This is a genomic window from Veillonella rogosae JCM 15642 (assembly GCF_002959775.1).
Taxonomy (GTDB): domain Bacteria; phylum Bacillota; class Negativicutes; order Veillonellales; family Veillonellaceae; genus Veillonella; species Veillonella rogosae.
Genome location: NZ_PPCX01000008.1, coordinates 1 through 175,154 on the forward strand (window position 1 = coordinate 1; position 175,154 = coordinate 175,154).

Annotated in this window: 154 protein-coding genes, 8 tRNA genes, 1 rRNA gene and 1 pseudogene; 134 read left to right on the forward strand and 30 right to left on the reverse strand. The window is 38.7% G+C overall.

Annotation, left to right across the window (positions count from 1 at the left end; genetic code table 11):
* Both VRHSUH09_RS03855 and rbr read right to left on the reverse strand, forming a co-directional pair.
* On the reverse strand, window positions 1-422 hold a 422-nt coding region (locus tag VRHSUH09_RS03855; RefSeq protein ID WP_420856580.1), incomplete at its 3' end, for a transposase-like zinc-binding domain-containing protein.
* A 339-nt stretch (window positions 423-761) separates the two neighbouring features.
* A complete protein-coding gene (gene rbr, locus VRHSUH09_RS03860; RefSeq protein WP_054748060.1) occupies window positions 762-1,307 on the reverse strand; it encodes a rubrerythrin in 546 nt (181 codons plus the stop codon).
* Window positions 1,308-2,110: 803 nt separating this feature from the next.
* On the opposite strand from rbr, the gene VRHSUH09_RS03865 reads away from it, so the two are divergent.
* The 7 genes from VRHSUH09_RS03865 to VRHSUH09_RS03895 all read left to right on the forward strand — a co-directional run bounded on the left by VRHSUH09_RS03865 (window position 2,111) and on the right by VRHSUH09_RS03895 (window position 5,953).
* Window positions 2,111-2,314, forward strand: a complete 204-nt coding sequence (locus VRHSUH09_RS03865) for a DUF951 domain-containing protein (RefSeq protein WP_004693828.1) — start codon at window positions 2,111-2,113, stop codon at window positions 2,312-2,314.
* A gap of 9 nt (window positions 2,315-2,323) precedes the next feature.
* Window positions 2,324-3,355 carry a selenide, water dikinase SelD gene (selD, locus tag VRHSUH09_RS03870; RefSeq protein ID WP_105081440.1) on the forward strand — a complete coding sequence of 344 codons (1,032 nt, stop codon included), beginning with the start codon at window positions 2,324-2,326 and terminating at the stop codon, window positions 3,353-3,355.
* Between the two features lie 112 nt (window positions 3,356-3,467).
* A complete protein-coding gene (gene yedF, locus VRHSUH09_RS03875) occupies window positions 3,468-4,067 on the forward strand; it encodes a sulfurtransferase-like selenium metabolism protein YedF (RefSeq protein WP_105081441.1) in 600 nt (199 codons plus the stop codon).
* A 111-nt stretch (window positions 4,068-4,178) separates the two neighbouring features.
* Window positions 4,179-4,436 carry a putative Se/S carrier protein gene (locus VRHSUH09_RS03880; RefSeq protein WP_054748064.1) on the forward strand — a complete coding sequence of 86 codons (258 nt, stop codon included), beginning with the start codon at window positions 4,179-4,181 and terminating at the stop codon, window positions 4,434-4,436.
* Between the two features lie 112 nt (window positions 4,437-4,548).
* Window positions 4,549-5,259, forward strand: coding sequence for an NAD(P)H-dependent oxidoreductase (locus tag VRHSUH09_RS03885; protein WP_105081442.1), 711 nt, complete (start codon window positions 4,549-4,551; stop codon window positions 5,257-5,259).
* Between the two features lie 152 nt (window positions 5,260-5,411).
* Window positions 5,412-5,651 carry a GlsB/YeaQ/YmgE family stress response membrane protein gene (locus tag VRHSUH09_RS03890; RefSeq protein WP_009351847.1) on the forward strand — a complete coding sequence of 80 codons (240 nt, stop codon included), beginning with the start codon at window positions 5,412-5,414 and terminating at the stop codon, window positions 5,649-5,651.
* Window positions 5,652-5,716: 65 nt separating this feature from the next.
* The gene (locus VRHSUH09_RS03895) at window positions 5,717-5,953 is read left to right on the forward strand and encodes a CsbD family protein (protein ID WP_009351877.1); all 237 of its coding nucleotides are present in this window, start codon (window positions 5,717-5,719) and stop codon (window positions 5,951-5,953) included.
* A gap of 80 nt (window positions 5,954-6,033) precedes the next feature.
* On the opposite strand, the gene ychF is transcribed toward VRHSUH09_RS03895, so the two are convergent.
* The 3 genes from ychF to VRHSUH09_RS03910 all read right to left on the reverse strand — a co-directional run bounded on the left by ychF (window position 6,034) and on the right by VRHSUH09_RS03910 (window position 10,065).
* Window positions 6,034-7,140 carry a redox-regulated ATPase YchF gene (gene ychF / locus VRHSUH09_RS03900; RefSeq protein WP_009352052.1) on the reverse strand — a complete coding sequence of 369 codons (1,107 nt, stop codon included), beginning with the start codon at window positions 7,138-7,140 and terminating at the stop codon, window positions 6,034-6,036.
* A 452-nt stretch (window positions 7,141-7,592) separates the two neighbouring features.
* Window positions 7,593-8,564, reverse strand: a complete 972-nt coding sequence (locus VRHSUH09_RS03905; protein WP_009352093.1) for a diaminopimelate dehydrogenase — start codon at window positions 8,562-8,564, stop codon at window positions 7,593-7,595.
* Between the two features lie 271 nt (window positions 8,565-8,835).
* The gene (locus VRHSUH09_RS03910; RefSeq protein ID WP_105081443.1) at window positions 8,836-10,065 is read right to left on the reverse strand and encodes an LL-diaminopimelate aminotransferase; all 1,230 of its coding nucleotides are present in this window, start codon (window positions 10,063-10,065) and stop codon (window positions 8,836-8,838) included.
* A gap of 205 nt (window positions 10,066-10,270) precedes the next feature.
* On the opposite strand from VRHSUH09_RS03910, the gene VRHSUH09_RS03915 reads away from it, so the two are divergent.
* The 7 genes from VRHSUH09_RS03915 (at window position 10,271) to VRHSUH09_RS03945 (ending at window position 15,480) form a co-directional block, all read left to right on the forward strand.
* Window positions 10,271-11,452: a multidrug effflux MFS transporter gene (locus tag VRHSUH09_RS03915; protein ID WP_105081444.1), complete on the forward strand. Its 1,182-nt coding sequence runs from the start codon at window positions 10,271-10,273 to the stop codon at window positions 11,450-11,452.
* Window positions 11,453-11,593: 141 nt separating this feature from the next.
* Entirely contained in the window at window positions 11,594-11,878 is a 285-nt protein-coding gene (gene rpsF, locus VRHSUH09_RS03920; RefSeq protein WP_004693799.1) for a 30S ribosomal protein S6, read from the forward strand.
* Window positions 11,879-11,897: 19 nt separating this feature from the next.
* Entirely contained in the window at window positions 11,898-12,296 is a 399-nt protein-coding gene (locus VRHSUH09_RS03925) for a single-stranded DNA-binding protein (RefSeq protein WP_009352155.1), read from the forward strand.
* A 39-nt stretch (window positions 12,297-12,335) separates the two neighbouring features.
* Complete coding sequence (rpsR, locus tag VRHSUH09_RS03930) at window positions 12,336-12,566, forward strand: 30S ribosomal protein S18 (protein WP_004693795.1); 231 nt, start codon at window positions 12,336-12,338, stop codon at window positions 12,564-12,566.
* 418 nt (window positions 12,567-12,984) lie between these two features.
* The gene (locus VRHSUH09_RS03935; RefSeq protein WP_105081445.1) at window positions 12,985-13,848 is read left to right on the forward strand and encodes a substrate-binding domain-containing protein; all 864 of its coding nucleotides are present in this window, start codon (window positions 12,985-12,987) and stop codon (window positions 13,846-13,848) included.
* Window positions 13,841-14,647, forward strand: a complete 807-nt coding sequence (locus VRHSUH09_RS03940; protein ID WP_105081446.1) for a 4Fe-4S binding protein — start codon at window positions 13,841-13,843, stop codon at window positions 14,645-14,647. The genes VRHSUH09_RS03935 and VRHSUH09_RS03940 overlap by 8 nt, the downstream gene beginning before the upstream one ends.
* A 2-nt stretch (window positions 14,648-14,649) precedes the next feature.
* Window positions 14,650-15,480 carry a radical SAM protein gene (locus VRHSUH09_RS03945; protein ID WP_009351997.1) on the forward strand — a complete coding sequence of 277 codons (831 nt, stop codon included), beginning with the start codon at window positions 14,650-14,652 and terminating at the stop codon, window positions 15,478-15,480.
* Between the two features lie 152 nt (window positions 15,481-15,632).
* Here the strand turns inward: VRHSUH09_RS03945 and VRHSUH09_RS03950 are convergent, their stop codons facing one another.
* The gene (locus tag VRHSUH09_RS03950) at window positions 15,633-16,790 is read right to left on the reverse strand and encodes an aminotransferase class V-fold PLP-dependent enzyme (protein ID WP_105081447.1); all 1,158 of its coding nucleotides are present in this window, start codon (window positions 16,788-16,790) and stop codon (window positions 15,633-15,635) included.
* A 120-nt stretch (window positions 16,791-16,910) separates the two neighbouring features.
* Between VRHSUH09_RS03950 and yedE the strand changes: the two genes are divergently transcribed.
* The 17 genes and pseudogenes from yedE to VRHSUH09_RS04035 all read left to right on the forward strand — a co-directional run bounded on the left by yedE (window position 16,911) and on the right by VRHSUH09_RS04035 (window position 34,171).
* Window positions 16,911-17,972, forward strand: a complete 1,062-nt coding sequence (gene yedE / locus VRHSUH09_RS03955; RefSeq protein WP_105081448.1) for a YedE family putative selenium transporter — start codon at window positions 16,911-16,913, stop codon at window positions 17,970-17,972.
* Window positions 17,973-17,989: 17 nt separating this feature from the next.
* Window positions 17,990-18,238, forward strand: coding sequence for a putative Se/S carrier protein (locus VRHSUH09_RS03960; protein ID WP_105081449.1), 249 nt, complete (start codon window positions 17,990-17,992; stop codon window positions 18,236-18,238).
* 463 nt (window positions 18,239-18,701) lie between these two features.
* A complete protein-coding gene (locus tag VRHSUH09_RS03965; protein ID WP_009351854.1) occupies window positions 18,702-19,388 on the forward strand; it encodes a carboxymuconolactone decarboxylase family protein in 687 nt (228 codons plus the stop codon).
* A gap of 162 nt (window positions 19,389-19,550) precedes the next feature.
* Window positions 19,551-20,210 carry a tRNA (guanosine(46)-N7)-methyltransferase TrmB gene (trmB, locus tag VRHSUH09_RS03970; RefSeq protein WP_009352075.1) on the forward strand — a complete coding sequence of 220 codons (660 nt, stop codon included), beginning with the start codon at window positions 19,551-19,553 and terminating at the stop codon, window positions 20,208-20,210.
* Between the two features lies 1 nt (window position 20,211).
* A complete protein-coding gene (locus tag VRHSUH09_RS03975) occupies window positions 20,212-21,555 on the forward strand; it encodes an FtsW/RodA/SpoVE family cell cycle protein (RefSeq protein ID WP_105081450.1) in 1,344 nt (447 codons plus the stop codon).
* Between the two features lie 110 nt (window positions 21,556-21,665).
* Window positions 21,666-22,949 (forward strand): uracil permease, encoded by a 1,284-nt coding sequence (gene uraA, locus VRHSUH09_RS03980; protein ID WP_105081451.1) that lies wholly within the window; start codon window positions 21,666-21,668, stop codon window positions 22,947-22,949.
* Window positions 22,950-23,232: 283 nt separating this feature from the next.
* The gene (locus tag VRHSUH09_RS03985) at window positions 23,233-23,682 is read left to right on the forward strand and encodes a CopY/TcrY family copper transport repressor (RefSeq protein ID WP_054748080.1); all 450 of its coding nucleotides are present in this window, start codon (window positions 23,233-23,235) and stop codon (window positions 23,680-23,682) included.
* Window positions 23,683-23,699: 17 nt separating this feature from the next.
* On the forward strand, window positions 23,700-25,142 hold the full coding sequence (locus VRHSUH09_RS03990) for a multicopper oxidase family protein (RefSeq protein WP_105081452.1): 1,443 nt from the start codon (window positions 23,700-23,702) through the stop codon (window positions 25,140-25,142).
* Window positions 25,143-25,197: 55 nt separating this feature from the next.
* Window positions 25,198-25,509, forward strand: a pseudogene (locus VRHSUH09_RS03995) (CopY/TcrY family copper transport repressor); the annotation flags it as partial.
* Between the two features lie 19 nt (window positions 25,510-25,528).
* Window positions 25,529-27,682 (forward strand): heavy metal translocating P-type ATPase, encoded by a 2,154-nt coding sequence (locus VRHSUH09_RS04000; RefSeq protein WP_105081453.1) that lies wholly within the window; start codon window positions 25,529-25,531, stop codon window positions 27,680-27,682.
* 184 nt (window positions 27,683-27,866) lie between these two features.
* The gene (locus VRHSUH09_RS04005; protein WP_009351828.1) at window positions 27,867-28,331 is read left to right on the forward strand and encodes an NfeD family protein; all 465 of its coding nucleotides are present in this window, start codon (window positions 27,867-27,869) and stop codon (window positions 28,329-28,331) included.
* Between the two features lie 36 nt (window positions 28,332-28,367).
* Window positions 28,368-29,324, forward strand: coding sequence for a flotillin-like protein FloA (floA, locus tag VRHSUH09_RS04010; RefSeq protein ID WP_009351951.1), 957 nt, complete (start codon window positions 28,368-28,370; stop codon window positions 29,322-29,324).
* An 8-nt stretch (window positions 29,325-29,332) separates the two neighbouring features.
* Entirely contained in the window at window positions 29,333-29,935 is a 603-nt protein-coding gene (locus tag VRHSUH09_RS04015; protein WP_105081454.1) for a hypothetical protein, read from the forward strand.
* 247 nt (window positions 29,936-30,182) lie between these two features.
* Window positions 30,183-30,914, forward strand: coding sequence for a hypothetical protein (locus tag VRHSUH09_RS04020; protein ID WP_054748083.1), 732 nt, complete (start codon window positions 30,183-30,185; stop codon window positions 30,912-30,914).
* Between the two features lie 54 nt (window positions 30,915-30,968).
* A complete protein-coding gene (locus tag VRHSUH09_RS04025; protein WP_105081455.1) occupies window positions 30,969-31,907 on the forward strand; it encodes a hypothetical protein in 939 nt (312 codons plus the stop codon).
* 145 nt (window positions 31,908-32,052) lie between these two features.
* Window positions 32,053-32,646 (forward strand): DNA glycosylase, encoded by a 594-nt coding sequence (locus VRHSUH09_RS04030; protein WP_105081456.1) that lies wholly within the window; start codon window positions 32,053-32,055, stop codon window positions 32,644-32,646.
* 274 nt (window positions 32,647-32,920) lie between these two features.
* A complete protein-coding gene (locus tag VRHSUH09_RS04035; protein ID WP_105081457.1) occupies window positions 32,921-34,171 on the forward strand; it encodes an MFS transporter in 1,251 nt (416 codons plus the stop codon).
* Window positions 34,172-34,356: 185 nt separating this feature from the next.
* Here the strand turns inward: VRHSUH09_RS04035 and pepT are convergent, their stop codons facing one another.
* A complete protein-coding gene (gene pepT / locus VRHSUH09_RS04040; RefSeq protein ID WP_054748089.1) occupies window positions 34,357-35,580 on the reverse strand; it encodes a peptidase T in 1,224 nt (407 codons plus the stop codon).
* 245 nt (window positions 35,581-35,825) lie between these two features.
* Here pepT and VRHSUH09_RS04045 point away from each other — a divergent pair, with 245 nt between their 5' ends.
* The 8 genes from VRHSUH09_RS04045 to mmuM all read left to right on the forward strand — a co-directional run bounded on the left by VRHSUH09_RS04045 (window position 35,826) and on the right by mmuM (window position 46,347).
* Window positions 35,826-37,763, forward strand: coding sequence for an OPT family oligopeptide transporter (locus VRHSUH09_RS04045; RefSeq protein ID WP_105081458.1), 1,938 nt, complete (start codon window positions 35,826-35,828; stop codon window positions 37,761-37,763).
* 171 nt (window positions 37,764-37,934) lie between these two features.
* Window positions 37,935-38,558 carry an exodeoxyribonuclease VII small subunit gene (locus VRHSUH09_RS04050; RefSeq protein WP_105081459.1) on the forward strand — a complete coding sequence of 208 codons (624 nt, stop codon included), beginning with the start codon at window positions 37,935-37,937 and terminating at the stop codon, window positions 38,556-38,558.
* A gap of 9 nt (window positions 38,559-38,567) precedes the next feature.
* A complete protein-coding gene (locus VRHSUH09_RS04055; RefSeq protein ID WP_105081460.1) occupies window positions 38,568-40,460 on the forward strand; it encodes a dynamin family protein in 1,893 nt (630 codons plus the stop codon).
* Window positions 40,461-40,491: 31 nt separating this feature from the next.
* Window positions 40,492-42,201, forward strand: a complete 1,710-nt coding sequence (locus tag VRHSUH09_RS04060; RefSeq protein WP_105081461.1) for a dynamin family protein — start codon at window positions 40,492-40,494, stop codon at window positions 42,199-42,201.
* Between the two features lie 78 nt (window positions 42,202-42,279).
* A complete protein-coding gene (locus VRHSUH09_RS04065; protein WP_105081462.1) occupies window positions 42,280-43,443 on the forward strand; it encodes a DUF805 domain-containing protein in 1,164 nt (387 codons plus the stop codon).
* 42 nt (window positions 43,444-43,485) lie between these two features.
* On the forward strand, window positions 43,486-44,172 hold the full coding sequence (locus VRHSUH09_RS04070; RefSeq protein WP_105081463.1) for a hypothetical protein: 687 nt from the start codon (window positions 43,486-43,488) through the stop codon (window positions 44,170-44,172).
* A 290-nt stretch (window positions 44,173-44,462) separates the two neighbouring features.
* Window positions 44,463-45,248 (forward strand): basic amino acid ABC transporter substrate-binding protein, encoded by a 786-nt coding sequence (locus VRHSUH09_RS04075; protein WP_054748105.1) that lies wholly within the window; start codon window positions 44,463-44,465, stop codon window positions 45,246-45,248.
* An 85-nt stretch (window positions 45,249-45,333) separates the two neighbouring features.
* The gene (mmuM, locus tag VRHSUH09_RS04080) at window positions 45,334-46,347 is read left to right on the forward strand and encodes a homocysteine S-methyltransferase (protein WP_167386474.1); all 1,014 of its coding nucleotides are present in this window, start codon (window positions 45,334-45,336) and stop codon (window positions 46,345-46,347) included.
* 103 nt (window positions 46,348-46,450) lie between these two features.
* Here mmuM and VRHSUH09_RS04085 read toward each other — a convergent pair.
* The 3 genes from VRHSUH09_RS04085 to VRHSUH09_RS04095 all read right to left on the reverse strand — a co-directional run bounded on the left by VRHSUH09_RS04085 (window position 46,451) and on the right by VRHSUH09_RS04095 (window position 51,826).
* Window positions 46,451-46,541, reverse strand: a tRNA-Ser gene (locus VRHSUH09_RS04085).
* Window positions 46,542-46,686: 145 nt separating this feature from the next.
* Entirely contained in the window at window positions 46,687-47,922 is a 1,236-nt protein-coding gene (locus tag VRHSUH09_RS04090) for an FprA family A-type flavoprotein (RefSeq protein ID WP_105081465.1), read from the reverse strand.
* 163 nt (window positions 47,923-48,085) lie between these two features.
* Entirely contained in the window at window positions 48,086-51,826 is a 3,741-nt protein-coding gene (locus tag VRHSUH09_RS04095; RefSeq protein WP_105081466.1) for a phosphoribosylformylglycinamidine synthase, read from the reverse strand.
* A gap of 268 nt (window positions 51,827-52,094) precedes the next feature.
* Here VRHSUH09_RS04095 and VRHSUH09_RS04100 point away from each other — a divergent pair, with 268 nt between their 5' ends.
* The 18 genes from VRHSUH09_RS04100 to VRHSUH09_RS04185 all read left to right on the forward strand — a co-directional run bounded on the left by VRHSUH09_RS04100 (window position 52,095) and on the right by VRHSUH09_RS04185 (window position 70,516).
* Window positions 52,095-53,000: a LysR family transcriptional regulator gene (locus tag VRHSUH09_RS04100; protein WP_105081467.1), complete on the forward strand. Its 906-nt coding sequence runs from the start codon at window positions 52,095-52,097 to the stop codon at window positions 52,998-53,000.
* 242 nt (window positions 53,001-53,242) lie between these two features.
* A complete protein-coding gene (locus VRHSUH09_RS04105; protein ID WP_009352017.1) occupies window positions 53,243-53,818 on the forward strand; it encodes a xanthine phosphoribosyltransferase in 576 nt (191 codons plus the stop codon).
* A 26-nt stretch (window positions 53,819-53,844) separates the two neighbouring features.
* On the forward strand, window positions 53,845-54,291 hold the full coding sequence (locus VRHSUH09_RS04110; RefSeq protein WP_009351861.1) for a YbjN domain-containing protein: 447 nt from the start codon (window positions 53,845-53,847) through the stop codon (window positions 54,289-54,291).
* 11 nt (window positions 54,292-54,302) lie between these two features.
* Window positions 54,303-54,743, forward strand: coding sequence for a hypothetical protein (locus VRHSUH09_RS04115; protein ID WP_054748107.1), 441 nt, complete (start codon window positions 54,303-54,305; stop codon window positions 54,741-54,743).
* A gap of 435 nt (window positions 54,744-55,178) precedes the next feature.
* Complete coding sequence (purE, locus tag VRHSUH09_RS04120; RefSeq protein ID WP_105081468.1) at window positions 55,179-55,670, forward strand: 5-(carboxyamino)imidazole ribonucleotide mutase; 492 nt, start codon at window positions 55,179-55,181, stop codon at window positions 55,668-55,670.
* Window positions 55,671-55,727: 57 nt separating this feature from the next.
* Window positions 55,728-56,456, forward strand: a complete 729-nt coding sequence (gene purC, locus VRHSUH09_RS04125; protein ID WP_054748109.1) for a phosphoribosylaminoimidazolesuccinocarboxamide synthase — start codon at window positions 55,728-55,730, stop codon at window positions 56,454-56,456.
* A gap of 9 nt (window positions 56,457-56,465) precedes the next feature.
* Window positions 56,466-57,884, forward strand: a complete 1,419-nt coding sequence (gene purF / locus VRHSUH09_RS04130; RefSeq protein WP_105081469.1) for an amidophosphoribosyltransferase — start codon at window positions 56,466-56,468, stop codon at window positions 57,882-57,884.
* Window positions 57,871-58,932 carry a phosphoribosylformylglycinamidine cyclo-ligase gene (purM, locus tag VRHSUH09_RS04135; RefSeq protein ID WP_105081470.1) on the forward strand — a complete coding sequence of 354 codons (1,062 nt, stop codon included), beginning with the start codon at window positions 57,871-57,873 and terminating at the stop codon, window positions 58,930-58,932. Before purF ends, purM begins: the two co-directional genes overlap by 14 nt.
* The gene (gene purN, locus VRHSUH09_RS04140) at window positions 58,925-59,542 is read left to right on the forward strand and encodes a phosphoribosylglycinamide formyltransferase (RefSeq protein WP_105081471.1); all 618 of its coding nucleotides are present in this window, start codon (window positions 58,925-58,927) and stop codon (window positions 59,540-59,542) included. Before purM ends, purN begins: the two co-directional genes overlap by 8 nt.
* 24 nt (window positions 59,543-59,566) lie before the next feature.
* Complete coding sequence (gene purH / locus VRHSUH09_RS04145) at window positions 59,567-61,096, forward strand: bifunctional phosphoribosylaminoimidazolecarboxamide formyltransferase/IMP cyclohydrolase (RefSeq protein ID WP_105081472.1); 1,530 nt, start codon at window positions 59,567-59,569, stop codon at window positions 61,094-61,096.
* A 130-nt stretch (window positions 61,097-61,226) separates the two neighbouring features.
* On the forward strand, window positions 61,227-62,489 hold the full coding sequence (purD, locus tag VRHSUH09_RS04150; protein WP_105081473.1) for a phosphoribosylamine--glycine ligase: 1,263 nt from the start codon (window positions 61,227-61,229) through the stop codon (window positions 62,487-62,489).
* Between the two features lie 296 nt (window positions 62,490-62,785).
* On the forward strand, window positions 62,786-63,928 hold the full coding sequence (locus VRHSUH09_RS04155) for an isochorismate synthase (RefSeq protein ID WP_105081474.1): 1,143 nt from the start codon (window positions 62,786-62,788) through the stop codon (window positions 63,926-63,928).
* 40 nt (window positions 63,929-63,968) lie between these two features.
* Window positions 63,969-65,735 (forward strand): 2-succinyl-5-enolpyruvyl-6-hydroxy-3-cyclohexene-1-carboxylic-acid synthase, encoded by a 1,767-nt coding sequence (menD, locus tag VRHSUH09_RS04160; RefSeq protein ID WP_105081475.1) that lies wholly within the window; start codon window positions 63,969-63,971, stop codon window positions 65,733-65,735.
* A complete protein-coding gene (gene menH / locus VRHSUH09_RS04165) occupies window positions 65,732-66,592 on the forward strand; it encodes a 2-succinyl-6-hydroxy-2,4-cyclohexadiene-1-carboxylate synthase (RefSeq protein WP_105081476.1) in 861 nt (286 codons plus the stop codon). Before menD ends, menH begins: the two co-directional genes overlap by 4 nt.
* Window positions 66,593-66,596: 4 nt before the next feature.
* Complete coding sequence (menB, locus tag VRHSUH09_RS04170; RefSeq protein WP_077708117.1) at window positions 66,597-67,439, forward strand: 1,4-dihydroxy-2-naphthoyl-CoA synthase; 843 nt, start codon at window positions 66,597-66,599, stop codon at window positions 67,437-67,439.
* 158 nt (window positions 67,440-67,597) lie between these two features.
* A complete protein-coding gene (menE, locus tag VRHSUH09_RS04175; protein ID WP_105081477.1) occupies window positions 67,598-68,983 on the forward strand; it encodes an o-succinylbenzoate--CoA ligase in 1,386 nt (461 codons plus the stop codon).
* A gap of 7 nt (window positions 68,984-68,990) precedes the next feature.
* On the forward strand, window positions 68,991-70,142 hold the full coding sequence (gene menC / locus VRHSUH09_RS04180; protein ID WP_105081478.1) for an o-succinylbenzoate synthase: 1,152 nt from the start codon (window positions 68,991-68,993) through the stop codon (window positions 70,140-70,142).
* Window positions 70,139-70,516: a PaaI family thioesterase gene (locus VRHSUH09_RS04185; RefSeq protein WP_105081479.1), complete on the forward strand. Its 378-nt coding sequence runs from the start codon at window positions 70,139-70,141 to the stop codon at window positions 70,514-70,516. The genes menC and VRHSUH09_RS04185 overlap by 4 nt, the downstream gene beginning before the upstream one ends.
* A gap of 167 nt (window positions 70,517-70,683) precedes the next feature.
* Here VRHSUH09_RS04185 and VRHSUH09_RS04190 read toward each other — a convergent pair whose 3' ends face one another.
* A complete protein-coding gene (locus tag VRHSUH09_RS04190) occupies window positions 70,684-71,301 on the reverse strand; it encodes a hypothetical protein (RefSeq protein ID WP_105081480.1) in 618 nt (205 codons plus the stop codon).
* 232 nt (window positions 71,302-71,533) lie between these two features.
* On the opposite strand from VRHSUH09_RS04190, the gene VRHSUH09_RS04195 reads away from it, so the two are divergent.
* The 6 genes from VRHSUH09_RS04195 (at window position 71,534) to VRHSUH09_RS04220 (ending at window position 75,603) form a co-directional block, all read left to right on the forward strand.
* Window positions 71,534-72,766: an inverse autotransporter beta domain-containing protein gene (locus tag VRHSUH09_RS04195; protein ID WP_245875988.1), complete on the forward strand. Its 1,233-nt coding sequence runs from the start codon at window positions 71,534-71,536 to the stop codon at window positions 72,764-72,766.
* A 287-nt stretch (window positions 72,767-73,053) separates the two neighbouring features.
* Window positions 73,054-73,129: transfer RNA gene (locus VRHSUH09_RS04200), tRNA-Asp, on the forward strand.
* Window positions 73,130-73,134: 5 nt separating this feature from the next.
* Window positions 73,135-73,210 (forward strand) — tRNA-Phe (locus VRHSUH09_RS04205).
* Window positions 73,211-73,222: 12 nt separating this feature from the next.
* A tRNA-Leu gene (locus VRHSUH09_RS04210) sits at window positions 73,223-73,308 on the forward strand.
* Window positions 73,309-73,386: 78 nt separating this feature from the next.
* The gene (locus tag VRHSUH09_RS04215; protein ID WP_105081482.1) at window positions 73,387-74,841 is read left to right on the forward strand and encodes a hypothetical protein; all 1,455 of its coding nucleotides are present in this window, start codon (window positions 73,387-73,389) and stop codon (window positions 74,839-74,841) included.
* Window positions 74,842-74,973: 132 nt separating this feature from the next.
* Window positions 74,974-75,603, forward strand: a complete 630-nt coding sequence (locus VRHSUH09_RS04220; RefSeq protein ID WP_105081483.1) for a DUF4178 domain-containing protein — start codon at window positions 74,974-74,976, stop codon at window positions 75,601-75,603.
* A gap of 85 nt (window positions 75,604-75,688) precedes the next feature.
* On the opposite strand, the gene VRHSUH09_RS04225 is transcribed toward VRHSUH09_RS04220, so the two are convergent.
* The 3 genes from VRHSUH09_RS04225 to pgtP form a co-directional block, all read right to left on the reverse strand.
* Window positions 75,689-76,543: an IS3 family transposase gene (locus tag VRHSUH09_RS04225; protein WP_233187914.1), complete on the reverse strand. Its 855-nt coding sequence runs from the start codon at window positions 76,541-76,543 to the stop codon at window positions 75,689-75,691.
* Entirely contained in the window at window positions 76,507-77,076 is a 570-nt protein-coding gene (locus tag VRHSUH09_RS04230) for a transposase (protein ID WP_233187909.1), read from the reverse strand. Before VRHSUH09_RS04230 ends, VRHSUH09_RS04225 begins: the two co-directional genes overlap by 37 nt.
* Before the next feature lie 95 nt (window positions 77,077-77,171).
* On the reverse strand, window positions 77,172-78,542 hold the full coding sequence (gene pgtP / locus VRHSUH09_RS04235; RefSeq protein ID WP_054748785.1) for a phosphoglycerate transporter PgtP: 1,371 nt from the start codon (window positions 78,540-78,542) through the stop codon (window positions 77,172-77,174).
* 312 nt (window positions 78,543-78,854) lie between these two features.
* Here pgtP and VRHSUH09_RS04240 point away from each other — a divergent pair, with 312 nt between their 5' ends.
* The 8 genes from VRHSUH09_RS04240 to VRHSUH09_RS04275 all read left to right on the forward strand — a co-directional run bounded on the left by VRHSUH09_RS04240 (window position 78,855) and on the right by VRHSUH09_RS04275 (window position 84,473).
* On the forward strand, window positions 78,855-79,745 hold the full coding sequence (locus VRHSUH09_RS04240; RefSeq protein WP_054748783.1) for a phosphate ABC transporter substrate-binding protein: 891 nt from the start codon (window positions 78,855-78,857) through the stop codon (window positions 79,743-79,745).
* Between the two features lie 57 nt (window positions 79,746-79,802).
* The gene (pstC, locus tag VRHSUH09_RS04245; RefSeq protein WP_167386471.1) at window positions 79,803-80,684 is read left to right on the forward strand and encodes a phosphate ABC transporter permease subunit PstC; all 882 of its coding nucleotides are present in this window, start codon (window positions 79,803-79,805) and stop codon (window positions 80,682-80,684) included.
* Window positions 80,671-81,489: a PstA family ABC transporter permease gene (locus VRHSUH09_RS04250; RefSeq protein WP_167386472.1), complete on the forward strand. Its 819-nt coding sequence runs from the start codon at window positions 80,671-80,673 to the stop codon at window positions 81,487-81,489. Before pstC ends, VRHSUH09_RS04250 begins: the two co-directional genes overlap by 14 nt.
* Window positions 81,489-82,232 (forward strand): phosphate ABC transporter ATP-binding protein, encoded by a 744-nt coding sequence (locus VRHSUH09_RS04255; protein ID WP_054748775.1) that lies wholly within the window; start codon window positions 81,489-81,491, stop codon window positions 82,230-82,232. Before VRHSUH09_RS04250 ends, VRHSUH09_RS04255 begins: the two co-directional genes overlap by 1 nt.
* A gap of 386 nt (window positions 82,233-82,618) precedes the next feature.
* Window positions 82,619-82,840, forward strand: coding sequence for a type II toxin-antitoxin system RelB family antitoxin (gene relB / locus VRHSUH09_RS04260; protein WP_009352129.1), 222 nt, complete (start codon window positions 82,619-82,621; stop codon window positions 82,838-82,840).
* The gene (locus tag VRHSUH09_RS04265; RefSeq protein WP_054748787.1) at window positions 82,830-83,096 is read left to right on the forward strand and encodes a type II toxin-antitoxin system RelE family toxin; all 267 of its coding nucleotides are present in this window, start codon (window positions 82,830-82,832) and stop codon (window positions 83,094-83,096) included. Before relB ends, VRHSUH09_RS04265 begins: the two co-directional genes overlap by 11 nt.
* 10 nt (window positions 83,097-83,106) lie before the next feature.
* Window positions 83,107-83,319: a hypothetical protein gene (locus VRHSUH09_RS04270; protein WP_054748772.1), complete on the forward strand. Its 213-nt coding sequence runs from the start codon at window positions 83,107-83,109 to the stop codon at window positions 83,317-83,319.
* A gap of 68 nt (window positions 83,320-83,387) precedes the next feature.
* The gene (locus VRHSUH09_RS04275) at window positions 83,388-84,473 is read left to right on the forward strand and encodes a hypothetical protein (protein WP_105081486.1); all 1,086 of its coding nucleotides are present in this window, start codon (window positions 83,388-83,390) and stop codon (window positions 84,471-84,473) included.
* A 93-nt stretch (window positions 84,474-84,566) separates the two neighbouring features.
* Here VRHSUH09_RS04275 and VRHSUH09_RS04280 read toward each other — a convergent pair whose 3' ends face one another.
* Window positions 84,567-85,358 (reverse strand): carbon-nitrogen family hydrolase, encoded by a 792-nt coding sequence (locus VRHSUH09_RS04280; RefSeq protein ID WP_105081487.1) that lies wholly within the window; start codon window positions 85,356-85,358, stop codon window positions 84,567-84,569.
* A gap of 240 nt (window positions 85,359-85,598) precedes the next feature.
* Here VRHSUH09_RS04280 and VRHSUH09_RS04285 point away from each other — a divergent pair, with 240 nt between their 5' ends.
* The 5 genes from VRHSUH09_RS04285 to VRHSUH09_RS04305 all read left to right on the forward strand — a co-directional run bounded on the left by VRHSUH09_RS04285 (window position 85,599) and on the right by VRHSUH09_RS04305 (window position 89,862).
* Window positions 85,599-86,402, forward strand: a complete 804-nt coding sequence (locus tag VRHSUH09_RS04285; RefSeq protein ID WP_009351987.1) for a polysaccharide deacetylase family protein — start codon at window positions 85,599-85,601, stop codon at window positions 86,400-86,402.
* An 11-nt stretch (window positions 86,403-86,413) separates the two neighbouring features.
* Entirely contained in the window at window positions 86,414-87,352 is a 939-nt protein-coding gene (locus VRHSUH09_RS04290) for a phosphodiester glycosidase family protein (RefSeq protein ID WP_105081488.1), read from the forward strand.
* Window positions 87,353-87,360: 8 nt separating this feature from the next.
* Window positions 87,361-88,308 (forward strand): hypothetical protein, encoded by a 948-nt coding sequence (locus VRHSUH09_RS04295; protein WP_105081489.1) that lies wholly within the window; start codon window positions 87,361-87,363, stop codon window positions 88,306-88,308.
* Between the two features lie 68 nt (window positions 88,309-88,376).
* Window positions 88,377-89,549: a glycosyltransferase family 9 protein gene (locus tag VRHSUH09_RS04300; protein WP_105081490.1), complete on the forward strand. Its 1,173-nt coding sequence runs from the start codon at window positions 88,377-88,379 to the stop codon at window positions 89,547-89,549.
* Window positions 89,536-89,862: a hypothetical protein gene (locus VRHSUH09_RS04305; RefSeq protein ID WP_054748767.1), complete on the forward strand. Its 327-nt coding sequence runs from the start codon at window positions 89,536-89,538 to the stop codon at window positions 89,860-89,862. The genes VRHSUH09_RS04300 and VRHSUH09_RS04305 overlap by 14 nt, the downstream gene beginning before the upstream one ends.
* 85 nt (window positions 89,863-89,947) lie before the next feature.
* Here the strand turns inward: VRHSUH09_RS04305 and VRHSUH09_RS04310 are convergent, their stop codons facing one another.
* Window positions 89,948-90,751: an IS3 family transposase gene (locus VRHSUH09_RS04310; RefSeq protein ID WP_245875964.1), complete on the reverse strand. Its 804-nt coding sequence runs from the start codon at window positions 90,749-90,751 to the stop codon at window positions 89,948-89,950.
* Window positions 90,752-90,774: 23 nt separating this feature from the next.
* Entirely contained in the window at window positions 90,775-91,326 is a 552-nt protein-coding gene (locus VRHSUH09_RS04315; RefSeq protein WP_245875963.1) for a helix-turn-helix domain-containing protein, read from the reverse strand.
* A gap of 541 nt (window positions 91,327-91,867) precedes the next feature.
* On the opposite strand from VRHSUH09_RS04315, the gene VRHSUH09_RS04320 reads away from it, so the two are divergent.
* The 8 genes from VRHSUH09_RS04320 (at window position 91,868) to VRHSUH09_RS04355 (ending at window position 100,175) form a co-directional block, all read left to right on the forward strand.
* Window positions 91,868-93,220, forward strand: a complete 1,353-nt coding sequence (locus tag VRHSUH09_RS04320) for a pyruvate carboxylase subunit B (protein WP_009352176.1) — start codon at window positions 91,868-91,870, stop codon at window positions 93,218-93,220.
* A 255-nt stretch (window positions 93,221-93,475) separates the two neighbouring features.
* On the forward strand, window positions 93,476-94,597 hold the full coding sequence (locus tag VRHSUH09_RS04325) for an IS1249 family transposase (protein ID WP_009351498.1): 1,122 nt from the start codon (window positions 93,476-93,478) through the stop codon (window positions 94,595-94,597).
* A gap of 382 nt (window positions 94,598-94,979) precedes the next feature.
* A complete protein-coding gene (locus VRHSUH09_RS04330; RefSeq protein WP_054748758.1) occupies window positions 94,980-96,320 on the forward strand; it encodes a sensor histidine kinase in 1,341 nt (446 codons plus the stop codon).
* Entirely contained in the window at window positions 96,317-97,006 is a 690-nt protein-coding gene (locus VRHSUH09_RS04335) for a response regulator transcription factor (protein WP_105081491.1), read from the forward strand. Before VRHSUH09_RS04330 ends, VRHSUH09_RS04335 begins: the two co-directional genes overlap by 4 nt.
* Before the next feature lie 434 nt (window positions 97,007-97,440).
* Window positions 97,441-98,538: a S1C family serine protease gene (locus VRHSUH09_RS04340; protein ID WP_054748756.1), complete on the forward strand. Its 1,098-nt coding sequence runs from the start codon at window positions 97,441-97,443 to the stop codon at window positions 98,536-98,538.
* 337 nt (window positions 98,539-98,875) lie between these two features.
* On the forward strand, window positions 98,876-99,205 hold the full coding sequence (locus VRHSUH09_RS04345; RefSeq protein WP_054748754.1) for a PadR family transcriptional regulator: 330 nt from the start codon (window positions 98,876-98,878) through the stop codon (window positions 99,203-99,205).
* A complete protein-coding gene (locus VRHSUH09_RS04350) occupies window positions 99,192-99,767 on the forward strand; it encodes a DUF1700 domain-containing protein (RefSeq protein WP_105081492.1) in 576 nt (191 codons plus the stop codon). The genes VRHSUH09_RS04345 and VRHSUH09_RS04350 overlap by 14 nt, the downstream gene beginning before the upstream one ends.
* Window positions 99,768-99,776: 9 nt before the next feature.
* Window positions 99,777-100,175: a transcriptional regulator gene (locus VRHSUH09_RS04355; protein WP_105081493.1), complete on the forward strand. Its 399-nt coding sequence runs from the start codon at window positions 99,777-99,779 to the stop codon at window positions 100,173-100,175.
* 185 nt (window positions 100,176-100,360) lie between these two features.
* On the opposite strand, the gene pyrE is transcribed toward VRHSUH09_RS04355, so the two are convergent.
* Both pyrE and pyrF read right to left on the reverse strand, forming a co-directional pair.
* Window positions 100,361-100,948: an orotate phosphoribosyltransferase gene (gene pyrE / locus VRHSUH09_RS04360; RefSeq protein WP_009352107.1), complete on the reverse strand. Its 588-nt coding sequence runs from the start codon at window positions 100,946-100,948 to the stop codon at window positions 100,361-100,363.
* The gene (gene pyrF / locus VRHSUH09_RS04365; protein WP_054748751.1) at window positions 100,945-101,664 is read right to left on the reverse strand and encodes an orotidine-5'-phosphate decarboxylase; all 720 of its coding nucleotides are present in this window, start codon (window positions 101,662-101,664) and stop codon (window positions 100,945-100,947) included. Before pyrF ends, pyrE begins: the two co-directional genes overlap by 4 nt.
* A gap of 188 nt (window positions 101,665-101,852) precedes the next feature.
* Here pyrF and VRHSUH09_RS04370 point away from each other — a divergent pair, with 188 nt between their 5' ends.
* The 4 genes from VRHSUH09_RS04370 to VRHSUH09_RS04385 are packed head-to-tail and all read left to right on the forward strand — an operon-like array spanning window position 101,853 to window position 104,920.
* The gene (locus VRHSUH09_RS04370) at window positions 101,853-102,482 is read left to right on the forward strand and encodes a 3'-5' exonuclease (protein WP_105081494.1); all 630 of its coding nucleotides are present in this window, start codon (window positions 101,853-101,855) and stop codon (window positions 102,480-102,482) included.
* A 14-nt stretch (window positions 102,483-102,496) separates the two neighbouring features.
* Complete coding sequence (deoC, locus tag VRHSUH09_RS04375) at window positions 102,497-103,159, forward strand: deoxyribose-phosphate aldolase (RefSeq protein ID WP_105081495.1); 663 nt, start codon at window positions 102,497-102,499, stop codon at window positions 103,157-103,159.
* 53 nt (window positions 103,160-103,212) lie between these two features.
* Window positions 103,213-104,514, forward strand: a complete 1,302-nt coding sequence (locus VRHSUH09_RS04380) for a thymidine phosphorylase (RefSeq protein ID WP_105081496.1) — start codon at window positions 103,213-103,215, stop codon at window positions 104,512-104,514.
* Window positions 104,515-104,524: 10 nt separating this feature from the next.
* Window positions 104,525-104,920, forward strand: a complete 396-nt coding sequence (locus VRHSUH09_RS04385; protein ID WP_105081497.1) for a cytidine deaminase — start codon at window positions 104,525-104,527, stop codon at window positions 104,918-104,920.
* Between the two features lie 57 nt (window positions 104,921-104,977).
* On the opposite strand, the gene VRHSUH09_RS04390 is transcribed toward VRHSUH09_RS04385, so the two are convergent.
* Both VRHSUH09_RS04390 and menA read right to left on the reverse strand, forming a co-directional pair.
* Window positions 104,978-105,799, reverse strand: a complete 822-nt coding sequence (locus VRHSUH09_RS04390) for a MetQ/NlpA family ABC transporter substrate-binding protein (protein ID WP_105081498.1) — start codon at window positions 105,797-105,799, stop codon at window positions 104,978-104,980.
* 218 nt (window positions 105,800-106,017) lie between these two features.
* A complete protein-coding gene (gene menA, locus VRHSUH09_RS04395) occupies window positions 106,018-106,914 on the reverse strand; it encodes a 1,4-dihydroxy-2-naphthoate octaprenyltransferase (RefSeq protein ID WP_009352196.1) in 897 nt (298 codons plus the stop codon).
* A gap of 210 nt (window positions 106,915-107,124) precedes the next feature.
* Between menA and VRHSUH09_RS04400 the strand changes: the two genes are divergently transcribed.
* The 5 genes from VRHSUH09_RS04400 to VRHSUH09_RS04420 all read left to right on the forward strand — a co-directional run bounded on the left by VRHSUH09_RS04400 (window position 107,125) and on the right by VRHSUH09_RS04420 (window position 111,985).
* Window positions 107,125-108,069, forward strand: a complete 945-nt coding sequence (locus VRHSUH09_RS04400; RefSeq protein ID WP_105081499.1) for a BAR domain-containing protein — start codon at window positions 107,125-107,127, stop codon at window positions 108,067-108,069.
* 1 nt (window position 108,070) lies between these two features.
* Window positions 108,071-108,862 carry a hypothetical protein gene (locus VRHSUH09_RS04405; protein WP_105081500.1) on the forward strand — a complete coding sequence of 264 codons (792 nt, stop codon included), beginning with the start codon at window positions 108,071-108,073 and terminating at the stop codon, window positions 108,860-108,862.
* A 115-nt stretch (window positions 108,863-108,977) separates the two neighbouring features.
* Window positions 108,978-109,349, forward strand: a complete 372-nt coding sequence (locus tag VRHSUH09_RS04410) for a RidA family protein (RefSeq protein ID WP_054748736.1) — start codon at window positions 108,978-108,980, stop codon at window positions 109,347-109,349.
* A gap of 1 nt (window position 109,350) precedes the next feature.
* Entirely contained in the window at window positions 109,351-110,598 is a 1,248-nt protein-coding gene (locus VRHSUH09_RS04415; RefSeq protein WP_054748734.1) for an L-cysteine desulfidase family protein, read from the forward strand.
* 265 nt (window positions 110,599-110,863) lie between these two features.
* The gene (locus tag VRHSUH09_RS04420; RefSeq protein WP_009351498.1) at window positions 110,864-111,985 is read left to right on the forward strand and encodes an IS1249 family transposase; all 1,122 of its coding nucleotides are present in this window, start codon (window positions 110,864-110,866) and stop codon (window positions 111,983-111,985) included.
* On the opposite strand, the gene VRHSUH09_RS04425 is transcribed toward VRHSUH09_RS04420, so the two are convergent.
* The 3 genes from VRHSUH09_RS04425 to tadA form a co-directional block, all read right to left on the reverse strand.
* The gene (locus VRHSUH09_RS04425) at window positions 111,982-113,196 is read right to left on the reverse strand and encodes an MFS transporter (protein WP_105081501.1); all 1,215 of its coding nucleotides are present in this window, start codon (window positions 113,194-113,196) and stop codon (window positions 111,982-111,984) included. The two genes, VRHSUH09_RS04420 and VRHSUH09_RS04425, sit on opposite strands and share 4 nt — an antisense overlap.
* Before the next feature lie 136 nt (window positions 113,197-113,332).
* Window positions 113,333-113,423: transfer RNA gene (locus VRHSUH09_RS04430), tRNA-Ser, on the reverse strand.
* Window positions 113,377-113,922 (reverse strand): tRNA adenosine(34) deaminase TadA, encoded by a 546-nt coding sequence (gene tadA / locus VRHSUH09_RS04435; RefSeq protein WP_105081528.1) that lies wholly within the window; start codon window positions 113,920-113,922, stop codon window positions 113,377-113,379. The genes VRHSUH09_RS04430 and tadA overlap by 47 nt, the downstream gene beginning before the upstream one ends.
* Before the next feature lie 83 nt (window positions 113,923-114,005).
* Between tadA and VRHSUH09_RS04440 the strand changes: the two genes are divergently transcribed.
* The 27 genes from VRHSUH09_RS04440 (at window position 114,006) to VRHSUH09_RS04570 (ending at window position 136,561) form a co-directional block, all read left to right on the forward strand.
* Entirely contained in the window at window positions 114,006-114,632 is a 627-nt protein-coding gene (locus VRHSUH09_RS04440; RefSeq protein WP_009352126.1) for a trimeric intracellular cation channel family protein, read from the forward strand.
* 143 nt (window positions 114,633-114,775) lie between these two features.
* Window positions 114,776-116,593 (forward strand): DUF4127 family protein, encoded by a 1,818-nt coding sequence (locus VRHSUH09_RS04445; RefSeq protein WP_105081502.1) that lies wholly within the window; start codon window positions 114,776-114,778, stop codon window positions 116,591-116,593.
* A gap of 10 nt (window positions 116,594-116,603) precedes the next feature.
* Entirely contained in the window at window positions 116,604-117,725 is a 1,122-nt protein-coding gene (locus VRHSUH09_RS04450; RefSeq protein ID WP_105081503.1) for an acyltransferase, read from the forward strand.
* A gap of 181 nt (window positions 117,726-117,906) precedes the next feature.
* The gene (locus tag VRHSUH09_RS04455; RefSeq protein WP_105081504.1) at window positions 117,907-118,764 is read left to right on the forward strand and encodes an aminotransferase class IV; all 858 of its coding nucleotides are present in this window, start codon (window positions 117,907-117,909) and stop codon (window positions 118,762-118,764) included.
* A 57-nt stretch (window positions 118,765-118,821) separates the two neighbouring features.
* The gene (locus VRHSUH09_RS04460) at window positions 118,822-119,868 is read left to right on the forward strand and encodes a methionine ABC transporter ATP-binding protein (protein WP_105081529.1); all 1,047 of its coding nucleotides are present in this window, start codon (window positions 118,822-118,824) and stop codon (window positions 119,866-119,868) included.
* Window positions 119,849-120,502, forward strand: coding sequence for a methionine ABC transporter permease (locus tag VRHSUH09_RS04465; protein ID WP_054748701.1), 654 nt, complete (start codon window positions 119,849-119,851; stop codon window positions 120,500-120,502). Before VRHSUH09_RS04460 ends, VRHSUH09_RS04465 begins: the two co-directional genes overlap by 20 nt.
* A 9-nt stretch (window positions 120,503-120,511) precedes the next feature.
* Window positions 120,512-120,808 carry a YerC/YecD family TrpR-related protein gene (locus tag VRHSUH09_RS04470; RefSeq protein ID WP_004693609.1) on the forward strand — a complete coding sequence of 99 codons (297 nt, stop codon included), beginning with the start codon at window positions 120,512-120,514 and terminating at the stop codon, window positions 120,806-120,808.
* 65 nt (window positions 120,809-120,873) lie between these two features.
* Window positions 120,874-121,668 (forward strand): TSUP family transporter, encoded by a 795-nt coding sequence (locus VRHSUH09_RS04475; protein WP_105081505.1) that lies wholly within the window; start codon window positions 120,874-120,876, stop codon window positions 121,666-121,668.
* A gap of 11 nt (window positions 121,669-121,679) precedes the next feature.
* On the forward strand, window positions 121,680-122,447 hold the full coding sequence (locus VRHSUH09_RS04480) for an SDR family NAD(P)-dependent oxidoreductase (protein WP_105081506.1): 768 nt from the start codon (window positions 121,680-121,682) through the stop codon (window positions 122,445-122,447).
* Window positions 122,448-122,584: 137 nt separating this feature from the next.
* Window positions 122,585-123,436 carry a hypothetical protein gene (locus VRHSUH09_RS04485; RefSeq protein ID WP_009352007.1) on the forward strand — a complete coding sequence of 284 codons (852 nt, stop codon included), beginning with the start codon at window positions 122,585-122,587 and terminating at the stop codon, window positions 123,434-123,436.
* 19 nt (window positions 123,437-123,455) lie between these two features.
* Window positions 123,456-123,800, forward strand: coding sequence for a YkvA family protein (locus VRHSUH09_RS04490; RefSeq protein ID WP_054748693.1), 345 nt, complete (start codon window positions 123,456-123,458; stop codon window positions 123,798-123,800).
* 116 nt (window positions 123,801-123,916) lie between these two features.
* Window positions 123,917-124,336, forward strand: a complete 420-nt coding sequence (locus VRHSUH09_RS04495) for an acyl-CoA thioesterase (protein WP_009352011.1) — start codon at window positions 123,917-123,919, stop codon at window positions 124,334-124,336.
* The gene (murI, locus tag VRHSUH09_RS04500; protein WP_105081507.1) at window positions 124,329-125,132 is read left to right on the forward strand and encodes a glutamate racemase; all 804 of its coding nucleotides are present in this window, start codon (window positions 124,329-124,331) and stop codon (window positions 125,130-125,132) included. The genes VRHSUH09_RS04495 and murI overlap by 8 nt, the downstream gene beginning before the upstream one ends.
* Before the next feature lie 12 nt (window positions 125,133-125,144).
* Window positions 125,145-125,684 (forward strand): hypothetical protein, encoded by a 540-nt coding sequence (locus VRHSUH09_RS04505; protein ID WP_009351927.1) that lies wholly within the window; start codon window positions 125,145-125,147, stop codon window positions 125,682-125,684.
* 12 nt (window positions 125,685-125,696) lie between these two features.
* The gene (locus VRHSUH09_RS04510; RefSeq protein ID WP_009352036.1) at window positions 125,697-126,347 is read left to right on the forward strand and encodes a coenzyme F420-0:L-glutamate ligase; all 651 of its coding nucleotides are present in this window, start codon (window positions 125,697-125,699) and stop codon (window positions 126,345-126,347) included.
* Between the two features lie 64 nt (window positions 126,348-126,411).
* On the forward strand, window positions 126,412-128,142 hold the full coding sequence (locus VRHSUH09_RS04515) for a hydantoinase/oxoprolinase family protein (RefSeq protein ID WP_105081508.1): 1,731 nt from the start codon (window positions 126,412-126,414) through the stop codon (window positions 128,140-128,142).
* The gene (locus tag VRHSUH09_RS04520) at window positions 128,132-129,562 is read left to right on the forward strand and encodes a histone deacetylase family protein (RefSeq protein ID WP_105081509.1); all 1,431 of its coding nucleotides are present in this window, start codon (window positions 128,132-128,134) and stop codon (window positions 129,560-129,562) included. Before VRHSUH09_RS04515 ends, VRHSUH09_RS04520 begins: the two co-directional genes overlap by 11 nt.
* Before the next feature lie 169 nt (window positions 129,563-129,731).
* Window positions 129,732-130,487, forward strand: a complete 756-nt coding sequence (gene rph / locus VRHSUH09_RS04525) for a ribonuclease PH (RefSeq protein ID WP_105081510.1) — start codon at window positions 129,732-129,734, stop codon at window positions 130,485-130,487.
* A 1-nt stretch (window position 130,488) separates the two neighbouring features.
* Window positions 130,489-131,064, forward strand: a complete 576-nt coding sequence (locus tag VRHSUH09_RS04530; RefSeq protein WP_054748686.1) for an XTP/dITP diphosphatase — start codon at window positions 130,489-130,491, stop codon at window positions 131,062-131,064.
* Window positions 131,065-131,129: 65 nt separating this feature from the next.
* Complete coding sequence (locus tag VRHSUH09_RS04535; RefSeq protein WP_105081511.1) at window positions 131,130-131,627, forward strand: metallophosphoesterase family protein; 498 nt, start codon at window positions 131,130-131,132, stop codon at window positions 131,625-131,627.
* A 75-nt stretch (window positions 131,628-131,702) separates the two neighbouring features.
* Window positions 131,703-132,485, forward strand: a complete 783-nt coding sequence (gene speD / locus VRHSUH09_RS04540; RefSeq protein WP_105081512.1) for an adenosylmethionine decarboxylase — start codon at window positions 131,703-131,705, stop codon at window positions 132,483-132,485.
* Window positions 132,486-132,753: 268 nt separating this feature from the next.
* Window positions 132,754-133,959: an NAD(P)-dependent malic enzyme gene (locus VRHSUH09_RS04545; protein ID WP_105081513.1), complete on the forward strand. Its 1,206-nt coding sequence runs from the start codon at window positions 132,754-132,756 to the stop codon at window positions 133,957-133,959.
* A 209-nt stretch (window positions 133,960-134,168) separates the two neighbouring features.
* A complete protein-coding gene (locus tag VRHSUH09_RS04550; RefSeq protein ID WP_105081514.1) occupies window positions 134,169-135,227 on the forward strand; it encodes an IS30 family transposase in 1,059 nt (352 codons plus the stop codon).
* Window positions 135,228-135,411: 184 nt separating this feature from the next.
* Window positions 135,412-135,488 (forward strand) — tRNA-Pro (locus VRHSUH09_RS04555).
* Between the two features lie 10 nt (window positions 135,489-135,498).
* A tRNA-Gly gene (locus VRHSUH09_RS04560) sits at window positions 135,499-135,572 on the forward strand.
* Between the two features lie 97 nt (window positions 135,573-135,669).
* Window positions 135,670-135,746, forward strand: a tRNA-Arg gene (locus VRHSUH09_RS04565).
* A gap of 149 nt (window positions 135,747-135,895) precedes the next feature.
* A complete protein-coding gene (locus VRHSUH09_RS04570; protein WP_105081515.1) occupies window positions 135,896-136,561 on the forward strand; it encodes a DUF4357 domain-containing protein in 666 nt (221 codons plus the stop codon).
* Between the two features lie 150 nt (window positions 136,562-136,711).
* On the opposite strand, the gene VRHSUH09_RS04575 is transcribed toward VRHSUH09_RS04570, so the two are convergent.
* Together VRHSUH09_RS04575 and VRHSUH09_RS10410 are read right to left on the reverse strand one after the other, a co-directional pair.
* A complete protein-coding gene (locus VRHSUH09_RS04575; RefSeq protein WP_054748722.1) occupies window positions 136,712-137,116 on the reverse strand; it encodes a type II toxin-antitoxin system death-on-curing family toxin in 405 nt (134 codons plus the stop codon).
* Window positions 137,113-137,274 (reverse strand): hypothetical protein, encoded by a 162-nt coding sequence (locus VRHSUH09_RS10410; protein WP_167386473.1) that lies wholly within the window; start codon window positions 137,272-137,274, stop codon window positions 137,113-137,115. The genes VRHSUH09_RS04575 and VRHSUH09_RS10410 overlap by 4 nt, the downstream gene beginning before the upstream one ends.
* A 317-nt stretch (window positions 137,275-137,591) precedes the next feature.
* Here VRHSUH09_RS10410 and VRHSUH09_RS04580 point away from each other — a divergent pair, with 317 nt between their 5' ends.
* From VRHSUH09_RS04580 to VRHSUH09_RS04635, 12 genes are all read left to right on the forward strand, one after another.
* Entirely contained in the window at window positions 137,592-139,778 is a 2,187-nt protein-coding gene (locus tag VRHSUH09_RS04580; RefSeq protein ID WP_054748720.1) for an ATP-dependent Clp protease ATP-binding subunit, read from the forward strand.
* A gap of 186 nt (window positions 139,779-139,964) precedes the next feature.
* The gene (locus VRHSUH09_RS04585; protein WP_105081516.1) at window positions 139,965-140,738 is read left to right on the forward strand and encodes a LamB/YcsF family protein; all 774 of its coding nucleotides are present in this window, start codon (window positions 139,965-139,967) and stop codon (window positions 140,736-140,738) included.
* 37 nt (window positions 140,739-140,775) lie between these two features.
* Complete coding sequence (locus tag VRHSUH09_RS04590) at window positions 140,776-141,972, forward strand: NRAMP family divalent metal transporter (RefSeq protein WP_105081517.1); 1,197 nt, start codon at window positions 140,776-140,778, stop codon at window positions 141,970-141,972.
* Between the two features lie 74 nt (window positions 141,973-142,046).
* The gene (gene pxpB, locus VRHSUH09_RS04595) at window positions 142,047-142,790 is read left to right on the forward strand and encodes a 5-oxoprolinase subunit PxpB (protein ID WP_105081518.1); all 744 of its coding nucleotides are present in this window, start codon (window positions 142,047-142,049) and stop codon (window positions 142,788-142,790) included.
* Window positions 142,777-143,802 (forward strand): 5-oxoprolinase subunit C family protein, encoded by a 1,026-nt coding sequence (locus VRHSUH09_RS04600; protein WP_105081519.1) that lies wholly within the window; start codon window positions 142,777-142,779, stop codon window positions 143,800-143,802. The genes pxpB and VRHSUH09_RS04600 overlap by 14 nt, the downstream gene beginning before the upstream one ends.
* A 307-nt stretch (window positions 143,803-144,109) precedes the next feature.
* Window positions 144,110-146,179 (forward strand): YadA-like family protein, encoded by a 2,070-nt coding sequence (locus tag VRHSUH09_RS04605; RefSeq protein ID WP_105081520.1) that lies wholly within the window; start codon window positions 144,110-144,112, stop codon window positions 146,177-146,179.
* Window positions 146,180-146,589: 410 nt separating this feature from the next.
* Complete coding sequence (locus tag VRHSUH09_RS04610) at window positions 146,590-152,604, forward strand: ESPR-type extended signal peptide-containing protein (RefSeq protein WP_105081521.1); 6,015 nt, start codon at window positions 146,590-146,592, stop codon at window positions 152,602-152,604.
* A 549-nt stretch (window positions 152,605-153,153) separates the two neighbouring features.
* On the forward strand, window positions 153,154-162,276 hold the full coding sequence (locus VRHSUH09_RS04615; protein WP_105081522.1) for an ESPR-type extended signal peptide-containing protein: 9,123 nt from the start codon (window positions 153,154-153,156) through the stop codon (window positions 162,274-162,276).
* Window positions 162,277-162,529: 253 nt separating this feature from the next.
* Window positions 162,530-163,939, forward strand: coding sequence for an MATE family efflux transporter (locus VRHSUH09_RS04620; RefSeq protein WP_105081523.1), 1,410 nt, complete (start codon window positions 162,530-162,532; stop codon window positions 163,937-163,939).
* Window positions 163,940-164,752: 813 nt separating this feature from the next.
* A complete protein-coding gene (locus VRHSUH09_RS04625; RefSeq protein ID WP_054748791.1) occupies window positions 164,753-165,790 on the forward strand; it encodes an OmpA family protein in 1,038 nt (345 codons plus the stop codon).
* 191 nt (window positions 165,791-165,981) lie between these two features.
* The gene (locus VRHSUH09_RS04630) at window positions 165,982-167,103 is read left to right on the forward strand and encodes an AI-2E family transporter (protein ID WP_105081524.1); all 1,122 of its coding nucleotides are present in this window, start codon (window positions 165,982-165,984) and stop codon (window positions 167,101-167,103) included.
* A gap of 133 nt (window positions 167,104-167,236) precedes the next feature.
* Window positions 167,237-167,893, forward strand: coding sequence for a PepSY domain-containing protein (locus VRHSUH09_RS04635; RefSeq protein WP_054748793.1), 657 nt, complete (start codon window positions 167,237-167,239; stop codon window positions 167,891-167,893).
* Window positions 167,894-167,960: 67 nt separating this feature from the next.
* Here VRHSUH09_RS04635 and VRHSUH09_RS04640 read toward each other — a convergent pair whose 3' ends face one another.
* The 3 genes from VRHSUH09_RS04640 to sstT form a co-directional block, all read right to left on the reverse strand.
* Complete coding sequence (locus tag VRHSUH09_RS04640; protein WP_105081525.1) at window positions 167,961-169,481, reverse strand: dihydrolipoyl dehydrogenase family protein; 1,521 nt, start codon at window positions 169,479-169,481, stop codon at window positions 167,961-167,963.
* 194 nt (window positions 169,482-169,675) lie between these two features.
* Window positions 169,676-170,794 carry an IS256-like element ISVesp1 family transposase gene (locus tag VRHSUH09_RS04645; protein ID WP_105081111.1) on the reverse strand — a complete coding sequence of 373 codons (1,119 nt, stop codon included), beginning with the start codon at window positions 170,792-170,794 and terminating at the stop codon, window positions 169,676-169,678.
* Window positions 170,795-171,110: 316 nt separating this feature from the next.
* Window positions 171,111-172,331: a serine/threonine transporter SstT gene (gene sstT / locus VRHSUH09_RS04650; protein WP_105081526.1), complete on the reverse strand. Its 1,221-nt coding sequence runs from the start codon at window positions 172,329-172,331 to the stop codon at window positions 171,111-171,113.
* 345 nt (window positions 172,332-172,676) lie between these two features.
* Between sstT and VRHSUH09_RS04655 the strand changes: the two genes are divergently transcribed.
* Window positions 172,677-173,423: a ubiquinone/menaquinone biosynthesis methyltransferase gene (locus VRHSUH09_RS04655; RefSeq protein ID WP_054748848.1), complete on the forward strand. Its 747-nt coding sequence runs from the start codon at window positions 172,677-172,679 to the stop codon at window positions 173,421-173,423.
* On the opposite strand, the gene VRHSUH09_RS04660 is transcribed toward VRHSUH09_RS04655, so the two are convergent.
* The gene (locus tag VRHSUH09_RS04660) at window positions 173,404-174,135 is read right to left on the reverse strand and encodes an SIMPL domain-containing protein (protein ID WP_105081527.1); all 732 of its coding nucleotides are present in this window, start codon (window positions 174,133-174,135) and stop codon (window positions 173,404-173,406) included. The two genes, VRHSUH09_RS04655 and VRHSUH09_RS04660, sit on opposite strands and share 20 nt — an antisense overlap.
* Window positions 174,136-174,678: 543 nt before the next feature.
* On the opposite strand from VRHSUH09_RS04660, the gene VRHSUH09_RS04665 reads away from it, so the two are divergent.
* Window positions 174,679-175,154, forward strand: a 16S ribosomal RNA gene (locus VRHSUH09_RS04665); the annotation flags it as partial.

Genomic DNA, 175,154 nt, shown 5'->3' on the forward strand with positions numbered 1-175,154 from the left:
ACTTTAGGTTCGGCAATCCGTTCCATTAAACACTGCCAAGCTCTAGCATGCTCATAACGACAGACATACCATCCTAGAACATGAGTATCATTGCAACAAATCAACACACATAAATTCCTAGCTAAGTAAATTCCATCAAGATATACCACATCATGTACTTCTTCCACTTTTGGTGGCAATGGCCATATGGACCAAAATTTAGCGGTTTTACGCCTGAATGTACGACCTTTACCAGGCATATCAGCTTGAATATTGGTGCTGAATAACCAATTCAAGAATAGGCTTAACTCTTTACTTAAATTATTAATTTTAACGGTAAATGCCACCTTACAATGTTTGCAAAACCAACGCTGAGAACCAGATTTTAAAACACCGTGTTTAATACATGTTTCATTACAATCAGGACATTTTATTTGTCGCATAAACTCTTCCTCCATATTTGTTTATATATAGGAAGATATAACCTCATTTTAGTCAGTAATTACAAGGGGTGATTGATGTTTTCACACACACTTTTTGTCCACCCTCAAACTTCTCCAGAAAAAGATTAAACCCTTATAACACTAGTAAATATCTAGTGTTATAAGGGTTTTCACACACACTTTTTGTCCTATAAGCCAAAAAAGACGATGACTTGAGTCATCGTCTTTTTATTAAGGAAGTTGTCAGTACTTACTGTAAGATTAAGTGTACTTACATGTATAGTTTCATTAAAATCTGTACTTACAGGTTGTTAGTTTAGTTAGTGTAGTACTTACAGATTAGATGGATTCAACGAAACGGTGGAAGAAAGCTTGTGGGTGAGCACATACTGGGCAAACTTTAGGAGCTTCTTCACCAACGTGTACATAGCCACAGTTAGCGCAGATCCAAGCTACTGGTTGGTCGTTGTGGAATACTTTGTTACCAGATACTTGAGCTGCTAATGCAAGGTAACGAGCTTCATGACGAGCTTCGATTTTACCAACTTCGCGCATTTGGTAAGCGATTTTTGCAAAGCCTTCTTTTTCAGCTTCGTCAGCGAAATCTTTGTACATTGTAGTATGTTCGTAGTTTTCACCAGCTGCTGCATCACGAAGGTTAGCTTCGATATCGGAAGATACGTCGCCACCATGAAGAGCTTTGAACCACAATTTAGCATGAGCGGATTCGTTGTGAGCTGTTTCTTCGAAATAATCAGCGATTTCGTTCATGCCAGCTTTACGAGCTGCTGCTGCGTAGAAAGTATATTTTTGGAATGCTTGGGATTCGCCAGCGAATGCTGCTTGAAGATTTTTTTCAGTGTTTGTACCTTTTAATTCAGCCATTTTAATACTCCTTTGTACTTACGATAATTTTCAAATTTGTTACTTAACTTATATATTCATAACCACTTGGTTGTGAATTCAAATAATAGAATACTTATTCTACAAGTTTCGTGGGCGACTTCGCCTTGGTAAGAAAACTTATTCTTAAATCAAATAGACACTTGTCTAATTCTTAAAATAGTACTTACTTGTTTGTGTTTTTCGGCACTTGCCGTCTTAACAGTTTTATATACAATGTGATATCCGTATACTTAACGAATAATCATTGTTGACTATATTGTAACATACTAAATGAGAAATGCAAGTGTTTTTGTAAAATTTATTTCGAAAATTTTCTAAATGATAAATATTATCAATGTAGTAAGAATGCGGTTTTTTAAAGAATGGAAAGTATGGGATTTACAAAAAATAGCCATTTTGATATTGAGAATGATAACTAAATGAAAAATCATTATTGATTAGCTATTGATATTATTTTCTTTAGATGTACTAATAATTCCTCATAATATAGAGCTTGTTAGCCAAAATTATTTTTGGCTTATAACTATAAAATGTTAAATATAATTACTGATCAACAGGTAAGCGACATATAAATCAAAGTTAGAAATCGTAAAACAGAACAGAATAAACTAAATAAGAACGGTAAATAGAATAAGATAGAATAAATAGATTCAGTAAAATAAATAGAATAAATAGTATGTTGTTATATATAAGAGGGTTGAACTATAGAATTAAGATATATTTATAGAATCAATTGATTTATGTATAATAAGTATATACATACTAACGTAAAAGGAGGCGCTATGGCATTTGTTAGATATTATGTAGGCGATGTGGTGAAGATGAAAAAATCACATCCTTGCGGTAGTGACGAGTGGGAAGTGAAGCGTATCGGCACAGATTTTCTCATCGTATGTAACGGCTGTGGTCATCAACTGCTGATGCCGCGCCCTAAATTTGAAAAAGCTGTCAAGAAAATCGTTTCTCGATTGCCAGAGAATGAGTAAGGAGGTCTTATGGTACGACTTACCGACTATGTGACAAATGGGGGCTGTGCGTGTAAGATCGGTCCGCATATATTAAATCGTGTTTTAAAAGCAGTGACACCTGTTACAAATGACCAAGTCTTAGCGGATATGACTGGTTCTGATGATGCAGGTGTATATAAAATTTCTGATACATTGGCATTGGTACAGACTTTAGATTTCTTCACCCCTATGGTGAATGATCCCGTTTTATTTGGTAAGATTGCCGCTGCTAATGCATTAAGCGATGTGTATGCTATGGGTGGAACTCCATTGACTGCCATGAACATCGTAGGCTTTCCAGTACCTCTTGTTGAGCAAGGAATATTAACAGACGTGTTAAACGGCGCGGGTTCAATTGTCGCCGAATCTGGTGCAGCTATCGTAGGTGGCCATAGCATAGAAAATAAAGAACCCATCTTTGGTATGTCTGTGACAGGGCAAGTAAATCCTAATTGTATTTGGAAAAACAAAGGGGCCCAAGTAGGGGATGTATTGGTACTAACAAAACGTATTGGAACAGGTATCATGAATAATGCGCTGAAAGCAGATTTATTCCCTGTAGGTACAGAGCAAGCTGTCACTAGCATGAGTACGTTAAATCGGGTGGGAGCAGAGGTGGCTCACAACTTTACCATCCATGCTTGTACGGACGTAACAGGCTTTAGTCTAATGGGACACTCTGTAGAAATGGCTAGTGCCTCTGATGTGACAATACACATTAAGGCTTACGACATTCCTCTCTTTGATGATGTTATCGAAGCGGCTCAAATGGGATTAGTACCAGCTGCGTCCTATGGGAATCGCAAAGCTATAACAGACGTTCAAGTAGATCAGGCTTTGGACCCTGTATGGATGGATATTCTCTTTGATCCCCAAACCTCGGGTGGTTTACTTTTCTCTGTTCCTGCTAATGAAGGTGAACAACTCGTAGAGGCGTTACATAAGGCTAGTATAGACTGTGCGGCTATTATTGGTAGTGTTGAAAGCTTTAGTGGATTGGCTGTACGCGTAACGGAATGACATTAGGAACAATATAATATAGTGCTTAAGATGTTAAATTAGATATTATTAGCTAGTAGCTGATAGCTAATACTTTTACAAAACATATAATGTATATATAGAGAGGTGCATGATGAGCAATACAAATGAATTAACTGTAGATGTGCGTGGTAGCTTGTGTCCAAAACCAGTGATTGAAACTAAGAAGGTTAGCGATGCAAATCCAGATGCTGTTATTACTACTATTGTAGATAATGAAGTGAGTCGCGATAATGTAGAGAAGTTCGGCAAGTCTCGTGGTTATGGTGTGGCAATCCGCCAAGATGGTAAGGATTTCTACCTCACTATGACCCCTAATGATAATCCAGTAGCAGATGGTAGTTGTGAACCAATGAGTTATGGCAACCGTGTCATCTTGATGACAAAAGACTATCTTGGTGAAGGTAGTGAAGAATTAGGCCGTAACCTAATGAAAACGTTCTGGGTATGCATGCTTGAAGCCGATGTAAAACCATCTAAAATCTATTTCATCAACAGCAGTGTTAAGATGGTTGTAAATGATTCTGTTCATTTAGAAAATATAAAAAAACTAGCTGATCTTGGTGTTGAAATTGCAGCATGTGGCATTTGTCTCGATTATTTTGGGGTAAAAGAAGATCTTGGCGTAGGTAGTATTACAAATATGTACGCTATTACGGACTCTATTCTTGGGGAGAATTTAGTTAAGTTATAATTCTTATCACTGATATTTTAACAGACAGATTTAGACGAGATACCTTAGCTTTAAATGGATAGTCAATGTTATAACAATGTAATGGTAGATGCTATGATAGGAGGTGAGGCCTTGGAAAATAAAAAATTGCTAGTCGTCTTTACGTCCTATTATTTTGGCGATAAAGCAGACAAGATACTAACAGAATTAGCGGTGCCTCATCAATTGATGGCTACACCTCCAGAGCTTTACGATATGTGTGGTTTATCTGTGCAAATAGATCCAAGTATTGTAGAGCAGGTTCAGACTATTTTAAAAAAACATAAGATTAGTACATCTGGCCTCTTTTGGTATGAAAAAGGTGAGCTAGCTGTACCATATAAAGCCTAGACATCGTCTAGGCTTTTTCTTGTTTTTTATTAAAATTTTCATTCTTCTGTAATTTAACGGCTAACTATGGTACTATAAATATATGATATTTTTTATCATTATGGAGGTATATATGAGCAAGTATGAAATAGAAAATGTAAAATTAACAGCCCCTAAATTGGATCGTAACGATTTAGAGTACGCTATGACCTATCGCTATGCTTGTAAGAAGTTTGATAGCAATAAGACAATCTCTGAAGAAGACTGGAATGCTATTTTAAGAGCAGCTCGTTTGGCACCTACATCCCTTGGTTTTGAGCCTTTTGAATTGCTAGTTATTCAAAATCCAGAAATTCGGGAAAAAATGAAAGCTCATGGCTGGGGCATTCATGCGGGCCTTGAAGCAAGTCATTTTGTAGTATTCTTAACACGTAAAAAAGTAGATTTGGAGTTTGACTCTCCTTATGTACGTTACATTCAAGAAACAGTTAAGCAATTGCCTGCAGAAATTGATGCGGTATATCGTGAAAAATATGCTCAATTTACAAAAGAAGACTATAAAACATTTGAATCTGAACGTGCTGCTTTTGATTGGTCCTCTAAACAAGCGTATATCGTTATGGCGAACATGATGACAATGGCTGCTTATGAAGGCTTAGATTCTTGTCCATTAGAAGGCTTCAATCAAGATGACATGACCGCACTCTTAGGTGATGAACTTGGCCTGTTTGATACTAAACACTTTGGCATTGCTGTAATGGCTGCCTTTGGTTACCGTGATGAAGAACCACATCGCAATAAAACGCGCCGTACTTTAGACGAAATTGTAACAGTAGTTGAGTAGATCATATATGTAGAACTAAATCGAAATTCTTCATTTAATCTTTAAAATTGAATGCTATATTATAAATATACAATGATTCTAAAATATTTATAAAAACTGCATTATTTGATAGGATTTATGAATATTTTGATTAAATAGGAAGGAGTGATTGTATGTTATGGTCAATTATTGTTGGTGGTTTTATCGGGTTCCTAGCTGGTGCCATCACTAACAAAGGCGGTGCAATGGGCGTTATCGCTAACGTTGTTGCTGGTTTAATTGGCTCGTCCGTAGGTCAGTCCCTATTTGGTACTTGGGGTCCTAGCTTAGCAGGAATGTCCTTAATTCCATCTGTATTGGGTGCAGTAATTGTTGTTGCTGTAGTCTCATTTTTCTTCGGAAAAAAAGGATAGCCCTTTACTTATAAAAGTAGATTTTATATGGTTAAACGTGATTTTACATGAAAGGAGTCACAATTATGGCATTAGATGATAAATTAGATCAAGTTAAAGGTGCAGTAAAAGAAAATGTTGGCAAATTAACTGATGACAAACAAATGGAAGCAGAAGGCGTTGTTGAAAATACAGTAGCAAAAGTAAAAGACGCTGCTAATGATATTGCAGATGATGTTAAGAAAGCTGCAGATGATGCTAAAGATGCTGTAGAAGGTGCGATTAGTGGCCTTAAAAATGCATTGGGCAATGATGACAAATAAAATTAAATAAAAGTTTTTTGTAGCATTAAAAAAACCAGTAAATCGTTCGATTTACTGGTTTTTATTGTTATTAATTTGTATTATACGTTGAAGCGGAAGTGTGTTACGTCGCCGTCTTTCATAACGTATTCTTTGCCTTCTAGGCGTACAAGGCCTTTTTCTTTAGCCGCATTTTGGCTGCCACAAGCTTGTAAGTCATCGAAGGATACGATTTCAGCACGGATAAAGCCTTTTTCAATATCGGAGTGGATTTTGCCTGCCGCTTGAGGCGCTTTTGTGCCGTTTACGATTGTCCATGCACGAGCTTCCATTTCACCAGCCGTGAAGTAGTTGATAAGACCTAATAGTGCGTAACTTGCTTTAATAAGCTTAGTTAAGCCGGATTCTTCAAGACCAAGATCTTCGAGGAATGCAGCGGATTCTTCGTCGGATAATTCTGCGATTTCAGATTCGATACGGGCGGAAACAACTACGATGCCAGCACCTTCAGCTTTTGCGTATTCTTCTACGCGTTTTACATGTTCGTTAGCGGAGTAATCAGCTACTTCGTCTTCGGACACATTAGCAACGAAGAGGGATGGTTTAGCTGTGAGCAAAGTTAATTCTTTGATCATTTCTAATTCGTCTTCGTTAAGACCTTGTGCACGAACTGGTTTAGCTTCGCCAAGACCTTCAATGATGCGCTCTAGTAATGGCAATTCAGCACGAGCGTCTTTATCACCAGATTTAGCGATTTTTTCAATACGTTGTTTGCGTTTTTCTACGGACTCAAGGTCAGCAAGACAAAGTTCAGTATTGATGATCTCGATGTCGCGGATTGGATCGATAGAACCTGCAACATGAGTGATGTTAGGATCCTCGAAGCAACGAATAACTTGAGCAATCGCATCTACTTGGCGGATGTGGCTAAGGAATTTATTGCCTAAACCTTCACCTTTGGACGCACCTTCTACGAGGCCTGCAATATCTACGAAGCGCATAGCAGCAGGAAGGATGCGTTTAGAACCAAACATTTCAGCCAATACAGCTAAACGGTTATCTGGAACGTCAACGACACCTACGTTTGGCTCGATTGTACAGAATGGATAGTTGGCAGCTTCAGCGCCTGCTTTTGTAATGGCGTTGAATAATGTACTTTTACCAACGTTTGGAAGGCCTACGATGCCTACTTCTAAATTTGTGCTCATGGTACCACCTTTTATTAACTAATTGATTTCGTTCTTTGTGAAAGTTTCCGTAGAAACTCTATCAAATAAATATTATATCATATAGAAGCTATAAATTTGTACTAAAAAAGTGACACCATTAGTCACATAGGTGACTAGTAGTGTCACTAAATACATTTACAGAAAGATTGATAAATAATATATTGATGTCGAGGCCTCTAGATGTGTCAGTTCTTGCTAATTAATCGCTACCATTATCATGGCGGCAAAATAGACTGACTATCTAGTACACCTAGCTTTCTACCGCTAGAATGAAAAAGGGCCTGACCCAGTAGAATCAAGCCGTTTCTTCAAATTTTTACCTATAGAAACAAGGCTGACGCTACTAAACATCTATGCCTCACTTCTTGTAATAGTATACCATATAAGAAGACAAAAACCCACACTGAGGTGTGGGTTTTTTGTTATATTTCTTATAGAGAATGTGCTCTCAAGTCCGCAGCAGATTGTGTAGAAATCCAAGCTGGTGGAATGTCGAATACTGTGTAGCAACCTGTTCCGCCGTGTTTAGCAAGGCGGTAGATGCCACGTGCGTAAGCAACGAGGGCAGAACCTGTGAATTCAGGGTTGGAATCGAGTTTCAAAGAGTACTCGATAACGTGACGAGTGCCATCTGTACTTTCACCAGAGCGAAGCACGAAGCCACCATGTGGAATACCTTTGTGGTCGCGATCAAGTTCTTCTTGAGAAATGAAGTTTACTACAGTTTCATAACCTACGAAGTAGTTTTCCATAGTTTTGATTTCATTTTCAATTTTAGCTTTGTCCGCATCAGGAGCAGCTACTACGTAGCACTCACGAAGGTGACCTTTGTAGCCATCAACGTCAGGAGTTTGACCGTTGCGAATCTCTTCTAAGTATTGCTCTTTAGGAACAGTGTATTGACGAGCATCAAGAACACCATCAAGACGACGGATTGCGTCGGAGTGACCTTGGGATACGCCGCGGCCCCAGAATGTGTAGGATTTGCCTTTTGGCAAGATTGCTTCAGCGTAAACGCGTTGCAAGGAGAACATGCCTGGATCCCAACCGCAAGAAATCAATGTAGCAGTCTTAGCTTCTTTAGCTACTTTGTCTACATTTGCAAAATGCTCAGGGATACGTGCATGTGTATCGAAGGAATCAATACAGTTGAAATATTTAGTTACCATTGGTGTTTGTTCGATAAGGTCTGTTGCAGAACCGCCACAAAGAACCATTACATCGATTTTACCTTTGAAATTAGGAATATCTTCCATAGAGTAAGTAGGTACACCAGACACAGTTTCAATACCTTGACGGCGAGAGAATACGCCTACGAGCTCCATATCAGGTTGTAATTGAACGGATGCTTCTACGCCACGAGCCAAGTTACCGTAGCCAACGATACCAATACGAATATTCATATTAGCCTCCTATATAAATCGATAAATTTAATAATTAACATAACTATTATAGCACAAAATAAATGTATTTGATATTTTTCTATAGAATTTATTGTGGTGGATTAGAGAAGCACTTAATACATAGAGGAGTATATCGATTTTGGTACAACTATATAGATACATTGCGTTTTGTTATAAAGGTCAAACTAAATAATCATATCTATGAAGGCATGGAAAAGACCGATTATCTTCCTATTATAGGATTGCAATCGGTCTTTTTGTTTTATCGGTATTAGAATTGTAACGTTTTGATTCTTTCAACAGCGCGAATAGTATTTTCACGGCTACCAAAAGCTGTTAAACGTAGGTATCCTTCACCATGAGGGCCAAAGCCAGAGCCTGGTGTAGATACGATTTGAACCTTTTCAAGTAAGATATCGAATAATTCCCAGCTAGTCATGTTGCCTGGTGTTTTGAGCCAAATGTATGGAGCATCTACGCCACCATATACAGTAAGGCCGATAGATTCTAGACCTTCTTTGATGATGCGGGCATTTTCTTTGTAGTACGCAATGTTTGCTTGTGTTTGTTCTCGGCCTTCCTTAGTGTACACTGCTTCAGCACCGCGTTGGATGATGTAAGGCACACCGTTGAATTTAGTGCATTGGCGGCGGTTCCACATAGGATTGAGGGCTTGGCGTTCACCGGATTTAGTTTTGCCTGTCACTTCTTTAGGCACTACTGCATAAGCACAACGTGTGCCTGTGAAACCTGCCGTTTTGGAGAAGGAACGGAACTCAATGGCTACTTCGCGAGCGCCTTCGACTTCGTAGATAGATTTTACAGTGTCTTCTGTGCTGATGAAAGCTTCGTAAGCGGAGTCAAACATTAAGATAGCGTCGTTATCTTTACACCATTTTACCCACTCTGCTAGACGAGCACGGCTCAATACCGTTCCTGTTGGATTGTTAGGGGAGCAAAGATATACAATATCTACTCTTTCAGAGGGAAATTCTGGAGAAAAATTATTTTCTGCAGAAGTAGGGAGGTATACAACCTTTTGGAAGATACCGTCTACAGCTTCGCCAGTACGACCACCCATAACATTGGAGTCTAAATATACTGGATACACTGGATCTGTAATAGCGATGACATTATCTTCGCTGAATAATTCTTGGATGTTGCCAACGTCAGATTTTGCACCGTCAGACACGAATACTTCGTCGATTGAAATATCTACACCTAATGGTTTGTAATCGCCATCAACGATTGCTTGGCGCAAGAAGTCATAGCCTTGTTCTGGGCCATAACCGCGGAATGTTTCTGCTTTGCCCATCTCCTGAACCGCTTTGCTCATTGCATCGATAATTGCAGGAACAAGCGGTAATGTAACATCGCCAATACCAAGACGAATAATATCTGCATCTGGATGTGCGGCTTGGTACTCATTTACCTTTTTTGCAATATTAGCAAATAAATAAGAACCTTGTAGATTTAAGTAATTTTCATTGATATTAGCCATGATGATTCCTTTCTAAATGTAACTCTCTTTACTATAGTAAAGGTTAAAAAGGATTTACGCAATAACTTTCTATAGAATTTTGAAGAGGAAAATTATATTAAAAATTTATATGTCCATATGTATATTTTTGATATAATGAATATATATTTAGTATAGTGCGGTTTATATGACAGTTCATATAGTTGAATATGGAAGTGGTGACTGTATGCATACGGTTAGCAATAAAAGTTGGCTTTTTATTTCTATATTAAGTGCTTTGATGGCGTTTACGTCGTTATCGACGGACATTTATTTGCCCGCCATGCCTGCTATGGGGCGCGATTTAAATGGTGATGCAGAGCTTACGATTACGGGCTTCTTAATCGGCTTCTCTTTGGCTCAGCTCTTTTGGGGCGCCGTCAGTGATAAAATTGGTCGGAAGAAACCTCTCATAATAGGGCTAGTTTTGTTTATAATAGGCTCTGTAGGCTGTGCGCTGAGTTCATCGATGATTGAACTGTTGGCATGGCGCGTATTCCAAGCTTTTGGAGCTTGTGTGGGGCCTATGTTATCGCGAGCCATCATTCGCGATCTGTATGGACGGACTGAGGCGGCAAAGATGCTGTCTACCCTGGCTATTGTTATGGCTATAGCACCTATTGCCGGTCCTTTGTTTGCCGGTCATTTGCTTGTGTGGTATACGTGGCATGCTATATTTTGGCTATTGGTTATTATAGGTGTATTCATGCTATTAGCCGTCCTATTGTTGCCTGAAACACATCCCAAGGAAAAGCGTAGCCGCAAGGATATGAGTCATACTTATATCAATTACTGGATCTTGTTGCGCAATAAAGAATTTATGAAATACACGCTTTGTGTAAGCTCCTTCTATATTGCAATCTATGCTTTTTTAACTGGTTCACCCTATGTGTACATCGATGTATTTGGAGTGCCTACAGAGTATTATGGCTATTTATTTTCCCTTAATATCATTGGTGTAATGCTCATGAGTGCAGTCAATCGGCGCATTGTAAGTGCCATGCGCCTCGATAAGTTGTTGCGCTATGCTACTATGTTTGCAGCCATATGTGTAACGATTGTTATGATTTTAATGTTTATGGGCGAACACTCTTTATGGCTTATTGTAATCGGCAGTTTCTTATTCTTCTCTATGAATGGTGTTATTGCAGCGGTTACCAATGCATTGGCATTAGAACGGGCTGGCAAGATGGCTGGCTCTGGTGCCGCTTTACTAGGGGCAATGCAATATGGTAGTGGTATTATTTCATCTTTGGTGTTAACATTCTTACCGAATAATTCGGCATACCCTATGATGTCTGTTATTACCATCTTTGTTATTATTTGTGCTATTCTAGCATTTCCTAGAGATAAACGATACGATCATTAATAATTGTGAAAGCAAGAACTCAAAATGGGTTCTTGCTTTCATCGTTTATTTAGGTTATAATAGTAAGGCTTATTGATGGTAAGCACTTCCTACCCCTATGTGTCGATAGGGGCATTAGTCCGAAAGAGGAGGTGATTTTGTATGAACAAATACGAAGTCATGTTTATTGTGAAACCCGCTGAAGAGGAAGCAACTAACGCTGTTATTGAAAAAGTAGAAGCTTTAATTGCTCGTGTAGGCGGCACAGTAGAAAAGGTAGATCGTTGGGGCAAGCGTCGTCTTGCTTACGCTGTGAAGAAATTCACTGACGGTTTCTATGTATTGATCAACTTTGAAGCAGCACCTGCTGAAATCAAAGAAATCGATCGTGTATTGAAAATCAACGATGAAGTCCTAAGACATCTAATTGTAAAACACGAAGCATAATTAAAGCCTGGAGGAAAACATGAACTCTGTACAAATTCTAGGTAATTTAGCTCGTGATCCTGAAGTACGTTACACTAAAACAGGTCGTGCGGTAGCCACTTTTACAGTAGCTGCAACAAACACCTATGTTGACTCTGCAACAAATGAAACGAAAGAACAAACTGCTTTCATCAACTGCGTTGCATGGGGTAAACTTGGTGAAGCGGCAGGCAATCTTCGTAAAGGCAGTCGTTGCTTTGTAGAAGGTCGTTTGCAAACTCGTTCTTACGAGACTCAGGACGGTCAAAAACGGTACGTTACTGAAGTAGTAGCGAACTTTGTGGGCCAATCCCTTGATATGAATACTAATTCTTTCGAAGGTGGGTCCAATTTTGATAGTTTCAGTACAGGCGGCGATGACGAAAACATCCCGTTCTAGTGTCAGGGACTCCTACTAATTCGAAAAGGAGGATTCGCAATGAGAAGAGATAGAGGCAGAAAGCCAAGAAGAAAAGTATGCGTTTTCTGTGCAGACCATATCGATCAAATCGACTATAAAGATGTTGCTAAACTTCGTCGTTTCACGACTGAACGCGGCAAAATCTTACCTCGTCGTATTTCCGGTACTTGCGCAAAACATCAACGCAAATTGACTACATCTATCAAACGTGCACGTGCAATTGCTTTATTGCCATTCACTGCTGAATAATTGATGAATCAAGGCGGTACAACCATTTGGTTGTACCGCCTTTTTGCGTTCTTTTAGGCAATATTGTCTTATAATGAATTTAAATCTTAAAGGGCAATGCGTGCTGTAAAGAGTTCAAATATAGTCTATAGCGCTGATTATCCTTGTTTACTATGCACTGAGCGTATAGCGGGATTTTGGCTTCATTAAACCTAAAAAAATAGCATATTCATCGTATACAATAAATATTCAATAAAATAGATATGGAGAGAATATCTTAAAATTTTATAATAATACCTTTAAAAATAGTATTTACATGACTAATCTATATAAATAAATTAATTAAACTTATGCATATCATCGTTAAAACTTATGATTTTTATACTATAATGTGAGTATATGATTAGTACTGTAAAGTTCAGTGAAAGGTGGTAAGTACATGGGATTTTTGAAAAAGGATATATCCCGTCGCCAGTTTATTGGTGGTGCTTTAGCTTTAGCAGCCGCATCAGCGGTGCCGTCGTTTATACGAGGTGCCTATAAGCCAACACAATCTGACTCATTACAAGTGTGGACTTGTGGCGGCTTGTCGGAAGCGTTCCTTGATTTAAACCAAGTTTATACAATGCACACGGGGCACAATATTCAGTATACTGGTGCCTTTGCAGGGGCTATTGGTAAATCCTTGTTGGCTGAGAAGAGTCGCACAGAAGTCTTTGGGGCTCGCGGCTTAGATCTAGCGAAAAATATGCGCAAAAAAGGCGTAAGTATGGCTTTTGAACCATTATGTTTTACGGATTACGTTATCGTTACACCTAAGGGGAATCCCGCAGGGATTCGGGACTTGAAGGATATGGCCGAGCCTGGTGTACGCGTTATGTTGCCCCTAGGCGCATCTCCACCAGGTAGTGCATCTGTAAAGGGGATCATGAAATTATCTGGTTTGACCGATGGTATCATGAAAAACTTAATGGCTGAAAATGCTTGTGTAATTTCCATGATGTGTGATCTCGTAGAAGGTAAAGCCGATGTATCCATCATTGAAAAACGCCTTACCACACATGATCGGTTCAAGGATCGTATAGAGTACTTCTCCATACCTGGACAATTTGTGCCACCTGCACCGCTCACTTTCACTATTAATACAATGAAATATGTACAAGATCGTGCGTTGGCTGCCGATTATATTGAATTTACACGGTCCCAAGAAGGACAACAAATCTTAGAAAATCACGGGTTCACATCCGTTCATAGTGCGAGAGGTCTCGATTTGATAGAAAGGTTTGGTGTAAAAGATGTGTAATCACTGTCCGTCATCTACAACCTGTGGAACTCAAGTTAGTTCTGGTGTATCTGGAAAACAAGCTCCTAAGAATTTAACGCTTTGGCGTCGCATTGTACAGTTTATCTTCCTCTTTATTATGGGGAAATGGGTGTACTATGGCATATTCCGATGTCCTTATATTGTTCCCTTTGTGAACTGTGAAAGCTGTTCCATGATTACCTGCTGGGGCCGCATCACGACGTACTTTTATGCGTGGTGGATTATCTTGCCGATTATGGTCGTCTTCTTTGGACGTGCTTTCTGTAGCTGGTTCTGTCCAAGTGGGTGGGTGAACCAAATGCTGGGAAAAATATCTATGGGGCCACTAAGAAATCGTAAAAACTATATGCGTTTCCTTCAACTCGGCATGGTAGCAACTATAATTTTAGGGCTTGTAGTATATTTTAAATTTGGTAATCCTCGCATTATGATTCCCATTCGGACGAGCGATGAATATTTTAATGCTGTCATTTTATCTATGCAGTTCTCCGAATGGTATTGGGCGGCTCGTACTATAACGGTCGCATCTATTATTGCGGGTTCCCTTATTATCGCCAATGCTTGGTGCCGCTTTGTATGTCCTTTTGGGGGCGTAATGGAGTTGCTTCGCAAAATTTCTATTTTTAGAATTTTTAAAACAAATGATTGCGATAACTGTGATGCGTGCTTGCGCGTATGTGAAATGGGAACACGACCAAATGAAATGAATTGTACCAACTGTGGTGATTGCTTACATGTTTGCCATAAAGATGCTATTAGATTTGGTCGGAAAGGTTAATTATGAAAGAAATTCAAGGACAAAGTTTCCTACAAAATCATCCTTGTTACAACAAGGCCGCTTCTGCTAATTGGGGTCGTTTACATTTACCAGTAGCGCCGAATTGTAATATTCAATGTAATTATTGTAATCGTAAGTATGACTGTGCGAATGAAAATAGACCAGGCGTGACGCAGCATGTCTATACGCCACAAGAGGCAGCTGCCTTTGTGCGCAAGGTGTTTGATGCTCGTCAGGATATCTCTGTAGTAGGGATTGCAGGCCCTGGGGACCCTATGTGTGATGCAGACAAGACACTTGAAACCTTCCGCCTCGTGAAAAAGGATTTTCCTCATGTCATGCTTTGTTTATCTAGTAATGGTTTGGCAGTGCCTGATTATGTTAATGACATTGCTGACTTAGGAATTACGCATGTAACGATTACGGCTAATGCTATTGATCCAGAGATTGCAAAAAATGTATATTCCATGGTTCGCTATGAGGGTAATATTTACAAAGGAATCGATGGGGCCCGTATTCTACTAGAGCGTCAGGCTGAAAGTATCCGAAAACTAAAGGAAAAGAATATCATTGTTAAGATTAATACCGTAGTAGTGCCTGATGTAAATATGGACCATGTGCCAGCAATCGCTAAACAAGCAGAAGCTTGGGGCGTTGATTTGATGAACTGTATTGCCATGATTCCAGTTCACGATACGGCCTTTGAAAATCACCGAGGCCCGACTTCAGAAGAGATCGATAATATGCGTCAATTTATTGGCCACTATGTGCCGCAAATGACACACTGCAAACGCTGTAGAGCTGATGCTATCGGTCGTTTATGCGAAGCATAAGTGGACTCGATATTCTAGCTGCTGTAGTCTAAGCCTTATATGATTATTAGCTTTTAGGCTAGAAATAACTTTCATAACAAGTAAGAAATAAAATGTTTATGTCATAAGAAAAAGGCTATATACTCATGGTATATAGCCTTAACGGTTATGTATTATTTAGTATTTTTAACGATTCTATGTAGAGCAGATAATGCAGATTCCACATCTTTATGTGTGTTGGCATAGCCAAAGGAGAAGCGTACTGTTCCTTCTGGATAGGTTCCTAGTGTTCGGTGTGCTCGCGGGGCACAGTGGAGACCAACACGCGTCATGATATGATAGGTGGATTCTAGTTCGTAAGCAATACTCGCCGGGTCCATACCATCAATTGTGATGGATACGACGGCAGTTCTATCTTGGATATTCTGCTTACCAACGATGTTAATACCATCTATTGATTGCAATCCTTCTAGGAAGGCTTGTGTTAACGCTAGCTCGTGGTTGTGAATGTTATCCATTCCTTGTGACTCAATATAGGCGAGGCCTTCATTGAGCCCGATGATTCCAGGTAGATTTAACGTGCCTGCTTCAAAGGCGTCGGGCATATGGGTAGGCATGGTTTCTAAATGTGAGAAGCTGCCTGTACCACCAGCGATAAGAGGGGTTAAGTTTTGAGCCATTTCTTTGGTCAATATAATGCCACCAATCCCTTGAGGTCCCAATAAGCCTTTATGACCTGTAAAGCAAAGGGCATCAATATGACATGCTTTCACATCAATAGGAATAACACCTGCCGTTTGGGCGGCGTCTACAATAAATTGTAGATTATGAGTCTTGCAGATCGGGCCAATTGATTCGAGCGGTTGAATGGTTCCACATACATTGGACGCGTGATTGATAATTAGGGCTACTGTGTTAGGACGAATTAATGGCTCGATAGATTCTATTTGGATGGATCCTGTGGGGTCGCATGGAATAGTATCAAAGGCAATGCCTTTATCTAGCAGTTGGGTAAGCGGTCTCATAACTGCGTTGTGCTCCATTGAGCTAACGAGCACATGATCACCTGCTTTCAATAGGCCCTTGATGACCATGTTTAAGCTCATCGTCACATTTTGTGTAAAGATGACATGGGATGGATCATGCCCGTTGAATAAGGTATGTAGTCGTTGTCTCGTTGTATAGATAGTATCCTCTACATCATAGGCGAGGGAATAGGAACCACGGTTGATGTTTATACCCCGGTTCGTTATATAGTCCGCCATGGCACTAGCCACATTTGGCGCTTTAGGAAACGTGGTGCTCGCATTATCTAAATAGATATAGTTCATTGGTAATCTCCATGAATAATAAGATGTATTTATGGTTATTATATCATGAGTAGTATGCTTGATATGGTAGGAGCATATGCTCATATAGTTTTAGTGTAGTTAGTTTGAAAGGAGTTTATTATGAGTGGGTCTCATGAAAAACGAAATTTAATTATTGCAGGCCTTATTATTGGTGCTATCGCAGGATTCCTCGTATTAGCTGGAAATCCAGGTAATATGGGATTCTGTATTGCGTGCTTTGTTCGCGATACTGTCGGTGGTCTAGGTCTACATCGTGCTGCACCGGTACAGTACATTCGCCCAGAAATTATCGGTCTTATATTAGGGGCTTATGTATTGTCCATGATTCGTGGCGAGCACCAAAGTAAAGGTGGTTCATCTCCAATTATTCGATTTATTCTCGGCTTCTTTGTTATGATCGGTGCTTTGATGTTCCTTGGCTGTCCAATTCGTATGATTTTGCGACTTGGCGGTGGTGATTTAAATGCCTTATTCGGCATTGCCGGCTTTGCAGGTGGCATTGGATTTGGTACTATTTTCTTAAAACGAGGCTATTCCTTACAACGCACCTATGCGTTGAGCAAATTAGAATCTGCTATGATGCCTGCTATTCAAGTAGGTTTGCTCGTACTTGTGGTAACAGCACCAGCATTTATCTTCTTTAGCCAAAAAGGTCCTGGCGCTATGCATGCTCCATGGCTCATTTCTTTGGCGGCCGGCCTTGTAGTAGGTGGCTTATCTCAAGTTAGCCGACTTTGTACGGTTGGTGGCTTCCGCGATTTATTCTTGTTTAAAAAATCTATTCTTATTTTTGGGTACCTTGCAGTGCTTGTAGGTGTATTTGTTGTAAATATTAGTTTTGGTAATTTCCATCTTGGCTTTGAAAACCAACCGATTGCACATACAGATGGTTTGTGGAACTTCCTAGGTATGGCGCTTGCAGGTTTCTGTAGCGTGTTGCTTGGTGGTTGTCCATTACGTCAATTGATCATGACTGGTGAAGGTAACTCTGACTCTGCTGTAACAGTACTTGGCCTTGCAGCTAGTGCGGCGTTCGCTCATAATTTCGGTTTAGCTGCTTCCGGTGCAGGCCCTACACTAAATGGTCAAATCGCAGTCGGTGTTGGCTTTGTAGTGGCTCTTATCATTGCTATCCTTAATACAAAACGAGCAAATGCGTAGATTAGAAATGAGTGATTATGAAATATATTGCAACATTTTACTCTCACTTTGGCGCGATTCGCTTCAAGCGTGAAGCTCCTGAAGGGGTAACCAATATAGAACTCCGTCCAGTGCCGCGCGATTTGAGTTCCTCTTGTGGAACGAGTGCATCCTTTGATGCTGGTGAAAGCTTTACTTTTACAGAAGATCCAACGGATGAAATTGAACAAATCGTAGCTGTTACAGAGGGCGGTTATAAAACTATATATGAAAGTCCAAACAAATAAATATAAAACATAGAGTTTGCATTATATTTAATGTAAAATTTCTATTATTTAGTTAAGATGTGTAATTTATGGTACATAAAAGTAGATATTCCTTTTGGGGTATCTACTTTTTTTGTTTATACATAAAAAATGTGTATCTATATTTTAGTAATTGATTGTTAAAAATTGATGCCAATAAGTTTTAGTTTGCTAAATTATTAATTAATTGATATCTTTGATGAGCCCAGTAATCATGTACGCTCGTCCGTTCTTAAGGAGCAGTAATGATTCTATAAATTTTATAAATATATAAAACTTGTTAAAAAAATATAGATTTTTTTCGAATAGGACTATAAAAAATAGATGAAGTATTATATAATAATATCTACAGTATGTATTACAGTAGAATAAAATTGTTGTTAATGTATTCGTTTAATACAGTATTATACAATTAGTATTAATGATTAAGGGAGATTATAAGACGTTGAAAAGAGTATTAACCTTAACATTAGCCTTGGCCATCGTAGCCGGTGGCTATATGTTCGAGGCTAATGGGGCGGGAGAGCAGCCTTCTAAACAGGCACCGTCTATATCTGAGATAAACATATATACGCCTAAAGAACTCAATGCACGTCAAAAAGACTTGGTTGAAATTGGTCGCTATACAGCGTCTGGAGATCAAGGTGCATTAAAGAGTACAATTGCTTCTGCTATCGAGCGAGGTACGTTGACGCCGCAAGAGGTGAGTATTGCGATTCGTCAACTTTACTCTGCTGCGGGCTTGAAGCAAATGAATGCAGCTTTGGCTACATTTGATCAATTACGTGAAGAGCGTCCTGAGTTTGGCGCTGATTACGAAAAAATGGTTCCTAAGCAAACAGGTCTTAGTGCTTTATTGGGGAATGGCACTAATGGGGCTGCTTTAACAAAGCAGAAGACTGAGGAAGCTAAGGAAGGGGTTCAATATAATACGTTCCGTATGAAAAAGCCTAAACCTCAAAATCGTAATCGTTCTCGTCTAGGTAAATTAGACCGTGAATTGGTAGCAGCAGCAGCATTAGGTACTCGAGTTGGTAAAAATAACTTATTCAGTGCATCTGAAAAGAGTTTATCTGAGCTTGGCCTAAGTAAATATCAAATTGAAAATCTAGAATCTATGATTTTTGAATAAAATGTAGACCTACTTCTTTGGAAGTAGGTCTTTTTTATAGGGGAGAGAAGGGAAATGTAATTGACGTTTAAGGTCCCCTTTTCTATAATTAATAGGATAGGTATATGACCTGTAATAATAGATATAAATAATACATTATTGAAATAGATGTAAGGAGAAAGTATGCGCCTTCGTAGAAAACCGTGGATTGATGAAGCTATCCACGAATATGACTCTCATATCATTTTGTCTGGACATGAAGAACACAAAGGCAAATGGCGTGAGTTATTTGCTCATCCAGAGCGTCCATTATATATGGAGCTTGGTACGGGGAAAGGCCGCTTTATTGCGGGCATGTCTGAAGCATATCCAGATGCTAACTTTGTAGGTTTCGAAGTACAACTTGGCGTTATTTATTACGCAGCACAAAAAATTTTTGAAGGGGAACGCGATAATGCTAAGGTATGTCTCTTTGATATTGCAGGTATTGAAGAGGTTGTAGAACCTGGCGAAGTAGACCGCTTCTACATTAACTTTTGTGATCCATGGCCTAAAGCAAAACATGCTAAACGCCGCCTTACATATCACACATTCCTAGACCGTTATGCCCGTCTCTTAAAAGATGGTGGCGAAGTGCACTTCAAGACAGATAATGAAGGTTTATTTATGTTCTCTCTTGAAGAGTTTAAAGAATGCGGCTGGGAGCTTAAAAATGTAACATACGATTTACATAGTACGGATCTTCCAAATGTTAAAACTGAATACGAAGAGAAATTTAGTAAAAAAGGGCAACCTATTTTCCGCTTAGAAGCAGTTAAGCCAAAAGTACAAAAGGAGGCTTAATATGGAAACACCGAATAAGGGGGATAGTCGGTGGGGCTCACTCTTTAGAAATGATTTACAAGGTATGCTCTTGCCTATAGTACTCATTACTATTATTGGCAGTGTCAATATCTTTAGTGCCACCTATATCAGCTCTATTTATGAAAATACAGGGCTTTTAGGCTATTTCTGGAAACATATTGTCTTTTTGTTAATCTCATTGGCAGCAGGCATTATTTTATACCGCTATGACTATCGACAATTACAGAAGGATCATATGTTGCAACGCATTATGCTTGCTACGCTTGTTGGGTTAGTATTAGTACTCATCATGGGTGCCGTTATCAATGGTGCTCGTCGATGGATCTTAATCGGGCCTATATCTGTACAGCCTTCTGAGTTTGCTAAATTGGCGGCTCTTATATGGACTTCTGCTAAGTTGAGTAGCTTAAGAAAATGGGGTAAACCTCGACATACGAATCCGCTGATTAATATGAAAGGCTATTTTGGTGAGCGCATCAGTTATATGTTTCCTATGTTGAGTTGGCCAGCAGTATTTGCAGGGTTAACATTCTTTCAACCTGACTTGGGGACAACGATACTAATCTTTGGATTTTCCTTTATTCTGATTTATTTAGCCGGATTTGATGGAAAATTCTTTGGTGGTGCCTTTGCAGTAGCAGGTTTACTAGGCTTTATTGCGGCTCGTTCGTCGCCGTACCGGTGGGAGCGTATTCAATCTTGGTTTGACCCATGGCCTCATGCGCAAGATATGGGTTACCAAACTGTACAAGGTTTGTTAGCCGTTGGTTCTGGTGGCTTCCTAGGGGAAGGCTTTATGCAAGGTACATCCAAGTACTTTTATTTACCAGAAGCACATACAGACTTCGCTTTTGCTGTGTGGGCTCAAGAAATGGGGTTCCTTGGGGCTGTATTTGTTGTTATCTTGGTAGCAGCTTTCACCTACTATGGATTCCGAATTGCCAATAAGGCCCGAGATGAATTTGGTAAATGGCTAGCTATGGGCATTACCTTGCTCATTAGTGGTCAAGCCTTATTTAACATCGCCATGGTGTGTGGCATTATGCCTGTAACGGGTGTGCCATTACCATTTGTTAGTTATGGTGGTTCCTCTTTATTGATGAACTTTATGGCCATTGGTTTATTAGCGAGCATTGGCCGTCGTAATGTGGAAGGTGTAAAGCAGGTCGGTACAATTGAGGATTTACCATCCTTACGTGAGGAAACGCAAAGCCGATTCAAACCGGCTGCTCCCAAAACTCCTAAAAAAACGGAAATGCCTGGTCCTTTTAGACCGAAAACGGCTAAAAAGCCAACTCGTAGACGACCTAGGTCTGAACGTTGATATTTAACTTATGTAGTATAAGGTGAATATATTTAGTGTGGATTTATATAGCATCTCTTAAGAGGTGCTGTATAAATACAACGTATTTCTATTGTGTGTGAGGAGAAAAGATGAAGGATTATATTGATATCCAAGAACGCCCGTCCTGGGGTCGAATGTTGCCACTTAGTTTTCAACATTTATTCGCTATGTTTGGTTCTACTGTATTGGTACCTTATTTACTGAAAGTAGATCCAGCTACGGCATTATTTATGAATGGTATTGGTACATTACTATACTTATTCGTGTGTAAAGGTAAAATTCCAGCTTACCTCGGCTCTAGCTTCGCCTTTATCGCTCCTGTAGCAGGCGTGTTATCTGCAGGTCTTGGCTATGAAGCTGCAAAGGGTGCCTTCGTTATATTTGGTCTTTCCTTTGTGATTTTATCTATTCTTGTTCGTTATATTGGTACTCGTTGGATCGATAAGTTATTCCCTCCAGCAGCGATGGGGGCTATCGTAGCTATTATCGGATTGGAATTAGCGCCAGTAGCGATGAGTATGTCTGGCCTTATTGGTACTCAAGATTTAGGCATGAGCCACAGTCAAGCTATTTTTATCTCAATGTTTTCCTTGGTTGTTACCTTGCTTGGTACTGTTGTGTTCCGTGGCTTCTTAGCTGTAATCCCTGTTTTGATTGGCGTTGTTTCCGGATATATCTTGTCTGCCTTCATGGGCGTTGTTGATTTCTCTAGTGTAGAAGCCGCGCCATGGTTCTCTTTGCCGCAATTCTACGGTATGCCTGTATTCGATATCAATGCAATCATCATGATTATGCCAGCTCTCTTCGTAGTATTTGCAGAGCACGTTGGTCACTTGGTTGTAACTAGTAACATCGTTGCTAAAGACTTGATGAAAGAGCCAGGCTTACAACGTTCCTTGCTCGGTGATGGCCTCGCTAATATCCTTTCTGGTTTCTTTGGTGCTACACCAAATACGACATACGGTGAAAATATAGGTGTACTTGCTATCACTCGTTGCTTCAGCGTATGGGTAATCGGTGGTGCTGCAGTTCTAGCGATGATTGTTTCCTTCGTAGGTAAGGTTGCAGCTCTGATCCATGCTATTCCCGTACCAGTTATGGGTGGCGTATCCATTCTCTTGTTCGGTATCATCGCAGCATCTGGTTTGCGCATGTTAGTAGAACGTAAAGTAGACTACACAAACCCTGTTAACATGATTCTTACATCTGTTATCCTCGTTGTAGGTCTTAGCGGTGCAGAACTTGCGGTAGGTCCTGTAGTATTAAAAGGTATGGGCCTTGCCACTGTAGTAGGTATGGCGATGAGCATTACGTTGTTAATTCTTCAAAAAACAGGCGTTGGTAATGACCAATTGAAAAATACTGAAGTATAATTCAAGTTGCTAGTGAGGCTACCATATAAATCGTTGCGTTTATAAGCCTAATTTGTTTTTACTCCTTATAATAAACGACTACTAGAGCAGATGTATATCTGTGAAAGTAGTCGTTTTTAGTTTAGGAAAAACTATGAAAATTATTATGGGATAGAAGTGGAGAGATAAAAAGCTATAAGCGTTGCTTACATTTATTAAAAAGACTTGACACAATTCGTCTACAATAGTAGACTTATCTTAAACATATTTGTTTACATTTGTAAACGACGAGGTGGAAAGAAAAATGAGAACAATAGAACTTAATACTTATATCACAGATGCTGAATGGGAAGTCATGCGTGTAGTTTGGGCAAATGATCGAGTAACTAGTAAAAAAGTCATTTCCGTATTGCAAGAAAAAATGGGCTGGACACAATCCACTATCAAAACGATCTTAGGTCGATTAGTTGGAAAAGGCGTACTAAATACAGAGCAAGAAGGTAGAAATTTTATTTACACTGCCAATATTGAAGAGAACGAAGCCGTAAGGGATTATGTAGAAGATATTTTTAACCGTATTTGCAATAAGAAAGTCGGAAATGTAATAGGAAGGATCATTGAAAATCATGTTTTAAGCTTCGATGATATAGAACGACTAGAAAAAATATTAGAGATGAAAAAATCTTTCGCAGTAGAAGAAGTGGATTGCAATTGTCCAGAAGGACAATGCGAATGTCATTTACATCATCATTAACATAAGGAGGAATAAAAATGAGTAAGAATAAACATATGTTATTAGGTATTGGACTTACAGTCGTATTAACTGTAGTTGGATATATTACATTTTTAGAACCAATGATTAGTTATTCTAAAATAAACCAGAGTGCAGTTAATATAGATATTCAAACAAGTAAAACAAAAAGTACGCTTCCTATACCACCACTATTAGAGGATAAAAATCCAGATCCTAATATTGCGGATTTTACTTTAGAACCTCAAGAAGGAGAAACTTCATTTTTACCAAATACCAAGACACGAACTATGGGTTACAACGGAAGCTTCTTAGGCCCTGTCATCAGAGTAAGTAAAGGTGAGCAAGTAAATATGCACGTAAATAACAAGCTCAAAGAAGCAACTACAGTTCACTGGCATGGACTAGAGGTAGAAGGAGAAAAGGATGGGGGCCCTCATCAAGGAATTGAACCAGGAACAACTTGGGGGCCTAGTTTTACAGTAAATCAACAGGCTGCAACATTGTGGTATCATCCGCACTTTGGAGGAAATACTGCTACCCAAGTTTATAAAGGTTTAGCAGGACTATTCTATGTGGATGATGAAGTATCAAAAAGCTTAAATATTCCTAAGGAATATGGAGTAAATGATATACCTTTAGTAATTCAAGATAGAAGCTTTGGCAAGGACGGCAGTTTTATTTATAATACAAATATGATGGATGGAGCAACAGGGGATACTATCATAGTTAACGGAGCTATTAAACCTAATTTAGAGGTTAATAGAGTCAAGATGAGATTTAGAATAGTTAATGGTGCTAATGCAAGTAACTTTAATTTGAAGTTAGATAATAGAGATGGATTCTATCAAATAGCATCTGATGGTGGATTTTTAGAAAAACCGGTTAGCAAGAGAAATATTATGTTATCACCTGGGGAAAGAGCAGAGATAATAGTGGACTTTTCAAAGTATGAAAAGGGAACGCAGCTATCACTTATGAGTAATAAGGAAGTCATTATGACCTTTAATGTTAAAGGCGATGGGAAAGATGATACTGAAGTACCTAGCACTTTAACGAATATAGAAAGAATGTCAGAAGCACAAGCTACTAAGATAAGAAGCTTTGAGCTTCAAGGTATGGGTCACATGGTATCAATAAACGGTAAAAAGTTTGATATGAATAGAATTGATGAAACAGTGAAGCTTGGAGATACAGAGATTTGGGAAATTACAAACCCAGGATCTATGATGCATGAAATGGGGCACCCATTCCATATTCATGGCACACAGGTTCAAATTCTATCAAGAAACGGTAATGCGCCTTCTCCAGAGGAGAGCGGATGGAAAGATACTGTATATATTGAGCCTAACGAAAAAGTAAGACTTATAGTTAAGTTTAATAAGAAGGGTACTTATATGTACCACTGTCACATTCTTGAACATGAAGAAGCAGGTATGATGGGACAAATTAAAGTAGAATAATAAATAATATTTTATATCTTCATAATGCTCCCACAATTTAAGTGTGAGATTCTAAATCAAAACGATCTTAGGTCGATTAGTTGGAAAAGGCGTACTAAATACAGAGCAAGAAGGTAGAAATTTTATTTACACTGCAAATATTGAAGAGAATGAAGCCGTAAGAAATTATGCAGAAACTATTTTTAACCGTATTTGCAATAAGAAAGTCGGAAGTGTAATAGGAAGCATCATTGAAGATCATGTTTTAAGCTTCGATGATATAGATCGACTAGAAAAAATATTAGAGATGAAAAAATCTTTCGCAGTAGAAGAAGTGGATTGCAATTGTCCAGAAGGACAATGCGACTGTCATTTACATCATCATTAAGCATAAGGAGGAATTTAAAATGAATAATGACAACAGATATTCGTCCCATAGTCACCATGATTATGACGACATAGATAAGTTAAAACACGAGCATGGAATCACAGATGAACATGGAGACCATAAGGATCAACATCACGACCATCATGCTGGTCATGACCACAGTGGGCACCATAAGGATCAACATCACGACCATCATGCGGGTCATGATCACAGTGGGCACAGAGGGCATGACCACCATCATCACGGAAGCTTTAAGGAACTTTTCTTAAAGTCATTGCCACTAGGAATCGTTATTATGCTCTTATCCCCTATGTATGGATTTGAACTACCATTCCAGTTTACTTTTTCATATTCTGATATTGTAGTAGCTATTTTATCTACTATATTAATTATTTATGGTGGACGTCCATTCTATCAAGGCGCAGTTGACGAATTTAAACAAAAAGAACCTGGAATGATGACTCTAGTTTCTTTAGGTTTAAGTGCTTCATATTTATACAGTATTTATGCTGTGATCATCACCTACGTAACGGGTGAACATGTGATGGACTTTTTCTTTGAATTTGCTTCATTACTATTAATCATGCTATTAGGTCACTGGATTGAGATGAAAGCTATTGGAGAAGCAGGAGACGCACAAGCAGCATTGGCTAAGTTAGTGCCGAAAGATGCTCACGTTGTATTAGAAGACGATTCAATTGAAACACGACCAGTTGCTGACTTAAAGATAGGTGATTTAATTCGTGTTCAAGCCGGAGAAAATGTGCCAGCAGACGGGATTATCGAGCGTGGCGAATCACGTGTAAATGAAGCTCTTCTAACTGGGGAGTCAAAAGCAGTAAAAAAAGGCCCTGGCGATGAAGTAATCGGAGGCTCAACAAATGGAGAAGGGGTACTTTATATTAAAGTGCTTGAGACAGGTGATCAATCCTTCATCTCTCAAGTTCAGAATTTAATCAGCCAAGCTCAAAGTCAGCCTTCCAGAGCAGAAAATATTGCTCAAAAGGTTGCAGGATGGCTCTTCTATATTGCGGTCATTGTCGCACTAATAGCTTTTGTAGTGTGGATGATTATTGGAGATATCCCAACGGCAGTTACCTTTACTATTGCGACCTTAGTTATAGCTTGTCCACATGCATTAGGTCTGGCTATTCCATTGGTCACCGCCCGTAGCACAAGCTTAGGAGCCAGTCGTGGGTTACTGGTGAAAGACCGCCAAGCCTTAGAAATAGCTCAAGATGCAGATGTGATGATTTTAGATAAAACAGGTACTTTAACAACTGGTGAGTTTAAAGTATTAGACGTTGAACTTTTTAATAACAAATATAAGAAAGAGGAAATCATTGCCTTATTGGCAGGTATTGAAGGAGGATCTAGTCACCCAATTGCTCAATCAATTATAAGTTTCGCCGAGCAGCAAGATATACGTCCAGCATCTTTTGATTCTATTGATGTGATTTCCGGTGCTGGAGTAGAGGGGAAAGCAGGCGGGCACCGTTACCAATTAATCAGTCAAAAAGCCTACGGACGTAATCTGGATATGGATATTCCAAAAGGAGCAACTCTCAGTGTCTTAGTAGAAAACGATGATGCTATTGGTGCTGTAGCTTTAGGGGATGAATTAAAACCAACGAGCAAAGAGTTAATTAAAGTTCTTAAAAAGAACAATATTCAACCAATTATGGCAACAGGTGACAATGAAAAAGCAGCTCAAGGCGTGGCAGAATATTTAGAGATTGAATATAGATCAAATCAATCTCCACAAGACAAATATGAGTTAGTAAAAACACTTAAAGAAGAAGGAAAAAAAGTTATCATGGTAGGTGACGGTATCAATGATGCTCCTTCTCTTGCCTTGGCAGATGTTGGAATAGCAATCGGTGCAGGAACTCAAGTGGCGTTGGATTCAGCTGATGTCATCTTGACTCAATCTGATCCAGGAGATATTGAATCATTTATTGAATTAGCACACAAAACAACTCGTAAAATGAAACAAAATCTCTTTTGGGGAGCTGGTTATAACTTTATAGCTATCCCTCTAGCTGCAGGGATTTTGGCTCCTATTGGTATCACATTAAGCCCTGCATTAGGAGCAGCCCTAATGTCTGTGTCAACAGTCATCGTCGCCATTAATGCTATGTTATTAAGGTTAGATCCAAAAAATAACGGTTAACAGATCGAATGATTGAAACTCCTTAAAGTATCAAGATACAATAGTTTTACAGGAGAAAAAGAGATGTAAGTACTGGCTCTTTTAATACCATGAAAGTTGGTACTATAGAATCTTTATAAATTATTTTTAATATTGTATAATGAGTATATAAGTTGTATAAAATTAATTATAGAGAGGAGGGCCTATGGAGTTTTTAATTTGGATGGCTATAGGGATCGCCCTGATGGCGGTAGAACTCGTTGTACCGGGCGGTATTTTAGGACTCATCGGTTATTGTGCATTTCTTTGGGGCGTTTTTGTAGCTCTTGGAGAAGGAACGGTAGCGCTGTATGCAGTACTAGGATTAACGGCCTTACTAATTGTCCTTATCATCGTGTTCTTTAATCACTTTGAAAAGACTTGGATAGGCAAATTATTTACCTTAGGGCAACGGTCTACGACCAAGGCTGGCTATGTATCTAATGATGTATTAGAGGACTTAGCTGGTAAAGAGGGGGTAGCTCATACTACACTGCGCCCTGCAGGTATTGCTAAAATTGATGGTAATTTGGTAGATGTTGTAACCGAAGGGGACTTCATCGATGCCGGTTCACCGATTGTGGTACTACGTGTTGTAGGCGGCCGCAATATTGTTAGAAAGCGCGATTAAGCTTTCACCACATCGTCGTATATAATGGAGGTTATTATGGATGTAGGTATTTTAATTTTGATTCCCATTCTACTGATTGGGATTATGGTGTTCTTGTATATTGTGCCATTAGGCCTTTGGGTATCTGCTCTTGCAGCAGGCGTTAATGTAGGTATCTTCACACTCGTAGGTATGCGCTTGCGTCGTGTAAATCCATCCCAAATTGTAATGCCTTTGATCAAAGCTAATAAAGCAGGCCTTGATGTAAACGTAAATCAGCTAGAAGCGCATTACCTTGCAGGTGGTGACGTTGACCGCGTCGTAGATGCGTTGATTGCCGCTGAACGCGCATCTATTCCTTTGACGTTTGAACGTTCTGCAGCTATCGACCTTGCAGGTCGCGATGTATTGGAAGCAGTACAAATGTCCGTTAATCCTAAAGTGATCGAAACACCAATTATCTCTGCAGTAGCAAAGAATGGTATCGAACTCAAGGTTCGTGCTCGTGTAACGGTACGTGCTAATATTGATCGCCTCGTTGGTGGTGCTGGTGAAGCTACTATTATCGCCCGTGTTGGTGAAGGTATCGTAACGACTGTAGGTTCCTCTGAAGAGCATACAGATGTACTAGAAAATCCAGATCACATCTCTCGTACTGTATTGGGTAAAGGTCTTGATGCGGGTACTGCATTCGAAATCTTATCCATTGATATCGCTGACGTAGATGTAGGGCGTAACATTGGTGCTCAATTGCAAACTGACCAAGCAGAAGCGGATAAGAAAATCGCTCAAGCTCGTGCGGAAGAACGCCGTGCCATGGCCGTTGCGACAGAACAAGAAATGCGTGCAAAAACACAAGACATGCAAGCTAAAGTTGTGGAAGCACAAGCTGAAGTTCCTAAAGCATTGGCAGAAGCTTTCAGAAGCGGTAATCTTGGCGTTATGGATTACTACAATATGAACAATATTATTGCAGACACTAAAATGCGTGAAAACTTAGCAGATAGTGAATAGGAGTAGCTATGGACTCTATTTTGTCTACAGTGCTATCCGTCTTTTCGCAAAACCCTATCATTGTATTAGGTATCATCGCCTATGTTGCTTTTTCTATTATAAGAGGCAAGAATAACGAAGAATCTGATGAGTATGAAAGCTATGAAAGTTCAAGTTCCGGTATGACTTGGGAGGATATGGAACGCGAATACGGCATCTCCATAGAACGTAAGGTTGAAGAACCTTCATCGCAGGACTCAATCCTTACAGTAGATAACACATCATTTGAAAATCGTCCGAAAGATGATGTGTCTACACCCGCTACAGCAACTCAAAAAGATCTTGAGGTTTTACCTAAAAAACGCACTAGTAGCTCATCAAGCTATACGACGAATACGACTCGCTTAGACCGTGAGACTGTTACAGGGGCTCCTCTAAATGAGCGATTAGCCGAGTTTAAACGAGATAAAGCCTCTAAAGAGGGTCGTGTCCTTGTTGAAAAGGTGGGCGTTACAACTGCCCCAGCTGTAACCTCGACTCGCAGTCGTAAATCTAATCATGCTCTAAAAGAGGGGATGAAGTGGTCTATTATTTTAGGTAAGCCTAAAGCCCTTGAGCGAAGATATCGCTAGTCAAAATATCAGTATAATAAATGTACTGATAATTGGTTAGTACATAGATATATTGATGGTTTGTGCACAGATATTGTGATAGCAACTAGAATTACACCTATCGTATGCGGTGCATATAATTACATATTGAAAGAGGTTCCTATTGGTCACCTATGTGACTATTAGGAACCTTTTTTATATTGTCTTTTCTTGATGGAACTTTCACAATAATAGGGAAGGGAGTTCGTCCATAAGGAAAGGTGATATTATGTATCGTAATGTGCGCGTTATACCAAAACAGTTATTAGAGCAATTATATGTAGAGAAGCAGTGGAGTGTTCGCGATGTGGCAGACTATTTTCAGTGCAGTGTAGATACTATTATGCGCCGTATGAAAGCGTACGATATTGAGCGACGGCCTCTTAAAAAGGACATTAATATGGTTCACGTACAGGCCTTGTATGAGACGGGGAAGTGGTCCCTACATTCCTTGGCAAAGCGGTATGATGTGTCCACCACGACCATGGCAAGCCGAATGAGAGAATATGGTTTGGCTTGTCAGCGATCGAGTAAAAATGTATCTCTAGATGTAGTGCGCATTTGTAGGGCCTATAAAAGTGGGAATAGTACAGATGCTATTGCTCGAATGTATGGCGTATCTCGTTGGAAGGTGCACCATGTGTTGCGACATATGGGTGTTTCTATGACACCTAAGGCTCGTAAATCTCAAAGAGTAGAGGAGATGGCTTATTTATATATGCAGCACCACATGAGCACCGATGATATCGGTTTGGCCTATGGCATTCGTGGCTCTACGGTGGCAATGTATTTGCGGGACCGAGGTATAGAAATACGGACCAATACTCTAGATTTAGACGAAAATAAGATTAAAAATCTCCGCGCTCAAGGGTATGGGGTGTCCAAGATTGCACAGGTAATGGGCTGTTCTGCCACCGCGGTGCGAAAGCGATTAGCTATGAAAAAATATATCTCTCCTTGATGTAGTGTGGTAGATACTATATACTTAAATTTATACAATGATGGGAGGATTATTATGTTCGAAATTATCTCTGCTTTAATACCGTTTTTATTACTGGGCTTAGCGGCCGCTGGTTTATCTCGTGTCTCTGGTGTCGCTTTGTCGATGGTTATAGTGCCTACATTATTAATTTGGGGTGCCACTGCCATTGATGTAATCGCCTTTATGTTGCTCTTTGTAGTGTACAACAACTTTACTATGGAAACACAAGATGTTCGCTTAGATTATAAAGACCTTGTGTTATTCCCGAAATGGCGCTTGTGCATTCCCTTTATTTTGAGCTTGGTTGCTGCGTTCTTTGTACCTGCAGCAGGTATTGCCATTTTTATGGCCTGCTTCGTATTAGAATTGCTAGCTACGGTATATAAACGCATTCCTGAAAATAAACGACCTCGTTTACACCGTGTCGTAGTCACATCTATCTTGAGCGCTGTAGTTACAGCGGTAGGCGCTTATGCAGGTCCTAAAATTCCTGGTGACTACTACTTCATCTGTGCGGGATTGGCGATTTTAATCATTACAGGATTTGCTTGGTACGCAGGCAATCATCGAGATGCCTTTAGAGGCCCTTGGGAAACTATTTGGGCTGACTTTAATCTGTTCTTAGGTATGTTTGGTGTAGAGGCATCTTACTATCCAGCTGCTCTTACCCGTTCCATTCCAAATCCTATGGATCGCATGTTGCCTATGATTACTGTAGTAGGTGGCTATGCAGGTCTTATGGTGGTATTTGGAATCTACAATATTTTCTCTATTCCTTCTTTGATTACCGCTATCGGTGCTGCCGTAGGTATTCGCCTATTTGGCTTATATGAATTCCCTCGCAATGGCAGCTTCTCCTACTTAGCGATTGGCTTTGCCGTGGCTGCAGTAGTATGCTTGTACCTTGTATCTCCAACACCACTTGGCTTTGACCATATCAATACCTTGGTATCTCAGCCAATCGGTCAATAATGGTTAGTATTTGAGTGTTAGTCGTTTATAAGATAGATTAAATTCACCGGCAGTGATTCGATTCATTTGTTATCACCTGTGACATAGTTCATTTGTTATGGTGAAAGTTGAGCTCATAATAGATTGTGAAAGGAGTTGATGCTCAGTGGCAGAAACAATTGAAACGAGACCATTTCCGCCATTCTTGCCAAAGAATGCAACGGTCATGACGATGGGGACATTCCCGCCAGCTTCAGAAAAACGATCTATGGAATTCCACTATCCTAACTTCCAAAACGATATGTGGCGCGTTTACGGCATAGTATTCTTTAATGATAAGGATTACTTTAGAAAAGGTGAGGAAAAGGCTTTTGATGCGGATAAAATCAAAGCATTTCTATCTGAAATTGGCATTGCCTCTTGTCCTACCGTTTTAAAAGCTATTCGAGAAAAGGGAAATGCATCAGATGCGTTCCTAAAGGTTGTTGAACCTGTACCTCTCGCTGAAGTATTAGAACAGGTGCCTGAGTGTAAACATATTGGGACCACCGGTGGTAAGGCAACAGAAGTATTATTAAGCCTTTTACCGGAAAAGGTAAAACTACCTAAAACGGGCGAAACTATACCATATGTGTATAATGGCCGTGAACTAACATTGACACGATTACCGTCGACATCGCGTGCGTATCCATTAAGCCTTGCGAAAAAGGCAGAAGCCTATAAGAATTTCTTTAAGGCTTGTGGTTTAAAAACTAAATAGATTAAAACTAAATACATCTAAGAATAACACCTTTAATGGTTGAAGTTGAGTCTTTTGAACTCGCTATTAACTGTTAAGGGTGTTTTATTATCGTAAATTTATATAAGATTTAAAAATGATAAAAAGTAGAAATGATATTGTGTTATATCGGTTGTTATAAAAAATATTTATAAGGTATATAACATTTTAATTCTTGTTTTTTGAAATGAGAGGTCTATAATTAACCGTTGTTACGAATTGGTTGACAATCATTTCAGAAAATGGAGTTGATATTATGGATAAGGCTAAAGAGGCCTTATGGACAAGATCCTTTGTCCTCGATACTTTGATTAATTTCTTAGTATTTTTGATTTATTATTTATTAATCGTTATTATTGCGGTAGTAGCAAAGGATAATCTTCATGCCACAGCAAGTCAAGCTGGCTTGGCCGTTGGTATTTATATTATTGGTACTGTTGTTGCTCGTTTGTTAGCAGGGCGGTTTATTAGTAGCTTAGGCTGTCGTAAGATGTTGTACTTAGGTTTGTTGATTTACTTAATTTCCACAGCTATGTACTTCTACACACCTAATTTATTGATGCTCGACAGTGTTCGTTTCTTAAATGGTTTTGCTTACGGTATTACCTCTACAGCTACAAGTACAATCGTAGCCTCTATTATTCCAATGTCACGTCGTGGTGAAGGGATTAACTACTATGGTTTGTCTACATCTCTTGCCGCTGCAGTAGGTCCGTTTTTAGGTATTTTGATGCTTCATAGCCTTGGCTATGACTTTATCATCGCCTTCTGTGTTGCTCTTATCATTCTTTGTGGTATCGGTTCCGTTATCATGAAATTTGATGAACCTAAGCTCGATATTGATTCTGAAGAACATAAAGGCATTAAAATTTCTGATTATATCGAACCACGTATGAATTCTATTAGTCTTGTTTCTATACTAGTAGGTTTTGCATACTCTGGTGTTATCGGCTTTATGGCCGCTTATACAAAAGATTTAAACCTTATCTTAGCAGGTACATTCTTCTTCGTTGTATATGCTGTAGTTATTACGATAACAAGACCATTACTTGGTATTGTATTTGATATGAAAGGGGAAAACTTCGTTCTTTACCCTTGCTTCATATCTTTAGCACTTGGTATTTTCTTGTTGTCTATCGCTCACTCTACATGGCTTATACTCTTATCTGCTGTGTTTGTTGGTCTTGGTTACGGTACATTTATGTCAAACGGTCAAGCAGTAACTGTTAAAATTGTTCCTGTTCACCGCATTGGTGTTGCCACATCTACATACTTCATTGCCTTAGATATGGGCTTAGGTTTTGGTCCATACATTTTAGGTGCTATTAAAGAGGTGGTTGGTTATACAAGTATGTTCCATGTTACTGTTGTAGTAGCACTTCTAGCATTCGTTGCTTATTATTTCCTCTATGGCCGTTATGTAGGTACTGAAAAAGATCTTTCTCTGAAAGCTCGCGCTGAAGAAGAACAAATTAGAAATCGTAAACGTAATGGAAAATTAGCATAACATTAGCTATATTACTTACAATCACATAACATATAAAAAGGACTATACGAGATATCTCGTATAGTCCTTTTTATTGTTAAGGTATCTTAGTATTCCATTGTATTCTATACTGCTAGTTTAGTATTTAAATATCCTTCAAATACCATCTAGTAGTATAGGTGTATGAGAAGTTACATCGTAACCTATTATTTCTCAATATTAACGATGTTTACGATAATTTCTACGGCTTTTTTCATGTCATCAATACATGCGAATTCATGACGACCGTGTAGGTTTTCTACGCCTGTAAAGATATTTGGTGTAGGAATGCCCATGAAGGAGATTTTAGAGCCATCTGTACCGCCACGGATAGGATCGCAAAGAGGAGTGATACCTGCTTTTTCCATAGCTGCTTTAGCTACGTTAACGCATTCCATATTGTCTTTGATGACATCGTACATGTTGTAATATTGGTCTTTTACAGATACTTCACATACTTCGCGGCCATAGATTTCGTTTAATGTTTGTCCTGCTTGTAAGAAGAATGCTTTTTTCGCTTCGAACAATTCTTTGTCATGGTCGCGAATGATGTAATTCATTTTACCAGTGTCTACTTGGGTTTCCATGCTCATAAGCATGAAGAAACCTTGGCGTCCACAAGTGTGTTCAGGAACAGCAGCACCTGGTAGTAAAGCATCGAATTGCATTGCTAATTTTGCACAGTTAATCATGATGCCTTTGGCAGTGCCTGTGTGAACCGATACACCTTTAAGGGTAACAGTGCCGCCAGCGGCATTAAATGTTTCGTATTCAAGCTGACCGAGGCTTTCACCATCGATAGTGTAAGCATAGTCTACAGGGAATTGTTTAACATCAAAGTGATCTGCACCAGTACCGATTTCTTCGTCTGGACCGAAGGCACACATGATTTTGCCGTGTTTGATTTCTGGATGAGCTACGAGGTAGGCGAGGGCTTCCATAATTTCGCAGATACCAGCTTTGTCGTCACCGCCTAGTAGTGTAAGACCATCGGTTACTACCAAGGATTTACCAATATAGTTCTTTAAATTAGGGAAATCTGCACGACGTGTGTAGATTTGATGTTCTTCGTTGAGGCAAATATCGCTACCATCATAGTTTTCTACGATGCGAGGTTTGATGTTTTCTGCATTGTAATCAGCTGTATCCATATGAGCGATAAAGCCAATAGCAGGTGCTTTTTCATCTGTATTAGCATTTAATGTGCCAATAACAAAGCCGTTTTCACGATTGTAAATAACTTCGTCCAAGCCGATTGCTTTTAAATCGGGAACGAGTACGTTCGTTGCAAAATCTACTTGTGATTGCGTACTAGGAATAGTAGTGCTTTCCTCATTAGACCGTGTGTTTATGCTTGTATAGCGTACAAAACGTTCGACTATTGATTCCATAATGAGCCTCCTCGTAAGTAAACATACGTGTTATACATATTGGTATAAATGCTGTATATAATAAAGATTCTTAATATACTTTCATTGTAGAACAGGGGCGATGAAAATGCAAAATAAATATTTACGGAAGATGTGATATTTTATTCGCATAATACATAGAAAACCATTGAACCATGCATAGTACCATGTTAGTATAAAGGTGAATAGTTATACGTTTGTACTTTTTTATGTTAGGAGGTTTTACTATGTCGGACGAAACTCGTTCAATTCCGCCCGTAGAACCGGTACTAGATCCTAAGAAGGATTACGTAGAGATTAACTCATATGTAGTATTCTGGGGCCTATTCTATGCGGCAATTTTCACACTGGCCGTAGGTTATCTATGTTTGAAAATTGGTCAAACAGTAGATGCCTTTGCACCAGTATCTGTACTTGCAATGGGTACAGCAGTTATCTTGAAACGTAAGAATGCTTTTGCTGAAACGGTTCACATTCAGGCTATCGCTAGTTCTAGTACGAACACATTAGCGGGCGCTATGTTCTTCTTGCCAGCTCTATACATTTGGAATGTTACAGATGTATCCTTTGTGCAAATGGCGATTCCTATCATCCTTGGTGGCGTTTTAGGTGTTTTATTATGCGTTATGTTCCGTCGCTACTTCGTTGAGGAAATGCACTATGTGTATCCGTTCCCAAGTGGTCGTGCAGCCGCAGAAGTATTGATGAGTAATGAAGGTAGCAAAGCAAAACTCATGCTTGGTTCTGGTCTCATTGCTCTCGTGTATGACTTTATTCTTAATAGCTTAGGTTGGTGGGAAGAAGTTATTCGTACTACTACCTTTAAATGGGGCGCGGCTCTTGCTGATCAAACTAAATTGACTGCAGCCGTAGATACTGACGCAGCATTACTTGGTCTTGGTTACTTTACAGGTCTTCGCTATGCAGCGATTATCGCAGCAGGCTCCTTCTTCTCTTGGTTCGTATGTATTCCAATCGTGTACTATTTAGCTCCTGAACATATCATGCAAATTGGAGGTCAAGCTGTTCCTTTAGCAGAGGCTCCAATTCGTAAGGTGTTCCTTGATTATGTTCGTCATATTGGTATCGGTATGCTTGCTATGGCAGGTATCATCGGTCTACTCAATATGTCTAAAGTTGTAGCAAGCGTTGTTAAAAATGCGGTGCTTGATATCTTTAGCTCTAAAACGACTGATGTTCATTTACTTCGTACACAACGCGATATTCCTACATCTTGGATTGGTGCTGGTATCTTGTTATGTACAGTTCTATTCGCTGCATATTTCCACTTTATGTATGCTGATACTTTCAGTCAAACAGTGGTAGCATTCTTAATTGTTCTTATTATGTCCTTCTTATTATCTGTAGTAGGTATTAGCTCTATCGCTTATACAGGTACAGAACCAGTATCTGGTATGACAATCTTCATGATTATCATCTCCGCTGTATGCTTAACAGCTGCAGGTATGACTGGTAAAGTAGGCATGATTGCAGTCCTAATGATGGCATCCTTCATCGGTACAACTATCGGTATGGCTGGTAACTTCATGTCTGAGCTTAAAGTAGCTCATATGACAGGTGCTACACCTAAGAAAATGGAACAATGGCAAATCGTTGGTACTATTCTTTGTGCAGTCCTTTCTGTAGGCGTTATGATTCTCTTGAACGACGCATACGGCTTTGTAGGGGACCATGCATTAAATGCACCACAAGCAAACGCTATGGCTGCTATCATTGAACCTTTGATGACTGGTGGTAGTGCTCAATGGCCTCTATACATGGCAGGTGCATTATTTGCTATTATCTTGTGGATGGTAAAAGTTCCACCATTGGCATTTGCTCTTGGTACGTACTTGCCAATGGAAATCAACACACCATTACTTATCGGTGGTTTGATTGCATACTTCGTACAAAATAGTACAAAAGATAAAGCGTTGGCAGATCTTCGCTTCGCTCAAGGTAGTACAATTGCTTCCGGTCTCGTAGCTGGTGGCGCTATTGGTTCCTTGTTCAGTGCGGTGCTCCGCATTGTAGGTGTTGATGTATTTGCAGAAGCTTGGGTTGAAACTCCAGAAGCAACATACCTCAGTATCGTAATGTACCTATTACTTTGTGTATTCTTGTACAAAGTAGCTATGTACGTAAAAGCTAAAAAATCTAAATAAAGTTTAATGGAAAAATACTCCACTTATAAAAGTGGAGTATTTTTTTGGCTCTTTTAAAATGAATATAAAATGAAATTATTAATGAAAAATTAATGAAATTTTATAAGATTGTATATATAAAAGTGATATGATTAGCTAAATTAGTATAGTGTATTTTTATAGGTGGACACAATGGGGAATAATTTAAAAGAAGAATTTATTGATGTGATAAAACTTGTCACTAAAGATGTAACTAATGAAGTTGTAACAAATACAACTTTAAAATCACTTGAAGAACATATCAAAAAACTTCAAAAAGCAAATGAGATTATTAAAAATATTGAAGTGAATCTATCAGATGGTCAAGAGTTATATAGAAATATCAAGACAGAGACAAATAAAACGACGGTTGAATTTTATAAGAATTTACATAACTGGAAAAGTGCTATTGAACAGGAAAATGCATTAATCTCTCAACTGATTGCTGAATCAAAAAATTTTAATGAAATTTCTAATGTTCAACTTTCTAAATATCTTGCATACATAGAGAATCTGGATAAAGAATATAAAACTACGCAAACAATTATTCGTGGTATAGAGGATAGTTATAACAATTTTATTAACAAGCAGGAAACTTCTTTTGAGAAGTTTGTTTCAGAAATGAATGTATTGATTGGTAAAATTCAGGAACAATCAGAGGAGGATCGTAGCGACTACCAGAAGATGTTTAACAATTTATCTATGCGAATAAATATCGCTATAGCATTATTAATGTTACTAAATACATTGTTTGTTTTATTTTTCTTTATGAATTAAGGTGAATATATGTATAGTAACTCTGCCACTAAGTTAGAAACACTGTTTTCTCATGTTGAAGATGCTTATAGAGAACGTGCACGACAGCATACTAAGCAATATATTTTAGCATTTGTAAAAAATTTTGAATATCTATTTCAATATACTAATCTTAAATATAAATATGGAGATAGTAAGATTTTCGGGCCAGAAATAAAAAGTATACAAGAAAATTTAGTTAAGATTAAATCTTTGGCCGAAGAATTAGATAATAAGTTTATGCTATTTGTTATGGGCAGCGGTAAAAATGGTAAGTCTACTCTCATTAATGCCCTTGCAGGTAAACAAGTAGCTAAGGAAAGTATAAGTCCAGAAACTTGGAAAATAGATGTTTTTACTAATTATGAAAAATCAGAATCAATTAAGTTGAAGTTTAAAGATGGTTCAGAAAAAATATATTCAAAAGAAGAAGCCTTAGAATATTTGCAAAATGAAGATTTAAAGGTTCGAGAATCTAAAAAAATAATAAGAGCTAAGCGTGATGAAGCTAGAGATAGTGGTTTGAGCATCGAGGCATTAGAAGAGAAACTTCAAGAACTTCAAAAGTATTATTTATATAGATCTGATGTAATAGAAATGGTTACACCTATTAAGAATAGTAAACTCCTAGAATCTTATAATCTAGTTGATACACCTGGATTAAATCAAGAAATTGATGGCATGGTTATTTCTAATGCAAAAGAATATTATAGTAAAGCTGATGGTATTATATGGGTATTGCCAGGTGATCGGATAGCTGGTGCTGGAGATAAAAAAGAGATCGAACGTGTATTAAAGGAGTATGGTAATCCACAAAATATTATTGCTGTAATTAATAGACTAGATAATATTATTGCTAATGGACAAACTGTTGATGGTGTTATTGCTGATGCAAAAAGGTTTTATGGTGATATTTTTAATGAATTTATTCCAATATCTGCACGACAAGCTCGACATGCTCAAGAAGTTTTAAAGAATAAACCATTATCTGATGAAGCTTATAAAAATGCTATTAGTGAATATGAGGCTAGTAGATTTGATTATTTATTAAATCATTTAAATCGAACTTTATTTTCTGATGCGTTAGCATTACAAATCAATGCAAAGATTAAAAATACCGGACTGGTATATTCAGACATCGAATCTAAAATACATGATATATATGAAACTTTATCAGAGGTTAATGATAAAAGATTAACTTTGCAAAAAGAACTTGAAGAAGATACGATGAATAGATTTATGAGGTGGGTTGATAAATTTACGGAATTTGCTAAAAAAGAAGTAAGTCGTGTTCGTATGACTTCTGATTTATATAATGATGAATTATGGAGAATGGAACCTAGGAAATTTAATAGTTTTGTAAAGGAACATATTGTTAAACCTGATGAAGTTTTAGTGGGAATTCAAAGAATTGTAAATGAGCTTTGTTTGGATTTCTCGGAGTTCCTAAACTATAAAAATTCCATTAGTTTATTTGTCGAATTTAAACATTTATATCCAGTAGAATCTAATATTAATTTTGCTGTTGAGTATAATGAATGGGATGATTTCTCAAATATAGCATCTAATTATACGGGTGGAGGTATTGTTGATACTTTCATCAGGGGCGTAGATCGAATGTTTAATGAAGAAAAAAGTAAGCGTATTACAGATCAATTTTATCAACAGTTAGAAAAGATTATTAAAAATATTATTAGTGAATTAGGCGATAAAATTGATGGATATATTACAAGTATAGAATGTAATATGGAAAACTCATTTTCAGAAATGTATGGATCGTCAGTATATGTAGAGGAATTTAAAGCTATATTAATAGAACTGATGAACTGCAAGCTGGGGGAAATGAGAGATTTATCAGTTCGAGATTTGATTTATAATTCTTAGTAAAAATCTGTGGTAATAATAAGGAGTTATTATGGAACTTTTAGCATCAATAGAATCAGCGATAAATAAAACGACAACATCACCTTTATATACTATACAAAATCCTTTAGCTTTAGAGATTAAATCATCTTTAGATATATTAGCTGATAAGGTGAATACTCCTTTAAGATTAGCAATTATTGGAGAGGTTAAATCTGGTAAATCAACGTTGCTAAACTGTTTTGCTGGTGGTGAAATTTCTCCAACGAATGTAAGTGAAGCAACGGCTTCTATTATGAAAATCTCATACTCATCAAGTGAAAGTGCAGTAATTAATTTTGTTGATGGAACTTGTAAGCCTGGTTCTGTAAGTGAAATATTTGATGAGTTAATTAAGTATCAAAATAATCAAGAGTATTTTAAAAACTGTAAGGATGTTGTCGTTAAGCGTAATATGCCAGGGTTAAAATCTTTGAATATTATTGATACGCCAGGCTTGGGGACTATTACACAACAGAATGAAGAAAGAACCATAGAATATTTCCAAGATGTAGATGTTGTCTTATGGGTATTTAATGGTAATTATTTAGGACAGACTGATGTTAATAATTATGTACGAACTGTATCTAATATGGGAAAACCAATAATCGCTATTATTAATAGAATTGATGAAGTTGATGGTGATCCTCAAGATTTAGTTGATTATCTTGATGATACTATGGGAGTATACTTTAAACGAGTTTTTCCGATAAGTGCAAAAAAAGCATACCATGGAATTGTAAATAATATTTCTGCTGAAATTGATTCATCAGGTTTTAAAACCTTATATGATTATTTACAGAATAATATAGAAAAACAGTCTGAAGTTGTACAAACAGAATCTATATTAAATTCAGTACAAGTATTAGAGAAACAGTTAAATCTTATCCACAGACAAGTATTAGATAATATAAATCTAAAGTTAGAGCTATTTGAACAGCTGGGGGCAAAGATTGATTATGCTTCTTCGTCTTTTAAGAGCGATATTAATAGTTATATTTCTAATTGGGCATATAATGAGTTTTTAGCAAATGCTGAATCTTCATTAAAGAATAAGGTCAATTCTATGGGAATGACATCAACTAATAGTACAGAAAAGGCTGTAAAAGATGAATTAGATAAGATTATTAGCAATGGTGATAATAGAGAAATCAAAGAATTTATAGATAGATTGAACATATATATAAATGAAAGTTGGCAAAGTGCTCTAGAACGTATAGATGAGGAACTTGAGGAGTCAATGTCTCTGTCTATTGAGGATAATTTTAAAACATATACAGAAATACCCTCTTTATATAGTACAGTGGGTGAATCTTCTGGATTGCAAGATTCTATGATGACTGCTGTGGCGGCAGGGGGAGCTTTATCAGTTTATGCAGCTGTATTAGGTCCAGCTGCTGCACATGTATCTTTGGCCGGAGCATTAGGCGCATTCATGCCTCCATTAATGCTTGCTGGAGCGGCAGTGGGAGCATTAAAAATATTTACTGAAAATAAAAAGAAAAAAGACTCTTTGAACAGTCTCATTAGCTCTAGTATCTTAGCAATGAGAGAGGCTGTTTGTAATAAAATTAAAGATAATGTTTCTCCGTTCATCTCAGATATAAGAGAGAAAACTCTTAATGAAGCAAAAGATAAGTTTATTGGAAATAATTTTGATGGTATGACTACTGATGAAATTTATAAATTAAAGGCTAATGTGGAATTATTTTTAACACAATAATAGTAATATATGTTAGCTGATATTTAGAATGTTTTAAATATGAGGTGCATTATAAAGCACTAATAAGAGAATACATTAATGGAATCATTTGATCAAAATCAACGAATACAAAATAAAATGTATCCATTTGCTATGTATGAAGATAGTATATGGAATACATTTGTAAACAATTTTGCTATAAAATATTTAGAATGGAGTGGTAGGTTAAGTTTAGTAGACTATATTAAAACCTCGGTAGTATTAACAATTATTTTTAGTATAACAAGTGTGGGGCTATTTTTGATTATACCTTCAGTAAATCTATCAAAAGTATTGACTATATTTGTTACACTTTTTATTGGTGTATCAATTGTGCCATCAATTTCTTTACTGTGTCGAAGGCTTAATGATATTGGTTTGAATAAAACTAAATTATTATATTTACTTTTCCCTATTTTTGGAGCCTTATATCTTTTCTTTACTTTACTAAGAAAGAGTGAAGTAAGTATAAGCTATATTGAAATGGGAAAAAAGAACTTTTGGGGATCTAATTGGACCGTATCGACCTATAAGCTAATATATATTTTGAGCTTTTTACTTCTGTTTGTTGTTTGTAATATTGTATATAAGCCTTTAATAAATTCGACTTTATTAGTTAGTAAAGTTGAGACTATAGCATCTAATATTGCTGATGAATACACAAAATATACAACTATAGATTATATAAATCGAAATAAAGAAGATAAAAGTCTAAAGAGTAAGTCAGAACAAGAACGTGTTGAACGGGAACAAATTGAAAAGCAAAAAATTGAACAAAATCAAGAACGTATAAGACTAGAAAGTATAGAGAAGGCTAAACAAAAAAATATTGATCAGGCACAAAATACTGTAGAGAAATTTTATTTAGCTATTGATCAACAAAAATATAATGATGCATTCAATATGTTCTCTGATAATCAGAGAAATGTTATAGGTAACTTTTGGGATTGGAAGCAAGGGTATCAAAATACTATTTCAGTAGAATTGAAGCGGTTAGATTTAAAAAACTATTCTGATACATCTATTTCTTTTGAGTATTTGTTGGCTTCTAAAGATAGAATTTCTAGTGGGATAGAACAAAAACTATTTAGAGGGAATATTGTTATGATGAAGATAAATGGAAGCTGGTATATAGATTCACAAGATGGAGAACTTTTGAGAAGTGAAATCCTTCGTGATTCATATAATTCGTATAAGGGGCCTTCATATAATGGCCGAAGATAATAATTATTTAACTATTGATGTTTTATAAAAGATGGGAGTAGTATGAGTATCAAGTATATCCTTATTATATTGCTAATTTCTTTGCTATCCTCGGGTTGCGCCTTTGAAACTGATACTAATAAGGTAGCTGATGTTAAAGCTACTGAGACTATCAAAAGCAATCCATATACTCATTCATATGATAATGAGTTACCACTTCAAAAGGAGAGAAAATTAGCATTTGAAGCATTAGAAAAGTCTGATGAAATAAATGATACTAAGGACTTATATAAAGTTTTAATTAATCGTGAAGATGGATATTGCTTAGAATTAGTTAATAATAATTCTAAATTTGATTATTATTATTGGGGCGGGATAGATAAAGATCGACCAGATGGATATGGGGTTTTGATTGCAAATAATAGTAATCAGAAAGGGGCACCTCTTTTAGCTGGAGAATTTATTGATGGAGTTCCATTGGGGTATATACAGGTATTTGAAAATAATAGAATATTATATGAAGGTGTCGTAGACTCTTTTGGTATTAAGTTTATTGAAACATCTGATAATTATGAGTTAAAACCTAAAAACTCTGATGCATATTTTGATAGACTCTACTTCAAAAAAATAATAGTACATGAAAATAATAAATATAATTTATTATTTAATCAGTGTATCGTATTAGAAGATAATGCTGATAAGACAACTTTAATAAAGAAATTAGTTACGGCTTCAGCTGATGATTTGTAAATTGATATATTTTTAGACCTAGGTTATTATAAATAAATTATCTATAATATAAAAAGAGATGCGTTAGCATCTCTTTTTTGATATAGTTAAAAGCTATGTGCATTTAAAACCTATTTATATGGTTGGATTAATTGACCACAACTATATCGAATGTTATCATAATATTATAATACCTCTAGAGGTATTATTTTTATTATGTTCAAAATTTATGCTCGAAGTGTAAGTATAGATGTATTAGTAATTAAAAAGAACTCTTTTTTCTAGGTAGAATGGAGTCAGTAAGGGTAATTATGAAATTTAAGAAAATCGCAGCTCTTTTAGGAGCTTTCACCATTGCTAGCAGCTTGTTTATCGCTGGTTGTGGCAATACAGTTACGAGTCAAAAGACATGGCGTGTCGGTACTGATGCGACCTATGCACCATTTGGCTTTAAAGATAAAGATAGTGGCAAGTTAGCAGGTTTTGATATCGATATTATCAATGCTATTGCAAAAGAAGAGGGCATTGAAGCGGATATTCAAAACTTGAACTTTGATGCACTGTTACCAGCATTACAAAGTAATACCATCGACATTGCTATTTCTGATATGACCATTTCTGAAGATAGAGCAAAATCTGTTGATTTTAGTAAACCATACTATATTGCAGGTAATGGTCTCGTTGTTAATATAGATAACACAAATATTAATAGCTTTAAGGATCTAGAAGGCAAGCGCATTGGTGTATCTATTGGTTCTACGGGTGCAGAGATTGCTAGCAAGATTCAAAATGCTGATGTACGCCAGTTTAATATCATCGTTGATGCCTTTTTAGAACTACAAAATAAAGGTGTCGATGTAGTTATTAACGATACACCGGTAAACGAATATTATGTTAATGGGAAGGGTAAAGGTATCGCAAAAGTCACTGGAGAAGACTATGATGCGGCACCACTTGGTATTGCTGTGAAAAAAGGTAATACAGAGGTCCTTACTAAAATTAACGATGGTCTAGCTAAGATTAAAGCGAATGGTAAATATGCTGAGATTTATAAAAAATGGTTTGGTAAAGAACCACCAGCAGAGGTGTTAAAATAGTTTGTAGATAGTACTGAAACGTGTTATTTGATATAATACGCTTGGTAAGCCTCAAGTTGTAAGAGGCTTTAGAATGGGTGATATGATGGCTAAACGAAGTGCATTTTTAGATATTATTAAGGATAAGGGGGCCCTCGTCTTAGATGGGGCTTTAGGGACTGAATTAGAGCGTTATGGTTGTAATATTCAGCATAAGCTGTGGTCCGCAAAAGTTCTCATGGAACAGCCTGATGTTATCAAAAAAATACACATTGCGTACTTAGCTGTTGGAGCCGACATCATTCAAAGTTCTGGTTATCAAGCTACTGTAGCGGGCTTTAAAGGCTTAGGCTTTGGTACAGAAGAGGCAATAGAACTCGTTAAATTATCTGTTCGCCTTGCCGTGCAAGCTCGTAATGAGTTCTTAGAGGCTAAGGCTAGCGGAGCACTTACGTTACGGGGCATTACACTTGGTGAAGAGACTCCAGACGGAGTTAAGTATTTTTCCGAAGGCGCATTGCCTAAACCGTTGGTAGCGGCCTCTGTAGGTCCTTATGGGGCCTTTTTGGCTGACGGATCTGAATACCGTGGATATCCTGATGTACAAACAGAATACCTTGAGGTATTCCATATCCCTCGGTTAGCATTGTTCGCGGAAGAGAATCCAGATATATTATCCTTTGAGACGATACCATCTTATGACGAGGCCATTGCTATTGCTCGTGCTATGTCCGATCCTTTTACATCAAAAGGGATTCCTGCGTGGATTGCCTTTGCTTGTAAGGATGAACATCATGTAGCTAGTGGGGAAGCTATTATTAAATGTGCTGAAATGATTGATAAGGTTCGTCCTGTAACAGGTATTGGTATCAATTGTACTAAACCTGAATATGTAGAGTCCCTGATTAAGGATATTCGTACCGTTACGGATAAGCCTGTTGCAGTATATCCAAATCTTGGTGAAAGCTATGATAGTAAAACTAAGACTTGGTATGGTGATTCAGCATCCTTTGTAGACTACGTAGATGTATGGCGTAAGGCGGGTGCTACTATCATTGGTGGATGTTGTAGAACGACACCTGAGATCATCGGTGACGTTGCAAAGAAAATCCATAATTAATATGGTGAAATACATATAATATAAAAGGCTATTCGAATAAATTCGAATAGCCTTTTTGTATGGATATAAATAAAAAAGCAGTGCCTAAGCACTGCTTTTACTATGGCGGAGAGACAGGGATTTGAACCCTGGGTACGGGATAACCGCACACATGATTTCCAATCATGCTCCTTCAGCCGCTCGGACACCTCTCCATGTATTCTGTTGTCTAACAGGTACTTGTATAGTATATGAAAAAGTTAGATTTATGTCAAGTGAAAAATAGGGGAAATCTTGTACTTTCATAAGACTTTTAAAATATAAGAAAAAGCCGCCTAAGAGGCGGCTTTTTTATTCGTATTATAATACGTTTTGAATTTCTGTTGCTTCGATAGATGCTTTGATATCGTCTGCCATTTTTTCGATTTTTGGAATATCTTCTTCTTTTAAAGAGGATTTGATATCAAGTGGTTCGGATACGATTTCAATATCTTTGAAGTCGTTTTCGAAGTGGGATACCATGATTTTCATGGCCGCAGATGCCCAGGAGTGGTTACCGATGATGGATACCTTGTGGTTTTGGAAGTTAAGTGCTTTCAACTCGTGGATGAAGTTTTCCATTGTAAGGTATAGGTTCAAATTGTATGTAGGTGCAATTGTTACCAAGTTAGTGTATTTCCAAGCATCAGCGATGATGTAGGAAGCATTAGTTTTGGAAACATCGTAGATTTTGATATCTGTAATGCCGCGTTTGGACAATTGCTTAGCCAATTGTTGTGCAATAGCACGAGTGTTACCATACATAGAACCGAAGGCAATAACAACACCTTTTTTACAAGCTGTGTAGCTGGACCAGTGCAAGTATTTGCGCAAGATATAATCGATAGTTTCAGGTGTACGCCAGATAGGACCATGTAGTGGAGCAATGCGTTTGATGTCAAGACCAGAAACTTTACGAATCGCATTTTGTACTTGAGGACCGTATTTACCAACTATATTTGTGTAGTAACGACGAGCTTCATCTTCGTAGGTAGCAACGTAATCAGTTTGGTCCGCAAAGATGTTACCGTTAACTGTACCGAATGTACCGAAAGCATCTGCAGAGAATAATGTGCCTGTAGATTTTTCATAAGTACAAGTTACTTCTGGCCAGTGAACCATTGGCATAGTGTAGGAAACTAGTGTATGTTTACCAAGGCAAATTTCGTCGCCTTCTTTTACAGGGTAATATTGGTCTGGTTTTGGAGAATTATAGAATTGCTCGAACATGCGGAATGTTGTAGCATTACCAACCATTTTACAGTTTGGGTAGCGTTCCAAAGTTTCCAATAATGTTTGGCAGTGATCTGGCTCCATGTGATTTACGATGATGTAGTCTAGATCGCGACCGTTCAAAAGATGAGTCAAGTTGTCAAAGTATTCTTCACGAATTTCAGCATCTACAGAGTCAACAACACAAGTTTTTTCATCATCTATGAAATAGCTATTGTAGCTAACACCATTTGGAATAGGGAATAAGTTTTCGAAACGTTCAGTAGTCCAGTCATTACTACCAATCCAGTAGATATTATGGGTCATTTTCTGAGCACAATGCATAATAAAATCCTTTCTTAACTCACTTAGGTATATATGTATAGATTTAAATGAAATTATTTTTGTAAATATGTCATCAACTTATAATACTAATATTTACGAAAAAAATCAATATGGAAAAGCCTACTCTATGGAGTAGGCTTTCACATAAAAGAATGGTGAATAATTACTTGAAGTATTTTACACCAGACGTAAAGATTGGCATTTCTAATTGGCCATAAATATTTTTACTAATACCTGCACCACAGCGTTCGGAATGAGCCATCTTGCCGAATACGCGACCATCTGGGCTATAAATACCTTCGATAGCAGCGACGGATTGGTTTGGATTGAAGCGGCTATCCATGGATGCGATGCCATCAAAGTCTACATATTGTGTAGCAATTTGACCAGTTTTATTGAACTCTAACACTTGTTGAGGGGAGGCAATAAAACGACCTTCTCCATGAGAAATAGGCACAGTATAAATTTCACCAGCTTTAGCATCACACATCCAAGGGGATTTAGTGGAGATTACCTTTGTATTGACCATGCGAGATAAGTGACGACCTATTGTATTGTACGTTAATGTAGGATGATCTGCAGTCAATGTTTCAATGTGGCCACCAGGCAACAAACCTAATTTGATAAGAGCTTGGAAACCATTACAGATACCAAGAACTAGACCATCTTGTTTATACAAGAGATTTTCTAAACCTTCTGCTAGGTATGGATTGCGGAATAGGGTAGCCATAAACTTACCAGAACCATCTGGTTCATCACCAGCACTGAAACCACCTGGGAACATAAGAATTTGAGACTCTGCTAATTTAGCTTTGATTACATCGATGGATTCTTTTAATTGTTCTGGTGTTTGATTTCGAATGACAACGATATCTGCTTCTGCACCTGCTCGCTCAAAGGCACGAGCTGAATCGAATTCACAGTTTGTACCAGGGAATACAGGGATGAGAACCTTTGGTTTGGCTCCTAAGGATGCACTGCGAGGCTTAGCGTGTTGGTCGTGAATGTACGCCACCGCTTCGCCAACACCATTTGGTGCGTGCATAGGGAAGATATCATTTAGAGGTGCTTCATATGCAGCTTGTACTTCTTTAAGAGATACAGATTGGCCTTCCCATTCGATCACAGGATTTGCTTGTGTTACACCGATCACTTTCACATCAGGCAATTCTAAAAGATAGTTAACAGCTTTAATATCTACCTCTACGATAAATGCACCAAGAGCAGGTTGGAAAATACCTCGTTCAGCATATTTATCGAATTTAACACCAATATTATTGCCGAGGGCCATTTTTGTGACAGCTTCAGGGATGCCGCCTTGTTCAACTACATAAGCAGAGTAAACACGACCCTTCTCAATTTGTTCTTGTAAGGTATCGCAATTTTCTTTGAATCGATCCCAATCAGGAGTGTCATCGTACATGCGAGGTACATCGAAGAATACGAGGCGATGGTCTACGCCTTTAAGCTCTTGGCTCACAATGTTATCTACATGAGCTGTACCAACCGCAAAGGATACAAGGGTAGGAGGAACTGTAAGGTCCATAAATGTACCGCTCATAGAATCTTTGCCACCAATAGCACCGATTTCAAGTTCTTTTTGTGCTTTATAAGCGCCCAGTAAAGCTGATACAGGTTTACCCCAAGATTCTTTTGAGTTAAGGCGTTCAAAGTACTCTTGTAATGTTAAGTATGCATCTTCACGACGACCACCGAGAGCTACTAATTTAGCGACAGATAAAAGTACAGCATATTGTGCGCCATGGTATGGGCTCCAGTCGGATAACTCAGGTACAAAGCCGTGAGTCATGATGCTAGCAGTTGTAGTTTCACCATTTAGAACCGGTAACTTTGCTACCATACCTTGAGTCGGTGTTTTCTGGAATTTGCCACCAAATGGCATGAGTACAGTATTAGCACCCACAGTGCTGTCAAAGCGTTCTGCTAAGCCCTGTTGGGAAGCGGTGTTTAAATCGGATACGGCTGCAAGCCATTTTTCTTTGAAGTTATCTGCACTAGAAGAACCGCGTAAGAAGTAAGAACGATCTGCTGGAGCTTTTACAATAACCTCTTGTTGTTGGCTGGCGCCATTTGTATTTAAGAAGTCACGGCTAATGTTGACGATTGTTTCCCCATTCCAGTTCATGATGAGGCGATTTGTATCAGTTACATCAGCTACAACTGTACATTCTAAGTTTTCTTCGTCGCAATATGCTTTAAATGCATCTACATCGGTAGCGGCGATAACACAAGCCATGCGCTCTTGAGATTCAGAGATGGCCAATTCTGTACCATCAAGGCCAGCGTATTTTTTAGGCACTAAATCAAGGTTAATAGTTACGCCATCTGTTAATTCACCGATGGCAACGGATACACCGCCAGCACCAAAGTCATTACAACGTTTGATGAGGGTAGTTACTTCACCACGACGGAAGAGACGTTGAATTTTGCGTTCCGTAAGGGCGTTGCCTTTTTGAACCTCTGCACCACATGTAGAAAGGGATTCTACTGTGTGCTCTTTAGAGGAACCCGTAGCGCCACCACAGCCATCGCGACCAGTTTTGCCACCTAATAATACCACAACATCACCTGCAACAGGTGTTTCACGGCGCACTTGATTGCGTGGAGCTGCACCGATAACGGCGCCGATTTCCATGCGTTTTGCTACGTAGCCAGGATGGTAATATTCTTTTACTTCACCTGTAGCAAGACCGATTTGGTTGCCATAAGAGGAATAGCCACGAGCTGCTTCTTGAGTGATTTTCTTTTGTGGTAATTTACCTTCTAATGTATCTTCAAGGCTAGTATGTGGATCACCAGAGCCAGTGATGCGCATTGCTTGGTATACATAGGCGCGGCCACTCAATGGATCGCGGATACAGCCGCCTAAACAAGTAGCAGCACCGCCGAATGGTTCGATTTCAGTAGGGTGGTTATGGGTTTCATTTTTGAATAATAACAACCATTCTTCAGTTTTTCCGTCTACATCGACAGGAACGATGATAGTACATGCATTGATTTCATCGGATTCATCGAGATTTGTTAAACCACCAGCATGGCGTAATTCTTTTACAGCTAATGTAGCCATGTCCATGAGGGAACGCGCTTTTTTCTTAGTTGTATAGAGCTCAGCACGACCTTCCATGTATTCTTCGAGGGCTTCTTCAATAGGGCCTGTGAAGCGACTCGCTTCGATAGAGATATCTGTTAACTCTGTCATAAATGTGGTATGGCGGCAATGGTCGGACCAATATGTATCGAAGAGGCGAATTTCTGTAATCGTAGGATCCCGGTGTTCTACCTCTGCATACTGTTGTCGAATCATTTGAAGGTCTGCCAATGTCATAGCGAGGCCATAATTTTTGATAAGTTCTTCTAACTCCGCATCGTTCATTGTCGTAAAGCCATCGATTGTTTCTACTGGTTTTGGATCCTCTAAATCGAGCGCCAAAGTGTTAGGTAATTCAAGGCTTGCTTCACGGGAATCAACAGGATTAATGTAGTACGCTTTGATGGCATTTTCTTGTTCTTTTGTGAAAGTGCCTTCCATAGCAAATACACGAGCACATCGAACGATGTGACCAGATGTAAGCGTGAGCATGGAAATACACTGCTCTGCGCTGTCGGCACGTTGATCATATTGACCTGGTACATATTCAACAGCAAATACGAAACCTTGCAAAGCTGGAATTTCTTCTAATACTGTATCCACAGGAAGTTCGGAGAAAATTAGGTTTCTTGCAGCTTCTAAATCTTTTGCATCTAAATTTTCAATATCATATCGTTCATAAATGGTAACACCTGTAACAGGCATAGATAGTTCCTGTTGTAAGGTATGTAACATGCGTTGTGCTTCTTGGTTGAAAGATTCTCGTTTTGTTACGAATAATCGTTGTATAGCCATTGTAGCCTCCTGTAATGTATATAATTCCCTTTGGGATATTGACAAATTAAGTATAGTCGGTCTAGACTTATAAGTAAAGATAATCTTACTTATGAAAAGATTAGAAATACTAATAAATATGAAAAATTCATGAAGGTCATAAGACCTAATATTCATGAAGTTTTCTACATATTCATCATATATTGAGAGTTCATCGTTATAATATAATAAATGATATGTATATTTAAAAGTAAGACGTTACTATTAGTATATAACAGAGGTGAATAAAATGGCAGTATCTGCAGATTTATATAGAACCTTTTTAGGGGTAGGCTTATATTTATCCTTTTCTCGTGCCGCAAAAGAATTAGGCGTATCTCAATCCGCCATCAGCCAAAGCATTAAACAATTAGAAGGGGAGCTCAATATGCCTCTTTTTGTGCGGACTACAAAATCTGTAGGGTTCACGCCGGAAGGTAAAGAGTTGTTTGATACGGTAGCTAAAGCGTTCTCCATCCTTGATAATGGGGTGACTCAATTACAAGAACGTGTTAGCCAAGCTTATGAAAGTTTGAATTTAGCTGCTACAGATACTTTATGTCGCCATTTCTTATTGCCTTATTTCCATAAATGGCAATTGCAAGAAAGTGAGATCGGATTGCATATCATTAATCGTCCATCCCCTGATTGCGTAGAGTTGGTACTCAATAAAGAGGCTCAGTTAGCGGTGGTTAATGATTATGAAGGCTTACGAGATAATCCTCAATTAGAGGTCACTACATTGGCTACAATTCAAGATGTATTTGTTGGTGGCCCTGACTATAAAGGGGCAGGGTTCTTTGATCAAGGTCGCCTGCTTAATGAGCCTATTTTGCTCTTGCATAAAGGTTCTGCGAGCCGTACCTTCTTTGATGAAGTTACGCATGGTGCATGCCGTAAACCTCGTTTTGAACTTGGTAGTGTCGATGTATTGCTAGATCTTGTGGAAATCAATATGGGGATTTCCATGTTGCCTAACCACGTAGTGCAACAAAAGATGCAAGAAGGGACTATCGTTCGTATCGATACAGATATTCCTGTGCCGACTCGCGATATTGTACTTGTGCGCTCTCGTTTAGTACCTCAATCTGAAGGGGCTGCGCGCTTTACATCCTTACTTGTGAATCGTGAAAGTAACCGCGATAAAATTCTATAATAATAGAGCATACTTTATGAATTTTCATAAAGTGTGCTTTTTTATATATTAGACAAAGTTATTCTATGCTATATTATATTTTTATAAACCTTTTGAATTGGATAATCAGAGAATAATATCTGTAAGACTTACTTTTTGCCGATTTTTAAGTGTTGTATTATGAGAGTTTTACTACATATAGGTTGACCCTAAGGGGTTGTTTACGTTAAAATTTAAAGATAGTTATGCGGAGGTATAAGCACATGGAATTATTAAAAAAGCGCATTCGTGAAGAGGGTATTGTCCTCAATAATCGCGTGCTAAAAGTAGATGGCTTCTTGAACCATCAAATCGATCCACAATTGTTTAAAGCTATCGGTAAAGAAATCGCGGATCGTTACCGTGATGCAGGTGTGCAACGTATTGTTACCATTGAAGCATCTGGTATTGCGTTGGCATTGATGGCTGCTCTTGAGCTTGACGTACCATTGGTATTTGCGCGTAAGAAAAAATCTATCCTCATGGTAGATGATGTATATCATAGTGTTGTGTACTCTTATACAAAAGAAGAAAACTACGATATTACTATCTCCAAAAAATTCTTGCCAGCTGGTGAAAAAGTATTGATTATCGATGACTTCTTGGCATCTGGTGAAGCGGCTATGGGCCTTGCTAAATTAGTTCAAGATGCTGGCGATACAGTAGTAGGTATGGCCATTGCTATTGAAAAATCCTTCCAACCTGGTCGTGAACGCCTTGAAAATGCAGGTTACCGCGTAGAGTCTTTAGTTCGCATTAAAGAATTTAAAGACAATGGCTGTGTATTTATCGAAGACTAATAGTCTAATTATTTGTAGAGGGAATTATGAATCAAAAAGCAGAAAAATTCGACTTACTTGTTGCTGATCTGAATAAAGGTGGCAACTCTTGGTTTACAAAGGAAGAAATGACAGACGACCTTCATACTGTTGTGTACCACGGCCGTTTGGATGTTCATAATCATAGCTTGCCTGTATTCATCGTTGTGGATGATTCTGCATTCTCCTATGCACGTATAGCTATCACAACAACATCGATTGATGAAAAAGTAATTCCTGCTGTATTGAAAGAGCTCAACACATTAAACCAAGATTACAAAGTATCCAAATATTATGTAAGCACTGAAGATAACAATATCTACATGGACGTATCTGTTCCTGCCTTGACTGAACAATTCGATCCTACTGTAGTAGTAAATCTTTTACTTGAAGTAGTTCAACCACATTTAGATGCCGTACATAAAGGCATTCTTAAAGTAGCTGGTTTAGCTTAATAGAGGTTGTTATGAATCCTAAAGCATTATTATTTGATAAGTTTTTGAAAGAAGAAGAAATTACATCCTTTGAACGTAAGGATTTTGATGATGAGGACGGCACTGTCGTATATCGCTCTTACATTAAATCTCCGTTGTGGGATATGCCTTTATTCGTCATTCTTGATAACAGTATTTATAGTGTCATTCGGTTAGTGTTGGGCCCTGAAAAGGTAACAGCACAAAACATGGCTGCCTTAAATGCGTTAATCAATCGAGATAATGCGACTTACAAAAACTATAAACTTTATATTGATGAACAAGACTCCAGTCTATATTTAGATTGCGTATACATGTGTGGTGATGATGCGTTTGAACCTGCATTAATGTATGCATTGATGTCTTCTATCGTAGATTACATCCCTGAATCTGTAGGTGAATTAAAAACTGCTTTTGAAAGTGGTACTCACTAATTAATAACAAATATAGATTAATAGGCATAATGTTCGGAAATTAAATAAAAGAGGGTATCCTATCTTTATAGATAGGATACCCTCTTTTGGCTGTGTAGAAAACATATATGAATATTATAAAGTAAAGCTTTTACTGAAGGAATGGCTTTGTATAAAATGTGTAGATTTTTGTAATCAACCAATTTGAATAAAGTCGATATAATTAAATTAAATATTTTTGAATAGTTCGGAACATAACGAATGATAAAAATATTTAATTAAAAAATATTCGAAAATAGTGTTGATTTTGTAAATGTTAGGTGTTACAATTTGTGTACAAGAAGGAGGTAGCACCGTGAACTATGCAAATCAACAAACTCAAGGCAAGTCTACGGAGGCTATTTGTGCGCATTTTTCCCAGTCTATTTAGGCTGGGCTTTTTTATTAGGAGGATCTATGAAGGTCGGTATTATCATGGGCAGCAAGTCTGACCTAGACACAATGAAAAAGGCATCTGCCGTACTTGATGAATTTAACATTCCTTATGAAATGGTTATCGCTTCTGCACATCGTACGCCAGAGGCTGTAAAGGATTTTGTTACACGACTTGAAGATGAAGGGGCTATCGCTTTTATCGCTGGTGCTGGTGCAGCGGCTCACTTACCAGGTGTAGTAGCTAGCTTCACTACCTTGCCTGTTATCGGAATTCCTCTTAATGCAACAGCTTTAAAAGGTATCGATTCATTGCTTGCTATTGTTCAGATGCCATCTGGTATGCCTGTAGCAACTATGGCTGTAGATGGTGCAAAAAACGGAGCACTTTTTGCAGTCCAAATTGGAGCAGCTTTCAACAAAGAATTAAAAGACCGATATGTACAGTATCGCAAAGATATGGCTGAAAAAGTATTAGCGGACAATGCAGAACTACAAGGTGCCATTAAACTATAATCGTCTATATCATCATTTATACGCCCTTGAATAGAAAAGAGTAAAAGGAGAAATATCATGGCTAACATTGACTTGGAAACATTAACATTATTGTACGAAGGTAAAGCAAAACAAGTATATCAAACAGATAACAAAGACGAGTACATCGTTCATTACAAAGATGATGCTACTGCATTTAACGGCGAGAAACATGATACCATCCTTGGCAAAGGCGTATTGAACAATAAAATCTCTTCCTTCTTCTTTGAATTATTGAAAAAAGAAGGCGTTCCAACTCATTTCGTTCGTCGCGAAGATGATCGTAATCAAACAGTACTTACGTTGGATATCATTCCTTTAGAAGTTATCGTTCGTAACATTGCAGCTGGTTCTATGGCTAAACGCTTTGGCATTGAAGAAGGTACTCTTCTTAAACATCCAATCCTTGAATTCTGCTACAAAAATGATGAATTAGGTGACCCATTTGCTAATGAATCCCAAATCACAGCACTTGGCTGGGCTACTCAAGAACAACTTGATGTAATCTCTACTATCACGTTAAAAGTAAACGATATTTTGAAAAAATTCTTGGCTACCAAAAATGTAACCCTTGTAGATTTTAAATTAGAATTTGGCACGCATAATGGTGAAGTATTATTAGGCGATGAAATCTCTCCTGATACATGCCGTTTCTGGGATGCTACAACAGGTGAAAAACTCGACAAAGACCGTTTCCGTCGAGACCTTGGCAATATCGAAGAAGCGTACAAAGAAATGTTATTCCGTCTTACTGGCGAACGCGCCTAAGGGGGCACAATGAACTACGATCCTGTTTTTGATAAATGGCATGAAGAGTGTGGTGTATTCGGTGTCTATGATAGAACCGTTGATGTAGCACGCTATGTATATTGGGGCCTCTTTGCGCTCCAACACCGTGGTCAAGAAAGTGCGGGCATTGCCGTTACAGATGGTCATGATGTAGAACTAAAAAAGGGCATGGGCTTGTTGACTGAGGCTATCAAGGAATTACCATCTTTGCCTAGCCATATGGGGACTGGCCATGTGCGGTACTCCACAACAGGGTCCAATAATCCACGTAATATTCAACCTTTAGTGATTCATTATCAAGGTGGTCAGATTGCAGTGGCCCATAACGGCAATTTAACGAACGCTTTAGCCCTTCGCAAACGCCTTGAAGCAGATGGGTCTATTTTTCAAACGACTATGGATTCTGAGGTTATTGTAAACCTCATTGCTCGCTCTAAGGCTGAAACACAGGTGGAACGCATTGCTGATGCGGCACGTCAAATTGAAGGGGCCTTCTCTCTCGTTATTACTACGAACGACTCCTTGGTAGGTGTGCGTGATCCCCAAGGCTTTAGACCTCTTTGTTTAGGCAAAACTGCAAATGGCTATGTCCTTTCTAGTGAAAGCTGTGCCTTAGATGCTATAAAAGCTGAGTTTATCCGTCACATCGATCCAGGCGAAATGGTAATTATCGATGACTCTGGTGTACGTAGTGTTATCTATGCAGAACCAGAGAAAATTGACAAAAAGCTTTGTGTTTTTGAATATATCTATTTTGCCCGCGGTGATAGCCATATTGATGGTCAATCGGTATATCAATCTCGTCTTAATATGGGGCGTGAATTATATAACGAAACTAAATACGATGCAGATATCGTCATGTCTATTCCTGACTCTGGCACTACAGCTGCACTAGGCTATGCTCGTGCATCGGGCATACCATTTGCAGAAGGCTTAGTGAAAAACCGATATAGCGGTCGTACCTTTATCAAGCCAAATCAAGAGGAACGGGAATTAGCTGTTCGTATGAAGCTTAATGCATTGCCTCACATTGTAGGGGGCAAACGGATTGTCCTTATCGATGACTCTATCGTACGCGGTACTACGAGTGGTATTATCGTTAAAATGCTAAAGGAAGCGGGCGCTAAAGAGGTGTACATGTGTGTAAGCTCACCAACAATTGAGTATTCCTGTCACTATGGTATTGATACGTCGGTGCGTAAAGAGCTAATTGCTGCTACACATACAGTAGATGAAATAAAAGATTATATTCATGCTGACAAATTACATTATTTATCTCGTGAAGGCTTATGTCGTGCCGTATCTGATATAGCGCCTAATGATTTATGTTTTGCTTGCTTTAATGGTGATTACAGTGTAGAGGTTCCTGCGGAACAAGAGGAAGGGGTCAAATATGTGCTCGAATAAAACTAGTTTAACCTATCGCGATGCAGGCGTTGATATTGATGCAGGTAATCGTGCAGTAGAATTGATGAAAGAATCCGTAAAACGCACCTATACACCTGGTGTTGTAGGTGATTTAGGTGGTTTTGGGGGCCTCTATTCCTTAGCTGGTCACTCTATGTCTGACCCTATGCTCGTATCCGGTACAGATGGGGTAGGTACCAAATTACGTTTAGCTATCATGATGGATAAGCATGATACCATTGGCCAAGATTGCGTGGCCATGAGTGTTAACGATATTCTTGTGCAAGGTGCAACGCCTTTATTCTTCCTCGATTACATTGCAGTTGGTAAACTTGATCCTGTGAAAGTAGCAGATATTGTGCGCGGTGTGGCAAAGGCTTGTGAAGAGTCCGGCTGTGCTTTACTAGGCGGTGAAACTGCTGAAATGGCGGGATTCTACGATAATGATGACTACGATGTGGCTGGTTTTGCCGTTGGTATCGTTGATCGTCCTAAATTGATTACTGGTGAAAGTATCAAAGCTGGTGACGTAATTTTAGGTCTGCCATCGTCTGGTGTCCATTCTAATGGCTTCTCCTTGGTTCGTAAAATTGTATTCGATCATAAACAATTATCTATTGATACAGACGTCCCTGAATTTGGTAAAACTTTAGGCGAAGAATTATTGACGCCTACTCGTTTATACCCTAAAGCTGTATTGCCATTGATTGAACAAGAACTCGTAAAGGGTATGGTTCATATTACCGGCGGTGGCTTCTATGAAAATATTCCACGCGTATTGCCAAAAGGCGTTACTGCAGAGGTAGATGTCACTACATGGCCACGACTTCCTGTATTTACAAAACTACAAGAATGGGGCAATGTTGCCTGGCCTGAAATGTACCGTACGTTCAACATGGGCATTGGTATGATTGTTATCGTTGATCAAAAGGATGTAGAAACAGTTAAAGAAAACCTTTCTAGTCGTGGTGAAACGGTATATGAAATTGGCCGCATAGTAAGTGGTGATGGTCCTGTTGTCCTTAAAGGGGCTGAGTTCGATGCGTAATTCTAAAAAGAGATTAGCCCTCTTTGCTAGTGGTCGTGGTTCTAATGGGGAAGCACTGTATAAGGCCATGAAAGAAGGCTATATTAATGGTGAATTTGTTGTAATCATTACAGATCATGGCACAGCAGGAATTGTGGAACGCTCTAAATCTTGGAATATTCCACTTATTGTTATGGAACGTAGCGACTATGATTCTAAAGCTAGCTTTGAACAGGCTCAACTAGATGCTTTAGGGCCTTATAAGGTTGATGGTATCGTCTTGGCAGGCTATATGCGTATTGTCGGTGCTCCTTTGATAGAGCGATACGAACATCGTATATTAAATATTCATCCTGCTCTGTTACCATCATTTCCAGGCCTTCATGGTCATCAACAAGCCATTGACGGAGGCGTAAAAATTACAGGGTGCACGGTGCACTTTGTTGATGCAGGAATGGATACGGGGCCTATCATTATGCAGAATACGGTTCCTGTATTACCCGATGATACAGAGGATACCTTGAGTGATAGATTATTGCCTATCGAACATAAAACATATAAAGAGGCTTTACGGCTGTTTTGTAAAGACAAGCTCACCATAAAAGGGCGAGTTGTTAATATTGAAGATTGATGAGAAAGCAAATGGAGAGGTTACATGATTAAAAATGCATTACTTAGTGTTTCAGATAAAACAGGTATTGTAGACTTTGCAAAAGGTTTAGTTGAATTAGGTGTAACCATTTATTCCACAGGTGGCACGCTTAAAGCGATTACTGATGCGGGCATTGAAGCTAAAGCGGTTGAATCCTTGACCGGTTTTCCTGAAATGATGGATGGCCGCGTTAAGACCTTGCATCCAAAGGTTCATGGTGGTATTTTGGCAATTCGCGATAATACTGAACATCAAAAAGCTATGGCTGATCATGGTATTGAACCAATTGACCTTGTTGTTGTCAATCTCTATCCATTCCGTGAAACCATTGCCAAACCCAATGCATCCTTAGAGGAAGCTATTGAAAATATCGATATTGGTGGCCCTACCATGGTGCGCTCTGCTGCGAAAAACCATGCATATGTGGGCATTGTAGTAAATCCAAATCATTATGATGAAATCTTAACGATGCTTAAAGAACATGGTGAATTGCCTAAAGAATATCGTTTTGGTCTTGCAAAGGAAGCCTTTGCTCATACTGCAGCTTATGATGTAGCTATTGCTAACTATATGAGTGGTGTCTTAAACGAAGGTCCTACACCGCCTGAATATTTAAGTGCTTATGAAAAGGTAACTGACCTTCGGTATGGTGAAAATCCGCATCAACAAGCGGCATTCTACAAAGAAATCGGTACGGCTCATGGCATGGGGGCTTTGAAACAACTCCATGGTAAAGAGCTTTCCTATAACAACATCGTAGATATGGAAGCAGCGTGGAATATGGTGTGGGAGTTTACTGATCCTGCAGCATGTATCATTAAGCATACAAATCCTTGTGGTGCAGCGACGTCAGCTACCTTGCATGATGCTTATGTAAATGCTTACGAAGCAGACTCCGTATCAGCCTTTGGTGGCATCGTTGCTTTAAACCGTGAAGTAGATGCAGCTACGGCAGAAGAAATGAGCAAAATTTTCTTAGAAGTCATCATGGCACCTGCTTTCACAAAAGAAGCATTAGAAATCCTTGAAGGAAAGAAAAATATTCGCCTCATTGAGTTATCTAAACCTGAATCTGGCCAAGTAACAGTGAAAAAGGTTTCTGGTGGTCTATTAGTACAAACAGAAGATGATATTCAAGAAGACCGCGCTAGCTATAAAGTGGTTACGAAGGTACAGCCAACAGAGAAACAATGGAAAGCCCTTGAATTTGCGTGGAAGCTCGTAAAACACGTAAAATCCAATGCGATTTTGATTTCCAATGAAAAACGGACACTCGGTGTTGGGGCGGGGCAAATGAACCGCGTTGGGTCTGCAAAAATTGCTCTTGAGCAAGCTGGTGAAGCCGCAAAAGGGGCTGTGTTAGCATCTGATGCGTTCTTCCCATTTGGGGATACTGTAGAAACGGCGGCAAAGCATGGTATTGCAGCCATTATTCAACCGGGTGGCTCTATTCGAGACGATGAATCCATCAAGGCTGCCGACGAAGCGGGCATTGCTATGGTATTTACAAGTATTCGTCACTTTAAACATTAATTTGTTTAGTATGATTGAGGTTATAGTCGAGCACTAGCTCGTAATCATTGATGTGTAATGATGATTATAGAGGATATAGGTGCTTACATAAATGATGTATTGATGGCGTTTAGGCGTCGATGGAGGACTTATGAAAGTATGTGTAATCGGTAACGGCGGCCGCGAACATGCCTTAGCATGGCGATTGTCCATCAGCCCTAGCGTAACAAAGGTATATGCCATTCCTGGTAGTGCGGCCATGTCAGATTGTGCCGAGCTAGTTGGCATTGACTGGAAACAAAGCGATCATTTGATTAGCTTTTTAAAGGATAACCAAGTTGAGTTAGTCGTTGTCGGTCCTGAGGCACCTCTTGTGGCAGGACTAGCAGATACACTTAATAAAGCGGGGATTCCTATTTTTGGCCCATCCAAAGCAGCTGCTCAGCTAGAAGGATCCAAAGTGTTCGCCAAAGATTTGATGAAAAAATACAATATTCCAACGGCCGCCTATGGCGTGTTCCACAAGGTAGATGAAGCAAAAGAATTTATCGGTCAAACTGGTGCTCCTATTGTAGTTAAAGCTGATGGTTTAGCCGCTGGCAAAGGTGTTGTAGTGGCTATGACTATTGACGAAGCAAATGCGGCTGTAGAAGATATGCTCAGTGGTAATCGCTTTGGAGAGGCCGGTAGCACCGTAGTTATTGAAGAATTCATGGAAGGTGAAGAAGCGAGCTTGCTTGCCTTTGTAGATGGCAAGACTGTGGTTCCCATGATTGCTTCCCAAGACCATAAACGTATCTTTGATGGTGATAAAGGCCCTAATACAGGGGGCATGGGCACCTATGCACCAGCGCCAGTGCTCACTGATGCATTGCGGGATGAGGCGATGAAGACAATTTTAGAACCTATGGTAGCCGCCATGGAGAAAGAGGGGATGCCTTATGTGGGCTGTCTCTATGCAGGCCTTATGATTACATCTCAAGGACCTAAGGTGGTAGAATTTAATGCCCGCTTTGGTGATCCTGAAACACAAGTTGTATTGCCATTACTAGATAGCGATTTAGGTCAAGTCATGATGGCTTGTGCCACAGGCACATTAACAGCTGATATGGTGAAATGGAAAGATTCCTCGGCAGCTTGTGTCATTCTTGCTTCTAAAGGGTATCCTGAAACATCCTCCAAGGGTGATGTGATTCATGGTGATATTAAACAACATGATACAACCATCGTTTTCCACTCTGGTACAAAGCTTATTGGTGAAAATTACGTTACGAATGGCGGCCGAGTTCTTGGCGTAGTAGGTCTTGGTAAAAATCTTAGAACGGCGCTCGATAGAGCTTATGAACGGATAGAACATATTGACTTTGAAGGTATGCAATACCGTACAGATATTGGAGCGAAAGCTTTCAAATAAAGAAAAAGTGTTTTGGATACAGCAATAGCATTTTAAATCCAGTAAAAAAAGTTTTGAACAAAGCAAAACCTCTACACTCATGCATATTACATGTGGTGTAGAGGTTTTATTTTCTACCTTTTAACGGTTACCTATGATATAATAAATTAGATATAAAGAGGGCCCATCGACGTGTGATGGCGTTAGGCTCATCTCAAAATTTGGAAACTTATGGATGACGCCTAACGTGTAGACGAAACTTTCTACACGTTAGGTGTTTTTACTATAGTCTATTTTTCGTATAGCGACGTACAACTATGAAATATAACAAAGAACCGTTAGAACTGAATAGTCCGGTGGCCTTTTGGCTGAACTTCCCCAATGAAGAACGCGTTTTTTGGGTGGATCGTCAGAGTGACCGTATCGTTGTAGGCGCTAAACGTCTGGCGACGGTCAAAGATGATGAGGACCGCCATAATTACGCCTACGTATTTTATGGGGATACTTTTTTTGAGACCTCGAAAGATCCTAAATGGTCTGGCATGGGACATGAAATGATTGCTTTCACCCATTATTACATCGTAGAAAATGGGGAATCTTTTTATCTTCATGCTGGTGAAGGCGTACCCATCGAGGATTTTGAGGTGCCTCGCGTACGCCATAACTTCAAGGAAACCAGTGATGATAAGGCTGCTTGGGATAGCCTTATGAAAGCTATTGCTGAGAGCATCAGCAGTGGTGAAATGACTAAGGTAGTATCCTCTCGTGAAGTGGAGTTTACCAGTGATACACCCTATAATGTAGCTAGTATTTTAGCTAATCTAGTAGATAACAATCCTAACTGTTTTATCTTTGGTTACGAAAAGGATGGACGTACCTTTGTGGGTGCATCTCCAGAAATTCTGGTGCGTCATCGTGGCAGTGAGATCCTCAGTTATGCCTTAGCTGGCACGGCGCCTAAACATGGGCCAAATGCATGGACTAAGGAACAACTACTAACAGATAAGAAAAACCTCTTTGAACATAATATCGTCCGAGATCGCATTGTACATACTATGAAAGCTATTACTCCAGAGGTGACCATCGGTGAAACGGGTATTATGGAGCTAGCGCATCTCTATCATTTGCGTACTATTATTACTGCAAAGGATAGTACAAAGTCCCTCGTAGAGTGGGCACAATTGTTACATCCTACACCTGCTCTCGGTGGTGAACCTCGAGAAAAGGCATTGGCACTATTACAAACGTACGAAGCCCATGAGCGTGGCATGTACGCAGCTCCATTTGGCTTTATGAAAGACATGGGGGATGGCATCATAGTCGTTGCTATCCGATCGGCTCTCATTATGGATCATGTACTGTATGCCTATGCAGGGTGTGGTGTTGTTGCCGACTCTGATGCAGATGAGGAATACGCAGAAACTAATAATAAAATGCGCACCATTTTGGAAGCGCTATAATACATTTCCAAACCCTTAGGGGTTGTTGAAAGGGAATATAATGAACGAATATATTGCTGCCTTGGTAGATGAATTCTACCAACTCGGCGTCCGTCATGCCGTGTTTAGCCCTGGCTCTCGTTCTACGACGATGGCCATGCTTTTTACTGAGCATGAAGGATTTGAAACATATATGAATATAGATGAGCGCTCTGCTAGTTTTATGGCTCTTGGTATTGCAAAGGCTCATAAGGAACCAACCGTACTCGTTTGTACCTCTGGTTCGGCAGTGGCTCATTATTTGCCCGCTATTTTAGAGGCTCAATATAGTGGTGTGCCTCTCATCGTACTATCTGCTGATAGGCCACACACCTTGTTACACGTAGGGGCTCCACAAACAGTAGACCAACAGAAAGTTTTTGGAGCTGCTATAAACTACTACGAAGAATTAGCAGTGCCTCAAGAGGATCATTACTATACATATCCACGCCAAGTAGCGCGTAAAGCGTATATGAAAGCTATGGATACAAAAAAAGGACCAGTACATATCAATGTGCCTCTCTTTGAGCCCTTGGTACCTGAACTGAACAATAAACATTTTGAAGCGGGACGTAGTCCCTTTAACGTAGTTAAGCCACATTATAGTAGTGCCTGTAATTATGATAATACAAGTGGTAGAAGTCATGTAAGCAACACTACTAGCAGTAAGAATGATAGCTTCCTAGCAAAATATAAGAATATTCTTATATTAGCTGGGCCACAGATCGATGTTGTAGAAGCTAATAGTATTCTTTCTTTTGCTACAACGCTACAAGCACCTATCTTGGCTGATCCATTGTCTAATGTAAGACGCTCTTATAACTCAGCTAGTAATCATAGTGATAAGGAATACGTCGATACTAGTAATATTGTTATTTCTACATACGATGCATTTTTAGCTGATAAAGAGCTGTGGCCTATACTAAAGCCTGATTGCGTAATTCAGTTCGGACAAATTGTTGTGTCTAAACGAGTACAACAGATGTTGGCGAGTTGGGATAATGTAGAATACATTGAGGTTAATCCTACCATGGACTCTATGAATCCAACGGGGAAAACCACTATGCACATGCAAGCAAGTATTGATGTATTTACAAATCTGTATGGTGTAAACAATGATTTCCCGGCATATCTTGGTAAATGGCAGCATTTAGAAACAGCAGGAAAACAGCAACTAGGTATAGCAATAGAGGAACCAAGTTGTTTTGAAGGTCGTACGATACGCGAGTTACAGCAATATATTTCCAGTAATGCACAAGTACTTGTGGCTAATAGTATGAGTATTCGAGACTTTGATTACTTCTGGTTTAGCGGTGAGTCTACCGCCGTACTGTATGGCAACCGCGGTGTAAATGGTATTGATGGTACTATTTCTACTGCTTTAGGCCTTGCCACAAATGGACTGCCTACATATCTTGTAACTGGTGACTTGTCTTTCTTCCATGATGTAAATGGATTAGCAGTAGCCAAAACGCATGATCTCAATTTGACGATTATTTTGCATAATAACGATGGAGGCGGCATTTTTGAATACTTACCGCAAAAGGGAACGAAGCATTTTGATTACTTGTTCTCTACATCGCAAGGCTTAGATTATAGTGGGGCGGCCAAACTTTATGGCTGTGGGTATACTAAAATCACGAGCCCTGATGAATTGAGTGCTGTGCTAGCTAATGTTAGCTCAGAAACAGGCGTTCATATCATTGAAATCCCTACAAATCGGGAATATAGTCGACAGTTACATAAGAAATATACGAAAGTTTCAGTTGATATGGAGGCATTACTATGAGTCAGTATTTTTGCAGTATTGTAGATAATGCTTTGTGTAATCCAGCTCAACGCATGTACTTTGATTTGGGTGAATACCGCTACGGCTTGACTGTAGTTGGCGATGGAGAACCTATTGTGTGTTTCCATGGCTTCTCTGAATCGAGCTATACTTGGGATGCTATTAATCTGCCCGGTTATCGCGTTATCCGTATCGACTTGATTGGACATGGTGATTCCGATATTCCTGATGAAGATAAGGCGTATACGATTCCTCAAATGATAGAGGATTTGCATACCGTTATTTATCATATGGTTGGTGATAGATATTACCTCATGGGCTACTCCATGGGGGCCCGCATCGCGCTTTCTTATGCCTTGGAATATGAAAGTGAAATCAAAGGGCTCATCCTTGAAAGTGGCTCTGTAGGCATCGCCTCTGATGATGAGCGAGCAGAGCGTCGTAAGGCCGATGAAGACTTAGCAGTTCGCATCGAAGACCATGATGGCGCTTGGTTTGCTACACGTTGGGCGGAGGCTCCTATTTTTGAAAGTCAAAAGCAACTTTCAGAGAGCGTAGAGGAATTAATCTATCTACGTCGTTCCAATAATAGTACGTACGCCTTAGCCTGTACCTTGCGTGGCTCAGGTCAAGGTGTCATGCCGTATGTGGGGGATAAATTAGAAAAATTCTCTGTTGAAGGCTTATATGTGAGTGGCGCATTAGATACAAAATATACTACAATAGGAAGAGATATATTTGGCAAGTTGCCAAACTTTAAGCATGTCATCGTCGAAGGGGCGGGACATAATGTGCATATAGAAAAACCGCAAGTATTCGAGCAAGCGGTGTTAGATTTTTTACAGAAGAAAGGTTAAGTCCATGAGCAAATTTGATTGGAAAGTATTGGATCGTAATTATGAAGATGTAATTTACGAAACATATAATGGCATTGCAAAAATTACTATTAACCGTCCAGAGGTGCGCAACGCGTTCCGTCCTAAAACAGTTATGGAGTTAATCGACGCTTTCACAGTAGCTCGTGAAGATAACGAGGTAGGCGTAATCGTATTGACTGGTGCTAACCACGGCAAAGGTGAAGATAAAGAAGCATTCTGCTCTGGTGGCGACCAAAGTGTACGTGGTCACGGTGGTTATGTTGGTGAAGACAATGTACCTCGCTTGAACGTTCTTGATTTACAACGTTTGATTCGCGTTATTCCTAAACCTGTTATCGCTATGGTTAACGGTTATGCTATCGGTGGCGGTCATGTGTTGCACATCGTATGTGACCTTACCATCGCTTCTGAAAATGCTAAATTCGGTCAAACAGGTCCTCGCGTAGGTTCCTTCGATGCTGGTTATGGTGCAGGTTACTTGGCGCGCATGATCGGTCACAAACGCGCTCGCGAAGTATGGTTCTTGTGCCGTCAATACACAGCTGCTCAAGCCTATGAAATGGGCATGGTTAACACGGTTGTACCATTCGACAAATTGGAAGAGGAAACAGTTCAATGGTGTAGCGAAATCCTTGAATTGTCCCCAATGGCATTGCGCATGTTAAAAGGTTCCTTCAATGCTGATACAGACGGTCTTGCAGGCTTACAACAATTCGCAGGCGACGCTACATTGATGTACTACACAATCGATGAAGCAAAAGAAGGTCGTGATGCGTTCAAAGAAAAACGTAAACCGAACTTCAAACAATTCCCTAAATTCCCTTAATAGGGAGAGTTACTAGTCCTAGGTTGGGGACTAACTAATTTTAAAATAATAAGGGCGCCTCTATATGAGGCGCCTTTCTTGTAATATCTCTTTGGCATTGATATTTCGATTGTTATTTACTGGTAATTAGAAATCAGGCTTAGATATGAGGTGAGACGATGGACTGGTTACGTTATGGCGCTGAGCACTATCCTAATCGCATATGCATAAACGAATATACTTATAACGATATATATCGTGGCGTAGTCCATGTAGCTCGTAAATTAGAGCCCCTACAAGCCTCTCGCATAGCTATTTTATCGGATAACTCCGTGATGATGGCAATCTATGTATTGGCAACTATGCTCGTGCATAAAGAGTTGCTACTGCTAAATGTACATCTTAAGCCTAAGGAAATAGAAAACCAATTAGCTCAGTTAGATGTTACTACTGTACTGCATAGCGTTGAGCGTCGAGAGCAATTGCCTAATTCCATTTCTACTATTGTTTTTGAATCGTTAGAACGTATTCTATCCGATGAAGAGGCAGACGATACTTTTGACTGGACCTTTGAAGATAGAGATATAGCGGTCATCATGAATACGAGTGCCACTACGGGACAGTTTAAGTCTGTTCCTCTCCGATGGGGGCAAATTAGAGCTCATGTACAAGCGTCTAAAGAGGTACTAGGTAAAACTGAGCAAGATAATTGGCTTATGGTATTGCCTTTATTCCATGTAAGTGGTCTCTCTATCTTGCTACGATCCCTTTATAATGGTACGGCTGTTACCATATTGCCTAAATATGATAAAACTCAAGTTCTCAAGCTCATAGAGTCTGAGAACATTAATATGATGTCTTTAGTGCCTACTATTTTAACTCAATTAGAGCCAAGTATTATACATCATAATTTGCGTGTTATCTTGCTCGGTGGTGAGTTCATTCCTATGGCACTCATCGATGCTTGTGAAAAGAAATCCTTACCAATTTACAAGACCTATGGCATGACGGAAACCTTTAGTCAAAGCGTGACTTTCTCCGTATTGGATTACCCTCATAAACGAGATTCCGTAGGAAAACCATTACCAGGGATGCAGGTTCGCATTGATAAACCTGATGCAGACGGGGTAGGTGAGATTCACTTAACAGGCCCTATGGTTATGACTGGATATATTGACAAGGAACCTATCGATGGTGACCTTAATACCGATGATATCGGTTATGTCGATGAAGATGGGTTCGTATATATTTTGAATCGTCGCAAGGACCTCATCATTTCTGGGGGAGAAAATATTTATCCTAAGGAATTAGAGGATTTAGTCTACACATTGCCATCAGTGAAGGAATGTGCGGTTGTACCTGTACCTGATCCTAAATGGGGACAAGTACCGGCGCTATTTGTGGCCTTTCACGATGGTGAAAGTATGACTGCAGATGAAATTGTATCCTTTATGACCAAATCTCTGGCAAAATATAAAGTTCCTAAATACGTAAAGATATTGCCTGCGTTGCCTAGAAATGGAACAGGTAAAATTGTGCGCAATGAACTGCGTTTAGAAGATTGAGGCGCCTATGAATGATATTTTAAACTTTAAAAGTATAACTACATATCGCCTTAAATTGCCGTTAAAGTTCAACTTTAAAACTGCCAAAGGCGAAGTAAAAGAACGAGAAACTATAGTCATTCGCATCGAGGATCAACAAGGGTATGTAGGTTATGGGGAATGCGTGGCTTTTACAGAGCCTTTTTATACAGCCGAGACAGTGGATACGTGTTGGCAAAAACTAGTAGATGATTATATCTTTAATTTGCGCATGATGCGGCCTAAGCCGCTTATGACCTATGTGCGTCAGCTACAGTTTTGGCTAAATCGAGATCATATGCCTATGACCATTGCTGCCTTAGAAAATGCATTGATTAATCTTCATTGTGAGCGATTAGGTGTAAACTCCGTTTCTTATATTATGGGGCAGCCCTTACAAGATACCATTGAAAGCGGCGTTGTTATCGGCGATGTACCGATGGAACAATTGCTAGATGCCGTAGAAGCTCATGTGGCGAATGGTTGTAAGCGCATCAAGTTAAAGGTGAATCCTATAGATGGCTACGACCGGGCAGCCTTAGTACGGAAGCATTACCCCGATTTAGTCTTGGCAGCCGACGCGAATCAAAGCTATTCTTATGATGATATTGATAAGGTCCGTCAATTTAATGATTTGAAGCTGGCTTGTATAGAAGAGCCTTTTGCTATAACAACGCTTCAATCCTATAAGGAGTGGAAGTGGGAACGCCTTAATAACGATGATTGGCATATTGAAACGCCTATCTGTTTAGATGAGTCCATCTTGGGCTATGACGATTTATCCTATGCTATTGAGTATGGACTGATTGATGTACTTAACATAAAAGTAGGCCGTATGGGTGGTCTCGTACCTACTAAGGCAGCTATTAATCTTTGTAGAGAATGTCATATTCCGTATTGGGTAGGTAGCATGGTAGAGTCGGGCATTTCTAAAATGTTGCACGCTCAACTAGCAGCTCTAGGTGATTCCTATATGGCAGGAGACCTATCTGATTCTAATAGATATTTTGAACGAGATCTCATCTATCCAGATTTAACCTTTAAGGATGGCGTTATGCACGTTCCTGATGGAGATGGACTAGGTGTAACCGTCTTTGATGATAGACTAGAAGCGTATTGTGTGGAGAAACGAACACTATGAATTTAATAGAATCCTTACAAATTGAAGCACCTCGTATGACGAGCGATACTACATGCATTGCAAAAATGAACTTAGGAGAATTCCACAAACAGCCTCAAGGCTATCTAAATGGTGGTGCAACCTTGGCATTTGCTGAAATCATTTCCGGCATGATGAGCAACGAACTCATTGGACCGGATAAATTTGGCGTAGGTCAATCCGTTACGGCCAACCACTTGCGCCCTGTACGATGTGAAGGGGCCTTAACGGCTCATGGTACCATACTTGTAAAAGGGAAGACATCCCATGTATGGCGCTTTGATATGATGGATGATGCAGATCGACTCATCTCACAAGTAACAGTGACCTTGGCGATAGTAGATTTTGTTCGTTAACGTACGCTGTTGGGAACATGTGTTTTCATATTCTAAATAAAAAGGACAGCATATACAGTTGTATATGCTGTCTTTTTAACGTTTACTTTGAACACATAAATTGTCTCATGCTTACTTAGTTACTTAATTAACTAAGTAACTAAGTAAGTACTTAACTATTTAACTGCCTACTTACGAGTGATAGTATATAAGTCCTCCATATCTGGAATATCGTAAATAACCCATGTACCGTCACCTAGATGACGCATTAAAATCTTTATGTCCTTAGTCATATTCTTTTTATTGTTTTGGATGGTTGCTGTAACCGTTGCAGTTTCGCCGTGGTCATCTGTTTTGAGGTTTTTAATCTCTACATCGTGTTCTTTAAAGAGGCGACCTTCTACAAGCCGGTCTACCATAGATTTATTATCGTCATTTTGGTTTGCTGCTTGGTTGTTATCCGTAGGAGGTTCTGATTTAAAACTATCTGGATCTTCAATATATTTTCTCATTACATCTTCGATGAGGGCAGGGCCAAATGTTTTGGTAGCGGCTACGGCGGCTTTGCCAAATGGATTAGATGTATCAATATATTTATTCCCTTCACGGTCTACGATGTTTTTTACGATGGATTTCACATCTACATGACGCAAAACTTCATCTGCATTTTTCTCCTGAACGGCTTGATGAATGATTTTTAATGTATAAGCTGGTGTATGTGGGACATACCATAAGAAATACCATGCGGCAGCTAATGCGCCTACAACAGCGATGATTAATGTTATTATAAGTGATTTTGATTTCATCGTATTACTCCAAAGTATTTTATATTACATTCTTATTATTTATATAATATATATTTATTTTATCATAGTCAAAGGCCTAATAATACTTATAAAAGACGTGTTTATCTATGTGATAATAAAATAAAGAATATATATGCTGTAAAGTGGATAAGATATATAATTGCTTTAGTTTGTTAAAGGATTTATAATAAAACTATATTTCATGAAAAATTCATATAAAGGGGAACAGACTATGAATAGTAAAAGGGGTATTATCAGATCTTTAGTATGTACGACTTTGGCTTGTAGCTTTGCTACATGTGCATTAGCGGCAGATAAGGATAATGGGGAAAATGTTCAATCGAGTTGGATGGATCGTACTGATATAGGAGTGGCAGTACAAAGTACTCAAAAAGATAACTATCATGAATACAAAATAAATCCAACGCCTTATCGAAATACAGATAGTGCAATTACTCGTAGCGAACATAGCTCTACACAGGAGATGAAAAAGGCACAATATTTTATAGAGACGATACAACCGATTAAGTATTATGGTGAGCATGCTAAATCAGTTCTGTTTATTCAAGGCCGTATAGATGGTAATGGTGGGGAAAAAATCTCATCAGATGCATATTGGAACGGGGGAGAAAGCAGCTATATTGGTGATGATCCTAAGTATAAAGCTGCAGCTAGGCTTGCACAACAACCATCCTATCTTGATAAGGGCGAGACTGTTCAACATGATTCACTAGGTATAGTAGGAAGCATAGGAGCAGGATATAGGCGCCTTAGTAAGAATGAACATGCTTATATGGGTATAAATACATTTTATGATTATGCATTTAGGGATAAATTATCTCGAGTTGGTATCGGCTTAGAGTATGTTGCTGGTTTGAATAAAATTAGTGCTAATGTTTATCATGGGTTATCTGAGAAAAAAACAAAACCTTATTATTTTGAAAACTCTCTTGTAATTGTACCAAGAGCTGATGAATTTCATTATCCTGAGGATGGACATCCAAATGGTTTTACTAAGATAAGATATGCCTATGAGAATGTACTAGATGGATATAATGTACGTTATACTAGAGATTATAAAAATGCTCGATGGATTTCTACATATGTAGATGGTTACCATTGGAAGACAAAGAGTCTGAGAGAACATCCCGTTGATATGTTTTATCTTAACCAACATAAATGGAAGTCAATAAGTGGATTGAAATTAGGGGCTACATTAAATATTACACCACATATTTCCATAGACCTTGGTTTTAATAAAAATAATATTAGCTCAGGTGAACCATATGTGTCTGTAATGTATACATTAGGTAAGTCTAAATATGCTTACTTAGGTGGTAAACATAGTGAAAATACTGTAAGTACAGCACGTTCAAAGATGCTAGATAAAGTTAAACGCCACGACATGGTTGTTGAATCATATAGTGAATATAATTATCGAGATACACCATGGGATCATTTATAATTAATATCGTATTAATTATGATTGTTTATAGTTCTTAATAAATCTTAATGAATTGGTATCTATCTATTATTTAGAATAGGTGGATACCAATTTTATTTTATAGTTCTATGAAATATTGCGTATAAATGAGCATTTGAAATATAAATGGTAAATCTATATGATTTTTGATAGATAATTCTTAATTTCATATATTTTGGAAAAATTCATCAAAAAATTAGAAAAAAGTACTTGCATTAGAAGCTTGCCCCATGTTAATATATACGAGTAGTCAACGAGAGTTGATACGCGGCCCCGTGGTGTAGCGGTTAACATGTCGCCCTGTCACGGCGAAGATCGTCAGTTCAAATCTGATCGGGGTCGCCATTCATGCCTCGGTAGCTCAGTTGGTAGAGCAACGGACTGAAAATCCGTGTGTCGACAGTTCGATTCTGTCCTGAGGCACCATTTGTATTCCATGCGGTTGTGGTGGAATGGCAGACACGCCATCTTGAGGGGGTGGTGAGCGTACGCTCGTGAGGGTTCAAGTCCCTCCAACCGCACCAAGATATAAGGACCTACAGTTTACTGTAGGTCCTTTTTACTATGACTTTAAAAGTTGTAGGTGTATATAGGAGAGAGAAATGAATAAGAAATATTTTGTACTGATGCTGCTTTCACTAACATTATCTAGTCAGTTTAGTTTAGCTGCAACAGTGGATGGGATAAACCAAAATACTAGTGCTGAACTGAAAAATAATGCAAAGTCAAAACAGTCTGTACAAACTAAAGCCCCTGTGAAATTAGATTTTGTTGAGATTATTCCTGGTGCATTTAAAGCTGTTATAAGGGATAAATCTATAAATCCCAAAAAGCTTTCGATTGAAGATGAAATTACATTAGAAAGGAAGGAGAAAGAGTACGCTGCTCAACGATTAAAGGTATCAGTAAAATCTGATTTTGGTAGTGAATACAAAACGTTTGATCCACTTTATAATGATAAGGATGAACAAGCACTAAAAGAAATTAAAAACTATAATACTGAATCAACACGTAATGAAGGCTACTTTATTGGAGGTCGCAATAAACCTTTACGCATCGTGAGCCCATATATGAAAAAGAATGGTCAAGGAGAAATTAAGCTAACTAATCCTGTTAATACTAAAGATTATCGAACTCGTGCTGATCGTGATGCAACAAATGAAAGGGAAATTCGAGAATATTTAGATAAAAATAAGGGAAAAGGGCATGATTTATTTACGGCTAGATCTAAAGCTGAAATTAAAGAATCTTTGGAAAGCTTTTTTAAACCTATAGAATTGATTCAGTATCCTATCAATAATCCAAAGGATTATAAAAGGATACCTAAGATTCCAGGCTTCCCAAAAAATATGCCAAGTTTTGCAAAAAATATTCATATGCATAGTAATCCAGGCTTTTTACAAGGTAGGGCTTATGTACAATTTGCATTTGGAGGCACACCGGAACAATTAAAGCCATATATTGATGAAGCACTTTCTGACTCTAAAGTGGTTCTTTCAAAATCTGATATATCCAATGTGTATGTTAAACGATATATTGATTCGAATATGGCTTATGCGGATTCTCTATCTGCATTAATTCCAAAGTCGATACTGATTGTAAAGAATACAACTGTGCCGATGGGGAAATTTATACAAGAACGACAAGACCATTCAATTGATAAATCTGTAGATGAAATATATGAGTTGGAAAATCAAGTACTAGCAGAATTCAATAAGGTACAGATTCCAGATGAAGACAATACTGCAAAGTATAAGAGATATTTTGAAATTCGTAAACGAATACAAGATGCACGAGATGCATTAAAGCCTAAACCGAATTATGAAAATAAGCGTTCTAAAGATAAAGTGTATCCAATTTATACTGAAAAAGAAAATCGAAAGTTTCAAAGACAATATTTGCATAGATTGTCATATAATGAAGATTCGATAGAAATACCAGACAATTATGTACTGTATTTATTTGATTTTGGGGGCACTTGGAATCATCCATACTCTTTAGGCGCTGCAGTCAGTCCAGATGGAAACTATATCATTTATTTCTGCCAACAAGGGTGATTATAAAACAATAAAAGGTAGCAACATATATATTGCTACCTTTTTTGCTATATCTATCTAGGCAGAATTTCATATTATGTGTACAATCATAGTAATTAATAATATATATTGTTTTGGGAATGAGCGTGTTTTATGAAATTTAACTATGGCGATACATTGCGTATCCGAAATGATTTATATACGATCTTAGGCAAGATACGCTACATTAATACTCATGGGAATATATGGTATGAGTATAAATTAGTTAAACATAGTAGTAACAAGGCATTTTGGCTTCGTTGGGATAAGAAGCGAGATGCATACCACTTTTCCAAGTTGTGTGGTAAAGCGCCACTAGCCGATATGAAACTCGTAGATAGTGGTTATGAGATGGTAACGGGCACTTGGGGTGAGATAGACGAAGGCATTACTGATACTGCTAAATATAAAGAGTATGAAAATGGTGATGGTAATGCTACGTTTTCTGTTGAAGCATGGGCTTTTGAAACGGAGTATTCAAAAGGCTTTTACATTAATAAAGAATACGTATCTGTGGAGAAAGATGTAGAGATGACCGATACCATTAAAGATAGAATGGATACGGTTAAGAAAATGAAGTTCGTAGGACCTATCGTTTGGATTTTGGCGAATGTGCTAATTTTTATGCCAAGGTTTGATATTCAAATCCTGCATGATATACATAATTTTCTTACCTGGCCTTATATAGTAGGTGGGAATATAATCATTGGTATCATTGTGGCTTTTGTCCTCTTTAAAAGATAGCATCTAGAAAATCAGGGACACGCTATACCAAAACAAAAGGTAGTAACACTGATATGTACCCATTTTCCTGGACACATATTATTTACTAGCCTAAACACATGGATGCTTCTCTGTATTTCACAGGGGGCATCCATTTTGTTTTTGCTTGAATCCTTTTGTTATTGTAATAGTTAATGTATTCTTCTATCGCTGCTGCAAAAGCATTAAAAGATGAATATTCTCTCTCAAAACCATAATATATTTCCGTTTTCAATCTACCAAAAAAGGTTTCCATCACAGAGTTATCATAACAATTTCCTTTTCGAGACATAGATTGAATAATACCATGCTCTTTGAGTGTTCTCCTAAAGTACTTATGTTGGTATTGCCATCCTTGATCAGAATGGAGGATTAATCCTGAAAGATTAGTAAACTTCTTGAATGCCTTCTCTAACATACGAGAAATTTGTTCTAAGTTAGGACTTAATGCTAAGTCATAAGCAACAATCTCATTCGTATTCATATCTAAAATAGGCGACAAATAGCATTTTCCCCATGAGAAATTAAATTGAGACACATCAGTAGTCCATTTTTGTAATGGTGCAGTTGTACTAAAATCTCTATTGACGATATTTTCTGCTACCTTACCGACTTTCCCTTTGTAAGAGTGGTACTTTTCTTTCGGTCGCTTTCCTGCGAGCCCCATAATATGCATAAGTCTTTGCACTCGTTTATGATTGACTACAAAGCCTCGATTAAGAAGCTCTTGATATACACGGCGTACACCATACCGGCCTTTATGTTCTGTAAAAATCTTTTGAATTTCATCTTTTAGCTCTGTATTTCTTTTATCTACAAGATCTACTTTAGTAAGTTCAAAATAATAGGTAGATTTGGACATTGGCATAGCTTTCAAAAGATGTTTTAGTTGATAGCCTTGTTGGCGGAGCGTTTTGATAATCGCTGCTTTTTCGCCTTGAGTCGCGCAGCCTCTTTTTCTTCTCTCAAGGCAATCTCTTTTTTTATGACTTCATTTTCAGCTTTAATATAAGCAATTTCAGCTCGTAAGCGAATGAGTTCCTCATATTCACTCTCTTTGAGCTCTCGAGGTGAGATAGTCTTAGGTACTTTCATTTTGCAATCCTTTGGTGATCGTCCTTTAGGTTTATTAATAAGACCATTGTATCCCAAAGTTTTGTATTTATGAACCCATTGATACAGTTGGCCAGTATTAATTCCAGCCCTAATAGATACAGAGCGGATAGATTCTCCAAATAATACTTGGCATACTAACTCATATTTCTTCTCTGGAGACCAACATCGCTTATCTGGATTATGCTTATTGATTTCTGGGCCATTAAACTCTTCCTGTTTAGCCCATTTTATTATTTGTTCGTGAAAAGTATGAGTCAATACTCCAGTTGGCGTCTCTGGCCATTCACCTTGATTAAATAATTCAATTGCTTTTCTTTTAAATTCATAACTATATCTCATGAAAATACCCCCTTTACTGCTTGTCCAGTAAAGGGGGTACATATCACACATATCAATGTTACTACCTTTTTAGTTTGCTTAGGATTTTGTTGTTATTAGTTAGCTTCAGCTAGTTGAAGTTGTTCGAGTTCTGCTTCTTTAGCATCTAATTCTTTTGCACCAAAGTGAGCCAGTACACAGAATGTAACACAAAGAATACATGCTACCAATAAGAGATAGAAACCTGCGTTCCACCCAAATTTGTCAGCTAATACACCGAATAGTGTTGTACCGAGGTTGGCACCTACAATGTAGCTCATGAAACCGCGAAGACCAACGGCTGAGCCTACAGCAAATGGAGGTACAATATCCATTGTTTGAACAGAGGCAAGGAATTGAGGAATGTAGATTAAACAACCCACAATAGCCGCAAAGAATGTAACCCATAAGAGGGATTCACTTTGCCAATAGCCGAAGATACAGAAGAATATAATGCTTACAGCGATAATTGCTGGTGGCATACGATAACCTTTAAAGAATTTATCGGAAATGTAACCCGCAAAAATAGTAGAAGGTATAGCAGCCCATTCAAAGAATAAGAATGCTACAGACATCTCTGCTTTGGAGAAACCTTTTACTTGTAATAGGTAAATTGGAAGCCAAGTAAGCATACCGAAACGAATCATGTAAACAAATGTATCTACTAATGATACATACCAAGCATTTTTGTTTTTCAATACATATTTTACAAAAATTTCTCGTGTATTCATATGAGGTGCCTCAGAGCTTCTATGTGCTTTATGAGCCGTATCCGCAATGATTTCGCTTGTAGGTGGTAAACCTTCACGCTCAGGGCTTTCTTTGATTAAGAAGAAAATAGCGATAGCTACAACTATGGCAATGATTGCAGGGATACCATAGCTACCTAATTGCCAATGATCTGTAGTTGTGAAATATAGTGCAGCCGTAACGATTGGCGCTACGATACCGCCACCAAGATTGTGTGAGATATTCCAAATTGCACCATAACGGCCGCGTTCTTGTTTTGGATACCATTTCGCTAGAGTAATGAAGGATGGGCCTACACCAAAACCTTGGAAGAAACCATTAAGAACTACTAGTACTAAGAAGAAGGCGAGGCTGTCGGCAAAGCTCATAAAAATGTTGATAATTGCACAGCAAATAAGACCGAAAGCCATAAATTTTGCAGGACTTGCTTTGTCTGCAAGACTACTCATAAAGCCTTTACTTAAACCGTAGGCGATAAGCATACCACTAGATAGCAAACCGATTTCTGTTTTGCTCATGTGGAGAATATCTGATAAGAAATGAGTTGATAAGGCAAAGTTGTTACGAACGATATAGTACGCCGCATAACCAATAAAAATACCAAGTAGAGATTGAAATCTGTATTTATAATATAGATTCATAATCATACTTTGTGGTACAGATGATTTTGCCTCTTTAGGTTGTAGAAATGAAAACATAGTTATTACCTTTCTTTATTAATAACTAAATCCTGTTGCATTGATAATACTAACATTTCTATAGAAATTATGTAAATGATTTATAACACAAAAGTAAGTGTTAATGTTATAAAAATAATTTATAAGATGGTTATATTATAGTAAAATGTATATAGTATAAAAATAACTTTCAGTATGATGAGCATTTTGGAACTGAATAAATATAGTAGTCTATAGTGTTGGAGTTGTATTGTAATCAATAGATTTGTTTTGTTATAATTATACTGTTATTAAATAATCATTATTCTATTACTTATATTAAGGAGATTGTATATGAAAGGCTTTACTAAACGTGCAATTCTTGCTGCTTGTGTTGGCGCAGCAATGCTTATTTCTGCAGGTTGTGGTTTCAACCAAAATGCACAAAATACACAATTAACATATAATGGTTCCTCCACATTGGCACCAGTTATTTCTAAGATCGCTACAGATTTTACAGAAAAGAATAAAACTTGGAGTCATGCGGATAGTTCTTTACCAGATAAAGATATTACTATTTATGTATCTTCTGGTGGTTCTGGCACAGGTATTAAAGCGGTTATCGATGGCACTGCGGACTTTGGTTTAGTAGCACGAGAAGTGAAAGACAGCGAAAAAGCAAAAATAAAAGACTACAACGAAATTAAAGTAGGTATTGATGCCTTAACAATTGCTGTAAATCCTGAAAATCCTTTATATGCCATAAAAGATAATCTTACTAAAGAAGAGATTATTAAAATCTTCTCAGGCGAGTATAAAACTTGGAATCAAGTAGATCCTTCCTTGCCTAATCAAGAAATCATCGTAGTAACACGCGATCTTGGTGGCGGTGCCCATGAAGTATTCCAACAAAAAATTATGGGTTCTGTAGAGGTGACTAAAGATGCTATTCAAGCTCCATCTATGGGTGCTCTTGTAACTAAAGTTAAAGAAAATCCATATGCTATTGGTTACGCATCTTATGGCATGTTGGGTCAAAATAAAGGCCAAATCGTTGCCTTCAAAGTTGATGGTGTAGCTCCAACAGACGAAACGATTACTGATGGTTCTTACATGATTCAACGTCCACTTCTTATCGTAGGTAAAGGTAATATGGGCGGTGTAGCAGACGCTTTCACAAAATACTTGAAGTCTGAAGAAGGCCGTAAAGTTATTCATAAAATGGGCTTTGTTCCTGTAAACTAATCAGATAGAATAAAAGCAAGGCTGCGGCCTTGCTTTTTTCTTATGAAAGGAGAGTCTATGCATTTATCAGATCGTTTTATATCTGGCATAGTACCGATTATGGCGGTATCTGTTCTCGTCTTATATATAGGGATCGTACTCTATATGGCGATAGAGGCGTGGCCCGCTTTGATACATATGTCTTGGATGGATATTGTAACCGGTACAGTCTGGAAGCCTATGGCACAAAGTCCTGTATTAGGTCTGGCCTATATTATTTCTGCTAGTCTCTATATATCTCTGTTATCATTGATATGGGCGTTGCCCTTGGGGATTGGTACCTCTGTAGGTTTGAGTCTAGGTGTATCACCACGTATTCGCCAATTTTGTTTATCTACTATAGATATGATCGCTGGTATACCTTCTGTTATTGTTGGTTTTATCGGTCTTGCCGTAGTGGTTCCGGCCATTCAATCGATGTTTTCTTTGTCTACCGGTGAGTCTATTTTATCGGCTAGTCTTGTATTAGCCTTTATGATTTTGCCTTATATTGTGACCCACTGTACGGAATCTATCGAAACCTATCGTCAGCGCTATGAAGAAACGGCTTTGGGCCTTGGTATATCGCCGTGGCATACCATGAAAGCTATCGTACTACCTAGTGCAAAAGGTTCGATCATTCTTAGTTCTGTGCTAGCCTTCTCCCGTGCTATGGGAGAGACCATGGCCGTTATGATGGTTGTCGGTAATGCTCCCATCTTGCCTAATTTACTGGGTAAGGCTGAGCCAATTCCATCTCTTATTGCACTTGAAATGGGTAGTGTAGAGTATAATAGCTTGCATTATAGCGGTTTATATGTAGCGGCGTTAGTATTGCTAATCATTTTGATACTGACTAATGTTCTAGTCTATATGTATTCTTGGAAAACTAGAAAGGATGGTCATCATGAAGTTATCTAATCTTGCATTAGCTACTTGGGCTTATGGCAGTCTAGTCCTAGTTATGGCAATACTCATCGCTGCGTGTAGTTATATTGTGTATCATGGGGGGCCATTAATAACTGTTGATTTCCTCTGGCTCTACCCAGTGGGCATGCCTCTCGGTGTAGAAGGGGGCATATTCCCTGCCATAATTGGTAGTATTTTAGAGGGCTTATTAACGGCTTCTATGGCGGCTATTGTAAGTGTTCCTTGTGCTCTTTACATGGTATATGGCAATATTTCTCGTTGGAAATCAGAATGCTTTTTATTCACTCTACGCTGTATGTCCGGATTACCATCTGTATTGATTGGTTTGTTCGGGTATAGTGTGCTGATTTTATATTTAGGTATCGATAAAAGCTTATTATCTGCATCGATTACGTTAACGGTAATGGTTATACCTTTTATTACGTTGCGCCTTGTGAAAGTATTCCACGAGTTTCCTCGTGAAACTTATGAGGCGGCTCTCAATATGGGGCTTTCACCAAGTTATATTTGGCTGCATATGGTCATACCGAGTGCCATGCGCGACGGATTGAGCGCTATAGCCCTTGGAGCGGCCTATGCGATGGGGGCCACCGCACCGATTATGTATACTGGTGCCGTATTATATACAAGGTCAATACCGAATATAACGGATCCATTTATGGCCTTGCCATATCATTTGTACATTTTGGTAAACGAAGGTTATTCAGTAGATTTAGCCTATGCTACAGCCTTTGTATTGATGGTTATATTACTTTGTATCAATATTATTTGTCGCTACATAGGAGGGCGGTCTTGATGAGCATCATATTAGATATTAAAGATATAGAGGTGTCCATTGATGAGCATCCTATTTTGCAACACATAACCTTGCCTATTACAGAACATGCTATTACGGCTGTTATTGGGCCGTCTGGTTGTGGTAAAAGTACATTGTTAGCTACGCTTAACGGTAGCTTACAGGCACCGAAAAAAGTCACTAATGGACAAATTATTTACGATGGCCTATCTGTAGACTCAATGGATCCGCAAATGTTACGTCGCCAAATCGGTCTTATCGGACAACAACCGACCGTATTTCCTGGTACCATTGAAGATAATATGGTATTTGCTCTAAATTATTATAAAGAGTTATCCTCTGCAGACAGAAAGGCTAAAGCGATACAATGTTTAGAGCAGGCTGGATTATATAGCGAAATTAATGGCGATATGAAGCGCTTGGCAAGTTCTTTATCTGGCGGTCAACAACAGCGCCTGTGTATTGCGCGAAGCTTGACCGTAGATCCTCGAGTAATGCTCTTTGATGAGCCGTGCTCTGCCCTTGATATAAAAAACAGCTTGCATATTGAGGCATTGCTAACAGAGTTAAAAGCAAAACAAACGATTGTCATTGTTACTCATAATTTACAACAAGCTAGACGCATTGCAGACTACACTGTCTTTATGAATGAGGGCCGAGTGGTAGAGTGGGGACCTACAGAGCAAATATTCTCTGATCCACAACAAGAATTAACTCGTGATTATTTGGCATTTGGCGGATAATCTTGAAAGCTTTATATTCTTGTAAAAAACTAAAGATAAAATTTCTATAAACTGTTGACATATTTCGTTTAAAATTGTATATTATAGGTGACATACTGGCGTGTCGTTAAGGGACTGTGAGAGAGTTAAGCCAGACTGACATATGATATAGTTCGAGAGTAACTATATACATAAAAAGGCGTACTGCTGAGAGATGAGAGAAGGGCGGTATGCCTTTTTTGTATGTAAAATACGAGTTAGCCTGTTTCTTTATAATCTAATAAGTAATGTAAAATATAAATATTATAAATATAAATTTTTATTAAAATAATGATGGTTGCGAGTTTAAAATATAGACTAAGACCTCCTTATGTAATACAATGTATTACATAAGGAGGTGCTTTTATATGGCAAATATTTCAGTCCGTTTAAATGAACAAGAAGAAGAGTTATTTAAAACCTATGCTGAGTTTATGGATGAAACACTTTCTACCCTCTTTAAGAAGGCTTTACTAGAAAAGATTGAAGATGAATTTGATCTTAAGGTAGGTCAAAAAGCATTAGCAGAATACGAGCAAGATCCTGTTACTTATTCTGTAGCGGAAATGCGTGCAAAATATGGCTTATAAACTTGAGTTTTCTAAACGGTTTGATAAGCAATTTTCTAAATTAGATAGATCAACGCAACGCTATCTTTTTAATTGGCTTATCAAGCATTTAGATAATGTTGAAAATCCTAGATATTCAGGAAAATCATTGACTGATAATAAAACAGGACTTTGGCGTTATCGTATTGGTAATTATAGAGTTATTGCTGATATTAATGACCATAGATGCGTTATTTTAGCATTAGAAGTGGGGCATCGAAAAGATATTTACAAATAGAGGATATACCATGAAATACTTACGTCGTGAACTTAATCAAGTAGAAAAAGAATACTTAAAACAATTTGGACAAGACTCGTTGAACCGTGTCGTTCTCCACGATCCAAATACAAAGGATAAACAAGAAGTACAAGACACCATTGATATCCTAAAGGAAGCTATGGCTAAGAACAAACCTCTAGAGCAAGTTCCAGAAGATATGTGGAAGCTTATTGAGTTTTAAATTACCTAAGTAGCTATATAATATGTGCAGCAACTCTTTTTTATATAGTTTATTTAATGGAGATATGAATGAAGTTAAAAGGATTTATACTTGTTGTGACCGCATTGGTTGCGAACATAGGAATAACAAATGCTGAGCGGTTATCCACTCCATCTGTAGGAACACCTTTGGGCACAAACGCTACTCAAGTTAATAGAACCCAATCTTTAGAGGTTATGCCTTATATGGAAAGTAAAGTAACGGGTGAAACAGAATTATCTTATGCTGTTATGTCTCTTGCTAAAAAAACATATAACGAACAAATATTACAGCAGCGAGATGAGGAATCGCGTATGCACGCTCATATAGAGGAACATAATAGAAGAATAAGAAGTACGCCACAACGAGACTTTATTAAAAATCCCTATACACGAGAAGAAATTGAAAAACAAATTGTAGATGCTATTAATTTTAGGGAAAGCATTAAATATCCTGTTAATGACAAGGAATATTACAATCATATAGATGTAGACAAAGTGAATGATTTGTCAGGTTTTCCAAAGAAAATACCATCATTTGCTAAGCAGGTTGATATTCATTTAAAACCACCTAAGGCAATTGAAGATGGTCGTTACATCCAAGTTTCTTTTACAGGCAAACCATCAGAACTAAAGCCTTATATTCAAGATGCAGAAAATCATGCTAAGCTCATTATTACTAAGGGGGAGGCTGAACGTGTTTCTATCAAACCGTACGAAAATGTTAAGACGAATTATAGAAAATATCTGTCTACTATATTGCCAGAAGAATGGATTGAAGTAACGAATACATACAACAATATGTATCAATATAAAGTGGCGTTAAGCAATGAGAATATTAAGCAAAAAGTTGATCATGAACTCGCTAACCAAATGAACAATCAAATGTTTATGGGATTAGAGCAAGATACTAGTCAATTAAGTTCTGATAAAGTGTTATCCAATGATGAAAATAAGGCTTTACAGAAAAAATATTTAGGTTACTATTCCTATAAGGAAGTAAACCGACCATTTGAAGCGGGATATACATTTTACATCTTTAAATTTGATTATTTGTATAACTCATTTACTGTCGCAGGGATGGCCGTTAATCCAGAACAAACTAGAGTAATTTATTTCCTCCATACAGTACAATAAAAACAAAACAAAACAAAACAAAACTAAAGGCACATTGTTAAATGAATACTTTTCCTAATATAAGGAGAAATTCAATAACAATGTGCCTTTATGTTATAGGTTGTAGAGTTCTGGTTTACGGTCCCTAAAGATATTAATTTTATTGCGAATGTCTTCGACTACGGTAAGGTCGATGTCTACGGAAGCAATGCCTTCATTCGTATCCATTTCGAGGAGGTTCGTGCCCCACGGGTCATAAACGGCGGAGTGACCTGTGCTTTGAACTCGACCAATAGTACCGCATCCGTTGACTGCGCAAAGGAATAATTGGTTTTCAATTGCTCGTACTTCGTTTAGTACTTGCCAGTGACGTAGACGCATCGTAGGCCATTGGGCGGGTACGAATAAGAGTTCAGTACCTGGTAATGCAGCCATTCTCACTAGCTCAGGAAAACGAATGTCGTAACAGATAACCGTGCTACAAGGGATCCCATCGAGTTCAAAATGGGTCGTATGAGTACCGCTAGCAAAGTATTTGTCTTCTTTAGCGGGGCTAAAGCCGTGCATTTTGGAATATTCACCTACGAGGGCACCTTCACGATTGTAAGCATAGGATGTATTGAATACAAGATCATCTTTCGCCACAGCGACAGAGCCGCCTATGATATTCACGTTGTGTTCTTTTGCAAAGGCGGTGAGCAATGATTTTGTTCTTTCCCCATTTCTGTCGGCAATCGTAATTAAATCATCTGATGGGTGAAAGCCTGTATTCCAAGTTTCAGGTAAAACAATAATATCAGGATTTTCTGTAAGTGATTGAGTGAGTAACTCTTGAACGCGATTGTAATTGTATTCTACGTCATTTACGTGAACGTCCATTTGTAAGAGGGTTAAGCGTTTTTTCATGGCAAATCCTTTATCGATTAGAAGCGTATAATGTTAGTGATTTGTATTATAATTAGAATATTAAAGCATTCCATTCTAGATTACAACATAAAGTATCGTTAAAGGTGTTTTAGAGGATATATCTCTTTAGATTATAAATCATCTGTTTTAGCTATACGTAAATGGGGTGGAGTTTTTACTATTCTTCATAGAAATGTTATAATATTCTGTATATAATTGTGTTCTGATAGAGGAGGACCTATGAAACGGATTCCGTTAGTAACACTATTGGTTGTGGCATTGGCAATGCTTGTGGCAGGTTGTGGATTGCTTTCACAAAAAACAGAGCCTACTAGTTCAGCGCCACCAGTAAAAGAAGTTAAGATGGTACATCCATCGGGCATTCCTGTCCTTATGTATCATAAAATCGGCGACGATAAAGATAATGATGCGGTTATTCGAGAGGATTTGTTCCGAGAGCAAATGAAATTCCTCAAGGATAATGGATATAATCCATTGACGATGGACCAATTGTATGAATACGTTGTAAATGGTGCTGCAGTACCTGAAAAACCAGTTGTTTTAACCTTTGATGACGGTTATGCAGATACGTATACAATCGTATATCCACTCATGAAAGAGTATGGATTCCCAGCCACTGTATTTATTAATCCTGGTGATATTGGAACGCGTTTAACTTGGGATCAAGTGCGTGAAATGCACAAAAATGGTATCACTATTTCTAACCATGGTTTCCAACATGTAGAAATGGGCCAATTATCCGAAGAGAAACAAATTGAAAATATCACAAAGGCTCAAGAAGCACTGGCTAAAGAGGTGGGCATCAAGAATAATCCTTGGTTCTGCTATCCATATGGAGATAAAAATGAATTCACCGACTCAGCATCTAAAAAGGCTGGTATAAAAATGGGTATGGCTATGAAATCTGGCTGGGCTCATACAGGTGATAATCCATATAACATTTTGCGTGTTTGGGTAGGTAATGCGGTAGATATCAAGCATTTTGAAGAACGCATTAGTACCGAGCATTTCACTGATTTATAAGGAGAAATACATTGTTCAAAAAGAATTGGGTAAAGTTCATCATCATGGTGTTCTTATTTACCGTTGCGACCTCACCGTTCGTGGTGCTCTTTGGACCCTTTAATAATGTAAAACGCGCCGTTATCGGTGCTATCTTACAATCTCGTCATCCTCATTACATTACGTGGTTGTTTAATGAAGAAGAACTACAATCTATTTTGGGGACTGTTGGGGTTGTTAAAAGCCAAGATTTATTCAAGTTTAATGCCCGTGAAGACAAGTCTTTAAACCTTGAAAAAATTCAGTCTGCTCGTTATGTAGGCTATATCTTAGAAATTCCAGATCCTCGTCGTATCCAAGTAGGTACAGCGGCTAACATTCAAGAAAAGGGCGATACTACAAGTAATATTGCTAAAATGAATAATGCGGTAGCTGCTATCAACGGCGGTGGTTTCCATGATCCTAATGGTACTGGTACAGGTCGTTTGCCATATGGCTTTATCTTGCATGATGGAGAATATGTTATCGGTAAGGATGTAGGTCCTGATGAAGATGTAGACTTTGTAGGCTTCTCTAAATCTGGTAACCTTATCGCTGGTAACTATGATAAAACTCAACTATCTGATATGAAAGCCATGGAAGGTATTACCTTTGGTCCACCTCTTATTGTAGACGGTAAGAAAATGATCACTGAAGGTGATGGTGGCTGGGGCGTAGGCCCACGTACTGCTATCGGTCAAAAGAAAGATGGTACAGTATTATTCCTCGTAATCGATGGTCGTCAACCAGGGTACTCCATTGGTGCTACCTTGCGTGACGTACAAGATATTCTCTTTGAAAAAGGTTGCTATATTGCAGCGAATTTAGATGGTGGTTCTAGTTCTACCTTATACCTCAATGGTAAAGTGGTGAACAAACCGGCCGATTTGTTAGGGGAACGCATGATCCCAACGGCGTTTATCGTGAAATAGGAGGACAAATGAAACCTTTTACGCGTGTACTGAGCGCCTTTGCGGTAGGTATTCTTCTGCAAGGTGGGGTATACCTATACCTTGATCAATATATGTTTGCGCCGACTACGGAATTTAATGTAGCAGGTGCGTCAAAAGATGATACTAAAAACTTTCCGGATGTAAAGGAAGGTACTAAATATGTATCCTACGACCGTCAATTTATGGCGGTTGTTACAGAAAACTCTTTGAAAATCTACAAGGCTAATGAAAGTAAGCCTACAACGATAGATTTGAAAGGGCGTTCGATTAGTTACTTCAACTGGATGCCAGACCGTAACTATGCCATCATGGGCTTATATGACTCTCGCGATGTCGTTATGGCTCGTCTCAATGCAGATGATCCAGAGCATGAAGTGGATACCAAGCTTGAAGATTTACCAAAAGGTAGTAAAATCGTAGATGCTGCATACTCTGAAGCGACAAACGTAGTATATATGAAGGTAAAAGTTCAAGAGCATGTATATCGTATTTATCGTACAGATGCTAACTACGATACGCGTCGCGTGTATATGCAGGCTACTGATATCGGTCATATCGGCGTTTTCTACGATGAAGATAACTTCTTCTACGATAATGTTAAAACTGGCGATATCTTTATGTTTAATGGTATCGAAGGTGGCTGGCGTGTTATCAACCCACCAGGACGTTTCCGCTTAATTGGTGTTGATACAGATAAGACAATCTACATTGCTCGTGTTGATGAGGACAATAATGCATTGACTGTTTACACTGGCAAATTAGGTGTAGGTTTCAAACCAGTTTACAAATACAATCATCCTACTACTTTCAATGAATTAAAATTGTCTGACGTAAAAGACATCATCAAGAATGGTAGTGAAGAAACTAAAAAGGTGACAGAAGATGATACGTCTTCTAAATCATCTAACACTAGTGATAGTAAAAAGAAATCTTAAGAAAAAGCCTTTATAATGCTTCATTATAAAGGCTTTATTCCTATGTTATATGTACCATAAGGATATCTATGAATATATTATTTGTACGCCTTAGTTACATTGGGGATATCTTGCATGCTACCCCTGCGGCGCGCTGGATCAAAGAACAGTATCCAGATGCCAAGTTACACTGGATTGTAACGCCTAGCATGGTGGAGCTGCTAGACAGTAATCCCTATGTAGATGGAATCATCCCCTGGGAACGGGATGAATACGAGGCACATTCTAAAAAACTGCATATCCCGACAATGTGGCGCATGTGGTGGGAGCTGAAGGCTAAATTAGAGCCCTACAAATTTGATGTAGCCGTTGATGTACAAGGGCGACTGATAACCGGTCTTGTTCTATTGGCTTCTGGTGCGCCTATTCGCTTAGGACTTGGTGGTACAAAAGAGCTGAATTGGCTATTTACAAACTATAAAACAAAGCCAAGTACAGATCATGTTATCAAGCGTTATGTTGAGGTGGCACAACTTTTAAAAGAGGCTGTTGCTAAACAGGCTGATTTAGATACACCTCTTAAAACTGTTGATAATCTTCTGGAACCTGAAACATTAAATAACGTTAGTGCTAATAAGATGTATCATATGGATTTCCATGTACCATCGAAGTTACATACCTGGGCAGAAGAACAGTGGAAAACGATTGATAATCATACTTCTTTAAATCGTGGTGAAGTAGAAAAACCTCTACGTGTGGGATTGGTCTTAGGTACGTCTTGGGCGACGAAAGAATGGCCTCAAGAAAAATGGTATTCCCTTATTAAATCACTGCAATATAGAGCTAATTTTGTTTGCTTAGGCGGGCCTAAAGAGGCTACACAATACAAACCTTTGATGGATTCTTTGGCCGCTGAGGGCATTGATCAGATTATGCTGAATATGCTAGGAAAGACGACACTTCAAGAGGTAGGCGCCTTAATTGAAAGCTGTGACGTAGTAGTTACGGCTGACACGGGCTCCTTACATATTGCATTAGCGCTTAATAAGCCTGTAGTGGCTCTCTTTGGACCTACAAATCCTAAATTATGGGGACCACTAACGGGGACCTTTAAGGTACTTGTAAATGATGAATTAGATTGCTTAGGTTGTCGTAAACGACGGTGTCCTAAGCCTGATCAATATTGTATGTCTGGTATTGAGCCAGTTCGTGTTAAAAAGGCAATTTTCGAATTGATAGGAGATAGAAATGGCAAAGTTTAAAATTCAAAAAGGCTTATCCGATGCGGATATGTTGAAAAACTTTAAAGATACAGAAAATTTTGAAGATACTATGCTTGATATGGAACGGGCAGCTAAAAAGCCTGTAGTACATCAAAGTCCAAAGCAAAAGGAAGATGCTTTCTATCGTGAGTTCTTAACTGAAAAAGTGGAGACTATGATTGGTAAAATGCTTCTAGACATCAAGATGGAGTACTTTAAAGAAGGTGAAGGTGCTTTCTCTATTCAAGTGAAACGAGAGGGTAAGAATATCGTTCTTGAAACGGCGCCTAAAAAGGTTAAACCTGAAAAATAAGCTGTATAATGGCATTTACTAATAGTAAAAAATAAAAGAACCTGTCCATAAATTGATCTGCACCCATTTTCTTGGACAGATATAATTAAGCTACTTTTTGGGAATGAGTTCGGTATTCTACCGGACTCATTCCTTTTAATTTGAGCTTAATGCGTTTTGTATTGTAATAATCAATATAATCTCTTAATTTGTTGATAAAATCTTCATAGGAAGTAAATTCCTCTAAATATAACAACTCTGACTTTAGTAAGCCAAAGAAGTTTTCCATCACGCTATTATCCAAACAGTTTCCTTTTCGAGACATACTTTGGATGATAGCGTGATTTTTTAATGTTTCTTGATAACTGCTATGCTGGTACTGCCAGCCTTGATCCGAATGTAAGATACAACCTTTGCTATGTGGCCTGTTTTTAAAGGCCTTATCTAGCATAGATAACACCTGTGTTAATACAGGGCGTTCTGATATTTCATAGGATACAATTTCTCCATTATACATATCTAAGATTGGTGATAAATAAACCTTACGCCCAAACAAGTGGAATTCGGTAATATCTGTTGTCCATTTTTGATCTGGCTTTGTTGCCGTAAAGTTTCGCTTAATGATATTAGGAGCAATTTTTCCTTCGGTACCCCTATATGAACGGTACTTCTTTAGACGAACTTTACATGTTAAGTTTTCTTCCTTCATAATACGCATCACAACTTTGTGATTCATATGGAAGCCTAATTTATGTAATGCTATTGTGATTCGGCGATATCCGTAGCGACCTTTATTCATCGTTACCAGTGTACGAATCGCTTCTCGTTCCTCTGCATATTTGTCTCCCTTTTTTATGCTAACCAAGCGTGCATAATATGTACTACGACTAATGCCAAAGTACTCAAGCATAAACTGAAGGGGATATATTTTTCTTAATCTTTCGATGGCAATTGTTTGTGCTTTTTTTTTACAGCTTTATTAGGTTTAGCAATTTCACGCATTTCTTTCATAAAGTCGTCATAGAAAGATATTTCATATTTCAACCTAGCGATTTCAGCTTCTAGTTCTTTTATCCGTTCTTTGTCTGATTTAATACATTGATCTTTTGTAGATGGTATTAGTTCTTTCGGTTTCATAGATGGTCTACCTTTAGGCTTGGGCTGCAACCCTAAAATCCCTTCGTCTAAATACCGCTTTTGCCACATGGCAATTAGACCAGGGTTATCTAAATTAAATAATTCTGCTGTTTCATTATAGGATAACTTATTCTTCCACCGAGTTTCAAGAACTTTACGTTTAAAAGCTGCTGAAAATACTTGTTTACCAATTTTATGGGTCAAATTATGACTAAGCTTAAACTTGTATAGCCAATTTCTTACAGTACTTTCTGGAACTTCAAGCTCTTTAGCAATTCTAAAGCGACTCCAGCCTTTTTTAGAAAGATAAATAGCCTTTTCTTTTACTTCTTTTGAATATTTTGACATAAAAAACTGCACCTCCAAAAATTGTGTCCAATTTTTGGGGTGCAGTTCAAATGGACAGGTTCTTTTGCATATTTATGTAATTATAAGAACGGGTTATATTATCAATAAAAATGATGAGCTTATAAGTGTACCGATGTTTATCGAATTACTACATTTATAAATACCGATATGCTTTGGAGCCTTTTTAATAATAACTAAAAATTATTACGGTATAATTTTTGGTTTCTCATTAAAAAGAGCAATTACAGAGAAATTGATTTGATTAAACATACACGCTAAAAGCTAGCTTTTTTGTAGTTTTGTGTGATTACTATCACGAAAAAATCATCTTTAGACACATGAATTTATGAGTAAATAGCATAATATAGTTGTTGACAAAGAATTTTATAAGTAGTCTAATATAAGTATGTCTTAACGATTTATAGAGTGTTTGGCTTGTGTGAGCAGACATCAAAAAAATCGTAAAAAAATAGGTATGAGATAGTTATTTGTTGTATGTATAAATTTACATATGCAGACTATTTCGATTTGGAGGATTAACATGGCTAAAAAATTAAGAATCTGCGAAACCGTTCTTCGTGACGGTCATCAATCTATTTTGGCAACACGCATGCGTTATGAACAAATGGAACCAGTGCTTGGCCTTTTAGATGAAATTGGTTATGAAGCTCTTGAATGTTGGGGCGGCGCTACTTATGATAGCTGTCTTCGTTTCTTGAATGAAGATCCATGGGAACGTCTTCGTAAATTGAAATCTAATTTGAAAAACACTCCACTACAAATGTTACTTCGTGGCCAAAACTTATTGGGCTACAAACACTACTCTGATGATGTAGTAGAAGCATTCTGTAATGCAGCTGTAAAAAATGGTATTGACCGTATTCGTATCTTCGACGCATTGAATGACCCTCGCAACATGGAAGCTGCTATTAAGTACTCCAAAAAAGCAGGTGCACACGTTCAATCCGCTATGGTATACACAATCTCCCCAGTTCATACAACTGAAAGCTTCTTGAAAGTAGCTGAAACATTGGTAGAAATGGGTACTGATTCCCTTTGTATCAAAGATATGTCCGGTTTGTTAGGACCTGCTGATGCATATGACTTGGTTTCCACATTCAAAAAACGTTTTGGTGAATTGCCAATCGACTTGCACAGCCATTTCACTTGCGGTCTTGCAAGCACTACATACTGGGAAGCTGCTAAAGCTGGCGTAGATATCATCGATACTGCTATCTCTCCATTCGCTCATGCAACTAGCCAACCAGCTACTGAAACTATGATCGAAATGTTCAAAGGTACTGAATGGGATCTTGGTCTTGACCTTGATAAATACATTCCATTAGTTGACCACTTCCGTAAAGTAAAACAACAAATCGCTGAAGAATTCAACTTGAAACCAGCTAGCGATGTAATCCCAGCTGTTCGTCGTTACCAAATTCCTGGCGGTATGTTGTCCAATACTCAAAACCAATTGAACGAAATGGGTATGGGCGATCGCTTCTTCGACGTTATGGATGAAATGCCACGCGTTCGTGAAGACTTGGGTTACCCTCCATTGGTAACTCCAACATCCCAAATCGTTGGTACAATGGCTATGATGAACGTTATGATGGGCGACCGTTACAAAATGGTTCCTAACGAAGTTAAAGACCTTGTACGCGGTAAATACGGTGCGTTGCCTGGTACAATTTCTGACGAAATTCGTCAAACTATCATCGGTGATGAACAACCTATCACTTGCCGTCCAGCAGATCTTATCGAACCTGAATTGGAAGGTTACCGTCAAGATTTAGCTACAAAAGGCTACAATGGTATCACTGACGAAGACGTATTGACTTACGCTATGTTCCCAGAAGTTGCTATTAACTTCTTCGAAGCTAACCGTCGTTAATCCAAACTCTAAAAGAGGATTCTTAGGAATCCTCTTTTTTTTGTCTAAAATTATAAGGGTTATAGGACAAAACGTGTTGGTTTTATAGGCGATGGAGCCAGTAAATTACTGCTTCCATCGCCATTTTAAGTTCTTTTGATAAACTTAGAGGGTGGACAAAATGTGTTGGTAAAAAGTCCCAAACCCCTTGATTTTACTGGCTTCAATAAGGTTATATCTTCTTAGAAAATCGTGTTCTAAGTGGAGGGAATAATCATGCTGGTAAGATGTATAAATTGTGGATTTTCTTGTCAAAAATATGGGAAAACTAAAGCTGGATCACAACGATGGCATTGTAAGCAGTGTAACATCACCTTTACACAAACTATTGATAATACTACTAAATGTTTTCATCGATTTCTAAATTGGTTATTTAGTAAAGAAACACAACAGGACATGCCTGGGCAGGGCCGTACATTTCGTAGACAGATAGCTGATTTCTGGCAAATATGGCCTATGCCGCCCAAAATTGAAACCTCGAGAGATGTGGTATTCGTTGATGGTATTTACTTAGCTAAAAAAGCTTGTATTTTGATCTGTTATGATGGTGAATATGTATTAGGGTGGTATTTATGTAGGTCAGAACAGTCTCGCTCATGGCAAGCTCTTATGCAGCGAATAGCGACACCCATTGTGGTCGTTTCTGATGGTGGACCTGGTCTTAGAAAAGCATTAAAAAAAGTTTGGCGTACCGCCAAGCTTCAACGTTGTATTGTTCATGCCGTATGGCAAGTACATCGTTACACTACTAGGCGGCCTAAGACATTAGCAGGCATTATGTTAAAAGATTTAGCAAGCGATTTATATAACGTAAAAACACAGGAAGATGCAAAAATATGGATTCAACGATTATTTAATTGGAGGGTGACTTTTAAAGAGTTTCTAAGTGAAATGACACGTGATAGTAATGATAATTTAAGAGCTACGCATGAACGATTATTAAAAGCCTATAACTCTCTAGTGGTATTAATTAATACAGAGACAATGTTTCGATATTTAGATGAAACATTGGTGTTGGATAAAGAATGTCCGAGGACTAATAACCCTATTGAAGGCGGAGTAAACGCACAACTCAGACGTTTATTGCGTTACCATCGAGGGATGTCTGTAGAAAAACGCATAAAAGCGGTCTTTTGGTGGTGTTATTTACACTCACCAAGACCGCTTTCTGCAAAAGAAATACTTAAGGTAATGCCAACTGATGCAAGTATTTCTAAAATATATAGTTCTATGAATGAAAGAGCCCAACTTCAAGGCATAATTCCAACTTGGGGGGATGCCATTTCTTGGGGTGATTTGCATAACTATGACAAATTATCTTTCAATGATTGGGATTAAAGTACCAACACGTTTTGTCCTATAACCCAATTATAAAGTGAAGAATTTCAATAGTTGTTTTATATTTTATAATTTAGATTTTTTATAAAAAAGTATAGATGAGCTTCTATTAACTATACTTAATTCTCAAGTTCTTAATATAAGTAAATACTAAGATTTTGAATGATACAAGATACCCGGATACGTGTGAAAAAATATACTATGTAAAAAATATTAGATACTAAAAGGGTCGAAGAACCCTTGTATAATCTGTTAATTATAAACTGACGATGAATGAAGCGTGAAAATTATATTGCACTTTTGGCTATTTTACTTGCTTTAACTATTAAAAATAGCGTAAACTATAAGAAGTATCTACTATTTATGATATTGAGGTAACCCTGTGAATTTACAAATACGGATTTGGATATCCAATGTTGTGCTCTTTGTTGTACCTATTTTAATAGCAATAATCTTATTTTTGCTATATTTTACAGGTTTGCGCATCTTGGCTAATGCCGGTTACTATTTGCGTATTGAGCAGGAACAACAGTTTAAAAGTGTCAGTCGAATTACTGAAACAATTACCTTTTATGGGTTAGAAAACAATTTAATAGATAGCTTGGTTAAACCTAGCTATAGTCTACTCGATCCAAAGGAGGTATATGTAGAGGTACTAGATCAAGGGAACATGGTGTATAGCTATGGTAATCCACAAATCTATAGTGCATCTGCTATCGTTGGTCTTATCGATGTAAATCCTGAATTACAGGGCATTGTATATCAGTCCAATAATACCTTTGTTTATGAAATGCGAAAATACGATGGGCGTCATGCCTACGTATATCATATTGCTATTAAGCGTGCTACCCATGGTAGTGATAGCTTGATGGAATCTGTGTCCTTCTATATTATTATAGTTTCTATATTGCTCTTTATTGTTACATTCTTTGCAATCAACCGATTTGTTACACGGTTTATCATGATTCACGTTAAGAACATGACGAAATCATTAGAGCTGGCAAATCGTCAGATCGAAATGGAACAAGAGCAGCAAAAAGAATTGCTCGCTGGTATCTCCCATGATATACGAACGCCATTGACTGCAATTAAAGCTTATGCAGAAGGTGTTCGTGATGGTATTGCACCAACGGAAGAGCAACAAAAACGATACATGGGTATCATTCTGAAGCGTGCCAATGATTTAGACTCGATGTTAGAGGAGCTATTCCTCATTACTACATTGAACTACAAAAAAGAATCTCGTCCATCTGAGCGAATTGAATTAGGTCAGTATGTGCGTGATTTTGTAGAGGATCATATTGCGCCGTATCAATCGAGAGGTCTTGAAATTAAGGCTCGAATAGCTACGGAAGCTGCGTTCATCAATGCAAATCCGCAGTTGTTACAACGGGTGTTACAAAATGTGTTGAACAACAGTGCTAAATATAAAATGGCTGATCTAGGGCATTGTATTATCGATGTAACTAGTGATGATGATTTTGTATACTGTGTCATCAGTGATGATGGTCCAGGGGTGCCACCAGAATCTCTTGAGCGTCTGATGCGCCCGTTCTACCGTGTCGATTCGTCTCGTACGAACCCTCAAGAAGGTAGTGGTCTAGGATTATCGATTATTCGTCGAATTATGGAAATCTTTGAAGGCCGAGTTGTGATTGAAAATGTAAGACCACATGGTCTACGTATTATATTAGAATTTCCTAAGCAAGGAGAAGAATCATGAGTGAACATATCTTAATTATTGAAGACGATTTGGATATTGCCAATATTGAACGTGATTATTTAATGGTGGCAGGTTATGATGTAACTATTATGACTAATGGTACAGATGGTATCGAAGCAGCTTTGAATACGCCTGTAGACCTTATCATCCTTGATGTTATGTTGCCAGAAATGGATGGCTTTGAAGTTTGCCGTCAAATTCGTGACAAAGTTCGCGTGCCAATCGTTATGGTAACGGCTCGTCTTGACGATATCGATAAAATCCGTGGTTTAGGCGTAGGTGCTGATGACTATATTGAAAAACCATTCTCTCCATCTGTATTGATTGCAAAGATCAAAGCTATGTTGGCGCAATATAAGCGTTTAACAGAGCGCGATGCAATGGAAACTAATGCGATTCAATCTGGTGAAATTCGTCTTGATCCTAAGATGATGAAAGTATGGGTGAATGAAAGAGAAGTTCATCTTAAAAAGAAAGAATTCCAATTGTTAGAATTCTTGATGCGCAATCGCGATATTGTATTTAGCAAAGAAGAATTGTACTCTCGCGTATGGGGACTTGATTCCTATGGTGATTATGCTACGGTAGCGGTACATATCAATCGTTTGCGTGAAGAAATTGAGGATAATCCATCCGATAGTAAGCATATTATTACAGTTTGGGGTGTAGGTTATAAATTTGTTTGATAATTGATAAGGATATTCATATTATATTCACGTTATTCGTGGCTGTTGATTAAATATGAATTTATAGAGGATTATTATATAGATATAATCAAAGTTTTAACAATATTTTATAATGTTACTTTGATAATTTAGATATACAATGTATACTAATTCTAGTAAGGCTGAAGTTTGATTCCGGAAAAGTACAAACTAAACTTCTCTCTCTTAATAAGTTCTCTCTCAAACTTTTCTGGGTCATATATACTCTCTCTCTCAACAGTCCTTACACTCTCAAACTATATGCATAAAGGGCATTCCTAGCGACGGCTAGTGAATGCCCTTTATGTTTTTATAATAATTGTCATAAATTGTTTTCTTGCATTGTAAAAGAATGAGTACTATAATAGTTTCATCAAAATTGATTTTATAAAATTGATTTTAAGAAGGAGATTTACATGGAATTTTCAAAATATAAGAAAACTGTCATTGCTTGTGCTATTGCCTTGGGTATTGGTGTGAGTGGTGGATACTATTTCTTTGGTAGTCCTAGTCATACACAGCAAACAACAGTAAGAGAACAAACAAAACAATCTAAACCTATTACTGAAACACGTAATACCTATGTAGTGCAGGCTGTTAAAGAATCTGGTCCAGCGGTAGTTGGTATTACTACACAAGTGTTCCAAAAGGATATCTTTAACCGTACCATCTATGCTGGAGAAGGTGTTGGATCTGGTGTGCTCATAGATAATGAAGGACATATTGTAACGAATAATCACGTTGTAGCGGGTGCTAAAAATGGTGAAGTTACTGTATCTCTATCTGATGGCTCTACTGTAACAGGCACCGTTATTGGCACCGATTCACAAACGGACTTAGCCGTTGTTAAGATTAAACCTCCCAAAGATATTAAGCCAATCAAAATCGGTGACTCCGATTCTGTACAGGTAGGTGAGCCTGCTATCGCTATTGGTAACCCTTTAGGCCTTGAATTTAAAGGCTCTGTTACATCTGGTGTTATCAGTGCTTTAGCACGTACTATTGATGAACAAGGGCAACGGTTCCCGTTGATTCAAACGGATGCAGCCATCAATCCTGGCAATTCCGGTGGTGCCCTCATCAATGCGGATGGTGAATTGATTGGTATTAATAGCTCTAAAATTTCCAAAGAGGGTATTGAAGGTATGGGCTTTGCCATTCCAATTAACTCTGCTATGACTATCGTTGATTCTATTATTAAAAATGGTAAGGTCATTCGCCCGTATATCGGTGTGTGGGCTGTAGATCGTCAAACGGCAGCTCGAAATAATGTAAGTTATGAAGGGGATGGACTTCTGATTGTTCAACTTGATTCAAACGGCCCTGCAGCACAAGCTGGCTTAGTAGAAGGTGATACCATTGCTCAAATTGATGGTAAGGACATCACTACATTACTTGAATTAAAAGAGAGAATTGATGCTAAGAGCCCTGGCGATACAATTTTAGTATCTTATACTCATAATGGAAAAATGAAAAGCACACAGATTAAATTAGGCCAAGCAACTTCAAAATAAATAACTGATGTTAGAGTAAATAGATTGTTTTAAAATCAATAAAAAATCCTCATCCCTTGGATGGGGATTTTTATGTTGTAGCCGAAGTATGTGTGATACATATAGGGGGACATGAGTAAAATTAGAAAAAATTAAGATAGTTTTCTCCTTATAAAAGTAGATAATATCGGTGTTTATAGGTTGTTAAGGTCAAGAGTTTATGTTTTGTAAAATATATTTTTAACAAGGTACCTTGCATTCCAAGGTACCTTGTGATATTATGTATTTGTCAGTACATGATAGTGACCGTAAGAGAGCTTTCACGTTGGCAGGTAGGCACAGCCTAAAGGGAGGAACTATGCAAGTTCAATTAAAAAAAGGTGTTATGGATATGCTTGTGCTAGCATTATTAACACAAAGCGATCGTTATGGGTATGAAATTGTCAGCACCATTTCAGAATACATTGAAATTTCGGAAGGAACTATATATCCATTATTTAATAGATTGAAAAAAGAAAAGTATGTTGAAACGTATTTGAAGGAGTCCACCACAGGACCATCTCGAAAATATTATCACATCACGGTAGACGGCCGTGCAGCATACAATCAGATGCGCCAAGAATGGGATGAATTTTCTGGTGTCATCAATATCCTGTTGAGAGGAGTTGATTATAATGGACAAAAATAGTTTTTTAGAAGCACTGCGCAATATATTTAAGCAGGCACGCGTTGCCGATGTAGAAAGTATCATAGAGGTTTATGAGGAACATTTTGCTGTAGGTTATGAAAAAGGCCTTACAGATGGTGAAATTATTAAATCTTTGGGGACCCCAGAGGAGATTTATGCATCCTATGTGGATGCTGGTATTATTACTGATACGTTAGGGCAAGATGGTGGTGAAAGTAAAGCTGTAAATATGCAAGAAATTTATGCTCGCTTTGATGACTACAAAGAGCGTTTATTGCCGCAGTTACCAGGAATGGCTAAAAAAGCATCTAAAACCTTATTATCCATAGGTAGTGGTTTATCATATATTGTGGGGGTTCTTATCTTTATTATTACGCCGGCAATCCTGTATTTATTAGGTAGCTCTTGGCAACCATTCGAGAATGTAACGGCATTTCCTGCATTATCATTGGTAACTTTAGTTGCACTTGGTGGTGTAGGTCTCTTTGGGGGCCTTACATGTATCTTTATTGGTATTGAACTTCGTGGTGTACGCGAACGTTATTTCAACAATGTAGATTAAGGAGGACCTATGAGACGAATTATAATTGCTGCCATTCTAACTGTAATCAGTGCTGTAGGGGTAGGTACATCATTTGCTGTAAATGATTTACCAAATTTTGGTGAATGGATGAAAACCAATGAACAACAGTTTAGAAAACCACATAGACATGATGGTCCTAATATGCATATGAATCAACATATGATGGATAGAAATAATCAAATGATGCGTCAAGATGGTATGGGGCCTAATAATGGTCAATATATGTACCAAAATTGTCAAAACCAAATGATGCGTCAAGATGGTATGGGACGAAATAATGGTCAGTATATGTATCAAAATGGTCAAATGCCGCAAGGGGGCCAACCAAATGGTAATGCACCACAACAACAAAATAATCAAGGTACATCACAAACTACACAAAACTAACCATATTTTATGAGTCCTTTTCTTTCATAAAATAATAGAGACCGTGGTCATGAAAGTGCATTCATGGCCACCGTAGAGCCATACACTCTATGTGATACATTCGTATCAGAATCTCTCTCTTACACACAATAACTACACACAAACAAAAAGAGCTCCTCAGTGAAGGAGCTCTTTTTGTGTGTATTTTATTTAATATGTTTAGAACCGCGTTCTGTCATAGCTACGCCATCTTTACAAAGAGGGCATTCTTCCTGTTTATACGTAGGAACTTCGAGGTTAAGTAAAGCTTGTACTTTTTCTTGAGGTACGCCAAATTCTGCTTTGCCGCCTGAACGGTTAACGAGTAGGCCTACACCAACGATTTCGCCGCCAGATTGGTTAACTACGTTAACTACTTCTTGTACGGAACCGCCAGTTGTTACGATATCTTCAACGATAAGTACGCGTGTACCAGGTTCAATTCTGAAACCGCGACGTAAAGTCATAACGCCTTTTTCGCGTTCTGTAAAGATTGCACGTGTATCAAGTGCTTTACCAACTTCGTGAGCTAGTAAGATGCCACCAGTCATAGGGCCAATAACAAGCTCAACGTTTTGATCACGGAAGCGTTCAGCTAATTCTTTACAAAGTGCTTCTGTATATTTTGGATGTTGCAATACGTTGAATTTTTCAACGTACATTGGGCTATGGAGACCAGATGTCAAAAGGAAGTGACCTTCTAAAATAGCTTGAGTGTCGATCAGTAATTGTTTTACTTCTTGTTCTGTCATCATTTGGATACCTTCTCCATTTCTTCAATAATTAAACGAACTGCTTCACGAGGATTTTCAGCTTGTGTAATAGGGCGGCCGATAACGAGGCGAGATGCGCCATCTTGTAATGCGCTAGCAGGTGTAGCAACGCGTTTTTGGTCGTCTGTTGTTGCAAAGGAAGGACGAATACCAGGTGTTACGATGAGGAAATCATCGCCACATGCTTCGCGAATCATTTTAGCTTCTAAGGCGGAGCACACAACACCATCCATCCCGCAATCTTTAGCGAGCTTAGCAAGGCGAATTACTTGATCGGAAATAGGTAGTTGGCCACCGATAGCAGTCCAAGATTCATCGTCGAAACTAGTTAAAGCAGTGATAGCCAATAATTTTGGTCGCTCAACGCCTAGTGTTTCACCGCTTTCACGAGCTGCCTCTACAGCGGCTTTCATCATGACAGGGCCACCTTGACCGTGCAAAGTGATTAAACTAGCGCCGAGACGTGTTAAGGAAGAAACTCCATGGGCTACGGTGTTTGGAATGTCGTGCAATTTCAAATCAAGAAATATTTGTTTGTTTTGCTCTTGTAAAAAGCGAATTGTTTTTGCTCCTTCGGCGTAGAATAGCTCCATTCCGACTTTGTAAAAGCTAACCGCATCACCGAGGGATAATACGATTTCTTTCACAGCATCCATCGTGGATACGTCAAGGGCAACGATTAATCTGTCATCTGCCATGTTGCAACCTCCATACTACATATATATCTAAATAATTTTCACATACTGAGGGCCTATCTGTCAATCAAAATTGGTATGAAAGAGGTGATTATTGGTCACCTTTAAGCGGTAGATTATAGTCTATTTCATGCTATAATAAGGAGAGTAAATGAATATAATTCTTATATATAGATTTTGAAAGGAGTCCTATGTTAGATTTTGTTGCATTAGACTTTGAAACAGCAAATAAATTTAAAAATAGTGCGTGCTCCTTGGCGGTTATTACCGTAAAGGATGGACAAATTACCAAAAAGGCCTATAGCATCATCAAACCTCCGTTTATGAGCTTTGATGATGAGTGTATTGAAATTCATGGCATTCAGCCAAAGGATGTTCTCCATGAAAAGACCTTTGATCAATTGTGGAATGCCATTTATGAAAACCATTTAAAAGGGAATATCATGGTAGCTCACAATGCGAAATTTGATATGAATGTATTGCGTGCTACATTAGATTATTATAAAATCCCTTGGCCAGAACTCGATTATGCATGTACAGTGAAACTTTCACGTGCAGTATGGCCAGATTTAGTCAATCATAAGTTGAATACTATGGCAGCCTATTTGGGAGTTGAATTTAAACATCACTATGCGCTAGATGATGCGGAGACATGTGCAAAGATTGTGTTGGAGGCTGCTAAGGTAAAAGGTGTTAACAGTTTGCCAGATTTGCTGAAGGTTACAGGTGTACCATTAGAACCATTTATTGATGAAAAAAATCGCTCTGCTCAAGAGGCTTTGCATAAAGAGCCAGAACCAGAGCAAATGTCGTTCTTTTAGTTAGGAGAGGTACTATGTTAGGTAAAGAATTATTGGCTTATGTGGATCATACATTATTGCGGCCAACCGCTACATGGGATGATATTAAAGAAGTTTGTGATGCTGGTGTAACATATAAAACGGCATCCGTTTGTATTCCACCAGATTTTGTGGCATCCGCTCATGAAGCGTATCCGAAACTTAACATATGTACCGTTATCGGGTTTCCTTTAGGATATGAAACGACAGAGGTGAAGGTAGCTGAAACGAAACAAGCCATTGAAGAAGGGGCCTCTGAAATCGATATGGTGATAAATCTTGGCGATGTAAAGCAAGGCGATTTTGAGGCTGTAACGAATGAAATCGGGGCCCTTAAAGAGGCTTGTGGCGATAAAATCTTAAAGGTTATTATCGAAACTTGTTATCTTACTGATTCTGAAAAGGTGGCCCTCTGTAAATGTATCACCAATGGTGGGGCAGACTACATTAAAACTTCTACTGGTTTTGGTAGCGGTGGCGCTAGCCTTGAAGACATTCGTCTATTCAAGAAACATATCGGCCCTAATATACAAATTAAGGCCGCTGGCGGCATTCGATCCATTACAGATATGAAAGCTTATATTGCGGAAGGTTGCAGCCGTATTGGCGCTAGTGCAGCCGTAGAACTATTAAAAGATCATTTAGACGAAGAAGTATAATAGAAAACCACCTAGGCAATGCTTAGGTGGTTTCTTAGAATGGCGGTGTAACTATGCGCATGTATGACATTATTCTGAAGAAAAGAGCTAATGTACCCTTAACAGATGAAGAAATCCGTTTTGTCATCGATGGCTATGTCAAAGGAGATATTCCTGATTATCAAGTGAGTGCACTATTGATGACTATTGTGTTTAATGGGATGAGTGCTCGAGAGCTTGGAACCTTGACTTTAGCTATGGCTCAATCTGGTCATATGGTAGATCTATCTAGTATTGATGGCATAACTGTAGATAAACATAGCACAGGCGGCGTAGGGGATAAGACGACGCTCATCATTGGTCCCCTTGTAGCCGCTTGTGGCGGTAAGGTGGCCAAAATGTCTGGTCGTGGGTTAGGGCATACGGGCGGTACTATCGACAAGATGGAGTCCATTCCCAACTTAAAAGTATCTTTAGAACAAGATGATTTCATCAATCAAGTTAATAGAATTGGACTTGCCGTTATCGGTCAATCTGAAGGACTCGCTCCAGCTGATAAAAAATTATATGCCTTGCGGGATGTAACTGGTACCGTAGATAGCATTCCACTCATTGCGTCCTCCGTAATGAGTAAAAAGTTAGCCTCTGGTGCACAAGCCATTTTGCTGGATGTAAAGGTCGGTAGTGGCGCCTTTATGAAAACCATAGACGATGCTCGCGCATTGGCGAAAGCTATGGTAGATATTGGAACGGAAAATGGCCGCTCCGTCAAGGCTGTTTTAACAGATATGGATCGACCTCTTGGTCATGCCATTGGCAATGCCTTGGAAATTCGAGAGGTTATCGATACCTTGAAAGGTCGTGGACCACAGGATTTAACGCATGAATGTCTTATCATGGCAGCACATATGCTCGTACTGAGCCATATATGCGATTATGAAACGGCTCTTAGTCGTGTGCAAGATGCGCTCGACTCAGGTGAAGCCCTTGAACGCTTACGTCTCATGATTGAGGCGCAAGGCGGGAATATTCACGTTATTAATGATGAAAGCTTGTTAGCCATTGGAAAATTCACCTATGATGTAACCGCCCCTCAAGATGGGTATATTATACATATGAATACTGAGCAATGCGGCATTGCATCAGTTATGCTTGGCGCAGGTCGCACTGTAAAAGATGGTCCTATCGATTATAGTGCAGGCATTGTGATGCATAAGAAAACAGGCGATTCTGTAATATGCGGAGAAAGTGTTGCTACCTTGTATACCTCTGATGAAAGTTTGATCCCTAATGCTGCTAAAACATATGTAGAGGCGATTACATTTGGTACAACTGCACCAACTGTAGTAGACACTATACTAGATATCGTGGAATAAGGAGCTGATTATGATAGAACAACATATTCAAAAGCTCATCGATCGTGCTGCTGTAGCCCGAGAGAAGGCCTATAGTCCTTATTCCCATTTTAGTGTAGGTGCAGCCCTTCTCTGTGAAGGTGGCGCTATCTATGAAGGTTGCAATATAGAAAATGCTTCCTATGGCCTTACTAACTGCGCTGAACGTACTGCTATTTTTAAGGCTGTATCGGAAGGTCATACAAAATTTAAAGCAATTGCGGTAGTAGCCGATACAGAAGGTCCTTGTTCGCCATGTGGTGCATGTCGTCAAGTTATTTCTGAATTTGAAATACCTTATATCATTATGGCAAATCTAAAAGGGGATTATACAGTAGTTGAATTAGATGAACTATTACCTTTTAGATTTGGTGCACATAGCATGTAGTTACAAGTTAAGACAATAAAAAAGAGACCACTTATGTGGTCTCTTTTGTTGTATACATTAGAAAGCAGGAACAACTGCACCTTTGTATTTTTCTTCGATGAATTTTTTGATTTCAGGGGTATGAAGTGCTTCCATCAATTTTTTGATCTTAGGATCGCTTTCATTGCCTTTAAGTACAGTTACGATATTTACGTAAGGGGAATCCTTAGATTCGATAGCTAAAGCATCTTTACCAGGGGTAAGACCTGCATTCAATGCATAGTTAGTATTAATAGCTGCTAAAGCTACATCATCAAGAGAACGAGGTACTTGAGCTGCTTCTAATTCTACGAATTGGTAGTCGTTAGGATTAGAAACGATATCTTGAACTGTGGACAAAATGTTGCTAGAGTCTTTCAAAGTGATAAGACCTTGTTTTTGCAATAATAACAATGCACGACCGCCGTTTGTAGGGTCATTAGGGATCGCGATTTTAGCGCCTTTAGGAAGATCTTTCAAATCTTTGATTTGACGGGAATATAAGCCCATTGGCTCAAGGTGAACGCCACCAGCAGATACTAAGTTAAGTTTATGAGATTTTGCGAATTCATCCATGTAAGGTATATGTTGGAAGAAGTTAGCATCGATTTCTTTGTCGCCTAAAGCAAGGTTTGGTGTATTGTAATCAGTGAATTCAGTGATTTTCAATTCAATGCCCTCTTTTGCTAAGATAGGTTTAACTTGTTCCAAGATTTCTGCGTGAGGTACTGCAGTAGCACCAATTTTTAATACTTGTTTGCTGTCGCTAGCAGCTTGTTTGTTGTTGTCGTTACCGCAACCTGCGATCAATAAAGCACCGCCGAGGATTACAGTAGCCGCTAATGCTAAAAATTTTCTCATTAGACACACTCCTTTTACAATTATTGCATATAAAATATTAAATCTATAGTACTAAATTATTCCCTATCTATCAAGAAGGATTTATTATAGGTTCTCCATAACTAAAAGCTATGGACAAAAAGATTTCCAGAAATATTACATTTAAATAGTAATACTCTGGAAATCTCTTTCGTTGTATGTAGTTATGAATCTATTTCGCTTGCGGTCGAGTAGATAGTTTATTTGCCTATAATGAGTCCGATGGACCACATGAGTTGGTAAATCATAGCGGCCCCAGCTGTGGTCCCCATAGCTTTGTCTAGTTGGAACTCATCTGTTTTAGTACTTAAGGTATGTACTGTTTTGAAAGCTAGTGGTATAGCGAGGAAGGCTAATAAAGAAAACCATGTCATATGTCCTACGATGATCCACGCCACAATCCAAATAAAATTAAAGATGTACATAATGCTCATCAAGCTGAGAGCTCGTTCACGACCAAGTACGATAGGTAATGTACGACGACCGTGGCTTTCATCATTGCGAATATCTCGAATATTATTGGTAAGCATGATGGAGCCAACCAGCAATGTAGATGGAATAGCAGGAATTAACAGTGCTAAAGACAGTTCACGAGTCCATGCATATCCCGTAATTAGTACGATGGCAAGGCCCATGGCGATGCCAGAGGAGATTTCCCCAAAGGGCGTACGAGAAATTGGTTTCGGACCACCGGAGTAGAGGAAACTGATAAGAATACATACGAAGCCGGCTGGAACGTAATACCATGTGATAGTAGCGGATAAATAAGCGCCAATGATGATTGGCACCACCATGAGTACTTTGATCATTGTTACGATGAGCTCCGGTGTTATGGCACCACGAGTAATGGAGCCGGCGTTACCGACCTTTTGTCCCGCATCGAGACCGGATTTGAAGTCTTTATATTCGTTCCATAAATTTGCTACAATTTGAGCCGTTACAACAGCTAAGAAAATAAGTATTGTATGGAAAATAGCGAGGCCGGTACCACGAGCTGCACCAAATGCATAATAACTAAATGAAGCACCTAAAATGGTAGGCCCCAATGCGGCTGCTAATGTGCGCGGTCTTGTGAGCGGAATTAGTTCTTGTATCATAATTAAAGCACACCTAGTGTGCACTCCTTTCTATTTCTCATGCATGTATCATGTTCACATGTCTATTTATGTATTGTATAGCAGAAAGGAAAGGTTGTAAATTATACTATAAATTATAAATGTCGATATAGTATAATAATAAATATATGCAGTATAGATTATTATTTTAGTCTGTACGAATATTGTATTGTTAAAAACGTGAGGTGTCTTATGAGAGCTCTCAATAAAAAAGTTATGACATTGGCTTGTGCTACATGTTTAACAGTCGGCATGGGTGCAGTGGCATCTGCTGATACGGTAGATTTAGGTTATGGTATGTATGGCAGTACTTCTCCTGCGGTGAAAGCTGTAGAAGTTATGTATGTTCCTACAGATGCAAAGTTACGTAATAATGAGCAAAGCCAAATGATTCGTATTGTGAATAAAGAGTCTGTTGATTCTATTAATACTGTTTTAAAAATGCACTACGACCGATCTTTTGAACCTATCAAGGGCGATGTTGTTGATGGTTTTTCCTACTATCAATTACAAGGGACTGACAAACAAGGTCACCATGTAGCATCCCTTTTAGTGATTGATTATGCTAAATCAGGTCTTGATCAAACGATTGGCATAGATAAAACGATTTTAGAAAAGGGCTCTGAAGCTGATAAGGCTAAATTTAAAAACTCCATCTCTAAACATGTTAGTGTTTACTCTAAAGAGAATGCTCAACAACAACTAGCTAGTTTACCTGGTGATACTGTAGAGGGGGCAAAATTAGCTAAAGCTGTTAAGGCTATTAATGATAGTATTCCAAGTCATATAAATAATACATTTGATAAATTACTAGCTGCTGATAAGAAAACATCCGCTAGAGATAAGGAAGCAATTTCTACATTTACTGGCTTTATGGCAAAACAATTGAGCGTAGATGCAACGCATGTGGCTTATAAACCTGTTCAAACTCGTTATGGTACAGCCGTAACTGGTGATGTACGCGGTGCACTAGGATTTGATGGCTTTAGAAATAGCTTTGCTTTGATTGGTTATGCAATTCCTACTGATAAGGGTCTATCTGTACAATTCTTATACTCTGATGATTCTAGCTATGATTATTGGACTAATGAATTGAACCATATGTATCAAACACAATCTCTTAAGGGAGGTAAATAATATGAAATCTTTGAAAGTATTGGCTTGTGCTACCTGTCTTTTAGGAACTGTATCTGGTGTAGGTTTAGCTAAGGATGTACAAACTATTGGGGGCTCTATGGTAGTGCCTAATAATGTTAATGTTGTTTCTGCATCCAAAGCAAATACACCTAGCTTTATCACATCTTTTATTACAAATCAAGAAAAAGCAGATCCGTCTAGTGCAAATCCTGTAAACGCACAAATTAAAGAATTTATAAAGAACTTAGGTACTAATTTTGATATGTACCAATTACAAGGTGCAGATAAAACTGGGCAAAAGGATGCTTTTGTTGTGGCAGTAGATGTAAAAGAGGTAGCGCAGCAATTTGCGGGTAAAGAGGCTAATGATCCTATGTTTATAGCTGCTATGGCGGCGCTTGATAAAGGTCAAGTTGATCCTGTTACAGAACAACTCATACTAGGTACCATTAATAAGAAAATTCCAACTACAACGACTGTAGTTCCTTTAAATGGGCCGATTAATGTGCCAAGCCTTGATGCTAATAAAGGAACGATTATGCCTAAGGTACTTAAAACTATTACCGTAGAAGATGCGGAACAAGTACATCCTATAGCGGGTACAAAATATCAAACTTATGCAGCAAGTTCTCGCATGTTATATTCTGATGGATCTGTACAAACTCCACTCTATGCAAATGCTGCATTCGTGTTGAAGCCAGGTAAACCGGTGTTATATGTTGGGTTAACAACTGACGTACAACGTGATTATTTCAAACCGATATTTGACAACGCATTCAAATCTGTTAAATAATTTATTATATACGTACTTTTACAGCGTATGGCATATATAGCGAGCTACGAAAGTGAGTCTCGCCTTTGAAACTAGTTATATTTATTTTTAATTATATTTATAAAGGAGAATTATCATGAAAACAATTTTCACAGACAAAGCGCCAGCAGCAGTAGGTCCTTACTCTCAAGCTAAAGTAGTAGGCGGTTTATTATTCGCTTCTGGTCAAATTCCACTCGATCCTAAAACTGGTTCCATTGTTGCAGGCGGTATCGTAGAGCAAACTGAACAAGTATGCAAAAACATTGATGCTGTATTGGCTGAAGCAGGTTGTGACTTCTCCGAAGTTATTAAAACAACTTGTTTCTTGGCTGATATTGCTGACTTTAAAGCATTTAACGAAGTGTATGCTAAATATTTCACTTCTAAACCAGCTCGTTCTTGCGTAGCAGTAAAAGACCTTCCATTGGGTGCTTTGGTAGAAGTGGAAATTATTGCGGAAGTATAAGATGGATTATATTTCTTTGCTACAGTCAGAGATGCGTCCTGCCTTCGGTTGCACAGAGCCAATTGCATTGGCTTATGCGGCTGCGAAGGCAGTCTCTGTTTTAGATGAGTTTCCTAACCATATTCATGCTCGATGTAGTGCGAATATTATTAAGAACGTCAAATCTGTAGTAATCCCTAATTCTGGCGGTCGTAAAGGTCTTATGGCCGCCACCACTTTGGGGGCTATCGTAGGTCATCCGGAGCGTGAGTTAGAGGTATTGGAATCTGCTACAGACGAAGATCGTAAATGGCTTGGCACGTTGCTTGATGCCAATTTCTGTACTGTTTCGCTCGCTGAAGGCGTAGATAATCTATATATTGAGATTACCGCCGAAACAGATGAACATACGGCTATAGTTCGTATTGAAAATGATCATACGAATGTAACTTATGTTGCTGTAGATGGTGAGATTATTTCTGAAACAGTTAATGAAATTAAAAAAGCAGCGAACACTGAATATGCTATGACTTTTGATAGCATTTATGAATTTTCCTTAACTGGTGATATTTCTGGTATCCTTCCTCAAATTAAACAACAAGTTGAGTATAATACTGCAATTTCCAAGGAAGGTTTATCTAATGATTACGGTGCTAACATTGGCCAATTATTACTCTTGGACGATGAAAATCCATCGCTTGAAACAAAATGTAAAGCTCGTGCAGCAGCTGGCTCTGATGCGCGTATGAGCGGGTGCCCATTGCCTGTAGTTATCTGCTCTGGCTCTGGTAACCAAGGTTTAACCGTATCTGTACCAATTATTACGACTGCCGAGGAACTTGATAAAAGTGATGATGAACTTTATCGTGCGCTAGTCTTTGCTAACCTGTTAACACTGTACGTTAAATCTGGCATTGGTAAATTGTCCGCATACTGCGGCGTTGTATCTGCTGGTGTTGTAAGTGTAGCAGGTATTGCCTTCTTAAAAGGTGATAGCAAGGATATCATCGAGAATACCCTTGTAAATGGTCTTGCAAGTCTATCTGGTATCGTATGTGATGGTGCAAAACCATCCTGCGCAGGTAAAATTGCAATCTCTCTTGATGGCGCCTTTATGGGATATAAACAAGCACGCCTTAATAAGAACTACCAAAAAGGCGATGGCCTTGTAGCATACTCCGTTGACGAAACCATCCGCAGTATCGGTACTGTGGCCCAAGGTATGAAAGAAACGGACGTAGTTATCTTGAATGAAATGCTAAAACACTAATTTAGCTAACTATATAAGCCCCCTTCACAGAAGGGGGCTTTTCTCTATTGTAATTATTGTAATTTTGGGTTATAGGACAAAACGTGTTGGTTTTATAGGCGATGGAGCCAGTAAATTACTGCTTCCATCGCCATTTTAAGTTCTTTTGATAAACTTAGAGGGTGGACAAAATGTGTTGGTAAAAAGTCCCAAACCCCTTGATTTTACTGGCTTCAATAAGGTTATATCTTCTTAGAAAATCGTGTTCTAAGTGGAGGGAATAATCATGCTGGTAAGATGTATAAATTGTGGATTTTCTTGTCAAAAATATGGGAAAACTAAAGCTGGATCACAACGATGGCATTGTAAGCAGTGTAACATCACCTTTACACAAACTATTGATAATACTACTAAATGTTTTCATCGATTTCTAAATTGGTTATTTAGTAAAGAAACACAACAGGACATGCCTGGGCAGGGCCGTACATTTCGTAGACAGATAGCTGATTTCTGGCAAATATGGCCTATGCCGCCCAAAATTGAAACCTCGAGAGATGTGGTATTCGTTGATGGTATTTACTTAGCTAAAAAAGCTTGTATTTTGATCTGTTATGATGGTGAATATGTATTAGGGTGGTATTTATGTAGGTCAGAACAGTCTCGCTCATGGCAAGCTCTTATGCAGCGAATAGCGACACCCATTGTGGTCGTTTCTGATGGTGGACCTGGTCTTAGAAAAGCATTAAAAAAAGTTTGGCGTACCGCCAAGCTTCAACGTTGTATTGTTCATGCCGTATGGCAAGTACATCGTTACACTACTAGGCGGCCTAAGACATTAGCAGGCATTATGTTAAAAGATTTAGCAAGCGATTTATATAACGTAAAAACACAGGAAGATGCAAAAATATGGATTCAACGATTATTTAATTGGAGGGTGACTTTTAAAGAGTTTCTAAGTGAAATGACACGTGATAGTAATGATAATTTAAGAGCTACGCATGAACGATTATTAAAAGCCTATAACTCTCTAGTGGTATTAATTAATACAGAGACAATGTTTCGATATTTAGATGAAACATTGGTGTTGGATAAAGAATGTCCGAGGACTAATAACCCTATTGAAGGCGGAGTAAACGCACAACTCAGACGTTTATTGCGTTACCATCGAGGGATGTCTGTAGAAAAACGCATAAAAGCGGTCTTTTGGTGGTGTTATTTACACTCACCAAGACCGCTTTCTGCAAAAGAAATACTTAAGGTAATGCCAACTGATGCAAGTATTTCTAAAATATATAGTTCTATGAATGAAAGAGCCCAACTTCAAGGCATAATTCCAACTTGGGGGGATGCCATTTCTTGGGGTGATTTGCATAACTATGACAAATTATCTTTCAATGATTGGGATTAAAGTACCAACACGTTTTGTCCTATAACCCGTAATTTTTTAGGATCTTTAAGTATCAATGATGCCCCAAGGCCCATTACGAGGAATGGCACCAGTGTCATCATAGCAACCGGTAGGGAGTAGGTGTCTGCTAGGTTACCTACGACAGGAGCGATGACACCACCGATGGTTTGGCTCACGCCAAGGGTAATACCCGATGCAAAGCCGATACTTTTGGCTAGATATGTTTGGCCTAGTACGATAACAGGGCTGTAGCTAATTGCTTTAGCAGCACCAATCATGAGTAGTAACAAGTATGCTACAGGCATCATGATGAGTGGCGAGAAGGTTGGCACCTCTGTTAATAGGAACATAGCTGGTAACCAAACTAATAGGGATAGTCTGATAATCTTAATAGGACCATATTTATCGCCCAATAGACCGCCAATATAGGTCATGAAGATACCGATACTAAAGAATACGGTTAATGCAAAGCTGCCTTGTTCTGGGCTTGTACCGAGCTCGCGAGTCCAGAAAATCGGAATAAACGCATTGATAACGCGGAAGTTTACTGATTGGCTCAAGATAATAATGAACAAGATGCCGAAGTACTTCCAGTAGTTCTTAAGCGGTTTTGCCGCTACCGCTGGATTTTCTGTAGCTACTGCTTGGTCAATGGTACGTGCATGGGCTACAATGCGTGGCATGAGTACAAATAGAACTGTTGCGATAATCAAACCGACTACGGTAAAAGCGGCCAAACCGTGCGGCCCTATAGTATAGGCGATAGTCCCTGCAAACAGTGGGCCTATGGCAAAACCAGAGCTGCCACCAATAGCAAAAGTGCCCATGGCCTTACCTTTTTTGCCACCGCCGAGGCGATTCATAATCTTTGCGCCTTCTGGATGGAAGATAGAAGATCCTACACCTGCTAAGGTGGCGCAAATAAGGAGGCTTTCATAGGAACTGACAAAACCCATCACGCCTGTACTACAAGCCGATAATAGAACACCAAAGGCGATAAGCCGAGGTTGATTGATCTTGTCTGAAATATAACCTAGTAAAGGTTGTAATAATGAAGATAATGCTGTGTTAGCTAAAATGAGGAAGCCTGCTTGTTCTAAGCTGAGCCCGTACGTATAAATGAACAGCGGTAAGAGGGCAGGCAACACACTTTGACAGGAGTCATTAATCATGTGACTCACTGTGATGAGATAAGGGTAATATTTTTTCATAGTAGTGGCCCCTTGAGTCTATTTAATAGCAGTAATTATATCTTGTGTATATTATAACTCATAAAGTTACTAAAGTATTGATAAATATAGATACAAAAAAAGCGCTAACCATAGTTAGCGCTTTATATAGTTTAGTTGGCAGAGGAGGAGGGATTTGAACCCCCGCGCCGGTTGCCCGACCTACCGCATTTCGAGTGCGGACCCTTCAGCCTCTTGGGTACTCCTCCGTGCTTTACGGCGCTCCTTAAAGAAGTCTTTCATAATTTGGCTACATTCATCACCTAGCACACCTGATGCCAGTTCAGGTTCGTGATTTAAACCTGGATGAGAGAGCACATTGAATAGCGATTCTACGGCGCCTCCTTTGTAATCACTAGCACCATATACAACACGGTCTATACGACTGTTAATAATGGCTCCAGCGCACATCGGACACGGCTCTATCGTAACATACAGGGTACAACCAGTCAACCGCCAGCGCTTGAGGACATCGCATGCCTCGCGGATTACGAGGACCTCTGCATGAGCTGTTGCATCATGATCTAATTCACGACGATTATGGTGGCGTGACATGACTGTATTATCTTTTACTAAAATGGCGCCAATGGGAATCTCTCCAAGGCCATAAGCCTTGCGTGCCTCCTCCATAGCAATGGCCATGAAATACTCATCTCGAGTGCGCTCATCCATGTTTTCTATCTCTATAGGTGTAATGTCTTTTGTCATTCTCATACCTCTTAATGTATAATATCTTACATAAAGTCTATCATAGTGTACGCAGTAATGCGAATAGATTGTGTGAGGGTATTATGGATATTATATGGTATATGTTTGATATGATTGGCACCATTGCCTTTGCTATCTCTGGCGCGCTCGTTGGGGTAGCACGAAAAATGGATATTTTTGGTATGGCTGTATTGGCGTTGGCTACGGCCATTGGCGGTGGTATTGTGCGGGATGTTTTGCTCGGATATTTTCCGCCTAACTCATTGCGCAATGTTGTATATGTGACAGTGGTTATTTCTGTCACTATCATCGTGTTTATTATGTATAATAGCCGCTATCGTAAACATGCGATGGGGCCTCGTAGTCGAGCAGGATATTTGTTGGCCGATGCATTAGGTTTGGCGTCCTTTACAGTAACAGGCGCCTCTGCTGGATTTAAACTCTATCCCGAGTTGCCGATTTTCATTGTATTACTAGGGACAATTACTGCCGTTGGGGGCGGTATTATCCGCGACATGTTGGCGCAACGGATTCCGTCCGTTCTGAAAGAAGATGTGTACGCGCTTCCAAGTATTATTGGCGGTATCGTTTACTATTTAATGGTTATTTCTAGTTGGGCTGGAGAGGCCGTATACGGAGCTTTTACCGTCGTACTAGTGATTCGATTACTAGCGATTAAATATAACTGGAGCTTGCCAAAGGTGCGATAATTCCTCAATGTTTGCGAATTGTTGTGCAAGTGATATAATTATTCTATTGAGCATTTCATAAAAGTGTCAGAAAAAGAGAGTATTATATAACAGTTAATTTTGCGAGTCGGGAGTACTCGCGTACACAGAAGGAGATTTGATTCATGACGAATAAATGGTTGAAAGTAGCATTAATGGCAACAGCTATTGCTACCGGTACATCCATCAATATTGATGCGGAAACCGTATTATATGTCCCTCAAGATGATCGCCCTGTAAGCTTGCAATATACAGTTGATACAGCGCGTGAAGCGGGGATGACTGTGTTGACACCACCGCAAAACTTGATTTCTGGTAAAACATACCAAGGTCAAGCTGACCAAATTATGGCTTGGGTTGAACAAAATGCAGGCCGTGCAGATGTTATGGTATTGAGCACAGATACTCTTATTTATGGTGGTCTTGTAGACTCTCGTAAACATAACATTCCACTTAGCACTTTAGAAAGTCGTTTAAAACGTATTGAAGGCTTAAAAGCACGTCATAAAAATGTACGTATTTATGGCTTTGGTACAGTAATGCGTTCTCCACGTGCTAGTGGTGGCGGTACTGAACCAGCTTACTATGCGGAATACGGTCCAACTATTTTCCAAATTGCTGCATTACAAGATAAATTAGACTCTGGCTCCTTAACACAAGAGGAAACTCAAAAATTGATGAGCTTACAAGCCTCTGTTCCTGTTGAGTACTTACAAGACTGGTTTGATCGTCGTCAAAAGAATATGAAAATCAACAAAGAGTTGATCGATGAAACTCGTAGTGGCATATTCGACTACTTTGCATTGGGCCATGATGATACATCTCAATTATCCCAATCTGCATTAGAAGGTCGTTACCTCAGTAAATATTCCAAGGATATCCCTGTTGAAAAATATGGTAGCTTCCCTGGTGCTGACCAACTTGGTCTCTTATTGATGGCTCGTTCTCGTACAGACGAAAGTACAGAAAAACCAACGTTCTCCGTAATCTATCCACTCGGTGGTGGCGGTAAAACATTGCCAGGTTACGAAGACCAAACTATTGATAAAACAATTGCACAACACGTTGAGGCTGTAGGTGGCACTATGGTGACACAAGGCAAGCCAACTGTATTGTTGGCGGTAAATACACCTCTTACTACAAGCACTGGTGAGTCTGAAAGCTTTGAGAACTTCCCAATGATTTCTAACTCTACAAATGCTTTCGTAGATCGTATTCAACAAGCTGTTGATTCTGGCGTGAATGTAAGCATTGCAGATATTGCTTTCAACAATGGCGCAGATAATACATTAGTATCTGCTATGTACAAACGCGACATGTTATATAAAATTGGTGCGTACAATGGTTGGAATACAGCAAGTAATACGGTAGGTTATGCTATTGCGCAAGGCCTGTTGTTAAAATCTATGAGTCCAGAAGGTCATCGCGACATGTTGACTCAACAATACTTGGATAACTGGGCGTACCAAGCGAATATCCGTAAAGATATTTACCGTATGCAAGACTCCATCCGTACAGATAATGTACGTTACTCTGGCGAGTTGAACGAACGCCTTGAAAGCTACTTAGGTGAACGTATTCAAGATTTCGCTGAAAAATACTTGAAAGTAGATCCTCGTACAGTAAAAGCTACATTCCCATGGGGCCGTCTGTTTGAAACAGATATCACTATTTATGACAAACCAGTGGTACCTCTTGAAAAAGAATTGCGCTTGAAACGCGAAGAAGAAGCGCGTATTAAAGCTGAAGCAGAAGCTAAAGCTAAAGCAGAAGCAGCTGCAAAAGCGGCAGCAGAAGCTAATGGCCAAGCTGCACCTGCACAACCAGCAAAAGCTGAAGCTCCTAAAACAACAGCATCTGCTGCTCCAGTAGTTAAACAACCAGCTACTACATCTCTAGGTCCACGCATTGTACCGACACCTGCAGTTGTACCTGGTCAATAATGAATAGGGAATGGCTATGAAAAAAGCATTTTTACCGGAAATTACTTATATGCGTGGCCTCTGTATGCTCGGTGTTATCGGCATTCATGTAGGCTCCTACGCATTGCAAAACCCTTTTGTAAATTTGGAACTCATTAGCATCTTAGAAATTCTATCGCGCTTTGGGGTGCCTGCGTTTTTCTTCCTCTCTGCATTTGGATTGTTCTATCATACCTCTGTAGAGGGACCATTCTCATATAAGGAATTTATGCACCGCCGCATTCAGGTGGTGCTATTTCCATATATTGCGTGGTCCATATTTTACTTGCTCTATACGGGGCTGACGGCGCATAACCTAGGCAATCTACGTCCCGGGCCATTGGCGGTTAACTTACTCTTTGGTACATCTATGTATCATCTGTATTTTATGGTTATCCTCCTATGGTTCTATGTGATGATGCCGCTATGGCGCGCTATGGTGAAAGTCATCTTAAAACGCCCTGTGTTCTGGATGGTCTCACTATTTGTCATCCAAGTCGGCATCGACTATGTATCATCGTATATGCTCGGCCGTTGGGTGATGGAAAACCTCAGCAATCAGCCTGTGCTGAAATATCTCTTTGATATGCGGCTCAACTATTGGGTCATCCACTATGTGTGGATATTCCTCTTAGGTGCTGTATGTGCTGAACGATACGAAACAGTATGCGACTATATGTGGCGTTATCGGTATCTATTAGGTGCTAGTGCCGTAGGTTCGGTACTTTTGATGCTTGGGTCTTACTACTATGTTATGGACGTATGGCATTACACTGTACTAGAAGCTATTTATACAGTACATCAAATGAGTCCGATGGGTGTTCTGTACACTGGTCTGGGCACGATGTTTAGCTTGTTCTTATTCCAAACATTGCCTATGAATGTAACCATGGAATCTATTTGGTCTGAGATAGGGGATAAGTCCTATGGCATCTATTTAGTTCATCCGTTTTGGTTGTTGATCATCTCTGGCGTGATGGCTAAATATAATCTCCTCTATACAGTGGTCAATGTCCTTGCTATGTATATTATGGCCCTAGGATTGTCGTACTTGACTACAGTCGCTCTAAATTATGTGCCTAAACCATTGCGTAAGTTTATATTAGGAAACTAATTATATAATTAGAAATACATCCGCTAGGATATAGTTTTTAACTATGGTATCCTAGCGGATTTTTATATATCTAAATCATATCTTTCACAAAGTAAAGTGTGAAAATTTAAAAGTAATTGTGTTATAATAAGTCCATGATTACTACTTGATAGAGTAACGAAATAGAAAAAGAGGTGCTCCTATGCAAGAATTAACATATTTTAACGGTGAATTTGTTGAACCAGGTGCCAAAGTTATCAGCATTGATGACCGTGGCTATTTGTTTGGTGACTCTGTATACGAAGTTGTGCGCGTCGTAAAAGGCCGTTGCTTCGCATTGTCTTACCACCAAGATCGTTTATATCGCTCTATGCGTGAAATGGATATTCCTGTAAAAATGACTCCTGATGATTTGACTGAGTTGCACGAGATTTTAATTGAGCAAAGTGAAATCAAAGAGGGGTATATTTATTTACAAATCTCCCGTGGTGTTGCACCGCGTCGTCATGCATACGATCGCTCTAAATTAGAACCACAAATGCTCATGTCTATCCGTACTTTAAATTTAGATGAAGTCAATAAATTAGGTGAAGGCGTAAAAGCTATTGCATTACCTGATGAGCGTTGGGACAAAGTAGATATTAAGACGACAAACTTGATTCCAAATATCTTGGCACAAACAAAAGCAGAAAAGAAATTTGCTTATACTGCCATGTTATTCCGCGATGGTATTTGTACAGAAGGCGCTACTTCTAATGTGTTTGCTGTAAAAGATGGTATCTTGTATACGCATCCAGCAGATAATCACATTTTGAAGGGCATTACTCGTCAAATGATTGTGACTCGTGTTGCACCGTCTTTAGGTATTACTCTCATCGAAAAAGAATTCGATCGCGCCTTTGTTGATGATGCGGACGAACTATTCTTTACCGATACAATTGGTGGTGTCATCCCGATTATCAAGCTAGACAAAAATCCTGTATCTGGCGGTAAACCAGGTCATGTGACACTTCGTCTACGGGAAGCTTTAGAAAAATTGATGGAAGAAGGTTTGCCTTAATAGGTAAGCTGATTTCATTAAATGGTAAAAACTTTTACCTTAAGAAAGGAACTTATTTTGATACAATTAAAACACATTAGTAAAGTCTATGAAGGCGCTAATCGTGTGGAAGCCTTGAAAGATATTAGCCTCGATGTTAAAGAAGGCGAAATCTTTGGTATTATCGGTCAATCTGGGGCTGGTAAATCTACATTGATTCGATGCATTAACATGCTCGAAGCACCTACATCTGGCTCTGTTATCGTAAATGGTACAGACTTAACTACACTTGGAGAAGCTGAACTGCGTAAAGCTCGCAAAAATATTGGTATGATTTTCCAACATTTCAATCTTTTGTCCTCTCGCACAGTCTATGACAATGTGGCGTTCCCTTTAGAATTACAAGGGATGAGCAAGGCTGAAATTAAAGATCGTATTGAGCCAATCCTTGAAATTGTAGGCCTTAGCGACCGTATGAACAATTATCCGTCTCAGTTGTCTGGTGGTCAAAAACAACGTGTTGGTATCGCTCGTGCCTTAGCTTCAAATCCAAAGGTTCTCCTTTGTGACGAAGCTACATCTGCTCTCGATCCACAAACAACAGATTCCATTTTGAAATTGTTAAAAGACATCAACGAAAAAATGGGTCTCACTATCGTCCTCATTACACATGAGATGCACGTTATTCGTGAAATCTGTGACCGTGTGGCAGTTATTGAAGGCGGCGTTATCCTTGAAGAAGGTAGCACTGTTGAAGTGTTCACACATCCTCGCGAAAATACCACAAAAGAGTTCATTAGCTCTGTTGTGAGTGACAACTTACCACCAGAAGCGTTAGAACATTTAGAATTGCATGACCAATGGATTGCAGGTACAGCTCCATTAGTACGCCTTAAATTCACAGGCCAATCTACAGATGAACCTGTAGTGGCAGGTCTCGTACGACGCTTTAACCTCGATGTAAGTATCCTCTTTGGTGGCATCGACTATATCCAAAATACATGCGTTGGTCGCCTTATCGTTATCTTAAATGGTGACCCAGAAAATGCGCAAGAGGGCTTAGACTACATCAAAACATTACCAATTGAAAGCGAGGTGATCGGTTATGTCAGAGCAAATCATTAATCTACTCATAACTGGTACCCTTGATACATTGCAAATGACCATCATCTCTACGGTAATGGCAATGTTACTTGGTATCCCTCTCGGTGTCGTTTTGGTGGTAACGTCTAAAGGTCACATCTTAGAAAATGTAGCTCTTAATAAAGTGTTGGGCGCCATCGTAAATGCGACGCGTTCAGTACCTTTCATTATTTTGATGGTTGCTATCATTCCATTTACACGTATGGTAGTAGGTACATCTATCGGTACTACGGCAGCTTGTGTGCCTTTGACAATTGCGGCCATTCCATTCTTAGCACGCCTTGTAGAAACATCTATTAAAGATATCAACTATGGTGTTATTGAGGCGGCTCAATCCATGGGTGCAAGTCCGCTCCAAATCATTTGGAAAGTATTATTACCAGAAGCATTGCCTACGATTATTGACAATGTAACGGTTCTTATCGTTAACCTTATCGGTTACTCTGCAATGGCTGGTGCTATTGGCGGCGGTGGTCTCGGTGACATTGCTATTCGATATGGTTATCAACGTTTCCAAGCAGACATTATGATTGCTACCATCATCATCTTGATTATTTTGGTACAAGTTGTACAAATGATTGGTGATGCTTGGTCTAAAGCGATGAATAAGAAGTAGGAGGATCCTATGAGCATCAATGAAAAATTGAGAAGTCAACAAAACGATGAGTTATTCACCGCTATTTTAACGCTTGAAAATACAGAGGAATGCTATGCATTTTTCGAAGATATTTGTACGATTAATGAATTAAAAGCTTTATCTCAACGCTTGCAAGTAGCAAAAATGTTGCGTGCAGGGGATAGCTATGAAAAAATCGTAGAAGAAACAGGTGCGAGTACGGCAACGATTAGCCGTGTAAAGCGATGCCTAGTCTATGGTGCTGATGGCTATACATTAGCACTAGATCGTCTAGGTGCAAAATAATATAAACTAGCATGACAACGGTGGCCCTTAGGCGACCGTTGATGTGCTATCTGTAGGAGGTTTATATGGAGTGGCTCGTTGAGGTAACAGGTTTACCATTTGATATCCTTATACTTATTTTGCTCGCCGTAGCGGGGGCTTTCGCAGGGTTTGTTGACTCCATTGTGGGCGGCGGTGGACTCATTTCTGTACCAGCTATGTTATTAACAAATCTTCCGCCTAGTATGGCCTTGGGCAGTAATAAATTATCCAGTATTTTTGGCGCTGGTAGTGCATCGATTACGTTCTTGAGAAATCACATGGTTGATTTTTCTTTAGTTCGTAAACTATTGCCCTTTACCTTTATTGGTTCTATGATAGGTACATTAGCGGTTGTATCGTTGCCGCCATTATATGTAAAGCCCATTATTATCATCTTGCTCGTTTGTGTAACCCTTTTTGTGGTATTCAAAAAGGATTGGGGCGAGGTAAACCGCACTTCTGCAGTAGTGGGCAAAGCACTATATATTTGTATGGCCTTTGCTCTTGGTATTGGTGCCTATGATGGTTTCATTGGACCTGGTACAGGAACATTTTTAATTATGGGCTTTATCTTTACAGGTTTTGATTTTTTACACGCATCAGCTAATGCGAAAGTATTAAACTTTACTAGTAATGTAGCGTCTTTATTGGTATTCTTATATTTAGGGCATGTCAATATTAAATATGGTCTTGCCACAGGGGCGGGACAAATTATAGGCGCCTATTTAGGCTCTCATTTAGCTATTGCAAAGGGCTCATCTTTAGTGCGTGTAGTATTCTTGTCGGTAACGACGGTAATGTTGTTGAAATTAGTGTATGACTATGTTTCAACGTTATAGGAGGACAAAGTATGCCTCATAAAAGTGATGTACAAGTGGCATTGATCAGTGGTGGTACATCGGGTATTGGCTTTGCTACGGCTAAGCTTTTACTGAAAGAAGGTTGGTGCGTAGTCATCAATGGCCGAAACGAAAAATCTGGTCAAAAAGCTAAGACTAAGCTGCGCCGCTATTCTTCAAAAGTACAATACATTCAAGGTGATGTATCTAAACTTGAAGATTGTCAGCGCATTGTAAAAGAAACGGTTGATGTGTTTGGCGGTGTATCTGCCCTCGTAACAGCGGCTGGCTACTATGAGGAAGAGTTATTAGCTGATGTAACAGAGGCCGCTTTTGATGAAATGTTTGGTACCAATGTAAAAGGTACAGTTTTCTTGTGCCAAGCTGCGCTTCCTTATTTGCGCTCTGCAAAAGGTAGCATCGTAACGGTAGCTAGTGATGCCGGTTTACAAGGTAATGTCGCCTGTTCCGTATACGGTGCATCTAAAGGTGCAGTAGTGAGCTTTACAAAATCTTTATCCCTTGAGATGGCACCGCATGGTGTTCGCGTTAACTGCGTATGTCCTGGTGATGTAGATACATCCTTAGTAGATAAACAGATTGCTAATACTCATCAAGATAAGGCTGCTGCGAAGGCTGAAATGGGGCAACACTATCCATTAGGCCGTATTGGCAAGCCGCATGAAATCGGAGAAGTAATTGTATTTTTATTGAGCAATAAAGCGTCCTTTGTAACGGGTGCAGCTTGGACTATCGATGGTGGTCTCACTAGTTGGTAAGATAGAACATATTGGAAGTTATTTTATTTTTTAAATCTATAGATAATTAGAAAAATTCATTTCACTTCTAGCAATAGAATGGTATAATAATACTAATAATATGACCTATAGTTGGTTCACAACAAAGGAGAATACTTATGGCAGAATATAATGGCGTAACACTTGAGCCACTTATGGATGGTTCTCAAGATCGTGACTATCAAGTTGAACAATTTATTTTCTGGGGTGCAGGTCGTGCAGCAGCATTGGCTTTATCCCCTAAATTCAGCAGTGTTGCTTTGTGCGCCAATGCTACGTACATGGTAACTCGTATTGCTCATCTTTATGATGTGGAATTACAATCTGGTGCTGCAGTAGGTTTAGTTGGCGGTCTTAGCACAGCTGTAGGTACAGCGGCTATTTCCCTTCTTATTCCTTTGAAAGCAGTTCGCGTTCCTGTAGCGATTGGCTTAACATATGCTATTGGTAAAATTGCTCATATTTGGATTCAAGATGGTATGCCTTCTGATATCGAACGCTACAAACCAATGGTTGCTGAATTCCTTGAAAGCGGTAAAGCTATTGCATCTGAAATCGTTCGTGATGCAGGCGCTAGCATTCCTTTCACACAAGGTCAACGCGATGTATGGGCAGGTATTGCTAACGAAACAGGTCTTGCTAAAGAAACTTTGAAACAAGTTTACGAAGAAAAAGTAACACCTGCTATCGATAAATGGAATAACGAAACAAAATATCAACTTCATGATAATGCAGCAGAAGTGGTAGCTAAAGTATCTGATGCAGCTAAAGAGAAAATTGATGTTGCAAAAGAAAATATTGACATAGCAAAAGAATTGGCTAAAGGTGGCGTAGAAGTAGCTAAAGCTTCTGCGCAAGTAGCAGTAGACACAGTAAAAACTAAAGCTTCCGATGCTGTAGAAACAGCAAAAGATGCGGCTGCAAACACTGTTAGCACAGCGAAAGATAAAATTGGTAGTTTGCGCAAATAAGCGCTGAAGGATTATTACGATGAATCCCTTAAAAATTATTAAATACGGTAAGTATTTTAACGAATCAAGATTTGTAGGCTTTCTTGGCCGATATGGTAAGAAACTTGCCTTTGTACAACAAGCGGTAACCTTATTCCTCTGTTTACGAGATAAAGATACTCCAAAATATGTAAAAGCAGTCATTGCAGGTGCCTTAGGGTATCTCGTATTGCCTGTTGATGTTGTACCGGATACGATTGCCGTATTAGGTTGGTTAGATGATGTGGCGGTACTCGGAATAGCCTTTAAGATTGCGAATCGTTACATTAAAACGAGTCATCAAGAAGAGGCAAAAAAATTCTTCCCATTTGGTAGTAGTCGCTAACTTTTACCATTTAAGGCAGTTTGATCCACAGTGATTGAACTGCCTTTAATTATTTGACACCCTAAAGTAATAGATATACAATGAAAATTGTATACTATTTAAAAAGGACTAGATTTATGCATATTGCTTCAGTAAATGTACGATTTTACGAAACTGATATGATGGGGATTGCGCACCATAGTAATCACTTTAGATGGTTTGAAATGGCACGTATTGAATTCCTTCGTCAAATCGGTGTAACCTTGTGGGATATGATGAATGAGGATATTGTATTTCCTATTATGAACGTATCTTGCAATTATAAAGAACCAGCGAATTTTGATGATGAACTTCACATTGAAACGTACTTGGTTAAAATGACGCGTGCTCAAATGGTTTTCCGTTATCGTATGAAACGTGCTAGTGATGGTGCGCTTCTGGCGACGGGAGAAACTAAGAACGCTTTTATGTCGAAATCAACAGGAAAGATTGTGCGATTAGACGATACTTTTTATCAGCCTATGTTAGCAGCTGTTGAGGAGATGCCTAATGAATAATGTACAACAATTGCCTATCGGTGTATTTGACTCTGGTGTAGGCGGACTATCAGTATTAAAGGTATTACAAGAACAATTTCCAAATGAAGATTTTATCTATATCGGTGATAATGCCAACAATCCTGTAGGCAATCGCAGTGATGATGAAATTACGTTTTTAGCATGCCGTATTGCAGAGGCGCTTGAGAAGCAGCCTGTTAAATTGATGGTTATTGCTTGTAATACTTTCACCGTTGTTGCCCTTGATGAGGTACGTGAACGCGTATCCGTTCCAGTTATTGGGGTTTCTCAAGGCGTTAAAACCGCTATTAGTGAAAGTAAAAGTAATACTATTGGTATTATGGCTACAGTGGCTACTGTAAACAGCCATATTCATAAGCATGTCGCGTTAGAAGTTGATCCTGAAGTGCTGGTGTGGGAACAACCTTGTCCTGAACTGGCAGGTCTCATTGAGCAAGGTCATTTAGATGACTTTTTCGTTCGTGATGTGTGTGAAGAGTATGTAGAGCCTTTGCTATCTCGTGAAATTGACGTAGTTGTTTTGGGCTGCACTCATTTCCCATTTGTTAAACCTTTATTAGAGGAATTAACTGCTGGTCGTATCCAGTTTGTAGATCCTGCTTATGAAACGAGCAATCTTGTTTGTCGTATTTTAGAGCATAAGAACCTCTATAACCCTCAAGAAAACCTTGGTACGGTGAAGCTGTATTTCACAAAAGATATTGAGCTTGGCGACACATTAAGTGCGTCCTTCCTCGATACAAATCGTCGTACCATTGAACATATTACACTATAAAGGAGATGCCCTATGTGGTTTTATAACATCCTAACTGTAGTAGTATCCATCATTGTGGCTATTGCAGTACTGTATTTATTATTCCGTTTGTTCGCATTGAAACAAGGTGATGAAAAGGTTATTTTGTTGCCAAAACGAGCAACTAATTTCCAAGTATCCGATCGAAACTTTGAATCGATTACATTGTTCTGTGACGTTCCTTTCGTAAATAAAGGTCGTCAAAATGGTACGATTATGGACTTATTCCCACGTCCATTATTGCCTGAGGAACAATTTGATTCTGTGAAAGTAGACGCATGGGCTATGGATATTAACCGCCCACGTCACGATGGCTATTTTGAAGCTGTTATCATTAAACCACGTAAAGGTGGCACTATCCGTGTATATGTTACGTTAATAGGTAAAAGTGGCAATATTCGAGAAGATATTAAGGGTTTCCCTTATATGAATATCGACATTTACTACCAAGTGGTTGGTCGTGAAGATTACCACATTGATAAACAACGTATTCGTTTGACCCCAGAAGAAGTAGAGGCCGCATTAGGCCAATAAGGAGGCATTTCAATGGCAGAATTAGAGTTAGTATGTGTACCAACACGTATTCTTACAGATAATGATGACATCGTAGATGCTATCGTTGAATATGGTGGTCATAATATTGGACCAGAAGATATCGTATGTGTAGCTGAATCTGTAGTGGCTATTACACAAGGTAATTTCACTCGTCCAGAAGAACTAGACGTATGCTGGCAAGCTCGTTTAATTAATCGTTTTATCCATCCAGATGGCTCCATGGCATCCATTTACGGTATGCAAGCGGCTATGGATGTAGATGGTAAATGGAAGGTGTTAGGCGCATTTATTCTAGGTGCCATCGCTAAGATTTTCCGTAAACCAGGCGTGTTCTATGCTATTGCTCGGGCAGCATCTTTGGCTGACGATGTAACAGGCACTATGCCTCCATTCGATAAACATATCGTACATGGCCCTAAAAATCCTGATAAAGTAGCTGAGAAAATCGTATCTCGCACAGGTTGCTATGGCGCTGTAGTAGCTGACGTTAATGACTTAAAACGCTCCGCTATCTTAGGTACAAGCCGTGGCATTGATGCTAAGAAAATTGCACAATTGTTGATCGACAATCCATTTGGTAATGATAGCCAAATGACTCCAATTGTTATCATCAAAAATTACGCATCTGTATCTGGTAAATAACAGAAGGCTGTACTCATCACATAGAGATGGGTACAGCCTTTTTATATTGTAATTAGGAGGTTTTATGTTAATAGGTTTAGACGTAGGTGGTACTTTTACCGATGCCGTTATTATCGAAGGTCATCGCGTAGTATCATCTGCTAAAAGACGGACTACGAAGGACAATCTAATGCAAGGGATAGGTGAGGCCTTAGATGCAGTCCTAGATAGTTGTGATACATCGAAGATTGAACAAGTAACCTTATCTACTACAGTTGTGACAAATACCATCGTAGAAGAGAAGGAGCAAGTCGTAGACCTCTATGTAGTGACTGGGCCTGGTCGCAATGTAGATGACATATTCCCTGTGAGCCCTATATATCTTCAGGGCTATACAGACCACAGAGGTATTGTCGTAGAGCGTACCTCTACTGATGGTGTACGTGGTATAGCACATATGGTGCAAGAACGAAGTGGTACTGATTTGGCCGCTGTATCTGCAAAATTTGGTGTCCGCAATCCTCAAGAGGAATTATCTATAACAGAAGCGTTACAAGAAACATATAATACCATATCTAATGGCAGTTTATTAAGCGGTTCCTTGAACTTTCCTCGTCGTACTATTAGTGCTTACTTTAATAGCGCTGTAACGCCCGTATTTACGGTGTTTAAGAAAAACGTGGAAGATGCGCTGAGTGCACGAAATATTAAGGCCCCACTTCATATATTAAAGGCCGATGGGGGCTCTCTTCCTATTGAGCACATGGTAAGTCGACCTGTAGAAACTGCTTTTACGGGACCGGCTGCCACTGTGCTTGGTTTATCTGCTCTCGGTGCTATAGGTAATACGCATACAGTGGCGCTAGATATTGGGGGAACTACAACAGATATTTCCCTTTGGAAACAGGGAAAACCATTGATGACGAAGAATGGTGTATCCATTCGTGAATATCCAAGTGCAGTGCGATCCTTTACAGTTACCTCCGTCGGTATCGGCGGTGAGTCGGTAGTTCGCATTGTAGATGGTGAAATCACGGTAGGACCTGAACGTGTAGGTCCATCAGCGGCTTTAGGTGGTAATGAACCTACCTTGGGGGACGCTCTCATCGTATTAGGACACGCAAGATATGGTAATGTTGAACTTGCTACACAATCCTTACAACAGTTAGCCTATCTGTTACAGGCTAATTGGAAACACGGCGAATGTGAAGATACATTGGGGAACCATAATTCTGAAAAGCAATGTATTCATAATATGTCAGCTCTAGATGTAGCACAGCTTATTGTTAAAAAGGCATTAGAAACAATTCAACATGGCATCGATGAGGTGGTACAGGCAGAAAATAAACGCCCCATCTATGTAGTGGCGGATATTGTAAATCCCGATGTCTTTATGCCTGCTCAAATTGTCGTAGTAGGTGGTACAGCACCTAGCTTAGGGCCAAGTATAGGCGAGTATTTGAATTTACCGGTTACTATTCCCGAAAATGCAGCTGTAGCAAATGCTATTGGTGCAGCATTAGCACTATCTACTATTGAACTTACCGTTCACGTCGATACAAAACGTCGTTTGCTTGTCATTCCAGAGTTAGGTGTAAAGCAGCAAACCTGTACCTTGAAACGAGCTGAACAAGTAGTTGAGCGCGCAAAAGAGGCTCTCGGTGAAGAGGCATTGCGCTTGGGCCTAGATAAAACGCAAGAGGTCGAGGTTATTAGCATTGAAGATTTTCCTGTTGTAGAGGGATGGCAGTCTATGGAACGTCTAATTACGGTGAAAGTACAGCTAGAAGCGGGGGTGAAAAACTATGTGGAATAAGGGCCTATCCTATCGCGAGCGTCATGGACTCAGAAATGTTGGTATAAATAAGATTACCAATACAAAGACAGGCGACACGTTAAATCCGGACAAAAATGTATCAAAACATAGTTTAGGTCTTGTCTTTTTCCCTGCCTTTGACTGGAAGATTTCAGAAACGCATCCTGAACGACAAGAACGTTTACTCTATACACGAGATCAAATCGTAGAGGAAGGTTTATTAGACATCCCGAATATTAGAGAATATAATCCTATCGTAGCCGATTGGGATACGATAGAGCGTGTTCATGTAGGTGCTCCTGACTTAGAATCCTGGGTAACGGAAGCTCATCGTGTATCTGCAGGAGGCGCTATTGCGGCTGCTGATGCGGTTATGCGCGGAGAGGTGGACCGTGCCTTTGCACTCGTTAGACCTCCAGGACATCATGCGATGGCTATGGTACATGGTATTCGGGGTTTCTGTACCATAAATATTGAAGCTGTTATGATTCAACATATGCGCCAAAAATATGGTATAAAACGTGTTGCTGTGGTGGATACAGACGTTCACCATGGCGATGGGTCTCAAGATGTGTTCTACCACGATCCTGATACTTTATATATTAGTTTCCATCAAGATGGTCGCACGCTATATCCAGGTACTGGCTTTATGGATGAGTTTGGTGGACCTCAAGCCATCGGTGGCAATATAGATATTCCATTGCCACCTGGTACTGGTGACGAAGGGTTGATGAAAGTTATGCGCGAATTAGTATTACCTATATTAGAGGAGTTTAATCCGGATATCGTCATCAATTCAGCTGGGCAAGATAATCACTTTAGCGATCCTTTGGCGAATATGCAGGTTACTGCAAAAGGCTATGCCGAGCTTGTAGATTTATTGCAAGCTGATATAGCTGTCTTAGAAGGTGGTTACTCTGTACAGGAAGCGTTACCTTATGTAAATACAGGTATTATTTTATCTATGGCAGGCCTTGATTACAGCCAGGTCGTAGAACCTGCCTTTGATCCTGCTAAATATAAGCAAAGTCAAAATGTAACTACCTATATAGATGACCTCATTGCTAAATGGAAGGTGCAATGGGCTAATCGCCATAAGATGGCCGAAGATGAGCGCCTAGGTGCGGGAGATGTTTGGTCTAATCGCTATAACGTGTATTATGATGAAACGGGCGTACAAGAGGAGCGCCTTGAAAAGGTGCGCATGTACGAAGATAAGGTTGGCTGGCATAGCGTACTTTCACGGGGCCAATATGGACCTTATGGGCCACAAAGTGTATATGCTATGTTCATCCCTTGGCAAGGGGACGACGAAACACGGCAAGATGCGATTGTAGAGGCTAAAAGAGCTAAAGCAGAGGGCGGGGCAAGTCGTTATGTTGTGGTAGATCCTCTTGGTGAAGGACAATATGAACTATAGTGCTAGTATTAGTTGTGTTAACATATGAGCGATGTTACGGCACTATGGTATTACATTACAATATGCTTTATAGTGCTAAAAAATAGAAAAATTGTGATATAATAGAAGAAATAACGCCCCTTTATGTAAGGGGCGTTCTAATGTTTAGTTTTAGAATGGTGAGGTTCCTATGCGCAGCGATAATAGAACAGCAGGTCAATTGCGACCTATTAAAATAACACGGAATTTTACAGAGTATGCAGAAGGTTCTGTACTCATTGAGTGCGGCAAGACTAAGGTTATCTGTACAGCCACTGTTGAGGATTCTGTGCCGCGCTGGCTAAAAGGGTCTGGTCAAGGATGGGTAACAGCAGAATACTCCTTGCTGCCACGTTCTACGCAAACTCGCGTAAGCCGTGAAGCTGCAAAGGGTAAACAAACGGGCCGCACTGTAGAAATTCAACGCCTTATCGGTCGTGCATTACGCGCTGTTGTAGACCTTGAAGCACTTGGTGAACGTTCTATTACGATCGACTGCGATGTAATTCAAGCCGATGGCGGCACGCGTACAGCATCGATTACAGGTGCCTTTGTAGCCCTTGTTGATGCGGTGGACTTCACCTTTGGTGGCGCAGGCAAATTCCCGATTACTGACTTCTGCGCGGCTATTTCTGTAGGGATCGGTCCAGAGGGGCCTATTACGGATCTTTGCTACGAAGAGGATAGTGCAGCTATCGTTGACATGAACGTGGTGCGCACAGGCTCTGGCAATATGGTTGAAGTACAAGGTACAGGTGAACATGGTACCTTTAACCGTGATGAACTCAATGCATTACTCGACTTAGCGGAGGCCGCTACAGATGAGCTCATGGCTAAACAGCGTGAAGCACTTGGCTCAACAGCAGATAAAGTAGGTAGGGTATATCCTACAGCTCCGGAGGTGTAAGGTGGAACAAATCGTATTAGCTACAGGCAATAAGGGGAAAATTCGTGAATTTTCTGAGGCTTTCTCTCATTTATCTATCGATTGTATACCTGTAAAAGAGGTCATTACCATTGAGGAACCTGAGGAAACAGGTACAACCTTTATGGAGAATGCGCTTTTAAAGGCTCGCTACTACGCAAAAGCTACAAATCGTCCATGCCTTGCGGACGATTCTGGCATCACTGTAGATACTCTCAATGGTGCGCCAGGTGTCTATTCTGCTCGTTATGCAGGTCATCATGGTGATGATAATGCTAACAACGAAAAGCTAATTCAAGAGTTACAAGGAAAAGCTGACCGTACAGCTCATTATGTATGTGCCTTAGCACTCGTATATCCTGATGGTCGTGAAGTAACCGCTGAAGGCTATTGCGATGGACTCGTTCAAGACGATCCAAAAGGTGATAATGGCTTTGGTTATGATCCGTATTTCTATGTGCCTCAGTTCAAGAAAACAATGGCAGAGCTTACCATCGAAGAGAAGGAAACCATAAGTCACCGTGGTCGCGCATTACGTGAATTAATTAGTAAACTTTGATATTTTTGAACTATATGATATAGTTCATATAATATGTAATATAATAGTATTAGAGAATTTATAAAATGAAACGAATTGGTATTTTAAGTGATACCCATGGGTATCTAGAGGATATTGACCTCGTCTTGGAGGCTACGGCTGATCAAGATATTGACATGTGGCTTCACGCTGGTGATTTGGGTGATGATGCGCGCTATATGCAGGAGCATACGAATGTGCCTGTTTATGCAGTGCGCGGCAATAATGACCGAGTACAACCACTTGAGCCGCGAGAACAGTTGATTCCTCTAGAGGATACCTATATTTACATGTGTCATGGAGATAAGGTATCATATTATAATCGAATACAAGAACTGACTCATTTAGGCACCTCAATGGGGGCGCGTCTCATCGTGGCTGGTCACAGCCATCATCATGGTGAGGTTCGTTCTGGTGATGCGGTATTCGTCAATCCTGGCAGTATTTCCTTGCCTCGAGACCGCTCTGGTGGTACCTTTGCCATCGTTACCTACGATAATGGGCAGTTTGATGTAGAGTTTGTGTATAAACAAGATCTTGTTTAGTTATATGGTGAAAGCTTCGTTTGAATCTTTCAAAAGAAATAGTAAGTCTATGCATGGAAAGGGTTATGACATATCATGGATACACTAGTTAAAGCAAAGCCTAAAATGAAATTATACGGTTTTAATAATCTCACAAAGACGTTGAGTTTTAATATTTATGATATTTGTTATACTCGTACGGAAGAAGAGAAAAAACAATACATTCAGTACATTGATGAAGTATACAATGCAGATCGTTTAACAGCTATTTTGACGGAAGTAAGCCGTATTATCGGTGCTAACATCCTTAACGTAGCGAAACAAGACTACGACCCTCAAGGTGCGTCTGTTACGATTTTGATTTCTGAAGAGGAAATTGAAAAAGAAGATGTAGTTATGCATCTTGATAAATCTCACCTTACTGTACATACTTACCCTGAAAGCCATCCGCACAAAGGGATTAGTACGTTCCGTGCCGACATTGAAGTATCTACATGCGGTCAGATTTCTCCCCTTAAAGCACTTAACTATTTGATTCAAAGCTTTGACTCCGATATCCTTACATTGGACTACCATGTACGTGGCTTTACACGTGATGTATCTGGTAAGAAAATCTATATCGATCATCGCATCAACTCCATCCAAAACTACATTAACTCGAAAACTCGTAACATGTACAACATGATCGATGTAAACGTATACCAAGAAAATATTTTCCACACAAAAATGATGTTAAAAGAGTTTGATTTGGATAACTATCTCTTCGGTATTACTGAAGCTGAATTGAGCGAACGTGAAATTAAGCAAATTAAACAGCAATTAAAACAAGAAATGATGGAAATATTCTATGGTCGTAATTTGCCATCTGTGAAAGCTTAATATTACATTTGAAAATTTTTTTCAAAATTTATATATAGCTAAATACGAATATAATACGTAAGTAGATAAGCCTTAGTTGGCTTATCTACTTTTTGTTTGCTTATCATAATTTTTATTAACAGAAATTAATAGCATTCAAATCTAAAAAAATCGATAACCATATCAAAAAAACTTGTGTTGTTATTTATCATTTTGTATAATACAATTAGTTTATGGTATTAATTACCGACTCTAAAGAGTCCGATTGTTTCCACAAAGGAGAATTATTATGGACGTACGTGAATTAGCTGTACAGAAAAAACGTGAATTGAAAGGTTTCCTCACTGTAGGGACTAAATATGAATTGAAAGACGCACATGACTTGTCTGTAGCGTACACCCCAGGTGTAGCAGAGCCATGCTTGCGTATTAAAGATAATGAAGCTGAATCCTTCGAATTAACATGTCGTTCCAACATGGTTGCCGTAGTTTCCGACGGTACTCGTGTACTTGGCCTTGGCGATATCGGCGCTGCAGCAGCATTGCCTGTAATGGAAGGTAAATCCTTATTATTCAAAAAATTCGGCGATGTAGACTGCATTCCATTGGTTGTAGATACTAAAGATGCTGATACTTTGATCAACACTGTAAAATTGTTGCAAAAAAACTTTGCTGGTATTAACTTGGAAGACATTTCTTCTCCTAAATGCTACGATATCGAAAATCGTTTGAAAGAAGAATTGGAAATCCCTGTATTCCATGATGACCAACACGGTACTGCAATCGCATGTTTAGCTGGTGTAAAAGGCGCTCTTCGTTTAGTTAAAAAAGATTTAGCGACTGCTAAAATCATCGTAAACGGTGCTGGTGCAGCTGGTGCAAACATTGCTCGCTTGTTATACCTTGCAGGCGCTCGTGATATTACATTATTAGTATCCTCTGGCGTATTGCACAAAGATTACAAACGTCTTGACTCCTTGCAATCTGAATTGATCGACTTGCTTAAACTTGAAGAAAAACATGGTGGCTTGGCTGAGAATGCTAAAGGCGCTGACATTCTTCTTGGTGTATCTGCAGCAGGCGTATTTACAAAAGATATTTTGGAAAACTTGGCTGACGATGCAATCGTATTCGCAATGGCTAACCCTAACCCAGAAGCTACATATGCAGATATGAAAGCTGCTGGTATCCGCGTTGCTGGTACAGGTCGTTCCGACGCTCCTAACCAAATCAACAACGTAGCGGTATTCCCTGGCGTATTCCGTGGTGCTATCGACGTACGTGCTTCCCAAATCACTGATGAAATGAAATTAGCTGCAGCTGATGCATTGGCTAACTTGATTCCAGATAGCGAATTGAACGAAGAAAACGTAATGCCATCCGTATTCGATCCTCGCGTAGCTCCAGCTGTTGCTAAAGCAGTTGCTGAAGTTGCTGTAAAACAAGGTATCGCTAAAAAACCTGGTGTAGTAGAAGACGGTAGCTACGAAGGTTAATCTATTTGCTGTAAAAGCATTGGTATAACTATAAAATAACTATAGAACAATATGACATGCACCTCGAAAGGGGTGCATGTTTTGTATATAGATGAATAAAATTTAAAAAATGCTTAATTGTAGAATGAAATTGAACAAATAAAAAATCCATAGTGAACCTTGTGTTATGATTTAGGTGTCTAATCAAAATAATAACCGAGGTAATCACTATGGACTACAATAATCATAACACGACATTACGCACAAACAAACACTTAAACTTCGAAGAACGATTTTATTTAGAAAAGAGAATTGTTCTAGGAGATAGTATCACTGCAATTTCACGTGCACTGGGTCGTTCTAGAACAACTATTTATACAGAATTAAAACGCGGTACTGTGATTCAAATTCGACAAGGTAAATCTCAACTTGTATATTTAGCTGATTCTGGACAGGCAACATATGAAAGACAACGTGTGGGCTCCTTTAATACCATGAGAGTTGGTGCTATAGAAGCCTTTATAAATTGGATTGAAAGCAAGGTTCTAGATGATCATTGGTCTTTTGATGCTGCTGTTGGATATGCTAAACATAAGGGTTTGTTTGTGCGTAATGAAATGGTTTGTGCTAAAACTTTATATAACTATCTTCACAAAGGTGTATTAGGTATAAAAGCAATTGATTTACCATTGGTAGTACGGCGTTCCCAACGAAAATCTATTTCTAGAAAATATAAGCGAGAACTTGGTAAATCCATAGAACTTCGTGATCCTAAGATTGAAACGCGCGAGGAATTCGGGCATTGGGAATTAGATACCGTCCGTGGAACAAAAGATAAGACAGACCATGTTTTAATCTCTTTACTTGAGCGTAAAAGCAGACTGTATGTGGCTTTACGATGTCCATCAGCACGAGCTGCTGATGTAAAAGAAACACTGCATACATGGTTAAATACGTTTAAAGATGTTAATCTATCCTACTTATGTAAAACAATAACTGCAGATAACGGTTTAGAGTTTTCAGAGATATCTAATTTAGAAAATGAAACCTTGTCTATTTATTTTGCTCGACCTTATTCTGCTTGGGAACGTGGATCAAACGAAAGGCATAATGGTTTACTTCGTAGATGTATACCGAAAGGAATGCCAATAAAAGCCGTTTCAGAGGAAACAATTCAACGAACACTTCAATGGTGTAATAATTTGCCACGCAAGCTTCTAAATTATAGAACCCCCTTGGATGTCTTTCTTGAAGAAGTTAATAAAATTGTAGATTTGGATACTGTTTAATTTCATATTGCAATTTAAGAAATTTAAAAAATTAATGAAGTTGTAAAAAAGTACTTGTCACTATTTTGTATCGATGATATAATTATTTTCGTTGCAGAGCGATACTCAAAAGAGTAGAAAACTCAGCAAGAGTAGTGGTTGACATCAACTACCGGGTTTGCTATAATAGCAAAGTAATTAATGACGGGGCATAGCGCAGTTTGGTAGCGCACCTGGCTTGGGACCAGGGGGTCGCAGGTTCGAATCCTGCTGCTCCGACCATTTTTTATTTGCGGGTGTAGCTCAATGGTAGAGCCCCAGCCTTCCAAGCTGGTCGCGAGGGTTCGATTCCCTTCACCCGCTCCATTTTTTTTTGCCTTTTTTAGGGTAAAACGTAATATTGACGATATATACTACATAATTTATACTATAATAGATAATTACATATATAGGTAATCCACATGGTTCAGTAGCTCAGTTGGATAGAGCAACGGCCTTCTAAGCCGTGGGTCGGGGGTTCGAATCCCTCCTGGATCACCAAAAATTAGCACCTTGCTTATGCAAGGTGTTTTTTATATTTTTATAAAGGTAAAAAGTTTAGATTCTCATTTTATGGTATAATATGAATGTTAAATGAAAAATAGCTAGATTAATCTAGTTTGATACAGATGATGAATAGGGGTGGATTCATGGCAATAGGAATTATCTATATAATGTCTACAGTTGTACCTGGACTTATTAAGATCGGCAAAACAGGGATAGATAACTTTGAAAGAAGGATGTATAATCTTGAACGTCATGGATATAATAATGTTGTTGGATTAAAGCGAGAATTTGCAATTGAATTAGATGATTATGATGAAAAAGAGAAGTTATTAGATGATATTTTTAGTAAAAGTAGAGTTTTAAATTCAGAACTTTTTGCCTTAGATCTTGATTTGGTTATTCAACTACTTTCATCATTTGAAGGTAGACAAGTTTATCCTGTTGATCGTACTAAAGAAACAACTTTTGACGAGGCTACAAAAGCAAGAGCTGTCAAAGTTGATTGGGAAAAAGTTCCAGATGGTTATTACTATTTAAATGAAACGAGAAAAGGATTTGGCGTAGTTACTGCTACAATGAAAGTTGAAGATGGTATGTTTACTGTATTAAAAGGTAGTATTTGTGCCCCGACTAAGTCCGAATGGATGCCGGATGCTCGGAAAAGTGCTTTGATAGAAAATGATACTTTACTTGAGGATGTAAGTTGTAATTCCCCATCTACTGCAGGTTGGGTAGTGTTGGGAAATGCTAATAATGGTTGGACTGTTTGGAAAAATGAATCAGGCGATTCGATTGATATATATAGATGATTAATCTAATTTATTCTACAGTGCTTGCCGTTTTATATAATTAATATTATTGGCTTATTAAGTGGGGAAATATAGTAATTACAAAAAAGTGCTGTAATAGAAAGCGATTTTATCGCATTCCATTACAGCACTTTTTATTTTTTACTAGGATTATAGATTCTCTGTTTGGACTGTATTCTTTTGTAACCATTTTGATAATTCTGTATTATGCATTCTTCCTGCAGCTACATTAATAATCAAATTTTCAACGTCTTGTTGTGGAGCGATAATATCATATCCATTAATGATTAAATAGACGTACATACTATGGAGTGCAGTTCGTTTGTTACCATCTGTAAAGGGATGGTTATTGGCAATGCCATAACATAATTGTGCCGCTTTATCGTAGATAGATGGATATAAATCATTACCCATAAAGGTTTGAAAAGGGGCATTTACTGCTGAGGCTAATAAGCTTTTGTCACGGATACCTGATGAAAGGATAAATGCCTCTTCTAACTGTGTATGGAGTTCACAGATGTCTTGTATGGTGAATTGAATGTTAGTTGTATTCATTTATGCTCCAATGCTTTATATAGTTTATAATTACGCTTTAGTACTTGTTGAGAGATGTTTATGATCTGTTTTTTTATTTGTTTGTTGGTATCGCTGGTAATGATAGGAGACTCATCGTTTGTTGTGTAATTAATATTCTTTATATCTTGTTGTGTCATTGCTCGAACCTCTTTGATGTATATTTGACTTTTATTTTTATTATATAGGTAATAAATCAATATAAACAATATGATTTGTAACAAATAACTCAAAAGTTCAAATTGTATGATCTTCTATAAACCTAGTATTTATCGATGTTTTTGCTCTTAAAACACATTGATCAAATAAAAAGTCAAAAAATAATCAAAAATTTTCTTTTTGACTTATTGACTTTTTGACTTTATCGAGTTATTATTATGTCACAGGGTTAAGAAACCCAGTAAAAATAGTATTAGTCAAATAGTTAAACTCAATGATGTATGAGGGGGTAATATATATGAACAACAACTTTAATAATTTTGGTAATGAATTTAGCAGCATGAATGATTTGTTTAATCAATTGATGGGTAACATGGGTGGTTATTCCACAGAAAACCGTCGTTATAAAATTAATGGTCGTGAAGTGACTCCAGAAGAGTTTGCTTTCTATCGTCAAACTGGTCGTTTACCTTCTAATGAAGAAATGCAAGCTGCTCAAGCTGCACAACAAGGTAAAATGAAACAAGATGGTATCCTTGCCAAGTTAGGTACAAACTTAACTCAACAAGCTCGTGATGGTAAACTTGATCCTGTTATTGGCCGTAATAAAGAAATCCAAGAAACAGCAGAAATCTTAGCACGTCGTACTAAAAATAATCCAGTACTCGTAGGTGATGCTGGTGTAGGTAAAACTGCTGTAGTAGAAGGCTTGGCACAAGCTATTGTCAATGGTGATGTTCCTGCAGCTATTAAAAATAAAGAAATCATTTCCATCGATATTTCCGGTTTGGAAGCTGGTACTCAATATCGTGGTTCCTTCGAAGAAAATATCCAAAACCTTATCAAAGAGGTTAAGGCTGCTGGTAACATTATCTTGTTCTTCGACGAAATCCACCAAATCTTGGGTGCTGGTTCCACAGGTGATGGTCAAGGTTCTAAAGGTTTAGCAGATATCTTGAAACCTGCTTTGTCCCGTGGTGAAATGACTGTTATCGGTGCTACAACACAAGATGAATACCGTAACACAATCATGAAAAACGCAGCTCTTGCTCGTCGTTTCAATGAAGTTAAGGTAAATGCACCATCTCCTGAAGATACTTTCAAAATTTTACAAGGCATTCGTCCATTGTATGAAGCGCATCATAACATTGAATTGCCAGATGCTGTGTTGAAAGCAGCTGTAGATTATTCCGTACAATACATTCCTCAACGTAGCTTACCAGATAAAGCTATCGACTTGATCGATGTAACAGCAGCTCACTTGGCTTCCCAACATCCTGTAACTGATATTAAAACATTAGAAGCAGATATTGCGGATGCTAAGGCAAAACAAGAGGAATATGCTCAAAAAGAAGATTATGAATCCGCTATTAACGAAAAAATGCGTATTCAAAAATTACAAGCAGAGCTTGATAACCATACAGAAAACCAAAAAGTAGTAGCTCAAGTGAACGACGTAGCAGAAGCTGTTGAAAGAATGACAGGTATTCCTGTATCTCAAATGGGTGCATCTGATATTGAACGCTTGAAAGATATGAAATCTCGCCTGGAAGCTCATGTAATCGGTCAAGATAAAGCTGTTGAGGCTGTATCTCGAGCTATCCGTCGTAACCGTGCGGGCTTTGACGAAGGCAACCGTCCAATTGGTAGCTTCTTGTTTGTAGGTCCTACTGGTGTAGGTAAAACTGAATTGGCTAAACAATTAGCTATCGATATGTTCGGTAATAAAGATGCTATCATCCGCCTCGACATGTCCGAGTACAGCGATCGCACAGCTGTATCCAAATTGATTGGTGCAACAGCAGGTTATGTAGGTTATGAAGATAACTCCAACACATTGACTGAACGTGTTCGTCGTAATCCATACTCCATCGTTCTTTTCGATGAAATTGAAAAAGCAGATCCTCAAGTTATTACATTGCTTTTACAAGTATTGGATGACGGTCGCTTAACAGATGGTCAAGGTAATACAGTAAACTTCAAAAATACTGTTATCATTGCTACATCTAATGCAGGCTTTGGATTTGGTACTGATGCTCAAGATGAAAGCAAAACTGATATCATGGAACGTATTGCACCATACTTCCGCCCAGAATTCTTGAACCGCTTCAATGGTGTTATTGAATTCAATCACTTAAGCAAAGACGACTTGAAAAAAATCGTAGACTTAATGTTGAATCAAGTTAATAAAACATTAGCTAAGAAAGGTATTACTTTAGATGTAACTGAAGAAGCTAAAGGCTTATTGATGGAACAAGGTTATGATAAAGCTATGGGCGCTCGTCCATTACGTCGTGTTATCGAATCTGAAATCCGCGATAATGTAACTGACTTCTACTTAGATAACATCGATGCTAAACACTTGCTTGCTGATGTAAAGGATGGTCACATCGTTATTTCTGAAAAAGTAGCAGATGATTCCGTGAAAGCAGAAGAAGACAATAAAACTACAGAAGAAATTAAAACAACAGAAGATAATAAATAATATTTGAACCTTCTAGCTGTCAAAGGCACTCGATGAACATCGAGTGCCTTTTTCTTTTTATAAAATTATTTTCTAGGTATGATAAAAATCATTGGTAAAACATCTATAAATTTAGTATAATTTCATCAATAATGATAATAATTCTATAGAATTTAAAAGTTTCATGAAGTGGAGAGGAGAGTGTGTATGTCACATTATATAGATTTAAACAGTGATTTAGGCGAAAGTTTTGGTAATTACACATTAGGCATGGATAGTGAAGTATTGAATCACGTTACAAGTGCTAATGTCGCCTGTGGTTGGCATGCTGGAGATCCTCTTATTATGGATGCTACAGTGCGCATGTGTAAGGAGAAGGGCGTAGCCGTAGGGGCACATCCTGGCTATCCTGATTTGATGGGCTTTGGGCGCCGAGCCATGGCAGTAAATCCCGGTGAAGCAAAGGCGTATATGATATATCAGTTAGGTGCATTACAAGCCTTTTGTGATAGTTATGGTGTTACATTACAGCATATGAAGTTACATGGTGCTTTTTATAATACAGCCTGTGTAACACCTGCGTTGGCTGATGCCGTACTAGATGGATTACAAGCGGTGAATCCTAACATTGCAGCTATGGTCTTGAGTGGTAGTTATATTGCTAAAGAGGCGGAGCGCCGAGGTATCCCTGTGATTCAAGAGGTCTTTGCAGATCGTGGTTATACCGATGAAGGGACGCTCGTACCTCGTACTGAGCCTGGTGCTTTTATCAAAGATCCTCAAGAGGCTCTTGAACGAGTTCTTATGATGGTCAAAGAAGGTAAAGTAGTAACCAATACGGGTAATACCATAGATATTGTGGCAGACTCTATCTGTGTTCATGGTGATAATCCAGAAGCAATTGCTTTCACAAAGTATATTCGTGAAGGCCTTGCAAAAGCGGGTGTAACGGTCGCTAATTTCCAAGACCGGAAAAAATAAGTATTGTATATAGTATTAGTTCTATGTGGAGGTTCTTATGAAACCAATTACAGGTAAAGCTAGTTTCTCTGTCCTGTTAGGGGCAGCATTCTTGATGGCCACGTCCTCTATTGGACCGGGCTTTATGTTACAAACAGCGGCGTTTACAAATGAGCTAAAAGCAGATTTTGCATTTGCCATTGTTGTATCCGTTATTTTTTCTATTATTGCACAGCTTAATGTATGGACTATCATTGGCGTATCCCAAATGCGCGGTCAAGATATTGCAAATAAAGTATTGCCAGGCCTAGGTTATTTTGTGGCATTTTTGATTTCCCTTGGGGGCCTAGCTTTCAATATTGGCAATATCGGTGGTGCATCTATGGGTCTCCATATTATTTTTGGTGTTGATACGACTACAGGGGCGGCCATTAGCGGTATTTTAGGTATTTTACTATTTACGTCTAAGAAAATGGGTGGTGTATTAGATAATACGGCAAAAGTTCTGGGCACAGTTATGCTTGTTCTCATCGGTTACGTAGCCTTTTCTACGAATCCACCTGTTGCTGAGGCTACTACTCACGCCTTTGTTCCTACTAATTATCCTTGGCTTGCAACGATTACCCTCATAGGCGGTACTGTAGGTGGTTATATTACCTTCTCAGGTGGTCACCGTCTTATCGATGCTGGTATTACAGGTCAAGAGCACTTGAAAGATGTGCGCCGTGCAGCGATTATGGGGATGTCTGTAGATGCCTTAGTTCGCGTGTTATTATTCTTAGCAGTTCTTGGTGTTGTGTCTATGGGCTTTGCACTTGACCCTAAAGATCCAGCGGGCTCTGCATTCCTTTTAGGTGCTGGTGAAGTTGGTCATAAATTATTTGGTATCGTATTCTTCTGTGCGGCTCTAACCTCTGTAGTAGGGGCTGCCTACACATCTGTTTCCTTCTTGAAAACACTATTTAAAGTAGTAGAAAAAAATGAAAAATTAACTATTATGTCCTTCATCTTTATTTCTACGTGTATCTTAATCTTTATCGGAAAACCAGCATCTCTATTGATTTTGGCAGGCTCTGTAAATGGTTTGATTTTGCCGGTTACATTGGCAGTTATGCTCTTTGCAACACATAAATCTGAAATCGTAGGGGCATACAAACACAATAAACTATTATATTACACAGGTTGGATTGTAGTGCTTGTAACAGCTTACATTGGTGTAACATCTTTGAAAGGTATTGCGAAACTTCTAGGTTAATTTAATATCTGTGAAAGTACCATTATGTTCTCTTCGAATGTAATGGTCCTTTCAGGTTATACAGGGAGGTACATATGAAGCCTACAATTTCACCTGTAGGTGATCGGGCTATCTCTATTGATTTTGGTCAAGTAATCGATCCAACAATTAATCGACATATTCGACAAACTATAGAGCGAATTAAAGAGCTTCAGCTCGAAGGAATTATTGAACTAGTTCCTACATACTGTGCATTGCTAGTAGAATATGATGCAATGCTATATTCTTATTCTGAAATTTGTAACATTATTGAGCCCACATTAGAAGAAGGTATGACTAATACGACAAATGAACTGGTTACAGTTGTTGAAGTGCCTACCGTATATGGTGGCGAATTTGGTCCCGACCTTAGTTTTGTAGCATCTCATAATCACTTAAGCGAAGATGAAGTCATATCTATTCATAGTGGAACTGATTATTTAGTATATATGTTAGGATTTATTCCTGGCTTTACCTATTTAGGTGGCATGGATTCATGTATAGCGACGCCTCGTTTATCTTCGCCCAGAACTTTGATTCCAGCCGGCTCTGTAGGAATTGCAGGGGAACAGACTGGTACCTATCCATCTGATTCTCCAGGAGGATGGCAAATCATTGGTCGCACGCCAGTGACCATGTATGATATATCAAAGGCACAAGCCGCATTATTAAAAGCAGGTGACTATGTGCGTTATGTACCTATTGATGAAAGTGAATTCCATCGCATCAAAGCGTTAGGTACTGATTATGTCCCTGTTATACGTGAAGTAGAGGTAGGTGATTTACGTGGCGTTAAATAAGTTTGAAAATGCAGTCATCCACGTAGATGCACCAGGTATGTATACGACTATACAAGATATAGGCCGCGTGGGGTACCAACAATATGGTATGCCTGTTGCGGGGCCTATGGATAGTGAAAGCTATCTATTGGGGCAGGCATTAGTAGGTAATACTGAACCTGTAGGGGCCTTAGAGTGTACCATACTACCACCTACATTAACTGTAAAAGGTACATGTATTGTTGCTTTTACAGGGGCGGATATGCAACCTACTATCAACAATGTAGTAGTGCCTAGATATATTCCCTTTGTGTGTCACGAAGGTGATGTTATATCTGGTGGATTCAGCCAATGTGGGGTGCGTATGTATATTGCCTTTTCCGGTGGTATCGATGTGCCTGAAATTAATGGCAGTGTCTCTACTCATACAAAGGCAAAAATAGGTGGGCTAGAAGGCAGACAATTAAAAGCTGGTGATGAGTTTGGTATTAAATCTCTCACTAGAGAAGCTGTACATGTATGTGACTATTACGGTGAAGGTCATAACTTGTTTAATACGGTGTTATACAATCGTGGAGGACGGGAATATCATGAACCGTTACGAGTAGTCCTCGGAGAGCAAGCTAAGCACTTTACAGAGAACGGGATTAAAACCTTTGGCAGTAAAATCTATACATTGACTGTACAATGTGATCGTATGGGCTTTCGTTTAGATGGTCCAATCATAGAACATGTAGACAGTGCAGATATTATTTCTGACGGTGCCGTATTTGGATCTATTCAAGTTCCGTCCGATGGCAACCCTATCGTTCTTATGGCGGATCGTCAAACAACGGGAGGCTATACAAAAATTGGCACAATTATTACGGCGGATTTACCTCGTTTAAGTCAATTGCCTGTAGGTGATGGTATTCATTTTGATATCGTATCTATAGAAGATGCACAAGACATATATCGAACCTATATGAAACGATTACATAAGCGTATGCAATTAGCATACGAACAAAGTACATATGTGTTTAAGGTAAATTAATAATAATGTATTTTAATTACATTAAACAGTATAAAAGCTATCTCATAGAAGTTGAATTCTATGAGATAGCTTTTATTTTGTCTTGCAGACGATTATTATTGCTAGAACATATTTATAATACTTTTTTATAACTTTAAAATCTACCCTTATAAGTATAAAATGAATATAAAGTGAAATTTTATTGTAATAATGAGAATTAAATGATATAATTCGGCGGTAATTATAAAACTAAAAGTGTTTAGTTCAAAGTAGAACCTTAATGTACGGATAGTGTTTGTATTAATTGAATTGATAAAAGGGGTTTATTATGAATAAGATCTTTAAAGTAGTTTGGTCTGCATCCAAACAATGCTACGTAGTAGCATCTGAATTAGCTACTAATACTAGTGGTAAAAAGAAAATTATTGTGGCTACCGTGTTAGCTGCATTAGCAATGGGGGGATCCTTACAAGCTGGGGCTGAAACAGTCGTTACGGCAGATCAGGTTAATGCTATAAATATTGAAACTAATCATATTAAACTTGACAGTAGAGATATTGTAACAAAACTTTCTAGCAATGAATTTAGTATGATTGGAGATGATATCAGTGGTATTCCTTGGAAGACTGTTCTTAATCCAGGGTTAGTTGCAGTAGAAACAAGTGAAATTAACACTTATATTTCTAGACATGGGTTCCATATGAGCGATGTGGACGAAACATCTGAAACATATATTGAACCTAAAGGGATTACTTTAGGTGCTAAAGACGGAAAAATACTAGAATTTAATTTAGATAAGGTTAGTGTAGGTGGCAATAAAATCGAAAATGTTGCTGAAGGTACTGCGGATACAGATGCAGTAAACGTAAAGCAATTGAAATCCTATGTGGATTCTAAGTCTAATAGTACGCCTGTTAGAATTCCGACTATTTCTCAGAATGGCGTTAATACAAATGTCCTCATTGGTGCAAATCCTGATGGTTCAACAAATTATACAGTTAGTGTGAACCCAGATCTTCTTAATATGAATTCTGCAGAGTTTGGTCTTGAAACAGAGGATAAACGAGCTCTTGTAAACAAAGATAAAGCTCAATTCTTTGATGGTGATGTAAATACTAGTATTAGTGCTAATGGTACGAAGCTTGAAAATACCAATAACTTGGATACTGCTGAATATACTATGGATGGTATGCAGGCTAACTCCAATGGCAAACTTGTACGTTTTAGCACACATGGTATTAATGCTGGAGACCAAGTGATTGCTGGTGTTAAGGCTGGTGTAGCAGATACTGATGTTGTTAATGTCAAACAGTTAAAAGACTCTATTACCCAAGCATCTGATGCGGCGGTGGCTAAATCTGCATGGAATTTAGCTGCTAATGGTGGCGCTACAGAGACTATTTCTGGTGGCGATACTGTTAACTTTGTGTCTGGCAATAATGTTGAAGTAACACGTACAGGTAAAGACATTACTGTAGGAACTAAAGATAATGTCACTTTCACAAAAGCAACTGTAGGTAATGTTGTGGTAGATGGTACAGCTAATACTGTAACAGGTTTGGCTAATACAACATGGGATGCTAATAATGTAACAGCTAACCGTGCAGCTACTGAAGGTCAATTGAAAGAAGCTATTTCTAATATTAGTAATTTAGCAGTTGATGCGGCTAATGTTAAACTTGGGTATAAAGCAGATGGTGCTAATGCGCAAACGACAAGTTTGAAAGATGGTTTAAACTTTAAATCTGGTGACTTAACGACTGCTACGGTTGGTGAAAATGGTGAAGTAACGTACAATGTGAAAACATCTACTTTAACTATTGACGGCAAAGGTACTGTTAAAGGTGAGGCTGGCGTCGCAACATCCGATAATGTAGCCAAGGTAATTAATCAAGTGGTACAACAAAACTCTAGCGATACAAAAGAGTTAAAACAAGCTATTAGTAATGTTTCTACTGAAAGTCAACGTGTTGGTGCTCATGCAGCGGCTATGGCGGCGTTGAAACCAATTCAATATGATCCGATGGAGCCAACACAGGTGATGGCTGGTATAGGTAACTACCGTGGTGAAACGGCAGCTGCCCTTGGTCTTGCACACTATACAAATGAAAATACTATGTTAAACGTAGGTGTTTCTCTTGGCGGCACACATAATATGGTTAATGCTGGGGTGACACATAAATTTGGCTCTAGTCCAGAAAAGAAAAATATTCCTGATCGTTATAAAGGCGGTCCGATTAGCTCCATTTATGTGATGCAAGATGAATTGACTCAAATGCAAGCAAAAAATGAAGCCCAACAAGCTAAAATTGATGCACAACAAGCTCAACTTGAACAACAACAATCTGAGATTGATTCTTTAAAAGCTGTTGTAAATCAATTGTTGGCTAAAGCTTAATATTAAAAGTTTATATAAATTTAATGAAGTGAACACCTCTGCAATGGAGTTGTACAGTTTGAGCTGTACTATTCAGTTGTAGAGGTGTTTTTCTATATCTATAATCATATAAAAACAATTTAAAAATTCAATTATGAGTTTATATTCATTTTAGAACTTTATTTATGGTGTAAAAATGACACATTTATGGTAAAATTTTGACATAAGTCATAAAAAAAATCCGCATAATTGCAGTATTTGCATAGGTTATTATTTTTATGAAAGTTTAATGAAAGGTATTGCAACTATATCGAAGAATTTGATATACTAACTTCATCGAAAAAAGTAAAAGTCGTTTATGACTGACAAATTAATAGTATATATATAGAGAGATTATAAGAAGGTTTATAGGAGAAAAGGAGAACAGAAGAATGAACAAAATTTTTAAGGTGGTTTGGAGCAAATCCAAAGAATGCTACGTAGTAGTATCTGAATTCGCTAAAAACAATAGCGGTAAAAAGAAAATTGTAGTAGCTGGTATCTTTGCAGCATTAGCTATGACTAATGCTAATGTGGCATTGGCTGTAAACGAGGTGCCTACATCTACTGGTGGTGCATCTGTAGCTTTTGGTAATGGTGCTACTGTTACAGGTGCCAATGCAGTCGGTTTAGGTAGCAATGCTAGTGTTACAGGTTCCAATGCAGTCGGTTTAGGTATCAGTGCTAGTGTTACAGGTGCTAATGCAGTCGGTTTAGGTAGCAGTGCTAGTGTTACAGGTGCTAATGCAGTCGGTTTAGGTAGCAATGCTAGTGTTACAGGTGTAAATGCAGTTGGTTTAGGTACAAATGTAAAAGCTACTACTAGTGATGCTGTTGTAATTGGTACTGCTGCAAAAGCAGAGACTGCTGGTGGTGGGATTGCTATTGGTCAAAATTCTTATTCAAAATCTATATATGGTAATGCACCAAGTGTTGCTGTAGGTAAAGATTCAATTGCAAATGGTGGTACTGCGATTGCTATTGGTACTAGAGCGACAGTAAACGAAGCTGGTAATCGATATTCACAAGGTATTGCCATTGGTGGTGGTGTACTGCCTGGCCAAGGTGCAGTTGTAGAAGGTGACCAAGGTATTGCTATTGGCGGTAATACTAAAGCGCTAGGCCATTCTTCCATCGTTATTGGTGGTGATGACGCTGATAAAATGACAAGTACAAGAGCTGTTTATACCGATATTACAACAGGTAAACCTGCTGTCGCTACTGTTTCTGCTGCTGTTAAAGCTTTAACAGGGTATGAAATTAAGTGGAGAGATTATAATAATGCTACAGCAGACCATATCGGTATCACAGTGGGCACTAAGGGTCAATCTGGTAATGCCGGCATTGCTATTGGTACTGGCGCTGACTCTAAAAATCGTATTGCTGGTTCTTTAACAGGTGTTAATACAAGTGCTGCCGATAATGATTCTGTAACAAATGCTATCGCTATTGGTACAGGTGCGAAAGCAAATCGTGATAACTCTGTTGCCTTAGGTGGTGGTTCTACTACAGATAAGCCAGGTACTAAACAAACTAGCTATACATTGCCAACAGGTGTTACTGCAACTTGGTCTGGTGGCAATGATACTCTAGAAGGTGATATTGTTTCCTTCGGTTCTGCAGGTTTCGAGCGTCAATTGAAAAACGTAGCGCCTGGTGAAGTAAGTGCTACCTCTACAGATGCAATCAATGGTTCCCAGTTAGCTGCTATTGCAGATCAAATTACACAGAAATATGTGTCTATTAAGTCTGATGTCACACCTAATAAAGATAACACTGGTGCAAAAGCGGATGAGTCTATTGCTATTGGTCCTAACGCATCTACAGATAAGGCTGCAACAAGCTCTGTAGCTATTGGTGATGGTGCAAGTGCGACGGTTACTAATGGTGTTGCGATTGGCTCTAAATCTGTGGCAAGTACTGCTGCAGGTGTAGCGGGCTATAATGTAAATACTGACCGCACTGATAAATATGCTGGTTTAAGTGGTGCTACCTTAACATCTACATTGGGTGGTGTTGCTGTTGGTACAACAGGACAAACTCGTCAAATTAACTATGTAGCTGCTGGTACAGCTGATACAGATGCTGTTAACGTGGCACAATTGAAGAGTGTAAACCTTGCTTTCACAGGTGACACTGGTTCTGGCGACGTAAACCTTGCTAACAGCAAATTGGCAGTAAATGGTGATAATACATACATCGAAACTAAAGCTAATGGCAAGAAAATTACAATTGCTGGTAAAAAGCAAGATATTACTGTAACTAACGGCGTTGCTACTGCAACTCCTGGCATGGCAGATGCTAAAAACGTAGCTGATGCAATTAATCAAGCAGTTGCTAATAGCTCTTCTAGCTGGAACTTATCTGCTAATGGTGAAGCAACAACTGCTACAGTAGGAAAAGGTAATACAGTAGATTTCTCTGGTGATGACAATGTTACTGTTGCTAGAAATGATAAAAATATTTCTGTATCCTTGAAGAAAGATCTTACTGGCTTGAACAGTGCATCTTTCAACAATGCTGCCGGTAATCCAACTGTAAAAATTGATGGTGACAAAGGTATCAATGCAGGCGACATGAAAGTTACTAACGTAGCTGATGGCGTAGATGATAAAGATGCTGTTAATGTATCTCAATTGAAGAAAACAGATGATAAAGCAGAAGCTAACAAAGCTGCTATTGCTCGTAAAATTTCCTTAGGTGGTAACAGTGGCTCTACAGATGAAAAATCCTTGAGCACAGGCGATGTGAAATTCAATGTTAAAGGTGATAATGGTCTTACTACTGTTGCTAATGGCGACGATGTAACTGTTAAACTTGATGATGCTACTAAAGACAAAATCGATAACGCTGCTGACAAAGATTTGAGCAATTTGAATCCTGCAGGTGAACAAAAAGTTAAAGATTTAGCTGCTTGGAATGTAGTAGCTAATAGCGAAACTGCTGAAAAAGTAAAAGGTGGCGACACAGTTAAATTCATCAATGGTGATAACGTTGAAATCACTCAAGCGGGTAAAGATTTCACAATCTCCACTAAGAAAGATGTAACATTTGATAATGTAACTGCAAATCAAGCTATTACGGCTCCTAAAGTAAAAGCTACAACTGGTGTTGAAACACCTCAAGTTACTGGCTTGACTAATAGAGATTGGGTTCCAGGTCAAACACAACCAGTATCTGGTCGTGCAGCAACCGAAGATCAATTGAAAAAAGTTGATGACCAAGTAACAGCAAATAAAGATAACATCACTAAAAATGCTGGCGATATTAAAACAAATAAAGATAATATCGATAAAAATACAACAGCAATCGCTCGTAAAATTTCCTTAGGTGGTAACACTGGCTCTACAGATGAAAAATCCTTGAGCACAGGCGATGTGAAATTCAATGTTAAAGGTGATAATGGTCTTACTACTGTTGCTAATGGCGACGATGTAACTGTTAAACTTGATGATGCTACTAAAGACAAAATCGATAACGCTGCTAACCAAGACTTGAGTAACTTGACTCCAGCTGGTAAGCAACAAGTTAAAGATTTAGCTGCTTGGAATGTAGTTGCTAATGGTGAAACTGCTGAAAAAGTACAAGGTGGCGATACAGTTAAATTCATCAATGGTGATAACATTGAAATTACACAAGCTGGTAAAAACTTCACAATTGCTACTAAGAAAGATGTTACTTTCGATACTGTAACTGCTAATGATACAATTACAGCTCCAAAAGTAAAAGCTACAACTGGTGTAGAAACCCCAGAAGTAACTGGCTTGACTAATAAAACTTGGGTTCCAGGTCAAACACAACCAGTATCTGGTCGTGCAGCAACTGAAGACCAATTGAAAGCTGTAGATGATCAAGTAGCTGATAATAAAGATAAAATCGGCAAAAATGCTGATAACATTGCAGATAACAAAAAAGCAATCGATAAAAATGCTGCTGATATTGCTACTAATAAAGACAATATTGCAGCAAATAAAGATAATATCACTAAAAATGCTGGCGATATTGCAACAAACAAAGCTGATATTGCTAAAAATAAAGACAACATTGATAAAAATACAACAGCTATCGCTCGTAAGATTTCCTTAGGTGGTGACACTGGCTCTACAGACGAAAAATCCTTGAGCACAGGCGATGTGAAATTTAATGTTAAAGGTGAAAATGGCCTTACTACTGTTGCAAATGGCGATGATGTAACTGTTAAAATCGATGATGCTACTAAAGACAAAATCGACAACGCAGCAAATAAAGACTTGAGCAACTTGACTCCAGCTGGTGAACAACAAGTTAAAGATTTGGCAGCATGGAATGTAGTAGCTAACGATGGTACTGCTGAAAAAGTTCAAGGTGGCGACACTGTTAAATTTATCGATGGTGATAACATCTCCATTACTCAAAATGGTAAAGATTTCACAGTGGCAACTAAGAAAGACGTAACATTTGATAACGTTACTGTAAACCAAAAAATTACAGCTCCAGAAGTGAGTGGCTTGACTAATAAAACTTGGGTTCCAGGTCAAACACAACCTGTATCTGGTCGTGCAGCAACTGAAGATCAATTGAAAGCAGTTGATGATCAAGTAGCAGCAAACAAAGATAACATTACTAAAAATGCTGGCGATATTAAAACAAACAAAGATAATATTGCTAAAAATACAGAAGCTATCGCTCGTAAGATTTCCTTAGGTGGTGACACTGGTTCTACTGACGAAAAATCCTTGAGCACAGGCGATGTGAAATTCAATATTAAAGGTAAAAATGGTATCGTTACTGAAGCTAATGGCGAAGATGTAACTGTTAAACTTGACGATGATACTGCAAACAAAATCAACAATGCTGCAAACACTGATTTGAGTAACTTAACTGATGCTGGTAAACAACAAGTTAAAGATTTATCTGCATGGAATGTAGTTGCTAATAACGGTACTGCTGAAAAAGTTGAAGGTGGTAACACAGTTAAGTTCATCGATGGTGATAATATCTCCATTACTCAAAATGGTAAAGACTTCACAATTGCAACTAAGAAAGATGTTACTTTCGATACTGTAACTGCAAATCAAACAATTACAGCTCCAAAAGTAAAAGCAACTGATGGTGTAGAAACTCCAGAAGTAACTGGCTTGACTAATAAAACTTGGGTTCCAGGTCAAACACAACCTGTATCTGGTCGTGCAGCAACTGAAGATCAATTGAAAGCAGTTGATGACCAAGTAGCAGCAAATAAAGCTAACATCACTAAAAATGCTGGTGATATTGCAACAAATAAAGCAAATATTGCAGCAAATAAAGCTCAAATCGATAAAAACACAGAAGCAATCGGTCGTAAGATTTCCTTAGGTGGTAACACTGGTTCTACTGATGAAAAATCCTTGAGCACAGGTGATGTGAAATTCAATATTAAAGGTGAAAACGGTTTAACAACTGTTGCTAATGGTGAAGACGTAACTGTTAAGATCGATGATGAAACTAAAGCTAAAATCGATAATGCAGCAAATCAAGATTTGAGCAACTTAACAGATGCTGGTAAACAACAAGTTAAAGATCTTTCTGCATGGAATGTAACTGCAGCTGGCGGTACTGTAGAAAAAGTACAAGGTGGCGACACTGTTAAATTCCAAGCTGGTGATAACCTTGAAGTTAAACAAGATAAAACTACTTTCACATATAGCTTGGCTAAAGACTTGAAAGGTCTTAATAGCGTAACTGTAGGCGATGAAAATGGTGCATCCACTAAGATCACTCCTGCAGGTACAACTGTAAAAGATGCAGCTGGTAACTCTACAACAGTTAACGGTGCAGGTATGACTATCACTCCTGCAAATGCAGCAGCTAAACCTGTATCTCTTACTGTAGACGGCTTGAATAATGGTGGTAACCAAATTCATGGTGTAGCACCTGGTACAGCTGATACAGATGCAGTAAACGTAAGCCAATTGAAAGATACTAAAGCTGGTTTACAACAAGCTATTAACAATGTAGGCGCTGAAACACAACGTGTTGGTGCACATGCGGCAGCAATGGCAGCGTTGAAACCAATCCAATACGATCCATTGGAACCAACTCAAATTATGGCAGGTATTGGTAACTACCGTGGTGAAACAGCTGGTGCAATCGGTCTTGCTCACTACAGAACTGAAGATACTATGTTCAACGTAGGTATTACACTTGGTTCTAGCCATAGCATGGTAAATGCTGGTGTAACTCACAAATTTGGTGGCAGCCGTGATAGAAAAGACGCTGTTCCAGAACGTTATAAAGCTGGCCCTATTAGCTCTATCTACGTAATGCAAGATGAAGTAAGTCACTTACGTAACCAAAATGAAGAGTACAAATCCAAGCTTGAACAACAACAATCTGAAATTGATGCGTTGAAAGCAGCTGTTAACCAATTGTTAGCAAACAAAGCATAAGGTTCGTGCATATATAGTTAAAACTATGTATAGGATCTGAATGGATATGTAAAAATGAGAAGAGTCCCCCTCGAAAGAGGGGGGCTCTTTTATATGGAGTAAACGAAATAATCCATAACAAGTCTATCCTAGAAATTAAATGCTAAATAATTTCTTGTTTAAAAATTAATAAAATAATCAATAAAGCTGTATATAGAGTATGAATGATGAATATTTTTAAAGATGAATCATTTTTATGTTTTTATTAACGGTTTCTACATTCTCAATTAGATTTATAAAAATGCATAAAACTTGCAATTAATTAAAATGAATTATAAATGAAAGTCAATAATAATGCACCTTTATATAAAATCTATGAAATGAGGATAGTGAATTAAATATCCAACAAATGCGTTTTTTAATTGAGAAAATAAAGCAAATTATGTTAAAATTAAAGATAGGTTTTAAGTAATGAGAGTCTGATTATTTTCATTACCTTTCGAATTATCCATATGTTTGGGTAACAGAAGTTATATAGTTGAGGGTTAGTAATTTAAAGAAGGAAAACATATGAATAAGATATTTAAAGTCATTTGGTCTAAGTCAAAACAATGCTACGTTGTAGTATCTGAAATGGCAAAGAACAAAACAGGGAAAAAGAAAATTTTAGTAGCTAGCATTTTAGCGGCTTTAGCAATGCAAGCTGGTGTGGTTGCGGATGTATCTGCAGCAGATAGACCGACTGCGACTATTGAGGGCGGTACTAAAATGTATTCAAACTTAACTAATGGTCTTGCTATCGGTAATGAATCCCAGTCCAACAGTGATCAGTCTATTGCTATCGGTTATAGAGCAGTAGCTAATTCACAATATGCTAATCCAGCTCAACCAGCTGTAGCTATTGGTGCAGGTGCTAGTGCGACTGGTAGAGGTGGTGTATCACTAGGTCTTATCGCTAACTCTAGTGTTCGTGGCACTGCTATTGGTAGTGCTACACAGGCTACAGGTTTTGGTGCTTTTGCAGGTGGTACTTATGCACAAGCAACTAATGGTGGCGACGTAGCTATTGGTGGGGCTACATCTGATCGATTTGATGATTATGCTGTTGCTTCTGGTGGATATAGTGTAGCTATTGGTACTGCAGCCAAGGCAGATGGGGGTGCAGGGGTAAGTATTGGTTATAAGACAAATGCTAAAACATCTAATTCTCTAGCTGTTGGTTCTGAATCTCAAGCTACCGGTGAAGGTGCTGTGGCCGTAGGTAGAAAGAATGCATCTACTGGTCCATCTTCAACAGTTTTGGGGATTTTATCTACTGCTAATGCTACATCTGCTACGGCAGTAGGGATGCTGACTACTGCTAAAGGGGAAAATTCCCTTGCAGTAGGTCATAACTCTTCCGCAGCTGGCAAAAATGGCGTAGCTGTTGGTACAAATTTCACAACCTCTGAACAAGGCGGTGTTGCGGTAGGTAATGCTGCAAAATCTAAACAATTAAATGCTACAGCTATAGGTATAGATGTAACGGCTGATGCTGCTAATTCTGTTGCTTTGGGGGGGAGTGCTACGGCCTCTAGTGATGGTGCTATAGCTATTGGTTCTCATGGGTCTAGACAAACGACTGCTACAGGTAATAGGGCTCTTGCTATCGGTGCTGCCACTACGGCTAATGGCTTGGATAATATTGCTATTGGTACTAACGCTAGTACATCCTCTCAGTATTCAACTGCTGTAGGTAATGGTGCGACGGCAACTGCCATTAGAGCGGCTGCCTTTGGTGCTAACTCTACGGCTAGTGTAGAAGGGGGCGTTGCCTTAGGCGTTGGATCTGTAGCGAATCGTGCTGGTGGCATTGCGAATAAGGGCTATAATCCAAACGACAATCGTACCAATAAATATGCAGGATTAAATACATGGGTATTATCTCCTACAACGGGAGCTGTTGCTGTAGGTAATGGTACTGCTGCAACTCGTCAAATTACAGGTCTTGCAGCAGGTAAAGAGGATACAGATGCTGTTAACGTGGCGCAATTAAAAAGCGTTAACTTAGCTTTTGCTGGCAATGTTGGTAGTGGCGATGTAAACCTTGCAAATAGCACATTAAGCCTCAAAGGTGATGGTACATACATTACAACAGCTGCTAATGGTCAAAACCTTACAATTTCTGGCAAAACTCAAAATATTAATGTCACAAATGGTCAGGCTTCTGCAAATGCTGCAGGTATGGCTGATGCTAAAAATGTAGCGGAGGCTATTAATAAAGCAGTTTCTGCCAATGCATATAATTGGAAGTTAGCTGCAGATAATGACAATGGCCGTAGCGAAGTAATCAACAAAGAGGATACTGTATCCTTCAGCGGTGATAACAATATTACAGTAGCTCGTAATGGTAAGAAAATTACGACTTCTTTGAATAAGGCGATTACTGTAGATACTGTGAAAGCTAATAAATCCGTTACTGTTTCTTCTGGTGGTAACCAAATTACTTTAGATGGTTCAAACGGTGCTGTTACAGGTAAAACTTTCACAGGTCAATCTTTCACAGCCGGCAATAATGTGTTGAGTAATACAACGCTTCAAATTGGTCCAACTACTGGCAATAATGTGACTATCACGACTGATGGTTTATCTGGTAAGGCTGGTTCTAATACAGTTAAGTTTGGCACTAATGGTATTAGTGCAGGTGGTCAACAAATTACCAATGTTTCTAGCGGTGGTAACGTAGGTACTAATGCAGCTAACATTACAGATGTTAAGAACGCTGTATCTGACGTGACATTAAAATTAGATACAAATTCTAAAACTGGCACTGTTAAGCTTAGTGAAAGTCCACTAAAAGTAATTGGTGCTAATGGTATTAGAACTGATTTAGTGGGTACGAATAATGGTAGTCTTGTTGTTGGTCTAGACAATAATACGGTAAATGCTACGACTAAAGGTATTGGTTTAACAGGTGATACAGGATCTACAGGTCTTAAATATCTTAAAGACGGTGATGCAACCTTTAAAGTGGCTGGTGATGGCGATCTAGTTACTACTAAGGCCTCTGCTACAGGTGTACAAGTAGCTGTTGATTCCGGTAAAGTAAAAGATTTAGCTGTAGGCGCAGTAACTGTTAGCAAGGCTAATACGGCAGATAATCCTATTACTGTAACACCAACAGCAGGTACAAATACTAAGGACTATGCAATTGGTATTGATACAACAAAATTAGCTAATCAAACACAATTAACATACAAAGCTAATGGTGCCAATGAAAATAAAGTATCCTTGGCAAATGGTTTAAACTTTACAAATGGTACTTTCACAACAGCAACTGTAGGTACAAATGGGAATGTAACGATTTCTACGGCTACTGAAACGATTACGAATGATGCGGATGGTAAAGCTAAAGTTGCAAGTCCTACAGATGGTTTAGCGACTGCTAAAAACGTAGCTGATTCTATCAATAAAGCTGTTGATGGTTTATCTCAAAATCTTACCGTTTCCGATGGTACTACAGATGGTACAGTTAACCTTAAAAATCAAAAACTCACTGTTTCTGGCACTAATGGTGTAACTGCAACTGTAAATGGACAAACTGTTACAGTAGGTATTGATGCAGCGACTAAATCTAAAGTAGACAATGCCTCTACAGCAGTAAATCGTAATATTTCTCTTGGTGCAGATAGTGGTACACCTTCTAGTCAATCCTTAAAAGACGGCGATGTAGCATTCGATGTGAAAGGTGCTACAGGTGACTTAGTATCTACGAAGATGAATGGCAACACTGTTGAAATTTCCACTAAGCGTGCAGCTATTACTAGCGATGCCAATACAGGTGCAGCATCTGTAACAGGTGATGATGGCTTAGTAACATCTAAAAATGTAGCTGATGCTATTAACAAAGCCTCTGATGCGGCTAAAGCCGGTGCGGCATGGAACTTGTCTGCTAATGGTGATACTGGTACAAAGGTATCTGGTGGAGACACTGTAGATTTCACTGGTGATAATAATATTACAGTTACCCAAACTGGCAAAAATATTGCTACCACATTAAATAAAGATCTTAAGAAATTAAACTCTATTTCTCTTGAAAATGGTGTGGGTGAGACAATCAAGTTTGATGCAATTAATGGTAGCGGTAAGTTTGGTGATCCAGCTGTAGGTAATTATACACAAATTGACCGTGATGGTATTAGAATCAATAATGGTATTGATGTAAATCAACCAAATACAGCAAATACTTATTTAGACGTTGGTACTTTATCTTTACAAGCCGGACCTAATAGCAGCTCTCTTGATTCTAAAAATCTCATATTTAATGATGAAGATGGGAATTTGGCTCAAGGTAGTGCTCAAGGCATGGCATTCCAAAGTGCAGCAGGTAAAATGGTTCAGTTTAGTCTTGATGAAATCAATGCTGGTGGCAACAAGATTCAAGAGGTTGCTGAAGGTATAGCTGATACTGATGCGGTAAATGTAAAACAGTTGAAAGATACTGTAGCAAGCCAAACATTAACATACCGTGCTAATACAGCTGCTGATACAGATGCTAAGTCCGTTAAATTATCTAAAGGCTTAGACTTTGTTGATGGCACAATGACAAAAGCTACTGTAGATAATGACGGCAAGGTAACATTTGACATTAATGATGATACTAAGACCAAGATCAACGATTCTGTGGCTGCTGTAAACCGTAAGGTTTCCCTTGGCGCAGATAGTGGTACTGTATCTAGTCAATCCTTAAAAGATGGTGATGTAGCATTCAATGTAAAAGGTGCTACTGGTGATTTCATTTCTACGAAGATGAATGGCGACACTGTAGAAGTTTCTACAAAACGTTCCACTATCAACAGTGATGCTGCAGGTACTGCCTCTGTTACCGGTGATGATGGTTTAGCAACTGCTAAGAACGTGGCTGATGCTATTAACAAAGCGGCTAGCCAAGCTAAAGATGGTGCAGCATGGAAACTATCTGCTAATGGTGATACACCGACTACTGTAGCAGGTGGAGATACTGTTGACTTTACTGGTGATAATAATATTACTACCGATCGTGATGATAAAAAGATTTCTGTTAAGTTAAATAAAAATCTTACGGATTTGAGCTCCATATCTCTTACTAATCCAAGAGGAGAAACAATTTCCCTAGATGGTAGTACTGGTATCATCAAAGCCTATAGAGCTGAGTTTAAAGATAATGTAGGTGCTGGATCCTCTATTGATAGTGATCAATTGCGATTTACGAATGGTGCAACTGGTGCCAATGGGGCTGAAACAGCTCTTTCATTAGATATTTTAGCTATGCACAGTGGCTCTAATGATAATAACCTTACATCTCGTTATCTTGCTTTCAACGATGCGAATGGAAATGAGTCTGTTCATAGTGCACAAGGATTAATTGCCGAATCTGCAGGCGGAGCTAAAACAATCCAATTTACCCTTGATGAAATCAATGCTGGTGGCAATAAGATTCAAGAGGTTGCTGAAGGTACAGCTGATACTGATGCGGTAAACGTAAAACAGTTGAAAGATACTGTTGCAAGCCAAACTTTAACATACCGTGCTAATACCGCTGCTGATGCAGATGCTAAAACTGTTAAATTATCTAAAGGCTTAGATTTTGTAGATGGCACAATGACTAAGGCCACTGTAGATAATGATGGTAAAGTAACATTTGATATTAACGATGATACTAAGACTAAGATCAACGATTCTGCAGCTGCTGTAAACCGCAAGGTTTCTCTTGGTGCAGACAGTGGTACTGTATCCAGCCAATCCTTAAAAGATGGTGATGTAGCATTCAATGTTAAAGGTGCTACAGGCGACTTTATTTCTACGAAGATGAATGGCGATACTGTAGAGGTGTCTACAAAACGTGCTACTATCGATAGCAATGCCACAACAGGTGCCGCATCTGTAACTGGTGATGATGGCTTGGCAACAGCTAAAAATGTAGCTGATGCTATCAATAAAGCTGCTAAAGCAAGTACAGATGCAGTTAACTTGAAATTCTCTGGCGATACTAATACATCTGCTGGCGTAGTGAACCTTAAAGATGATACATTTGGCATCAAAGGCGACGGTAAATACGTAACAACTGATGCAGATGGTAAAAACTTAACCGTTAAAGTATCTGAAGAAGAAGTTAAGAAATCCGCTGTAGGTGCTGTAACTGTGAGCACAGATACAACAGATGCAAATAATCCGTTAACTGTAACTGGCACAACAAGTGCAGATGGCACAACTAAGGACTACAAAGTAACAATTGATGGTACTAAAGTGGCAGCTAAGACAAACTTGTCTTACAAAGCGAATGATGGTACTGCAAAACAAGTATCCTTAGCAGATGGATTGAACTTCAAAAATGGTAATATGACTACTGCTAGTATCGATGATGCAGGCATTGTTAAATACGATGTTAATACAGAAACGATTACTGCTGGTGCAGACGGCACGATTACAGGTCCTGCTACAGATGGTGTGGCAACTGCTAAGAACGTGGCGGATGCAATCAATGCAGCTAAAAAAGCTACGAAAACTGAAATCACTGCTAATGATGGTGAGGCTGCAGATGGTACAACAGGTAATGTTGTGTTAAGTTCTAGCAAAGCAGCTGATGGTCACACTGTTTATGACGTAAAACTCAACGATAAAGTGACATTAGGCACTGGCGCAAATGCTGTAACATTGGATGGCACTACAGGTGCTATTACTGGTAAAACTGCTACTATTGGCGGTGTAACGGTAGATGGTACGAACAAATATGTAACAGGCCTTGGTAATACAACTTGGAATGGTACTGCTACAACTGGTCGTGCTGCCACAGAAGATCAATTGAAAACGGTAGCAGATGCTGCTAAAGCAAGTACAGATGCAGTTAACTTGAAATTCTCTGGCGATACAAATACATCTGCTGGCGTAGTGAACCTTAAAGATGATACATTTGGTATCAAAGGTGACGGTAAATACGTAACAACAGATGCAGATGGTAAAAACTTAACAGTTAAAGTATCTGAAGAAGAAGTTAAGAAATCTGCTGTAGGTGCTGTAACTGTGAGCACAGATACAACAGATGCAAATAATCCGTTAACTGTAACAGGCACAACAAGTGCAGATGGTACAACTAAGGACTACAAAGTAACAATCGATGGTACTAAAGTGGCGGCTAAGACAAACTTGTCTTACAAAGCAAATGATGGTACTGCAAAACAAGTATCCTTAGCAGATGGATTGAACTTCAAAAATGGTAACATGACTACTGCTAGTATTGATGATGCAGGCGTTGTTAAATACGATATTAATACAGAAACGATTACTGCTGGTGCAGACGGCACGATTACAGGTCCTGCTACAGATGGTGTAGCCACTGCTAAGAACGTGGCGGATGCTATTAATGCAGCTAAAAAAGCTACGAAAACTGAAATCACTGCAAATGACGGTGAAGCAGCAGATGGTACAACAGGTAATGTTGTGTTAACTTCTAGCAAAGCAGCTGATGGTCATACTATTTATGACGTAAAACTCAACGATAAAGTGACATTAGGAACTGGCGCAAATGCAGTAACATTGGACGGCACTACAGGTGCTATTACTGGTAAAACTGCTACTATTGGTGGCGTAACAGTAGACGGTACTAATAAATATGTAACAGGTCTCGCTAATACGACTTGGGATGGTAATGCCGTTTCTGGCCGTGCTGCCACAGAAGATCAATTGAAAGCAGTAGCGGATGCTGCCGCTAGCCAAACATGGCAAATTACAGCAGATAAAGATGCCGCTACATCTGGTATCCAAACTGGTACTAAAAAGGATGCAAAAGTAGGCAAAGATGCAAAAGTTAAGATGATTGCTGGTGAAAATATCACAATTAATCAAAACGAATTAGACTTCACATATTCCTTGAATAAAGATCTTGTGAATATGAACTCTGCAAGCTTTAACGGTACAGGTGGCAATACAACAGTTATCAATGGTGATTCCATTACACAAACTGCTGGTACTCAAACAAATACATCTACAGCAGCTGGCAACACAGTAGCTGATGGTGCTAAATCTACTGCTACAACTGCAGCAGGCACTACAATTACTGATGGTACGAAAACAAATACAGCTACTGCCGATAGCACTGTAATTGACGACGGTAATGGTAACAATACAGCTCTTACTAAAGATGGTGTAACTATTACTACTGCAGGTAAAGATAATGTGTCCTTGACTGGTAACGGTCTAGACAATGGCAATAACAAAATTGTTAATGTTGCAGATGGCACAAACGATACTGATGCTGTCAATGTGCGTCAATTAGAGGCTAAAACTAAGGCTTCTACTACTGAATTAACTGCTAATGGTGGTGAAAGTGCGGGCAGTACTACAGGCAATATTGTATTGACTAAGAAAACGGCTGCTGATGGTCATATCATTTACGACAACAAGTTAAATGATAAGGTTACATTAGGCACGGACCCAACTAAGGCTGTAACTGTAGATGGTACAAATGGTACTATTAAAGCCGGTAAAGATGGTAATGCTGTAGCGATTAACGGTACGGATGGTACTATTAAAGCTGGTGATGGTACAAATGCTGTAGCCATCGATGGCAAAAATGGTTCTGTAAAAGCTGGCGATAAGATTGCTCTCGACGGCAAAGATGGAAAAGCTACGATTGGTACTGTAGGTATCGATGGTAAGGATGGTGTTATTAGTGGTTTAGCTAATAAAACTTGGGATCCAAATAATATTACTCCTGGTCGTGCAGCCACTGAAGACCAAGTTAAATCTGCCGTAGCAGATGCAGGTTGGGACGCTGCCGTAGGCACAGAAGGCTCTGGTGTAAATAGCACACCAAGTGCAACAGCTGAAAAAGTAAAACCTAACGAAACACTTACTTTCAAAGCGGGTAATAATATGATGGTTAGCCAAAATGGTAAATCCATTAGTTATGCTGTAAATCCTGAACTTACAGATATGAAATCTGCTACATTTAAAGATGCAGCGGGTAACACAACTGTAACAAATGGCAATGGCATGACAATTACTCCGGGCGGTACAAATCCTAACAACCCTAATGCAGGACCTGTATCCTTAACTAAGGATGGTCTCAATAATGGTAATAATCAACTGAAAGGCATTGCACCTGGTACGGATGATACGGATGCGGTAAATGTTGGTCAATTGAAAGCATCTAATGCTAAAATTGGCGATGCTATTGGTCAAGTAGCTGGTGAAGTACAACGTGTTGGTGCTCATGCAGCAGCCATGGCAGCGTTGAAACCAATCCAATACGATCCATTAGAACCAACTCAAGTTATGGCTGGTATTGGTAACTATCGTGGTGAAACAGCAGCTGCCCTCGGTCTTGCACATTATACGAACGAAGACACAATGTTTAACGTTGGCGTATCTCTTGGGGCAAACCGCAACATGGTAAATGCTGGTGTAACCCACAAATTTGGTTCTAGCCCAGAAAAGAAAAATATTCCAGATCGTTACAAAGCAGGCCCTATTAGCTCTGTGTATGTAATGCAAGATGAAGTATCTAGTCTCAAAAAGGAAAATAGTGAACAAAAAACTGTAATCGCAGATCAAGCGGCTCGTTTAAATACGTTAGAGGCTGAAAATGAGCGTCAACGTCAAGAATTAGCTGAAACTAAACAAGGTTTAGAAGACTTGCGTGCAGCAGTAAACCAATTGTTAGCATCTAAAGGTTAATAATTGAGATTCACTTTCAAAAATAGGCTAGTGTAATTATATTTCTGTAATAGGAAAGAACCTCTTATACACTGATATACCTGGTGGGGTATAATCAAGTACTATAAGAGGTTCTTTTGCATTTTTGATATAGATTATTAAATAAAATCATTATATATGAATGACTTTTCATATATTCTGTGATATAATACAGAAGATATTAGGGCTAAAAGATAGCTCAATCTTATACGATCTTGCATGAATAGGAGTTACTATGTTAGACCGCATACAACGATGGCTTTCAGTAGATAACATGCTGCCCGCTGCAGAGCGGTTAGGTCCCGTAGGGACGACAAAGCAACTGTATGGTAAGTATTTGAAAATTGCTTGGCCAGCTACATTACAAGGCTTGATGTTACAATTTATGACGGCCATTGATTTGGCAATGGTTGGGGCACTTGGTGCGTCTGCGCTTGCATCGGTAGGTATTATGGGACAGCCTGAAATGGTGATGCTCATTTTCTGTCGCGCTTTATCTATTGCTGTTACCGCTATCATAGCTCGCCGTCATGGTGAAGGTGATGTAGATGGTATGAATGCTGTTCTTAAGCAGTCTATATTATTGAATTTCTTAATCTATGTGCCTCTATTAGTGACGTGCTTCTTTAATTTAGAGCATATTTTACGCTTTACTGGCGCAGAAGATGGTTATATAGAAACAGCGGTCTGGTATGGTCGTTTTGTAGTTATTAGTCTTATCTTTCAGTCCTTTAGCCAAATTGTAGGGGCTGCACTAATCGGATACGGTAATACAAAAGTCATTTTTAAATCGAATGTAGTAGGGAATATTTTAAATACCATTATGAACTTTTTCTTGATTTATGGTATTGGTTTCTTTCCTGAGCTCGGCGTTATGGGGGCAGGGGTGTCCACTATGATCAGTAGTGCTCTTATTGCATTATTGCTTTTGCGTACTATCTCACAGCATACGGCTACAGGTTTAACATTGCGACATCCGTCCAAATGGACCTTTGAAAGACCTGTACTTCATACGATGTTTCACGTAGGGGGCAGCTCTCTAGGGGAGCAGTTCTTTGAACGTTTTGGTATGTATACATACACCATGATTGTTGCTTCCTTAGGTGCAGTACCATTGGCAGCACACTATGTATGTATGAACTTAATGGATATATTCTATTACTTTGCCATGGGTCTTGGTTTCGCAGGGGCCTCACATACAGGTCAAAGTCTAGGGCATAAACGTCCAGATATTGCAAAGATATATGGAAAGATTGGTGCACGAATCGGTCTTGTAGTAGGTCTTGTAAGTGCGCTAATCTTTATTGGTCCTGGAGACTTTTTAGTAAAGCTTTATACTCGTGAAAGTGAAGTAGTACTTCTTTCTGGTTCTTTGATGGGAATCATGGCAGTAGCGGCTTTCCCACAAGCTTTACAGCAGGTATATTCTGGTGTATTAAAAGGGGCAGGGGATACGTATTACATTATGAAATATTCTCTTGTAAGCGTAGCCATCATTCGACCTATTATTACCTATCTATTGTGTATTACGTTAGGTTTAGGCTTACTAGGTGCTTGGTTATCCTTGTGCTTTGATCAGGCCTTACGCTTATGCTGTTCCTATTTGCGATTTATTAAAGGTGCCTGGCAGCATAAGATTGTCTAACACTTTGTAAATATAGTTAATAATCAATCTTGACTATCATTTAGTATATAAATTTTCATATAAAATCTAAAATTAAAAATGTTCGATATATAGAGAGAAGATGTAGATAAAACCTATATAATTATGTTTGCTATTACTTTCTATATTGAAAATATTAAAATAGTTTATGAAAGGTTTATGAAAATTCTCTTGAATATTCATATTGTTTGATGTACAATACGAAATGTGGAAAAAATGACACATTGGGGAATGTGTCGTCTGACCAGAAACTTCTGATTTCACGTATATATGTAAGGGATATATATAAGAAACGATAAAAGCCTCCTTAGTGGATACTAAGGAGGCTTTTATTCGTTTTATGTTAGACAAATTTATTAGCTAATTTAATAATAGATTTTATAAAATTATATCGAAGAGAATCGTTGGCAAAATTGAAAAAGTGTTTATAATAATGAAAGTAATATGAATTACCTTTAGAGAGAGATCTTATACCTTTTAGTTTGTAAAGGTATTTAGTTATAAGTATCTTATATAGATTATCAGTAACATATTGGCAATATATAAGAAATTAATAAATAAAATTAACAATATTCTAATTAGTGTATATCTATAAAATCATATGAGACTTATAAAATGGGAAGTAAGAGGAATTTAAAGTTTTATAATTATAATATTTTTATATAGATAAATTTCGAAAAATTCATGTTAAGTTCATAAAAGATATTGAAATTTATCGAAAAGTTGTGTAAAATAAAAGTATATTATTACCAAAGGCCTGTGTATTGTGAAAGGCTTTTATTGGAGGGAATTATAATGAACAAAAAATTATTAGCTTTATTGGCAGTTGCTGCTGTAGGCGTATCCGTAGCAGGCGCAACTCCACAAACTCAATTCAACAAAGGTGAATTCCAAGTTGATCTTGGCGCAGCTCATTCTAAAGCAAAAACTGAAGCTTGGAATGCTGATGCAAAATGGAATTTTGATGGTGCTGTAACATATGGCTTCACTGATAAAACTGCATTACAATACCAATACCATGGTTTGAATGATAAATTAGGTGGTATTGGCTACAGCGACAAAATGCACGAAGTTAACGTGGTTCAATCCTTGAACAAAAACTTCGCAGTATATGGAGGTTATGCTCACATCTCTGGCGATGATTTTGCTAAAGCTAACAACATTGCACAAGTAGGTGTAATTGGTAAAGCTAACCTTGGCTCCAAAGTAGAAGTTTACGGTAAAGCTGGTGTAGGTACTAAGAAAACTTCCACTTGGGAAGCAGGCTTAGGTTACAAAGTTAACGAAGACTGGGATATCAATGCTGGTTACCGTTATATCAATACTAAACAAGATGATGATTCCAACATCTCCTTCCAAGGTCCTGTAGTTGGCTTGTCCTACCGTTTCGGTGGTCAAAAATCCGTAGCTCCTGTATACACTCCAGCTCCAGCTCCTGTATACACTCCAGCTCCAGCTCCTGTAGTAGAAGCTCCTGTATATAAAACTCCTAAATTGGACTACTATGTACAATCCATCTACTTCGATTCCGACCAAGATGTTGCTCGTGCAGACCAATATCCAAACTTGACTGCTGCTGTAAACGCTGCTCATCAATACTCTCAAGACCAAGTTAAATTGTTAGGTAATGCTGATACTGATGCAAACCCTCAATACAACATTGGTTTGTCTGAACGCCGCGTACAATACGTAGCTCAATACTTAGTAAATAATGGCGTATCTGCTGATCGCTTCATCGGCATCGCTAATGGCGACACTAAACCAGTGGCAACTAACTCCACTGCAGCAGGTAAAGCTGAAAACCGTCGTGTAGACGTTTACATTCACCGCTAATCTCTAAACTAATTTAGATTAGACATACGATAAAGTCCACCTTCTATCATGCTCTCGTGTTCATCGGGGGACCGAGCATGTGATAAGGTGGACTTTTATGTTATACTAAACTTGCATACAATCGTAGGTCATACAATGTTCATTAAGATTTGATAATGTATGCGGTGTGAGTATAGTAAAGTAGGTTATATATGAAAAAATTTAAATATTATAAACCGCTCATAGGTGCTATCATACTAGCTGGTGTTATGATCATGATGGCCCTTAGAATAAGTGATATTGCTAGTGCCATTGATGCTATTATTACAGCATTTGTTCCACTTATTGTAGGTGCCTGTATTGCTTTTGTGCTAGATATTTTAGTAGTTCGTTATGAGCGATGGCTATGGCCTAAGAGTGAATCTGGATGGAGGTATAAGATACGACGACCTCTCAGTCTTGTATTATCTTTTGTGACAATTAGCGTAATCGTGTATTTTATTGCCCGTATGGCGCTTCCTCAATTGGTTCATTCTATGTCGATTATTGTGGCGTCTTCGCCTCAACTGTATACAGAGTTCCAAACTTGGATGCAGCATCTTACAGAGACGATTCCAATGGCATCTAACCAGACACTTATGGACACGTTGAGTGGTGAAAGTATCGTTAAGTATACTCGTGAATGGGGGACTAAAGGCGGTACATACATTGTTAATGCAATGGGCACAGTTTTATCTTGGACGTTAAATATCGGTCTTGGATTGATCTTTGCTATTTATATGCTCCTTGATAAAGAACGGCTTATGATGCAAGGTAAACGCATTGTAAAAGCCTATGCATCTGATGGATGGGTGAATCGTGTTAGTTATGTAACCCGTGTGGCAGTTCAAACATTTAGTAATTTCTTTGTAGGACAGTTTATTGATGCCTTGATTTTAGGTGTTATGGTAGGTATTACTTTATGGTTATTCAACATTGAATACGCTACAACCATTGCCTGCGTAATTGGCCTTACTGGTTTGATTCCGTTACTTGGCATCTATGTCGGTGGTGTTATCGGTGCAGTTATGTTACTCACTGTTAGCCCTATGGATGCGTTAATTTACGTAATTATTTTAGAAGTGCTTCATCAAATTGAAAGCAACTTTATTTATCCTAAAATCGTCGGTAACTCCGTTGGTTTGCCGGGATTATGGGTATTTGCTGCGGTTATCGTAGGTGGTAGTTTGATGGGGGTCACTGGCATGTTGATTGGTGTTCCTTTAGTAGCTACATGCTATAAATTACTTATGTCTGATGTAGATGAACGACTTGCATCAAATGAAGGTTTATAGTATATTGTCTAAATAATATGATTGTTCATATATGTTTTGTGTGCTGTTGATTATGGCACGGACTTATAGTAATTCTAGTATGTGAATTACTTTTACATTGTTAAAAGTATCGCATATAGTAGGAGGATATGTAATGAATAAAAAGTTAATTTCTATGGCATTAACTGGTGTATTGGCAGTAGGTGTATTGTCTGTTGCTACACCAAGTGTGGCAGATGCACGTAAAACAAAGCCAGAAACAAGTACTGATATTTCTGTACAACGTGCACCAGGCGAGTCCATGGTTATGACTATGAGCAAAATTGGTACTATTTTCCAAAATCGCTTCCCGAATGCTGCGCTTCACTCCGTAGAGCTTAACTCTAACGATTTAAACTATGGCTACAAAGTTGTTGGCTATAGTAAATATCATCAATACAAGATGAAAATCGACGTAATCACTGGTAATACTTCCAATATGGAAGAAGGTGGCAAACCTAAAAAAATTATTGGTGAAATTTTCAATAAAGATCGAGTAATTGAATCTGCTCAAGCAGAACGCGTTGCTAAACAACAACTCGGTGCTGATTCTGTTATGAAGGGCTGGAAAATTGAAGCTCATGACGGCAAAATCTTGTACTATGTAACAATGCATCAAGATGGTAAAAAAGTAGTTGTTACAGTAGATGCTGAAACAGGTGCTTACGTAGAGCAATCTAAATCTTATAAATTACCACCTGAACCAGATCAAGGTTTCGATGGCCGCAAAACAAATCTTATCTTTGGTAGTGGCATCGACATGGGTCGTTAATCTATTGATTGATAATCAAATAAAAGAGCCAAAGGCATATGCCTTTGGCTCTTTTTTGGTTTAATAGTTATTGCCAACGGTGTTCGTAGTATGCTTGTGTCCACATGATAACCTCTACAAGAGAAGGATGTGGGCTCATAGTTTCGCCTACAGTGATAACGGATTTAGGATCCATTTCGCGTGTAATACCTTTTTCACGTAAGCGTTTAGTACGTTCAGAAGCGATTTCTTCATTAATTGCTGTCAACGGAGTTACACCACTGTTCATAAGGTTTACATATGGTTGGAAGAGGATAGACGCTTGAGGACCTGTTACGTGCATACCAAGAATATGGTTAGTATCTTTGTCTACTACGATTTTAACAAAGCCGTCATTTACATCACCAGGGTTAATACCCATTGCATAGCCTTTAGCTGTGGAGGAGTAGTAGTTTTTGCCTACACCTACATTATAACCAGCTTTAATAGCTTCTGCTTCAGTAAGACCTACGCTACCAATTTCAGGGTAGGAGAATGTAACCTTAGGCAATGTATCATAACGTGCCCAGCGGAAATCTTCTTCGTTTTTAGCAAAGTATAGGTTGTGGGCGATAATATCAGCTTCATAGTTCGCACGATGACGGAATGCAGGTTCGCCGTTTACGTCGCCTAACGCATAGATACCATCAACGGATGTTTCTAAGAATTCATTAGTTTTGATCCAGCCTTTTGGCCATGTTTCGATACCAGTATTTTCGAGATGAAGCTCTTCTACAGCTGGGCGGATGCCTGCAGCTACTAGGATTTCTTCTACCTTAGTTTCTAAAATTTCGCCAGTACTACGATCTTTAGTAACGACTACTTTAAGATCATCTTCTTGGCGGATTTCAACAGTGTCTTGATTTAGCACTACGTTGATACCACGTTCTCTATAGTTGTTTAACAAGTGTTCAGATACATCGGCATCTTCTTTAGGTACTAAACGTACATTATGTTGAAGAATTGTTACCTCTGTACCAGCGGATGCAAATACGTGACCGAATTCAACACCGATTGGACCTGCACCGAGTACAGCAAGGGATTTGTATGGTTGTTTAGGGAATTTATCGCCAAAGAGACTTTCACTAGTAAGGAAACCTGCCTCTTGAAGGCCTGGTACATTCGGTACATTACTATAACCGCCAGTACCTAGGATAATTGTTGGTGCTGTGATTTCTACAATGCCAGAACCATCGTTAAGGTGGATGTTCATAACCTTATCGGACACAAAACTTGCAGCACCGCGATATACATCTACGTTGTCATAAGCGTTATAGTAATCATAGATGCCTGCATTCTTGTCAATCATATGCCATGTACGTTTAGCTACAGTGTCCCAATCCATAGTTGCATCGCCAACATTGACGCCTATTTTTTTGAACTCTTCTACCTCTTGAATGGCATTAGCTGCTGTAACCATTACTTTCGTAGGAATACAACCGCGATTTAGGCATGTGCCACCGAATTTACCTTTTTCTATGATGGCCACTTTAAGGCCTTTTTTTAGCGCAGCGTCAGCTACGATGGTTGCACCACCTGTACCAACTACAATAATATCGTATTGTTTCATGTTGATTCCTTTCTATATATATCTACTAATAGTTATTATCATTAACTCTATTATAACACTATTATAGCACTATATTGAAGAAAATCAATATAGGAGATTGTAATTAATATATACGTATATGATTAATATCGATTCCTATATTGATTTTTAAAGTATGTTCTTTATAGGGTTATAGGACAAAAAGTGTTGCTATTTTAGTCCCAAAGATTGGTAAATAGGCAATCATAATTATGCAAATCACTCCAAACAATAGCATCACCCCAAGTCGGAATAGAAGCTTCTAACCTAGATTGTTCATGTATGGTATGATATATATCAGAAATACTCTTGTTGGTCGGCATAACCTTAAGTATTTCTGCATTAGAAAGCGGGTTTGGTGAGTGCATATAGCACCACCAGAACACCGCTTTTATTCGTCTTTCAATAGACATTCCTCTATGATTACGTAACATAGTGCGTAACTGAGCATTTACACCACCTTCTATACGATTATTAGTAGCTGGGCAGGTACATGTTAACGATGCATCTAAGTAAGTAAATAAACATCTTTTGTTAATCAATTTAACTAAGGAATTTTCTGCTTTTATAAGTCGTTCATGTTTAGGTCGTATCGTACCATTTTCATCAACTGTTATTTCTGATAGGAATACCCTATGTCGTACTTTCCATGACATAACGTTTTGTACCCACTTCATAGCATGATCTTGCGTGTGTATTGTTAATAAATCCCTTGCAATTCCATATAACTCACAACCAGCAATCGTTTTAGGACGTATTGTTGTATAGCGTTTTACTTGTTGAAATGCATGAAATAAGCACCTTTGTAGTTTGGCTTTCGGCCAAACTTTTTTTAATGCCTTTTGAAAGCCGGTACCACCATCGGATATAACTACTATAGGTGATGAAATACGTCGTAATAAAGCCTCCCAAGCCTTAGAATGCTCATATCTACAAACATACCAGCCTAAGACATGCGTCTCATTACAACAGATTAAAATACAAGCATTTCTAGCTAAATAAATACCATCAACAAATACCACACTACTTGATGATTCAACTTTTGGTGGTAATGGCCAAAGCTCCCAAAACTGTGATGTTTTTCTACGAAATGAACGTCCATCGCCAGCCATATCTAACTGTGTGTGTTTACCAAATAACCAATCCAAAAATATCTGTAAATTATTATTAGTTTTATTCACTTTATTTGTGAATGAGCAAGAACATTGATTACAATACCAACGTTGAGAACCCGCACTTGTTTTACCATTTCTCTTACAGACGAAACCACAATTAGGGCATCTGACTAGTTTCATAATTATACTCCTTCTAAAAAATATATCTCTTTAGAAAGATAAAACCTTTTTTGAGTCAGTAAAATCAAGGGGGTTCCGACTTTTTAGCAACACTTTTTGTCCTATATGTAAAAGTTACTCAAAAAGATAAAATGCCGATGGAGCTAGTATTTAACTAGTTCCATCGGCATTAACAGCAACACTTTTTGTCCTATAACCCTCTTTATATTATACAATGAATATATTTATAAGTCGTATAGTAATCTAGTATTCATAGACTTTTAAATACAAAAAACGGTCCCGAAGGACCGTCTTTAGTATGATTGTAAAATTATATTTAATTCCAATCTTCGTGATAGCCACGTTTTGCATAGTCTGCAGTAGCCGTGAAGAGAATGTCTGTGCTAGAGTTAAGCGCAGTTTCCGTAGAGTCTTGTAACACACCGATGATAAAGCCAACGCCTACAACTTGCATTGCTACGTCGTTGGAAATACCGAATAGGGAACAAGCCAATGGAATGAGTAGTAAGGAACCACCTGCTACACCAGAAGCACCACAGGCACCAATAGTGGCAATGATGGATAATAGGATTGCTGTAGGAATATCTACAACGATACCTAATGTATGAGCTGCTGCTAATGTCATGATTGTGATTGTAATCGCAGCACCGCCCATATTGATTGTTGCACCTAGTGGAATGGATACGGAATACATATCAGGGTTCAGTTTCAAACGTTTAGCTAAGTCAAGGTTTACAGGAATGTTAGCAGCAGAGCTACGTGTGAAGAATGCGTAGATTGCAGATTCGCGTAAACATTTAAATACCAATGGGTATGGATTGCGACGAAGATAAACGAAGGACAGAATTGGATTGATTACTAGTGCTACGAAAATCATAGAGCCAAGCAATAAAACGAGTAGTTGGAAGTAACCAATCAAAGCTTCGATACCGTTAGTAGCAATGGATTCCGCTACAAGGCCCATAATACCAAGAGGAGCAAAGCGGATGATCCAGCCTACTACTGTAGTAATTGCTTGAGCAAAAGATTCCATAACCTCTTTTGCATTCATTGGTGCATGACGTAAAGCACCACCTAGGATAAGTGCCCAAGCTAGAATACCGATATAGTTAGCGGACATCAACGCTTTTACAGGGTTATCAACTACATTTTTAAGTAATGTGGTCATAACCTCAGCAATACCTTGAGGAGGCGCTGCATCAGCTGCACCTGCTACTAGATGTAATGTAGTAGGGAAGAAGAAACTCACGATTACAGCTAATACTGCGGATAGGAATGTACCTAATAGATATAAGGTAATTACAGACCCCATACCTGTTTTTTGGCCAGAGCGATGTTTACTGATCGCAGCGATTACCAAGAAAAATACAAGGATAGGTGCGATGCCTTTAAGAGCACCAACAAAAAGAACACCTAATAAAGCAAGTTCATTTGCCACATCTGGCACGTAAAGTGCAGTCAAAATACCAATGATCAAACCTATGATAATCTGTTGGATTAGACTGACTTTGTTGATTGATTTAACAAATCGATTCATAGTACACTCCAATACTTAATAAAAACAAAAAAACTCCATGAATATATCCTTTCATCATGGACATATGTCATTATACAACGAACATGTAATAGTAGCAATAGAGAATATCATAGATGTTCATACGTATTTATGTTAAATATATAGTAAGTGATAAACATGTTTATTTACCATATAGGACGTGTTGTTTTTTATAGAATTTATCAGTGCTTGTATCATATATGTAAATAGCACATACTTGCTATTTATAGTATATATAATAGGATTCTTTTTTAGAGTTCCTATAATATGGTATACTATGCCATATACAGTTCTTGAATATAGTTCTTGATTAGTGAAAGGACCATAATGAATACTAAAGAATTTAAAACGTATGCCGATAAAGAGCAATTTGTACAAGGTGTTTTTTCTAATATTGCAAAAAACTATGATTTAATGAATACAGTCTTAAGCTTTGGACAAGATTATTTTTGGCGCAAATTCTCTGTAAAAGCAATGAATATTGGTCCTCACCAACGTGTGCTTGATGTAGCATGTGGTACCTGTGTGTTTACAAAGGAAGCGTTACGTCAAGAACCAACACTAAGAGTAGAGGCATTAGATTTTAACTGTGAAATGCTTGATCAAGGTCGTGCTCGCATTGAAGCTGCAGGATTAATAGATCAAGTTAATCTAGTACAAGGTGATGCGATGGCTTTACCTTACGGGGATAATACTTTTGATGCGGCTATGAGTGGCTTTGCAATGCGCAATGTGCCAGATATTAAACAAGTATTATCTGAAATGCAACGTGTTGTAAAACCAGGTGGGAAAGTAGTTGTATTGGAACTTGCGAAGCCAAGTATGTTTGGATTTAAACAGTTATATAATTTCTACTTCTCTTATATACTACCTATTATAGGTAAACTAAGTAAGGATAACTCATCCTATGCATGGCTTCCAGAATCCTTGCGTCGTTATCCTCACCAAAGTGAAATTTTAGAAATTTGGAAATCTCTTGGATATGAAAATGCCACCTATCATGAATTGACAGGCGGCATTGTAGCGGTCCACGAAGGTGTGGTACCAGAAAATTCTATTGTAAATAATAAGTAATATTAGCGTCTTGAGAAACTACTAATGAACCTTTTTCAACAGGTGTAGTAGTTTCGAGAGACGCTTTTAACATTACTGCGTTACGGTAGTAACCAGAGTCCATGGAGCTAGTTTCGGTTGTACTAATAGAAATAGTTTTTACTGGTCCTAAAGTGCGACCGAGAGCTGCAGCGATAACTTCCGCTTTGTGGCGCCCGTTTTGGATTGCTTCTGTAGTTAAAGAATCAGATAATTGTTGAGATACATCATTTTGGAATGAAAGGTTGTTGATGTCGTTAGCCCCAGCGCTAACAGCGGCATCGACAACCTTTCCTACGTTATCGAGGTTATTAATCTTAACTGTTACGTGATTGGACACATTGTAACCTGTGTTAATGCGTTTGCCTTCTTGATAATCGCTTGTTGGATTAATAGAAATATTCGATGTGAAAATATCTTTTTTATCAACACCTAGATTTGCTAGTCTACTGATTAAGTCACTCATGATACGATCGTTATTAGATTTAGCAGCATTAATATTTGTGTTTTGACTTGTAATGCCTAAGGTTAAAATTGCATAGCTTGGTGCTACAGAACGAGAAGCTTGGCCCGTAATTTGAATTTCAGAGGTATCGAAGGTACCTTGGGGTGCAGCAAAGGCTGCTGTAGCCATAGTTGCACATATAGCAGCTAGAGCTATTGTTTTTGATAATAAACGTTTAGATAATTTCATACTTAATCTCCTTACACGAATGTAATATTCATATTAATTAATACTAATAAAATAGAACTATTTATGTTACAAGTTCTTTATTACAGCTATATTGTACATGATTGGTTGTGTAAAATCAATTGTTGGCTGTCAGGGGTGTTTATGAAAGTATAGTGAAAGTTGTGTGAAATTGAGAATTGGGGGTTGCACTTATAATTTCGTTGTACTATAATATGCATACAGTCGTTCGAGCGACTGTTTCTTAATGAGTGTAGTAATACACTTAGAGGTTCAAAAAGAACTTCAAAAAAGATTATAAAATGTGTTGACACGAACGAGGTCACATGTTATTATAATCAAGTCGTCAGTTGAGACAACACTTCGAATGAAGTGGAGCTAACTGATAACAGATCTTTGAAAACTGAACAATGATAGGTAATCAATCAATACGATTGAACATATGCCAGAGTGCGGGTTTTGACAAAGTCAAAACCAACCATAATTCAAAGTTACTTAAATGTAACGACAACAAAAGCGAATGAGCTATTCAAATAGCTTCAAGATATCTTGGAGAGTTTGATCCTGGCTCAGGACGAACGCTGGCGGCGTGCTTAACACATGCAAGTCGAACGAAGAGCGATGGAAGCTTGCTTCTATCAATCTTAGTGGCGAACGGGTGAGTAACGCGTAATCAACCTGCCCTTCAGAGGGGGACAACAGTTGGAAACGACTGCTAATACCGCATACGATCCAACCTCGGCATCGAGGATGGATGAAAGGTGGCCTCTATTTATAAGCTATCACTGAAGGAGGGGATTGCGTCTGATTAGCTAGTTGGAGGGGTAACGGCCCACCAAGGCAATGATCAGTAGCCGGTCTGAGAGGATGAACGGCCACATTGGGACTGAGACACGGCCCAGACTCCTACGGGAGGCAGCAGTGGGGAATCTTCCGCAATGGACGAAAGTCTGACGGAGCAACGCCGCGTGAGTGATGACGGCCTTCGGGTTGTAAAGCTCTGTTAATCGGGACGAAAGGTC

Bases quoted from the DNA above. Each gene is read 5' to 3' on its own strand.
- VRHSUH09_RS04050 (WP_105081459.1), top strand. From the start codon at position 37,935: ATGGGGAATAATTTAAAAGAAGAATTTATTGATGTGATAAAACTTGTC.
- VRHSUH09_RS04480 (WP_105081506.1), top strand. From the start codon at position 121,680: ATGCCTCATAAAAGTGATGTACAAGTGGCATTGATCAGTGGTGGTACA.
- VRHSUH09_RS04000 (WP_105081453.1), top strand. From the start codon at position 25,529: ATGAATAATGACAACAGATATTCGTCCCATAGTCACCATGATTATGAC.
- tadA (WP_105081528.1), bottom strand. From the start codon at position 113,922: ATGACAAAAGACATTACACCTATAGAGATAGAAAACATGGATGAGCGC.
- VRHSUH09_RS04470 (WP_004693609.1), top strand. From the start codon at position 120,512: ATGAGCATCAATGAAAAATTGAGAAGTCAACAAAACGATGAGTTATTC.
- VRHSUH09_RS04635 (WP_054748793.1), top strand. From the start codon at position 167,237: ATGAATAAAAAGTTAATTTCTATGGCATTAACTGGTGTATTGGCAGTA.
- VRHSUH09_RS03985 (WP_054748080.1), top strand. From the start codon at position 23,233: ATGAGAACAATAGAACTTAATACTTATATCACAGATGCTGAATGGGAA.
- VRHSUH09_RS04075 (WP_054748105.1), top strand. From the start codon at position 44,463: ATGAAATTTAAGAAAATCGCAGCTCTTTTAGGAGCTTTCACCATTGCT.
- pstC (WP_167386471.1), top strand. From the start codon at position 79,803: ATGCATTTATCAGATCGTTTTATATCTGGCATAGTACCGATTATGGCG.
- VRHSUH09_RS04155 (WP_105081474.1), top strand. From the start codon at position 62,786: ATGAAATATAACAAAGAACCGTTAGAACTGAATAGTCCGGTGGCCTTT.
- VRHSUH09_RS04510 (WP_009352036.1), top strand. From the start codon at position 125,697: ATGGCAGAATTAGAGTTAGTATGTGTACCAACACGTATTCTTACAGAT.
- VRHSUH09_RS04110 (WP_009351861.1), top strand. From the start codon at position 53,845: ATGAATCAAAAAGCAGAAAAATTCGACTTACTTGTTGCTGATCTGAAT.
- yedF (WP_105081441.1), top strand. From the start codon at position 3,468: ATGAGCAATACAAATGAATTAACTGTAGATGTGCGTGGTAGCTTGTGT.
- ychF (WP_009352052.1), bottom strand. From the start codon at position 7,140: ATGAGCACAAATTTAGAAGTAGGCATCGTAGGCCTTCCAAACGTTGGT.
- VRHSUH09_RS04275 (WP_105081486.1), top strand. From the start codon at position 83,388: ATGAAGTTAAAAGGATTTATACTTGTTGTGACCGCATTGGTTGCGAAC.
- VRHSUH09_RS04620 (WP_105081523.1), top strand. From the start codon at position 162,530: ATGTTAGACCGCATACAACGATGGCTTTCAGTAGATAACATGCTGCCC.
- VRHSUH09_RS04295 (WP_105081489.1), top strand. From the start codon at position 87,361: ATGAAACCTTTTACGCGTGTACTGAGCGCCTTTGCGGTAGGTATTCTT.
- VRHSUH09_RS04535 (WP_105081511.1), top strand. From the start codon at position 131,130: ATGAAACGAATTGGTATTTTAAGTGATACCCATGGGTATCTAGAGGAT.
- menA (WP_009352196.1), bottom strand. From the start codon at position 106,914: ATGATACAAGAACTAATTCCGCTCACAAGACCGCGCACATTAGCAGCC.
- VRHSUH09_RS04490 (WP_054748693.1), top strand. From the start codon at position 123,456: ATGAATCCCTTAAAAATTATTAAATACGGTAAGTATTTTAACGAATCA.
- VRHSUH09_RS04255 (WP_054748775.1), top strand. From the start codon at position 81,489: ATGAGCATCATATTAGATATTAAAGATATAGAGGTGTCCATTGATGAG.
- VRHSUH09_RS04370 (WP_105081494.1), top strand. From the start codon at position 101,853: ATGTTAGATTTTGTTGCATTAGACTTTGAAACAGCAAATAAATTTAAA.
- rpsR (WP_004693795.1), top strand. From the start codon at position 12,336: ATGAGAAGAGATAGAGGCAGAAAGCCAAGAAGAAAAGTATGCGTTTTC.
- VRHSUH09_RS04345 (WP_054748754.1), top strand. From the start codon at position 98,876: ATGCAAGTTCAATTAAAAAAAGGTGTTATGGATATGCTTGTGCTAGCA.
- trmB (WP_009352075.1), top strand. From the start codon at position 19,551: ATGCGCCTTCGTAGAAAACCGTGGATTGATGAAGCTATCCACGAATAT.
- VRHSUH09_RS03935 (WP_105081445.1), top strand. From the start codon at position 12,985: ATGGGATTTTTGAAAAAGGATATATCCCGTCGCCAGTTTATTGGTGGT.
- VRHSUH09_RS04455 (WP_105081504.1), top strand. From the start codon at position 117,907: ATGCAAGAATTAACATATTTTAACGGTGAATTTGTTGAACCAGGTGCC.
- VRHSUH09_RS04020 (WP_054748083.1), top strand. From the start codon at position 30,183: ATGTATCGTAATGTGCGCGTTATACCAAAACAGTTATTAGAGCAATTA.
- VRHSUH09_RS04250 (WP_167386472.1), top strand. From the start codon at position 80,671: ATGAAGTTATCTAATCTTGCATTAGCTACTTGGGCTTATGGCAGTCTA.
- VRHSUH09_RS04615 (WP_105081522.1), top strand. From the start codon at position 153,154: ATGAATAAGATATTTAAAGTCATTTGGTCTAAGTCAAAACAATGCTAC.
- VRHSUH09_RS04195 (WP_245875988.1), top strand. From the start codon at position 71,534: ATGAATAGTAAAAGGGGTATTATCAGATCTTTAGTATGTACGACTTTG.
- VRHSUH09_RS04410 (WP_054748736.1), top strand. From the start codon at position 108,978: ATGAAAACAATTTTCACAGACAAAGCGCCAGCAGCAGTAGGTCCTTAC.
- VRHSUH09_RS04315 (WP_245875963.1), bottom strand. From the start codon at position 91,326: ATGTCAAAATATTCAAAAGAAGTAAAAGAAAAGGCTATTTATCTTTCT.
- VRHSUH09_RS04340 (WP_054748756.1), top strand. From the start codon at position 97,441: ATGGAATTTTCAAAATATAAGAAAACTGTCATTGCTTGTGCTATTGCC.
- selD (WP_105081440.1), top strand. From the start codon at position 2,324: ATGGTACGACTTACCGACTATGTGACAAATGGGGGCTGTGCGTGTAAG.
- VRHSUH09_RS04405 (WP_105081500.1), top strand. From the start codon at position 108,071: ATGAAATCTTTGAAAGTATTGGCTTGTGCTACCTGTCTTTTAGGAACT.
- VRHSUH09_RS04415 (WP_054748734.1), top strand. From the start codon at position 109,351: ATGGATTATATTTCTTTGCTACAGTCAGAGATGCGTCCTGCCTTCGGT.
- VRHSUH09_RS04105 (WP_009352017.1), top strand. From the start codon at position 53,243: ATGGAATTATTAAAAAAGCGCATTCGTGAAGAGGGTATTGTCCTCAAT.
- VRHSUH09_RS04285 (WP_009351987.1), top strand. From the start codon at position 85,599: ATGAAACGGATTCCGTTAGTAACACTATTGGTTGTGGCATTGGCAATG.
- VRHSUH09_RS04335 (WP_105081491.1), top strand. From the start codon at position 96,317: ATGAGTGAACATATCTTAATTATTGAAGACGATTTGGATATTGCCAAT.
- VRHSUH09_RS04350 (WP_105081492.1), top strand. From the start codon at position 99,192: ATGGACAAAAATAGTTTTTTAGAAGCACTGCGCAATATATTTAAGCAG.
- menC (WP_105081478.1), top strand. From the start codon at position 68,991: ATGAATGATATTTTAAACTTTAAAAGTATAACTACATATCGCCTTAAA.
- VRHSUH09_RS10410 (WP_167386473.1), bottom strand. From the start codon at position 137,274: ATGACACAACAAGATATAAAGAATATTAATTACACAACAAACGATGAG.
- VRHSUH09_RS04570 (WP_105081515.1), top strand. From the start codon at position 135,896: ATGGCAATAGGAATTATCTATATAATGTCTACAGTTGTACCTGGACTT.
- relB (WP_009352129.1), top strand. From the start codon at position 82,619: ATGGCAAATATTTCAGTCCGTTTAAATGAACAAGAAGAAGAGTTATTT.
- uraA (WP_105081451.1), top strand. From the start codon at position 21,666: ATGAAGGATTATATTGATATCCAAGAACGCCCGTCCTGGGGTCGAATG.
- deoC (WP_105081495.1), top strand. From the start codon at position 102,497: ATGTTAGGTAAAGAATTATTGGCTTATGTGGATCATACATTATTGCGG.
- VRHSUH09_RS04230 (WP_233187909.1), bottom strand. From the start codon at position 77,076: ATGAGATATAGTTATGAATTTAAAAGAAAAGCAATTGAATTATTTAAT.
- VRHSUH09_RS04265 (WP_054748787.1), top strand. From the start codon at position 82,830: ATGGCTTATAAACTTGAGTTTTCTAAACGGTTTGATAAGCAATTTTCT.
- VRHSUH09_RS04070 (WP_105081463.1), top strand. From the start codon at position 43,486: ATGAGTATCAAGTATATCCTTATTATATTGCTAATTTCTTTGCTATCC.
- mmuM (WP_167386474.1), top strand. From the start codon at position 45,334: ATGGCTAAACGAAGTGCATTTTTAGATATTATTAAGGATAAGGGGGCC.
- VRHSUH09_RS04660 (WP_105081527.1), bottom strand. From the start codon at position 174,135: ATGAAATTATCTAAACGTTTATTATCAAAAACAATAGCTCTAGCTGCT.
- pepT (WP_054748089.1), bottom strand. From the start codon at position 35,580: ATGGAATCAATAGTCGAACGTTTTGTACGCTATACAAGCATAAACACA.
- VRHSUH09_RS04390 (WP_105081498.1), bottom strand. From the start codon at position 105,799: ATGAGAAAATTTTTAGCATTAGCGGCTACTGTAATCCTCGGCGGTGCT.
- VRHSUH09_RS04305 (WP_054748767.1), top strand. From the start codon at position 89,536: ATGGCAAAGTTTAAAATTCAAAAAGGCTTATCCGATGCGGATATGTTG.
- VRHSUH09_RS04385 (WP_105081497.1), top strand. From the start codon at position 104,525: ATGATAGAACAACATATTCAAAAGCTCATCGATCGTGCTGCTGTAGCC.
- VRHSUH09_RS04475 (WP_105081505.1), top strand. From the start codon at position 120,874: ATGGAGTGGCTCGTTGAGGTAACAGGTTTACCATTTGATATCCTTATA.
- speD (WP_105081512.1), top strand. From the start codon at position 131,703: ATGGATACACTAGTTAAAGCAAAGCCTAAAATGAAATTATACGGTTTT.
- VRHSUH09_RS04325 (WP_009351498.1), top strand. From the start codon at position 93,476: ATGCTGGTAAGATGTATAAATTGTGGATTTTCTTGTCAAAAATATGGG.
- VRHSUH09_RS03910 (WP_105081443.1), bottom strand. From the start codon at position 10,065: ATGGCTAATATCAATGAAAATTACTTAAATCTACAAGGTTCTTATTTA.
- VRHSUH09_RS03890 (WP_009351847.1), top strand. From the start codon at position 5,412: ATGTTATGGTCAATTATTGTTGGTGGTTTTATCGGGTTCCTAGCTGGT.
- VRHSUH09_RS03895 (WP_009351877.1), top strand. From the start codon at position 5,717: ATGGCATTAGATGATAAATTAGATCAAGTTAAAGGTGCAGTAAAAGAA.
- VRHSUH09_RS04400 (WP_105081499.1), top strand. From the start codon at position 107,125: ATGAGAGCTCTCAATAAAAAAGTTATGACATTGGCTTGTGCTACATGT.
- purH (WP_105081472.1), top strand. From the start codon at position 59,567: ATGATTAAAAATGCATTACTTAGTGTTTCAGATAAAACAGGTATTGTA.
- VRHSUH09_RS04005 (WP_009351828.1), top strand. From the start codon at position 27,867: ATGGAGTTTTTAATTTGGATGGCTATAGGGATCGCCCTGATGGCGGTA.
- VRHSUH09_RS04655 (WP_054748848.1), top strand. From the start codon at position 172,677: ATGAATACTAAAGAATTTAAAACGTATGCCGATAAAGAGCAATTTGTA.
- VRHSUH09_RS04280 (WP_105081487.1), bottom strand. From the start codon at position 85,358: ATGAAAAAACGCTTAACCCTCTTACAAATGGACGTTCACGTAAATGAC.
- purD (WP_105081473.1), top strand. From the start codon at position 61,227: ATGAAAGTATGTGTAATCGGTAACGGCGGCCGCGAACATGCCTTAGCA.
- VRHSUH09_RS04185 (WP_105081479.1), top strand. From the start codon at position 70,139: ATGAATTTAATAGAATCCTTACAAATTGAAGCACCTCGTATGACGAGC.
- VRHSUH09_RS04645 (WP_105081111.1), bottom strand. From the start codon at position 170,794: ATGAAACTAGTCAGATGCCCTAATTGTGGTTTCGTCTGTAAGAGAAAT.
- VRHSUH09_RS04355 (WP_105081493.1), top strand. From the start codon at position 99,777: ATGAGACGAATTATAATTGCTGCCATTCTAACTGTAATCAGTGCTGTA.
- VRHSUH09_RS04485 (WP_009352007.1), top strand. From the start codon at position 122,585: ATGGCAGAATATAATGGCGTAACACTTGAGCCACTTATGGATGGTTCT.
- VRHSUH09_RS04545 (WP_105081513.1), top strand. From the start codon at position 132,754: ATGGACGTACGTGAATTAGCTGTACAGAAAAAACGTGAATTGAAAGGT.
- VRHSUH09_RS04270 (WP_054748772.1), top strand. From the start codon at position 83,107: ATGAAATACTTACGTCGTGAACTTAATCAAGTAGAAAAAGAATACTTA.
- VRHSUH09_RS04630 (WP_105081524.1), top strand. From the start codon at position 165,982: ATGAAAAAATTTAAATATTATAAACCGCTCATAGGTGCTATCATACTA.
- purF (WP_105081469.1), top strand. From the start codon at position 56,466: ATGAACTACGATCCTGTTTTTGATAAATGGCATGAAGAGTGTGGTGTA.
- VRHSUH09_RS04310 (WP_245875964.1), bottom strand. From the start codon at position 90,751: ATGCTTGAGTACTTTGGCATTAGTCGTAGTACATATTATGCACGCTTG.
- purE (WP_105081468.1), top strand. From the start codon at position 55,179: ATGAAGGTCGGTATTATCATGGGCAGCAAGTCTGACCTAGACACAATG.
- VRHSUH09_RS04045 (WP_105081458.1), top strand. From the start codon at position 35,826: ATGTCGGACGAAACTCGTTCAATTCCGCCCGTAGAACCGGTACTAGAT.
- VRHSUH09_RS03865 (WP_004693828.1), top strand. From the start codon at position 2,111: ATGGCATTTGTTAGATATTATGTAGGCGATGTGGTGAAGATGAAAAAA.
- purC (WP_054748109.1), top strand. From the start codon at position 55,728: ATGGCTAACATTGACTTGGAAACATTAACATTATTGTACGAAGGTAAA.
- murI (WP_105081507.1), top strand. From the start codon at position 124,329: ATGAATAATGTACAACAATTGCCTATCGGTGTATTTGACTCTGGTGTA.
- VRHSUH09_RS04060 (WP_105081461.1), top strand. From the start codon at position 40,492: ATGGAACTTTTAGCATCAATAGAATCAGCGATAAATAAAACGACAACA.
- VRHSUH09_RS04590 (WP_105081517.1), top strand. From the start codon at position 140,776: ATGAAACCAATTACAGGTAAAGCTAGTTTCTCTGTCCTGTTAGGGGCA.
- menH (WP_105081476.1), top strand. From the start codon at position 65,732: ATGAGTCAGTATTTTTGCAGTATTGTAGATAATGCTTTGTGTAATCCA.
- VRHSUH09_RS04585 (WP_105081516.1), top strand. From the start codon at position 139,965: ATGTCACATTATATAGATTTAAACAGTGATTTAGGCGAAAGTTTTGGT.
- VRHSUH09_RS03990 (WP_105081452.1), top strand. From the start codon at position 23,700: ATGAGTAAGAATAAACATATGTTATTAGGTATTGGACTTACAGTCGTA.
- VRHSUH09_RS04605 (WP_105081520.1), top strand. From the start codon at position 144,110: ATGAATAAGATCTTTAAAGTAGTTTGGTCTGCATCCAAACAATGCTAC.
- VRHSUH09_RS03975 (WP_105081450.1), top strand. From the start codon at position 20,212: ATGGAAACACCGAATAAGGGGGATAGTCGGTGGGGCTCACTCTTTAGA.
- purM (WP_105081470.1), top strand. From the start codon at position 57,871: ATGTGCTCGAATAAAACTAGTTTAACCTATCGCGATGCAGGCGTTGAT.
- VRHSUH09_RS03945 (WP_009351997.1), top strand. From the start codon at position 14,650: ATGAAAGAAATTCAAGGACAAAGTTTCCTACAAAATCATCCTTGTTAC.
- VRHSUH09_RS04240 (WP_054748783.1), top strand. From the start codon at position 78,855: ATGAAAGGCTTTACTAAACGTGCAATTCTTGCTGCTTGTGTTGGCGCA.
- VRHSUH09_RS04515 (WP_105081508.1), top strand. From the start codon at position 126,412: ATGTTAATAGGTTTAGACGTAGGTGGTACTTTTACCGATGCCGTTATT.
- VRHSUH09_RS04440 (WP_009352126.1), top strand. From the start codon at position 114,006: ATGGATATTATATGGTATATGTTTGATATGATTGGCACCATTGCCTTT.
- VRHSUH09_RS04550 (WP_105081514.1), top strand. From the start codon at position 134,169: ATGGACTACAATAATCATAACACGACATTACGCACAAACAAACACTTA.
- rbr (WP_054748060.1), bottom strand. From the start codon at position 1,307: ATGGCTGAATTAAAAGGTACAAACACTGAAAAAAATCTTCAAGCAGCA.
- pxpB (WP_105081518.1), top strand. From the start codon at position 142,047: ATGAAGCCTACAATTTCACCTGTAGGTGATCGGGCTATCTCTATTGAT.
- VRHSUH09_RS03960 (WP_105081449.1), top strand. From the start codon at position 17,990: ATGAAATATATTGCAACATTTTACTCTCACTTTGGCGCGATTCGCTTC.
- VRHSUH09_RS04520 (WP_105081509.1), top strand. From the start codon at position 128,132: ATGTGGAATAAGGGCCTATCCTATCGCGAGCGTCATGGACTCAGAAAT.
- menB (WP_077708117.1), top strand. From the start codon at position 66,597: ATGAGCAAATTTGATTGGAAAGTATTGGATCGTAATTATGAAGATGTA.
- rpsF (WP_004693799.1), top strand. From the start codon at position 11,594: ATGAACAAATACGAAGTCATGTTTATTGTGAAACCCGCTGAAGAGGAA.
- VRHSUH09_RS04215 (WP_105081482.1), top strand. From the start codon at position 73,387: ATGAATAAGAAATATTTTGTACTGATGCTGCTTTCACTAACATTATCT.
- VRHSUH09_RS04055 (WP_105081460.1), top strand. From the start codon at position 38,568: ATGTATAGTAACTCTGCCACTAAGTTAGAAACACTGTTTTCTCATGTT.
- VRHSUH09_RS04640 (WP_105081525.1), bottom strand. From the start codon at position 169,481: ATGAAACAATACGATATTATTGTAGTTGGTACAGGTGGTGCAACCATC.
- VRHSUH09_RS04505 (WP_009351927.1), top strand. From the start codon at position 125,145: ATGTGGTTTTATAACATCCTAACTGTAGTAGTATCCATCATTGTGGCT.
- VRHSUH09_RS03925 (WP_009352155.1), top strand. From the start codon at position 11,898: ATGAACTCTGTACAAATTCTAGGTAATTTAGCTCGTGATCCTGAAGTA.
- pgtP (WP_054748785.1), bottom strand. From the start codon at position 78,542: ATGTTTTCATTTCTACAACCTAAAGAGGCAAAATCATCTGTACCACAA.
- VRHSUH09_RS03950 (WP_105081447.1), bottom strand. From the start codon at position 16,790: ATGAACTATATCTATTTAGATAATGCGAGCACCACGTTTCCTAAAGCG.
- VRHSUH09_RS04320 (WP_009352176.1), top strand. From the start codon at position 91,868: ATGGCTAAAAAATTAAGAATCTGCGAAACCGTTCTTCGTGACGGTCAT.
- rph (WP_105081510.1), top strand. From the start codon at position 129,732: ATGCGCAGCGATAATAGAACAGCAGGTCAATTGCGACCTATTAAAATA.
- VRHSUH09_RS04380 (WP_105081496.1), top strand. From the start codon at position 103,213: ATGCGCATGTATGACATTATTCTGAAGAAAAGAGCTAATGTACCCTTA.
- VRHSUH09_RS03940 (WP_105081446.1), top strand. From the start codon at position 13,841: ATGTGTAATCACTGTCCGTCATCTACAACCTGTGGAACTCAAGTTAGT.
- VRHSUH09_RS04420 (WP_009351498.1), top strand. From the start codon at position 110,864: ATGCTGGTAAGATGTATAAATTGTGGATTTTCTTGTCAAAAATATGGG.
- VRHSUH09_RS04115 (WP_054748107.1), top strand. From the start codon at position 54,303: ATGAATCCTAAAGCATTATTATTTGATAAGTTTTTGAAAGAAGAAGAA.
- VRHSUH09_RS04065 (WP_105081462.1), top strand. From the start codon at position 42,280: ATGGAATCATTTGATCAAAATCAACGAATACAAAATAAAATGTATCCA.
- VRHSUH09_RS03905 (WP_009352093.1), bottom strand. From the start codon at position 8,564: ATGAATATTCGTATTGGTATCGTTGGCTACGGTAACTTGGCTCGTGGC.
- VRHSUH09_RS04580 (WP_054748720.1), top strand. From the start codon at position 137,592: ATGAACAACAACTTTAATAATTTTGGTAATGAATTTAGCAGCATGAAT.
- VRHSUH09_RS04465 (WP_054748701.1), top strand. From the start codon at position 119,849: ATGTCAGAGCAAATCATTAATCTACTCATAACTGGTACCCTTGATACA.
- VRHSUH09_RS04190 (WP_105081480.1), bottom strand. From the start codon at position 71,301: ATGAAATCAAAATCACTTATAATAACATTAATCATCGCTGTTGTAGGC.
- VRHSUH09_RS04495 (WP_009352011.1), top strand. From the start codon at position 123,917: ATGCATATTGCTTCAGTAAATGTACGATTTTACGAAACTGATATGATG.
- VRHSUH09_RS04220 (WP_105081483.1), top strand. From the start codon at position 74,974: ATGAAATTTAACTATGGCGATACATTGCGTATCCGAAATGATTTATAT.
- pyrF (WP_054748751.1), bottom strand. From the start codon at position 101,664: ATGGCAGATGACAGATTAATCGTTGCCCTTGACGTATCCACGATGGAT.
- VRHSUH09_RS03885 (WP_105081442.1), top strand. From the start codon at position 4,549: ATGAGCAAGTATGAAATAGAAAATGTAAAATTAACAGCCCCTAAATTG.
- VRHSUH09_RS03915 (WP_105081444.1), top strand. From the start codon at position 10,271: ATGCATACGGTTAGCAATAAAAGTTGGCTTTTTATTTCTATATTAAGT.
- yedE (WP_105081448.1), top strand. From the start codon at position 16,911: ATGAGTGGGTCTCATGAAAAACGAAATTTAATTATTGCAGGCCTTATT.
- floA (WP_009351951.1), top strand. From the start codon at position 28,368: ATGGATGTAGGTATTTTAATTTTGATTCCCATTCTACTGATTGGGATT.
- VRHSUH09_RS04610 (WP_105081521.1), top strand. From the start codon at position 146,590: ATGAACAAAATTTTTAAGGTGGTTTGGAGCAAATCCAAAGAATGCTAC.
- purN (WP_105081471.1), top strand. From the start codon at position 58,925: ATGCGTAATTCTAAAAAGAGATTAGCCCTCTTTGCTAGTGGTCGTGGT.
- VRHSUH09_RS04015 (WP_105081454.1), top strand. From the start codon at position 29,333: ATGGACTCTATTTTGTCTACAGTGCTATCCGTCTTTTCGCAAAACCCT.
- VRHSUH09_RS04035 (WP_105081457.1), top strand. From the start codon at position 32,921: ATGGATAAGGCTAAAGAGGCCTTATGGACAAGATCCTTTGTCCTCGAT.
- VRHSUH09_RS04445 (WP_105081502.1), top strand. From the start codon at position 114,776: ATGACGAATAAATGGTTGAAAGTAGCATTAATGGCAACAGCTATTGCT.
- VRHSUH09_RS04090 (WP_105081465.1), bottom strand. From the start codon at position 47,922: ATGCATTGTGCTCAGAAAATGACCCATAATATCTACTGGATTGGTAGT.
- VRHSUH09_RS04300 (WP_105081490.1), top strand. From the start codon at position 88,377: ATGAATATATTATTTGTACGCCTTAGTTACATTGGGGATATCTTGCAT.
- VRHSUH09_RS04100 (WP_105081467.1), top strand. From the start codon at position 52,095: ATGGCAGTATCTGCAGATTTATATAGAACCTTTTTAGGGGTAGGCTTA.
- VRHSUH09_RS04025 (WP_105081455.1), top strand. From the start codon at position 30,969: ATGTTCGAAATTATCTCTGCTTTAATACCGTTTTTATTACTGGGCTTA.
- VRHSUH09_RS04095 (WP_105081466.1), bottom strand. From the start codon at position 51,826: ATGGCTATACAACGATTATTCGTAACAAAACGAGAATCTTTCAACCAA.
- sstT (WP_105081526.1), bottom strand. From the start codon at position 172,331: ATGAATCGATTTGTTAAATCAATCAACAAAGTCAGTCTAATCCAACAG.
- VRHSUH09_RS04450 (WP_105081503.1), top strand. From the start codon at position 116,604: ATGGCTATGAAAAAAGCATTTTTACCGGAAATTACTTATATGCGTGGC.
- pyrE (WP_009352107.1), bottom strand. From the start codon at position 100,948: ATGATGACAGAACAAGAAGTAAAACAATTACTGATCGACACTCAAGCT.
- VRHSUH09_RS04425 (WP_105081501.1), bottom strand. From the start codon at position 113,196: ATGAAAAAATATTACCCTTATCTCATCACAGTGAGTCACATGATTAAT.
- VRHSUH09_RS04625 (WP_054748791.1), top strand. From the start codon at position 164,753: ATGAACAAAAAATTATTAGCTTTATTGGCAGTTGCTGCTGTAGGCGTA.
- menD (WP_105081475.1), top strand. From the start codon at position 63,969: ATGAACGAATATATTGCTGCCTTGGTAGATGAATTCTACCAACTCGGC.
- menE (WP_105081477.1), top strand. From the start codon at position 67,598: ATGGACTGGTTACGTTATGGCGCTGAGCACTATCCTAATCGCATATGC.
- VRHSUH09_RS04575 (WP_054748722.1), bottom strand. From the start codon at position 137,116: ATGAATACAACTAACATTCAATTCACCATACAAGACATCTGTGAACTC.